This window comes from Paenibacillus montanisoli, from assembly GCF_003268025.1.
Taxonomy (GTDB): Bacteria; Bacillota; Bacilli; order Paenibacillales; family Paenibacillaceae; genus Paenibacillus_Z; species Paenibacillus_Z montanisoli.
Window position 1 is genome coordinate 975,835 of the sequence record NZ_QLUW01000002.1, and the last position, 230,686, is coordinate 1,206,520.

General features: G+C 52.4%; 225 protein-coding genes, 4 tRNA genes, 1 pseudogene and 1 other annotated feature (2 of these 231 running past the window's edge). Of the genes and pseudogenes, 36 read left to right on the top strand and 194 right to left on the bottom strand.

The features are described from left to right. The 6 genes from spoIIIAE to DL346_RS14000 form a co-directional block, all read right to left on the bottom strand. Positions 1-554: the 5' portion of a stage III sporulation protein AE gene (gene spoIIIAE, locus DL346_RS13975; RefSeq protein WP_240633158.1), read on the bottom strand. Its footprint begins 703 nt before the window's first position; the window shows 554 of its 1,257 coding nt (coding positions 1-554); the start codon lies at positions 552-554; its stop codon lies off the left edge, out of view. A gap of 6 nt (positions 555-560) precedes the next feature. Next, positions 561-956, bottom strand: coding sequence for a stage III sporulation protein AD (spoIIIAD, locus tag DL346_RS13980; RefSeq protein ID WP_112882708.1), 396 nt, complete (start codon positions 954-956; stop codon positions 561-563). A gap of 35 nt (positions 957-991) precedes the next feature. Then, positions 992-1,195, bottom strand: a complete 204-nt coding sequence (gene spoIIIAC, locus DL346_RS13985) for a stage III sporulation protein AC (protein WP_112882709.1) — start codon at positions 1,193-1,195, stop codon at positions 992-994. A gap of 15 nt (positions 1,196-1,210) precedes the next feature. Next, a complete protein-coding gene (gene spoIIIAB / locus DL346_RS13990; RefSeq protein ID WP_112882710.1) occupies positions 1,211-1,729 on the bottom strand; it encodes a stage III sporulation protein SpoIIIAB in 519 nt (172 codons plus the stop codon). Further along, positions 1,722-2,732, bottom strand: coding sequence for a stage III sporulation protein AA (spoIIIAA, locus tag DL346_RS13995; RefSeq protein WP_112882711.1), 1,011 nt, complete (start codon positions 2,730-2,732; stop codon positions 1,722-1,724). The genes spoIIIAB and spoIIIAA overlap by 8 nt, the downstream gene beginning before the upstream one ends. Before the next feature lie 127 nt (positions 2,733-2,859). Beyond that, positions 2,860-3,126, bottom strand: coding sequence for a YqhV family protein (locus tag DL346_RS14000; RefSeq protein WP_112882712.1), 267 nt, complete (start codon positions 3,124-3,126; stop codon positions 2,860-2,862). A gap of 302 nt (positions 3,127-3,428) precedes the next feature. Between DL346_RS14000 and comA the strand changes: the two genes are divergently transcribed. The 3 genes from comA to DL346_RS14015 all read left to right on the top strand — a co-directional run bounded on the left by comA (position 3,429) and on the right by DL346_RS14015 (position 5,590). Beyond that, complete coding sequence (gene comA, locus DL346_RS14005; RefSeq protein WP_112882713.1) at positions 3,429-4,286, top strand: phosphosulfolactate synthase; 858 nt, start codon at positions 3,429-3,431, stop codon at positions 4,284-4,286. Between the two features lie 37 nt (positions 4,287-4,323). After that, complete coding sequence (locus tag DL346_RS14010) at positions 4,324-5,034, top strand: 2-phosphosulfolactate phosphatase (RefSeq protein ID WP_112882714.1); 711 nt, start codon at positions 4,324-4,326, stop codon at positions 5,032-5,034. 94 nt (positions 5,035-5,128) lie between these two features. Further along, complete coding sequence (locus DL346_RS14015) at positions 5,129-5,590, top strand: DUF441 domain-containing protein (protein ID WP_112882715.1); 462 nt, start codon at positions 5,129-5,131, stop codon at positions 5,588-5,590. A gap of 61 nt (positions 5,591-5,651) precedes the next feature. Here DL346_RS14015 and DL346_RS14020 read toward each other — a convergent pair whose 3' ends face one another. From DL346_RS14020 to DL346_RS14040, 5 genes are all read right to left on the bottom strand, one after another. Beyond that, positions 5,652-6,905: an aspartate kinase gene (locus DL346_RS14020; protein WP_112882716.1), complete on the bottom strand. Its 1,254-nt coding sequence runs from the start codon at positions 6,903-6,905 to the stop codon at positions 5,652-5,654. A 135-nt stretch (positions 6,906-7,040) separates the two neighbouring features. Further along, the gene (efp, locus tag DL346_RS14025; protein ID WP_112882717.1) at positions 7,041-7,598 is read right to left on the bottom strand and encodes an elongation factor P; all 558 of its coding nucleotides are present in this window, start codon (positions 7,596-7,598) and stop codon (positions 7,041-7,043) included. A gap of 105 nt (positions 7,599-7,703) precedes the next feature. Then, a complete protein-coding gene (locus DL346_RS14030) occupies positions 7,704-8,780 on the bottom strand; it encodes a M24 family metallopeptidase (RefSeq protein ID WP_112882718.1) in 1,077 nt (358 codons plus the stop codon). A gap of 4 nt (positions 8,781-8,784) precedes the next feature. Next, on the bottom strand, positions 8,785-9,237 hold the full coding sequence (gene aroQ / locus DL346_RS14035; protein ID WP_112882719.1) for a type II 3-dehydroquinate dehydratase: 453 nt from the start codon (positions 9,235-9,237) through the stop codon (positions 8,785-8,787). Between the two features lie 78 nt (positions 9,238-9,315). Continuing rightward, positions 9,316-9,840, bottom strand: a complete 525-nt coding sequence (locus DL346_RS14040; RefSeq protein ID WP_112882720.1) for a YqhR family membrane protein — start codon at positions 9,838-9,840, stop codon at positions 9,316-9,318. Positions 9,841-10,043: 203 nt separating this feature from the next. On the opposite strand from DL346_RS14040, the gene DL346_RS14045 reads away from it, so the two are divergent. Together DL346_RS14045 and DL346_RS14050 are read left to right on the top strand one after the other, a co-directional pair. Then, positions 10,044-10,997: a DUF1385 domain-containing protein gene (locus DL346_RS14045; RefSeq protein ID WP_112882721.1), complete on the top strand. Its 954-nt coding sequence runs from the start codon at positions 10,044-10,046 to the stop codon at positions 10,995-10,997. A gap of 53 nt (positions 10,998-11,050) precedes the next feature. Further along, positions 11,051-11,335, top strand: coding sequence for a hypothetical protein (locus DL346_RS14050; protein WP_112883119.1), 285 nt, complete (start codon positions 11,051-11,053; stop codon positions 11,333-11,335). Positions 11,336-11,411: 76 nt separating this feature from the next. On the opposite strand, the gene mntR is transcribed toward DL346_RS14050, so the two are convergent. Beyond that, the gene (mntR, locus tag DL346_RS14055) at positions 11,412-11,834 is read right to left on the bottom strand and encodes a transcriptional regulator MntR (RefSeq protein ID WP_112882722.1); all 423 of its coding nucleotides are present in this window, start codon (positions 11,832-11,834) and stop codon (positions 11,412-11,414) included. A gap of 132 nt (positions 11,835-11,966) precedes the next feature. On the opposite strand from mntR, the pseudogene DL346_RS14060 reads away from it, so the two are divergent. Continuing rightward, positions 11,967-12,104, top strand: a pseudogene (locus tag DL346_RS14060) (spore photoproduct lyase family protein); the annotation flags it as partial. Positions 12,105-12,146: 42 nt separating this feature from the next. Here DL346_RS14060 and DL346_RS14065 read toward each other — a convergent pair. From DL346_RS14065 to yidD, 6 genes are all read right to left on the bottom strand, one after another. Next, the gene (locus DL346_RS14065; protein ID WP_112882723.1) at positions 12,147-12,860 is read right to left on the bottom strand and encodes a cytochrome c biogenesis CcdA family protein; all 714 of its coding nucleotides are present in this window, start codon (positions 12,858-12,860) and stop codon (positions 12,147-12,149) included. A 15-nt stretch (positions 12,861-12,875) separates the two neighbouring features. After that, on the bottom strand, positions 12,876-13,682 hold the full coding sequence (locus DL346_RS14070; RefSeq protein ID WP_112882724.1) for a metal ABC transporter permease: 807 nt from the start codon (positions 13,680-13,682) through the stop codon (positions 12,876-12,878). Beyond that, complete coding sequence (locus tag DL346_RS14075) at positions 13,683-14,483, bottom strand: metal ABC transporter ATP-binding protein (RefSeq protein WP_112882725.1); 801 nt, start codon at positions 14,481-14,483, stop codon at positions 13,683-13,685. Positions 14,484-14,498: 15 nt separating this feature from the next. Further along, positions 14,499-15,467, bottom strand: coding sequence for a metal ABC transporter solute-binding protein, Zn/Mn family (locus tag DL346_RS14080; RefSeq protein WP_112882726.1), 969 nt, complete (start codon positions 15,465-15,467; stop codon positions 14,499-14,501). A 123-nt stretch (positions 15,468-15,590) separates the two neighbouring features. Beyond that, positions 15,591-17,594 (bottom strand): methionine--tRNA ligase, encoded by a 2,004-nt coding sequence (metG, locus tag DL346_RS14085; RefSeq protein WP_112882727.1) that lies wholly within the window; start codon positions 17,592-17,594, stop codon positions 15,591-15,593. A 642-nt stretch (positions 17,595-18,236) separates the two neighbouring features. Further along, the gene (yidD, locus tag DL346_RS14090) at positions 18,237-18,512 is read right to left on the bottom strand and encodes a membrane protein insertion efficiency factor YidD (RefSeq protein WP_112882728.1); all 276 of its coding nucleotides are present in this window, start codon (positions 18,510-18,512) and stop codon (positions 18,237-18,239) included. A gap of 243 nt (positions 18,513-18,755) precedes the next feature. On the opposite strand from yidD, the gene DL346_RS14095 reads away from it, so the two are divergent. Genes DL346_RS14095 through DL346_RS14105 form a run of 3 tightly spaced genes read left to right on the top strand, consistent with a single transcriptional unit; the run spans position 18,756 to position 21,851 of the window. Further along, on the top strand, positions 18,756-19,751 hold the full coding sequence (locus DL346_RS14095) for a Gfo/Idh/MocA family protein (RefSeq protein ID WP_112882729.1): 996 nt from the start codon (positions 18,756-18,758) through the stop codon (positions 19,749-19,751). A 34-nt stretch (positions 19,752-19,785) separates the two neighbouring features. Continuing rightward, positions 19,786-20,763: a helix-turn-helix transcriptional regulator gene (locus tag DL346_RS14100; protein WP_240633159.1), complete on the top strand. Its 978-nt coding sequence runs from the start codon at positions 19,786-19,788 to the stop codon at positions 20,761-20,763. Further along, a complete protein-coding gene (locus tag DL346_RS14105) occupies positions 20,760-21,851 on the top strand; it encodes a Gfo/Idh/MocA family protein (RefSeq protein WP_112882730.1) in 1,092 nt (363 codons plus the stop codon). Before DL346_RS14100 ends, DL346_RS14105 begins: the two co-directional genes overlap by 4 nt. A 50-nt stretch (positions 21,852-21,901) precedes the next feature. Here the strand turns inward: DL346_RS14105 and DL346_RS14110 are convergent, their stop codons facing one another. Continuing rightward, positions 21,902-23,878, bottom strand: a complete 1,977-nt coding sequence (locus DL346_RS14110; protein WP_112882731.1) for a copper amine oxidase N-terminal domain-containing protein — start codon at positions 23,876-23,878, stop codon at positions 21,902-21,904. Between the two features lie 161 nt (positions 23,879-24,039). Continuing rightward, positions 24,040-24,258, bottom strand: coding sequence for a hypothetical protein (locus DL346_RS14115; RefSeq protein WP_112882732.1), 219 nt, complete (start codon positions 24,256-24,258; stop codon positions 24,040-24,042). 128 nt (positions 24,259-24,386) lie between these two features. On the opposite strand from DL346_RS14115, the gene DL346_RS14120 reads away from it, so the two are divergent. Further along, positions 24,387-25,037 (top strand): YktB family protein, encoded by a 651-nt coding sequence (locus DL346_RS14120; RefSeq protein WP_112882733.1) that lies wholly within the window; start codon positions 24,387-24,389, stop codon positions 25,035-25,037. 58 nt (positions 25,038-25,095) lie between these two features. Here the strand turns inward: DL346_RS14120 and DL346_RS14125 are convergent, their stop codons facing one another. Then, a complete protein-coding gene (locus tag DL346_RS14125; protein ID WP_112882734.1) occupies positions 25,096-26,016 on the bottom strand; it encodes a helix-turn-helix domain-containing protein in 921 nt (306 codons plus the stop codon). Between the two features lie 161 nt (positions 26,017-26,177). Between DL346_RS14125 and DL346_RS14130 the strand changes: the two genes are divergently transcribed. After that, complete coding sequence (locus tag DL346_RS14130) at positions 26,178-27,032, top strand: phytanoyl-CoA dioxygenase family protein (RefSeq protein ID WP_112882735.1); 855 nt, start codon at positions 26,178-26,180, stop codon at positions 27,030-27,032. A gap of 96 nt (positions 27,033-27,128) precedes the next feature. Here DL346_RS14130 and DL346_RS14135 read toward each other — a convergent pair whose 3' ends face one another. After that, on the bottom strand, positions 27,129-30,131 hold the full coding sequence (locus DL346_RS14135; RefSeq protein WP_112883121.1) for an efflux RND transporter permease subunit: 3,003 nt from the start codon (positions 30,129-30,131) through the stop codon (positions 27,129-27,131). A 231-nt stretch (positions 30,132-30,362) separates the two neighbouring features. Here DL346_RS14135 and DL346_RS14140 point away from each other — a divergent pair, with 231 nt between their 5' ends. The 3 genes from DL346_RS14140 to DL346_RS14150 all read left to right on the top strand — a co-directional run bounded on the left by DL346_RS14140 (position 30,363) and on the right by DL346_RS14150 (position 32,875). After that, positions 30,363-31,115, top strand: a complete 753-nt coding sequence (locus tag DL346_RS14140; RefSeq protein ID WP_112882736.1) for an ABC transporter ATP-binding protein — start codon at positions 30,363-30,365, stop codon at positions 31,113-31,115. Then, positions 31,112-32,131: an ABC transporter permease gene (locus DL346_RS14145; RefSeq protein ID WP_112882737.1), complete on the top strand. Its 1,020-nt coding sequence runs from the start codon at positions 31,112-31,114 to the stop codon at positions 32,129-32,131. The genes DL346_RS14140 and DL346_RS14145 overlap by 4 nt, the downstream gene beginning before the upstream one ends. A gap of 75 nt (positions 32,132-32,206) precedes the next feature. Next, complete coding sequence (locus DL346_RS14150) at positions 32,207-32,875, top strand: TetR/AcrR family transcriptional regulator (RefSeq protein ID WP_112882738.1); 669 nt, start codon at positions 32,207-32,209, stop codon at positions 32,873-32,875. Between the two features lie 70 nt (positions 32,876-32,945). Here the strand turns inward: DL346_RS14150 and DL346_RS14155 are convergent, their stop codons facing one another. Both DL346_RS14155 and DL346_RS14160 read right to left on the bottom strand, forming a co-directional pair. Then, positions 32,946-34,148 carry an MFS transporter gene (locus tag DL346_RS14155; RefSeq protein ID WP_112882739.1) on the bottom strand — a complete coding sequence of 401 codons (1,203 nt, stop codon included), beginning with the start codon at positions 34,146-34,148 and terminating at the stop codon, positions 32,946-32,948. 18 nt (positions 34,149-34,166) lie between these two features. Then, positions 34,167-35,429: an MFS transporter gene (locus tag DL346_RS14160; RefSeq protein ID WP_112882740.1), complete on the bottom strand. Its 1,263-nt coding sequence runs from the start codon at positions 35,427-35,429 to the stop codon at positions 34,167-34,169. 141 nt (positions 35,430-35,570) lie between these two features. Between DL346_RS14160 and DL346_RS14165 the strand changes: the two genes are divergently transcribed. Both DL346_RS14165 and DL346_RS14170 read left to right on the top strand, forming a co-directional pair. Then, positions 35,571-37,037 carry an aminotransferase class I/II-fold pyridoxal phosphate-dependent enzyme gene (locus DL346_RS14165; protein WP_112883122.1) on the top strand — a complete coding sequence of 489 codons (1,467 nt, stop codon included), beginning with the start codon at positions 35,571-35,573 and terminating at the stop codon, positions 37,035-37,037. A gap of 154 nt (positions 37,038-37,191) precedes the next feature. Continuing rightward, complete coding sequence (locus tag DL346_RS14170) at positions 37,192-37,611, top strand: DUF1885 family protein (RefSeq protein ID WP_112882741.1); 420 nt, start codon at positions 37,192-37,194, stop codon at positions 37,609-37,611. A 73-nt stretch (positions 37,612-37,684) separates the two neighbouring features. Here the strand turns inward: DL346_RS14170 and DL346_RS14175 are convergent, their stop codons facing one another. The 3 genes from DL346_RS14175 to DL346_RS14185 form a co-directional block, all read right to left on the bottom strand. Further along, a complete protein-coding gene (locus DL346_RS14175) occupies positions 37,685-37,984 on the bottom strand; it encodes a DUF1292 domain-containing protein (protein WP_112882742.1) in 300 nt (99 codons plus the stop codon). A gap of 110 nt (positions 37,985-38,094) precedes the next feature. After that, a complete protein-coding gene (locus tag DL346_RS14180) occupies positions 38,095-38,664 on the bottom strand; it encodes a stalk domain-containing protein (protein ID WP_112882743.1) in 570 nt (189 codons plus the stop codon). 170 nt (positions 38,665-38,834) lie between these two features. Next, positions 38,835-39,035: a hypothetical protein gene (locus DL346_RS14185; RefSeq protein ID WP_112882744.1), complete on the bottom strand. Its 201-nt coding sequence runs from the start codon at positions 39,033-39,035 to the stop codon at positions 38,835-38,837. Positions 39,036-39,207: 172 nt separating this feature from the next. On the opposite strand from DL346_RS14185, the gene DL346_RS14190 reads away from it, so the two are divergent. Then, on the top strand, positions 39,208-39,933 hold the full coding sequence (locus DL346_RS14190; protein ID WP_240633160.1) for an MBL fold metallo-hydrolase: 726 nt from the start codon (positions 39,208-39,210) through the stop codon (positions 39,931-39,933). A 56-nt stretch (positions 39,934-39,989) separates the two neighbouring features. Here the strand turns inward: DL346_RS14190 and DL346_RS14195 are convergent, their stop codons facing one another. Beyond that, positions 39,990-40,259: a DUF3892 domain-containing protein gene (locus DL346_RS14195; RefSeq protein ID WP_240633161.1), complete on the bottom strand. Its 270-nt coding sequence runs from the start codon at positions 40,257-40,259 to the stop codon at positions 39,990-39,992. Between the two features lie 445 nt (positions 40,260-40,704). Beyond that, on the bottom strand, positions 40,705-40,869 hold the full coding sequence (locus DL346_RS14200) for a hypothetical protein (protein ID WP_240633162.1): 165 nt from the start codon (positions 40,867-40,869) through the stop codon (positions 40,705-40,707). Positions 40,870-41,026: 157 nt separating this feature from the next. On the opposite strand from DL346_RS14200, the gene DL346_RS14205 reads away from it, so the two are divergent. Then, positions 41,027-41,102, top strand: a tRNA-Val gene (locus DL346_RS14205). Between the two features lie 333 nt (positions 41,103-41,435). Here DL346_RS14205 and DL346_RS29300 read toward each other — a convergent pair. The 3 genes from DL346_RS29300 to DL346_RS14220 form a co-directional block, all read right to left on the bottom strand. After that, positions 41,436-41,630 carry a hypothetical protein gene (locus DL346_RS29300; RefSeq protein WP_206098520.1) on the bottom strand — a complete coding sequence of 65 codons (195 nt, stop codon included), beginning with the start codon at positions 41,628-41,630 and terminating at the stop codon, positions 41,436-41,438. Between the two features lie 91 nt (positions 41,631-41,721). Beyond that, positions 41,722-41,991 (bottom strand): zinc ribbon domain-containing protein, encoded by a 270-nt coding sequence (locus DL346_RS14215; RefSeq protein ID WP_112882746.1) that lies wholly within the window; start codon positions 41,989-41,991, stop codon positions 41,722-41,724. A 763-nt stretch (positions 41,992-42,754) separates the two neighbouring features. Continuing rightward, a complete protein-coding gene (locus DL346_RS14220) occupies positions 42,755-44,545 on the bottom strand; it encodes a glycoside hydrolase family 36 protein (protein WP_112882747.1) in 1,791 nt (596 codons plus the stop codon). 143 nt (positions 44,546-44,688) lie between these two features. Here DL346_RS14220 and DL346_RS14225 point away from each other — a divergent pair, with 143 nt between their 5' ends. Further along, entirely contained in the window at positions 44,689-45,600 is a 912-nt protein-coding gene (locus DL346_RS14225) for an AraC family transcriptional regulator (RefSeq protein WP_112882748.1), read from the top strand. A 129-nt stretch (positions 45,601-45,729) separates the two neighbouring features. On the opposite strand, the gene DL346_RS14235 is transcribed toward DL346_RS14225, so the two are convergent. The 17 genes from DL346_RS14235 to DL346_RS29750 all read right to left on the bottom strand — a co-directional run bounded on the left by DL346_RS14235 (position 45,730) and on the right by DL346_RS29750 (position 61,406). After that, positions 45,730-46,527: a class I SAM-dependent methyltransferase gene (locus DL346_RS14235; RefSeq protein WP_112882749.1), complete on the bottom strand. Its 798-nt coding sequence runs from the start codon at positions 46,525-46,527 to the stop codon at positions 45,730-45,732. A gap of 652 nt (positions 46,528-47,179) precedes the next feature. Continuing rightward, positions 47,180-47,503, bottom strand: coding sequence for a hypothetical protein (locus tag DL346_RS14240; RefSeq protein ID WP_112882750.1), 324 nt, complete (start codon positions 47,501-47,503; stop codon positions 47,180-47,182). Positions 47,504-47,695: 192 nt separating this feature from the next. Then, positions 47,696-48,946, bottom strand: a complete 1,251-nt coding sequence (locus DL346_RS14245; protein ID WP_240633214.1) for an MFS transporter — start codon at positions 48,944-48,946, stop codon at positions 47,696-47,698. Between the two features lie 335 nt (positions 48,947-49,281). Beyond that, positions 49,282-49,557, bottom strand: a complete 276-nt coding sequence (locus tag DL346_RS14250) for a hypothetical protein (RefSeq protein WP_112882752.1) — start codon at positions 49,555-49,557, stop codon at positions 49,282-49,284. Between the two features lies 1 nt (position 49,558). Then, positions 49,559-49,885 (bottom strand): hypothetical protein, encoded by a 327-nt coding sequence (locus tag DL346_RS14255; RefSeq protein WP_112882753.1) that lies wholly within the window; start codon positions 49,883-49,885, stop codon positions 49,559-49,561. Continuing rightward, entirely contained in the window at positions 49,878-51,404 is a 1,527-nt protein-coding gene (locus DL346_RS14260) for a nitrate/nitrite transporter (RefSeq protein ID WP_112882754.1), read from the bottom strand. The genes DL346_RS14255 and DL346_RS14260 overlap by 8 nt, the downstream gene beginning before the upstream one ends. A 174-nt stretch (positions 51,405-51,578) precedes the next feature. Continuing rightward, positions 51,579-52,115, bottom strand: a complete 537-nt coding sequence (locus DL346_RS14270; protein ID WP_112882756.1) for a Rieske (2Fe-2S) protein — start codon at positions 52,113-52,115, stop codon at positions 51,579-51,581. A gap of 20 nt (positions 52,116-52,135) precedes the next feature. Further along, the gene (locus DL346_RS14275) at positions 52,136-52,699 is read right to left on the bottom strand and encodes a 4Fe-4S dicluster domain-containing protein (protein ID WP_112882757.1); all 564 of its coding nucleotides are present in this window, start codon (positions 52,697-52,699) and stop codon (positions 52,136-52,138) included. After that, positions 52,696-54,858 carry a molybdopterin oxidoreductase family protein gene (locus DL346_RS14280; RefSeq protein ID WP_112882758.1) on the bottom strand — a complete coding sequence of 721 codons (2,163 nt, stop codon included), beginning with the start codon at positions 54,856-54,858 and terminating at the stop codon, positions 52,696-52,698. The genes DL346_RS14275 and DL346_RS14280 overlap by 4 nt, the downstream gene beginning before the upstream one ends. After that, positions 54,845-55,885: a hypothetical protein gene (locus DL346_RS14285; RefSeq protein WP_112882759.1), complete on the bottom strand. Its 1,041-nt coding sequence runs from the start codon at positions 55,883-55,885 to the stop codon at positions 54,845-54,847. The genes DL346_RS14280 and DL346_RS14285 overlap by 14 nt, the downstream gene beginning before the upstream one ends. A gap of 484 nt (positions 55,886-56,369) precedes the next feature. Next, positions 56,370-56,549: a hypothetical protein gene (locus DL346_RS14290; protein WP_112882760.1), complete on the bottom strand. Its 180-nt coding sequence runs from the start codon at positions 56,547-56,549 to the stop codon at positions 56,370-56,372. A 146-nt stretch (positions 56,550-56,695) separates the two neighbouring features. Beyond that, positions 56,696-57,763, bottom strand: coding sequence for a hypothetical protein (locus tag DL346_RS14295; RefSeq protein WP_112882761.1), 1,068 nt, complete (start codon positions 57,761-57,763; stop codon positions 56,696-56,698). Positions 57,764-58,244: 481 nt separating this feature from the next. Beyond that, complete coding sequence (locus DL346_RS14305; RefSeq protein WP_112883126.1) at positions 58,245-58,583, bottom strand: c-type cytochrome; 339 nt, start codon at positions 58,581-58,583, stop codon at positions 58,245-58,247. 76 nt (positions 58,584-58,659) lie between these two features. Beyond that, a complete protein-coding gene (locus DL346_RS14310; RefSeq protein WP_112882763.1) occupies positions 58,660-60,327 on the bottom strand; it encodes a b(o/a)3-type cytochrome-c oxidase subunit 1 in 1,668 nt (555 codons plus the stop codon). A 52-nt stretch (positions 60,328-60,379) separates the two neighbouring features. Further along, positions 60,380-60,853, bottom strand: coding sequence for a cytochrome c oxidase subunit II (locus tag DL346_RS14315; protein WP_112882764.1), 474 nt, complete (start codon positions 60,851-60,853; stop codon positions 60,380-60,382). 27 nt (positions 60,854-60,880) lie between these two features. Then, positions 60,881-61,027 carry a cytochrome c oxidase subunit 2A gene (locus tag DL346_RS14320; protein ID WP_112882765.1) on the bottom strand — a complete coding sequence of 49 codons (147 nt, stop codon included), beginning with the start codon at positions 61,025-61,027 and terminating at the stop codon, positions 60,881-60,883. A gap of 247 nt (positions 61,028-61,274) precedes the next feature. Continuing rightward, positions 61,275-61,406 carry a hypothetical protein gene (locus tag DL346_RS29750; protein ID WP_276311550.1) on the bottom strand — a complete coding sequence of 44 codons (132 nt, stop codon included), beginning with the start codon at positions 61,404-61,406 and terminating at the stop codon, positions 61,275-61,277. Positions 61,407-61,923: 517 nt separating this feature from the next. On the opposite strand from DL346_RS29750, the gene DL346_RS14325 reads away from it, so the two are divergent. Further along, positions 61,924-62,346 (top strand): globin domain-containing protein, encoded by a 423-nt coding sequence (locus DL346_RS14325; RefSeq protein WP_240633163.1) that lies wholly within the window; start codon positions 61,924-61,926, stop codon positions 62,344-62,346. Between the two features lie 68 nt (positions 62,347-62,414). Further along, complete coding sequence (locus DL346_RS14330; protein ID WP_112882766.1) at positions 62,415-62,732, top strand: cupin domain-containing protein; 318 nt, start codon at positions 62,415-62,417, stop codon at positions 62,730-62,732. Positions 62,733-62,937: 205 nt separating this feature from the next. Here DL346_RS14330 and DL346_RS14335 read toward each other — a convergent pair whose 3' ends face one another. The 13 genes from DL346_RS14335 to DL346_RS14390 form a co-directional block, all read right to left on the bottom strand. Further along, positions 62,938-64,026: a GerAB/ArcD/ProY family transporter gene (locus DL346_RS14335; RefSeq protein WP_112882767.1), complete on the bottom strand. Its 1,089-nt coding sequence runs from the start codon at positions 64,024-64,026 to the stop codon at positions 62,938-62,940. A 16-nt stretch (positions 64,027-64,042) separates the two neighbouring features. Continuing rightward, the gene (locus DL346_RS28805) at positions 64,043-64,276 is read right to left on the bottom strand and encodes a hypothetical protein (RefSeq protein ID WP_133257531.1); all 234 of its coding nucleotides are present in this window, start codon (positions 64,274-64,276) and stop codon (positions 64,043-64,045) included. 6 nt (positions 64,277-64,282) lie between these two features. Beyond that, positions 64,283-65,470 (bottom strand): Ger(x)C family spore germination protein, encoded by a 1,188-nt coding sequence (locus DL346_RS14340; RefSeq protein WP_112882768.1) that lies wholly within the window; start codon positions 65,468-65,470, stop codon positions 64,283-64,285. A gap of 21 nt (positions 65,471-65,491) precedes the next feature. After that, positions 65,492-67,072 carry a spore germination protein gene (locus DL346_RS14345; RefSeq protein WP_112882769.1) on the bottom strand — a complete coding sequence of 527 codons (1,581 nt, stop codon included), beginning with the start codon at positions 67,070-67,072 and terminating at the stop codon, positions 65,492-65,494. 277 nt (positions 67,073-67,349) lie between these two features. Continuing rightward, complete coding sequence (locus tag DL346_RS14350; protein ID WP_112882770.1) at positions 67,350-68,054, bottom strand: ABC transporter ATP-binding protein; 705 nt, start codon at positions 68,052-68,054, stop codon at positions 67,350-67,352. A 4-nt stretch (positions 68,055-68,058) separates the two neighbouring features. Further along, on the bottom strand, positions 68,059-68,835 hold the full coding sequence (locus DL346_RS14355; protein WP_112882771.1) for an ABC transporter ATP-binding protein: 777 nt from the start codon (positions 68,833-68,835) through the stop codon (positions 68,059-68,061). Continuing rightward, positions 68,832-70,124 carry a branched-chain amino acid ABC transporter permease gene (locus DL346_RS14360; RefSeq protein WP_112883128.1) on the bottom strand — a complete coding sequence of 431 codons (1,293 nt, stop codon included), beginning with the start codon at positions 70,122-70,124 and terminating at the stop codon, positions 68,832-68,834. The genes DL346_RS14355 and DL346_RS14360 overlap by 4 nt, the downstream gene beginning before the upstream one ends. 15 nt (positions 70,125-70,139) lie before the next feature. Continuing rightward, positions 70,140-71,126, bottom strand: coding sequence for a branched-chain amino acid ABC transporter permease (locus DL346_RS14365; RefSeq protein WP_112882772.1), 987 nt, complete (start codon positions 71,124-71,126; stop codon positions 70,140-70,142). Between the two features lie 33 nt (positions 71,127-71,159). Beyond that, positions 71,160-72,335: a branched-chain amino acid ABC transporter substrate-binding protein gene (locus tag DL346_RS14370; protein ID WP_420849564.1), complete on the bottom strand. Its 1,176-nt coding sequence runs from the start codon at positions 72,333-72,335 to the stop codon at positions 71,160-71,162. A gap of 264 nt (positions 72,336-72,599) precedes the next feature. Continuing rightward, a complete protein-coding gene (hcp, locus tag DL346_RS14375) occupies positions 72,600-73,892 on the bottom strand; it encodes a hydroxylamine reductase (RefSeq protein WP_112882773.1) in 1,293 nt (430 codons plus the stop codon). A gap of 289 nt (positions 73,893-74,181) precedes the next feature. Next, positions 74,182-75,027 carry a copper amine oxidase N-terminal domain-containing protein gene (locus DL346_RS14380; RefSeq protein ID WP_112882774.1) on the bottom strand — a complete coding sequence of 282 codons (846 nt, stop codon included), beginning with the start codon at positions 75,025-75,027 and terminating at the stop codon, positions 74,182-74,184. Positions 75,028-75,236: 209 nt separating this feature from the next. Further along, positions 75,237-76,598, bottom strand: coding sequence for a polysaccharide deacetylase family protein (locus DL346_RS14385; protein ID WP_112882775.1), 1,362 nt, complete (start codon positions 76,596-76,598; stop codon positions 75,237-75,239). A 167-nt stretch (positions 76,599-76,765) separates the two neighbouring features. Further along, positions 76,766-77,488 carry a glycosyltransferase family 2 protein gene (locus tag DL346_RS14390; RefSeq protein ID WP_112882776.1) on the bottom strand — a complete coding sequence of 241 codons (723 nt, stop codon included), beginning with the start codon at positions 77,486-77,488 and terminating at the stop codon, positions 76,766-76,768. Positions 77,489-77,617: 129 nt separating this feature from the next. On the opposite strand from DL346_RS14390, the gene DL346_RS14395 reads away from it, so the two are divergent. Further along, the gene (locus DL346_RS14395) at positions 77,618-78,940 is read left to right on the top strand and encodes a nucleotide sugar dehydrogenase (protein WP_112882777.1); all 1,323 of its coding nucleotides are present in this window, start codon (positions 77,618-77,620) and stop codon (positions 78,938-78,940) included. A gap of 6 nt (positions 78,941-78,946) precedes the next feature. On the opposite strand, the gene DL346_RS14400 is transcribed toward DL346_RS14395, so the two are convergent. The 8 genes from DL346_RS14400 to DL346_RS14435 all read right to left on the bottom strand — a co-directional run bounded on the left by DL346_RS14400 (position 78,947) and on the right by DL346_RS14435 (position 91,102). Continuing rightward, positions 78,947-79,651 carry a GT-D fold domain-containing glycosyltransferase gene (locus DL346_RS14400; RefSeq protein WP_112882778.1) on the bottom strand — a complete coding sequence of 235 codons (705 nt, stop codon included), beginning with the start codon at positions 79,649-79,651 and terminating at the stop codon, positions 78,947-78,949. A 166-nt stretch (positions 79,652-79,817) separates the two neighbouring features. After that, a complete protein-coding gene (locus DL346_RS14405) occupies positions 79,818-80,906 on the bottom strand; it encodes a glycosyltransferase family 4 protein (RefSeq protein ID WP_112882779.1) in 1,089 nt (362 codons plus the stop codon). Between the two features lie 174 nt (positions 80,907-81,080). Beyond that, a complete protein-coding gene (gene hutG, locus DL346_RS14410) occupies positions 81,081-82,028 on the bottom strand; it encodes a formimidoylglutamase (protein ID WP_112883130.1) in 948 nt (315 codons plus the stop codon). A 10-nt stretch (positions 82,029-82,038) separates the two neighbouring features. Then, positions 82,039-83,337, bottom strand: coding sequence for an imidazolonepropionase (gene hutI / locus DL346_RS14415; RefSeq protein ID WP_112883131.1), 1,299 nt, complete (start codon positions 83,335-83,337; stop codon positions 82,039-82,041). A gap of 19 nt (positions 83,338-83,356) precedes the next feature. Continuing rightward, a complete protein-coding gene (gene hutU / locus DL346_RS14420; protein ID WP_112882780.1) occupies positions 83,357-85,030 on the bottom strand; it encodes a urocanate hydratase in 1,674 nt (557 codons plus the stop codon). A gap of 30 nt (positions 85,031-85,060) precedes the next feature. Next, a complete protein-coding gene (gene hutH / locus DL346_RS14425) occupies positions 85,061-86,590 on the bottom strand; it encodes a histidine ammonia-lyase (RefSeq protein ID WP_112882781.1) in 1,530 nt (509 codons plus the stop codon). A gap of 301 nt (positions 86,591-86,891) precedes the next feature. Beyond that, positions 86,892-90,125 carry an alpha-mannosidase gene (locus DL346_RS14430; protein WP_240633164.1) on the bottom strand — a complete coding sequence of 1,078 codons (3,234 nt, stop codon included), beginning with the start codon at positions 90,123-90,125 and terminating at the stop codon, positions 86,892-86,894. 80 nt (positions 90,126-90,205) lie between these two features. Then, entirely contained in the window at positions 90,206-91,102 is an 897-nt protein-coding gene (locus DL346_RS14435; protein WP_112882782.1) for a phytanoyl-CoA dioxygenase family protein, read from the bottom strand. A 172-nt stretch (positions 91,103-91,274) separates the two neighbouring features. Here DL346_RS14435 and DL346_RS14440 point away from each other — a divergent pair, with 172 nt between their 5' ends. Next, a complete protein-coding gene (locus tag DL346_RS14440; protein ID WP_112882783.1) occupies positions 91,275-91,565 on the top strand; it encodes a Rieske (2Fe-2S) protein in 291 nt (96 codons plus the stop codon). Positions 91,566-91,657: 92 nt separating this feature from the next. Here the strand turns inward: DL346_RS14440 and DL346_RS14445 are convergent, their stop codons facing one another. The 26 genes from DL346_RS14445 to DL346_RS14570 form a co-directional block, all read right to left on the bottom strand. Continuing rightward, on the bottom strand, positions 91,658-92,545 hold the full coding sequence (locus tag DL346_RS14445) for a phytanoyl-CoA dioxygenase family protein (RefSeq protein WP_112882784.1): 888 nt from the start codon (positions 92,543-92,545) through the stop codon (positions 91,658-91,660). Positions 92,546-92,580: 35 nt separating this feature from the next. Further along, complete coding sequence (locus DL346_RS14450; protein WP_112882785.1) at positions 92,581-93,714, bottom strand: trans-sulfuration enzyme family protein; 1,134 nt, start codon at positions 93,712-93,714, stop codon at positions 92,581-92,583. A gap of 110 nt (positions 93,715-93,824) precedes the next feature. Beyond that, entirely contained in the window at positions 93,825-94,832 is a 1,008-nt protein-coding gene (locus DL346_RS14455; protein WP_206098521.1) for a Gfo/Idh/MocA family protein, read from the bottom strand. Then, positions 94,829-96,043 carry a Gfo/Idh/MocA family protein gene (locus DL346_RS14460; RefSeq protein ID WP_112882786.1) on the bottom strand — a complete coding sequence of 405 codons (1,215 nt, stop codon included), beginning with the start codon at positions 96,041-96,043 and terminating at the stop codon, positions 94,829-94,831. Before DL346_RS14460 ends, DL346_RS14455 begins: the two co-directional genes overlap by 4 nt. Before the next feature lie 33 nt (positions 96,044-96,076). Continuing rightward, positions 96,077-97,297: a Gfo/Idh/MocA family protein gene (locus DL346_RS14465; protein ID WP_112882787.1), complete on the bottom strand. Its 1,221-nt coding sequence runs from the start codon at positions 97,295-97,297 to the stop codon at positions 96,077-96,079. Between the two features lie 40 nt (positions 97,298-97,337). Next, positions 97,338-98,621 (bottom strand): DUF455 family protein, encoded by a 1,284-nt coding sequence (locus DL346_RS14470; RefSeq protein ID WP_112882788.1) that lies wholly within the window; start codon positions 98,619-98,621, stop codon positions 97,338-97,340. 34 nt (positions 98,622-98,655) lie between these two features. Next, on the bottom strand, positions 98,656-99,405 hold the full coding sequence (locus DL346_RS14475; protein WP_112882789.1) for a phytanoyl-CoA dioxygenase family protein: 750 nt from the start codon (positions 99,403-99,405) through the stop codon (positions 98,656-98,658). Positions 99,406-99,408: 3 nt separating this feature from the next. Beyond that, entirely contained in the window at positions 99,409-100,266 is an 858-nt protein-coding gene (locus DL346_RS14480) for a phytanoyl-CoA dioxygenase family protein (RefSeq protein ID WP_112882790.1), read from the bottom strand. Positions 100,267-100,288: 22 nt separating this feature from the next. Next, a complete protein-coding gene (locus DL346_RS14485) occupies positions 100,289-101,176 on the bottom strand; it encodes a phytanoyl-CoA dioxygenase family protein (RefSeq protein ID WP_240633165.1) in 888 nt (295 codons plus the stop codon). Positions 101,177-101,180: 4 nt separating this feature from the next. After that, entirely contained in the window at positions 101,181-101,951 is a 771-nt protein-coding gene (locus DL346_RS14490; protein ID WP_165822508.1) for a sugar phosphate isomerase/epimerase family protein, read from the bottom strand. Positions 101,952-101,973: 22 nt separating this feature from the next. Continuing rightward, entirely contained in the window at positions 101,974-104,019 is a 2,046-nt protein-coding gene (gene rhaD, locus DL346_RS14495; RefSeq protein WP_112882792.1) for a bifunctional rhamnulose-1-phosphate aldolase/short-chain dehydrogenase, read from the bottom strand. Positions 104,020-104,051: 32 nt separating this feature from the next. Beyond that, positions 104,052-104,687: a dihydroxyacetone kinase subunit DhaL gene (gene dhaL / locus DL346_RS14500; RefSeq protein ID WP_112882793.1), complete on the bottom strand. Its 636-nt coding sequence runs from the start codon at positions 104,685-104,687 to the stop codon at positions 104,052-104,054. 19 nt (positions 104,688-104,706) lie between these two features. Beyond that, the gene (locus DL346_RS14505; protein WP_338066306.1) at positions 104,707-105,714 is read right to left on the bottom strand and encodes a dihydroxyacetone kinase subunit DhaK; all 1,008 of its coding nucleotides are present in this window, start codon (positions 105,712-105,714) and stop codon (positions 104,707-104,709) included. 14 nt (positions 105,715-105,728) lie between these two features. Then, on the bottom strand, positions 105,729-106,502 hold the full coding sequence (locus DL346_RS14510) for a class I fructose-bisphosphate aldolase (protein ID WP_165822509.1): 774 nt from the start codon (positions 106,500-106,502) through the stop codon (positions 105,729-105,731). 17 nt (positions 106,503-106,519) lie between these two features. Further along, the gene (locus DL346_RS14515) at positions 106,520-107,440 is read right to left on the bottom strand and encodes a carbohydrate kinase family protein (protein ID WP_112882795.1); all 921 of its coding nucleotides are present in this window, start codon (positions 107,438-107,440) and stop codon (positions 106,520-106,522) included. After that, positions 107,440-108,795, bottom strand: a complete 1,356-nt coding sequence (locus DL346_RS14520) for a hypothetical protein (RefSeq protein ID WP_112882796.1) — start codon at positions 108,793-108,795, stop codon at positions 107,440-107,442. Before DL346_RS14520 ends, DL346_RS14515 begins: the two co-directional genes overlap by 1 nt. 38 nt (positions 108,796-108,833) lie before the next feature. Next, entirely contained in the window at positions 108,834-109,562 is a 729-nt protein-coding gene (locus DL346_RS14525) for a ThuA domain-containing protein (protein ID WP_112882797.1), read from the bottom strand. 124 nt (positions 109,563-109,686) lie between these two features. Beyond that, the gene (locus DL346_RS14530) at positions 109,687-111,636 is read right to left on the bottom strand and encodes a type 2 periplasmic-binding domain-containing protein (protein ID WP_112882798.1); all 1,950 of its coding nucleotides are present in this window, start codon (positions 111,634-111,636) and stop codon (positions 109,687-109,689) included. Between the two features lie 97 nt (positions 111,637-111,733). Further along, a complete protein-coding gene (locus DL346_RS14535) occupies positions 111,734-112,684 on the bottom strand; it encodes a carbohydrate ABC transporter permease (RefSeq protein WP_112882799.1) in 951 nt (316 codons plus the stop codon). Between the two features lie 20 nt (positions 112,685-112,704). Then, a complete protein-coding gene (locus DL346_RS14540; protein ID WP_112882800.1) occupies positions 112,705-113,613 on the bottom strand; it encodes an ABC transporter permease in 909 nt (302 codons plus the stop codon). A gap of 364 nt (positions 113,614-113,977) precedes the next feature. Then, a complete protein-coding gene (locus DL346_RS14545; RefSeq protein WP_112883136.1) occupies positions 113,978-114,910 on the bottom strand; it encodes an NHL repeat-containing protein in 933 nt (310 codons plus the stop codon). 110 nt (positions 114,911-115,020) lie between these two features. Beyond that, the gene (locus DL346_RS14550; protein WP_112882801.1) at positions 115,021-115,878 is read right to left on the bottom strand and encodes a phytanoyl-CoA dioxygenase family protein; all 858 of its coding nucleotides are present in this window, start codon (positions 115,876-115,878) and stop codon (positions 115,021-115,023) included. Between the two features lie 12 nt (positions 115,879-115,890). Further along, positions 115,891-117,090: a mannitol dehydrogenase family protein gene (locus DL346_RS14555; RefSeq protein WP_112882802.1), complete on the bottom strand. Its 1,200-nt coding sequence runs from the start codon at positions 117,088-117,090 to the stop codon at positions 115,891-115,893. A 27-nt stretch (positions 117,091-117,117) separates the two neighbouring features. Further along, positions 117,118-118,296 (bottom strand): mannitol dehydrogenase family protein, encoded by a 1,179-nt coding sequence (locus DL346_RS14560; RefSeq protein WP_112882803.1) that lies wholly within the window; start codon positions 118,294-118,296, stop codon positions 117,118-117,120. A 12-nt stretch (positions 118,297-118,308) separates the two neighbouring features. Beyond that, complete coding sequence (locus tag DL346_RS14565; protein WP_165822510.1) at positions 118,309-119,838, bottom strand: xylulokinase; 1,530 nt, start codon at positions 119,836-119,838, stop codon at positions 118,309-118,311. Between the two features lie 5 nt (positions 119,839-119,843). Next, entirely contained in the window at positions 119,844-120,569 is a 726-nt protein-coding gene (locus DL346_RS14570; RefSeq protein WP_165822511.1) for a FadR/GntR family transcriptional regulator, read from the bottom strand. Positions 120,570-120,645: 76 nt separating this feature from the next. On the opposite strand from DL346_RS14570, the gene DL346_RS14575 reads away from it, so the two are divergent. Continuing rightward, the gene (locus DL346_RS14575) at positions 120,646-121,392 is read left to right on the top strand and encodes an SDR family NAD(P)-dependent oxidoreductase (RefSeq protein WP_165822512.1); all 747 of its coding nucleotides are present in this window, start codon (positions 120,646-120,648) and stop codon (positions 121,390-121,392) included. A gap of 50 nt (positions 121,393-121,442) precedes the next feature. Here the strand turns inward: DL346_RS14575 and DL346_RS14580 are convergent, their stop codons facing one another. The 8 genes from DL346_RS14580 to DL346_RS14615 all read right to left on the bottom strand — a co-directional run bounded on the left by DL346_RS14580 (position 121,443) and on the right by DL346_RS14615 (position 129,384). Further along, positions 121,443-121,715, bottom strand: a complete 273-nt coding sequence (locus DL346_RS14580; RefSeq protein ID WP_112882807.1) for a hypothetical protein — start codon at positions 121,713-121,715, stop codon at positions 121,443-121,445. 147 nt (positions 121,716-121,862) lie between these two features. Beyond that, entirely contained in the window at positions 121,863-122,723 is an 861-nt protein-coding gene (locus DL346_RS14585) for an AraC family transcriptional regulator (RefSeq protein WP_240633166.1), read from the bottom strand. Between the two features lie 16 nt (positions 122,724-122,739). Continuing rightward, the gene (gene larC2, locus DL346_RS14590; protein ID WP_112882808.1) at positions 122,740-123,228 is read right to left on the bottom strand and encodes a nickel pincer cofactor biosynthesis protein LarC2; all 489 of its coding nucleotides are present in this window, start codon (positions 123,226-123,228) and stop codon (positions 122,740-122,742) included. Beyond that, positions 123,225-124,232, bottom strand: a complete 1,008-nt coding sequence (locus DL346_RS14595; RefSeq protein WP_165822513.1) for a bifunctional heptose 7-phosphate kinase/heptose 1-phosphate adenyltransferase — start codon at positions 124,230-124,232, stop codon at positions 123,225-123,227. Before DL346_RS14595 ends, larC2 begins: the two co-directional genes overlap by 4 nt. A 71-nt stretch (positions 124,233-124,303) precedes the next feature. After that, a complete protein-coding gene (locus tag DL346_RS29305) occupies positions 124,304-126,298 on the bottom strand; it encodes a GSU2086 family protein (RefSeq protein WP_206098522.1) in 1,995 nt (664 codons plus the stop codon). A gap of 6 nt (positions 126,299-126,304) precedes the next feature. Next, entirely contained in the window at positions 126,305-127,288 is a 984-nt protein-coding gene (locus tag DL346_RS14605) for a DUF4432 family protein (protein ID WP_112882810.1), read from the bottom strand. A 4-nt stretch (positions 127,289-127,292) separates the two neighbouring features. Beyond that, complete coding sequence (locus DL346_RS14610) at positions 127,293-128,075, bottom strand: HAD family hydrolase (protein WP_112882811.1); 783 nt, start codon at positions 128,073-128,075, stop codon at positions 127,293-127,295. A 127-nt stretch (positions 128,076-128,202) separates the two neighbouring features. Continuing rightward, positions 128,203-129,384: an ROK family transcriptional regulator gene (locus DL346_RS14615; RefSeq protein WP_165822514.1), complete on the bottom strand. Its 1,182-nt coding sequence runs from the start codon at positions 129,382-129,384 to the stop codon at positions 128,203-128,205. Between the two features lie 112 nt (positions 129,385-129,496). Between DL346_RS14615 and larE the strand changes: the two genes are divergently transcribed. From larE to larC, 3 genes are read left to right on the top strand one after another with little or no spacing between them, the layout of a single operon-like run. Next, entirely contained in the window at positions 129,497-130,327 is an 831-nt protein-coding gene (gene larE, locus DL346_RS14620) for an ATP-dependent sacrificial sulfur transferase LarE (protein WP_112882813.1), read from the top strand. Continuing rightward, entirely contained in the window at positions 130,324-131,007 is a 684-nt protein-coding gene (larB, locus tag DL346_RS14625) for a nickel pincer cofactor biosynthesis protein LarB (protein ID WP_112882814.1), read from the top strand. The genes larE and larB overlap by 4 nt, the downstream gene beginning before the upstream one ends. 3 nt (positions 131,008-131,010) lie before the next feature. Then, complete coding sequence (gene larC / locus DL346_RS14630; RefSeq protein ID WP_112882815.1) at positions 131,011-131,898, top strand: nickel pincer cofactor biosynthesis protein LarC; 888 nt, start codon at positions 131,011-131,013, stop codon at positions 131,896-131,898. A 66-nt stretch (positions 131,899-131,964) separates the two neighbouring features. Here larC and DL346_RS14635 read toward each other — a convergent pair whose 3' ends face one another. Beyond that, on the bottom strand, positions 131,965-132,492 hold the full coding sequence (locus DL346_RS14635; protein ID WP_112882816.1) for an accessory gene regulator ArgB-like protein: 528 nt from the start codon (positions 132,490-132,492) through the stop codon (positions 131,965-131,967). 201 nt (positions 132,493-132,693) lie between these two features. On the opposite strand from DL346_RS14635, the gene DL346_RS14640 reads away from it, so the two are divergent. Beyond that, positions 132,694-133,032: a L,D-transpeptidase gene (locus tag DL346_RS14640; protein ID WP_112882817.1), complete on the top strand. Its 339-nt coding sequence runs from the start codon at positions 132,694-132,696 to the stop codon at positions 133,030-133,032. Between the two features lie 92 nt (positions 133,033-133,124). Then, complete coding sequence (locus DL346_RS14645; RefSeq protein WP_112883138.1) at positions 133,125-134,129, top strand: S-layer homology domain-containing protein; 1,005 nt, start codon at positions 133,125-133,127, stop codon at positions 134,127-134,129. 47 nt (positions 134,130-134,176) lie between these two features. Here DL346_RS14645 and DL346_RS14650 read toward each other — a convergent pair whose 3' ends face one another. The 6 genes from DL346_RS14650 to DL346_RS29895 form a co-directional block, all read right to left on the bottom strand. Then, a complete protein-coding gene (locus DL346_RS14650) occupies positions 134,177-134,998 on the bottom strand; it encodes an SPL family radical SAM protein (protein WP_112882818.1) in 822 nt (273 codons plus the stop codon). Between the two features lie 14 nt (positions 134,999-135,012). After that, complete coding sequence (locus tag DL346_RS14655) at positions 135,013-135,720, bottom strand: uracil-DNA glycosylase (RefSeq protein ID WP_112882819.1); 708 nt, start codon at positions 135,718-135,720, stop codon at positions 135,013-135,015. Positions 135,721-135,886: 166 nt separating this feature from the next. Next, on the bottom strand, positions 135,887-136,432 hold the full coding sequence (locus tag DL346_RS14660; RefSeq protein WP_112882820.1) for a hypothetical protein: 546 nt from the start codon (positions 136,430-136,432) through the stop codon (positions 135,887-135,889). A gap of 112 nt (positions 136,433-136,544) precedes the next feature. Beyond that, positions 136,545-136,745, bottom strand: a complete 201-nt coding sequence (locus DL346_RS14665) for a cold-shock protein (RefSeq protein WP_090791100.1) — start codon at positions 136,743-136,745, stop codon at positions 136,545-136,547. A gap of 253 nt (positions 136,746-136,998) precedes the next feature. Beyond that, positions 136,999-138,195, bottom strand: a complete 1,197-nt coding sequence (locus DL346_RS14670; protein WP_112882821.1) for a stalk domain-containing protein — start codon at positions 138,193-138,195, stop codon at positions 136,999-137,001. A 466-nt stretch (positions 138,196-138,661) separates the two neighbouring features. After that, on the bottom strand, positions 138,662-138,778 hold the full coding sequence (locus DL346_RS29895) for a helix-turn-helix domain-containing protein (RefSeq protein WP_420849571.1): 117 nt from the start codon (positions 138,776-138,778) through the stop codon (positions 138,662-138,664). 83 nt (positions 138,779-138,861) lie between these two features. Here DL346_RS29895 and DL346_RS14675 point away from each other — a divergent pair, with 83 nt between their 5' ends. Continuing rightward, positions 138,862-139,245: a hypothetical protein gene (locus DL346_RS14675; RefSeq protein ID WP_112882822.1), complete on the top strand. Its 384-nt coding sequence runs from the start codon at positions 138,862-138,864 to the stop codon at positions 139,243-139,245. A gap of 178 nt (positions 139,246-139,423) precedes the next feature. Here DL346_RS14675 and DL346_RS14680 read toward each other — a convergent pair whose 3' ends face one another. From DL346_RS14680 to lspA, 34 genes are all read right to left on the bottom strand, one after another. Next, entirely contained in the window at positions 139,424-139,675 is a 252-nt protein-coding gene (locus DL346_RS14680; protein ID WP_112882823.1) for a hypothetical protein, read from the bottom strand. 167 nt (positions 139,676-139,842) lie between these two features. After that, positions 139,843-140,604 (bottom strand): GDSL-type esterase/lipase family protein, encoded by a 762-nt coding sequence (locus DL346_RS14685; protein WP_112882824.1) that lies wholly within the window; start codon positions 140,602-140,604, stop codon positions 139,843-139,845. Between the two features lie 672 nt (positions 140,605-141,276). Continuing rightward, entirely contained in the window at positions 141,277-142,218 is a 942-nt protein-coding gene (locus DL346_RS14690; RefSeq protein WP_112882825.1) for a metallophosphoesterase family protein, read from the bottom strand. 51 nt (positions 142,219-142,269) lie between these two features. After that, a complete protein-coding gene (locus DL346_RS14695; protein ID WP_112882826.1) occupies positions 142,270-143,622 on the bottom strand; it encodes an MATE family efflux transporter in 1,353 nt (450 codons plus the stop codon). Positions 143,623-143,637: 15 nt separating this feature from the next. Continuing rightward, positions 143,638-144,441, bottom strand: a complete 804-nt coding sequence (locus DL346_RS14700) for a histidinol-phosphatase HisJ family protein (protein WP_112882827.1) — start codon at positions 144,439-144,441, stop codon at positions 143,638-143,640. Positions 144,442-144,482: 41 nt separating this feature from the next. Further along, positions 144,483-145,259, bottom strand: a complete 777-nt coding sequence (locus DL346_RS14705) for a DeoR/GlpR family DNA-binding transcription regulator (RefSeq protein WP_112882828.1) — start codon at positions 145,257-145,259, stop codon at positions 144,483-144,485. Positions 145,260-145,341: 82 nt separating this feature from the next. After that, a complete protein-coding gene (locus DL346_RS14710) occupies positions 145,342-146,295 on the bottom strand; it encodes a CehA/McbA family metallohydrolase domain-containing protein (protein WP_112882829.1) in 954 nt (317 codons plus the stop codon). 25 nt (positions 146,296-146,320) lie between these two features. Beyond that, positions 146,321-147,655, bottom strand: coding sequence for an ABC transporter substrate-binding protein (locus tag DL346_RS14715; RefSeq protein ID WP_112882830.1), 1,335 nt, complete (start codon positions 147,653-147,655; stop codon positions 146,321-146,323). A 38-nt stretch (positions 147,656-147,693) separates the two neighbouring features. Further along, positions 147,694-148,512: a carbohydrate ABC transporter permease gene (locus tag DL346_RS14720; RefSeq protein ID WP_112882831.1), complete on the bottom strand. Its 819-nt coding sequence runs from the start codon at positions 148,510-148,512 to the stop codon at positions 147,694-147,696. Positions 148,513-148,529: 17 nt separating this feature from the next. Further along, the gene (locus DL346_RS14725; protein ID WP_165822515.1) at positions 148,530-149,402 is read right to left on the bottom strand and encodes a carbohydrate ABC transporter permease; all 873 of its coding nucleotides are present in this window, start codon (positions 149,400-149,402) and stop codon (positions 148,530-148,532) included. Beyond that, positions 149,395-150,480, bottom strand: a complete 1,086-nt coding sequence (locus tag DL346_RS14730) for an ABC transporter ATP-binding protein (protein WP_112882833.1) — start codon at positions 150,478-150,480, stop codon at positions 149,395-149,397. The genes DL346_RS14725 and DL346_RS14730 overlap by 8 nt, the downstream gene beginning before the upstream one ends. A 390-nt stretch (positions 150,481-150,870) precedes the next feature. Further along, positions 150,871-150,956, bottom strand: a tRNA-Leu gene (locus DL346_RS14735). Between the two features lie 20 nt (positions 150,957-150,976). After that, a tRNA-Ile gene (locus DL346_RS14740) sits at positions 150,977-151,053 on the bottom strand. Positions 151,054-151,074: 21 nt separating this feature from the next. Next, positions 151,075-151,151, bottom strand: a tRNA-Met gene (locus tag DL346_RS14745). Between the two features lie 86 nt (positions 151,152-151,237). Beyond that, positions 151,238-151,402: a hypothetical protein gene (locus tag DL346_RS29080; RefSeq protein ID WP_165822516.1), complete on the bottom strand. Its 165-nt coding sequence runs from the start codon at positions 151,400-151,402 to the stop codon at positions 151,238-151,240. Between the two features lie 132 nt (positions 151,403-151,534). Beyond that, the gene (locus DL346_RS14750; protein ID WP_112882834.1) at positions 151,535-153,079 is read right to left on the bottom strand and encodes an ABC transporter substrate-binding protein; all 1,545 of its coding nucleotides are present in this window, start codon (positions 153,077-153,079) and stop codon (positions 151,535-151,537) included. Between the two features lie 5 nt (positions 153,080-153,084). Further along, positions 153,085-153,972, bottom strand: coding sequence for an ABC transporter ATP-binding protein (locus DL346_RS14755; protein ID WP_112882835.1), 888 nt, complete (start codon positions 153,970-153,972; stop codon positions 153,085-153,087). Positions 153,973-153,978: 6 nt separating this feature from the next. Continuing rightward, entirely contained in the window at positions 153,979-156,894 is a 2,916-nt protein-coding gene (locus DL346_RS14760) for an ABC transporter permease (RefSeq protein WP_112882836.1), read from the bottom strand. 3 nt (positions 156,895-156,897) lie between these two features. Beyond that, the gene (locus tag DL346_RS14765; protein ID WP_112882837.1) at positions 156,898-157,974 is read right to left on the bottom strand and encodes an efflux RND transporter periplasmic adaptor subunit; all 1,077 of its coding nucleotides are present in this window, start codon (positions 157,972-157,974) and stop codon (positions 156,898-156,900) included. Continuing rightward, positions 157,940-158,704 carry an ABC transporter ATP-binding protein gene (locus tag DL346_RS14770; protein ID WP_112882838.1) on the bottom strand — a complete coding sequence of 255 codons (765 nt, stop codon included), beginning with the start codon at positions 158,702-158,704 and terminating at the stop codon, positions 157,940-157,942. Before DL346_RS14770 ends, DL346_RS14765 begins: the two co-directional genes overlap by 35 nt. A gap of 154 nt (positions 158,705-158,858) precedes the next feature. Beyond that, positions 158,859-159,683, bottom strand: coding sequence for an ABC transporter permease (locus DL346_RS14775; protein ID WP_112882839.1), 825 nt, complete (start codon positions 159,681-159,683; stop codon positions 158,859-158,861). Then, on the bottom strand, positions 159,667-160,491 hold the full coding sequence (locus tag DL346_RS14780; RefSeq protein WP_240633168.1) for an ABC transporter permease: 825 nt from the start codon (positions 160,489-160,491) through the stop codon (positions 159,667-159,669). Before DL346_RS14780 ends, DL346_RS14775 begins: the two co-directional genes overlap by 17 nt. Before the next feature lie 4 nt (positions 160,492-160,495). Then, complete coding sequence (locus DL346_RS14785) at positions 160,496-161,491, bottom strand: ABC transporter ATP-binding protein (protein ID WP_112882840.1); 996 nt, start codon at positions 161,489-161,491, stop codon at positions 160,496-160,498. Positions 161,492-161,748: 257 nt separating this feature from the next. Then, positions 161,749-161,997: a hypothetical protein gene (locus tag DL346_RS14790; protein ID WP_112882841.1), complete on the bottom strand. Its 249-nt coding sequence runs from the start codon at positions 161,995-161,997 to the stop codon at positions 161,749-161,751. A 610-nt stretch (positions 161,998-162,607) separates the two neighbouring features. Then, the gene (gene pyrE / locus DL346_RS14795; RefSeq protein ID WP_112882842.1) at positions 162,608-163,255 is read right to left on the bottom strand and encodes an orotate phosphoribosyltransferase; all 648 of its coding nucleotides are present in this window, start codon (positions 163,253-163,255) and stop codon (positions 162,608-162,610) included. A 1-nt stretch (position 163,256) separates the two neighbouring features. Beyond that, positions 163,257-163,988, bottom strand: a complete 732-nt coding sequence (gene pyrF / locus DL346_RS14800) for an orotidine-5'-phosphate decarboxylase (RefSeq protein ID WP_112882843.1) — start codon at positions 163,986-163,988, stop codon at positions 163,257-163,259. Between the two features lie 86 nt (positions 163,989-164,074). Next, positions 164,075-167,293, bottom strand: coding sequence for a carbamoyl-phosphate synthase large subunit (carB, locus tag DL346_RS14805; RefSeq protein ID WP_112882844.1), 3,219 nt, complete (start codon positions 167,291-167,293; stop codon positions 164,075-164,077). Continuing rightward, a complete protein-coding gene (gene carA, locus DL346_RS14810) occupies positions 167,280-168,425 on the bottom strand; it encodes a glutamine-hydrolyzing carbamoyl-phosphate synthase small subunit (protein ID WP_112882845.1) in 1,146 nt (381 codons plus the stop codon). The genes carB and carA overlap by 14 nt, the downstream gene beginning before the upstream one ends. A gap of 37 nt (positions 168,426-168,462) precedes the next feature. Next, positions 168,463-169,752 carry a dihydroorotase gene (locus tag DL346_RS14815; RefSeq protein WP_112882846.1) on the bottom strand — a complete coding sequence of 430 codons (1,290 nt, stop codon included), beginning with the start codon at positions 169,750-169,752 and terminating at the stop codon, positions 168,463-168,465. Between the two features lie 31 nt (positions 169,753-169,783). Further along, positions 169,784-170,686: an aspartate carbamoyltransferase catalytic subunit gene (locus tag DL346_RS14820; protein ID WP_112882847.1), complete on the bottom strand. Its 903-nt coding sequence runs from the start codon at positions 170,684-170,686 to the stop codon at positions 169,784-169,786. Between the two features lie 16 nt (positions 170,687-170,702). Further along, positions 170,703-171,233, bottom strand: coding sequence for a bifunctional pyr operon transcriptional regulator/uracil phosphoribosyltransferase PyrR (gene pyrR / locus DL346_RS14825; RefSeq protein WP_112882848.1), 531 nt, complete (start codon positions 171,231-171,233; stop codon positions 170,703-170,705). A 336-nt stretch (positions 171,234-171,569) separates the two neighbouring features. Next, the gene (locus DL346_RS14830) at positions 171,570-172,805 is read right to left on the bottom strand and encodes an LL-diaminopimelate aminotransferase (protein ID WP_112882849.1); all 1,236 of its coding nucleotides are present in this window, start codon (positions 172,803-172,805) and stop codon (positions 171,570-171,572) included. A gap of 111 nt (positions 172,806-172,916) precedes the next feature. After that, positions 172,917-173,825, bottom strand: coding sequence for an RluA family pseudouridine synthase (locus tag DL346_RS14835; RefSeq protein ID WP_240633218.1), 909 nt, complete (start codon positions 173,823-173,825; stop codon positions 172,917-172,919). 7 nt (positions 173,826-173,832) lie between these two features. Continuing rightward, a complete protein-coding gene (lspA, locus tag DL346_RS14840; protein WP_112882851.1) occupies positions 173,833-174,357 on the bottom strand; it encodes a signal peptidase II in 525 nt (174 codons plus the stop codon). A gap of 178 nt (positions 174,358-174,535) precedes the next feature. On the opposite strand from lspA, the gene DL346_RS14845 reads away from it, so the two are divergent. Next, positions 174,536-175,252, top strand: coding sequence for a TraR/DksA C4-type zinc finger protein (locus tag DL346_RS14845; protein ID WP_112882852.1), 717 nt, complete (start codon positions 174,536-174,538; stop codon positions 175,250-175,252). Positions 175,253-175,281: 29 nt separating this feature from the next. Here the strand turns inward: DL346_RS14845 and DL346_RS14850 are convergent, their stop codons facing one another. The 35 genes from DL346_RS14850 to mraZ form a co-directional block, all read right to left on the bottom strand. Further along, complete coding sequence (locus DL346_RS14850; RefSeq protein WP_240633219.1) at positions 175,282-175,566, bottom strand: DUF5665 domain-containing protein; 285 nt, start codon at positions 175,564-175,566, stop codon at positions 175,282-175,284. A 171-nt stretch (positions 175,567-175,737) separates the two neighbouring features. Then, complete coding sequence (gene ileS / locus DL346_RS14855; RefSeq protein WP_112882854.1) at positions 175,738-178,833, bottom strand: isoleucine--tRNA ligase; 3,096 nt, start codon at positions 178,831-178,833, stop codon at positions 175,738-175,740. Between the two features lie 50 nt (positions 178,834-178,883). After that, positions 178,884-179,181: a binding site (T-box leader), on the bottom strand. Positions 179,182-179,249: 68 nt separating this feature from the next. Beyond that, positions 179,250-179,762 (bottom strand): DivIVA domain-containing protein, encoded by a 513-nt coding sequence (locus tag DL346_RS14860; protein WP_112882855.1) that lies wholly within the window; start codon positions 179,760-179,762, stop codon positions 179,250-179,252. A gap of 130 nt (positions 179,763-179,892) precedes the next feature. Further along, positions 179,893-180,675 (bottom strand): YlmH family RNA-binding protein, encoded by a 783-nt coding sequence (locus DL346_RS14865; protein WP_112882856.1) that lies wholly within the window; start codon positions 180,673-180,675, stop codon positions 179,893-179,895. Continuing rightward, positions 180,675-180,917, bottom strand: coding sequence for a YggT family protein (locus tag DL346_RS14870; protein WP_112883140.1), 243 nt, complete (start codon positions 180,915-180,917; stop codon positions 180,675-180,677). Before DL346_RS14870 ends, DL346_RS14865 begins: the two co-directional genes overlap by 1 nt. 28 nt (positions 180,918-180,945) lie before the next feature. Continuing rightward, positions 180,946-181,386: a cell division protein SepF gene (locus DL346_RS14875; RefSeq protein WP_112883141.1), complete on the bottom strand. Its 441-nt coding sequence runs from the start codon at positions 181,384-181,386 to the stop codon at positions 180,946-180,948. Positions 181,387-181,447: 61 nt separating this feature from the next. After that, positions 181,448-182,170, bottom strand: coding sequence for a YggS family pyridoxal phosphate-dependent enzyme (locus tag DL346_RS14880; RefSeq protein ID WP_112882857.1), 723 nt, complete (start codon positions 182,168-182,170; stop codon positions 181,448-181,450). Positions 182,171-182,173: 3 nt separating this feature from the next. After that, complete coding sequence (pgeF, locus tag DL346_RS14885; RefSeq protein WP_112883142.1) at positions 182,174-183,028, bottom strand: peptidoglycan editing factor PgeF; 855 nt, start codon at positions 183,026-183,028, stop codon at positions 182,174-182,176. 94 nt (positions 183,029-183,122) lie between these two features. Further along, positions 183,123-183,398 (bottom strand): YlmC/YmxH family sporulation protein, encoded by a 276-nt coding sequence (locus DL346_RS14890; protein WP_112882858.1) that lies wholly within the window; start codon positions 183,396-183,398, stop codon positions 183,123-183,125. A gap of 146 nt (positions 183,399-183,544) precedes the next feature. Further along, positions 183,545-184,327 carry an RNA polymerase sporulation sigma factor SigG gene (gene sigG / locus DL346_RS14895; protein WP_090573745.1) on the bottom strand — a complete coding sequence of 261 codons (783 nt, stop codon included), beginning with the start codon at positions 184,325-184,327 and terminating at the stop codon, positions 183,545-183,547. Positions 184,328-184,484: 157 nt separating this feature from the next. Further along, the gene (locus DL346_RS14900) at positions 184,485-185,675 is read right to left on the bottom strand and encodes a hypothetical protein (protein ID WP_112882859.1); all 1,191 of its coding nucleotides are present in this window, start codon (positions 185,673-185,675) and stop codon (positions 184,485-184,487) included. A gap of 15 nt (positions 185,676-185,690) precedes the next feature. Further along, complete coding sequence (locus DL346_RS14905; RefSeq protein WP_112882860.1) at positions 185,691-186,533, bottom strand: hypothetical protein; 843 nt, start codon at positions 186,531-186,533, stop codon at positions 185,691-185,693. Next, entirely contained in the window at positions 186,530-187,219 is a 690-nt protein-coding gene (locus DL346_RS14910) for an ABC transporter ATP-binding protein (protein ID WP_112882861.1), read from the bottom strand. Before DL346_RS14910 ends, DL346_RS14905 begins: the two co-directional genes overlap by 4 nt. Next, positions 187,216-187,632: a GntR family transcriptional regulator gene (locus tag DL346_RS14915; protein WP_112882862.1), complete on the bottom strand. Its 417-nt coding sequence runs from the start codon at positions 187,630-187,632 to the stop codon at positions 187,216-187,218. Before DL346_RS14915 ends, DL346_RS14910 begins: the two co-directional genes overlap by 4 nt. Before the next feature lie 162 nt (positions 187,633-187,794). Beyond that, entirely contained in the window at positions 187,795-188,649 is an 855-nt protein-coding gene (locus DL346_RS14920) for a MetQ/NlpA family ABC transporter substrate-binding protein (RefSeq protein ID WP_112882863.1), read from the bottom strand. Positions 188,650-188,694: 45 nt separating this feature from the next. Beyond that, positions 188,695-189,369, bottom strand: a complete 675-nt coding sequence (locus DL346_RS14925) for a methionine ABC transporter permease (RefSeq protein WP_420849572.1) — start codon at positions 189,367-189,369, stop codon at positions 188,695-188,697. Continuing rightward, a complete protein-coding gene (locus tag DL346_RS14930; protein WP_112883143.1) occupies positions 189,369-190,373 on the bottom strand; it encodes a methionine ABC transporter ATP-binding protein in 1,005 nt (334 codons plus the stop codon). The genes DL346_RS14925 and DL346_RS14930 overlap by 1 nt, the downstream gene beginning before the upstream one ends. Before the next feature lie 198 nt (positions 190,374-190,571). Further along, a complete protein-coding gene (gene sigE / locus DL346_RS14935; protein ID WP_112882865.1) occupies positions 190,572-191,294 on the bottom strand; it encodes an RNA polymerase sporulation sigma factor SigE in 723 nt (240 codons plus the stop codon). Next, positions 191,273-192,271 carry a sigma-E processing peptidase SpoIIGA gene (spoIIGA, locus tag DL346_RS14940; RefSeq protein WP_338066307.1) on the bottom strand — a complete coding sequence of 333 codons (999 nt, stop codon included), beginning with the start codon at positions 192,269-192,271 and terminating at the stop codon, positions 191,273-191,275. Before spoIIGA ends, sigE begins: the two co-directional genes overlap by 22 nt. Before the next feature lie 248 nt (positions 192,272-192,519). After that, positions 192,520-193,668, bottom strand: a complete 1,149-nt coding sequence (gene ftsZ / locus DL346_RS14945) for a cell division protein FtsZ (RefSeq protein ID WP_112882867.1) — start codon at positions 193,666-193,668, stop codon at positions 192,520-192,522. A 16-nt stretch (positions 193,669-193,684) separates the two neighbouring features. Further along, the gene (ftsA, locus tag DL346_RS14950; RefSeq protein ID WP_112882868.1) at positions 193,685-194,929 is read right to left on the bottom strand and encodes a cell division protein FtsA; all 1,245 of its coding nucleotides are present in this window, start codon (positions 194,927-194,929) and stop codon (positions 193,685-193,687) included. Between the two features lie 243 nt (positions 194,930-195,172). After that, the gene (locus tag DL346_RS14955) at positions 195,173-195,943 is read right to left on the bottom strand and encodes a cell division protein FtsQ/DivIB (protein ID WP_240633173.1); all 771 of its coding nucleotides are present in this window, start codon (positions 195,941-195,943) and stop codon (positions 195,173-195,175) included. A gap of 90 nt (positions 195,944-196,033) precedes the next feature. Next, positions 196,034-197,314, bottom strand: coding sequence for a UDP-N-acetylglucosamine 1-carboxyvinyltransferase (gene murA, locus DL346_RS14960; RefSeq protein ID WP_112882869.1), 1,281 nt, complete (start codon positions 197,312-197,314; stop codon positions 196,034-196,036). Positions 197,315-197,329: 15 nt separating this feature from the next. Continuing rightward, positions 197,330-198,235, bottom strand: a complete 906-nt coding sequence (gene murB / locus DL346_RS14965) for a UDP-N-acetylmuramate dehydrogenase (protein ID WP_112882870.1) — start codon at positions 198,233-198,235, stop codon at positions 197,330-197,332. Between the two features lie 178 nt (positions 198,236-198,413). Continuing rightward, complete coding sequence (murG, locus tag DL346_RS14970; protein WP_112882871.1) at positions 198,414-199,526, bottom strand: undecaprenyldiphospho-muramoylpentapeptide beta-N-acetylglucosaminyltransferase; 1,113 nt, start codon at positions 199,524-199,526, stop codon at positions 198,414-198,416. 9 nt (positions 199,527-199,535) lie between these two features. Continuing rightward, positions 199,536-200,633: a stage V sporulation protein E gene (gene spoVE, locus DL346_RS14975; RefSeq protein WP_112882872.1), complete on the bottom strand. Its 1,098-nt coding sequence runs from the start codon at positions 200,631-200,633 to the stop codon at positions 199,536-199,538. A 45-nt stretch (positions 200,634-200,678) separates the two neighbouring features. Further along, the gene (gene murD, locus DL346_RS14980; protein WP_112882873.1) at positions 200,679-202,115 is read right to left on the bottom strand and encodes a UDP-N-acetylmuramoyl-L-alanine--D-glutamate ligase; all 1,437 of its coding nucleotides are present in this window, start codon (positions 202,113-202,115) and stop codon (positions 200,679-200,681) included. A gap of 788 nt (positions 202,116-202,903) precedes the next feature. Beyond that, complete coding sequence (gene mraY / locus DL346_RS14985) at positions 202,904-203,860, bottom strand: phospho-N-acetylmuramoyl-pentapeptide-transferase (RefSeq protein WP_112882874.1); 957 nt, start codon at positions 203,858-203,860, stop codon at positions 202,904-202,906. Between the two features lie 11 nt (positions 203,861-203,871). Further along, the gene (locus DL346_RS14990) at positions 203,872-205,302 is read right to left on the bottom strand and encodes a UDP-N-acetylmuramoyl-tripeptide--D-alanyl-D-alanine ligase (protein WP_165822517.1); all 1,431 of its coding nucleotides are present in this window, start codon (positions 205,300-205,302) and stop codon (positions 203,872-203,874) included. Continuing rightward, positions 205,289-206,782: a UDP-N-acetylmuramoyl-L-alanyl-D-glutamate--2,6-diaminopimelate ligase gene (locus tag DL346_RS14995; protein WP_112882875.1), complete on the bottom strand. Its 1,494-nt coding sequence runs from the start codon at positions 206,780-206,782 to the stop codon at positions 205,289-205,291. Before DL346_RS14995 ends, DL346_RS14990 begins: the two co-directional genes overlap by 14 nt. 105 nt (positions 206,783-206,887) lie before the next feature. Continuing rightward, positions 206,888-208,828: a stage V sporulation protein D gene (locus DL346_RS15000; protein ID WP_112882876.1), complete on the bottom strand. Its 1,941-nt coding sequence runs from the start codon at positions 208,826-208,828 to the stop codon at positions 206,888-206,890. Between the two features lie 125 nt (positions 208,829-208,953). Further along, on the bottom strand, positions 208,954-211,161 hold the full coding sequence (locus DL346_RS15005) for a penicillin-binding transpeptidase domain-containing protein (RefSeq protein ID WP_112882877.1): 2,208 nt from the start codon (positions 211,159-211,161) through the stop codon (positions 208,954-208,956). Between the two features lie 10 nt (positions 211,162-211,171). Next, positions 211,172-211,573, bottom strand: coding sequence for a septum formation initiator family protein (locus DL346_RS15010; RefSeq protein ID WP_112882878.1), 402 nt, complete (start codon positions 211,571-211,573; stop codon positions 211,172-211,174). A gap of 63 nt (positions 211,574-211,636) precedes the next feature. Continuing rightward, the gene (gene rsmH, locus DL346_RS15015) at positions 211,637-212,569 is read right to left on the bottom strand and encodes a 16S rRNA (cytosine(1402)-N(4))-methyltransferase RsmH (RefSeq protein WP_112882879.1); all 933 of its coding nucleotides are present in this window, start codon (positions 212,567-212,569) and stop codon (positions 211,637-211,639) included. 59 nt (positions 212,570-212,628) lie between these two features. Continuing rightward, positions 212,629-213,066 (bottom strand): division/cell wall cluster transcriptional repressor MraZ, encoded by a 438-nt coding sequence (gene mraZ, locus DL346_RS15020; RefSeq protein WP_112882880.1) that lies wholly within the window; start codon positions 213,064-213,066, stop codon positions 212,629-212,631. A gap of 222 nt (positions 213,067-213,288) precedes the next feature. Between mraZ and DL346_RS15025 the strand changes: the two genes are divergently transcribed. Continuing rightward, a complete protein-coding gene (locus DL346_RS15025; RefSeq protein ID WP_112882881.1) occupies positions 213,289-213,579 on the top strand; it encodes a hypothetical protein in 291 nt (96 codons plus the stop codon). Positions 213,580-213,612: 33 nt separating this feature from the next. On the opposite strand, the gene DL346_RS15030 is transcribed toward DL346_RS15025, so the two are convergent. The 6 genes from DL346_RS15030 to DL346_RS15055 all read right to left on the bottom strand — a co-directional run bounded on the left by DL346_RS15030 (position 213,613) and on the right by DL346_RS15055 (position 220,117). Continuing rightward, a complete protein-coding gene (locus DL346_RS15030; protein ID WP_165822518.1) occupies positions 213,613-214,716 on the bottom strand; it encodes a DUF4349 domain-containing protein in 1,104 nt (367 codons plus the stop codon). Positions 214,717-214,876: 160 nt separating this feature from the next. Beyond that, positions 214,877-216,145, bottom strand: coding sequence for an adenosylhomocysteinase (locus DL346_RS15035; RefSeq protein WP_112883146.1), 1,269 nt, complete (start codon positions 216,143-216,145; stop codon positions 214,877-214,879). A 31-nt stretch (positions 216,146-216,176) separates the two neighbouring features. Further along, positions 216,177-217,808 carry a bacillithiol biosynthesis cysteine-adding enzyme BshC gene (gene bshC / locus DL346_RS15040; protein WP_112882883.1) on the bottom strand — a complete coding sequence of 544 codons (1,632 nt, stop codon included), beginning with the start codon at positions 217,806-217,808 and terminating at the stop codon, positions 216,177-216,179. Between the two features lie 155 nt (positions 217,809-217,963). Continuing rightward, entirely contained in the window at positions 217,964-218,359 is a 396-nt protein-coding gene (locus tag DL346_RS15045; protein WP_112882884.1) for a DUF3397 domain-containing protein, read from the bottom strand. A gap of 26 nt (positions 218,360-218,385) precedes the next feature. Then, positions 218,386-219,321, bottom strand: a complete 936-nt coding sequence (locus tag DL346_RS15050; protein ID WP_112882885.1) for a ketopantoate reductase family protein — start codon at positions 219,319-219,321, stop codon at positions 218,386-218,388. Positions 219,322-219,469: 148 nt separating this feature from the next. Then, complete coding sequence (locus tag DL346_RS15055) at positions 219,470-220,117, bottom strand: RsfA family transcriptional regulator (RefSeq protein ID WP_112882886.1); 648 nt, start codon at positions 220,115-220,117, stop codon at positions 219,470-219,472. Positions 220,118-220,385: 268 nt separating this feature from the next. Here DL346_RS15055 and DL346_RS15060 point away from each other — a divergent pair, with 268 nt between their 5' ends. Then, positions 220,386-220,622 carry a DUF2626 domain-containing protein gene (locus tag DL346_RS15060; protein WP_112882887.1) on the top strand — a complete coding sequence of 79 codons (237 nt, stop codon included), beginning with the start codon at positions 220,386-220,388 and terminating at the stop codon, positions 220,620-220,622. A 93-nt stretch (positions 220,623-220,715) separates the two neighbouring features. Here the strand turns inward: DL346_RS15060 and DL346_RS15065 are convergent, their stop codons facing one another. Continuing rightward, positions 220,716-221,921, bottom strand: coding sequence for a class I SAM-dependent methyltransferase (locus DL346_RS15065; RefSeq protein WP_165822519.1), 1,206 nt, complete (start codon positions 221,919-221,921; stop codon positions 220,716-220,718). Positions 221,922-222,040: 119 nt separating this feature from the next. Between DL346_RS15065 and DL346_RS15070 the strand changes: the two genes are divergently transcribed. After that, entirely contained in the window at positions 222,041-223,129 is a 1,089-nt protein-coding gene (locus DL346_RS15070; protein WP_240633174.1) for a coiled-coil domain-containing protein, read from the top strand. On the opposite strand, the gene DL346_RS15075 is transcribed toward DL346_RS15070, so the two are convergent. Beyond that, positions 223,115-224,467, bottom strand: coding sequence for an ABC transporter substrate-binding protein (locus DL346_RS15075; RefSeq protein ID WP_112882889.1), 1,353 nt, complete (start codon positions 224,465-224,467; stop codon positions 223,115-223,117). The genes DL346_RS15070 and DL346_RS15075 overlap by 15 nt on opposite strands. A 227-nt stretch (positions 224,468-224,694) precedes the next feature. Here DL346_RS15075 and DL346_RS15080 point away from each other — a divergent pair, with 227 nt between their 5' ends. Then, positions 224,695-225,204, top strand: coding sequence for a hypothetical protein (locus DL346_RS15080; RefSeq protein WP_112882890.1), 510 nt, complete (start codon positions 224,695-224,697; stop codon positions 225,202-225,204). On the opposite strand, the gene DL346_RS15085 is transcribed toward DL346_RS15080, so the two are convergent. Beyond that, positions 225,201-226,532: a PhoH family protein gene (locus tag DL346_RS15085; protein ID WP_112882891.1), complete on the bottom strand. Its 1,332-nt coding sequence runs from the start codon at positions 226,530-226,532 to the stop codon at positions 225,201-225,203. The two genes, DL346_RS15080 and DL346_RS15085, sit on opposite strands and share 4 nt — an antisense overlap. A gap of 114 nt (positions 226,533-226,646) precedes the next feature. On the opposite strand from DL346_RS15085, the gene DL346_RS15090 reads away from it, so the two are divergent. Next, entirely contained in the window at positions 226,647-227,192 is a 546-nt protein-coding gene (locus tag DL346_RS15090; protein ID WP_112882892.1) for a YhcN/YlaJ family sporulation lipoprotein, read from the top strand. Between the two features lie 67 nt (positions 227,193-227,259). On the opposite strand, the gene DL346_RS15095 is transcribed toward DL346_RS15090, so the two are convergent. The 5 genes from DL346_RS15095 to typA all read right to left on the bottom strand — a co-directional run. Further along, positions 227,260-227,712, bottom strand: coding sequence for a pyridoxamine 5'-phosphate oxidase family protein (locus DL346_RS15095; RefSeq protein ID WP_112882893.1), 453 nt, complete (start codon positions 227,710-227,712; stop codon positions 227,260-227,262). A gap of 75 nt (positions 227,713-227,787) precedes the next feature. Next, complete coding sequence (locus DL346_RS15100; protein WP_240633176.1) at positions 227,788-228,786, bottom strand: LCP family protein; 999 nt, start codon at positions 228,784-228,786, stop codon at positions 227,788-227,790. A gap of 14 nt (positions 228,787-228,800) precedes the next feature. Continuing rightward, entirely contained in the window at positions 228,801-229,073 is a 273-nt protein-coding gene (locus DL346_RS15105) for a hypothetical protein (RefSeq protein WP_112882894.1), read from the bottom strand. Position 229,074: 1 nt separating this feature from the next. Continuing rightward, entirely contained in the window at positions 229,075-229,368 is a 294-nt protein-coding gene (locus tag DL346_RS15110; RefSeq protein ID WP_112882895.1) for a YlaH-like family protein, read from the bottom strand. A 134-nt stretch (positions 229,369-229,502) separates the two neighbouring features. After that, positions 229,503-230,686 carry the 3' portion of a translational GTPase TypA gene (typA, locus tag DL346_RS15115; RefSeq protein ID WP_112882896.1) on the bottom strand. It continues 658 nt past the right edge of the window, so the window shows 1,184 of its 1,842 coding nt (coding positions 659-1,842); the start codon falls outside the window, past its right edge; it ends in the stop codon at positions 229,503-229,505.

The following is a 230,686-nucleotide window of genomic DNA, read 5'->3' on the forward strand; positions in this document are numbered from 1 at the left end:
GCATCCTTCGCATACCCGATAGCGACGTTAAAGCTGTTGACCGCCAGCACGATCATGACCATGTACGTGATGCTGTATGCGACCTTGCTGACCGTATTGCGCTCGAAGGCGGTTTGCATCGTTTCCAGCATCATGCTGAACACCGTCAGGATGACGATCGTAACCAGCAGCTTGCCGTTATACAACACCTCATGCAGCACGTACTTGAGAAGCCCCGCCAGCACCGTCGTCAGCTTCAAGCCTTCGCCGCCCGGCATGATCATCTCCGCGAAGCTCGGCACCCGGCTGTCCGGGAAGAAGCCGCCGTATTCGGTCATCAGCTTGTTCCAGTAATTCTCGACCGCCTCGGTGTTCATCCCTTTCAGCTGCTCGTCCGCCAAATTCTTGTTGACGGACGCCGCATCCTCGCTCCCAGCCGGACTTTCGGCCGAGGGAGCGGCATGCCCGCTGTCTTGCGTGTCCGCCGCATTGGCGGCGATCGGCAGCATCGTCAGCAGCCCAAGCAAGATTACTGCTTGCAGCACCGCAAGGCGTATGGTCCAATGCCGCCGCATAATGCTTCAACTCCCTACCGGCAGAAGGCCGAGTACTGTTTCGACGATGACGCTGATGATGGGGACGGCCAGCACGAGAATGAGGATTTTGCCCGCGAACTCGATCTTGGAGGCGATGCTTTCCTGTCCGGCGTCCCGCACGATCTGCGAACCGAACTCCGCGATGTAGGCGATCCCGATGATCTTCAAAATCGTCTTCAGGTAGATGGACGGGATGCCCGATCGGTCAGCCAGCTGCTCCAGCACCGTGATGACCGCTTCGATTTTGCCGATAATGAATAAGAAAATGAACAGTCCCGTAAACGCAGCCAGCAGAAATGCGAACATCGGCTTCTGTTCGCGTACGACGAGAACGAGCACCGTCGCGACCAGCCCCAGCCCGACGATTTGGATGATTTCCATGTTCGTTCACCCGCCTTGCCTATGCCTGAATAGCGTCATTGGAACAGGAATATCGTCTTGATCTCTTGAAACAAGTCGTTGAGGAGGCTAACGACCATAAACAGGACGACGACAAAGCCGATCAGCGTCACCCAATGCGCCATATCTTCCTTGCCCATCTGCTTGAGAACGGTGTGTATCATTGCAACTACGATGCCGATTCCGGCAATTTGAAATATGGCGCTGACATCAATGTTCATTGTTCCGGCACCCCGCTAAAGAATCAAAATGACGACTAGCGCCGCCGTGAGAACGCCGAGGCTTTTCCACATTTTCGAAAACCGCGCGCTATCGGCCCGTGCCGCTTCCTCCTCGGTCTGCAATTGCTGCATCGCGAGCCTCAGATGCTTGATTTGATCGTCCCGATCGCTAATCCCAAGCGCGGATCCGAGACGAACCAGCGCCGCTTGCTCCGGCTGCCGCATGGCCGTGAGCGGCCAATATGCCTGCACCGCGCCTTCCCAGCATTCGCGGAAGGTTAGCTCGCCGGCTTGCTCGAGGCGCCGGTTCACATCCCGCAGCAGCGCTGTCACCGGCTCCGGCAGGTAAGCCGCGCAGCGGCTGATGGCCTCGGGAAGCGGCGTGTAGCCATAGCCGATTTCCGTTTCGAGCCGCTGCAGCGCATGGATGAGCTGCCGGATCTGATTCGGCCTGGCGGCGTAACGGGAAGCTTGCAGCAGGCCGATCATGGTGCCGGCGAACAAGATTAACGAAGCGCCGATAAGCTCAACCATAGCCTCCGCCTCCCTTCCAAGCTGTCGGCTCCCTAGCCGCCGGAGCCCGTCCGGCCGCAGCAGCCGGCAGTACCCTGCTCAGCAGGCTGCCCCCGTTTCGCCTTAGCTCCACGCACTGCTGGAACGCTCCGGCAGCCAGCAGTCTTCCGAGTACAGGCCGCCCGCGCGCGTCCTCGAGGTCCTTGGCATGTGCCGTCGCGATGACCGTCACCCCCGCATGGCTGGCGTCGAGAATGGCGTCGCCGTCTTCCTCGCGGCCGATTTCGTCGACAATCATAATTTCCGGCGACATCGAGCGAAGCATCATCATCATCCCTTCCGCTTTCGGGCAGGCATCCATCACGTCGGTGCGCGGGCCGACGTTGAAAGTCGGCACGCCCCGGATACAAGCCGCGATTTCCGAGCGTTCGTCCACGATGCCGACCTTCCGGCCGGGCCAGTCCGCCGCGCCCGGATGCCCCCAGGCACCGCTGCTGACCGCGCGCGCAAGATCCCGGACCAGCGTCGTTTTGCCCTGCTGAGGCGGCGCTAGAATCAGTGCCGATTGCAAGGTCCGCCGCTGATGGTCTAGCAGCTTCGGCAGCAGGGCGTTAGCGGCTCCGACGACTTCGCGAGCAATCCGCACGTTGAAGGCCGCGATATCGCGTATCCCGCGGACTTGTCCTTGATCAAGCACGGTTCGGCCGGCCAGTCCGATCCGATGGCCGCCGGCCACCGTAATATAGCCGCGCCGCAGCTCCTCCTCCATCGCATAGAGCGAATGGTTCGTGACTCTCTCGAGCAGCTTGCGGCAGGTTTCCGAAGACGGCTTGTACGCTTCCTCCGGCTTCGGCAGCAGCGCGCCGGACGGGGAAACGAACCAGAAGGCTAGTCCCGTGCTGATTTCAAGCGGCCTGTTCTCCCGGATCCGGATTTCCTCTACCGCATCCTTCAGCCGCTCCGGCATTCGTCCGAGCACCTCCGACAGCTCGGAGGGCAGCAAATGCTGAACTCGTTTTAGCATCCGGCATCCCTCCCGGCTTCCGATAGATTGATAGAGTGACTGATTGTCCATCTTTGTATCCCATTCTATTCTGCCCGGCCGCGTAATATGACTAGATTCCAAGTGTCCGTGCATGGCGAAGAGAGCTTTACTTCTTGAGCACGCCGATCAGAATGCAGGCGACGCCGCAGACGACCCAAAGCATCTTGCCGAACGACAATTTATCCGAAAGGCCGACGAGACCGATCATGGTCGTTGAAATAAGCACGAAAGGGCCGACGAGGGCAAGCGACGAATTGACGATGAGCGCCTTGTCGATTTGATTCAACCGCAGCATCAGGAGTGCCGCCATAATCTCCAGCGAACCGGAGAACATGCGGATCGAAGCCATGCTAAGCACGATTTTGTTGAGCATCTCTATCACCTCTTTCCCTAGCGAATCGGTAACGATGCATGCCTGCGTTGCTAGATACCCGGCTCTCTTACAGCTTATGCGGGCCTGTCTCTCTTTCATTCTCATTAATTCGGCTTGAGCTCGGAGCACGAAAAACACTCCGCACACGCCTAGTTCCCTCTGCATATATTGCTGGGGCAAGACGAAACGGCTTTGCCGTCATTCGACTTGAAAAACGTGTTATGCGGTGAACATACAGAAATGCATACGTCATAAGCCGGTACATTCTGTATGGTTATAAGAAACGATTGCGAGGAGATATCATGAGAGCTATTCCCCAGGCGGCATGGCCCGCGGCTTTGAATGATCCAAGCGGCCAGCGCGACATGTCCAGCCGTCCTGAATTCGGCCAGAACGCGCACCGGATAACCGGACGCGGCAAAACGATGGTCATCGACAAAGGACTCGGCCGGCACGCGTTCTCCGATTTGCTTGAAACCGCTGGCGGCTATATCGACTGCATCAAGCTAGGCTTCGGTACGGCACCGCTCTATCCGACCGATTTGCTGCTCAGCAAAATCGAATTGGCCAAACGCTGCGGACTGTTGATTATGCCCGGAGGCACCTTGCTCGAGGCTGCGGTTCAACAAGATGTCGTGCCCGCCTTTTTCCATACCGCATGCAGGCTTGGATTTAATGGGGTTGAAGTGTCGGACGGCACGATCGAGCTGAGCCGCAAACGCCGTACCGAGCTGATTCAGGAGGGCATCAAGCATGGACTGCAGGTCGTGACCGAATACGGCAAGAAGCTGTCCGGTTCGCTTGTAGACATCAAGGAATTGGTTGCCACCGCTGAAGCCGACTGGCAGTCGGGCGCGCAAATGGTGACGATCGAAGCAAGGGAATCCGGCACGGATGTCGGCCTGTTCGACCGGAACGGCGAGTGCCCGCGGAGCGTGCTGGAAGCCGTTAGCCATTCGCTTGGCGATATCTCCCGCATCATGTGGGAAACGCCGCTGAAGTCACAGCAAGTGCTGCTCCTGCAAACATTCGGGGCGGAAGTGAACCTTGGCAACATACAGCCTGCGGAAGCGCTGGCGCTTGAGACGATGAGGCGAGGCCTCCGTTCGGATACTTTTCAATTCGGCGCCCGCGTTGAGCCTTTTATGTATATGATTTAATGAAGCTGGCAGCAGCGGGAAGGAAGTTGTTTGTGGTATGCATATCGAAGTAATTTCCAACGTCAACGAGGCGCAGGCCGAGCGGTTCGTTCATCGGACCGCCATTGTCATTGACGTGCTGCGCGCTACAAGTACGATCGTCGCGGCGTTGGAAGCCGGGGCCGCCGGCATACTTCCCGTCGAAACCGTCCTCGAAGCCAGAGCGCTGCAAGGCAGCGGCAATCTGATCGCAGGCGAGCGGTTCTGCCGGAAGATTCCCGGCTTCGATCTTGGAAACTCGCCGGATGAATTCTCTACTATCCCTGTTCAGGGCCGCCGAATCGTGCTGACGACAACGAACGGGACGCGTGCAATCCATAAAGCAATGCGCGCCGAAAATGTGCTGGCCGGTTCGATCAACAATGCGGCCGCCTGCGCCCGGGCCGCGCTCGACCTGCGTCGCGATATCGTGCTGCTCTGCGCGGGAAGCCATGACGAATTCGCTCTGGAAGATGGCTTATGCGCCGGCTTGCTTATCAGCGAGCTGCAATTGCTTTGCCCTGCCCCTATAGAGATGAACGATATCGGCTCGGCGATGCTGGGACTTTATAAGAGCACAAGCGGAAGCGTGCAAGAGCTTGTGTTTGCCAGCGCTACGGGCAAACGATTGTGCAAGAACGGGAGCAACCGGGATGTGGAACGGTGCAGCAAGGTGAATATCAGCGGAATCGTGCCGCGGATGCAGGGGGATATGCTCGTACAAAACTGACATAACGGCTAGGCTTGTTCCATACAATGGAGTATGGCGCCCGCGCAAAAAAGGCGTGAAGGCGGTGACTAAAGGTTTGAAGGAGTCCACAAGCATGAGCGGGGAAGTTATTCTTGTTCTATTAATCGTAATCGGCTTAATCGGCCGTTCGCCGATTATTTCGACGGCGGCATGCGTGCTGCTTATTGTCAAGCTCGTCCATCTGGAACGGTTCCTGCCGACGATCGAGCGGCGCGGCCTGGAGCTCGGACTTCTGTTTCTGACCTTCAGCGTCCTCGTTCCTTTCGCATCGGAACGAATCGGCTCCAAGGACATGGTAAGCGTCATTACCTCTTGGCCCGGGATCTTGGCGTTAACCGGCGGCGCTATCGCTACCTACGTGAACGGCAAAGGGCTTGAGATGCTGAAGCTCGATCCCCAATTGATCGTTGGCCTCGTCGTCGGCTCGATTTTCGGCATCGTCTTCCTGAGGGGCATCCCGGTCGGACCGTTAATGGCGGCGGGCATTACGGCTATCCTCTTCAAGCTGTTCAGCTTCATCGCGGACCGCTTCTAAGTATATACAGAAAAAAAGGACAGCAGCGCCAAGTTAGCGCTGCTGTCCTTTTTACGATTTATTAACGTCTGTCTTGCGGTCCGCCGACAAACGCTTGCTCAGCAGTATCCAAGCCGTATGCCGTATGAAGGGCACGGACAACCTCTTGGCAGTGGTCCGCGGAAATGACAACCGACAAGCGGATTTCCGATGTCGTAACGAGCTTGATGCTGATGCCGAGCTCGTAGATGGCCGCGAACATTTTCGCCGCGACGCCCGGGTTGCTGACCATGCCTGCACCGACAATCGAAACCTTGACCAGGTTCACTTCGGACGTCACTTCACGGTAAGGCACTTCGCTGCGAATGCGTTCCACGACTGCGATGGCTTTATCTTTATCGCTAAGAGACACGGTGAAAGCAAAGTCCGCTTTTCCGTCCTGCGTGCCGCTCTGTACGATGATATCGACGTCGATGCCGTTCGAAGCAAGCGCGCCGAACACCTGTGCCAGTACGCCCGGAATATCCTCGACTCCCAAAATGCTGAATCGTGCTACGTTTTTGTCATAGGCAATGCCGCGAACGACCATCCCTTGTTCCATGACCGCTTCCTCCTTCACACTCGTGCCTTCGTTTTGCGTAAAGCTAGAACGAACTACAAGACGTACGTTATAATTTTTGGCATATTCTACAGCGCGCGGATGAAGCACAGCCGCACCCAGATTCGCGAGCTCAAGCATTTCATCATAGGAAATTTCTTCCAATTTACGCGCGCACTTGACCACGCGTGGATCTGTCGAGTAAACGCCGTCGACATCCGTATAGATTTCGCAGACGTCGGCATTAATGGCAGCCGCCAATGCTACGGCCGTCGTATCGGAGCCGCCGCGGCCCAGTGTCGTGATTTCGCCTTCCGCCGTAGCGCCTTGGAAGCCTGCAACGATGACCGTGCAGCCGTTATCGAGCGCCGCGAAAATACGATCCGGCTTGATGTCCGAGATCCGCGCTTTCGCATGTACCGCTTCCGTTTGAATGCCAGCCTGCCAGCCCGTGAAGGACATGGCCTTATGCCCGATCGCGTCAATGGCCATCGAGAGCAGTGCAATCGATATTTGTTCGCCAACCGTCAGCAGCATATCCATTTCTCGTGCCGGCGGGTTCGCGTTCAACAGCTTGGATTGATCGATCAAATCGTCGGTTGTGTCTCCCATAGCGGAAACAACAACTACGACCTTATGTCCGGCTTCCTTATAATCGGCGATTCGTCTAGCAACCCGTTGCATCCGCTCTGGTGTGCCGACGGAGCTGCCGCCGAACTTCATTACTATCAACGACACTTGTGTGTTCACTCCTAACGAAGTACTCAGTGTAAAGTCTGTATAAAACAAGATTATAGCATAAGAGCGTACATTTGAATATAAAAAGCCGTCCGGCCCTGGTCCGAACGGCTTCTTCATATCCTATGCAGGTGACTACGCGCGGGAGATATATTTGCCGTCGCGCGTATCGATCAACAGGGAGTCGCCTTCGTTAATGAAGAGCGGAACTTGTACGTTCAGGCCAGTTTCAACCGTAGCGTTCTTCGTCGCGCCTTGCGCCGTATTGCCTTTAACGCCCGGCTCGGTTTCCGTTACTTTCAGGTCAACGCTGTTCGGCAGCTGAATGCCGATGATTTCGCCGTTGTAGCTGGAGATGTTAACCGTCATGTTTTCTTTCAGGAAATTGATCTCCCATTCCAATTGCTTCTTATCCAGCGTGAATTGGTCGAAAGACTCGTTGTCCATGAAGGAGTACTCCGTGCCGGAATTGTACAGGTATTGAACCGCACGGTTCTCGATGTTCGCTCTGCCGATGTTCTCGCCGGCGCGGAACGTTCTTTCCACCGTGTTGCCGTTTCTGAGGTTTTTCAGCTTCGAACGAACGAAGGCTGCGCCTTTGCCCGGTTTAACGTGCTGGAAATCAAGCACGGTGAAAATATCGCCGTCCACCTCAACGGTTAGACCTGTTTTAAAATCGTTAACTGAAATCACTGGTATTCCTCCTGTAATAGGGAGTTTGGCGGAGAGCCAAACTCTCTCCTTGATTGGTAAGTAGGTGTTTGACGGAGAGTCAAACTTTCTCCTTGTTTATAAAGCTCATTCCAGAATGAACAAGGTCTTCGGGGATGAGGTTAATAACGAATTTCCGGTTTCGGTGATGACGATATCGTCCTCGATGCGGACGCCGCCAAAGCCCGGAATGTAAATGCCCGGCTCCACCGTAACGGTCATGCCCGGCTTAAGCACCGTCGTGCCGCCGACCGACAGGCGCGGCGCTTCGTGAATTTCCATGCCGAAGCCGTGTCCGGTTCCGTGACCGAACTTGTCGCCGTAGCCGTGACGCGTAATGACCTCGCGTGCCAGCGCATCCGCTTCGCGTCCCGTCATTCCCGGCTTGATGCCTGCAAGAGCCGCAAGCTGCGCTTCCAGCACGATGTCGTAAATTTCGCGGTGACGGTCCGTAGGCTTCCCTACGACGATCGTACGCGTCAAATCCGAGCAGTAGCCGTTATAGAGCGCGCCGAAGTCCAGCTTAACGAACTCATTATTGCCAATTACGCGGTCGCTTGCAACGCCGTGAGGCAGAGCGGAGCGTTCCCCGGAAGCCACGATCGTATCGAAAGAAGACGATGTCGCGCCTCTGCTGCGCATAAACATCTCCATCTCCAATGCAACCTCGCGTTCGCGCAAACCCGGCTTAATGAAGCCTAGGATGTGCTTAAACGTCTCGTCCGCAAGCGCGCAAGATTCGCGAATGACGGCGAGCTCGGCTTCATCCTTGAAGAGGCGAAGCTCCTCGATCACACCGGATGCCGGAACCAGCTCGATAGACGGGCTCATCGCTTCTTTCCAGGCGGTATAGCTGCTGAATACGACGTGGTCCTGTTCGAAGGCGAGCTTGCGTATGCCTGCTGCGGCAGCCAGCTCTCTTACGTTCTCGATCCACTTAGGGCCATGCTCGACCACGGTGAAATCCGGCGCCTGCTGCGGAGCCTGAGTCATATACCGGAAATCGGTCAACAACCAGCTGTCCGTAGCGGAGATGAGCAGCATGCCCGAGGAGCCTGTAAATCCACTTATGTACCGACGGTTAACGGCACTCGTTACGAGAATCGCATCCGCCTGCAGCGCAGGCAGCTTTCCGCGCAAACCGGTTAAACGTTTTGCTGTCATGGAATCACCCTTTTTCATTATGCTGCTTGATATGATTTACCAAAGCGGTCAGGCCGAGCACATAGCTCTGGGCGCCGAAGCCCGCAATTTGACCGATCGCAACAGGGGCGATGACCGAAACATGACGAAACGCTTCGCGTTTATGAATGTTCGAGATATGCACTTCTACGACAGGCAAACCGACGCTGCTGATCGCATCGCGAATCGCATAGCTGTAATGCGTGAATGCCCCGGGATTGATGACGATTCCGTCCGCTTGGCCAAACGCTTCATGAATGCGGTCGATAATCGCGCCTTCATGATTCGATTGAAAGAACGACACGTCGCAATCGAGCGAATCGGCCGTTTCTTTCACCAGCGACTCGATCGCTTGAAGCGACATCGAACCGTAAACACCGGGCTCACGGATGCCGAGCATATTCAAATTCGGCCCATTTAGTACAAGTATTCTGGTCATGGAGAGTCCTCCCGGCACATAGATCATTAGCCATTCTACCACAAAGACCCACCATTTGAGAAGAGGACCTCCTTTTGCCTAATGCGCGCCCATTGGTTCTCTCGATGCCTCGTCCGTAAATTCGAACGCAATCGTGTAACCGATAAACAATCCCCATACCGCAAATAAGCAGCACTCGGTCGAGATGGTATCATACCCGATCTTATTGATCGGCTCCATCATCTGCATGAACGGGCCGATCGTCATGAACAAGAGCAGCCACCAGACGATTCCGTAAATCAAGCCCGGCCACGGACCCGGTATGCGGCCTAAAAGCAGCTTATAAATGAAGGCCGCGATAATCGAGAACACGATGAATACCCCGATTCCGACCGCGTGCCCCCATCCGGTCTTCAAGAAGGATTCCCGGAAAAACGGCTCGGCCAGATAGCCTGGCGTAACCTTCGTAAAATGAATCGCAAATAGCAGCCAATGCATCAATCCCCAAATCAGGCCCGCGTAGAAGCCCACCTTTATGCAATAGGCGGCCGGATTAGTGTTCGCCTTGCCTCCGTAATCGCTTCGATGTCTTTTTTTGCTGCGTTCCGACTGAATTTTCCTCATGCGTGAATTCCTCCTCTGGATGGCTTAGCTTTCCGTGCGGTTGATACTAGTATGCGCAAACGAAGCGGCGTCAAATCGGAGCCTGACCCAATTCAGGTAATGGATGACGCTCGCAATCGGAACGGGAATCAAGTACAATATAGAAGAGACTCTATCAAATTCATAGACCCTATATAGTCAAACTAAAGGATGGTGATTCGCCCTTGTCTCAAAGCACGCAAAATATTTACGGCGGACAAGCCGTCATCGAAGGGGTTATGTTTGCAGGCAAGCATGCCAATGTGACCGCGGTTCGCCGGAAAAACAACGAGATCGTCTATTATGAGGTACCACGAACGACCAAGCCATGGATCCAGAAGCTCAAAAAAATACCGTTCGTTCGAGGCGTTGTCGCCATTCTCGAATCAAGCGCCAAAGGCTCGCAGCATCTGAATTTTTCGATGGAATCCTATGCGGAGGATGAGCTTGACGAAGCGAAGGACGGCGAGAAGCCGGTCAAATCGGCGGAGAAAAGCGGTTGGAGCCTGAGCATGATCGTAGGCGTCGCCATTGCGGGGATCTTGTCCTTCGTGGCCGGCAAGCTGATCTTCACGCTTGTGCCGGCGCTAATCGAAGAATTGCTATTCGAACAAGCCTTCGAGAATATAATAGTACACAACCTTATTGAAGGAATTATCAAAATCCTATTCCTGCTCTCCTATCTCTATTTCATCTCGCTAACGCCGATCATTAAACGTCTGTTCCAGTATCACGGCGCCGAGCATAAAGTAATAAGCGCTTACGAAGCGGGCGCGGAACTGACCGTCGCGAACGTTCAGAAATTCACGCGGCTGCATTACCGGTGCGGAAGCAGTTTTATCGTCTTCTCCGTGCTGGTCGGCGTCATCGTATATTCCTTCTTTCATTGGGATTCCCTCTGGGAACGAATCTACTTGCGCATCCTGCTGCTCCCTGTCGTGCTAGGCGCCTCATACGAAGCGCTTCGGTTTACGAACGCGCTGCGTGATTTGCCGGTGCTGCGCTTCCTCGGTTATCCGGGGCTGTGGCTGCAGAAGCTCACGACGAAAGAGCCTACAGACGAGCAGGTTGCCGTATCGATCGCTTCCTTCAACCGTATGCTGGAGCTCGACGGCCAAGTCGCGAATTCGCAAGCTTAACCGCAAGCCATTTTAAGATCTGGGAAGAAAGGGTGAATGTGATGCTCCGAAAAATGAACCCTCTGTCAGTCATCATCCTTGCGCTCGTCGTCATCGGTATCATTACTCAAACGATCAGCAATCCCTACCAGCTCATTATTCCTGTCGCCGTGTTCGGCGTGATCTACCTGCTTTACAAATTCCCTCCCGGCGTCTCTCGAACGAAAGCGAAGCCGCGCTACAAGACGGGTTCGCGTAAGGACCAGCAGCCCGCGAGCAAGAGCAAAGCCCGCAAGAACATGCCGTTTCGCGTGATTGAAGGCGGCAAGGATGACGACAACATACCGAAATATCATTAATACCCGCACGATAAAGGGGCATCTCCCGGCGCATGAATGTCATGACGGCCGAGGGATGCCCCTTTTTGGCTTGATTCTACTCGTTATTCAGTTCCGCATGGATGGCTTTGAAATCCTCCAGGCGCGAAGGCTCCCTGCGGAAATATTCGACCAGCGTTTCGATGCAGGTAATCGAGTCCCAGCTCAGGTGATGCTCGATGCCCTCCACATCTTTGTAAATGTTCTCATCCTGCACGCCGATGATCGTAAGGAACGTTTCAAGCAAATGGTGCCGCTCTACAAGACGCTTGCCCATTTTCTTCCCTTTATTCGTCAGCACGAGGCCCCGGTACTTCTCATAAATCAGGTAGCTGTCCTTATCCAGCTTCTGAATCATCTTCGTCACTGAAGAAGGATGAACTTCAAGTCCCTCGGCAATATCGGAAACCCGCGCGTACCCTTTTTCATCAATGAGTTTATAAATTCGTTCTAAATAATCCTCCATACTCGGAGTAGGCATTTCACTTTCCTCCATTCACCGTCATCCCGTACGTCCGGACCATCCTTCGCATTACTCTTAGTATCATACACTGCATGCTATAGACGCCGCAACCTGCCGCCTTTAATCTTTCCATGTTTGTGGGCGCGGGCGGTGGAAATGGACATCGGGAAACGCAAATACAAATGGGGCCGCTGGGGCCAAGGCAAGAACGTCTACCCCGATGAACAAGCAGAAGCGCTCCGGATGTTCATCTCGGAGCGCATCTTTGTTCATTTCGAGGACGCTTAAATCAGGTACATCCCTTCGTTCTGGAGCTTACTTTAAAACCATTCAGAACTTCAGCCAATCCGGCGTAATCGAATTGAGCCAGATCGTGATTTGAGTCATCTTGTCCGTGAACAGCAGGATGCCCATGAGAAGCATGACGGCGCCGCCGATCTTCATCATCAAGTTGGAGTAGCGCAAAATCCAGCGCGTGGAACCGATGAAGAACGCGAGCACGAAGAACGGGATGGCGAAACCGAGCGCATATGCGGTCGTCAGTTCAAACCATGTCCCCGGCTCGGAAGCCGCCATGAGCAGGATGCTCGCCAGTATCGGGCCGGTGCATGGCGACCAGCCAGCCGAGAAGCCGATGCCGAAGACGAAGGAAGCCAGATAGCCTGTCCGGTTCATTTTCATCGGCATTTTCATTTCGCGAAGCAGCAGTTTCGGTTGAATAAGTCCCATCAAGATAAGGCCCATAAGTATGATCAGAACCGCGGAGAGCTGGCGGATCAAGGTTTGATACTGAGAGAACAGCTCGGCAAATGCGTTAGTTCCATAGCCAAGCGTGTAGTAAACGACCGAAAAGCCAAGAATGAAGAACAGCGTATGGCTCATCGTGCGCAGCCGTACTTCGCGTCCGGGATGATCGCTTTTTAAATCGCTAACGGATACACCTGTGATATAAGACAAGTACGATGGGTACAGCGGTAGGCAGCAAGGCGAGATAAAGGAAGCAATCCCTGCCCCGAATGCGGCCCATACCGTTACGTCAGACATAATACACCTCCACCATCATCCTGCGCTGAATCTCCGTCTGACGGAAAGCAGCAGCAATAAGATTACGATCAGCAGCATGACGATCGTTCCGCCTGGCGCCAGGTTCCAAACTCCCGCTACAAGCAAACCGACCGTGACGGCCAGCTCGGCAATGACGACAACCGTGACGACCGATTGCCGGAAGCTTCTGGCGATGACGAGGCTGCAGGCCGCCGGAATGGTAAGTAACGCGGATACGAGCAGCGCGCCGACGATTTTGATCGAAACGCTTATGACAAGCGCCGTCAGGACGCTGATCATGAAATTGAAATAGCGGATCGGCAACCCGCTGACCGCCGCCGCATCCTCATCGAAGGTTAGCAAAAACAACTCCTTCGCATGAAGCGCCACGGCAAGCAGAACGACTGCGGTTACGATTCCGATCAGCAGCAGGTCCACCGTATCGAGCGTATAAATGCTGCCGAATAAGTACCCGCTCACGCTGACGTTGAACCCCTTCCCCATCGTGAACAGAAGCGAGGCGAGCGCCACGCCGCCGGACATGATGATGGCGATAGACAGCTCTGCATAGGTTTTGTAAGCTTTGCGCAGCTTCTCGATAGCGAAGGTCGCTGCCAAAGCAAATATTAGACCTACTCCGACAGGGTAAATGCCGATCAGGAAACCGAGGGCTACGCCCGCAATGGAAACGTGGGCCAGTGTGTCCCCGATCATGGACAGCCTGCGCAGTACAAGAAACAAGCCCATCAGCGGGGCCGTAATGCCGATAAGGACACCTCCGATCAGCGCCCTCTGAAAAAATTCACTCGTTACGATATCCACCTAAACGCCCACTTTCCCTCTCTCCATGGATTGACGAAGCTCCCGCAAGCTGTGCGTCAAATTCGTTTCCACGCAATCTTCCAAATCGTGCGAATGCTTCACGTAAAACTTGATTTTGCCGGACTGCTGCTTCGGCTGCTGGCCTAGGTAAGACCGGATCATCTCCATATCATGCGATACCATCAAAAACGTAATGTTGTGATGTTGATGCATATGCTTGATCAAATGAAAAAATCCTTCCTGCGTTTCCGTATCGATGCCGACCGTCGGCTCGTCCAGAATGAGCAGCGCCGGATTGTTAATGAGCGCACGCGCCAGAAAAGCGCGCTGCTGCTGGCCGCCGGACAGCTGACCGATCCGTTTGCCGGCCAAGTCCTCGATCTTCATCGCATGGAGCGCCTCATCGCATTTGATGGCATCGGCCTTCGAAACGCGCTTGAACAGTTTGTTGCGATTGTACAGCCCAGACTGAACAACCTCGCGAACCGTGGCGGGAAAAAGCGGATTGAATGAATTTTTTTGCGGCACATAGCCGATCCGGTTCCAATCCTTGAACTGTTGAATCGGCTCGCCGAACAATCTGATCGCGCCGGCAGTCGGCTTGAGCAGCCCGACGATCATGCGCAGCAGCGTCGTCTTGCCCGCTCCGTTCGATCCGATGACGCCAACGAAGTCCCGCTCCTGCACGGAAAAGCTAATATTCTCGATGACCGGTTTTTGCTCATATGCAAACGAGACCTCTTCCAGCTCGATGATCGGCTGATGGCACGCAATCGGCTGATGTTGCTGCTTTGTCAGCATGTTGATTCCTTCTTTCTATTGTAAAGCTTGAACTAGATTTTGCAAATTTGCCCTCATAAGAGAGAAGTAGTCTTCTCCCTTCTTCTCCTGCTCCGGCGTGAGCCCTTCGACCGGATTGAGCACTAAAGTGCTGACATCCGCTTCCCTGGCGAGCGTGTTCGCCAATTCGTCGGAAACCAGCTCTTCGAAGAAGATATATTTGATTCCATTGTCTTTGACATACTTGGCGATGCGAAGCAGATCCTGCGCTTTCGGTTCGGCATCAGGGGACAACCCCATTATAGCCACTTGCGTAAGTCCGTAATCACGGGCCAAGTAGCCGAAGGCTCGGTGCGTAGTGACGATTGCCTTATTCGGAGCTGCCGAGAGCGCCTTCTCATAGGAGCGGTCCAGTTCGGCAAGCTTCGCATGCAGCTCGGCATAATTCGCATCGTAGTCACTCTTGTGGGCCGGATCTACTGCCTGAAAGCTCTCCAGCACTGTTTTCGCCATAATGAGCATCGACTTCGGGCTAACCCATGTATGCGGATCGACATGGCCTTCATGGCTGTCATCGTTGTTATGGCCTTCCTCGTGCCCTTCTTCCTCTTCCGGATTGCCGGCAAGCTTCGGAATATCCTTGCTCGCCTCAACCGTAACTAGCTTCGTCTCGCTAGGCAAACCCTCCAGAAAATCATTCACCCAGCCTTCCAGGCCGGCACCGTTATAGAGAAACAGCTGCGCCCGAGCCGCGGTATCGAGATCGCGGCTCTTCGGGCTCCAGTCATGCGGCTCGACGCCTGCCGGAATCATGTTGATCACATTCGTGCCGCTGCCGCCGATCTGCTGTGCGAGGAAATAGAGCGGATAGAAGCTCGTGACGACATTCAGCTTGCCCTCCACAAGCTTGCCTTGGGAGGACGAGCCGCAGCCTGTTAGCGTAAAAATAAGAAAAGCCAGCGTAATCGCTGACAACGTCACGGAACCGATACGTTTAAAAAACATAGACTTGCACCTCAAATTCCATCATAATCGTAAACATTACAATTTGATTATAAGGTCGCCTTCTAGGCCCTGTCAACAAGCAACCGCCGGAGCATAGCGCTCCGGCGGCCGGTACGTTCATCCTTATTTCACAATCGCGCCGTTCGGCATATCTTCCGGCACTGTAGCCAGTGTCAGCTGGTCACCGTGCGACGCAGCCAGGATCATGCCTTGCGACATTTCGCCGCGCAGCTTCACCGGCTTCAGGTTCGTCACGCAAATGACCTTGCGGCCGACAAGCTGCTCCGGCGTGTAAAACTTCGCGATGCCGGAGACGACCTGGCGCTGCTCGAAGCCCAGATCCAGCTGCAGCTTCAGAAGCTTATCCGCCTTCGGAATCGGTTCGGCCGCGAGGACTTGCGCCACGCGAAGCTCGACCTTGGCGAATTCGTCGATCGCGATCTCTTCCTTGGCAGCCGGCGCAGAAGGCGCTGCCGCATCCGCTGCCGGGGCTGCCGGCGTGCTTTCCGAAGCCGCAGCCGCTTCTGCGGGAGCCGCGCCGCCGCTCATCGATTCGGCGATAAACGCCGTCTCCACCGCTACATCAAGGCGCGGGAAGATCGGATCGCCTTTCGCAACCTTCGTGCCGCCCGGGAATTGGCCGAATTGCTTCGTGCTGTCCCACGCGGTCAACTCGCCTTCTGTAAGTCCGAGCTGAGCGCGGATTTTAAGAGGCGCATTCGTCAGGAACGGCTGCAGCAAAATCGAAATGATCCGCAGCGATTCCGCCAGGTGGTGCATAACGGATGCGAGCTCGCCGCGCTTCTCTTCGCTCTTGGCCAGCGTCCATGGCTGCGTTTCATCAATAAATTTGTTCGTGCGGCTAACAAGCTGCCAGATCGCTGTGAGAGCAACCGAGAACTCCATGCGCTCCATTGCGGCTTCAACCTGCTCGGCCGTCCCTGTCGCAAGCGTGGACAACGTCTCGTCAAATTTAGTGACGCTGCCGTCGTAGGCCGGAACGCTGCCGCCGAAATATTTGTCGATCATCGCGATCGTCCGGTTCAGCAGGTTGCCGAGGTCGTTCGCAAGATCGAAGTTGATGCGCTCAACGAAGTTCTCCGGCGTAAATGTGCCATCCGCGCCAAACGGAACCTCGCGCAGCAGGTAATAACGAAGAGCGTCCAGGCCGTAGCGGTCGATCAAGGTGACCGGATCTACGACATTGCCCTTAGATTTGGACATTTTGCCGTCCTTCATCAGCAGCCAGCCGTGCGCGAAGACTTTCTTCGGCAGCGGCAAACCGAGCGCCATCAGCATGATCGGCCAGTAGATCGTATGGAAGCGGACGATCTCTTTGCCGACCAGATGCACGTCAGCCGGCCAGAACTTGTCATACCGGCTTTGATCGCCGGAGCCGTAGCCCAGCGCCGTAATATAATTGGACAACGCATCGATCCAGACATACACGACATGCTTCGGATCGCCTTTTACCTTGACGCCCCAATCAAAGGTCGTACGGGATACCGCCAAGTCCTCAAGACCCGGCTTGATGAAATTGTTGATCATTTCGTTCTTCCGCGATTCCGGCTGAATAAACTCCGGGTTCTCCTCGTAGAACTGGAGAAGCCGGTCCGCGTATTTGCTCATCCGGAAGAAATAGCTCTCTTCCTTCACCAGCTCAACCGGGCGTCCGCAATCCGGACAATTGCCGTCCACGAGCTGCCGCTCCAGGAAGAACGATTCGCACGGCGTGCAGTACAGGCCCTCGTAGTTCCCTTTATAGATGTCGCCCTGCTGCAGCAATTGATCGAAGATTTGCTCGACAACGGCTTTATGGCGATCTTCCGTCGTCCGGATGAAATCGTCGTTGGAAATATCGAGCTTCTTCCACAGCTCTTTAATGGTAACGACAATATCGTCCACGAACTGTTGCGGGGTCTTTCCCTTCTCCTGCGCCTTGCGCTCGATCTTCTGGCCGTGCTCGTCGGTGCCTGTCAAATACCAGACATCGTAGCCGCGCAGCCGCTTATACCGCGCCATCGCGTCTCCGGCAACCGTCGTATAGGCATGCCCGATATGAAGCTTATCGCTTGGATAATAAATCGGCGTCGTAATGTAGAAGGATGGTTTCTTCGTTTCACTCATAACTTCACGTCTCCTTATTTCTTTCTGCCACACAAATTGCGGTCGTAAATTCTTTGAACTAATGAGTAGCCGCGAACAATTGCGGAGCGGGCGGTCGTTGTGGAGAAGCGTCAGCGTTCGTTTGCCTCGGCTGAATGGTTTGCATGTCGCTAGACACGCAAACCATTCAGCCTTTGTACATCGGATTTCTACCGTTACATCGGTTATACAATCAAAGAAATCCGAGGTACAACAGCGATCGGAACAACGATCCGCACGCGCAGCGTTGAGCTTCCAGCGTCTCACTGGTTCAACAATCTAGAACGCAAAAAAAGCCTCCGTCCACTATGGGACGAAAGCTTGTCGCTTACGCGGTACCACCCAATTTCCTCACTCCATGAGCGCGTTGCCGCTTCATCGGAGAAAGCTTCATTAGAACCAACTGTGCAATCAGCTGCACAGGCTGGCCGTCAAACCGATATCGGGGTCACCCGCCGCACCCTTACCGCAGCGATCAGGCCGCCGTAGGCTCGAATGCGAATTCTCCCGGACCATTTTCCAAAAGCTGCGCCTTGCCGGCTTCCAGCTAACCCGGCTCTCTGGTAAGGCCATTTCTTCCGTACTTATCCGTTCATCGAAATGGAAAGATTCTCTTGCGTAAAACTATACCGAATCGGACGTACCGCTGTCAAGGCCGGCAGCCGCCCGCTTCTCCAGCTCCTCACGGGTAGGCGGCACGTAATCAATGCCACCGGGGTGAAAAGGATGGCAGCGGCAAATCCGTTTGGCCGCCAGCCAGCTGCCGCGGAGCGGTCCGTGCTTGTCGATCGCCTCTAGCGCATATGCCGAGCAGCTCGGATAGAAACGACAAGTCGGCGGCTTAATCGGCGAGATGAACCGGCGATAGACATGTATCGGCGCTTTAATAATGGCTCGCATGGCACAAGGCCTCCTTTCCTATTATCATGACGTAATTTAGGCATGACGTCAATTTCACCAGACGGTTCAATAATACGCCACTAGCAATGTCGTGATTTTACAGTTAAACTGTCATAGAAACGTATTTAACAGCGGTTTCAATTATGTTAGGGTTAACCCATGTCGCATAATCAGAGGGCATAAAACTGTGATCGCACGACATTGGTTCCAATATCAAACCCATATATTAGGAGGAATTTATCAATGATTCGCGTAGCAATGCTGAGCTATTGGCACGTACATGCCTGGGATTACACCAAACAGGCGCAAGAGAACCCGAACACTGAAATCGTAGCCGTATGGGACGAGCTTCCAAACCGCGGCCAAGAGAACGCAGATAAGCTCGGCGTGCCGTTCGTTGCAGACCTCGATGAACTGCTTGCTCGTACCGATATCGATGCCGTCGTCATCGATACGCCGACAAACATTCACCGCGACGTTATGGTGAAAGCCGCTCGCGCAGGCAAGCACATCTTCACGGAGAAAGTGGTTGCTCCTACGCTTAGCGAAGTAAACGAAATAGTTGCCGCTGTAAACGAAGCTGGCGTGAAACTGACGGTTTCCTTGCCGCGTCTCAACGATTCGTACACGCTTGCGATTCAAGACGTAATCAACAAAGGTTTGCTCGGCCAATTGACGCAAGCCCGTGTTCGTCTGTCCCACAACGGCGCAACTGCCGGCTGGCTTCCTGAGCACTTCTACAACCTGGAGCAATGCGGCGGCGGCGCGCTGATCGACCTGGGCTGCCACCCTGTATATTTGAACCGTTTGTTCCTTGGCCAGCCTGAGAGCGTAAACGCAACTTTCGGTTACGTAACCGGCAAAGCAGTCGATGACAATACTGTTACGGTTCTTCGTTACGAGAACGGCGCAATCGGCATCGCGGAAACCGGCTTCGTTAACCCTTGCTCCCCGTTCTGCGTCGAAATTCACGGTACGGAAGGCTCCCTGCTGTTCGGCTTCACCGATAACGTCATGCGCGTTCGCAGCACGAAGTTCGAGAACGTGCACGAGTGGACGGAAATCGAGCTGCCGGCAAACCGCATTTCGGCCTTCGACCAATGGGTAGGCCACATCCAGAACGACACGATCGCGGAAGAGAACATCGCTCTTGCAACCGATCTGACGAAGATTATGGAAGCTTCGACGATCTCCGAGAACGAGAAGCGTTCCGTTAAGCTGTCCGAGCTGAAAAACTAATTCGAGCTTTTAGGGAAGGAGAGGTGGCAGCGTCGTGGCAAAACCGTTCGCATACTCCATCATGGCTACGAGAAGCGATGAAATTGACCGGCTGGACATTCAGTTCCGCTGGGGAGGGTACGGCTTTCGCGTCCTGCGCTGCCATCTCGCCACCTTCGCACCGGGCAAAGTCGTCCGGTTCCATAAGCATTCGGAATACGAGTTTCATTTTATCCCGCGCGGCAAAGGTACCGTCATTATGGAAGATAACGTTCACCAGCTGCACGAAGGGCTGTTCTATCTAACCGGTCCGAACGTACTCCATCAGCAGGAAGCGGACGCCCATGAAGCGATGGATGAGCTGTGCTTGCACATCGACATTGTGCCGATCAAAGAAAGCGAAGACGAACAAAGCTGGGGCGATCCATGGGAACGCCATGAGGCGGAGAGCTGCATCCAAGCGCTCAACAATTTGCCGCTCAGGCCGCATGTCGACCAGTACAACGCGATGTCTTGGTTCCTATCCGCCTATCGGGCATGGACCGAGGGACAACCCGGCGCTTTCTCGTCGATCAAACAGGCCATCATTCAAATCTTGCTGCGTGCCGCCAGAATGTCGACGGTTCCGAACGATACTTACAATCCGCCGGCCCAGACGATGAACGAATACCGGTTCCGTATCGCCACCCAGTTTATTCACGATAATTACGCTCAGCCTTTAACGCTTCAGGAGGTTGCCGACCGGATTCCGATCAGCGCCCGGCAATTGCAGCGCATATTCCGCGAGCAAGGCGTGGAATCGTTCAGCGCCTATTTGGAAAATTACCGGCTGTCCCAAGTATGCTCGGCTATTATCGAGGGCAATCGCCCGATCGAGCAAATCGCGCTCGAGCATGGTTTTGCAAGCAGCAATTATTTGTACTATGTCTTCAAGAAACGGTTTCTAATGACGCCAAGACAATTCCGCAGTCAGCATACCTCGGTGACGGCGTCCACAGTGGACGAAAAGCTAAAGGAGATGAATCGAACGTGAGCACAAACGTAAAGCCCCTTCGAATCGGTATTATCGGCAGCGGCGGCATCGCGCACGCGCATGTCCGTCAGTATAAGCAGCTGCCAGGCGTAGAAATCGTGGCGGTTGCCGATGTAATCCCGGGCAAAGCCAAGCAATTTACGGAATCGCTTTCATTAACGGAAGCGCAAGCTTTTGACAGTCACCGCAGCATGCTGGAAATGGACCTGGACGGCGTCAGCATTTGTACGCCGAACGTTTCCCATCACGTCACGACGGTAGACGCTCTTCGCGCAGGCAAGAATGTACTGCTGGAGAAACCGATGTCCGTCACGCTGGCCGAAGCGGTCGATATGGTGCAAACCGCCCGCGAAACGGGCGGCATGCTGACAATCGGCTTCCAGCCGCGCTACGACCCGAACATGAAGCTGGTGCAGGACATCGTACAGTCCGGCAAGCTGGGCAATGTTTATTATGTCGAGACCGGCGGCGGCCGCAGACGCGGCATGCCTGGCGGCACTTTCATCAGCAAGGCGCTGGCCGGCGCCGGCGCGATGGCGGATATCGGCTGCTACTCGCTCGATATGGCGCTTAATGCGCTTGGCTACCCTCGTCCGCTGACCGTGTCGGCGTTCACGAGCAATCATTTCGGCACGAATCCGCTCTACCATCCTGAAGCAAGCAAATTCGAAGTCGAGGATTTCGGCGTGGCTATGGTCCGCTTCGAGAACGATCTGGTGCTCCAGTTCAAGATCTCCTGGGCGATGCATATGGATACGCTCGGTTCCACGCTCTTCCTCGGCACCGATGCCGGCTTGAAGGTCAACCCTCACGGCACCGGCAACTGGTCCGGCGTATGGGACGGCAAGGTCGGCAGTATGACGCTGTTCCATGACTTCATGGGCCAGCAAACGTCAACGCCTGTGCCTGGCATCGAGCACAACAAGGATCTGTTCTTCGAGAAAGTACGCGATTTCGTCGATGCCGTTCGCGAAGGACGCCCCGCACCGATCCCGGGCGAGCAAATTTTGATCCAGCAAGCGATTATCGACGGCGTCATCCGCTCCGCCGAGCTAAGACGCGAGGTTGAAATCAAGCTTCCATGGTAATAAGAAAGGCCTGCAGGCTCGAGCCTGCAGGCCATTTTTGTTATTCACGATTACCAGCGAATACGCGGCAACGGCAGGAACAGCATCGCAACAGGCAGATTGCTGCCCGCAGCCAGCGTAAATACGATCTCAACAGGCTCTTCGGCGTTGCCGGTCCGGTAGAGCACGGCTGCTTCCTTATTATCCTTCAGGATCGATGCGTTCGCGACCGTTACGACCTGGCCGTTAACCATAAACGCACCTGTATAGTAGCCGCCTCTGGCATTCAAGGCGATCAGCGTATTTGGCGCGACATGCGGCAGACGCAGCCGGTACAGTACGCCGAAATTGCCGATATTGTACTCCAGCTGGCCGCTTGTGTCATCGATGCCGTCCAGATAGCTGTCCATCTTCTTATCGCCCAGCATGATGCGCTGCGGCGTTTCGCCTAGCGTATCGAACAATTCAATGGTACGGTCCGAATTGTAGAACGTGCCCCGCACATGCTTGCCGTCTCGCGGCAGTATCGACAAGTTCGGCAGCTCGGCAATCGGATTTTTGCCAGCGGCTACAACAACGATGTAGAATTCCAGCTCTTGTTCCGTGTAAATATCCGCGTAAGCCGTCAAAACCTCCATCAGCTTCATCGGCGTCTTCGACAGCTCCGGCAAAATCTCCTTCGTCTCATGCGGCCTGATCGTCGTCCATCTTGGAGCCGGATTCGAGTCAAGCGACTTCAAATACCGAACCGTGGAAAGCTTGCCCGTGTTTACTACGTATTTGTCCGGACCGCCAAGTCCCATCGAGCTCGTGCTGACGTTGACCGGCGTGCCGTTCCGGTTCGTTGCGAGCAGGTGCATTTTCACCGGATACCCGATATTGTTGACGTTATGGAACATGAAACGGATTTTACCGGTCATCTGCGTTTGGTAAACTATGCCTTCTTGAAGCAGCGTTTCCGGGCTGTTGCTACGGACCATCTGGGAAGATTCCGAATGGATCGTATACGGCAGCGCCGGAATGGTCAGAACGGATGCGCTGTCGATGCTGAACTTATCGCCGGGTTTTGTGAAGAGCTTGTTGTATTCATCGCGTGTGTACAGCACTTCCGACGTCACGACGACTGGCTTCGTTACGGAATGGATCAGACCATGACGATCTTGAACCTCAAGCGTCACCAGATGCTCGCCGGCTTCAAAAAACACATCGTCGTTTCCTGACCACGTACGGCGCACAATGCCGTTCTCGTCGTCCGAGCTTTGATCGATGTAGGTAACGTTTTCGCCGATCCGATAGGACGACTTCGCAGTCGAAAACTCAGCGACAGGCGCCTGGTTCGGCGGCTTGACGACAACCGTAACGGAGAACGGGTCGCTCCATAAGCCGTTAATGTCCTGAACCTGTCTCGTCACCGTATATACACCGGCTTCCGGGAACACGTCCATGCGTCCTTCCCAGCGTTCATCGACGTAAGGAGCGTCCGTAAAGTTAACGGAACGGTCGACATAGGTAACGGGCGTTTGTCCTGCATAGATTTCATCCGGCTTCACTTCGAAGAAGGCCTTCGGCTTCTTCGGAACGACAACCGACGTCCATGACAACGTAATTTGCTTGCCTACGACTTTAATGGCGCTTTCCGTAAGCACGCCCCAGGACCGAAGAGGCACCATGAGCGAGCCGTTCAAAATATAAGGCTTACCGGTCAGCTTGACCGGCGTTCCGCCGCGGTACGCATACACGCTGCCGATCTTGAATCGAAGCACGCCAGCCGAGCCGGTTGCAATCGATTCCTTTCGTTTGGCGTCATACGAGATTGTATAACCGTAGCGCTTCGCAATGGAGCTGAATGGAATAAAGGACGCTCCGTTTACTACCGTCACCGGCTGTGACGACTTGTAGGTTTGGCCGTTATGCTTCATAACGGTACTGCCGATCGACAATTGAAGCGTTTCCGCAGTACCTTGCGCCGCTGCAACCGAAGCGCCTGTGAAATTCGCGAAGGGAAAAAGCAAGAATGATACAATCAACAACCATTTTAACGATTTCATGCATGTCTCCTTTGTACTCTCTTTGTTGCAGGCAGCGGCTTTCTCGCATGCGCTGCTGCCCTTTTTGCCGGCATCTTATGTCACGTTAAACGTAACCTTAACCGGAAAAGTTGCGGGAGGATTGGAAAGAGACAAGCTTTTGTCACATTTTGGCCGGCCGCTTAACGGTTCACGCGCATATTGATCAAGAAGAAAAGCGCCATCAATATAAACGCAACTAAGCCGATCACGCCTGCGATCGACCGCGCTCGTTTAGCCTTCGCCAGCTTCCCAGCGTCCTGTTCTTGGCTTGCCGTCGTAACGGAACGATGTAGAAATAAATAGACGATGACTAGCGTTACGAACGCCATGTTGGTTACAAACCACAACTGCTGCCACATGCCTGACCTCTCCTAACCTCTGCTTTTGCATACTAGAGTAGACTAAACGAATCAAGTGAAGATTGCAAACGCCCGCGGCTGGCATTATGATGAAGAAACGGCAATTATGAAAAAGGATGATGACGCAAATGGCGCTGCAAACAACGAGTGCAACACCTGTTTTTTCCGGCTTTACCGCAGACGATTTCGATGTATTCGAGGTACCGGGCTTAGAAGCCCGCATGACGCTATTGATTGAGCGGATTCGCCCGAAGCTGCACGAGCTCGGCGACCGGCTGACGCCATTTTTGACGGAGCTGTGCGGCGAGCCGATGTTCCCGCATGTGGCCAAGCATGCGCGCAGAACGATTAATCCGCCGAACGATACGTGGGTCGCCTTCGCTCCGGGCAAGCGCGGCTACAAAATGTTCCCTCATTTTCAGATCGGCTTATTCGGCTCCCATCTCTTCGTGCAATTTGCCATTATTTACGAATCCGATAACAAATCCGTGTTCGCCGAGCATGCGCTTGGCCAGCTGGACGAGATTATGACGCATATCCCCGCCCATTATGTCTGGTCAGGCAACCATATGGTGCCTGGCGGCGATACGCAAGGCGAGCTCGGCCGCGAAGGCCTGACGCAGCTGCTCCAGCGTCTGCGCACCGTGAAAGCCTCCGAAGCGCTGTGCGGCATTATCATCGACCGCAACGACCCGCTCCTGCGAGACGGCGATGCTTTCATCCGCACCGTGCAAGAAACGTTCCGATCCGTACTTCCTTTATACAAAATGTCGTTCTAAAGGCATCCTTGCCTTTCGCAATGGGGCTGCTTCCGCATCCGTGCTCAGGATGGAGGAGTCAGCCCCTTTCTCGATCCGGGCTCAGGCGGAATTGCTGCGGCGACTGCGCGGTCCATCGCTTGAACTGCCTGCTAAAGGCGCTTAGCGAGCTAAAGCCAAGCAGGATGCCGATCGCTTCGGCCGACATTCCCGTATGGAGCAGCAGCTCCTCTGCCTTGCTTTGCTTCATCAGCCCGAGATAGCGCTTCGGCGCGATGCCGTACACTTTACGGAATACTTCGTTGCAGTGGCTCCGGCTGATGAAGAGCTGCCTCGCGATGGCGCCGATTTCATCCGTAGTCGTGACAGCATCATGCAGCCGTTGTTGAATTCGATGCGCCAGCTCTACCTCCGAGGCTTTAAGCCGCTTGCGGCTAGCTTGCTGCCGCTCTCCTTCCTCTGCCGTCGCCCGTTCCAACGCATGCAGCACCAGCTGCTGTGCGATCAGCTGGATGCTCTGCTTCGCGAGCGCGCTAAAATGGTCAATGATGGCCGTCTTCACCGAATCGGCAGGCATCGACTTCCCAAGCTCAAACCCGCTTCTGCCCGCCTCGTGCTCAATCCTTCCAAGCAGCTCCGTAAACCACCCTTGCAGACGTTCATTCCGCTGCGATAGATGAACATAGTTCATGTTCTTCAACGCATGCGTAAGTTCGGCGTCTTCGATGCCGAAATGGATCGTAAAATAAACGAATCCCTCATTCGACTCGTTAATCGTACTGTGCCTAACCCCCGGACCGATCAGGAGCCAATCGCCGGCAGACATGACGACCGATTCGCCGTTTATCCACTCCGACAGCTGTCCGCTAAAACAATGCAATAGTTCGTAGCCATTATGCTCATGCAGCTGGTACGACCAACCGGACTCAGCTTCTCTAAAGTGGCAGTCCGCGACCGAAACCAAGCTATGAACGGAATGATAATGAAAGGGTACCGCCATCAGCAATTCGACCTCTCTTTTGATCAATTCGGAACGTCAAAAGCTCACTCTCCCTCTAATTCTAACGACAAATGGTCAAACTGCAACGTGCTAACGCTATATTCGCTCCCGACTGCCTAACGGTACAATGAAACTATTAAGCTTGAAGGAGAGAAGCTGCCATGTCTGTTCGCTTGTCTGAAGAAGAGCTTGCGTTCTATAAACGCCATCATTACGTCCTGCTTCGCAACGTCGTACCGAAGCGCGCGCTTGATCTGGCCGAAGCGATTATCGGCAAATGGGTTAATGAGCTCGTCGACGCGTGGTACGAGCAAGGGCTCATTACCGACAAGAAGCCTCAGCTCGATTTCCAGCACCGGCTCGTCCAGCTGTGGGACGATGCCGGAAGGCCGAAATACGGGCGCAGCCCGCGCCGCGACCTCGTCGGCGAGAACATGTTCGCCTTCTTGAAGGAGCCGGCCCTGCTGGATATTGCGCAGCAGCTGCTTGGGACGGAAGAGGTCTCCGTCCACGGCATCTTCAATGCGCGGCCGAAGCTCCCCGATCAGAAATGGACCGACACGCCGTGGCATCAGGACGCACAATATTACCGCGATGCCGAGAACTCACATGTCGTTTCCATCTGGATGCCGCTGCAACGCGTAACCGAGCATAACAGCTGCCTCCAGGTGGCGCCGGGCTTCTTCGATACTACGCTGCTTGACGGCGTAATCGACGAAGAAACCGACTTCCTTGGGCTGACACGGGAGGACGCGGCGAAGCTGATGCCGGTTTCCGTGGAAATGGAACCGGGCGATGCGCTCTGCTTCACGCAGCTGCTGCCCCATCGCGCGCTGCCCAACCGCTCCGACGCGGTCCGCTGGTCGATGGATATCCGATACGAAGCGACGGCAGCGGCGACCGCTAGCGGCAAGGCGCAAGGCTTTATTGCCCGAAGCCCGAAGAGACCGGAAACGGAGGCCACATATGAAGAATGGCTGTCGCAATGGACAGCCATTCCAACGGGAAGCTATTGATGGTTTCGCCCTGCTAATCCCTATCCTTTACGCCAAAAAGGCTGTCGCCTCTAGTAGAATGCTCTACTTGAGGGACAGCCTTTTCTTAGTGTTCCATTAAGCCGCAGCTCCGATTTTCGCAGCTTTGCGCTGACGCTTCGATTTGCGGAAGAAGAACAATTCGTAAATGCATGGAATGATCAGCAGCGTGAGCAGCGTCGCGGCAGCCAGACCGCCGATAACGACGATCGCCAAGCTTTGCGATACGATGCTTCCGCTTTCCGACGAACCGAATACGAGAGGCAGCATCGCCGAGATCGTAGCGATCGCCGTCATCAGAATCGGACGGGCACGCGTAGCGGCCGCTTCGATCAGCGCTTCGCGGATCGTCATGTGCTGCTCGTTTTGTTTCACGCGGTCGATCAACACGATCGCATTCGTGACTACGATACCGACCAGCATCAGTGCGCCGAAGACAGCCGTGAAGTCCGGCGAAATCCCCGTCACAAGCAAGCCGACCACCGCGCCGATTGCCGCCAATGGCAGCGAGCCAAGAATGGCTAGAGGCGCGCGCAATGTTTTGAATGTGACGACCATGATCAAATATACGATACCGATCGCAACCATCATAATGATGCCCAAATCCGCAAAGTCCTCCGATTGGTCCGCAGATGCGCCGCCAACCGTGAAGACTACGCCCTCAGGCGCCTTCAGCTCATTGACCTTCTTCGTAATCTCTTTGCCGACGATCGACAATTGGCTAGGCTCTACGTCAGCCGTTACGCGGACATACGGCTTGCCGTCTTTATGGTAGAACACGCTCGCCTGCTCGCTCTTCGTCAGCTTCGCCACGGAAGATACCGGTGCAGGGCCTTGAGCTGTCATGATCATCAGCTGATTCAGCTCATTTTCCGATTTCGGATCCGCCATCGGCTGGAGAATGACGTTCGTTTGACGGCCGTCAATCGTAACGGAGCCGAGCGGTATCGGATTCAGCATGCCTTGAAGCTGCCCCGCAACCTCTTGGCCGTTGGATTTCAACGGATCCAGCGTAAACGTATAAACAGGCTTCTTCTGTTCTTGGTTCGATTTTACTTTAATGACGTCTTTGACCGGTTTGATCGCTCCCATGACCTGATCTGCACCTTGGGCGATCGCATCGAGGTCGTCGCCAGTTACGTCAACCATGATTTGCGTGGAGCTGCCGCCGCCGGCGAAGTCCATCGCGCCTGCGTTCAAGTCGGCTCCCGGAAAGGACGGACGCTGACCTTTCACGTCTTCGATCAGTTTCTCGGCATCTGCGCCTTCTTTCATATCGATCAAGTAGCTGACGAGCGTCGGGGAGCTTACTTCGCCGTATTTCGCGCCGTCGGAGCTGTTGCCGTTTTGCATCAGTACCCAATCGATATCGTTGCGGTCATTCAGGAACTTCTCCAGCTTACGGCCTTCTTCAACGACTTTCTCCTTCGGCGTTTCGCTCGGATATTCGAGCGATACCGTTAGATTGGCTGCATTGGAGGAGTCGATCGCGCCTTTCGGCATCGACATGTATGCACCGACCGAACCGGCAAGAAGCAAGACGGCAATGAGAAGCGGCAGCCATTTGTGCTGCAGGTTCCATGCCAGAAATTTCGCAAAACGTTTGGAGCTTTCGTGTTCCTTCATCTTCGTGTTGCGCAGAAGAACCGCGCTAAGAACAGGCACGACCGTCAAAGCAACGAGCAGCGATGCCAGCAGCGAGTACGTAACCGTAAGCGCGAACGGCAGCAAGAAGGCTTGCAGCGAGCCGCGCAGCAGCCCCATAGGAAGGAATACGGCAACCGTTACGAGTGTCGAAGACGTGATGGCCGTTGCGACTTCTTTGGTGGCATCCATCACAAGCTGGATCGAGAAAGCTTCCTTCTGCAAACGGCGGTAAATGTTCTCGATAACGACGATACTATCGTCTACGAGACGGCCGACGGCAACCGCGACGCCGCCGAGCGTAATGATGTTAAGCGTCACGCCGGACAATTGGAGCAGATAGAGCGTAATGCCAAGCGAAAGCGGAATCGAGATGATCGTAACGAGCGTCGCTCTCACGTTGCGCATGAACAGCAGGATAACGACGGTTGCGAACAGAGCGCCCATCAGAACTTCGCGAAGCATCGAATTGACGGAATGCACGACTTGTTCGGACGTGCTCGAGAGCACTTTAATGTCGACGCCCTTCATTTCTTTGTTAAGACGGTCTACTTCTTCTTGCACGGCGTCGCCGACTTTGACCGCGTTGGCATCGGCCGTCTTGGAAATCGTAAGCATGAGCACGTTCTTGCCGTCCAGGCTGCTGATGCTTTCTTGCTCCGTTTGCGCTTTTACTTCCGCGACATCGCCAAGCGTAACGCCTTCAGCGACCGGAAGCTTGCGAAGCGTATCGATATCGTTGATCGATGCTTCGACGTTGATGTTGCCGGATGCGCCGTCGATCGTCTTTTCCCCGATCGAAGCAGCAACGCCGCGGCCCTGAAGCACGCCCATCAGCGACGCGAACGGTACGCCTTTAGCCGCAAGCTTCGCCGGATCCGGCACGACCGAGATGCTCGGGTTCGTTTTGCCGCCAAGCGTTACGTCGCCGGCGCCTTCCACTTTCTTAAATGCGTTGATCAGGTCTTTCTCTGCCTGCTCGCGGTCCGCCTCGCCGATGCCGTCCAGGTTTACCGAAACCCACGAAATCGGAATCATCGATGTGTTGAACTGCACGACATATGGCGTCATGACGCGCTCAGGAAGCTGAACCGACCGGACTGCGGCTTCAACCTCCGCCTTGGCTTCCTTCATATTCGTCTTGGAATCGAAAGCCAGGTCAATCTTCGAAAATCCGTTCCCGGAGGATGAGGTCATCAGGCTCTTGCCCTTCACGAACTGGACCGCTTCCTCCAGTTTGGCGGTTACGCCGGTTTCCATCGACTTGGCATCGTAGCCAGGTCCGATCGCGGCGATGGTCACCATTGGATTGTCGGCTTCAGGAAGGAATTCCATCGGCAGCCGATAGTAGCTGATAACCCCCATCACCAGCGCTAAAACCACCACAATTTTCATAGCGGCTTTATTGTTAAAAGCCCATTTGGTAATACTCTGCATTCCTCTCGTTTCTCCCTTCATTCTGGTTCTCCTCAGAACTCCTTGTTCAAGGATACATTTTTCCAATTCGCGTTGTAAACGTCTGTAGACCAGTCTTTTTCCCCGACCTAAGACGGAGGCGAACGTCAGACTTCGGACAAATAGTGAGTGATCACTCACTTTACAGGCTTCCGGTGCGGGAGTAAACTAAATGTGAGTAATCACTCATTTTCATGCGAGGATGTGACACGAATGTCTTCTTCTATCCATTCAGCTTCACCGAATCCGGTTATCGACGTCCGCTCCGTCACCCGCCGATTCGGCAGCAAGACCGTACTCGACGACATATCGCTGCAAGTGGAGCGCGGAGAGGTGTTTGGCCTGCTGGGTCCTTCCGGCTCCGGCAAAACAACGCTGATCAAGCTGATCACCGGCATCGATAAAGCGGACGGCGGCTCCGTGCACATGCTGGGCGAACAGATGCCGAAGCTGGCCATGCTGCAGCGCTTCGGCTACATGGCGCAGTCGGATGCGCTGTACAACGAGCTGACCGCCAAGCAAAACCTGACGTTCTTCGGCTCTCTGTTCGGCCTGAAGGGCTCGCAATTATCGAAGCGGATCGAGACGGCTATGTCGATCGTTAATTTGCAGGATGATTTGAACAAAACGGTTGCCGCGTATTCCGGCGGGATGAAACGGCGGCTGTCGCTTGCGCTTTCCCTGCTGCATGAACCGGAGCTGCTCATACTTGACGAGCCTACAGTCGGCATCGATCCCGTACTGCGGCAGTCGATCTGGCAGGAGCTTAGCGACATGCGCAGGCGAGGAACGACAATCGTGCTGACGACGCATGTGATGGACGAAGCGGACAAATGCGACCGGCTTGGCCTCATCCGGGACGGCAAGCTGACCGCCATCGGCACGCCGGAAGCCATTAAAGCGAGCAGCGGCAGCGCGACGCTCGAGGAAGCGTTCATCGTTTACGGGGGAGGTGTCCGGGCATGAGAATTCGAGCGTTAGCCATTCGGATCATCCGCCAGTTCGTGCGCGACAAGCGGACGCTGGCTCTGCTGTTCCTTGCGCCGCTGCTTATTCTTACATTAATGAAGCTTGTTTTTAACGGCAACACGGTCGAACCGCAAATCGGCGCCGTTCAGCTGCCTGCCGCCTTAGTCGAGCGGCTTGAAGCCGCGGATGCGGAGGTGACCTCCTATGACGACTTCCAATCGGCGGAGCAGGCGCTTAAGGACGGCGTGCTGGACGCGGTGCTTTCGTTGAACGGCGGCAAGCCGGCCATCGAGCTGGAGGGCAGTGACCCTTCCAATACCAAAATGGTGCTTCTCCTCCTGCAGCGCACCATGAGCGCCGGCCTGCCGGCCGTTGCTCCTGATATCACTTACCTGCACGGCAGCGAGGAAATGGCTTCCTTCGATAATTTCGGTCCTGTTCTCATCGGCTTCTTCTCTTTCTTCTTTGTCTTCATGCTTGCCGGCGTGTCCTTCCTCCGGGAACGCACCAGCGGGACGCTGGAGCGTCTGCTTGCCACGCCGATCCGGCGCTTCGAGGTCGTGCTCGGCTATTTGTCCGGCTTCGGATTGTTCACGCTGCTTCAAGCGGCCTTGATCGCGTGGTTTGCCATCGACATCCTCGGCCTTTATATGGACGGCTCGATCTGGCTCGTGCTCATGATGAACCTGCTGCTATCCTTGACCGCCTTGACGCTGGGTACGCTCTTGTCTTCTTTTGCAAGCAACGAATTTCAAATCATTCAATTCATTCCGCTCGTCGTCGTGCCGCAGGTCTTCTTCTCGGGCTTGTTCAATTTGGATGCCATGACGCCGTGGCTGCAGAAGCTGAGCACGATTATGCCGCTTTATTACGGCGCCGACGCTATGCGCGGCATTATGATCCGCGGCGAGGGCTGGAGCGACATTCAGCTTGACGTCTATGTGCTTATCGGATTCTCGGCTGTCTTCGCGCTCCTGAACGTGATTGCCCTGAAGAAGCACCGCGCCATTTAATCCGGCTTCCCTTCTGTGCTATGATCATGGTTATTGGGACGAACGCGGGTAGAGCATGAAGGAGTTGTCCGTAAGATGAGCGAAACGATGGAACAATGGGTGGAAGAGCTGCTGAAGGGCGAGGGCTCCGGCGAGAAAATGACGGAGAAGCAGACGAAGATTTTGCAATCGGCCATTGAAGTATTTGCCGAGAAGGGCTACGCCGGCTCCTCCACCAGCGAAATCGCGCAGCGGGCCGGCGTTGCGGAAGGCACGATTTTCCGGCATTACAAGACGAAGAAGGATCTTCTGCTCTCGATCGTTGCGCCCGCGATGACGAAGCTGATCGCGCCGTTCGTGCTGCGCGGCTTCAACAAGGTGCTCGACAGCGAGTATGAGAGCTATGAAGGCGTCATTCGGGCGATGATCGAGAACCGGATCGAGTTTATAGCCAAACACCGCAATCTATTGCGGATTTTGCTTCAAGAGATTCCGTTTCATCCGGAGCTGCAGGAGCATTTTCAGAGAGATGTGCTCGTGAAGGTGCTTGGTCGTCTGCAGAAATTAGTGACAGGATTTCAAGCGAAGGGCCAGATGGTCGATCTGCCGTCCATGACGGTCGTCCGTCTCACCATTTCGGCGATCATGGGCTACATTGCGGTGCGCAGCCTCTATGGGGAGCGCAAGGACGCCGTCTGGGACGATGTGCAAGAGCGCGAGGCGACAATTACGTTCATCATGCGAGGACTTGGCATCGCCAAATAACGTTGTCACAATAAAACAGCACCTGCATCAGCTGCGCCGCCCCGGCGCCTGATGCAGGTGCTGTTGTCGTTTATCGCTGCGAGACGGATTCGCTCCGTTCGACAGCCGCGCTGTCCAGCAAGCGGAACCGCAGCAGCAGCGTGAGCGCCGCAAGCGACAGCAAGCCGCCGGCGACATAAGGCAACGTCAAATCCACCGTGAAGAGGAACGCGCCGAACAAAGGACCTACAATTCGGCCTAAACTGTCCATCGACGAGCTTAGCCCTGACGCGACGCCTTGTCCGACCGATGTCTTCTGCGTAATCAGCGAGGTGACGCATGGCCGGATCAGCGCATTGCCGATGCCGAAGATGGCCAGATAGATCGTCGCCGACAGCAAGGAATGCGCGGTCACAAGCAGCAGGAAGCCCGCCGCCGAGATGATGAGTCCGACTGTTATATACATGGGCTCTTGTCCTTTGCGGATCCGTCTGCGGACGACTCCGCCTTGAATAAGCGCCCCGACCAAACCGCAGACGAGGAACATGACGCCAACCTGAAGCGGCGTCACATCGAACCGTCTCATGCCGAACAGCTGCAGCGTCGCCTCCAGTCCGGCAAGCGACAGCGATACGATTAGCGCCAATATATACAGGTATTTCACCGAACCGGTAAACGCGCTCCAGCGAGACGGTTTAACCCCGCCCGTCTCTTGGCGCATTTCCGGCGTGAGCGATTCCGGCAGCTTCGTTACCGCGATCAAAAACGTCACGAGCGAGAGCGCCGCGGCCGCGAAGAACGGCGTATTCTGGGAGACAAGGCTGAGCAATCCGCCGAAGCCCGGCCCGATCGTGAAGCCGAGGCCGATCGACATGCCGACGAGCCCCATCCCGCGCGTCCGCTGCTCCGGAGGCGTCACGTCCGCCACATAAGCGACCATAACGGACGTCACCGCGCCGGAGAACAATCCGCCGAGCAATCGCGAAGCGTACATGATCGGAAGACTGCCGTCCGCGATGCCAAACAGCAGGAAGCTGGCCGCAAAGCCAAGCACGCCGGTCAGAATGACGGGACGGCGGCCGATCCTGTCGGACAGCGCGCCCCACAGCGGCGAGAGCAGAAACGATACGGCCGAGTAGATCGACAGCATCATGCCGGTATGAAACTCTACCGCTCCGGCATCCGCCTTTTTAATAAGCTCCGGCAAAACCGGTATAATAATCCCAAACCCGATAAATGTCGTTATAAGCATAATCATTACTATGCCGAGTCGTTTGTCTTTGTAATTGGTCATGTTGTTCCCTCCATTCCATCATCGTACCACATCTGCTTTGTGTCTTGTTATGAACAAATGAAGAACAAACAAGAGCAGCAGAACGGCTCCGCTGACCAGAAAAGGAGAATGAGGGCCGAGCATATCCCACAGCTTGCCCGACATAATGCTGCCGAATACCATGCCGAGACCTTCGATCGTCAGAAAGAAACCCCACACGGCGCCGCGCTCCGATTTCGGAATCGCCTGCGCGATCAGCGCATTCCAAGCCGGAATGATGCAAGCATAGCCAAGACCGACGAACGCGACGATTAACAGGACAAGCGGAAGCGACCTCGTGTAGCCGAGAATCGACAGCGAGGCGGCGGCGGTGATAAAGCCAAAATGCAGAAACCATTTTGTCCCGAAGCGATCGACCCATTTGCCAACCGGAATTAAGCCAAGCACGGTCACCGCTCCCCCGGCAACTAGGTACATGCTATATTGCTGTGGCGTGAGATGAAGCACTGTACGCGCATATTGAGTCAGCACAGGTGTAAGCAGCCCTAGCGCGAAGTTCTGCGTGAACATCGCAGGGTACAGCAGCTTGCTTGCGTGCAAGGAGCTGCTCACCTTTGCAAAATAACGGCGAACCCGCTCCGGCAAAGACAGCTTCTCGCGGGCAAACTCCGATGTCGCTGCAACCGGAGCCTCGCGGTTCTCCAGTTCCATGGAACGCTTTCTCCCCGGCAGCAGGAACGCAATCACGATGACGACGATCATCATTCCGATCAAAATCCGGAAAGCAGGGGCATACGTATGCACGATAAAGAAATTGATGACGATCGGCCCGCAGCCTACGCCTGTCAACCACGCCATGTACACGACGCTCATGATCGTGCCGCTCGCCTCGTTTCCGGCTACGGTCGTAGCCCCGTTAATGACGCAGGGCCACAGCGGCGAAGTGCCTATGCCGAGAAGCAAACAGGCGATCACAATCCACTCCATCCCGTGCATGAATGCGACAATCAGCACCGACGCGGTCGTAAACAGGACGCCGAAAAGCATGACGTAACGATAGCCGATGCGGTCGATGACCCACCCGAGCGGGCTGCGAAACGCGTTATCGCCGATATATTGAAGCGCAAGCGCCCATCCGACCGCATACGCGGACAGATCGAGCACCTGCCTCATATAAACAGGAAGAATCGAGACGAGCAGAGCACCCTTCACGAATTCAACCAAGTACATAATAATGAGCAGCTGGACGACGAATGGCGACGACAATACTTTTTTTCCCGCCCAGCCCTTACTGATTCTCATGTTCGTTCCCCTTCCCGCTCATAAATCGGATTGGCTTTGTAGACTCTATTCTCAACAAAAATGTTGCTTGCAATCCCCCCTAGTTTTGCTATACTGGGCTTTGTTTGTTATCAATCCACACGAAAGGCTGGGATGAATGCTATGGATCATACCCGGACCCCGCTGTTTACCGCCCTATGCGAACATGCGGCCAACAACCCTGTACAGTTTCACATTCCCGGACATAAAAAAGGACTAGGCAGCGACTCTGAATTTCGCGAATTCATCGGCGACAATGCGTTGTCGATTGACCTCATAAATATTGCTCCGCTGGATGACCTGCACCAACCGACCGGCGTCATCGAAGAAGCCCAGAAACTGGCAGCAGATGCTTTCGGTGCTGATTATACCTTTTTTTCGGTACAAGGAACAAGCGGCGCCATCATGACCATGATTCTGACCGTCTGCAAGCCGGGAGATAAAATCATCGTGCCCCGTAACGTGCATAAATCGATTATGTCGGCCATTATTTTCGCCGGCGCACGCCCGGTCTTCATCTCGCCTGCCCGTGACTCCAATCTCGGGATCGATCACGGCATTACGACGCGCGCGGTGAAGCGCGCGCTCGATCGCCATCATGACGCGAAAGCCGTTCTCGTGATCAACCCGACCTATTACGGCATTTGCGCCGACTTGAAGGAAATCGTGGAGCTCGTGCACAGCTACGACATTCCGGTCCTTGTCGACGAAGCGCATGGCGTGCTCATTCATTTCCACGAGAAGCTGCCGATGTCGGCGATGCAAGCCGGCGCGGATATGGCTGCGACAAGCGTTCACAAGCTCGGCGGCTCCATGACGCAGAGCTCCGTGCTAAATGTGCGCAACGGGCGGATCAACCCGCAGCGCGTGCAAACGATTATCAGCATGCTAACGACGACGTCGACGTCGTACATCCTGCTCTCCTCGCTTGATACGTCTCGCCGCAACTTGGCGATTAACGGTCATGACATTGCGGAACGCGCCATCGAGCTTGCGCAACTCGCGCGTACGGAAATTAACAAGATGCCGGGCCTCTACTGCATCGGCGAAGAAATTCTCGGCGGCGAGGCGACTTATGATTACGATCCGACCAAGCTGGCCGTTCACGTCCGCCATCTGGGCATGACCGGCTACGAGGTGGAGAATTGGCTGCGCGAGCACTACAACATTGAAGTTGAGCTCAGCGATATGTATAACATTCTCGCGCTTGTAACGCCGGGCGACACGTCGGATTCCGTCGGAACGCTGCTCACGGCGCTTCGCGATCTGTCCGAGCAGCACCATGCGAATGAGTCGAATGAGCTTGTGGTGAAGATTCCTGAAATCCCGCACCTCTCCCTCACTCCGCGCGAAGCGTTCTACTCGGAAACCGAAGTGGTGCCGTTCAAGGAATCGGCCGGACGCATTATCGCCGAATTCATTTACGTCTACCCGCCGGGCATTCCGATTCTGCTTCCGGGCGAGGTCATCTCCCAGACGAATATCGATTATATCGTCGATCACGTCGAGGTCGGCCTGCCGGTGAAAGGTCCAGAAGATCGCAGCATTCAATTCGTAAAGGTTATCGTAGAGGAAGAAGCCATTTCATAGTTCTGCTAAAGCGTGCATGTTTCTCACTAGTCCCCGGTCTTATACGCCTCAGCGTGTATGCTTCGGGGACTTTTTGCGCAACTTCCAGCCTCTCATTTGGCTCTTATTGTCAATCCTTTTTCAGAATGCTATGATGTGGAAGGGGGTGGGCATAATGGGTCAAAGCGCTTACATTAAATTTGTGCAAGGTTCGGCAGTCGAACGTCTCAGCCTCGATGAGGTGAAGGAAAGGCTGGGCCGCTACCGGGAACAGACCTCGTTAACGGGCCGGCAGCTTGGATGGGACTACACGGAATCCGCATTTCCTTATACGGTTGAAACGAAGCCGGGGGAAGAGAATCGGTGGTTTTATTTGAAGGGCACCTCGCCGCAGTATAACTACATTTTATTTGGCGTCGGCTCGCAAGAGGTCGGCGATCAGTCCGTTTCGCATGTGCAGGTTGTGCTTCCGGATTCGGCCACGCATGGCGATAAATCCAAAGCCAACGAGCTTTGCAAATACTTTGCGAAGCACCTGAAGGCCGAATTGACGATGTTTAACGGCAGAACCATTTACTATAATCCTCGCAAGTAAACGACAAAAAAAACTCCGAGCCGCTAGGGCATCGGAGTTTTTCATTTGAAACGCAAAGGGCCGGTTCGGCACCCTAGCCTTCATTCTCGCTTCTTGCGATTTCTTCATAGATCTTCGTGACGCGTTCCCATTCAGCATCATCTTCGATACCTACCAGGAAAGCTTCGCCGTCTTCTTCCTCGATACGGAAAATAACGCCGTCAGCTTCCGGATCGTTGCGGTCGAGCAGTACGGAATACACTTGATCTTCAGATTCAAACGTAAATACCATGACCATTTCACGCTCAATGCCTTCTTCGTCAGTGACAAGGAATACGTGTTCTTCGTGATCATGATCGTGGTTGCAATTCTCATCATGCACGTGATCGCTCATTGGTTACCCTCATTTCCATTGATGATTCATTCCCTCGTATCGTATCATGGAACATCTCCATGGTCAAACGAAAGCGCTGCAACCGTTCGGGTTGCAGCGCCTCTCTATTGCTATGAGGTTTTGGCCGTGATCGTCTTCTCGGAAACCGGTTTCCACTCTTCGCTGCCGGCCATCTTCATGTAAAACTTGATCGTATATTTGCCCGCCGTATCGAACGTATAGGTCGTGTCGTCAGTCCGATACCAGAAATTATCTTTTTCGATCGTAACGTTCTTCGATTGAATCAAGGACTCATTGCCTTGAGGGTCCTCGATCGTTACCTTCACTGCGGAAATATCGGTCAGCAGATTATCGATTTGCGCAAATACTTTGAACGTGATCCGGTTGCCTTTCACGACATTGCCGAAAATCGTAGAGTCCTGGAACAAAAACATGTGCACGTTCGGCTTATACAGCGTAACCTTCTTCGTGTCTTCATCCCAGAGAACGATCGATTGCAGCGTATTCGCGATCTGGCGAACCGCTAAATACGTTTTGCCGTCAGTAAGCATGCCTGCGTCGTCCAGCTCATTCCCGTTCACGATGACCCGTACCCGTTGCGAGGCGGAATCCGCGAAGAGCATCGTGCCACCCCACAGCGACAACACTAACGTCAAAATGAAAAGCTTTCTGAACTTCATGGCAGCAAACCCTCCGTCCGTTTATCTGGATGTATGGTTATACTCACCAAGTCGTCCAAAGTTGCGCCAGTACAAAAAAATTTTTCCTTGCCAAAACTTGTCATAATATGCTGGAATCTGCGCTTTCCTGGGAAATACTAATTGGGGAATAATCGGTTCGGTTTAATCCGTTAGACGTACGTTTTGGTCAAAATGCACGGAACGCCTTGCCCCACTGCTCCCGGCTTTCGCATGCTTTCGTAATAGCGCATTCCTCTTGCGCACGGCGTCTTGCAAACCTTGCATGTGTCTGACAGAACGAGCTTCATTACCGCCTGTTTGCGGTCAGTCGTTTTCTTCTTCTTCTTAACGGTTTTACCTTTGCCAGCCATATCGATCCCGCACCTGCCCATCTTCGCATTCCGTTCATAGCTATCGTATGTGCAGGTAGGCAAGTGTGTGCTTGGCTGTCGTTTGCTGATGAAATTTGAGAGGTTTTTCTTTCCATTCAGGAAGTGAAATGATAAATTGAAAGATATCGTACCGCTTAGGGAGGATGCCCGATTGGATATTCAAATGCTCGGAACGGGCAGCGCGTTTGCCAAAACCTATTTCAACAACAACGCGCTATTCTATACAGATCGACATACCCTATTGCTCGACTGCGGCATCACCGCGCTGCTCTCGCTGCATCAGCTTGGTAAATCCGTCAACGAGATTGACGCCCTTCTGATCAGCCATATCCATGCCGACCATATCGGCGGTTTGGAGGAGCTTGCTTTCCAAATGAAGTTTATCTTCAAGCGCAAGCTGACGCTCTACATCCATGAATCTTTAGTACGCTCCCTCTGGGAAAGCTCCTTGAAGGGCGGGCTGCTGCAGGATGAATGCGCCTCGCTGGAGGACTATTTCGATGTAAGGCCGCTGCAGACCGGTGTAAAGACCGAGCTGCTGCCCGGGTTTGCTGTCGAAGCGATCCGTACCGAACACATTCCGAATAAGCTAAGCTACTCCTTCTTGATTAACGATACCTTCTTCTATTCCGCGGATATGAGGTTCAATCCCGAGCTGCTGGATAGGCTGGTCAAAAACGGCGTACAGACGATCTTCCACGATTGCCAGCTGAAGCCGCCGGGCGCCGTGCATACGACATTAGACGAGCTGCTGTCGCTGCCGCAATCCGTTCAAGAACATGTCTGGCTGATGCACTATGATGACAGCAAAGCGGCATACGAAGGCAAGACAGGCGTCATGCGCTTTGTCGAACAACATAAACGGTATACCTTTTAATGCCATAAAATAAAAAGCCCGCTGCTCTGAACTGCAGCGGGCTTTTGTCGTTCTTATTAGAAGTTCGGCAGCTGATCCAGATTATTAGTCGGATCCCCGTCCGCATCGCCGCGAATGTAATGGCCGCCATCTTTTCCTTTAAACACATTGACTCCTGCCAGCGTGCCGTTGTTCGCTTCGGCAAGAGCTTGCTCATAATTCAGCACACGGCCTGATGAAGTCTTAAAAGCCGTTAAATCGCCATCGCCGTTTTTTTGCGTAGCCACGATCGTTTCACGCGTACCGCCGGCCTGAACGCCTTGCTGCTCCATTCCTGCATCGAACATTCTTGTAATCCTCCTTTGCGATAGTCGCCAAAGTAGGATAGCTCACCATTCGCTTAAATATACATCTGAAAGCCAAAAAAATCCGGAGTGTCCTTGTCGGACACTGCCGGATTTATGGGTTGTTTTCCTCATGAAGCGGAGGTTTATACTGGCGCGAGCTTGACGCGCCCGGTAATGCCGGTGTCAATCCCCTCGATTTATTTGGCGAGTCATAGACATCACTGAACACCGACCGCGTTGTTGGATAAACCGTTCCTATCACGCTCTCCGTTTGAACAGTTCTTTTGGCAGAGACCGTGACCGAAGCATGCTGCTGCAAGCATCCGGAGCAAATCACCAGACAACAAACAGCGCCAATCGCCCTTCTCAACTATACCACTCCCTAGAGGTTGCCATCTTGGGACTAGTATACCCGAGCCGTTTCCGATGCAAACTTGCGCCGTGTTTACCGCTTTGATTTCGCTTCCGGCGGCAGCTTCCTCCTCCAAACGAAGGCTTCATCGTAAGCAACCGAGTCATGGATCACCACTTTGGCCACACATACGCACACCGTACCGACGATACCGAACAATCCAACCAACCACACCGCCAAATGGGCAGCTTCCGCCACTAGACAACCCGCCTTTCCAAGGATAGACGCTTGAGTACACTTTATGCGGGTTTGCATGCATTTAGAATATTTTATCGTAAACCTGTTGACTTCCTTTAGATCGTCTGATATATTATTACTTGTCGCTAGCAAAACACGAAAGAGAAACACACCATATGATCTGGTAGCTCAGCTGGGAGAGCACTATCTTGACAGGGTAGGGGTCACAGGTTCGAACCCTGTCCAGATCACCATAACTTAAACGTCCAAACCCGCGGAAACGCTGGTTTTTTTCTTTTGTCTGCTGGAAGCTACACACCAGTGCCAATGCGAGTTGATGCGAATCTGATGCGAATCGTTATTTTTACTGCGTACGTAAGTATATTTTATACTTCTAAATAGGCCTTTTATCAATGACATCTATGACAAGCGCCCAACCCCTTGATACTTCTGGGATTGAGTCGTTTTTTATGTCTTAGTTGCTATGACAGGATTATGACGGTGAAATACGAAAAAGCCCTAAACCCCATGGTATCACTGGGTTGTGGGCTTTCAGCATTTTTTCATAGTACTATGACAGGATTACACTAATTTGACCCGGCAACGAACTCGATGATAAACCAGCTATCTCGTTCCCATACCTGCTCCTGCAACTTCGTAGCCATCCGCACTTCACTGTTGCTCACCGCAAAATGTACCAATGCTCCGCTCGGAAAATTCAGCAATGGTTCGGAAGGCTTGCCCTTTGGACGGGGATCGCGGTCGAATCGATACTGTTCCACAACGTACCTGCCGTACTACGCGCAATCGGTTGGCTTCATATTTCTCCTGCAGGTCCGGGTTCATCGCCAACGCGGGCAAGGTCTTTTTGTTTTAGCGCCAGCGCTCTAATTTTTTTAAAAACTTTTTTGTATACATTTTATTAAGAAAAAATTTTTCAATCCTATTCATATCTGATTCCTGAAACTTTTTTAAACTGAATGCATAAAATTCATCGAATGAGGCATCAGGATGCACCCATTCGCCGTTTTGGTAGCAATGGTGACAGTATTTCTCGGACGGTGTCCCGCCTTTTTCCGTTCCAAATTCGCCCGACTTTTTCATGGGCATTCCACAGCTTTGACACTGGTTTAGTTTTGCCATTTTCATTCCTCCTATTTTACTAAATTTTGAATTTGACTTCATCCCCATTTACCCGTTAAAACTGATTCTTCGATGCACATCTATCTTATTCCTCTTATCTAGGAAATCAAGAAAATGGTCCTTATTGGTGATTCCATTAATAAAACCTCTCCTATTTTTTATTTTGTTATCCATCTCGACTATCATATAATTTGTTCAAGTTGGTTTCTCAGTAAACTGCCCGTTCGTATTATGAGGTCAGCCAGTTTTTACTGGTTGACCTCTTTTATCTTTAGCCTAGTACCTCATCGTTCTCATAAACTCCGCGAGTAGTCGAGCAGCTGGTACATTCGCTGCCTAGCATTATTCGTCCACGCGATCGGGCTGCTTATTATGCTGTTACATCATTCAAATCGGATAAAAGAGTGTTCCAATATTCGGATTAAACGATTCCTTCGGCTTCATGTAATACACGTTTGTCGTGATAGATGACATGATAGCCGCACAACGCCAAGTTCAGGAATCGTCCAATTTCTCTCCGGCTGTCTGCCTATCGCGCTTGCAGCGTAGCGTCGATTTTGTGGTATTCGGTCGATTTGAGCCGTACCTTCATACAACGGAGGAACTAGAGAAAAAGTAAGAGTTCCAGAACGAGGTTGCCCATGATGCTCTGCATTATTTCTGCCACTAAAGTTCTCCACCCTTGAGTAAAAATGTTTACCATAACATTCGCCCACCTTCTCCTTAGAAAATGGTGGGCGAATTGCTTGTTCTTATGTGGCGATTAGTTACAAACGAGAAGCCTCGCATGATGCGGACGAAGCTCGATCGTTATTCGATCGGCATACACACCAAGCTCCTCATCCGTCCAATAATCGGTGATTGTGCAAGATTGCGGCAATGCTACTTCCACCGCAGTAGGTTCATCTTGGTCATTGAACACAGCGATTACAAGTTTATCTCCCACTTGTAATCTGCCGACCTTGAAGCTAATATCATCAAACTTCGCCGCAACGTTAGTAGGTTGGAGTAGCTTCCGCAGCGTCGATCTTGCTCGATCGGATTGCACGAGCAAGCTGTCTCCAGAGAGAACCATTCCGCCGGAGCAATAGATATGTGCGGCATGGAACCCAAATTCATCTTCTGTCAGTTTGCTTTCGGTTGGCAGGAACGATCCGTCAGGCAGTATTTGATTTTCCAGGTGATTCTCCATGTAATTATCCAGAAGCACACAATCCGGATCATTCACCCACAACTCATTATGCTGCCAATTCCGCCAAAAGTTCTCCTTCGCATTCTTTTTAAATTTACTCCAATCGTATGCGATATCATCGGTAATTCTCATGCCATGAACGACGCCGAGCGAAGGCCACATCGGTGCATTGCAGCCAAGAATGAAGCTATCTGCTCCAGCCCCTTCGAGTATAGCCTGCATCCCTTCTCGGTAAGCCTCAACCCTAGTCGTATTCGGCTTGTAGTAGGTACCTCCGTGCAGAGCGCCCCACATAGTCGCGTCTAATTTGAAGAACCTGTTGCCCCACTCTTCACGCATCGTATGGAAAACATACTTCAGATAGTTTTGCGCTCCCGGGTGCGTCCCATCCAGCATATACCATGGGCCGTTGCGCCATCCGCCGAATGAAACCGTGTCGGATGCGAGCGGACTGCCGCTTGCGTCTTTCACAAACCAATCTGGATGATTTCGGAATAGGTCGGAATCCTTCTCCGCTATGAAAGGAGCTACCCATATTGCCGGCTCCAGCCCTTTATCCAAGATGGTACGACAAAGCGCTTTCATATCTTGAAAAGCAGGACCTGGAATTAACCAATCCCCCATGTAAGTTTGGTATCCGTCATCAATGAGGACGTATTTGAGCTGCTCAGGATACTCCGCAGACATGACATCCATATTGGCTTCTACATCAGCTTCTGTGACCTCAGGTCCATACCAATACCAGGAGCACCAACCGGTCGGCACTTCCGCTGCTTCCAAGAGTGGATGATATGTACGAATGGTTTCGGCCACTTGGGCGAAGAGCTTATTATGATCTTGACCTTGTACGATTTCAAAATGCTCCAGCTCCCAGCTTTCGCCAGCCTCTATTCGCACCCCATCCGTTACAAGCACAATTTCAATCGTTCCTTGAACGAGCCTAATCTCACCGTTAAACCGATGACAGGAGGTAAAAGCCAAGAGGATAGCATCAGCATCTGCTGGGGACAGCAGGGCGAGATTATAAACGGTTTGGAAGCCTTCGGCTTGAGGGATTTTGTAATGGTCGCGATCGCTATACCCCGATATGAGGCTCACATTAGCAATTGTGCCGGCATACTGCGAGAGCTTGCTGTAGCCTTCACCGTACACAGGAGTGCTAGCATCAAATGGCAAATCGCGTTGGAACAGGACGATTTCTTTAATGCTGCAGCCTGTCTCTCCCCGGTTAATAAGCGTGGAAGCACAGCTATCCCCGCTCCAATGGCGCTGAAGCTCTAGCTGCTCAGGCGCAGCCTCTTCATTTCCGACCAACCTTACGAAAGAGCTCGCTTGCTTCAGATGAAACTTGTTGTCTGGCATTGTCCAATCCTCCACCTGTTAAGAGTACGTATTTGTAACTCATCTTACTAGAAACAAGGTGAAGCTGGCTTTGGAATATGCTATACTTTTTGCACAATTCGAGGATAAAATGACGTATATTCGCCAAAGGGGACATCAAGCAGATGGCCGATCAGATTAGACAAACCACATTCGAAGACATTCGCTCTCGTATCGTAGGCGCAGGCGTTTATCCTTTTCGTCCGCGAGAGATCGTCAATCCCCGGCTGCCATATGCGCACTCGTTTGTTTATATTAAGCGTGGCAAAGGAATCGTCACGATCGACGGAATCGAGTACCGGGCGAAACAGCACGACTTGTTCTACTTCGAGCCGGGCATCGTGCACAGTTACGCTGCTGACAACGAGGACCCGATGGTACATGCGTCGGTGTACGTGGATTTGCTCTGGAACACAAGCCCGAAGCTCAAAGGCGACACAGGTCTCAATGAGCATCGGTTTGAGAAATATGATCCTAAGCTGAGCGCAGCACGTATCGAATTTATTGCACAATCACAGCCACCCGTGCAGTGGCCGCCGGCTGTCCAAACATCCATTCCTGCTCATGCGGATTGGCTGGAAGCCTTCTTATCAGTCATCCGCCATTTCGACTCGAATGATTTTTCGACCGCCATCTTGCTTCGTTCGTTGTTCGAGACCTTCATGGTTGGATTTGTACGTTTCTTGGCTCATCCCTTTGAACCTACCGATCCTCGTATACGCCGCACCATTGCATGGATGCAAAGCCATACGACCGAGGATTTCCAGCCTGAGGTTTGGGCGAATACCTTCCATATCAGCGAAGCGTATTTGTACGAGCTGTTCCGCAAAGAAACGGGCGACAGTCCGCACCAGTACTTTATGAGCTGTCGACTTGAACAAGCAAAAACCGAGCTCCGCGAGACGAACCTTTCGGTTACAGACATCGCGGATAAGCTCGGCTTTTCCTCTGTACATTATTTTTCGAGACAGTTCTCGAAGCATCTTAACGAATCACCCAATCAGTACCGGAAGCGTGTGCGGATGCCAATTCCATGAGCCTCCATAAGATCCACACAAACGCATAGGATTATAAGCCGCTGTCTCAATATCCGTCATTCCAATGGCTCGGGTAGATCATGGAGGAAATAACGTCACCATGCTCCGAGATACGGCTGGGACGCGATTTTATTTTCGGCAGATAAAGATCAGTTCATTGTGGTCTGCGGTAGCCGGTTCGTCGCTGAAATCTCCAAAGATCTGTATGTCGCTGAAGCATGCGCGCTCAAGCATCAACACCAACTCGTTCTTCGTATAGTCATCCAACCTTTGCGTGTGAACTTCCTCCTTGATAAGGTCTCCTTCGTGCCACAGCCGGAGTCGCATCTGACGGGTGGCCACGTTCTCCAAGGGATCTGTCTCAAGTGTCCGTCCAGCTATTTCCAGCTCCATTCCGTCGGCCAGGCGCTGGTGCTCACTGGATGCGGGCCATCCCTCGGGTTCGGCCTGCCTGTACTCAGGCAACCTCGCCAGCCAAGCGGGCGGATCGTTCCATCGCGCCGTGTAGTTGAATGCGAACGTGCCGCCTGGACGTAGATGCTCATGGCAGCGCTGCATTGCCTGCATAGTCAGACGACGCTCTCCACCGAGACCAATCACTCCGCAGGCAAATATCGTCCTGTAGCGCCTGGGCAGATCCAGCTCGTGCATTGCCTGCGCATAGAGCCGGAGTGAAAGGCCTTGCTTTGCTGCTCGCTCCTGGCAGACTGCAAGCATATCCTCCGAGTAGTCGCAGCCATCCACATCCAGACCAGCCTGCAAATAGAGGAGCAACAAGCGTCCACCGCCGCAGCCCAGATCAAGCGCCGGTTGTCCGGACGTCTCGATCAGCTTCTTGTAGTACGCCGCTTCCGGACCAGCTTCCGTCCACAATTCGGCATGCGCCCGCGCGACAAGACCATAGTGCCATATTTGGGGTCGTTGCATATTTTGATGACCTCCTTCGATATTGTTGAGACTAGACCAGCGAAAGTCAACGTACACACTGATGCTACACGCCCAGGCCGTGCAGGAGCCTCGGATAATCCCGCCAGAAACTGAACGTCCTCGTCCGTCTCAAACAATCTGGTCGTATAAGTCGGCGCACCATTACGCGATAATTTGATCTTCATTCAACAAGTTAACGGCCTCCATTCGTTATGGAGGGTTACGCTAACGTCGTCCTCCGTATCGTAGCGGTTGCGATGTTCGAGTTGTCATTCATCGGAATCACCCTTTCTGAATGGATACGCCGCGTGCCGCGACAGGTTCATCATGGCATGGGCGACTTGTATCATAATAGGTAATAGTTGATTAAAATCAAAATTGTCGTACGGAATAGGGACCGTAATTAATTTTCTGCGCTATAAAAAAGGAAACTGCAATTTTACGGAGTCCGTGTTATTAAGCAGAGCTGGTCATATGATCGGCTGTCGCGTTATTTATGAGGAGCTTCCATTAAACGCCTTCCATGCTTGACAATCGTTTTTTCTTAGCAACCCCAATAACACATTTACGCCCACGCCCAGTGTTTTAATTTCAAGAATGATAAACAGCAAAAGGAGTCTAGTTCCACTAGACCCCTGCTTACTCCACGATATTATTTAGCTCCAGTATTACGAAGCGTCATTGTATTTGTGTTGGTGTTAAACTCAACTGTAATTCTTTGATCTAAAGTAAAACCGAATAAGGCTATATCGTTATTGTTAAGTCTCAACAAATTTCCGGGCGGATCATCTTCAAACGAATCCAACGTGAGGATTAATTTCTTGGAGATGCTGCCTCTTTTCACTGTTATGGATTTACCAATAGGCAAGTCGGTACCTCGCGAGGCGAACGTGGCCGCTAGGTCAAAATTAACAGAAACCTCACGCGTTTCAGTTCCGATTGATATAAGCATAGCTGTTGTTTTTGCAGTCGCCATTACATCTGTCCTCCCCGAAACAATTAAATGTGCTTGTGCCTTTTTACTGTATGCGAACGACTAACTTTGTGACACATCCCCTGGGGTACTCGATTTACAAGTCGGCTGCCCCTTCTCTGTATCCACCTATACCCTATGAAAAATGAGCAAACAAAAAAGGCATCCCTGTTCAAACAGGAACGCCTTGTTGAATCATGCCTTCCTTCTAGACCACAGGACAACCGGTATCAGAAGCAAGGACAGGAACCCTCCAGCCAAGGAGAGTGTCGAATAGCTGGAATGCGCCACCACCATGCCGGACAATGCACCTCCTGATGCCCCGGCGAGAGCGATTAGAACATCCACCGTTCCTTGTGTCTTGGCGCGTGTCTCAGGCGTCGTGGCATCGACGATCGTTGCTGTTCCACTGATAAGGCCGAAATTCCACCCAAGCCCAAGCAGCGCCAGCGCAAGTACGAGAAGTACCATGGAGTCACCTGGTGCGAATGCAGCGAGTAGCCCAGCTAAGAGCAACGTCACACCGGAGGCATAGGACATTGGCTTTCGGCCGTACTTATCGACGAGAATGCCTGTGAGCAGAGAAGGTAGATACATGGCGGCAACATGAATTCCGATCACCATACCAACCTCTCCGAGCCCATGGCCGTGATGCTTCATATGAATAGGTGTCATGGTCATAATGCCAATCATCACAATCTGAGTTAACACCATCACCGATGCCCCGACCATGATCCCCCGTCTATTTACACTCGCTTCCAGAATATGTGATTGCGCTGTGCTTCTCTGGCTATCTTGTGCACGTTGCGCGTCTGCAATAGCTTTGGCCACGAATAATGGATCCGGTCGCAGGAAGATGAGCAATACGAATCCAGCCAATAAATAGGCAACAGTCGCCAGCATGAATGGGCCGGATAACGCAGGAGCTCCCAATGAAGTCGCAATCCGACCAGTAAAATTCACGAGATTCGGTCCGGCAACCGCGCCAAATGTCGTGAAGACCATGGCCGTACTTATCGATTTGGCCCGCTGTGTTGGGAGCGCGAGATCCGTACCGGCATATCTGGCTTGCAAGTTGGTAGCCGTACCTGCTCCATAGACTAGCAATGAAACGAAGAGAAGCGCGATACTATTGAAGACAGCTGCCAGAACAACACCTGCAGCACCAATTCCGCCTGTTAAAAAACCCGCAGCAAGTCCCGCACGACGCCCTGAACGTTGAGACAGACGGCCGACGATGAGCGCAGCGGCAGCGGATCCTAATGTAAATAGTGCAGTCGGAACACCAGCATAGCTGTCTGTTCCGAGCATATCCCGTGCCAGCAGCGCCCCTACCGTGATCCCTGCCGCCAATCCCGCTCCGCCAAACATCTGAGAAGCAATGACGATGATCATCGTTCTTCTGTACAGCTGACGCTGTTTCTCAGGGGAATTCACGTATGGCATCAGTGATTCCCCTCTGCCAGCTATTTGTTTGATAATCAATTCAGTTTGGTTCGACATGTATCTCTCCCCCTATTCTGTAACCCATGGACGGAATTTGTATAGCGTTCATCATTTTCACTGCGCTTGAAATCACAAAAAAGCCTCGTCGAAGATATATAACCGTTCAACTAGGCATCTGATTAATATAATGTATTTATCCACTCCAAAATGCAACTAAAAGTAAAACAGGCATGTACCTCTCGAAAGAACAAAGAACGTGGGAGAGGAAGTACATACCTGTTTGCGTTTGTCATGCTGCTTATGAGAACTGTGTCTTTGGAAATCTAGTTCATATCTTAAACAAGGATGGCTCTGTAAATTAGCTTAGAGCGTTCATCGACGGATTCGAACGTATTGCTGAGCAATTGCGTGTTCGGCTCCAAGAACAACGGAACTGACAAAAATTGATTCTCATTCAGGTAAAAGCACAATTCTTTCCTATTGTTTGCATATTTAACCTGATGAAGAGTGATAAGCTTCGGCGGTGCAAGCGGATCAAGATCGAGCTGGTCTTCGATCCGGATCTCCACCAAACGGCCGATCCACCCGGCCAGCGCTTCTTCCCAGTCCATATCAGATGCTCACCTTCCTTTTCAGACGGCAGCTGCCTGCGTCTTCCTTAGGAGTAACAGTAAGCTGATACCCGGATAACCAATCCCAGCAATCCGACTCCATTTTACCTTCCAGGCGACTAATCACTTCCGCTTCTGTCGTTAGCGGTGTTAATCCGTTCGCCTCGACCACGATAATGGAAAGTTCGTCTTCCTTTCTTCCATAGGCGTGCCACTTAGCTCCAGAGCCTAACACTCTTGACATTTCTAGCTGAACTTCGCTCAACAGCCTCTCATTGTCGTCGTTATCATGTATGAAAACAAGATTAAGCTCGTACTCGCTAGGCATTCTGTCCACTTCCGATCCATTTCTCACGCTGCTTCGTAATATCACTGAATAGAGCGGCGTAATGAACAACTTCTCCCGTTTCATTGCGAACCGCGCTGATCGTCAGCCATTCAGCATAAATTTCGCCGTTTTTCTTACGGTTCCAAATTTGACCTTGCCAAAACCCGATTTCCTTGATTTCTCTCCACATCTGTTTGTAAAAATTCGAATCTTGTATACCCGACTTCAGTATACTCGGATTTTTCCCGATCACTTCTTCTTCGGTATAGCCGGTCAGCCTCGAGAATGAGGTGTTGACACGCATGATTCTACCCTTCAAATCTGTAATGATGATGCCTTCCCTCGTATAATCGATGACACGCTGTGCCAAGCTTAGCTTCTCTTGATAGAACAAGAAGAAAACAAGGATCATGCTAGCGAGCGCTACTAACGCTAGCGCCATGAAGCCGATTGCGTAATGACCGGTGATGTTGAACAGCATCGTTAGCATGAGCGGCGGGAAAAATCCGCCCAAGCCGCCAAACGCGGAAATTAGACCGTTGGCGATACCTGCTTGTTTCGTAAAGTACAGCGGTACCAGCTTGAAAATCGTTCCGTTCCCCGTGCCTGCGCAGAAGGCTATCGTTAAGCAGCCTACTGTATACCAGGTCATATCCGGAGCGAAAGATAAAATGATTGCCGCGATCGTCAAACCGGTAAACACAACCATCAAAATTTTAAACGGATTGAACTTGTCGCCAAGCCATCCGCCGACAGGCCGCATTGCGGTTGCCAGCAGGATGAAACCGCCGACGCGCATACCTGCATCTACTTTGCTCAGTTCGAAATGAGAAACGAGGAAGTTCGGCAGATAGACGGTAAACGCGACGAACGAGCCAAACGTGATAAAGTAAAACAAACAAAGCAGCCATAGCTTGCTGTTTCGGTAAACGTCTTTGATTTGCTTGCCGAGCGGCGTGTTTACCTTAGGCTCGTTCTTGTCTCCAAGGAGGAAGCTAAGAGCAGCCATCACGACCAACAGAATGCTGTAGATGAGCACCGTTTTCGACCAACCGATCTGATTCGCCACCACTGGCGCACCGAACGTAGATACCGCTGTACCCAAGTTGCCAATCCCGTAAATGCCGTTAACGAAGCCGTGGCGTTCTTTCGGATAGTATTTCGGCAACGATGTAACTCCGACTGAGAACACCGCACCTCCGATGCCAAGGAAAAATCCGCCGATAATCAAATCCTGGAACGAATCCGCTTGGCTGAGCCAGAACACCGGAGCCAGCGCTAGTATGAAGCTAATGGTGAACAGCTTTCTCGCGCCGAACCGGTTCGTCCAGTAGCCGATGGGCACTCTCAAGACGGAGCCGAGCAGCACCGGAATAGCCGTAACCAATGTCAACTGACCTGACGTCATTTTAATTTCGTCTTTAATGTACGGCATGAGCGAAGATAAGATAACCCATACCGCGAATCCGAGAACTAGACTTATTGTTTGCAGCGGCAGCTGTCTGCTTTTAACGTTCATACGCAATCACGTTCCTTTCTGTAAATCCATATTGCGATTGGGAACAGAACGATATTACATACGGCAAAGATAAGAACTTCGCGGAACTTGTCATAGAAAAAAGCGTTCACTGCCAGCTGTGTACATACGATGTTTAAGAACAAGACAACGCTAAGCCCGATAACTCCTCTCCAGCTACGTTTCATATCGCTTCACTCCCGTGGCGAAGACGGCGCCGCTATCCGTCTTGAGTAAAATTTCCGGCAGTGGGCGTTTCGGCGGGCCAGCCGTCGGCTTTCCTGTATGCACGTCGAAAATGCCGTGATGGCAAGGACATAACAGCTCGCCATCCTCCTTGCTCCAAAACACCGGGCACTTCAGATGCGTGCAGGCGTTCTGGTACGCTTTATACTCGTTTTCGCCCAGCCGGACGAGCAGCGCGGAATCGTGCTCTCCAGGATAAGCGAATTCAATGGCATCGCCGACATTAAGGCTGGCAGCATCGGCAATCTTTTTCGGATCGTACGTTTTCTTCTTTATGCCGGTCAATTCGTTAAAAGCAATCGTACCCCAAGGCAGCGTCGAGACGGCGAACACGCCAGCCGCGCCAACCATCATCTTCATGAAACTGCGACGATCGAGCTTTCGTTCGCCGGCTTTTTCGATATTATGCGTATAATTATCTTCGGAAAACGGGATGCTCCCATTCTTTCCTCTCTGCTCCCGATCCATACGGCTCATTCCTCTCTTCATCAAAACAGTTTCTGACTGCCTTGCAAAATGCCAGGGAGACTGACCTTCACGTTCGTCTCCCCTTCAAGCGGATCGAACAGTTCGCGACTAGCTGTCCATTTGCCCAACTGATGTTGTGCCTTCTTGGCCGCGAGCTCATCCTCCGTCACCCATTGCAGTGTGTTCGTCGGACATACCGATGCGCACATTGGCGGGATGCCATCTTTGGTACGGTCGTAGCACAGATCGCATTTGTACATCAGATTCTGCTCTTCATCGAACTTCGGAATGCCGTAAGGACAAGCGATTGTGCAGTTTTGGCAGCCGATGCATTTTTCAACGAGCGCCGATAAGACCGCGCCTTCCGGCGTCACTTGGATCGCCTGCGCAGGACAGCTTCTCGCACACGCCGGATTGACGCAGTGCAGACACATAAGCGGGATCGTCTGGCGATTCACGAGCGGGTTAACGTCGTACACGTAGTTGCGATTGCGCTGGTCGTGTCCGCCGCATTGCGTACATGCCGCCAAGCAGCTTCTGCAGCCGATACAGTTGTCCATCTCGATATACAGATGTCTTTTCATTGTCCGGCCTCCAGTTTCTCAATTTGGGCAGCGGATACTTTAAACTCCGGCATTTTCGATATCGGATCAAGCGCCGGGATCGTAAGTAAGTTAATCGAAAGCTCATGCCCAAAATGATAAGGTACGAATACGGTATCTTTGCGAATCGCTTCGGTAATCTTCACTTTAAAAATCGCTGCGCCGCGGCGTGTGTACAGCCTGACATAGTTATCGTGCGCGATGCCGTACTTCTGCGCTGCCTCAGGGTGAACTTCTACGAACGGCTCCGGACACATCGCATGCAAGAACGGAATCCGTCTCGTCTGGTTGCCGGATAAATAGTGATAGACAACGCGCCCCGTCGTCAGCCGCAGCGGGAATTTCTCGTCTGGCAGCTCTGCTGACGGTCTGTATGGAATCGCGCATAGCAGCGCTTTGCCGTCAGGGTGATAAAATTTCTTATCTAGGAACATATGCGGAGTTCCAGGATCTTCCTCGCTGCGGCAAGGCCAGAACACGCCGTTTTGCCGCTCGATTTTGTCCCAAGTCGCGCCATAGTAATCCGCATAGCCGCCTTTGCTCGCTAACCGGAACTCATTCGCCACATCCGCCGCCGTCTTCAGATGACGGAAGTATTGACCGCGTCCCATAAGCTCCATCAGTTCGACTTGTATTTGCCAATCCGGCTTCGATTCGCCTACAGGCTCTTGTGCTTTGTTGATTTTAATAATCCGGCCTTCCAGGTTCGTAACGGTACCTTCGTCCTCCGACCACGAAGTAGTCGGCAGCACGACATCGGCGAACTCTGCGGATTCGGACAAGTACAAATCCGCGCAAACCATAAAGTCTAGTCCTTTAAGCGACGCACGCACATAGTTCTGGTTTGGCGCCGATACAGCAGGATTCGAACAAAGCAAGTACAGTCCGCGAATCGTCTTTGCCTGCATCAATTCAAACATCTCATATGCGGATACACCAGGCTGCGGCATTTCCTCCGGCGTGATTCCCCACACCTTGCATACTTCTTCAACGTGCTTTGGATTCGTGATCTTCCGATAGCCAGGCAGCGCATCGGCTTTCTGTCCGTGCTCCCGGCCGCCTTGGCCATTGCCTTGACCGGTGAAAGTCGCGACACCCGCCTTCGGTCGGCCGATTTTGCCAGTGACGAGAGCCATGTTCGTATAAGCTGATACGTTGTCTGTTCCTTTCATTTGCTGCTCGATGCCGCGTGCGAACATGACGATCGCATTCGGCGCCTTGCCGTATATTTCTGCCGCTCGAATGAGCTTCTCGGGAGCGACTCCCGTTATCTCGCTTGTGTATTCGGGCGTAAATGCCTTTACGACTTCGACGAGCTCATCGAATCCGTTCGTATGATCGTTAACGAACGCCTTGTTGGCATAGCCGTTCTGGATGAGCAAGTTAACCATGCAATTGGCGAGCGCCAAGTCGGTTCCAGGACGCAAATCAAGATGAACGTCCGCCCGGCGGGCAATCGGCGTCTCGCGCGGATCAACGACGATCAGGTAACCGCCCCTGTTCTGCACTTCCCATACCCGGAACATCGACGTCGGATGGCATTCTGCCGTATTGCTGCCAGCGATAAACAAGCAATCCGTCTCATGAAGATCTGTCCAAGGCAATGTGGAGCCTCTATCAACCCCGAACGTTCTCATAAACCCTGCGGCTGCACTCGACATGCAGAATCGTCCGTTATAATCGATATATCTCGTCTGCAAGCCTACCCTTGCGAATTTTCCGGTTAAGTAACATTTCTCGTTGGTCATCGATACGCCGCTGAATACGGACAGCGAATCTTTGCCATAAGTCTGTTGAAGCTCTTGAAACTTACGGGCGATCAGGCTGTAAGCTTCCTCCCAGCTCGCTTCGCGGAAACCTTCCTTCGTTCCTTTGTATGAAGCGTTATCGCGAATGAGCGGGAGAAGCAGGCGATCATTGTGATTCGTTTGCTGATACGCCGTCACGCCTTTCGGGCACATTTTGCCGAGCGTGACCGGCCAATCGTATCGCGGTTCTACGCCGATGATTTTATTCGTAGACGTATCCACTCTCAGGTTCATGCCGCACTGCATGCCGCAATAGGAACAATGCGTCGGGACAAGCGTTTCGTTCGGGTGCGTCTTATTAGCAATCTCTTTGAAAAACTTATCCTTTGGCATTCTGATTAGCCTCCTTGGCTTTAATCAAATGGGTTGGTACGCCCGAAAACTTGGACATCCGGTATTTGCGGCGGCAAGGCAAGCAAAGCTCCGCCAGATGGAAACCTTCCTCCATCTTAAAGTTGATATCGTTCTGTTTGAGCACTTCGATAACGTCAGTCGACTGCTCCGCGGATACGAACGGCGTTCCGCACACTTTGCACGGTTTCATCTCCTTCTCCCCATAATGCTCACGGTAGTTGCGAGCAAATACGCTAAGAGGCCGGAAAGGAATGTGTGCGAGCTTCCCGAATGGCAAATAGATGAGCGTAAGGATGACGGACCATTGATGGATCAGCGTAATGACCGGATGACCCCAGCCGCCTAGTACAATGTTGGAAACCGTCAGCATCAGACCAGTGATACTAATGAATAAGAGCATATAGAGTGGCAGCAAATCGTAGACGAATGTTTGCTCCGCTCGAGCTTGCATGTTGCCGATCCGGCGATACAAAGCCATGCTGACTCCGGCGATGACCATGAAGGCGGTAATGTTAAGTGCGTTAAAGAACAAGAACGCCAATATGCCTTCGGCGTCGATCTTCATGAGGTTGATACCGAATAATACAACCGTGTAGTATCCATTATCTTCCATCGTAAAATACATCCAGCCGAACACGAGCGGGAACGTTACGAATGCGGAGAGAATGCATCCCCAACCGATCAGAATATGCTGCGCCCAGCGGTACCAGCCGCGCTTCCAGATGAAGCGATACGTGACGAGATGCTCCGTTGTCGTTTTAGGCGAGCTTTTGCGAAACAGGAGCTTGATGCCTTTTTTAATGATAAGTTTGGTAGGCGGGCGTTCCCCCCAGGCGATGAACCGATAGAAAAAACCGCAAATGAACACGAACGTTCCTACCATGTAACCGTACAGTGCCAAGTCGATATGTGTAAAAAATCTCGATCCTACGTACATCAGGATCAGCAGGCCGCAAACCGTTATGAATACAGATTTAGCAAACTTGGAGGCAAATGCACTACCCATAGCTGATTCTCCTTTACTTGCTGATATATAAACTAGTAAAACATCTCGACGAGAAATGTTGTGTGACTAATATCACAAAAAAAAAGCTAATTACCGAATAAATATTGATAATTAGTTCACATTCGATATGGTGGTTTTCAGGTTTGGCAGAAATGGGAGCTCACCGGATGAATGGTACCGAAGCTCCAGTATCACTGTGATTCTTGGTCACCAAGTGTTGGGACATCTGTTAGCCTCCTCCCGCTTATTTTAATTTACTTGAAGGTCAAGCTCTGTATGATCTTTGTATAAATCAAGTGAACGCCGGCGCCTTCGGTGAGTTGTTCCTCTTACTAACGATTACGGCACAGCGCGCATGTTCGGTCTCTCAAAACACAAAAAAGCCGCGATTTACGCGGCTCTTAATGATCTTATGTTCTTGTCATCCGACACCGCATTTTCAGCGGATTTTTTCGGAGGCGATGAGAAAAAATGTCTATGTTTCTTAAGTGGCCAGACTTCGTTTTTTACTAATGCTTTTCAACTCAAAATCCTCTTTGGAAATACCTATGTCTGAGGCCAACTTCTTCTTGATCACCATAGCCTGCTGCAAACTGGTTGCTCGATATTCAATCGTAGTGCCGGTTGGATCTTCGAATGAGTAGTAGCTCTTTTTATTGGACATAACGATGCACCTCTCTTTGCTTACAATAACAACATTATGTCCCTGATTCTGGATTATAAACACGAAGTCAATGTAACTTGTCGAACAACAAATCGCATCGTAACGTGTTTATTGAATTGTACTCATTAGCGCAATCCATCAGGAAATCATCTATAACGGACAGCCGTAAGCACTGCCTCTTCGTCCGATGATTTTCCATACACGATCCAATGTTCAGAAATTAAAGGATTAATCTGCGGCCCGTCTCCCGTCACTAATGCTTCGGTTCCCTTTTCCAGATCAGCAATGTATATGTCTGAATTGTGTGGGCCCGGTCCTACATCGTGCGTGGATGAACCATTTCGTTCATCCATCCAAGCGACGACATGACCGCTAATGACTGGAGTTCTTTGATTCGCGTCCGAATCGGTTACTTGATGCGTTCTTCTAGTAACCGTGTCATGGACGAAAACATCGCCAGTGTATGAACCGTTAAAAACCTCCCACGTTATGAGGATGCCCGATACTTGCGGCCGACCTTCCCTGTAGTCTTCTGTCGCAATCGAAACCGTTTCTCCGGTTTCGATGCGGTATAAATAAATGTCCGTATTGTTCTCCGGCACATTCTCGCCTGCTCGTAGCCCCCGATCCGATACACGACTCCCATTCTCCCAAACGACATTTCCAGCATCAATGTCCTGATTCGTATGACCCCCATTCCCCGATGTAATCGTCTTCTGTTCACCTGTCTCAATATTGAACAAGACGATCTGCCAATTAGATGGGTACTCTTTAATTGCATCGCTAGCATTATCCATCCAAACGACATACTTTCCCCAAATCTTGGGATTAATCTGTGCAGATGGGTCCGTTGTCAGTTGACGCTCCTCTCCCGTGGACAGATCGTAGAGAAAGATATCTGCATTTGAGACATCAAAACTGCCCAGTTCTCCGATTGGAGTCTCCTCATTCCGCAAGTCCGACCAAACCACGAAGGTGCCCGAAATGTCGAAGCCCGCATCATGCTTGACCGAGATCGATGCCAGTTGTTTATTCGCGACTAGGTCGGTTACTGTCAATCCGGCCTTGCCTCTGGTGACCAGCCGGTCCCCGTCAAGCGCCCCTTGCCAGCCGACTAGCTCGTGCTCCTCCAGCGGTTGAAATGGATCACTTTTAGTAGCTTCGGATTCGGATAGCTTCTTAGTATCTTTTCTGGATTCTAAATCGACAGGCATTGATGCCGGCCTCGACCCGCATCCGCTTAATAACAGCGCCAGTACTAGCACGGCGCTTATAGTAATGAAGTATCTATAGCTCGTATGAAAGCCCCCTCGCAATATCGTTATCCAATTAGACGATGAAGACAACTGGATGGTTGCATTTCTAAAAAGGCTTAACTGAGGAGCTTAATGTACTATGTTTCGACCGATTGTCCGTACCTTCATAACATACAATTGATTTACTGCGCTATAAAAAGGACCCCGCAATTTTACGGAGTCCGTTTTAAAAGGCAGCCGACCATACGACTGACAAGGCAGCATTATTCTTTATATGTGCAACCGAAGCTGCAGTTTCAGGCGGTCTTGGTCTTTCCGGAGTACCGCGGTGTATTTGGAGACTTGTACTCGAAGGTGTCCCTTCATTTATAGTAATCTACCTTAAGGCACCCCGTAATTGAGTGCCTTTTTTGCAGAAGTATCTCACCGAAAGATGCATTTACTTCTTAGCTGCGAGCCAATCCGCCAATGCCGTAATTTCGGTGTCCGTAAGCTTGCCCTTGAACGCCATCATGCCTCCGCCGCCGTTAGAAATCTGGTTAAAGATCTTATCCTTGGACAAACTGCCGCCGACATGCTGCAAGTTCGTCTTCCCGCCCATCTTGCCCTCCAGATCAGTCCCGTGGCATGAAACGCAATTTTGTTTATAGATGGTTTCGGCTTGAGCCGTTTCGCCGCCCGCCTCTGTTGTCGGCGTTGGAGACGGAGTGGTCGTGTTGCTTTTCCCGCAAGCAGACAGCATTGCGATCACTAAGATACACAGACAAAGAAACCCCATTTTTTTCACTTCGCACACCTCCCTACATATGGTCAATTTATTTTTTGCAACTGGCCGTTTCCTCATACATCCGTCATTACCAAGTTCGGAACCCCGCCGATCCCGGCGGCGAATGTTGAAGCATAGACATGACCGGAATCGTATAGGCAATCAGTGTCAGAATGATTGTGAGTATGACCCAAACGCTCCACCGTTCATAGATTGCAGGCGGATTGTGTCCGGTATCGCGCACTTCCCCAATCGGGAAGTCCACATGCTCCTCGGTTCTAGGCGCAAAAAACCACAAGTAAATCGCGATATACAAAAACATCAGCACACCAATGAACAAAAACACGCTCCCTATGCCCATCAGTGTCCGATACGGAGCCCACGTCGACACGATCGGGTGATCCATATAGGTCGTGTAAGCGGTTCTTCGCGGCTCGCCTAACAACCCGACGATGTGCATCGGAATGGACATAAAGATCATGCCGAGCGCCCAAATAATCGTGTGCGCGATGCCAAGACGATTCGCGAAAGGCGTTACTTTCCGGCCGGTCAGGGAAGGAAAAAGCGTGTAGCTGATGGCAAAGAAGGTCAGCGCCACCGTAGAAGCTACAGTTAAGTGAAAATGACCGGTGATCCACAGCGTATTATGCACCACCTGATCCAGCTGGTAGCTAGCATTGACGATGCCTCCCGCCCCGGCAGGTATGAAGATGATCATCCCGACAAAAGCGGCAAAAAACCGGGCATCATGAAAAGGAAGCTTGCGGAAAAAGCCGAATCTGCCTTTTGCGCCTTTCTCCCTGCCGGCAAGCTCAAAGGTCGCCAACATCGAAAAAGCGGTCATTAGCGATGGGATGACGACAATCATCGTTAACACGACCTGCAAAAACTTCCAGAATGCCGCGATTCCCGGCTCCATCAGCTGATGGTGAAACCCGACGGGAATCGAATAAAGAATAAACAACACGAACGTCAACCGCGGCAATGAGGCACTGAATATTTTGCCTCCGATAATTTTCGGTACGTTTACGTACCAGTAAATATAAGCCGGCAGCAGCCAGAAATATACAAGCGGATGTCCGAAATACCAGAATAGCGTCCGGCTAAGCTCCACGTTTATCCGATCTACCCAGCCAAGCGACCATGGGATCAGCTGAAATACGACTTCTATCGCAACGCCCACCGTACAGATTAGCCACAGCACCATCGTCGCGACTGACATATATGCGAATAATGGCGACGGTTCCCCTTTGTTCGCGCGTTTCCATTTGCCGTATGCTGCGAAAATCGCAATGCCGCTAAGCCAGCTGCCGACGATCACCAATGCCATTCCGATGTAAAAGAGAGGATCAGCCTGCAGCGGGGCGTAGAACGTATACAGCACGCTTGCATCGTTGCTTAGTATTTTGATCGCCGCCAAAATCGTGCCGATCACCATTAAATAATAACCCCACCAGGCTGTATTGCGAGGACCGCTATGCATGCTGCCTCCCAGCGTTCTCGCTACCCCCGCATAAAGAAACCCGATGATAAAAAACGTAGTGAAAATCAGCGCCATCATCACCCCGTGTATGGTGAGCAGCTGGTAATATTCGAGAGATGCCGGCAGCTCGATATATCCGGTCCGCTGCAGCCCTTGCAGCAACCCGGCAATGGCTCCGATGAAGATCGCTACGAATGAAACGCCTATATGGGAAAGGATGAGCTTGCGATCTTTTGGATCAAACATAAACCTTTCTTCGCTTTGCTGAGACATGACGCGTTAACCCTCCTATTCGCCTTAGCGTATACGCTCTTGACGGGCATCGTTATTGAACGACCAATTTGCCCATCATCATGTGGTGTCCGATTCCGCAGTATTCGTGGCACAACATAGCGTAGTCGCCGCTCTTCTTAAACGTGTACTCGAATTCGGTGACATGGCCCGGAACGACCATTATATTCACATTGGTGTTTGGAATCAGGAGACCGTGAACGACGTCCGGACTCGTGATTTCAAAATGAACTTTAGCCCCCCGCGGGATGGCGATCTCCCCGGGCGTGAATGCAAACGCTTCGGCAATCATCGAGGCCTTGTATTCGTTCGGTCCGATTTGCGTCAAAGCCGGCTTATCGAAGGGTGCCGTCGTTTTCACCTGCTCCGGTACGATCGTATGCATATGTCCCGGCGGATTCAGACCGAGACCGCACGCCATAACCCCGAGGATGATTAAAAATACGACCAACGAGCCTGTTCCAAGTAGAAGCCATATCCTTTCTAATCGGGGCAAATGATCAATCATCTGTAAAACCCCTCCATTTGATTAAATTTATTGTCTGCACAGATACAGGGCAAAAATAACGATCCATAGAACAACGATGAACCCTCCAATCAATAGTACCGAAGCAAAGGTTCCTTTCAGCTGCTCATTCTCTCCAACGTCTTTTCGGGCTTCCTGCCGGGTGCGATTTGCCATCTTCGGGCGTCCCCTCCTGTCGCTTCATTCCTACACTGCTATATTTTTCTATTATTACTGAAAAAATACGTAAGGAAAGAAGCCATCCCAATTTGAGATAGCTTTGTCATATGTGTACGTTTTCGTATCATCAGAATGCAAAAAAGAGACCCTCGAAAGAGTCTCCATTGATTTCATATTTAATTTCAACTCATTTCCCCCACGTTTTCATCGTCTTTTGAATACATACATTATTCCTCACCACCAATCAATGTTTGACCAGTCGGATCGGATGTGTTTTATCGATTATTCCCATATTAAATGCGCCTTTTACTAGAATACCCAATACAGCGATCACTACAACGTTAAATCCCATCAGCATGAACATAACTACTTCCATTTTTATCGCTCCTTCATGTTTCCGTTTGAGTTCTGTATTGTAAAACGGATATTGGATTGTAAAATAGTCAGAGTAAACCCAGAAGAGATTAATTGCTGCTTATTCGATCTTACGATTATAACCGACGCTTACGCCATGGACTTTTTTTCGTACATGGATTTTGTGTCGCGCACGATTTGTTATTTTTTTCAGCAGCTTTCATCAACTTTTCTTGCCTCCTCACAATCCCTGCAGTGATTACTTGTTCCGTCAATTGCAAAATCATACTTGCTCACTCCTTAAGCTCAGGATATGAGTTGATTATATATCGCACGTGATGGCATGTATTGTAAAACAGAATTGCAATTGTAAAAAAGTAATATGTAACTCGATCGATTGGATAAGCTGCTCTAGTTGTAGCCGAATGCCGAGAAACAGACAATAAATCATCAAAACTACAGTGACTGAAATCACAATCTTATCATGTTCACTTCATTATAATTAGATTAAAGTTGGCCAACAATTGGAGGTGCTGATTGTGACGTATACGGAGAAATATAACAGTGGGGCAACTTCGAAGATGGATAAGGAAAGCTTGTATAATCAAATCGGAGGAGCGCAGACGATCAATAGGCTTGTCCACGCATTTTATCCAAAGGTCTACGCTCACCCTGTTCTTCGACCACTCTTTCCGGACGGTGTAGACGAAATCCGGGCAAAGCAGTATTTATTTCTGACCCAATTCACTGGGGGTCCTACTCTTTATACCGACAAATATGGCTTTGGCAATATGAAAAGCATACATGAGCAATTCAGAATTTCCCCATCCCACGCTGATGCGTGGCTTACTTGCATGCGAGAAGCGATGGATGAAATCGAACTTCAGGGCTATCCGCGGCAGTTACTTTTTCAAATGATGACGAATGCTGCGAATCGATTCGTAAACACACCCGAAGAATAAAGTGCTTTCATCAGAAGTGAAAATCAATTATCTCAGAAGATTGGTAAAGAAAGGCGGTTGGATGAAAAATGAAGGTTCAGCCATTACAGTTTACAGAATCATTTATTGAGCCCGTCATGGACAACGGAGTTTCCAAAGTCGTGAAGTTTTCATTCCCAAAAGATAAGGAGCTTCAAAAACATAAAACAACAAGCGATATACTTGTCTTCGTATTGGATGGGCACATTCGGTTTGTAGCGGGAGAAGAGTTCTATCTTAAAGCCGGGGATATGATCAATGTTGAAAAAGAAATAGAGCATTCTATCACAGCGCTTGAAAAAAGCATTGTGCTTGTTGTTATGACCCCAAGCCCCTCGTACCATACGATTTTAAAGCCGAGTCAATAATTTTGCAGCAAGTTGCCCCTACGAATACCATTCCAGCTTTAGATCTACGATATAGTCAGGATCATCGATGGTTTATTGTTGTACTATACGCCCAGCAACTACAACAGGATGCCTTTCTCAGGCAGCCTGTTGTAGTTACGCTATCCTGTGCCCAAAACTAAGTTCGCAAAGTCAGATAGGTTGTCAAGCGCATCATTTTCAGCAATTATAATTTACGTAGTTTGGCCGTTATCAGTAATAATAAAGGGATTAGAAATGCAAAGGTAATTTTGAATGGAAATCCAATGAGAATCATTATATGCTTGATTTCCATTACATTCGAACTCTCTGTTAAGCAAAGGATGTACAAAATCAATCCCAATGGATAAGTGAGCGGTCGATAGTCCCTTAGCTTCATCATTTGCGCCAACGATAACGCCGATCCGTAAAATAGCAATATCAGTTTATATAAAATGGAAATAAACCACATAATCGCCATAATGGCCTCAATCCGCTGAAGAAAGCCGGCGATATTAATTTCTTTTGCTATAGTAAAGCTGGGATAGAAGTGTTCGGTGGTTGCTTCCGCTCCCAGTACCAGAATACTCAAGGTAGTAACCGTCAAGAGTACGAAGCTTCCCAACAACATCCCGTTGTGAAAAGCCCTTTTTGCACTTTTTTTAGAATTAACATTTGGGAATACCATCAATAGGGCGACCATTTCCAGAAAGGGGAAATGAATAAACTGAATCGCTCCACGAAGTATGGAGTTTACTCCGGTTCCGGTTACGATTGGCTGCATATTTTTGAAATCGAAACTTGGAGTGCTAAGCATAAAAAAAGATATAAACAGGATGATAAACACCGGAAATAAAATTTCTGCAGTTCTGCCAATCGTTTCAATTCCCGCCCTTGCTCCCAAAACTACAATAACCAAAAATAAGATTACAATCGAATCAATCGGGGTTTCCGGCATCAATTGGATCACAACAAAGTCCCCGAGAACCCGCAGCACAATGGCCGCAAGGAGGAAAAAGCATATGAAAAGGACCAGCGCTGCAAGCTTTCCAAACCAATTGCCTAAGATAATTTCGCTGTATTCCGTTATTGTCCGAGCGGGAAATTTGCTTCCAAGCGAATTATATAACAAGACTAGCAGCCAGCCGATTACGATTGCGATCAGTGACGAGATCCATGCATCCTGTTTGGCTTCGGGTACGATATATGTCGGCAACAAAATAAAAGAATTTCCCACGGTGAAAAAAAAGACAAGCAGACCAAATTGTCTTCCCGCAATTCGTTCCGTATTTTTCATTTGGATAGTACCTTTCTTAACTCAAAATTTTCATAATCCATTTACCCACCGGCTCATAAATATACAGAATTCCTTTGAGCGGGTTAGGCAACTCCACTTGCTGAATACGTGTTATGATCAATCCCGCTCCTATACATAGTAAAACTAAAAAAATGGACATTTCTTTCAGCCATCCTTTTTTAAGCAATGAAGGGACTTCTAAATAAGCCATCAATACAGCAACTGTACATACGCAAACTATTTTCCACATCGCACTTCATTCCTTGATATCTTTTAAATAACTTTTGTTTGCTACGCCGGTATAACGTATTTTTACCTTTACATCGAGTTGAACCGGCAGCTCCGAAAATGTGTCATCCCAATTTTGTTTGAGCTGATTCCATTTATGGGGATCCGACCGGTATATGGCTTCCCCAAAACCGAATATATCCGCATGATAATTGTGCTGTGCTTCATTGAGGGTTTTCTTCATGATGGCTTTTATTTTTTCGCTTGCCTTTTTTTCTAGCTCTGGGATTGTTCGCGGATCCGTTAAATCGAGTTTACATTGCTGAGCGGCCACATTGTCTTCAACTCGAACGCGAATGGCAATCGAATTCCTTTTCCATTTGATTTCAGATTTCGATCGGACGATCTCAACGACTACTTTTCCACCATCAGGGCATGAAACATAACCAACGCTACTTTTAACTTTATCAGTAATGTAGCTGTAGCCCTTGCTTTCCTCTTCATCTAACCAGCCGATCAGTTTATCCCTACGAAAAACGGACAAGCTGCTCAGGTGCAAGGTGGTTGGCGGGGAACTCGTGGACAAGTTTTGGGAGGATGCTCCGAACTCAACATTCCCTTTAACCTGTACACCTGTAAGTACGCCCGCTTTCCCTTTGCCCTCAAAACTTCGGACAAGCTCTCCCATATTGACAGTAGCCGTGGGTGCCCATACACTCTCTGACGTTTCTAGAGAGTGAAAAAGGCTTTCCGCCGGGATTTTTTCGTTACTGGTCAACACTTTTAGTAAATTTTCCGCCGTCGTTTTTCTGGCGACTAAGACATAAAAAGTGGGACGCAGCTCTTGATCCCGATAAAACAGCTCCAGATCGGGCCCAATTCCTTTTCTCGCAAGCGACTCTCCAATTACGATTAAGCGAATATGTGACGAGTAAATTTTACGCGGAACGATCGTCGTCAATTTTCGTAAAGCTTCAAAAACTGTATCCGCTTGTTCAGAGTACGTGCTTATCGGCGATCGTTGAGATCCGCCCTTTTTCGCGGTTATCTCCCCAGGATTCAACACTTGAACCGAGACCCGAACCTGATCCCCCGCTTCGTCAATTCCAATAGCTCCTGCGATTGCAAGATCACTGAGCTCCCTGCGATTCCAACAGCCGGTCATTATAAGGAGCATGAAGAGGAACAACAATATGAACATCATTTTACGGAACATAATGCGTACCTCCAGCTTAGCTTACTTTTCCGGTTGGGAAGGCTTAGAACGAATGACGTTTTTTTGACTGATCGAGCGAGGACGTGTAACCAGCATCCAATGCGGCAATCGAAAAATGGTATCCTTAAGGTCAGACACGGTCAAGGGAGCGAATGGACTCATATAAGGAACGCCAAACGAGCGCAATGTACAAAGATGAAATAAAATCGCAACTACACCGACAAAAATGCCGAATATTCCGAACGAAGCAGCCAAACCCATCATCGGGAACCGCAATAATCGAAAAGCGATGGCCATGTTGTATGAGGGAAATAGAAAACTGGAGATAGCCGTTATCGAAACGATAATTACCATTGCAGGCGAAACAATCCCGGCCGCCACCGCCGCTTGACCCAATACCAGAGTTCCTACGATCGAAATGGTTTGTCCGATCGCCTTCGGCATTCTTAACCCGGCTTCCCTCAAAATTTCAAATGTTATTTCCATCATAAGAGCTTCAATGAAAGCTGGAAAAGGAACCCCTGCGTGTTGATCAGCTAGATTGATCAATAAATCCGTAGGAAGCATCTCTTGGTGAAAGGTGGTAATAGCGATATAAAGTGATGGAGCCAAGAAAGATATAAAAATGCCGAAATAACGCAAAATCCGGAGCGCCGAACTAATATTGGCCCGCTGATAATAATCTTCGGCTGAGTTAATAAACGATACAAAGAGAGCGGGGACAATAAGAACCATCGGAGTCCCGTCGATTAAAATCGCGACTTTCCCCTCGAGCAATTCTCCCGCTATCACATCCGGTCGTTCGCTATAGAACATTGTAGGGAACGGGGTGAAGGTCTCGTCTTGGATCCACTCTTCAATATAGCCGCTCTCTAAAATGGAGTCGGTATCGATTTGATTAAGACGTGATCTTACTTCTCCAACAACTTTTTCGTTTACGATTCCATTCACGTACATGATAGCCACATCGGTTTTCGTCACACGGCCGATTTGCTTCGTTTCTAATCGAAGGTTGCGATCTCTGATTTTTCTGCGAATCAGAGCCGTATTTGTACGCAATGATTCCGAGAAGCTTTCCTGCGGCCCGCGGATCACAATTTCCCGGCTCGATTCCGTAACGCCCCGGTCTTTACCGCCTAGAGTTGCCGCCGAGATCGCTTGATTGCAGCCATCGATTAACAATGTGGTAAAGCCGGATAATACAGCTTGGTACAGCGAATCAAAATTTGTAATGTCGCTCGTTTTTCCAATGGCCAGAACGAATTCCTTTATATAGGTAACCGGGTTTTGCTCTGGAAGGATAGCCGGAATGGACACGTCTCCCTTTGGAAACTGCAGCAAACTTTCCATTAGGGATTCAGAAATCAATTGCTGGTCAACCAAGCCCTCCAAGTATACTAGCGCTGCTTTGGCTCCATTCAAGCTGTGGATCCGAAATTCGCGAATTACAATATCCGTGCTGCCGCCGAATTCCGTTTGAATCCTGTTTAAATTGTCTTGAAGTTTATCGAATAAATCGTTTGGAGGATTATTTGGGGGATGAGTATTCCCGGAGGGTGGATCGATATATGCTTTTAGCAACCTGCGAATTATGAAATTCATTAGTCCTATAGCCGTCCTCGTCTTGATTTTATGTTATGAGTAATGTATTCCCTTGGATATATGTGGGTATACGTACTCAATTTTGCATGAAACTTAGGGGCCTAGTTCCACTAGACCCCCTACGAAGCGCGGTATAACAGGTGCAACCTCTTCAGCTTACTTGAAGGACTGTACCTTTTAGGCTGTACGATTACAGATCATTCATCATCGTCCGTAATCGTTGGAACTCCAGGATGAAATTTGTACGCAAAAAAATAAACGCCCCGCGGCAGAGCGTTTACGCTAAATAAGCTTCCTTTACTTTCCTGCTCTCGAGCAGGACGGACGCCTCATCTTCCATGATCATTTCGCCGGATTGGATCACGTAGCCTCGGGAAGCGATCTGCAGCGCCTGATAGGCGTTCTGCTCGACGAGCAGAATCGTCATTCCTTCGCGGTTCAGCTCGCGAATGATCTCGAAAATTTGCTCGACCAAAATAGGCGCCAACCCCATGGAAGGCTCGTCGAGCAGCAAGATGCGGGGCTGCATCATCAGGGATCGTCCGATCGCGAGCATTTGCTGCTCTCCTCCGCTCATCGTCCCGCCAAGCTGGCGGAGCCTTTCTTTGAGCCGGGGAAAATAAGCGAATACCCTCTCCATCATTTGGGATACGACATCTTTGTCTTTGACGGAGAATGCTCCCATTTCCAAATTTTCCTTCACCGTAAGCCGCGGAAATATCCGCCGCCCCTCCGGCACGTGCGCGATGCCGGCCGCCGCGGTTTGATGGACGGCTTGATCGGTAATGTTTTTGCCATCGAACGTAATCGCCCCCGTGACTTTCACTTGACCGCAAATGGATTTTAGCGTCGTCGATTTGCCGGCTCCGTTCGAGCCGATCAATGTAACGATTTCTCCTTCGTTCACGGTCAGGGAAATTCCCTTCAGCGCTTCGATCCCTCCATAAAAAGCGTGCACATCCTTCAACTCCAGCAAGCTCATGGATTCACCCCTTCGCCACGGCGCTCTTGCCCAAGTATGCTTCGATTACCTTAGGGTTCGCGCGGATTTCGTCCGGAGTCCCTTCGGCGATTTTCGTTCCGTAATCCAGTACCATAATCCGTTCGGCTAATCCCATGACGAGGCGCATGTCATGTTCGATCAGCAAAATCGTCAAGCTCGTTTCCTTCTGGATCCGCTTGATCAATTCGATCAATTCCAGCGTTTCGCGCGGATTCATACCGGCCGCCGGCTCATCCAGCAGAAGCACCTTCGGCTTCGAAGCCATCGCCCTCGCGATTTCGAGGCGCCTTTGGGCGCCGTACGGCAAACTGTCGGCCTGTTCGTTCAGAAACTCCGCCAAGCCGACGTACTCTAGTAAGCGGTAAGCTTCTAGCGCCGCACCGGCTTCCTCGCGCTTCACGAACGGTAGATGAAGCAAGGTGCCGAACAAACCGGCTTTTAACTGCAAATGCATGCCGCAAAGCACGTTTTCCAAAACGGTCATTTTGCCGAACAGGCGGATATTTTGAAAGGTGCGCGCGATTCCCAGCCTGGCGATGCGATCGGGCTTCAGCTTCACGATGGACTTCCCTTCGAGCTCGATGTTTCCTTCATCCGGGGTGTAGATGCCGGACACCAAATTGAAAAATGTCGTCTTGCCGGAACCGTTCGGCCCGATAATCGCGGAAATGGCGCCTTGCGGGAACGCGTAGTCGACGCCATTCATGCCGACAACGCCTCCGAAACGTTTAACGAGCCCGGCCACCTTTAGAATCGTCATGAAGACCCTCCTTCGCCATGTCCGGATGGATCGCGCAGCTTCGCAGATACCGGAGCATTAGCGGCACGAAGCCGCCCCTCGTCGACTTTCCGATTGCGGGCGGCGATCAGCCCATTGGGCCTGAATATCGCGAATAGAATGAGCACGGCGCCGAAGATGAATCGTTGCATTTTCGACGGAGAAAGCGCATGCGGCACTTTTATGATCCCTTGCATCGTCAACTGGTTCAACCACAGCGTAATTTCTGTCAACACTTGCAAGTTCAATAGAGTGATGACGCAAGCACCCAAGATAACCCCGGGAACGCTTCCCATCCCGCCTAGCAGCACCATGACCAAAATCGTGATCGACTCGAGGTACGTGAAGCTGGTCGGATCGACGAACGTCTGCTTGGCCGCGAATACGACGCCCATCATCCCGGAAAAGGATGCGCCGACCGCAAACGCGGTCAGCTTCGTCCTGATGAGCGGAATGCCTGAAGATTGCGCCGCGATTTCGTTGTCGCGGATCGCTTTCCAGGACCGGCCCAGACGTGAATGCTCCAGTCTCTTGACGCAAAGAATGACGAGCGCGAGGATCGCGATGACGATAAAGTAAAATTGATGGGGAAACGTAAAATGGTAACCGAACAGGTTAGGGGCTTGAATCGACGAAATCCCCAAGGCACCGTTCGTGATATTGACCGGTTTGTCCAAATTGTTGAAGATAATCCTTGTGATCTCCCCGAAGCCTAAAGTGACGATCGCGAGATAGTCGCCTTTGACCCGCAGGACGGGCAAGCCGAGCAGAATGCCGAACAAAGAAGCGATGAAACCGCCAATGAAAATAAACAGCCAAAAATACGAGCCGGTGAGCGGAAGCCAACCGCCGGACATGAACTCCGTCGCCTGAGGGGTGGAAAAGATCGCGTACGTATAGGCACCGACCGCGAAAAACGCAACGAAGCCCAAATCGAGCAACCCCGCGAACCCAACGACCACGTTCAACCCGAGCGCCATGGCGATGAATATGCCGCATTGGGTCGCCACTTCCATGTAAGCCTCGTGCGAGGCCCCCCCAGACGTCGCGAACGGAACGACGAGCAGGAGCATAACGCCGCCGACCGCCCACTTTATTTTGGTCGGGAACGATGTATAATGCAAAAGCAGCAAGGAACTTAGCAGAAGCAAAAAGGCGACGACCGACTTATCCATCAAAAACACCCATGCGCACGTAAGTGCGACGAACAGTGCCAAAAGCGCTGCTTGAGCGTATTTGCTTCCTTGAAGACCGGTGATCAGCTTGTCCATCACTGCGGAAGTCACCTACACTTTCTCTTTGACTGCTTTGCCGAACAAGCCTTCCGGCTTGAAGATGAGCACGACGATCAAAATCGCGAACGCGAACACGTCCTTGTACTCTCCGCCGAAATTGCCGCTAGTCAGCACGCCTAGATTCGCGGATGCGAACATTTCCACCATTCCGATGAAGAGCCCGCCGAACATCGCGCCGCGAATGCTGCCGATGCCTCCCAATACGGCGGCGGTGAAAGCTTTGATCCCGAGCACGTATCCAATGAACGGATCTACCGTGCCGTATTGCTGGGCGAATAGCACGCCGGTTGCCCCGCCAAGCGCCGATCCGATGAAAAAAGTCAAAGCGATCACTTTGTTGACGTTTATGGACATTAGCGCCGCGGTTTCCCGGTCTTGCGCGACGGCGCGCATGGCAATGCCCCATTTCGTGCGTTTGACGAACAAGTCCAAGCCGACCATGAGCAGCACCGCGACTACGATCAGGATCACGGTATTCGTTTTCAAAAACGCGTCTCCCAAGCTGCCGCCAAGCTTCGAAACCCGTAATTGCAAATTGTCGTTGTACAAGGTCGAGCTGCTGATCAAATAACTTCCGGTGCTCAATTCGGCGATGAAACGAACGAGATCCTGCAGAAAAAACGATACCCCGATCGCCGAGATGAGCGAAATCAGTTTTGGCGCACTCCGGAGCGGCCGATAGGCTACTCGTTCGATGCCTACCCCCATTAATCCGGTCACCAGCATGGCCGCCGCCATAATGAGCATGTAAGCCAGCCAGCCGGGCATTGCACCCAGCCAGCCGGCGGATTCGAACATCAGCATGACGGCCGTTCCAATGAAAGCACCGGACATGAATATTTCTCCATGCGCGAAGTTGATCAATTCCAGTATTCCGTATACAAGCGTATAACCGATAGCGACGACCGCGTAAACCGCGCCCAGGGTAAGTCCGTCTACCAGCACCTGGGGCAGCGAATGGAGAAGATCGGAGATCATGGAACAACCCCTCTGAAAGATTTCGTTATGTGTTTATTTGCTTACTTCCGATATGAGCGAGCCTGGGTAAGAAGCAGCCTTGAATTCATAAACGAATACTTTCGCGTACGCATTGTCTCCTTTGTCGTCGAACGTAACTTTCGTCGCCATGCCTTCGAAGTCCTTGGTCGCCCGGACTTGATCCCGGACTTGCTCGCGTGTTGGCAAATCGCCGTCGTTCGCTTCGATCGCTTCTTTGAGGGCGTTGAGAATGAGGTTCATGCAATCGTAAGCGTAAGCGGAGTAACCATCGACGTTCTTGCCGAATTTTTGCTTGTATGCGTCGGCCCACGCTTTTCCGGCATCGGTTTTCGTAATGTCCGTGGACACGGAGGTGTACAACGTGCCTACTACTTTATCGCCGGCCACTTCGACCATCCCTGCGGTGTCAATGCCGTCTCCGCCCATGATCGGCGCGGTAACGCCTTTGTCGCGTGCCTGCTTCACGATTTGACCCGCTTCCGCGTAAAGTCCGCCGAAGAAAATGAAGTCGGGCTTTTTGCTCAAGATTTGAGTGATCACGCCGTTAAAGTCTTTTTCGCCGATGGTGATGGCTTCATACCCCGCGATTGTCGCGCCCAGTTTCTCGGCTTCGCTTTTGAACGCGTCCGCCAAGCCTTGACCGTAAGCCGTCTTGTCTTGAATGACGAAGATGTTTTTGGCTCCTACCGTATTGACGGCGTATTGGGCGGCAGCTGGACCTTGGAAGTCGTCGCGAGCCACGATCCGGTTGACGACCTTCAGCTTGCGGTCCGTTACCTCGGTTGCAGTGTTGGACGGCGATACCATCGGGATTCCGTACTTATCGTAAACAACTGACGACGGGATCGCTACCCCGGAGTTCATATGGCCGACGATGGCCATAATTTGTTTGTCCGCCGCAATCGTTTCTGCGTTCGCGACGCCCTTCTTAGGGTCTGCCTGGTCGTCGTAAGGCGTAAATTGCAGGTCGAAGCCGAGCTTTTCAAATTCCGCTTTCCGTTCCTCGAGCGCCATTTGCGCCCCGAGCTTGATCGCTTCGCCTTGAACTGAGCTGCCTCCGGATAGAGGCGATTGGGAGGCGATTTTAATGATCTTTTTGTCCGAGCCCCCATTGTTGCCGCACGCCGCCAGAAGTCCTGCAGCGAGCATGACTGCCATCGACGCGATCCATACCTTTTTCATCCCCATACGTAACCCTCCCCATTGTCATCATGCCATTTCGGTGACATGTTATTGCCGTTCGCGGAGAGACAAAAAAAACCACACGAGCTTGGGATTTATGCTATCCCTCGATGAATGGGGTTTGTTCTGCGATTGAAGGCTTGATTATTCTTTTTACGTAAACGAATATATGCGGCGAACCTTAATCGTATGAGCGGTATAGATTCATATTCATTGACTAAGCCAAAAAAAAAACCGCCATATCGGCGGGATAATTGTTCGATGATAAATTTAATGTATCGAAAGCATGGCAGCCATGTCTTCTTGCGCATCGCCGATCAGCTTTAGGCCGAATTTCTCGACGAGTACGTTCAAAACACCCTCGTTAATGAACTCAGGCGCCTTCGGACCGATACGAATATCTTTGATGCCGAGGCTGAACAAGCCTAATAAAATGGCAACGGCCTTCTGCTCGAACCAAGAAAGCACAATGCTGACCGGCAGTTCATTGACACTGCAGCCAAAGGCATCGGCGAGCGCCAATGCGATTTTAACCGTAGAGCCGGAATTGTTGCATTGACCCAAATCGATATACCGCGGGATGCCGGTGCCCGCAACCGTGCCGTAATCCACATCATTAAAGCGGAATTTGCCGCAGGACGTCGTAAGGATGACCGTGTTGTTTGGAAGCGATGTCGCCAGTTCACGGTAATACTCGCCGCCCTTGCCGGGGGCGTCACATCCGGCGATGACGAAGAAACGTTTGATATGGCCGTCTCTCACCGCTTGAATGATTTCCGGCGCTAGCCCGATTACGGTTTCGTGATGGTAGCCGGTGGTCAGTACTTGATTGGAGTCGATGTTCGCCTCCGGCAGTTCGAGCGCCCGCTCGATCAGCGGCGAGAAATCATCGCCGATGATTTTCGTAACGTTCTCGAGTCCGGCCACCTCATAGGAGAAGAAACGATCCGCATACGTACCTTTGATGGGCATAACGCAGTTTGTCGTCGCCAGAATCGCTCCCGGGAATTGCTCGAACAGCCGGCGCTGGTCATACCAGGCTTTCCCGATGTTTCCTTTTAAGTGCGGATATTGCTTCAGCTTCGGATAGCCGTGGGCCGGCAGCATTTCGGAGTGAGTATAGATATTGATGCCCTTGCCCTCAGTTTGCTTCAGCAGCTCTTCTAGCGCATACAAGTTATGCCCCGTCACGACAATGCACTTGCCTTCGATTTTATTCTGCGAGACCGTAACCGGATTCGGGATGCCGAAATGCGTCGTATGCGCACGATCGAGTACATCCATGATCCGCACCGCGGCATTGCCGACCTTCATGGCCATATCCAGGTGTTCTTGCAGATTGAAATTGGAGTTGGTTAATGTCAGATAAAGGGCTTCGTGTGTAATTTTATCGACTTCCGGATCAGTGAAGCCAAGCTGTCTGGCGTGGGTCGCATAAGCGGCTATACCTTTCAGCGCAAAAATAATCGTATCCTGCAAACTTGCGATCGTCTCGTTTTTCCCGCATACCCCGATAACCTTGCACCCGCCGTTCGGCGTTTGTTCACATTGGTAACAAAACATTGTGCATCCTCCATTCGGATTCGGTAATTGCTTTGTTTCTTACAACGTTAGCTTAACAGGAGCCGGAGGAGGCGGATGTGACGTTCGTCACTTCGTTTCTGACGAAATGGTGACAAGCGGCTTACCGATGATGTCCCAGCTTTTGACGCACGGCAAAGCAAAAAAGCTGTAATTAATTCCAATATTAAATAAAAACGGCCGCCGTATGACTCGGCAGCCGTTTCCAATGAAGTATTCAACTATGGCTCGTTGAACTATCGTATCCCGTTAGTCTCCAGTTGTCGGTAACTTATACAACTGTATTACTGATAATCTTCACAAAACCGTTCTTTAAAGCAATACCAATAAACCGATTTATGGACTGATTAGCATTATCATTAAACATGTACCACTCATCTTTAGTAACATCATACATCAAAACTTTTGGGTACCCCGATGAAGATTCATCTGGATAAATTAATGAATATATATCGAACCGAAGTAAGCTGTTCGCTTTGTCATCTAAAAAATCATATTGAGCATTTTTGTAATAATGTCCAGGTGTGTCAATGTCAGGCCACCAAGAATAACTATCAGGGGCTTTGACCTTTTGTCCTTTATTTTTCAAAAAAGTATTATAAATTGCTTCGTTATATGCATTTCCGTTGATTTGTTGTACTACTCCGCCCATAGTCATATGATACTCTTGTTGCACTGCCTTTACCTGTACATCATCGATGAGCAGCGGTTCGGTATCAACAGTTACGCTAGATTTGCTGTAATTGACGTTACTCCCAAACGTCTCTGCTATAAAACGAAGTGGCACGAAAATGCGATTGTTTTTCATATATGGTTTTTCTTTAAGACTTATTTCCTTGCCATTCTTAATTGCAGTAGTGCTATCTACATTCAATTTTAACTTCATATCGCCTTTAGTGAGTGTAACTACAGAATTAGCCCACTCGACATTAGCACCTAGATTTTCACTAATAATACGAAGAGGCACCATTGCACGATTGTTTTTAATTTCTGGTTTCATGTCAGAAGGAATAGCACTACCGTCAACATTAATTTGAATTTCAGCTGCGTAAATAGGTGATGAAAATAGAACTAGCGAAAAACCTGCAAGAAAGATTCCAAGGAAGCTCTTTTTCATTTATTGCTGCTCCTTTTCATAGTTTGATGTAGATGGATAGTAAATCTATTAGCTTCTCCAACCCTCTCATTTTATTATGAATTCTATAATAATTAAAACGGTACAATGTGGCATCATGTTGCACTATCCATCTGGAACTGACGAACCGGGAATAGACTACTTCCTAATTTCGAGGAGGTAGTCTATTTTTTGCTTCACCAGTTTTCGTATTAGAAAATCGCCGGCTTCAATGTCCATGTTTGAAGCTGGGATTGACGAACCAAGTTAGGGACCTTCAAGTCTTGCGGGAACGGACTCCATTTCGGTCCCCAACATTCGTCTGTTCTTGCGTGCATTTTCGGTTTTAACGCGCCTGCTATCATCTCAACGCGATCTACATCGTTTAGCTCTTTCGAAATAATGCTAGCTAGCGTACAAGTTAGGTCAACGGGGTTGATGCGGAAGCCTGCCACGGTAAAGTAGTCAGGCAACTGCTTGTATGCCAACACTCTTGGATATTCTACGGAAATAGCTTTGATGATAGCAGAGACATCGACGTTGACTGATCGATCGCTTTCCACTTCATGCTCCGGTCCGTAGATGAGTTCAGGCACCAAATCTTCCCCAAGCAGGTATTTGCAAAAGAGTGAATGCAGGTCTGAGGCCGACAGGGAATAACCGTTATATACTTGGTAGGTCAGATCATGTGACGTGGCTGCAGCGAGTGCGCGGACATCAGAAGCCTCCAATGCGGTTCGGTTGGATTTTTCCATATGCAGCGCTTCTTCCGAAGTGATATACGCTACGTTAGGCTTGGACAAGGTATAATCCAGAAAGGAGCCGAGCATTTCAATATACGCTTCCATTTCGCCAGCCTGTCTAAGAGGAGCGGGCTGCCATTGATCGCGAGGCGTATTCTGTCCATGATTGTAATTCACGCCGTCCCAGAAGCCCGTACATGCAAACTCGCATGGATGATAGTAAATGCTAATGAATCCTCCGTTCTCCTGCATCAGCATGTCGTACATCCGATCGAACTCGCGAATCCCCTCTTGCAATCCGTTCTTTGTTAACTCCATTCGCATAATGCCCTTGATGTCTGTCAGATTGAGCATGCCGCCATACCAGAACGGTTTGTTATCGAGCGTAATTTGATCGTGGACATCAAGATAGACCGGAATTCCCCACTTACGGAGCGCGGGAAAGGATTGCGGCGCCCAGGAATAACCGGGCTGACCGTAGCACTTGCTTGTCATCCCCGTAATCCGCGTAACATCATCCAATCCTTCTCTCTCTCTCCATTCAAATTCCTGTGCTCCTTCAGCGAACCCGAATTTCTCGGAATACTCGCTTACGGTAGGATGCAGGCTGTGGAAGTTGGTATGATAGCCGATTTCATGCGGCATTAACTGCTTTAATATGTCTGCCCTAGTGTTTCGCTCCAGCTTACGCGCTTTTTCTCCCACGATTTTAAAGATCCCTTTTATTTTTCGACTATTCAGCATAGTCAATAAACCTAACAGTGCATCTTCCGCTTCGTGTGTAATGTAGTCTTCCGTATCAAACCAAAGCATGACATGAATTGCTGTCAAATGGGTTGCCTCCCCTGCTAATTCGAACCATACAGGTCCATTTCTGTATGCGGAATCCTTATTCCTTCTGCCTCTATCAAATTAGGCAAGGAGTCTTGTGCCATTTTTCGCGGCGGACAAAAAAAACCGCGTTAGCACGCGGTCAGCGATCGATATTCATCCCACTGTTATGGCCTGGAAGATCGATTAACTATATTCTTGAAATTGTTTGTGCGCACGATTTCAGCGTATTTATCCGTTAATAAATAGTTGTCCGTTACTTTCCACGTATGGGAATTACGATTTCTCCTTCGTATGGCCGCGAAATTATAACGGGACGTCGTGTAAAGCCTAAAGCCTCTTCGCAAACATGCAGCTATGAACCGTACATCCGTCCCCAAACGCACCCTTGCAAATTTGACGCTCGGGAAGACCCTCTTGTGGAACATGATCGTTGCGCCTGCTATTTTCCTGCATCGCGTGTATGGCCGGACTGAAGTCCTGCGGTATAGCAGAATGGATCTATGAGGAAAAAAGAAAAAGCATGAGCGTTTTCCAACGACGTCAGCGGTTGATCGGATGAACTGCCGCATCGCTTCGGGAATGTAATTCGGAGCATAGTAATCATCGTCGTCGAACTTGGCGACATAACGATATTTCGATCTGGCGGCAGCGAAATTGAGGCAATCCCCCAGAAATTTATTCTGCTGCATTCTGTATATTCGAACGTTCCGATATCGCTGCGCCTTTTTCTTATAGCGACTCAGATTAATATCATTTCGATTCACCACGATAATCAATTCTTTGGCTTTCCACTTCTGGCGAGCATAGTTGTTGAAAATATTGTCGATGCACTCCGGCCGTATGGTAGACGTAACAATCGTTACGCCTCCGCTTGCATTTTTCCCCATGCGTTTCTCCTTCCGAAAACCATATTTCCAAATTAGTCAAACGACCCCCGGCATACGTTGTGCACTTCTATTAATCTTTGAAATATTTTATTAAATAACGCAATGAGAGAGAGGTGTTGTTCAAGCACTATGAAGGAGATTGATTCAACTACGATTGGGAATGGAAGAGAAAAAGTCGCGATTATCGGTCTCGGTTTTGTCGGATTGCCGCTTGCGGTTGCTTTTATGCGTAAAGGGTTCCCCGTCATCGGGATCGATATGGATGAACGGAAAATCAGAGCCATTGGAGCAGGAAAGAGCTATATCCAGGATATATCGGACGATGAAATCGAACGCGCTGTATCGGAGGGGGATTTGTTCGCTACGACGGACTACTCCGTCTTGTCGTCAGCGGATGCGATCATCGTTTGCGTCCCTACCCCATTATCGAACGAAAATGCCCCGGACCTGACTTTCCTAATCAACGTCACCCGCCAGTTGGTTCCCGTAATAAAACTTCATCAGCTCGTCGTGATCGAGAGCTCGACTTATCCCGGTACGACGAAAGAGATTGTTCAGCCCATTTTGGAACAAAGCGGCTTAGAGATCGGCAGACAACTGCACTTGGCTTATTCGCCTGAAAGAGTAGACCCAGGGAACCGCAGCATGCAAATGAACGAAATACCGAAAGTGGTCAGCGGGATCACGGAACGCTGCCTTGAAAGAGTAAGCGCGCTTTACGAACGGGTTTTTGATCGTATTGTAGCCGTATCGTCTACTGATGCCGCGGAATTGACCAAGCTCCTCGAAAACACTTACCGCCTTGTGAATATCTCATTTATCAATGAATTCGCCCGGCTTTGCGATGCTTTGCATATTAATGTGTGGGAAGTCATTCAGGCCGCGGCCACTAAACCATACGGATACAGCCCGTTTTACCCCGGCCCCGGTATCGGCGGACACTGCATTCCGGTCGATCCGTTATATTTGCAATGGAAGGCGGAGCAAAAGGGAGCTTCGAGCCGTTTCATTGAAATCGCCCATACCGTCAACGAGTCGATGCCGGCCTATATCGTGGATCGTGTCCAGGCACACCTGCCTTCGAATAAGCCTTTAACGGAGTCCCGGATCCTTGTCTACGGGGTAACCTACAAGAAGGATACCGCAGACATGAGGGAATCCATGGCCAGTCCCATAATCCGCCTCCTCCTTGACCAAGGCGCAGAGCTCCGTTATCACGATCCCTATATTGATGCCATGCAGGTGAATGACGGCACTAAACTGAACAGCGTCGCATTAACGGCAGAGGAAATAGCCGGTGCAGACTGCGTGCTTATTCTCGTTGACCATTCCGTCTTGCCGGCTGAATTTATTTTGGAGCACAGCAAATATATTTTTGATACCCGCAACATCATCAAAAGCGTCAAAACAGGAGCGAAGCTCGTGAAATTAGGTGACGGCGCCAAGTCATAAACCGCTTCATCGACTGAGTTTCCTCATTTTCTTCGGGGCTTTGCCGAAATCAATGGCTACCTTACCGGTTGCGGCCGCGATCTTCGGCGCAAGCGTGACCGCATTAACGCCGCACGAGATAAGCGCGATGTCAAATCGGTTCTTCAACGTCTTTGCCCGTCTTAACGTCCGATAGGTTTGTCTGTAATGGGAGAATGGGATTGTCGCGGTGACACGAAGGTTATAAGGATTATTTTCTAATAGCTTTTTTATCGTGGATGGGCTTCTATTAATGACAAGGATTCTTTTGCCCCGAAGGATTTGCCGGAACAAAGACTTCCGTACCGCGATCCGGTTCACGCAAGCATGGCATGTTACTTGCGGCTTTAATTTGAAATGATTGAATACTTGATTGGTTAGCCTTCTTTTCAAATATTGCGGCGCATAAATCATGCGGTCGTTTAGCGGAAGTATGCCGACGATCGTAGAACGCCGAATGGATCGGACCAGATCGTTACGGAGCTTTATGTTCGGAAATGGAATCCCTTTTTGTCCTCTTTTAGCCATTACCGCCCAAGTTTGCCTCATCACTTTACTAAGGGGCCATACCGATTTTTGGGCGAGTACAATATTTTCCCCGTCACCGATTCTGACAAGCGACAGCGGCCTTTTTCGCCTCATTGCTTGAGCGATTCGATATAATACCTGGGTGGTCGATAAGTTTCTAGCCATCGCGTTCCCTCGTTTCTAAACGATAAATGTTCATTATCAATACCCAGTATACGTGGAGATTGTCAATCAGGATGGGTTATTGTCCGTACAGGCAAAAATAATGAGTGAAATAAATGTGACCGGCTTGATCATTGAGGAGCGATCAAGCCGGTCAATTCTTATGCTATCACGATTTGCGGGCATAGATTCCCACTAGTCTTTTCGCTGTTCGTTTCCAGCTGAACTTATTCGCGGCATCTCTTCTGGCGCGAATGGACAGACTTTTGTACAATTTCGGATGCTTGGCAAGCTTGATGATTTGCGATGCAAAAGCAGAGGGTTTGCGGTAGGCGGTTACGAGCAAACCATTCCTTCCATGTTTAATGATTTCGGGGATGCCCCCGATGCGTGAAGCGATGACAGGCAGACCGCATGACATGGCCTCCACATTGACGAGTCCGAATGCCTCATGCTGTTGTGATGGGCAAACCACACAATGGCCGGAACGGTAAAACTGCGGCATTTTATTTCGCGACAGATTTCCTTTGAAGCGGACCGGAACGTTCAAGCGGCGTGCAGTTTTCTTTAAAAAAGCCTTATAGGCCGGCTTCCAAGTCCCACCGGCTATGGATAGCCGAAGTGAGGGAACGGATTTTCTTGCCTTTTTGTAGGCTTTTAACAAGACGGGAACTCCTTTTCTCGGAATTAACCGGCCGGCGAACAGAAGGTGAAATGATTTTACAGAGGCCTTTCGGCTCGGATAAAATTTCCTCGTATCGACTCCCAGATGCACGAACTTCATCTTACTTTTATGCGCAGGAAATCGTTTCATCAATGACCTCTGCAGCGATTTACTGTTGCCAATAATTAATTTTGCGCTTCTAAAATCGGCATTCGCTTTTCGTTTCGTTGTCATCGGAGGACAGACAAAAATCATGGAGTGCATGAATACGGAGATCCTCGTCGTTGGAAAAGCTTTTCTGACTTGAGTAACAAAACCGGGTCTGTTGTCGATTTGAATGAAATCGTAACGATTTCCCTTTACCTTTGCTATCGCATTTCTTAAATATTTTCGTTTTGATCCCCCGCGAACTCTTAGAATGGTCGTATTATTGATGATGGATTTGCGAGGCAAATGCTTTCGCCAAAGGCTGACAATGGTGACTCGGTGTTTATTTGAGATATGCTTTGTGATTTGATAAATGCTATTCTCAACGGACCCGCCAATCGGCGGCGGCACGGTGTTTTGCTCAGGCGCGATGATTAGCAGCTTCATGCCATTCTCCCTTCGTTTACACCTTACTGTGTTATATTACTATTCACTGGTCATGATCGTGTTACTGGACAAACGATTTGCAGACAATTCGCATCGAGATAAAATAGAAAAAGACCGCTGTAGTACTGCAGCGGTCTTCGTATTTCAATAGACTCGTCGGCAAACCGTCCGGCATCATCCCGGACGGTTTGCCATTCCAGCCAAAAAGCAGAGCATGAATTGCACCGCTAGACGCGAAGTCACATTGCGCACGTCCACAGTAGGATCGATACATACGAAGTCGAGCCCCATCACCTGCGGCAGCGTTCCGAGCTGATGCAGCGCATCGAGCGCATCCCACGGGTTCATCCCGCCGGTGCCAATGGCCGGGCAGCCCGGGGCAAAAGCTTGGTCGATGACATCGACGTCAAAGCTGATATAGATCGCCTCCGTTCCGTCCCCGGCAACCGCAAGGGCTTGATCAAGAATCGCGCTTATGCCGCTGACTCGTACATCGCGGGAAGTGAAGACATGAACGCCCTTGCTCTTCACGTAATCGTGATACGGCTTCGAGTTCATGAAACCGCGAATGCCGATTTGCGCGATATTCTTCCCTTCGGCCGCACCGGATTCCAATATGCCGCGGAAAGGCGTGCCGTTCGTTACCCCGCCGTCCTCGAAATTGCGCACGTCATGATGGGCGTCGAAGTGGATAATCCCCACTTTCTTGCCCGGATACCGCCCGGCAAAAGCTTTGACCGACGGGCAGCTGACCGAATGGTCGCCGCCAATAACGATCGGGACTATGGAAGGCTGCCGTGCGTACAAATCGGCCAAGCAGGCTTCGATGCGCCGGTGGCATTCGCCGATGTCCGTCACATGCATTTGAATATCTCCAAGGTCGCGGACGGTCATATGCTGCAGATCGACGCCATATTCCATCGAGTATGTCGTGAACGATTTGAACGCCGCGCGTACGGCCGACGGCGTCGTCGAAGCGCCGGAAAGCGAGATTGAAGGCTTGGATAAAGGAACGCCGACGATGCCTGCAACGAGCGGTTCACTCTCATCCCACTGCTTGATCCAATGGGCAACCTTCGTCTCCAGATGATCGCGAAATGCAGCCTGATCGGGCGTTTTCAGAAAAGGAATGCTATCGCTCACCGGCACTCCTCCTCCCTTCGATCCGGCGGTCCCATACAGCGACTTTGCCGTTCTTAATCACGCCGAACGTATGATTGATGCCGAAGTGATACGGCAAATAGGCGATATTCGGCGCATCGAAGACCGTTAAATCCGCGCGCTTTCCTGCTTCGATGGACCCGATGTCGTTCGCTCGCCCGATCGCGGCCGCCGCATTGATCGTACATGAGGTTATAATCTCTTCCGGGAGCAAGCGCAGGTTGAGCGATGCCAGCATCATGATCAGCTGGATCGATTCGGTCGGGCACGAGCCGGGATTGTAGTCGGTCGACAACGCGACAGGCAACCGGAACGTATCGATCATCTCTCGGGCGCGCGCATGCTGCTTCAGCCCGAGGTTAAACGACGTGCCGGGCAGCAGCACGGGAATAACGCCGTTTGCCGCAAGCATGCGCATGCCTTCATCCGATGCCGCCAGCAAATGCTCCGCGGAAATCGCGCCGACCTCTCCGGCCAACTCCGCTCCGCCGAGCGATTCGATTTCATCGGCGTGGATTTTGGGAATCAGCCCGAGAAGCTTGCCTTCCTGCAAAATACGGCGGGACTGCTGGATCGTAAAAACGCCGTGCTCGCAGAACACATCGCAAAACTCGGCAAGCCCTTCCCGCGCCACTTCAGGCAGCATTTCTTGAACCAGAAGGTCGACGAATTCGTCTGACCGCCCTTTGTACTCCGCCGGTACGGCATGTGCGCCCATGAACGTCGGCACGACATCGACCGGATGCCCTTCATGGAGCCGTTTTGCCACGCGCAACTGCTTCCGTTCATCATCCAGCGTCAATCCGTAACCGCTCTTCGCTTCGACGGTCGTAACGCCGTTTAACAGCATGATATCGAGGCTCTTAAAGGCTTTGTCATATAATTCCCGCTCGCTTGCAGCGCGGGTCGCTTTCACGGTGCTAAGAATGCCGCCTCCCTGCGCCAAAATGTCCAAATACGGCACTCCGGATCGTTTGAGGGAAAGCTCGTGCTCGCGAGATCCCCCGTGCACCAGATGCGTGTGCGGATCTACCAAACCGGGCGTAACCAAACAGCCGCCGGCATCCAACGTTTCAGCGATCTCAGCCCCGTTAAGCTGGGCCAGCACATCGGCTTGCGGTCCAACCAGCGCAATGCGATCGCCGCGGATCGCGATTGCGGCATGTTCAATCTCGAGGACGTGTCTCATCTCTTCACCATAACGGGGAACGCTTCCTTGCGGCGTGACCAGGCGGCCGATACCCGTAAGGAGCAAATCAATCCGTTCGATAGCCAAATCAGCCCCTCCCTTATTCGCGCATCGGAATTCGAATGCCGTGTTTATCCGCGGTTTCAATCGCTTTGTCATAACCGGCATCCGCATGGCGGATGACGCCCATGCCCGGATCGGACTTCAGTACGGCGCTTAACCGCTGCGCCGCTTCATCGGTACCGTCCGCGACGACGACCATGCCCGCGTGCAAGGAATAACCCATACCGACGCCGCCGCCATGATGGACGGATACCCAGGACGCACCCGCCGACGTGTTGATGAGCGCATTCAGAATCGCCCAGTCGCCTACCGTGTCGGAGCCGTCCTGCATCGCTTCCGTTTCACGGTTAGGAGAGGCGACGGAGCCGCAGTCCAAGTGATCGCGGCCGATGACGATCGGCGCTTTCAGCTCGCCGCTTCGGACCATTTCGTTCAGCGCGAGCCCGAACTTCTCGCGTTCGCCGTAGCCGAGCCAGCAAATGCGCGCCGGCAAGCCTTGGAATGCAACGCGCTCACCCGCCAATTCAATCCAGCGGCGCAACCGCTCGTTGCCTGGGAACAGGCGGAGCACGAGCTCATCCGTTTTCCGAATGTCTTCCGGGTCACCGGAAAGCGCCGCCCAGCGGAACGGGCCTTTGCCTTCGCAGAACAGCGGGCGGATGTAGGCCGGCACGAATCCCGGAAAGTTGAATGCGTTCCCTACCCCTTCGTCATAAGCGACCTGGCGGATGTTGTTGCCGTAATCGAACACGACGGAACCCAGCTGCTGCAGATCGAGCATCGCCTGCACGTGGGCCGCCATGCTTGCTTTGGACAGCTTCACATACCGCGCAGGATCGCCGGCGCGCAGCGCGGCCGCTTGTTCCAAGGAATACCCGGCAGGGATGTAACCGACGAGCGGATCGTGCGCCGATGTCTGATCGGTCACAAAATCCGGCTTCATGCCTCGGTTTACAAACTCCGGATAGATTTCAGCCGCATTCCCGAGCAGTCCGATCGAAAGCGGCTTCCCGGCAGCCATGGCATTCTTCGCCATCGCGAGCGCCTCGTCCAGCGTTTCCGCCAGCACGTCGCAGTAACGGGTTTGGATGCGCCGTTCGATGCGGGAACGGTCCACCTCTACGGCAATGACGACGCCTTCGTTCATCGTAACGGCAAGCGGCTGCGCGCCGCCCATGCCGCCAAGCCCCGCCGTCAACGTAAGCGTGCCTTTCAAAGTGCCGCCTGTATGCTGGCGGGCCGCTTCGGCAAATGTCTCGTAAGTCCCCTGCAAAATCCCTTGCGTTCCGATGTAGATCCAGCTGCCCGCCGTCATTTGACCGTACATCATCAGTCCCTTCCGCTCCAACTCACGGAAGTTTTCCCACGTTGCCCACTTCGGCACGAGCACGGAGTTCGACAACAGCACGCGCGGCGCCCGTTCGTGCGTCCTGAAGACGCCAACCGGCTTGCCGGATTGAATAAGCAGGGTCTCGTCGCTCTCGAGGCGCTGCAGCTCTCGCACGATAGCATCATACGAAGGCCAGTTCCGGGCTGCCTTGCCGATCCCTCCGTACACAACCAAATCCTCCGGACGTTCGGCGACCTCCGGATCGAGGTTGTTCATTAACATCCTCATTGCGGCTTCCTGCACCCAGCCTTTACAGGACAGCCCGGTGCCGCGCGGGGCACGGATAACGCGTTTTGGTTCAATTGGATGATTCGCATTCATGAGCAGGGACCTCCTCCTTTAGAGTGAGAGCTAATATAACGGACCTGTCACGGCTTCGACGGCTTTCAGCCATTTTCCGGATAGCAGCGCATTTGCCGTTTTCTCAATATCCGACGAAGTGGAGCGATCGTCCACGACCGGCTGAACGATCGATCGCAAGCTGTTATACAATACGCGAGTCGCCGGCGCCAAGCCGTCGGCACCTGCGAAATCGGCCGCTTCCGCCGCGCAGATGAGCTCAATGGCCAGCACTTTAGCCGCGTTATCGATCACCTGTGCCGCATGTCGAGCAGCCGTCGTACCCATCGAAACATGATCCTCCTGATTGGCGGAAGAAGGAATCGAATCGACGCTGGCCGGATGCGCGAGCACCTTATTCTCCGACACGAGGGATGCGCTAACGTACTGCGTAATCATGAGGCCGGACGCGATCCCCGGGTTATGGCTCAAGAACGCCGGCAATCCCCCTGACAGCGCCGGATTTACGAGCCTCTCGGTCCGGCGTTCAGAAATATTAGCGAGCTCGCACATGCCGATTTTCATGAAATCCATTGCAAAAGCGATCGGCTGCCCGTGGAAATTACCGCCTGATATGACGAGTCCTTCCTTGGTGAACAATAACGGATTGTCCGTCGCAGCGTTGATTTCTACGGAAAGCTTATCAAGCGCGTACCCGAGCACCTGCCGCGTTGCGCCGTGCACTTGCGGCAGGCAGCGCAGCGAATAGGCGTCCTGAACGCGAATCTGGCCTTGCCGCGTCGTGAGCCCGCTTCCTTTCAGCAGCGTCCGCAGGTTGCGCGCCACGCCGATTTGCTCGGGATAAGGACGCGCGAGCTGCACTTCTTCGGCGAAGGCGTCCGGAATGCCGCGTAGGGTTTCCAGCGTCATCGAGGCGATCGCGTCCGCGATTTTGGCAAGCCGCAGCGCTTTAACGAAGGTCAGCGTGCCGATGGAGGTCATGATCTGGGTCCCGTTAATCAGCGCGAGCCCTTCTTTGGCCTGCAGGGTGATCGGTTTCAGGCCAGCCTGTGCCAGCGCTTTAGCGCCGGGGAGCCGTTTTCCTTGATAATACGCTTCTCCTTCGCCCATCAGCACAAGTACGAGATGAGAAAGCGGAGCCAAATCGCCGCTTGCGCCAAGCGAGCCTTGCTCGGGGACGACAGGATGGACGCGCCGGTTAATGCAATCGATCAAGAGCTGCAGCGTTACCGGCCTTATGCCGGAGTTTCCTTTACTGAGCGCGTTGGCGCGAAGCAGCATGAGCGCACGTACGGCCGGTTCGGACATGGGATTGCCCACGGCGCAAGCATGGCTGCGAATCAAGTTGACTTGAAGCTTTGCTGCGTCCTGCGACGAAATGAGGACGTCACTGAATTTTCCGAAGCCCGTCGTCACGCCGTACACGACTTGACCGGCCGCTACGAGCTCCTCAACCATTTCCCTGCATTTTGCTACCCGCTCGCTCGCTCTGCCGCTAAGGATGACCGGTCTGTTATCGAATGCCGCCTCAGCAACCAAATCCACGCTGAGGCTTTCTCCGTCCAACACGATTGGCGTCATGTCAACACCCCTCTCGACTTCTCGGCTGTCACCATCCGTGCCGTCCCCTTTCTTGCTTTAGCATAAGAAAGGGACCGGGCGGAAGGCATTGCCTTCCACACGGTCCCTGTTTAAAAAGGGGAGGTATGTGATTGTCCTGTATCGTGCGTCCCGCCAATACATTGCGACCACTCATTCCCTTATGGATTTGAGGTTTCAAGGTCATTGTTGCATGAGGCTGCAGTATTGTCAATATAGATTCGGCCCATTTCATTGTCCAGGTTTGAAAACGTAAAAGGAAACCGTTAAAGATCCAGCGCGGCTACGACTGGCTTCTCGCCTGCTTGATGCGGAACGTCTTGATTTCGAACGGTTTAAAAGGTGCCGTAAAGCCTATTTCAGTATGAAATACCGCATGCTCAGCGCGCTCCATCAAATTAACTTCCTCGACGCTCTCGATGCGATAATGCGTGGAAAAGGATACCTCGCCCCTCTTGCCCCCATACTCGTAACACCGGATGATCCAGTCATCCGAGTCCTCTGCCGCTTTAATCGTATCCACCATGACATGATCGGCCAAGCATTCGAAGAAGCTGAAATCCGCCGGCAGGATGCCTGCTGCATAGGAATGATCTGTGCCGGATAATTCGACCGCTTCCAGCGGAATGTTCAGTCGGTGAGCATGAGCAGGGATTTCCGCGGTGAACCAATCGCCTTCGTGCGGGAGAAGGGCATACGTGAAGGCATGCTCGCCTAGATCCGCGGCAGGGTCCGGATTAATCGCCGATTTAATCAGCGTAAGCCGGAGCACATTGTCTCGCACATCGTGTCCATATTTGCAATCGTTGAGCAGGCTTGCGCCGAGTCCTCTCTCGGACAGATCGACCCAACGTTGGGCGCAAGTTTCGAACCTTGCGAAATCCCAGCTTGTGTTCCAATGGGTCGGGCGTTTCACTGAGCCGAACTGGATTTCGTGCGTCGCTTCTGTTGCCCGGACCTCCAGCGGGAACGCAACCTTAAGCAGCTGCTGACGTTCACGCCAATCCACATGGGTCTGGAACTCGATCCGCGGATCGTCCGGATATAGGATCAGCTGCTGAGTCAATACGGAGTGACCGTAATGCCAAATGAAGCGAATCGCTGTACGCAGCGGTCCCTCCTCCATGATTTCGATCGATTTCAAATCCGTTATGTGCCTCATTTTATCGCGGTAATAAATATCGATATCCCATGCGTCGTTCGAAAGCGGCTTATCTTCGTGAACCTCGAAACGGTTACCGCTCTGTCCGCTGGCTAAAACCTCGCGGTTAGTGCGTTTGTCATACAGTCGCGTCAGTTGTCCGGAAGCATTCCATTCCAAGCTGTAAAACGGCGTTTCCGCACCGCGCCCGGATACGGTAATCTGGCTCCGGCTAGCCGGACGGAGTTCCTTTGCCCCCGCCGCGTGATGATCACGAGCGAATATCGTCTTATACCCCATGCCGGGAATATCTACCCGGATGAGCAGCCGATCTCCCTGTGGTCCAGTAATTCGCTGGATTTGCTGCGGTTGACCGGAAGCATCCGTCCATACCTTGCCCTTGAGCTGTTCTGTCCATGGAATCTCCACCAGATCGGTTCTTCTCCAGGGCAGCGTATTCATAACCACCCAGCCGGCTTCCCCTTCCTTGGAGATCATACCCGCAATCCGCTGCATGCCCATCTCAAAGGAGCGAGCGGCCAGACGTTCAGCTTCGGCATACTCTACGCGGCAGTCCTCGTAGACTTCAGCGATCGACGAGCCGGGTAAGATGTCATGGAATTGGTTGCGCAGTACGATTTTCCAGCTTTCGTTCAGCAAGTCGCGGGGATACGCGTCATAACCGGTCATAGAAGAGGCAAAGGCGGAAACGATTTCGGCGTTTCGCAGCAGGTTCTCCATGCGCCGGTTCATTTTTTTATTATAAGCTTGAGACGTATACGTCCCTCGGTGGAGTTCAAGATACAGCTCCCCATCCCATTTATGTACATAACGGTCCGTTTCGCGGACCTTCTGCTCCAACTGGCTGAAAAATTCATCGGCCCGGCCGGTCGTGACCCGAGGCAGCCCCGGCATATGTTCCAGACGCCTTCTCATCTCCAGCATCGTTCTGGTCGGTCCTCCACCGCCGTCGCCGTAGCCGTAAGAAAGCAGAAGCTCGTCATTCACCTCTTTATCACGGTAATTATTCCAAACGCCGGTCACCGTTTCCGGCAAAACCTCTCCGTTATACGTATAAAATTTATAGATGCTGTCTGGCTTCTGCCCCGGATCTGAGGTCGTGATGAAGTGCGTCAGGATCTCGCTGCCGTCGATGCCCCGCCAATAGAACGTGTCATGCGGAAATCGGTTATAGGTGCTCCAGCTGATTTTAGTCGTCATGAACGACGTAAGCCCGGCTTTGCGTAAAATTTGCGGCAGTGCCCAGCTGTACCCGAATACGTCGGGAAGCCACAAATACGTGCACCGAACACCGTATTTCTGTTCGAAAAACCGCATCCCGTACAGAAGCTGCCTGACTAACGATTCACCTGACGGCACATTGCAGTCCGCCTCAAGCCACATGGCGCCGCCCGCTTCCCAACGCCCTTCCCGGATGCGGTCCTCGATTTGTTGGTGAATCGCGGGATAATCGCGTTCCAGATCGTCATACAGCTGAGGCTGCGATTGCAGAAACACGTACTCCGGGTAACGCTCCATAAAGCGAAGCACGGTGGAAAACGAACGTGCGGCTTTCTCCCTCGTATGCTTCAGACGCCATAGCCAGGCCACGTCGATATGCGTATGCCCGATACAGCGCACGGTTACCTCGTTCGACTTGGGAATCGCTCCGATCTCCGACTTCAGCTTCCCGTTCGCTTCCTTCACGCTGGCGTAGAACGCTTCGCTTCCAGGAGCGCTCCAATCAATACTATTAAAGGCCCGATCGAGCGCCTTCAGAAGCTGCTGTTTCTCCCAGCCGTTGTCGCTGAGTACCTTTAACGTCTCAGACACTGCATAAGAGGTGAAATACAAGTCATCCGTTTCCTCCTCCAGCACAGCCAGACAGGATTGCTTGACTTCATGCTCCGATTCGGTTTTGTCCCCGGTCATGCCGTTTAACCCCGACCATACTTTAAACAGAAGCTCGATCTTCCGGCCGGTCCATTCCTCTGCCAGAAACACCTCGCCGTGATTGCCGCCGACGCCTTGATAGGGAACCCCGTCAACGAACAGAAGCGATTCGAAGCCCAGGTTATGGCCGTTAACCGCCCTGCCGAAATGAAACAGCCCCACGGACCTCCGCTCGCGCCATTCTGCGGGAATGACTACTTCCGTCTTGAGCCAAGCCGTTTTGTCCCAGCCCCGCCAACGCTCGCCAAGAGAGATATTCCCCCACTCCGCGGAATCAGGCGGCATCGCGCCGACTACTGCCTCTTGATCCGCCCAGAACCGGTATTCGGGTATCGGGCGAATGTCGGAATAACGGTATTTTTCAAGCTCGCCAATGCGTTGCTCCAGCTTTTTTTCCGTCAAGAACATATTGCTTTGCAGCATACGATCCCCCCGTTATCGGTTTTAAAAGACGCAGGACCCGTCCGCCATGGAACGGGTCCTCTGATTCATGCGCGATGAGGTTAAAATCTCACATAGTTTTCATGAGCATATCGATAAGAAATAGGGGTTTTGGGCTCCGAGATCGCGAAAGCTCCGCTCGGTTTGTATTCAAATTCCCGCTCCGCCTGTCCGTATGAGGTTTGTTTTCGCCGGTTGATGCAGTCAAGCAGGACATGCTGCTTCAAGGATAAATATTCGAGCGTATGAGGCCCGTGCTCCGCTTCGATCTCTCCGGGACGGAATTCGTAGTAAACCGTCCGGCGAAGCGGGTTCCCGTTCCCCGCAGGAGAGCCGTGCAGCACTTGAATATCGTGAAAGATAACGTCCCCCGGCTGCATCGGAACCGGAATCGCATCGGAGGTATCGAATCCCGGCCTTGCACAGCGTTCGTGCGCCTGTTCCTTCGTCCATTTCTGACTTCCCGGGATGACCCACAGACAGGTTTGCAAATCGGCTTCATCCAGATAGAAGTCTACATTAAAGATCGGACGGTCGATGCGTCCTCCCGGTACGCCCGCATCCCGGTGCCACTCCACGGCAATCCCTTCATTCGGGGCTTTAAGCACCATCGAATCCCAAGTCGGGATAAAGTTATTCCCCTGCAGCCGCTCGACCGATTTTAAAATATACGGATGAGCGAGCAGCGCTTTCATCGTATCGCTCTTGTCGATGACATACTCGATTCGTCTCAGCACGCTCTTTCCCGTTAGTTCTCCTTTGCGGTACATATAATCAGGATCGGAGAATCCCCCTGCAACGCCCTTCTCATAGAGCTTCATCATTTCGTCTTGGATGAGCTTCAGTTCCTCGCCATAAAGGGCATTGCGTATGACCAGGAAACCGTTCTCCAGAAAAAACGCTGCCTGCTCATCCGTAATCATGTCCTGCTTTCGGGCATCCGCGATCAACATGTTCATTCTTGGTCCGCTCCTTCCGATTTCCAATCCGCTCATTCAGTATAAGTAACCCGTCGTAAACTTGTATTTGGCCTAAAGCAACAAATAGGTTTCCTCTATCACTTTGTAAATTGACAGGCCGAGCATCGTGAATTATGGTAGTTTCAAGGTGAAAAAATTGGAGGCGATCCGCATGGAACCCTATGAATTTGGAGAAGAAACCGCTTTTCCCAGCTTGCCGGCAGAGGTTACGATTCGTGGAGAAGATTATTATTTAACAAAAGACGGAGATCAATATGCGCTCTTATCCCGCATTTGTCCGCATGCGGGAGGAACGGTCAGACTCCATGGTCAATCCCTCTTCTGTCCGATTCACTTCTGGTCGTTTGACGTCAAAACGGGCGAATGCACGTCCATGCCCGACTATTGTCTGGACAAAATCGCGGTAGTCGTCAAGGATGGCCGGTTACTTGCCCAATTCTAGCGTTAACTCCGGCTTACTGCGAGAATGCCGATTCATAAGCCAAATCAGTACGCATATAAGGTACCGGTTTGGCTTTATTCATAGCAGTTGAATCACAGGCCTCGCATTGGACGCTTGCGGTTGTACGCCAGCGGCTCGGCGTCGCCTTTGTAACGAGCGAGCAGCGGTTCCACCGTTTGAATGGCCCACTCCGGCCATATATCCGGCTTCTTCCCTTCCAACTGCTCGGCGTAGCCGATCGACATGCCTTCGATATAAGCCTGGACAGGCTCCGCCAGCGCCGCCATATCGGGATGGTACCACAAGGTAATGACCGTTCTGCGCTCATTGGATTGATTGGCTTGAGAGGCGTGCAGCAAGCGGGAATCGCCGACCACCAAATCCCCCGCTCTGACGGTCACGTCCACCTCGTCTTTACGGACCGAGAAGGCCGGCAAATTCAGGTTTTCTGCTTCCTTCAGCTTCGGGTCATGGGCGTCTTCAAGCTCTACGTGCAGCGGATTATCATGGACATGCGTGCCAGGAATCACTCTCAAGCAACCGTTATGTGCGGTTGTATCCACCAGGTAATACATGAGGAAAAGCTGCTGAGGCATCTCGTCGAAGCCTGCCGGGTCATCCCATGCCGCATAATCATGATGCCAGAATAGCGGCGGACTTTGAGCGGGCTTGCTAATGATATAACCGCTTGAGAACTTTGGCTCCGGGAAGCCTATCGAAGCGAGGGCTTCAAGCGCCTTGGGATGAGCAATCAACCTGGCGATAAAAGGCTCCTTCCAAGTCGGAATCATGCTCCCGGTGGATCGGTTATGCCTCTTATCCTCTTCCGTCTGCCGATCCACCCATTGATCGGTGATCGCGCGCAATTGTTGCAGAAAATTGTTGTCAAGAATATTTTCGAACACGCAATACCCGTCTCTGATAAGCTGCTCGTGTTTGGCCCGATCTTGAATAGACTTCATAGACTTGATCCCGCTCATGTCTATCCCTCCCGATTTCGGCTCCTGGACTGAGCCTATATTTTGCTTAAGGCATGCTCCAGATCTTCAAGCAAGGACTCCGCATGCTCAAGACCGACTGAAATCCGTACAAGTCCGCCCGGAATGCCCATTCGATCCGTTTCTTCCTTTGAAGCCCCCATCCCGTACGTCATGACCAAGCTTTCGAACCCTCCCCAGCTCGGACCGAACTGGAAGTACCGCATCGATTTGACCGCTTCTATGATCCTCTCAGGCCGTCCGATAGGCATGAAGCTAAGCAGTCCCGTGTAGCCTGTCATTTGCTTTAAGCCAAGATCGTACTGCGGATGGCTGGGCAAACCCGGGTAGAAAACTCTCTCGACTTTGGGATGCGCTTCCAGGAAGCGCGCTGCCTTCATAGCGCTTTCCTGATGCTGACTCATGCGGACCGGAAGCGTGCGTATCCCCCGCAGCAGAAGCCACGACGAGTGCGGATCCATGACAGCGCCGTACAGCTGCCTTTCCTGGCCGGCCAGCTCATTCATGATCGAGCTTTTGCCCGCTGCGGCACCGGCGGTCACATCGCTGTGCCCTCCTAAATATTTGGAGGCGGAGTGAACGACCATATCGATTCCGAGAGCCAGCGGATTTTGATAGAGAGGCGTGGCCCATGTATTGTCGGCGATCGTTGTAATTCCGCGTTCGCGCGCCAATTGTGCGAGCGCCTGCAAATCTTGGAGCGCGAATAAGTTGGACGATGGGCTCTCCAAGTAGATCAAATGCGTGTTCGGGCGAATGGCCCGTTCGAAATCCTCGATAGAATCCCCTGGTACGAAGGTTGTTTCCACCTGAAAACGCGGCAGGTAGTCGGTTAAGAAATGCTTTGTGCCTCCATATACCGTTATCGGGCATATGACATGGGAGCCGGTCCGCACGGCTCTCATGATCGCTGCGGAAATGGCAGCCATGCCTGATGAGAAGCATTTGGCGGCTTCCCCCTCCTCCAAGGCTGCGATTTTACCTTCAACGATCTCGGTTGTGGGATTGGAAACCCGGGTATAAACATACCCGTGCTTGTCCGTATTCGTGAACAAGGTGGTTTGAAAGATAGGCGGAACGATAGCGCCCAAGAACCGGGAATAATCATCCCCCAGATGGGCGCATATATCTTCTTTATTTTTATAGTCCATATCAGCTGCAGCTCCTTACGATTCTGAATGCCATGTTGCAAAGGTGCCAAGCGTTATAAATAGGACCTTCCTATACGTAATGTCCAGGAAGGCCCCGCATGCGATATGATTTAGGTCTCGTACGGTACGGTAAGCTCCCGTCCTTGCTCGGCCGATTTGGTGGCGGTATCCAAAATGGCGATTACGCGCAGAGCCTGCTCCGGTTTAACGGCCAGCTCGGCCCCTTCCGTAAGATGAGCAACGATATTGTGATAATAGGATAGCCAATCCGTCTTGGCGTACGGTACGGTCGACTCCACTTTCTCCCCGTCTTTCTCGGTGTACAAGGTCAAAAATTCCTGCTGACCCAGCTTATCGCTAATAATCGCGCCCTTCGTTCCCAGAATGCGGCGTTCAACCTTGCCGGCTGCCGCCAGCTGCGAGGTCTGGGCGTGAGCGACCGCTCCGCTCTCAAACTCAATGATGCAGTCCAGATGATCTTCGTTGGTTACGTCGTGCCAAAGCCTCTTCTGGCTGTAGCCCCTGACGGATTTGACCTTGCCCGGAACGATTCCGAGCAGCCAATCCATATAGTGCGCGCCCCAATCGTAGAAAGCGCCGCCCGAAATCCGTTTATCGGAACGCCACCATTGACCCGGATGTCCATAGCCCCCAAAGTAGAACTCGACGCAAAAGACATCGCCGAGCCGCCCTTGCTCGATCAGCTCCTTCGCGGTAATGAACCATCCGTCCCAACGCCGATTGTGATAGACCGAAAGCATGACGCCGGTTTCCTTCGCTTTATTCACAAGCGCAGCCGCATCATCCGCATGAATGCACATCGGTTTTTCCAAGATGCAATTTTTGCGGGCCTCCAGTACCTGCATGGCAAGCTCTGCATGCGTATCGTGGGGAGTAACAATGGTGACCAAGTCAATGCCCGGCTCTTCGAGCAATTCCTTGACATCCCCGAATACGCGAAGATGCGGGTAGTCTATCCTAGCCTGTTCGCGACGGGCCTGATCGAATTCGCATACCGCGGCGAATTCGATTCCTGCCTTCTCCATCTGCTTCGCATGATGCGTGCCCATATTCCCATATCCGATAACGGCACCTCTTAGCCGATTGATGCGGTTCAATCCATAACCTCCCAATCTGACGGAGGATTGCCGAAATCGGGAACCTTCAGCATCTCCCCATTCCGCAATGCGGATTCATGCGCGATAATGCCCGGCGCGCAATATTTGGCAGCGTTCCATGCATGGAGCGGCGGAAGCTTGCCGCTTACGCAAGATTTGACGAAATCGTCCACCAGAAATTGATGGGAGCCCAGGTGGCCGTTCGGCATGCCCTCGAACTCTTTCGGCAGACGGTCCGCGTGATGTACCTTGGATAGAAGCCCTTTACTGAACTCGATGCGGGTTTTCTCCGGCATGGAGAACAGCTCATGGTCCCAAACGCCGACCTTGCACTCCAGCAGCTCGGTAATATCCTGCAGCGTCCCGGGCTCGAAGCCGCTCCATACCTGCGATTTGGCGTGCTCTTCATAGCTTCCCTTCGTGCCGAAGATGCTCATGTAGGTGCCGTTATTCCCCGACCAGCCGGCTCTGCGGAACTCGTTAATCCTCATCATGCCGCCGTCGGAGGTCCGGAACAATGCCGTTTCGTTGCTGAACGGATTATCCCACAAGTTATTGCCGACCCGGAATATTTCATCCTCATGCCGGTCCTCGTAGCCCAGGCAAGAAACATGCGTGGCGCTTGCCCCGGTAACTCCAAGGACTAAGCACAGCGAGTGCGTGCAATAATACATCGGCGGAATGCCGGCAACCCTCTTCCAGTCCTTGCCGCCGGAATTTTGGAAGGACTGATAGAAACCATGGGCCATATCGTGGATATAGCAGCCTTCGCCATATACGAACGAACCGAAGTCCCCATTGCGGAAGCGGTCCCGGCAGTAAACCGTGCTTGGGTAGTAATAGCTCGTTTCTCCCGTCATGTAGGTCAAACGCGTTTCCTTTACCGCTTCTATGATCCCTTGCATTTCCTCCAGGGAATTAGCCATCGGCACCGCGCTGTAGACATGCTTGCCCGCCTTCAGCGCCTGGACGACATGCGGGCCGTGCAAATGGCGCTGGGTAAGCAGAAATACAGCGTCAACATCGCTTTTGAGCAGCTCATCCAACGATTCAAACGTGCGCTTGATTCCGTAGGTAGCGGCGGCTTTCGCCCGCCGATCCGGGATGAGCTCCGCAAGCGATACTTCTTCAACCAATGGATGCGCCTTAAGGATCGCAAAGAAGCATTGCGAAAACTCCCCAGCGCCGACTACGCCAATTTTTAAGCCCATCGTATAACCTCCATATCTAAATTAAGCGCGGATTTAATCCAGCTGAAGCACTTCCCAGTCCGCCGGCGGCCGACCGAAATCGGGAATTTTAAGCATCTCTCCGCCACGCAGCGCGGATTCGTGCGCGACGAGTCCCGGCGCACTGTATTTAGCCGCATTCCAAGCATGGAGAGGCGGAAGCTTGCCGCTCACGCAGGCCTGCACGAAGTCGTCCACAAGGAATTGATGGGAGCCAAGGTGACCGTTCGGCTGCCCTTCAAATTCCTTCGGCAGACGATCCGAATGGTGAACCTTGGACAACACGCCTTTGCTGAATTCAATCCTTGTTTTCTCCGGCAGCGCAAAGAGCTCATGGTGCCAAATGCCTGGCTTGCAATCCAGCAGCTCGGTAATATCCTCCAGCGTACCGTGCTCGAAGCCGCTCCACACTTGGGAATTGGCGTGTTCCTCATAACTGCCTTTCGTTCCGAAAATACTCATATAAGTGCCGTTCTTCCCTGTCCAGCCTGCTCTGCGGAACTCATTGATCCGCATCATGCCGCCATCGGACGTACGCATCAGCGCCGTTTCATTGCTGAACGGGTTATCCCATAGATTATTGCCGACGCGGAAAATTTCGTCCTCATGCCGGTCCTCATAGCCGAGACAGGATACATGCGTCGCATATGCGCCCGTTACGCCGAGGACGAGGTTAAGCGAGTGCGTGCAATAATACATCGGCGGAATTCCCGCAACCCGTTTCCAATCCTTTCCTCCTGAATTTTGAAAGGAGCCGTAAAAGCCGTGCGCCATGTCGTGGATATAACACGCCTGGCCGTACACGAAGTCGCCGAAATCCCCATTTCTGAACCGGTCGCGGCAATATACCGTACTCGGATAATAGTGGCTGGTTTCCCCAGTCATATAAGTCAGTCGCGTTCGCTTGACGGTATCGATGATGGCCTCGATATCCTCTAGCGATGAGGCCATCGGGACAGCGCTGTACACATGCTTGCCTGCATTCAAGGCCTGCAGCACGTGCGGACCGTGCAGATGCCGCTGCGAAAGCAGAAATACCGCGTCCACATCGCTTTTGCACAGTGAGTCCAAGGAATCGAAGGTGCGGGTAATGCCATATACGGCCGCGGCCTTAGCCCGCCGATCCGGAATAAGCTCGGCGAGCGAAACTTCATCAACGAACGGATGTGCCTTTAGCAGGGCGAAAAAACATTGCGAAAACTCCCCCGCGCCGACAACGCCAATTTTTAAACCCATCCTTATACCTCCATTTGAAGAGAATTGATCCGCAAGTGCGTTACGCTATGAAAAATTTCGGCGCGAGATTTAAGTCCGAATCGGATTCTTGACAGCTTTCAAACTTCGGACCGAGGTCTGCCGCCCACTTCTCGCCTTTTTCTTTTTTGATTTCATTAATAACGACCCTTACGTTATAATCCGCATCGGAAATAAGGTCTTTCAGACTGCGGGGCTCCTTGGTCATGGCCATCAATTCTTTAAGCCAACGGCTTCCGAATTTCACATGCGTTTTCTCATCGAGCACATCGTAATCATGCTCAAGCGCCGAGAGAGGATCGTGCATCTCATCCGCCAGCTTCGTCCACCGTCTCTTGGAAGCAAACGAACAAGCTTCTCCGACCTGAGTAAGCGCCGCAATGCGTTCCACTAGGTTAACGGAAGTGAATGCGCGGTAATGGCCGACCGGAATCGGTACCTTATAAGGATCGATTCCCTGCGCAAGCAGCCGTGAAAATCCCATCTGGGAATGGCGGACTTCATCCCAGGTTTGGCGGATAAAGTTCGCGATGTACTCAAACGGCATCTGCCGTCCCTCGTAAACGAACGATGCGCAAATATCAATGACCGGCAATTCGGTGAAGTGGACGTAGGAATGATGGATCGGATGCTCGCCGCCCTCAAGCGGGTGCACCTCCTCGCTGATTCGTTCCGCGCTGCGCCATGTGAATCGGCTTTCCAGCTCCATGTCAACCGGGAGCCGATAGTCCGGATATTCGGGAATTTTCTTGCTCTGATCCGGTGCGGCGCCGCGGTATAAACCGCCGAGCGAATCGATATGCAGCTTGATTTCATCCATAAACTGCTCGATTTGCTTCTCTTCGGCCAACAAGGCGGTGCCTGCTTCGATAAACTGCTTCCCCCAGGCAATATGCTGTTCCAGCCGCGGGAGGTGATCCTCCAGCGCCTCGACGGAAGGGGCGTCATTCAATCTGAGCGTGCATTGGACATATTCCCGATAAGCGCTTGCCTGCTCGCGCTTGATCACAAGATACAAGCCGGCAATAAAATAGTACTGATTCGGAGCCGTCAGCAGATGCTTCACGAGATTCGTCCATTCCGGTTCGATCTGCTTCTCCGGGTGGAGAATCCCGTAATCCTGAATGCGTTCCCGTATCGCCTTGCAGCGCTTCAAATCATCGTGAAGATGCTTGACGAAATCGCATTTCCCCGAATATTCGGGAATCCGGGGCTCAAAGCCGATCCCGTGACGGATCAAATCATATTCTAGCGAGAAGAAGCGCTTGAACTTCCGCAGCGCTTCGTCTGTTTCAAAGTACCTCACTCTTCTACACCTCCCAGATAGCTTAAAGCAGGCTTCAGACCGGATCTAAAATACTTGCGCTCGCATCGACCGGACATACGCCGCGCTCGATCACTTCGCCCTTGTATACCTGCGTATTTGAAAGAGCGTTATAACAGACAATGAACGACCTCCGATGGCGGTTCGATTGATTGGCAGCGGAGGTATGCAGCGTATTGCAATCGAAGAACAGAACGGAGCCTGGCTGCATCTCGCAATAAACCGTTTCGAGCCGGCTCTCGAGCATCTCCATTCGCTCCGGCTCGACCATGGTTTGCCCGTTCGCATGAACGTGCGTCAACCGGCCCAGCTTGTGCGAGCCCCGCAGGACGCGAAGACAGCCGTTTTCCTTCGTGGATGGATCAAGCGCGACAAACGCGCTGATCATATTCGGATACATAAAGCCGCCGTTATACCAGTAACCGTAGTCTTGGTGCCATTCGAACGCTCCGCCGGTATAGGCTTCCTTCATCGCTACCTTGCCGTGATAGAAGCTGATTTCTTCTCCCTGCAAGATTCGGATGCTATTCACGATCCGCCATGTGGAGGATGCTCTGGACCAAATGTCATCGGTCAGATTATCCCAGAAGGCAAGCCTGACCTTGTTTCCTTTCGTATCATTGACTTGGCTGATCGAAGATACGACGCCTTCGCCCCCGTCTACTTCCTCAATCATCCTTTGTACTTCCTCCGGAGAGAAGACGTTATCCACCAACAAATATCCGTCTCGCCGGTATTGCTCCACCTGCCCGAATGATAGATTCATCGATTAAGCCTCCTTAGCCGTACCATAGATTCGATCATGCTTGGCGTTCCAATCTTCCCAGCTCATGACACGATCCGGGTTCTTCTTGCTTCTCGCGATAAAACATGGACAAATGCCATCAAAATCGGCATTGTTATGCCACGTCAAAGGCTGGTCGGCCGGACTGAAGCGCAGGTCGATGCTCCACCTGATTTCTTCCGCCTGATTAGGCAGCGTGCGATGGAAGGTGAATTGGTCGAAAACGAGGAGATCTCCCGCCTTCATCGGAACCGTGACCACCTCGCCGCGCGCCTCCACATCCGCCGCACATGCGACATGCCCGCCTTCCGTCTTCACGTAGTCATTGATCAAGCCCCAGTTCGTGCTCCCCGGAATGACCTGCAAGCAGCCGTTTCGTTCATCGACGTCTACAAGCGGGACCCAGATGGAGAGAACGATGAAATCTTTCGAGCCCGCATCCCGACCTCCATAGTAATAACCGTCCTGATGCCAAGGAAGAGTCGTATAGGCTTCATGCGGCAGCTTCGGGCGTACGCTGAAGTCGCCATTCACTAGAATTTCAGGGCCGATGATGCTTTCTACCACATCCAGAACGCCAGGATGCGAGCAGAGATCGTACACGGCTTTGCTGAAAATCCCCGTGTCCGTCCCCCATCCGAATGCGGTCTGCTTATGCTGTTTGCATACCTCCGCCCAACGGACGCTAAGCGGCAGGTTCTCGTGTTTCTCGGTGATTTTCCCCTTCGCGTAAAGTTCGTTTGTCCGGCGGTCCACTTCTGCCGCGATCACGCTTCTAATCGGTACAAGCTCGTCGGCCAGCACGCCCTTCACGACGGTATATCCGTCTTCCGCAAAGCCCATAGCTTAGACCCTCCTTATCCCTTTATATATTCCATTCTTTTCTGGCCTCGGCCATAGCCTTCGGAGGAGCGCTCTTTCCCCAAGCGTAATGGCCCTTCGGTTTCTTCCCGACCCAACGGTCGTCAATCGCTTCCGAACGAAGCTGATACCGTGTGTCCACGCTGAGCCGGTACCGGTCCGAAGTATTCGTTAACGACGCGTGCATCATATACATGCCGAAAATCAGCGCATCGCCGCTTTGAAACTCCGTCGTCGCCCAACGGCCGCCGTATTTTTCGACAAGCTCCAGCGGGTTTCTGCTAAAATCCCCTTCGATGTTGTCCCGGTCAACATCCATTTGCCCATAGGTTCGCTTAATAGCATCAAAATGCTGCGAGCCCAGACACAAGCAAATTCCGCCCATCTCATAAGAAACATCACCTAACGGCGTCCAGAGCGTGAATAAATTTTTGGTGCCTTGCCCCATATAAACGACATCGTAATGAGCCCCCGTGAATCTTCCGTGATCGACCACGCGAGGCCACTTGAAATCGAACGTCATCGATTCGCCCCCGAGAAAGCGGTCAAAGAACGCCATCGTTCGATCCGAGTTGACGAGCTCAAGCAGCATCGGCGTATGTTCGTTATCCTGAAACGTAAATCTGCCATCATGGTGCTTGTTGATCACGGCCTCCTCCAGAGGCGCGCTTGCATCCAGCTTTCCTTGTTTCTCCAGATCCTGGAGAAGCTCGATGCGCGCTCGCTTTACCGTCTCCTTATCGTGGAAGCCGCGAATGAGCAGATAACCGTCTTCGTCCATTCGCGCGCGCAGCGCCTCGGCGTCGTCCAGAATATCGTTGGATTCCCGAAGCTCCGTCAAATATTTACTTCCCATTTCGAACGCATGCTTCCCGATCTTAACCATGGTCATGGTTTCACCCTCCATTGCCGAGATCTGCATTCTTCAGATAATCCAAACTAATCCTCAAGCTATCCCACGGATTTCCAGGGCAGATATCCTGCTCGATGATATACCATCGGACGGCATGCTGCTCGCCCCACGACAAAATCGGAGGCAGGTCGATCGTTCCTGTGCCTAATTCCGCATAGGTTTGCCTCTCGTCCGCCGTCATGTCCTTCAAATGCAGGTTCAATACTCTGCCCGGGTACTTCCGGATGAAAGCAAGAGGATCATAGCCGGCCTTCGCGAGCCAGTAGACGTCGAATTCCGCGTAAATCCCTTCGCCTGCCGATGGATCGAGCATAAAGTCCAGCGCATTTGTGCCTCTGACTTGATTGAGAAGCTCGAATTCGTGATTGTGATAGCTAAGCAGCAGTCCATGCTCGTTCAGCGCCCGGGCGGCTTTCAGCAAGCATTCCCGAAGGCGGGAATAGCCCGCCTCCGTCCGGTTCTCCTGGATGACGTAAGGAAACACCAAGCCTTCCGCTTGCAGAAGGAGCGCTTCCTCTATCGCCAATTCCAATCTGGCCGGATCATAGAAATCTTCGGCCGAACGGTGAAGCGCGACGGTCTTTAACTCCGCATCCCGTATGAACCCGGCCATTTCCTTGGCGGTATGCCCATAAAATTGCCCCAGTTCTACACCGGATACGCCCATCTTCTTCAGCGATAGCAGGGCTTCGGGGACTCGGCCCGGAAGAGCGTCCCTCAACAGATCCAATACGATTGCGACCTTGTTCCGCATGATGTTGTCATCCTTCCCCCGCTTATCTTGGAAAAGCTTCACGCGCGCCGGCATCAACCGAAAGAATGCAGCCGGTCGTGACCCGCGACCGATCCGAGGCCAAGTACAGCGCTGCCTGCGCGACGTCTTCGGCCGTGACCGTTTCTTTCATTAACGACCGGTTCCGGATGTAGCTTTCAAATTGATCAACCGGTACGCCGTATGCCTGAGCCCGGTTTTCCTTCATGTCCGGCGTCCATAAATCCGTAAAGATCGTATCCGGATTGATCATATTGGATCGAATCCGGTCCGGACCGTGCTCGATCGCGAGAATGCGGCACAATTGCGCTTCCGCTGCCTTAGCGCAGCTGTAAGCGCCGAAGTCTTTGCCGGGCGCAGGCACATTCTTCGTATTAATGAAGACGATGCTGCCGCCATGCCCTTGTGCAAGCATGGTACGAACGGCTGTCCGGGCAACGAGGAAATGGCCTGTCGCATTGACGGCGAAGCTTCTCTCCCAGTCACGCAGGCTTAAGGTCTGAACGGACCCGACCGGCGCTACACCGGCATTGGAAACGAGAATATCCAGGCCTCCGAAGAACAGGCTCGCTTCCGCGAAAGCGTTCTCGACGCTGGCTTCGTCCGTAACATCCATATGTAAGGTTCGAATCCGACCGGTATAAAGGCTGTTCATTTCCGATTCGGCTTCTGCCAGCGATTTCCGGTCAATATCGGCCAAGATGACGCAAGCGTCTTCTTCCAGCATCAACCGCGCGATCGACAATCCAATGCCTTTGGCCCCTCCGGTTACCATGGCGATTTTGCCGTAAAGCTCCCCTTTCCGCTCTCTCGGCGCCTTTAATTTATATAATTCCAACGGCCAGTACTCGGCTTGGAACATCTCGGATTCCGCCAGCGGCGAATAGCCGCCTGCTGCGTCCGCTTTTTCCATAATCCCGATCGTGTGACGGAAAACCTTCATGGCATAATCGGCTTGCGGCGCGGTTGGCCCGGACGCCCATACTCCTAGGCCTGGAATGGCTATAATTCGCGGCGACGGGTGATGGGACTCCGCAGGGTTTCCGCCGTTTCGGCGGATATAGGCCGCATACTCCTCCCGGAAGGCGCTGACGGCATCGGATATCGCAATTTTCAAAGCTTCCTTCTCTTCTGCTGGCGGAAGCGCAGGAATCACCAAGGCAAATGGTTTCAGCGCAAGCAGATGCTCCGGCGTAGCCGGCATGGCTGTAAGCAGTGCGCTTAAATCCCGCCTCCTTGTGAATGCAATGATTTCCGGCGAATCATCGTAAGAGAGCATGACCGCATCTTTGCTGCTCAACTTCAATGCTCCGCGCAGAACGGGAGTTACTTGCTCTGCAAGCTTGCGGCTTTCCGGTTCGCGAGGCGCGAAGGAGACCGGTTGTTCCTGCCTGGCGATATAGGCTTGCGCCCGGGCGACGAAACGCATATGACGCTCATAGGCGGTTTCGCAGTCGTCCCCCCAAGTGACCAGCCCATGATGAAGCAGCAGCAGGCCTTCCGCCTCAGGAGCAGATGAAACGGCTTCCCAAACCTGCTTCGAGAGGAGAAAGCCCGGCCGTTCATACGGAATAACCAGCAGCCGATCGCCATAAATGTCCTGCAGCGCGCTCATGCTCAATCTGCTGTTTGCGGTGCTCAGTATGTCGTCAGCGTGCGTATGCAGCACCCAACGATACGGGATCCAAGCATGCAGCAGCGTTTCGATGGAGGGACGCGGCTGATCGGGAGCCGTCATCGTATGAGCGATATAGTTGACCATGTCCTCATCGGTCATGGTGTCTCTAGCTTGCAGCGGAGCCAGCTCATCCAGCTTAACGCCGGAAAAACCGGAGGACGCGATAGAGGCTAGGCGAAAGCCGCTGGCTTTCACCCGCAGCACGTGGTGCTCACGCCCCAGAAGATCGCGTTCCATTCTCTTCAAGGAGGTATTTCCGCCGCCTGCCAATACAAGCCGCTCATCGGATCCGAGTCTTCTTGAAACCCGGACCAGCAGCTCCATTTCTTCATCCAGTACGGTTTCGCCGCCATTCCATACAGTAGGCTGCATTTCGGATCCTCCCCAATTTCAAGCTTCTCTGTTTAGGCTTTAAGCGCTTCGCTGAATCCCGTCATCATCAAAGCGACGGAGGTTGCGCCTGCGTCCTGATGTCCCAAGGATGCGTTTCCCTGGTAACGTCCCCTGCCCTTTCGCGCAACCAATTCCGCCGTTTTCTCCGCGCCCGTAACGGCGGCCTCAGCTGCGCCGGTCATAGCAGCAACGAAACTACCGCTTTGGCTTGCGGACTCCGCAACGACACGCACTGCCGGTTCAAGCGCATCCAGCATCGTTTTATCCCCAACGTCCGCTTTGCCGAGCAGCATAACGCCATGCAGGCCATCGGTTAGCATGGCTGACCAATCCATGAGCGAGATCTCCGCTCTGTCCCTCCCATGCGGCGCCATTTTCAGAAAAAACGTGCCGAATAACGGGCCGCAGGTGCCTCCGATCTCCTTCATCAGCATCCTGCCCGTATCGATCAACAGCGTCCCGATATCGGCTGATTCCGATTGAAGAACGCGGTCCCTGACCGCTGCAAAACCTCGTGCCATACTCACGCCGTGATCCCCGTCGCCGATAGCCGCATCCAAATCCGATAACAGCACTTGATTTTCAGTGATGTGCCTGCCGGCATTCGCGATCATTTTTCTCAGCATGAACACGTCGATCGTTTCCATCGTTACAGCCTCCTTCCACCTAAAACAAGGTCAGTCCCGGCGATTCCGCAGGCTGGTCATACAGCATTTTCAACTCGTCGTCCAATTTCATCATCGTGACCGAGCATCCGGCCATTTCCTGCGAGGTGCAATAGTTGCCGACCAGATTGCCGTAAATGCCGATGCCGCGCTCCTCAAATAACTGATGCAGCCTTCGGTTCACGATATACAGCTCCATCATGGTCGTCGCCCCATAACCGTTGACAAGAAGGGCGATTTCGTCCCCAGCCTGAAGAGCGAGATCGTCATCCAACAAGCGGCTGAATATGACGTCCGCCGTTTCATCTGCGCTCAAGAGCTTCGTTTTCTCGATTCCCGGCTCTCCGTGGACGCCCATGCCGATCATCATCATGTCTTTTTCCAGCTCGAAGATCGGCTTGCCGACAGCCGGCAGCGTGCAGGAGGATAAGGAAACGCCAAGCGACCGGCTCTGATCTCTTGCTTTCTCCGCGGCCCGCAGCACGTTGTCGAAGCTCATTCCCAGCTCGGACGCCGCCCCGGCAATTTTGATCACAAACACATCCGCGGAGGTGCCCCTTCGTTCATCCTTCTTTTCCGGCGGCGCCGATGCGATATCGTCCCACACGCGAACGGTTTCCACGCGCATGCCTTCCGCTCTGGCCAGTTCCTGCGCCATATCGAAATTGAGAATATCGCCCATGTAATTCCCGTAGATGAGAACGACTCCGTTCCCACCGTCAGCCGCCTTGATCGCTTCATAGACGACATCGACCGACGGCGACGTAAAGATGTCTCCATGCGCGATGCTGTCGCCCATGCCTCGCCCGACAAAACCGAGAAACAACGGTTCATGACCGCTCCCGCCGCCGATCACGACCCCGGTCTTTCGGCTGAAATCGACATCCGTCCGAACCACGACATTCATGTCATCCAGCTTTCGCAGCTTTTTGCGGTGTGCCAGGACAAGACCTTCTACCAATTCATCCGTCACCAGCAGAGGATCATTGATCAGCTTTTTCATTTTCATCGACGAATTCTCCTTTACGAGATTCTGCCGTGCACCACTTCGGTGAACATCCGCATCACCCGTTCGCTTTCCTCCTTCGGACGCTGCCAAACGTTGCGCCCAATGGCCACTCCTCTTACGCCCGCTTTCACGGCTTGGTCGACTAACCGAATCAAATCGTCCACGCCGCCGTTAAGCCCTCCGCCGAGCATAACGAGCGGAACCTTGAATTTGCCCACCCATTGCTTCAAGACTTCGTGTTCGCCCGGATGAACGACCTTCAGGATATCCGCACCGAGCTCATAGGCGATTCGGGTAGCATCGGTCAAAGCTTTGATCTTCGTTTTCGCGTCCGGTACAGGATCGTACAGCAGCGGCTCAATCATCACGGGTATTTGGCATCTCTCGGCTTCTTTCACCAGCTCGGAGATCATGCGGATATTGTGCATGTTTTCAGAGCCGGGCCGATTCCAGAAGAGCAGCACCTTCACGCAGTCGCAGCCGGCCTGCAGCGCCGTTTCCGGCATAGCGATCAAATCATGGTGCATGGCGCCTTCTTCAAGATAAAACGTATCCGAGGAAAGAATGCGCGACGGCGCAAGGCGTCCATAGAATAAAGACTCCGAACGAAGACGGATGCCGTTGTTCATCAGCACGCCGTCCACTCCGAGCGGAATCAGCCTTTCCAACACTTCGATGGGGTCCTCGAGACCCTGCACCTCGCCCAATATACCGTGATCTACGGGCAGCAGGACCGTATTGCCTGTTTGACCATTAAATAATCTGGATAACCGAATCGCCTTGCTCATTCTTTCCACTCCCAACATTAGTGTTGTTGCAAAAATTGCTCGACCGTGTACCGGTCCGGAGAACCCGCCTGGCCGCCCGGCTTCGTCGCCTTTAACGCCGCTGCTGCCGATGCGAAACGAATTCGCTGCGTCGCAGGCATCTCCATAACGAGCGATGCCGCATAAGCGCCGTGAAACACATCACCGCATCCGGTTGTATCGGCAACCTTGACTTGAAAAGCTTCTTGACGGCAAACCGGCTCATTCGAACCGGCCTTGAACCAGCAGCCTTCCTTCCCGCAGGTGACCGCCACCAAGCTTCTATTCGAATGCCATAATCGCTCCACGATTTCCTGCGGCTCCGTGCAGCCTGTCACACGGCAGGCAAATCCGTACGATAGGATCAAATGGTCTACGAGCTGCAGCAGTTCCCCGAAACCGGCATGCTGATCGTCCTCGAAATCGGCAACGACAGCCACTCCGTTCTGCCTGGCGATTTTCGCCGCTCGAATCATGCCTTCCACACCGAAATTATCGATGAACAGCACCTTTGCCTGCGCAATGCATGATGCTTCCGGCGCATCGGACGAAGCCCCCGGGACACTAGCGGTGTTAAAAAAAATATTGCGGGTGCCTTCCGTCTCGTCGACGATAATCGTGGAATGAATCGGTCTGGCAGCTTCTTCGATTCGAACCCGGCTTACATCGATTCTCTCCGCCGACAGCCTCCTCAGGACGAAAGTAGATAAGTCGTCGCTCCCGAGCGTTCCCGCATACGCGCATTTCACGCCTAAACGGGATGCGGCAACAAGCGCGGTCATGGTCAGGCCGCCGCAATCCCTTTCCTCGCGCAGAACGGGCATCTTCGAATCAGCCTCGGGATACTGCCGCACGTATACGAGATCGTCTACCGCTGTGGAGCCTAGACCGATGATGGCGGACGGGATCTGCTCGCTCATTATCGATGTCCCCCTTGCGCATACGGCTTCATCCCAAGGATCGTCTGCGGACTCTCGTAAAGAATCTCCCTTGCGATTGCCAGTGCATCGTCAATCCGGTATTGCCCGAGCCTCACTTTATCGGCAAGCACGCGCGCCAATATTTTCCGGACGATCGTCAGCTTGGCGTAGGTCCATTCCAAGCAATAGGCATCAGAGAAAAAGCCGATTTGTTTATTGGCGGGCAGCATATCAAGCCTTTCCGTTATCGTCTGCTGCATCGCGTCCGGAAAAAAATTATGCCACCAATATCCGGCCAGAGTCAGATTCGGCAGCTCCCGCGCCATGGTGCATAAAGATTGATTGGCATGGCGGCTTGCCAATAAGCATTGAAATTGCAAGTTTGGATGCCTTGCAATCATGTCTCCGACTTGCGCAATGGTCCGCTGCGAAAGTCTGCTGCCTGTCTCGTACGGCAGCGGTTCCGCTCCGAAGCTGAACTGGAATACGATGCCGTCCTCGCTTCGCTTCTCCATGGCGGTAAGAATCGCTTCATTGACAAAGGAAGCATAAATATCGCGCTCATGCGGACCGGCATGCTCCCGGTTTGCCAAAGCCGCCGCCATCTCCTCCTTAGAAACGACGCGATAGTCAATATCCGTGGAAAGATGCGTAGCGGTGGACAAGACCGTATCGTAAGGAATTTTGCTCACGTAATGGGCAATGGCTTCCTCAACATCGTCCATCGTTCGAATGATCCGGCTCACCTGCGGCCTGGCGCCGCCGATCGGCGATGGAGCCTCGGGCTCGCGCCCCCAGCATTTTTCAAGCTCGTATAAGGCGGTATCGAACTCTCCCCACTGGCAGCGCGTGAAGAATCCCCATTCAAGCGCATACTGCAGCCGGTCGTCATCCTCGCCCTGCCCTCTCCGGGACAGCTCCGTGCCGGACCGTTCGATTCGGAGGCCATCCAAAACGCTTCTTGCATAGCTATGATCATTCGAGCGTTCCTTCACCGCTTCGTGCAGCTTGAGCCAGTTGCTTTCATCGACAGGCGTTTTCCAATCATACAGATCCTCGAGAATGATCCGAATTCCCCAGCTCGTGCTTGTATTCCGCACGCGGGACAAATAGGGAATCGCCTCCCGTATTCGCTGTTGAGCTTCCTCCTCCGCAGGAAAATTGGGAAATTCGGTCAGTCGGCTTCCGTTAGGACAGCCAGCCGCGTATAAGTCGCTGATCGCCATATGGTAAAGCAATATATCCTGAAGCCCTCGAGCCGTCAGCCGTCTCCCGGTCAGGTGCGTATGAATATCGAGAACGGGAACCTCTTTTAACGCCTCTTCAATCTCCAGCTCCAACTGCTGTTTCAGCATATTCGTACTCCTTCATCTCCTTCGAAAGGGATCCGCATCTATCGCTTCGGCTTAATCGGCTCCAGAGGAGGCGTATTTTCACAATATAGGGGTCTTGAGCCGGGAGTAGGTGCCGCCCAGCGTACGCCGTTAGCAATCACGCGCAAAATCTCTTTATTGTGATAAGTCGGGTATGTCTCATGGCCCGGGCGGAAATAAAAGATTTTCCCGCGGCTGCGGCGGAACGTACAACCGCTGCGGAACAGCTCTCCTCCTTCAAACCAGCTCGCGAAAACGAGCTCGTCAGGGGCAGGAATATCAAAGTGCTCGCCATACATTTCTTCCATTTCAAGCTCAAAAAACGGCGGCAGTCCTTCCGCGATCGGATGTGAGGGATCGATCACCCACAATCTCTCCTTGTCATCCGTTTCCCTCCACCTTAATCCGCAGGTCGTGCCCATCAGCGATTTGAACAGCTTCGAGAAATGGCCGGAATGCAGCACGATTAACCCCATTCCATTCAACACGCGGTCGCGGACTCGCTCGACGATCTTGTCGTCTACCTGGTCATGAGCCATGTGCCCCCACCAGATCAACACGTCGGTTTCGTCTAGTACCGCATCGGTCAACCCGTGCTCAGGCTCCGAGAGCGTTGCCGTACGGACATGAATGAAATCGCTCCGAATCCCATCTGCTATCGCCTGGTGCATGCCGTTCGGATAAATCTCCGCTACCTTCGGATTTCTGAGCTCGTGGATATATTCGTTCCAAACCGTAACCCGGATCATCGGCTTACCTCATTTCAATGCGATTTAATAGGGAAATAAATAGAAGAGCTCTTCCTTTTCTCGTCGTATGTGAATGATCAGCACTATCGAGATTAGGAAGAGCTCCGCTGGCTTTAGCTTTCTATTACTTCATATTATCGATTTCCGGTTGAACCTTCGTATCCCACAGCGTTTTCCAACGCTCCTGCATCGCTGCCCATTCTGTTTTCCACTCGTCCGTATAGGAGCTCATGTAATCGTTGTAGTTCTTCTCGAAATCTCCCGGTTTGCCGACGATCAGGTTAACGATCTTGCTCTTCGTTGTCGCGCCGTAAACGCCTGTTTTGGAATCGATCGCGTCGAATTTGCCTTCCGGATCAAGATTCGCGAACGCCCAGCCGGTTTGATGATAGTACTTGACATTGCTCTTGAAGTGGTTGTTCTCTGCGACAAGAACCGCGCCGTCCGTATTGGCATCCGGAGATGGAGAAGGCGGATAAACAGCTTTAGGAACATAAGCATAAGGCAGGCCGCGCACGCCGTACGTTTCGTGGTTCCAGTAAGGAGCGCCGTTAGCGGAACCGCTGCCGCTCAGCAGATCGAATAACCCGTAGTAGTTACCGTCTTTATCGCTCTTGATTCCTCCTACCGCCCAATCCTCGATGGCTTTGTACTCCGGTTTGAATCTCCGGTTCTCGCCTTCGCCCGTCGACCATTCCGGAAGTCCCCAAGCGCGCAGCTCGGCTGCTTCCTTACTGAAGTTCCAGTCGAACCAATTCAGGATTTGCGGCAGGTTTTTCTCATCGACCTTGGTAGTAATAATGTAGCCGTAAGCGGAACCGTCCAAGTTAACCGGTTGATAGGTCAGATCCTGGTACTTGCTGACCATCGGCTGATTCGCAAACATCGGTACAAGACGGAAGCCATAGCCCCGGTTTTCCTTCTTGGACAACGCGCGGGCATCATTCGCCGGTCCCCAGCCGTTAAACACGGCGTATTCGCCGTTAATGATCTTCGCGTTCATTTGATCGTCCTTTTGAATGAACGACTCCCGATCGACAAGACCCTCATTGTAAGCCGTATTCCAGAACTTATAATAATCCTTCCATTCCGGTGTAAGCGGGGTATACGTCAACTGGTTCCCCTTTTGCGTCCGTTCTCCGGTTTCCGTCCATAAATAGCCCGGTACGGAGAACATCGACCATAGCAGCGAGCTTGGATTCGTCGAGTTGGACTGCATGTGAGCGCTGACCGGTTTATCCCCGACTTTTACATTAAGCTCCTTGACTTTGCGCAGGTAAGCGAGCAAATCGTCGATGCTATTGATCGGCACATCGCTAATATCTTCATAGCTCAACGTACCGCCTTGTTTGTTATACAAGTCTCGCAATTCAGCTTCCGTTTTCGCATTCGGGTAAATTTGCTTCAGAATGTCATCACGGAAATAGAAATTGTATTGCGAGAAACCGAGGACGTCCTTCTCGTATTTTGTGCCTTGGAGAGCCGGCATTTGCTTGATCCCTTGAATGTAAGGGATAAACCAAAGCTTACCGTCTTGGAGATCTTTGTTATCCTCATACAATTGGTCGACGCTGCCGCCGAGCTCTTCCAAGTACTCTACGTATCGCGGCATATATTTAATGATGTCTTCCTTCTTGATTTCGATGGCCTTATTGTTTTCCTTAAGCAGATTGTAATCCTGCGTTCCTCTCGCATGGCCAGGCGTAGCAATGATATCCGGAAGCGTGTCGGCGACAATCCATTGCTGGATTTTATCTTCGCCGCCGGTAATGGTTTCCGGAATGACCTTCGTTTTTTCGCGCCAGATCGGGGTCAATACGTCTTCCTGCGCTCGTTCATTGCCCGCTGTCGGATAGCCTGTCATCGTAATCTTTAATTCTGACCACGCTGCCAGTTGATCCTCCGGCGTCGCCGGCGTTTCCGTGCCGTTATTGCTCTTCGAATTGTTGCTTGTCGGTGTTGTCGGTGTCTCCTGTCCTGACTCCTTCGGGTCCGCATTATTAGAGCAGCCTGACAGCAGTGTGCTTACTAAGAGTACGGAGCTGACAGTAAGTCCTAACCACTTCTTCCCCATGGCCACATACACCCCTCGTTTTTTTTCGTTTACTATTTGGCACAGAGCGGCGCATGCTTCCGTCTGCGAACAAATCGGTCATTAAGCACTCGCGCTCTTACGCCTTGATTGCGCCTACCAGCATACCTTTGACGAAATATTTTTGAAAGAAAGGGTAAATGAACAGAAGAGGCAGCGTCACCGCAATGAGCGTTGCCATTTTGAGGACTTCGGGCGTGGGCAGTGATCCGCTGCTCTGGCTCTGCAGCCTCATCGCCACGTTCGTGATATCGCTTAAATCCCCAGGCGAGCTGGATAAAACGACCATATAAAGCACATATTGCACAACGTATAGCGAGCGATCGGTCACATACAGCAGGTTTGTGCTCAGATCGAGCCAATGACTCACGACCGAGAAAAACAGCATCGCGGCGATAATCGGTTTCGATAAGGGAGCGATGATGCTCTTTAGGATTTCATAGTGTCCGGCACCGTCCAGCATGGCTGACTCTTCCAGGCTTTCCGGAAGCTGCTCTATGAATGTGCGGATGATAATCATAAAGAAGAAGCTAAACGCGCCTGGGAGGATGTAAACCAGAAAGTTGTTCAACATGCCCAGTTTGGCCATCACCACATAATTAGTAACGACGTTGCCCCCGATAAACAGCGGGATCATCAAGAAATACAAATATGTTTTCCGGCCTGCCAAATTCCGCTTCGAGAGCGAATAGGCTGCCAGGAACATAACGCCGATGGAGACAAGCGATCCTATAACAGCTCTTGTAACCGTTATCAAAAACGCGTGAACGATATAAGGGTTACGAATGACATACTCGTAATTTTGCAAGGTAAACTCTCTCGGCCAAAACCAGATCGGACCCCTAGCCGCGTCTTTTCCCTCGTTGAGAGAAAGGACCAGCACATACCAGAACGGATATAACGTAATTGCGCAAAGCAGCAAGATCAGAAGAACATTCGCGAGATCGAAGGTGCGTTCTCCTATCGACACCTTAATTTTGTTCCGTTTGGTAATCGTAGAGTTTTTAACTTCTATTGAGACGGTGTCCATCGGCTAGCCCTCCGCTTCCGCTAAATGATCGATGTATCCCCAATCTTTTTGCCCGTGAAATTCGCAATTTTCAGAAGGATAAAGCTGATCACCCCGGAAAATAAACCGACGGCCGTTGCGATCGAGTACTCCGCCCCTTTAACGCCGCGGTAATACGTATACGTAGAAATAATGTTCGTCTTTTCTTGAATGACCTGATTTTGAAGGTTGAAAATTTGATCGAAATTGCCGCTGAAGAGGCCGCCAAGCGAGAAAATCATCAGAACAATCGTGGTAGGAACAAGGCCTGGGAGGGTGATATGCAGCAATTGACGCCATCGTCCCGCTCCATCGACGGTAGCCGCTTCGTATAGCTGCGGATCAATGGTGGATATTGCCGCTAAGTAGAGGATGCTTCCCCAGCCGATTTCTTTCCAAACCTGGGAAATGATCATGACAGGAAGAAAATATTCGCTTTGCTGCATGTAGAGGATCCGTTCGCCGCCGAATAAGGCAACTTTCAAATTGTTTACCAAGCCGGAGATGTCAACGCTGAGGAAAATATAGATTAAGCTTGCTACTGTTACCCAGGAGACGAAATGAGGAACGTAAGAAATGGTTTGCGCGAATTTTTTGAATGTCTGGTTTCTCAGCTCATTCAGCAGTAGCGCGAGAATCAGAGAAGCCGGAAAGCTGAAGAGCAGCATCGATGCGCTGTAGAACAGCGTCCGCATGGCCAGCTCATAAAACCAGTCCTCTTGCAAAAAGGCGAAGTTATCGAACCCCACCCACTTGCTTCCGAGCCCCATCCATCCTGCGAATATGTCGTACTCCATAAAAGCGATTACATTACTAAACATGGGGAGATAGTTAAATAAAAGCGTCAGAACCACGGCAGGGAGCAAAAATACGTGCAGGATGAACTGGGAAGAAAGCTTGCTGCTTTTCATTCTTCATACCCCCTTCCTTTATGTACTTTGGTTCAAGTCACTATCTCTGTTCACTGATTATGTTATCATCTCATCATACATGTTACAAGATGGTTTTTATAATATTTTTTTGATGACAATGTGATTCATTTCGAGTTTTTTCTTAACCTTGTACGTTTCCAATTATAGCATTGTCAAAACATTTATTTTATCGAAATTTAGGGAATGGAATGAGGATTATTTCGGAGTTTTTGTCGAATTAGCGAGAAAGTAAAAAAATTCAAATTTTTAAACCAAATTTAAACCCTGTTATTTCCATATTTACTAAAATAATCGGCCGTGCAAATTGCAAGCACGGCCTTCCTTCTTCCGCTAAACTCGTTTACTATTGTCGAATCAGCTTCGTGACACGGCCGTCAAAGATCCATTCCGCGACATATACGTTCCCTTTCGAATCCACGCAAACCCCATGCGGAGAACTGAATTTATTCGGACGGTAATAGTCCTTGGGCAAATTCGGCCATCCTTTCTGCTTATAGGCTTGCTGATCTTCGCCGAGATGAGTGATCAGCCTGTCGCTGCGATCGAAAACGGTGACTCGGCTGTGAAGGTCCGGAAAATAGACCTCGTCGCCGAAATAGTAAAAGCTGCAAGGCATATCCATATCGTCCACGATAAAGCGTTTATGCTGTCCATCCAACGTAAACACTTGAATGCGGTTATTTCCTCTGTCCGCCACGTAAATTTCCGGTTCATTCCCTCTCAGATCGATGGAAATGCCGTGCGGGCAGTTCATTTGCCCAGGCTCGCTGCCCTGTCCGCCCCAAGAACGCACATACTCGCCCGTGGAGGTATAATGATGAATCCAGCTCTGACCGTAACCGTCCGTAATATAGATATCCCCATTCGGGGCAACCGCTACGTCGGTCGGGGCAAATCGCTGCCCTTCGCCATAAATGTCCGGACGATCCGGTTTACCGATTTCAAGAACCTTATCCCCGTCCAAGGTACACTTTACGGTCACGCCTTTATTGGCTTCGACCAAATACAGAAACTCTTGGGCACCTTCTTTATGTAAATAAAATCCGTGTGCGCCGTCTTCATACTCGTTTCCCCAAGACGTTACATAATTGCCCTCGGAGTCAAATTTGACAACCGATGGATTCCCGGTATGGAAGACGTACACATTATCTTCAGCATCAACGACGATCCCATGCGTATAACCGAAAGACAAATGCTCCGGCAATGCACCCCATCCCTCAGCTACCTTGTACTTGTGCGTCCCGTTGCCTAGCAGATTGATCGTAGTTTCTTTCATTTGGAATCCTCCTCAGCAGGAAATGACATTCATCGCCCCATTAGCATTATAAGGGGGATATTTGTAATTGTATTTATACCAAACCTATAATTTGGTTTCCTAAATCACTCTTACTTCCTATTAACGCTGCCTCGCATGGGTCTAATCCGGTTCCACGGCAGCGGCTCGGCCTCCCCGTCATATTGCGTCCATAACGGTTCGATCAGCTGCTTGGCTTTGGCAGGCCATGAATCCGGCGGCATTGTTTTGAGCGAACTATAGAAGGCTTTCAGCGGTTCGGAGAATGTGGAGAAATCAGGATTATACCAAAGGGTAATGACGGTCCTGCGATGGTCGGATCGATTGGCATGGGAAGCATGCAGAAGCCTAGCGTCGCCGATCAGCAGATCGCCGGCGCGAACAGCTACATCGATTTCATCGGGACGCATCGAAAAGGCGGGCGAGTCCAGGTCTTCTGCCTGGAGCAGCTTGCGCGAATGGGCTTCTTCCAGCTCCGCATGAAGCGGATTGTCATACAAATGCGTGCCCGGAATAACGCGCAGACAACCGTTGAATGGCGAGGTATCCGTTAAGTAGTACATGAGGAAGAGCTGGTGAGGTTTCTTTTCAAACGCATCCGGATGATCCCATACGGGATAATCGTAATGCCAAAATAACGGCGGGCTTTGCGGAGGCTTGCTGATGACATATCCGCCGTAAAATTTGGGATCCGAATAAGTTAAGGAAGCAAGCGCATCAAGCGCTCGCGGCCACGCGACAAGTTCGGCAAACACAGGGTCTTTAGTGACGGGGATCATACTTCCCGTCGACCGATTCAGCGCTCTCTCCGCCGTCGTTTGCTCCTCCGCAAGCCGTTCCGCCGTCTCGCGCAGCCTCTCCAGCATCGCTTCGTCCAATATATTTTCATAAATGCAGTAGCCATCCTCCAGCAATTGACGAAGCTTTACGTTCTCCTTCGCATGCTCCATTGGGAGCCCTCCTCATTTTGCTGTATTGATCAATCCTGCAAATAAGCCGGCCGCACGATTGTCGGCATTCAGAAGAAGCTCTAAGAAGCGCTTCGACTTCCTGGTGAGCATGTGATCTTTGTCAAGACCTGAGGCTAGCATGAACGCGTTCAACCCATTGATAGGATCGTAGTAATATAAAGCGGCTGCAATGACTAAAGCCAATCCGTCGATATCATCCGCGTTATCCATAATCCATAGCGCGGGAGCAACCAAACGCTCATTCGAGCCCAGCTTTCGGATGACATCCCGCGCATTGCGCTCAATGCTATCTTGAATGCTCCGGTCGCTGAACTTGCGGATAGCCCGTTCGGCAAAACGCTCCTGCTCGCTAAGCTCGACATCAAGCCTGCAAGCGATCGCACGGTTGAGCGGTCCCAGGATGCGCTCGATAACAGCTCGGATGTCCGGATCGTTGGCTGCGCCGGCATAGGACTCCATGGATTTGAAAGCCCCTAAATAAGCGATACAGGCGCTGATGCAGTTATACGTATAAATCTTTCGCTGCAGCAGCTTGCGGAAGTCGTAGACCGGGATCATCGCTGTTATCCCTATCGAACCTTCCATAGTTTCCGCATCGTAGGGCAGCTCCTCATAGGCTTCTGACATGATGTCCAATTTCGTGTTCTCCCGCTCTATGGTAGAACAGAAAACGGCCGCTTCCGATACGATGCAGGGCACTGGTTCCGCCGGTGCTTCCATTGTCTCCATTGCTTTGCTTAATGCCTTCCGCAATACGAGTCCGGGTGCCACGCCGTTCTCGCAGGTGAGAATCCGAAGAGGCTTGCCAGGCAAGAGGCTCTGCCGGAGGCGCGCTGCCTTCGTTAAGGCAGCGCCTATCGAGGCAAGGTTTTGCTCTCCGACGGCTGTAAATACGGTGTCAGCCGCAGCTATTTCCAGCAGCGCTTCCTCCGAATGAAGCTGAAATGCCGTCACGCCTTGAATTTGAACCGGGCTCCGACCCGAATCAAAGTAATGAATGGTATAGCCGCGTTCTTCCGTCAGCCTCTCAATGAGTTCTTGGGAACGATCTGCGAACACAATCCGATAACCCGCGCTCGCAGCCAAACGAGCGATGAATCCCCTTCCCGTCTTCCCGGCACCTATGATAACAGCGGTCGGGAAGACAGAGTCCTGCACTGATGCAATGCCCTCACTACTGCCAAGCCCCATATTCCGCAAGCTCCTTTGCCTCAGCTTCTATTGAATCCATCGTTTCGTCCGAAGCCATTCCACCTTATTTTTAATCAGCAGCGCTAGCGGGTCGTCTTCCGCTATCGAACACACGTCACGCAGTATGGCATCAATTCCGGCACTTTCCCTCAGAGCTTTCAGCTCTATTGCGCCCGAATCAGTCGGTTCATCGTAAAATAACGCCGCCGCTATGGCAACGGCCAGACCCTCCGGAGCGGCGCCGCTAGCTTGAACGAGCCTCGCCGAGCCGACAAGACGGTCATGCGGACCGAGCTTCCGGATAGGGTCGCGCGCATTTCTTTCCACATAATCGATAATGTTCGAATCCTGCAGCTTCTTCTTCGAGGAATCGGCGAACCGCAGCTGTTCCTGCAGCTGCACGTTGTGCTTCAGAGCCAGCGCCCGGCTTGTTTCCTCGTAGACGCAATCGAGCACTTCCATGATCTCAGGGTCAGACGCCGCTTCGCAGATATAGCGATGCTTTCTCAAATAACCTAAGTAAGAAACCGTACCGTTCGCAGCATTATAGGTATAAAACTTCCTCTCTAAAAACCCGGCAAACTGCTCGATAAACCGCACGCCCTCAATAGCGGGGAGCCCGCCCTTCCATCGATCGCGATCGACGGGCAGATCCCAAAAGTCTTGAACATTGACGCATAGCGGGTCATCAGCGAGCATGTCCTCGGTCGGTTCAACGGCAGACCGCATGACAACCGCCTCTGTCACGCCCACCCATCGATCAAATAAACCCTCGTATTCGGAAGGCAGCCGGGAGCGAATGGCTTCAGCCAGCAAACAAGCAGGTTCCTTCCAATTTTCACAAGTGACGATGTTAAAAGGCCGAACCCAAGGGGCTAGATCGCAGCGTTTGCAAAAGGCGGCCGCAAGCACTTGCCCCAGTGCCGATAAATTTTTCCCGCCTACTGCCGTAAACGCCATGTCAGCTTCCGCCCACTCGCCTGCAATGGCTTGAACATCCGAAAGCTCATAACCTCGGAAGCCGGATATATCGATGCTCTTATGCGCGGCTCCCATGATATGGACGCGGTACTTGCCTCGGCGTCTCATCGCTTCGATCAGGGCTGCGTTCACATCCACGAAAACGATAGTGGCGCCGCTTAAATGAAGAAGATGCCCGATGAAACCGCGGGCAATTTTGCCCCCTCCGAATATAAGCGCTTTCAAACCGATGCCCCCTTACGCAAGAAAGATAGGAAGGAGTGATTGATAAAGTCCGTTAAAAACTTGGTAGCCATCGTCATAGACCCGCTGATGGTGCGCCCTCGGCTCATAAACATCCACTGTACGAATCATCTGCTGACCGGCTTCCTCAAGCGATCCGTACCAACCCGATGCATGGGCGGCCAGTACGGCTGCACCAAGGCAGCCTGCCTCGGATGTCTCCAGGCAGCTGATCGGAATACCGAGAATATCGGCTTTAATCTGGTTCCATAACGGAAACCGGCTTGAGCCTCCGGCCGAAACAATCAATTCGGGCGCTTCAGGAAGACGCTGCGCGATCGCCCGAAGAGCGTAGCCGACTCCTTCCAGAACCGCTCTAGCCATATGCCGGCGGTCATGCGTAAAACGAAGACCGTAAAACACGCCTTTCGCCGCAGGATTCCACCAAGGCGAACGCTCGCCATTCAAGTAAGGGATAAAAAAAACGCCATCCGAACCCGAGTTTATCCTCTCCGCATGCCCGAATACGGTATGGTAACCATCTGCTCGTTTAGACTTTCGCGCGGACTGATGAGGAGAAAACTGATCGATCTGCTCGACATACCATTTGAGCGCCAGACCGCCGGACGACGTGACCCCATAAAATAACTCATGTTCATGGCCGAACGGGACCCAATTGATCCCGCTGCCGATGACCTGTTCTTCGGGCCGTATGCCGGGCCTTATAATCCCAATGTGTTCAGAGGTACCTGTAATATCGAAGCCCCGCAATTCCCCGCCAGTGCCGACTGCGCCAAGCACGGCGGCATTTAAGTCGTTCCACCCGAGAATAACCGGTATGCCGGCCGGCAGCGACAAGGCTTCCGCTGCGGCAGGCTGCAAGCTCCCTGCCGCTTCGAACGGTTCGCCGATCGGCGGCAGCAGCTCCTGCCTGATCCCTGCCCATTCGAATAGTTCGGTGACAAGCTCGCCGCTGATTTGATTAACCATCCCCCGGCTGCTTGATCGATCCGTTCTCCAGTTCGAAGTTAGCTTCCAAATGATCCATTCCTTCGGCTGAACGCAATATTTGGCCTTAGCAACTACAGATGGCGAGTTTCGATTTAACCAATGGAGTTTGGGGATTGGCCAAGACGGCCCGACGGGCAATTCGGCACCCAAAAGACGAAAGAGATCAACCGGTTTATAGGCAGACTTCATTTCTTCTGCTTCCGCCAGAGCGCGGTGATCCATCCATGAGATGACGTTGCATAAAGGACGGTTTTCTTTATCGACTAGAAAGTAGGAGCTCATTTGGGAACAAATCGAAATGGCCGATATTTCGGAGACGTTAATATTCGCTCGAAGCAATCGGCTGACCGCTTTCCGGACGCCCTTCCACAGCTCCTCGGGATGCTGTTCCACTTCTCCGGGCACTCCCGTATGATGAAGGGGATAATCGCCTCTTCCGGAAGCAAGCTCCTCGCCGAATTCATTAAACAACACGGCTTTACAGGATGACGAGCCGATATCCAAGCTTAGAATGATCCGTGCCCTCTTCGACAAAGGCATCACCCTTTCATCGATTCTCTCAAATCCTCCTCTGTTTCCTCTAGATGCTTCCTCATCGCGATTTTAGCGGCGGCCGGGTCTCGGCTTTGAATCGCTTCATAAATTTGTTCATGCGCCCGAATAGCCCGCTTCGTCGTTTCTTCGCCGCGATACGAGAGCTTGCGGCTGTCATGCAAGTAATCGCTGACTGACTTTAGCACTAATGTGAATGCTGGCTGCTTGGCTGCAGCGAAGATGGCGTTGTGGAACTCCACATCGGCGTCCACGTACCCGGCCTCCTCATTGTAGTGCTGCTGCATATACGTCAAACATTCCTTCATTACCCTTAGGTCTTGCTCGTCCGCCGAGAGCGCCGCTAATGAAGCCACCTCCGACTCCAGCACCTTGCGAAGCTCCAATACGTCAAAGACATTTACGCCTCCCCTGCGGAAAGCAAGCGATAGCGATTCGGCAATCTGCTCATGGGACGGCGGGCGAATCGTGATCCTTTTACCGTGCTTCACGTCCAGAATGCCTTTTGAAACTAATATCTGGGTAGCTTCGCGAACAACCGTTCTGCTAACGCCAAACCATTCGCATAGTAGATATTGAGATGGGAATGGGTCGCTCTGTTTGATTTTGGAATCCATAATCGCATCCAGAATGCGTTGCGCCGTTGCCTCCGCCAAAGATGGAGAGGATAAATTGACTGCGTTCACCTTATTGCTATCCCATTGAATATCCATCTGCTGCATCCATCTCCGTTTCATTTTCCCAACTGGTATGATAAGATGGTATCATATCATTATGGAGGCGGTCAATGTGGTAACGTCGCTCTTGAGCAATCAATATGCAGTTATTTCTGGAGCAAGCCAAGGAATCGGTGCCGAAATCGCGAAAGTTTTTGCCTCTGAAGGAGCGGCGGTCATCCTGCTGGCAAGAAATGAAACCAATCTTCGGCAGGTTGCTGACGAAATCAACCGAAGCGGCGGAAATGCCATTGCTTATCCGATGGACGTCTCGATCACGGACAACTGGCGGAAGCTGTCGGCTTTCATGAAGAAGAAGGGTCTCTCCTGCGATATCCTTGTCAACAATGCCTATTGGCGCAAACTTGTCCCGATCGGCCAACTCTCGGACGAGGATTGGCAGCAAACGCTTGACGTTACCTTGAAGTCCTATTTTCTCGGCAGCCGCGAGATGATTCCGTTCATGCTTGAGCGAAATCGAGGAAGCATCGTGAACATCTCCTCCTTGCAATCCCACATCCCGGAGCCAAGCTTTGGTGCTTATGCGGTAGCCAAAGGCGGCGTTGACGCCCTTTCGCGCGTGCTAGCCAGGGATTACGCCCCCGTCATTCGATCCAACACGATCATTGCCGGCGCCGTCGATACGCCTGGCTTTGCTGAAGGGGACGATTTCAAACGGGAGCTCGGCAGCAGACTGCCAGCCGGGCGTATCGGCTACGCTTCCGAAATTGCGGCGACCGCTTTGTTTCTGGCCTCTTCTCAATCATCCTTTATTACAGGATCCGAAATCCATGCGGATGGCGGCCGTTCGATCACATAAAGTAAAGGCTATCTCATCGTCTTATTCAGACGTTAAGATAGCCTTTTTTCTTAGACGCAACGCTTGCTAAACCAGCACTCCTCATCAAACTCCCGATAGAGAATGTATAAATCGTTCAGCATGCCCGCTGCGGAATACATATCGGTATTCACCTTGCAAGCCTTCTCAAAATCATCTTCATGCTGAAGCTGTACCTGCATGTGCTCGATTTCGGCTTCAAGCTCGTACATAAATTGCTTTAATCGCGTCGGGCCATCACCCATTCGAGTCTCATTTGCATCTTGAAGCCGTACTCTCATGCGTTCAACAATTTCGTATGCCATGTTCCCACCCCTTCAGAATGGCTGATGAATCACATTGTATAGCACTTTGGCCTGGCTGTATTTGGTCTAGATGAATAAATTGGTTGCCATCATCACTTTCCCGGAAAAAGAAAAGAAGCTGCCACATCGGCAGCTCCCGCATCCAGGCTAATTAACCGTCACCAAAGCCGAACAAAATTGGCTTAAGCTGGAGCCTACTTTTTTCTTGAACATTTTTCCAAAGGTATGCACGTCCGCATATCCGACATGATTGGCGATTTCTCCGATCGAGAGGTTCGAATGAATAGCGAGTTCCTTGGCTTTCTCGATTCTAGTCCAGATCAGAAATTCGATCGGCGTCATTCCGAAAGCCTGCTTGAATTTTACCGTGATGTAATTTCGGCTGAGCCCCGAAATCAATTCCAGGTCTTGATGCTGTATGTTTTCTTGATAATGGTTGGCGATATAATTCCGAATGAGAATCAGCTTCGCTTTCGTCTTCTCAACCATGGTCTGATTCGTCCTATTACCGGTATCCTCGGACAAATAGGATAGAATCTGGAGCAGCAGTCCTTGACATAACATTTGATCCGATTGCAGGGGCAGCCGGTAATTATTCACGATTTGCAGCAGCATTTTATCGATCTTATGGTCCAGATAGGTACCGAGCAAATGCGATCCGTTGAACATGCTCTCAAACGGGAACGGGTTCGTGCCGAAATGAAAAACAATCGAAATGCAGACATACGGCTCATCATCCACCATCTGGACGTAAGTGCGCTCATGCGGCCGATGAAGCAGCAGATCGCCTCGCCGTGTCACATAATCTTTACCTTCGATATGGTAGTTGACAATGCCTGAAACGACATACTGAAGCTGATATTGATTCAGCGCCCGCGGCTTGATTTCCCAGCCCTTCGGAGCGCTGAACATATGAGCAAGCGTAATATAGGGAGGAAAATGATATAATTGCTGCTTGATCGCCATTTCCTCAGGAACATGCGGGATATATTCCATGTCTTGAAGCATGCTTCCGCCTCCAAGTCTACGACGGATCGCCTTCGTTAGAAGACATATATCCGACTCGCGCCATTTCGAATACCTTCTTGATCGGAACCTGATGAGCTTTCGCAACGGCTTCGCAATCGGAAAATTCCGGTGCCGCTTGAACGACCTTGCCGTCTAAGACGCCTATTTTCACCCGAACGGCTCCCCAAGGCGTGCCGACTTCTTCCCAGTACCGTTCGAGGCGCTTGCATTCGGTCCAGATGTACCGCATGCCCAGCGTTGTCGTCTCTTCAAAGATGATCTTCTCCATCGCCTCGAGCCGCTTGGAATTGGTAAGGACATTCAGCAGGAATCCCGGACGCCCTTTCTTCATCAGGATCGGAATCCAGAAGACGTCATGGGCGCCTGCTTCCAATAAACGTTCTCCGACATACGGGCAAAACTCCGGATTCATGTCGTCGATATTCGTTTGCAGCATAATCATCCCGTCTTCTCTGTGCTGCTTCTTATGCTCGGAAAAGTTCACCTCGCTTGCCCCTCCTCTCTCGATAGCCGGGCTTTCCGAATTTCATCAGGCGAAGCGGTACCCGTTGTTCCGATTTTCCTAACGACGACGGAAGCGGCTAGGTGCGCAAATGCCACTGCCTCGTGTCCTTCGCTGCCGGCTCCAAGCGCGCATAAAAGCGCGGAAGCGAAACCGTCCCCGGCACCGACGATATCAATAGGCGGTTCGGCAGGAAGCGTAGGAACGAATGTGCAGCTGTCTTCGTTCACCCAGATCGCACCCTCGGAGCCAAGCGTCAAACAGCAGGGGCCGTTCACCGCTGCCGATAACTTCTTCGCCACTCCTGCCCAATGCGTATAAGGCCGATCAATAAAGTCCATTTGCGGTTCGATCCATCGGCTTGCTTCGATTTCGTTCGGCTTTACGATGATGCCGGCGTACATGCCGATATTTTCTCGGCTGTCCACGACAATGATTTTGCCTCTCTTGGCCCAGGACTCCAGCTTGCGTCTGATTTCATCGCCTATGACGCCATTACGCAGCTGGTCGGTGACCGCAATAACATCGCATCGCTCCATCATAGCGTCAAGCCGTTCGCTAAGTTCGGACATTTCCAATCCCGGCAGCGGACGGAAATTTTGGAAATCAATCCGCGGGTCCTCTTGCTTGACCATTTGAAGCCCTACCCGGATCGGCTTACAATAGGCGGGCGTACTCCAATCTTCGCTTGCGAGCAGAAAAGCGGTATCGATTTGCCGCTTCTCCAACTGCTCTATGAGTATCTCTCCTCTCCAGTCCCGGCCAATAACGGAGCAGAGATAAACCTCGCTGCAGCCAAGCGATTTTAAATTAGCCGCAACATTGCCAGCCGCTCCCGGCGAGAATCGCTCTTCCACGACAGGCAGCGTATGATGAGGCGTTTCGCGTGACAAGGTGCTTCGCGTGATATCCGCTTCCCAATAGATGTCCAAGCAAACGTCACCGATCACCCCCACCTTCAAGGAAGCGATAGTATCAAGTATCATTTCAATACGGTTCTCTTTTAATCCTTCAAAAGAGGTCATATGTTCAGAAGAGTCATCCAGATTCATAAGGCTCATGGCTCATACTTCCTTTCTCCGTTTGGACCTAGAATCGCCTGATTAATCGCCGGAATCGTCTGTTGATGCAAGCCTTCAAAATGATACCCTTCTCCGCCAAGGCTAGTAGGGCGATGAATAATATTTTTTCGCGGACGGTAATAGTAATCCCAATCCTCGTAACCAACCTTGCTATGGTAGTTGCCGAGCTTTACGATATCAAAATTCGCGGTGGTGATGCGGTTCACGGTATGCTTCAAATTTCGCGCGATCGACAACGCCTTCAATAGAACCTCAGGTCCGGTAACGGTAGAGCCAAAATTCGCGTAGACGCCGCCATCCAGGCGGGTTACCGTGTGCACGTAGATCTTAAAATCCCGGCCGCTCGTTTCGCCTTGAACGGCGAAATCAACTTCAGGATGCTGCTGGATCGCATCGGTACCTATGGTTACGTGCACGGTGCACGGAATACCTTTGCTTCTGCAAGCATGCATAAGGCTAAAGCGGCTGTAGGGATAACGCTCAGGATGCTCCAGCATATGTTCCATCAAGCTTTCGCCGTAGCCAAGTCCCCTGGCGTACCCGGCTTTAAGCGCGCCATGCAGCAGCTCGCCGGGTTCATTCCACATGCCGAAGGTTCCTGCCGCCAAGGCTCCCTCGTCGCTCTCTTCGGTCTGTCCGAAGGCTGCCAGCTCGAAATCCTGAAAGGCCGCGGCTCCATTCATGGCCAAGTGGGTAATCACGCCTTGTTCGATCAATTCGCATAATTGAGGCGATACAGCGCTTCCGATTACATTGCCGCCGATTGAAACGAGTACTTCTTTGCCCTGCTGCCTCGCTTCGAGAATGCGCGCGATGAATGCCTTGAACTTCGGATCCTCTGACTGCGGCCACTCGGATACGGCACTTCCAACGGCGCATTCGCTAAAACGTTCAACTTTTAAATCGGCTTGGCGCTGAGCGATCGGGTGAAGCTTGCTTTCCTTCCTGGAATATCTCCCTTCTTTGACATAAGGCGGAAATTCGACCCCCAGCTCCCGCATCCGATGAAGCACCCCGTGAAAAAGCCGAGGGATCGTCACTTGATGCAGACCATGGAACAAATAGCCTTTCCCGCCGATTTGGGCCAGGCGATCCATAAAATTACGCCGCGGCCGGTAGTAATACTCCGACTCGCTTCTTGACGGAGCAGGCTCTTGGAAGACCGGCAGAATGTCAAAGTTAGCCGCCGTAATCGCATGCATGGGCAGCCCCTGGTTCTTGCATAGGCTGACGGCCTTCAAAAAAATTTCGGGACCTGAAATGGCTGAGCCGAAATTCAGAAATACGCCGCCTTCCGACAGCTCGGATATCGATTGGCACATCAACTCAAAGTCGTTGCCGCTCGTGCGCCCGAGCGCCTCGAAATCCACGATCGGATGCTGATGGATGATATCGGTACCGATTGAAATGTGGCAGGTATAAGGGATACCGGCACGCTGGCACTGTACGAATACACAATCTTCCTGGAAAGGAAACCGCTCGGGATGCCGCATGTAGTACCGGTAAAGACTCTCTCCGTAGCCGAGATTTGCCGCAGAACCGTTTTGAATCGCCTCGTTCATGAAGCGCCCCGTTTCCTCCCACATGCCGAACGAGCCGTCTTCGATGGCGCGCGCCACGTCTTCGGAGGTTTCTCCTAAATAGGCTAGCTCGAAATCGTGAATGCTCGTTGCGCCGTTCCCGGATACATGCGTCAGAATCCCGCTGCGCACCATTTCGATTACGTAACGGGCCAACCCGTTTTTAATCACATGCGCGCCCATTGACCAAATAACGGGCTTACCGGCTGATCGGGTTCGGACGATCGCATCGATCAGCTCATCGAATTGTTGCCGCTCCGTTTCGGTCTGCTTCCAAGGTTCGGGAGCTGATTCATATGGCCTCGCCATATTGCGGATCGTGACCAGATTTGTCCGCGAATAAACCGAGAAGGTTTGAATGCCGTCAAATGACTGCCTCTCATGCCGCATGCGATGTCATCCTCCTTCGACTACATTTAGTTTCAACCAGGAAGATAGCGAACCGTATGGCTCTAGGGACAAGGCCGTTCCGCTTGCAACCGCTTCCGCCAACGTCTGTTTCGGCAGCACGTTGAACGGTTCAAGCCCAATATTGTACTCGCTGCCGAAGAAAGGAGCATTCGGGTCAGCGGCAAAGTTTTGCCAATACCAGACGTACGGCCAAATATGGCGGTCCCAGCTCACCTCAAGCGTTACAGGAACCTTTCTGTTTCGCATCCGGTAGGAACCATCCGGTGTCTCGACAGCCAGCAAATCCTTCTTTGTTCCCGGCGGGGCCATCCTGGACAGATCGGTTTCCAGTCTATCGCCTGGCGCATAAGGCCATTCCCGACGTTTACCGCTGACCGGATTAATAACGAAGGAGCCCTCGCTAAAGTCCACGATCGTTTCCGCATCCATAAAAGGCGCTCCGTATGCTAAATGGTGCCCCCAATTGAATTCCATCGGTACAGCTGCTTCGTTCCAAACGGTTTCCTCGACGAGCACCGACGCCTCGCCTATCCGCATGGTCAAGGTTTTCTCAATGACTAGCGGCAGAGACCTCAATCGATTCGTCAAGCGGACGCGCAGCTCCTCCTGACTGTCAAGGAGGCATTCGTACGTCCAAGGAGTGACGGCCGTTTCTCCCCGATGCACCAGCGATCCGCGATAATAATGCGTTTCGCTTACTTCCGGCAGCATTTCTTGCCAGCCTCCCATATAGGACATTTGATAATCGGGATATAGGGGATGCGGAGAATGAAGACCCATGCGGGTATGCCAGATGAAATCGGTATCCGTCGGTTTATGCAGCCAGCGGACAGGCTCTCCGCCTTTGTCCAGCAGCAAGATCACTTGCAGTACGTCGTTCTCCAGCATGAGGCTTTTATACCCTTTAAACATGAGTTCATCCGATATGCGGCATCCGGCATTCCGGTATTTACGATAAGATGGAGGCACCGTCCTATACCCCCAATCGCTCAAACCATGCCTGAGGATTCCCGAAATCGCCGGATATCCAGTCCGCGCCTGCCGTTCTCAGACGACGCTCTTTAACTGGATTCATCCCTTCGCGAAGCTCTTCATTGCTCGCCAGTCCGAGCGCAAGCCCCCCTGCTTCTTTGCCTAATTGGATTTCTACTTTTCCGTCGCCGATTACCGCCAACTCTTCTCCGGTAAGACCCTTGGTCTCGATCAACTCTCGCAGCACCTTTTCCTTGGAGCATTCCGCTCTGCCAACGGGTGCCCCGGCAATTTCGTTGAAGAACGATGCCAGACCGAGAACTTCCGCCTCTTGTACGACATCAGGGTGATCCGTGCCGCTGGCGACATACAGCTCGACGCCCCGCCTGTGCAGCTCCCTGACGAACTCGGCGGCCCCCCGAATCAGGAAATCTTCCGGCTGCAGTTCACCTTTACGCAATTTGCCGATCCGATCCGTCACGCGTTCAAGCAGCCTTCGATTATACTCCGCCTTGTATTCCCATTCGCTCAGGACCCTCTCGTTCCACCCTTTCTCATGCACAGTATGGGCAAGCCATTTCATCTGATAAATGGTTTGAATCCCCGTCGAATGGTCAATGTAAGCATCGATTTCCTGATTTAATGCCGCTTCCTGTTCCATCGACAATGCATGCAGACCGGTTATCGATTCCTTCATAAATGGCCTCATCACCTCTTCCCAGCCCGCCCGGAGCGTCGATATTGTCCCGTCAAAATCGAACAATACGGCTTTGATCGTATGCATGCCTTCATCCCTTCCCTCTATTTTCTTAGTGATTAAGTTATTTACTTATTTCACGAACTCATTTATAATTCGATTAAATTATAGGATGAGAAGGAGTTGGGGGTCAAACATTTTCTTAATCATTAATTTAACTCAGGCCGATCATGTCCAGCGGCTCTCGCATTAAACGGTCGAAAATCAAGGCCGCCGCTCCGACAGCGCTCTGCGAGGTCCCGAACGTAGAAGCTTCGATACGAACCCGTTCGCGGACGAAAGGGTAAACGCGGCTTTGGACCCGCTTCCGAATTTCAGGCATATATCGCGAAAGGTAGGGGTACAATTTCCCTCCCATTACGATAACGTCCGGGTCGTAAACGTTAAATAAATTGGTCAGTGCATCCGTCAGGATCGACAACGTGTACTCCAAAGTACGCGCAGCTTCCCGATCGTTGCGCTGAACCGCTTCAAAGAAGTTCATAATCGTCTTACCGTGTCCGTCAGTCCAATTCCGCATTATGCCCGGAATGGATCCTACCGTTTCCCAACACCCTAGATTGCCGCATGCGCAAGGCTCGCCATTATGTACGACCGTTATATGGCCGATTTGACCATATAATCCGTTTGCGCCATAAAGCATCTCTCCGTTCATTACGACTCCGCCGCCGATTCCGATTCCCATCGTGATGTGAACGAGATGGCTTGTTGTGCGCCCCAGTCCGAACCACCGCTCTGCAAATGCCGAAGAACGCGCATCGTCATTGATAAGCACAGTTGCTTCCATCCTCTTCTCTAGCTCAGCCCGTACCGGATACTGCTCCCACCCCGGAAAATTAGGCGGATCCAGCAGTATGCCTTGCTGCATATCCATGGGTCCCGGTATGCTGACGCCGATGCCAAGAAGCTTGTTCCCGCTGTCGCTCGACAAGGCTTTCATTTTCTGTACGGAGGGAGTTATCAGATCCAAGATGCTGTCCGGATTATCCATCCCTGCCGTCGAACCCTCGGACGCGGCTATGACCCGGCCGGCCAGATCGGTAAGGACGACTTCGAATGCGTTTCGTCCGATATCAATGCCAATGATCCGATAGTTCTCCGTATCGAGTCTCAGCAGCATCCGTTTCCGGCCAACGCTGCCGTGACTGGACTCGGACTCGCGGATGATTCCGCCCCTAATCATGTCTTGCGTCAAATTTGTCAGCGTGCCGGAAGTCAAATCCGTTCGTTCTACCAATTCAACGCGCGATATCGGTTCGAATTCCCAAATGCTCTTAAGCACCGCGGACATATTGGATTGCTTGACCTGTGTCAAATAACCTGGCTTGGATCTCATTCGTAACATCCTCATTGATTAATTTTGGAATCGTTATTTCATGTATTTAGGATAAGTGACGGTATGCGGATTGTAAAGATTCCTTAAATTCCATCGCTAGGAGGAATTATAGATGATCGTGTCCCCTCTCGCCCTAGAGGCAAAAGATAGACTGCTAGGCGAACTCCTTCGATCCATGGAGAGTGTTCTCGTCGCATTTTCCGGAGGCGTCGACAGCACCTTTCTTCTCAAGCGGGCACAGCAGGAACTAGGCGACCGGGCTGCTGCCGTAACGGCCGCATCGGAGACATTTCCGACCCGCGAATTTAATGCAGCCGTTAGTCTCGCATCCGAGATCGGCGTCAAGCACCTGCTTACGGAAATTCAAGAGCTGGATAACCAAAGCTTCGTCGCCAATAACCCGGACAGGTGCTACCACTGTAAAAAAGGCTTGTACACGCATTTGAAACGAATCGCAAAGGAGCACGGACTGCCTTATATTTTGGATGGTACCAATGTGGATGATATGGGCGATTATCGCCCAGGTCTTGCCGCCAAGACGGAAGAAGGGGTACGAAGCCCGCTTCTGGAAGCGGGCATGACCAAAGACGATATCCGGACGCTGTCGAAGTCGCTCGGGCTGCCCACCTGGAATAAGCCGTCTTTTGCCTGTCTATCATCCCGAATCCCTTACGGAACGCCTATCGAGCGGAGAAAAATCGACCAGCTCGATGTAGCGGAGCAATTTCTGCTGGATCTCGGCTTCTATCAAGTCCGGGTTCGTCACCATGATGAAATTGCGCGCCTTGAGCTCCTTCCGCAAGAAATGCAGAAAGCCGTTGAACTCCATGAAACGATCAGCGATAAGCTGAGAAGCCTTGGTTTTCGATATATTGCATTGGATTTGACCGGATACCGTACCGGGAGCATGAACGAAGGCCTTGTGCGAGGTGGTAAAGGATGAATCACGAAAGCGCGCATGATTTTGCCACGTTAGACACGGCTAGGGAGAAACGTCTAGGATTTCCGGAAGTCGTATACGGAGAAGGAAAAACCGCAGAACAGCTTGTTTCCATAGCAAACCGGATGAAAGAGTTCTCAGACAAGCTGATTATGACTCGGGTGGATGCGGCCAAAGCGGCACTCGTAATTGAACAAGTCCCGCAAATCAAGCATCATCCTGACGCACAGATGTTGACCGGTTTTGGAGAAGCTCTCCCTCCGGCTGCAAGGGAAGGGTATATTGCCGTAGTCTGTGCCGGCACATCCGATCTTCGCGCTGCAGAAGAAGCCTCCGTTACGCTTGAAATGATGGGCAGCCGCGTAGAACGGGTTACAGATGTCGGCGTGGCTGGCATCCATCGATTATTTAAACGATTGGATGTAATCAGCGGAGCGGATGTCGTGATCGCAATCGCCGGAATGGAAGGCGCCTTGCCTAGCGTGCTCGGCGGTCTGATAGCCAAACCGCTAATTGCCGTACCTACAAGTATCGGTTACGGTACCGGATTACATGGTTTGATTGCTCTTGGGGCGATGTTGAATTCATGCGCTCCGGGAATAACGGTAGTCAATATCGATAATGGCTTCGGAGCCGCATACGCTGCAGCCAACATCCATAAATCCATTCGAATGGAGCGTTAATCGATGAGCCTGTTATATTTGGACTGCATTAGCGGTATTAGCGGAGACATGACTCTCGCCTCTCTTGTCGATGCCGGCGCCGACAAAGCCTATATTGAGCAAGAACTCGCCAAGCTGCAGATAGAGCCTTACAAAATCGTATGGAAAAAGGTCAATAAGAACGGCATCGCCGCATTAAAAGCAGATATCGTTTCGGAACATGAACCCCATGCTCACCGTCACTATAGCGAAATTGTCGAGATGATCCGGACAGCCGGGCTCCCGGAACGGGTCGTGGAGCGCAGCCTTGCCGTATTCCATCGCATCGGTCAAGCTGAAGCCAAAATCCATGGCGTTCCTTTGGAGCATGTTCATTTTCATGAGGTGGGCGCTGTCGATTCCATAGTCGATATTGTGGGTGTCGCACTCGCGCTAGAGTCATTGGAAGTCGAACTCATTTATGTATCCCCTGTGCCATTAGGGTATGGGACAGTGAAATGCGCGCACGGGATATATCCGGTTCCCGCACCGGCGACTTTGGAGATGATGATCGGTCTGCCCATCGCTTCCCTGCAAATTCCGAAGGAATTAACGACACCTACCGGAGCAGGAATCGTCAGCAGCTTAGCTGCGGCATTCAGCTCGACCATACCCGAGATTACCATAAAATCCATTGGTTACGGCGCCGGATCGCGTGACCTGCCCGAACGCCCCAACGTCCTGCGTGCCATAGTAGGCAGCATGACCGCGCAAACTGCAATTCACTCGCATAGAGACGGAATCGAGCAAGCAGCTCCCCTCCATCATCCACATCATGGGCATCATCATGACCACCATCATGGTCATCATCATCATGACCATCATCACGATCATCAACACGAGCACCAACATGACCTTCATCATAACGAGTAAAAAAGAAAAGAGTTAGCCCCAACGAGGGCCAACTCTTTTTGTTTTCCATAGCTTTTACAATAGGACTCACTCTTCCTCGCTCCTGCTCTTAAATAAGAGAAGGATGGATTGAAGCCCGAAGATCACCGCCAGCAACTCGGATACGAAGAAGAAATTAAGAGCAGCGAATGATGCTGAAATGAGCTTGAGCAGCGGATAATAGCGTTCCGGCAGCGTCGCATATTTATCGTAATTCGCCGGTGCGAAGATCAGCATCATGATGATCGAAAAGCCGGTGATATATGGAATATAGGAATGAGGCAAGCTAACGTGAGGTATCGCCACCAGTACCGCGATCGATACAGCCGTGCAGAGATAGCCAGACTTGAGGTGGTAACCGCCGGATAAATAACGGATTGTCGCAAATACGAGAAGCGTAATCAAGGTTGCGGTGAATGTTCCGGTGATCGCTCCGATCAGCATCGCACCGAACGCTGCCGATAGCGTATTGGTCAATATTTGAAAAGCGTACGTCATGACCGGCGCCGAGGGCGCATTCTGAACGCCTGCCGCGACCATGCGGTCATGCAAGGCATCTGCGAGCTTATTGAGCATCTTGAGTTGTCCTTCCGTTGGAGAAATTGATTGCTGCACATGTTTAGGTATTTAGTCTAGTATTGCAGATTTCTGTCGATTTCGAAACCGAACAAGCAGGCGAACGCCGAAATTCCGCCCCTGCTCCCCGCCCATATTAGACCGCTCATCTCCCCTCCGTCCAACCGTTCTCATATGCTGGCGTTGAGGAGTGATTCGATCATGCCTAATTACCGCATTATTGTGGATCTGTCTGACCGCCAACTCTACTTGCTGGATGGCAACATAGTCGTTCGCGGGTTTCCCGTCGGCATCGGCAAAATGGTTACCCGCACCCCGACAGGCGAATACAAGATCATCAATAAGCAACCTAACCCCGGCGGACCATTCGGCGTGCTATGGATGGGGTTGTCCAAGCCGCATTACGGCATACACGGCACCAATGATCCCTCATCGATCGGCCGCGAAGTATCTCACGGCTGCATCCGGATGTATAATAACGATGTTCTCGCTTTATCCGCGCTCGTGCCAATCAACACCAGAGTAACGATAAGACCCTAATTTCGCATCCGCACCTTCCTTGCAACATTAAGCAAAGATGGTGCGTCTACATAATCGAGACAATCACTACTAATGAGGTGAAACCAGTGAAAATGAAACGATTCGTTTTACTCGCGATGATGACGGTTCTGTTCCTGTCGATATCGCAATCCGTCTGGGCCTTCTCGGATACGAAGAACGATCCCAATGAAGCTAAGATCGCAGAGCTCCAGAAGCAGGGCATTCTGAGCGGCAGCGGCAAGGACGGGGCATTCCAGCCTAATGGAAAGCTTACTTATGCGGCAGGCATCACGATGATCGTAAAAGGCTTGGGCCTCAACATCGACAACATCCGGTTCATTAAAGAGCCGAAGGTGTCCGACTACTTCTCGAAGATGAAGGATAACGCCTGGTATGCGCAAACGTTTATTATCGCCTCCCTGAACGGACTCGACATTCCGCGGGATACCGATCCGTCGGCAGTTATGACGCGCGAGCAATTCGCCCACCATCTGATGAAGGGCGTGCTGAAGAAAGGCGATTTCGCGTTCATTGACCTGTACATCATGCTTAAAGACGAGAAGGACGTTACGCCTGCCTACATGGACAGCATCCAGAAGCTGCTGATCACCAAAATCGCGCAGTTGGACAGCAGCCAGAAATTTTATCCGAAGAAGTCCATTACGAGAAGCGATGCGGCAGGCTGGCTGTATGGCGCCATCCAGTTCGTGAAGAATACCCCTCCGATTCCGCCAGTCGAAGAGCCGGAGCCGTTCCCGCTGTTCGATCTTAAGGTTACCGTGAAATCGGTGAATGCCGACGTGAACGAAGTGACCGTTTCGGCACAAGCGCCAAACCCTGGCTACGGCCTGCGAATCGGTTCCATCAGCTTCGAGGGCAATCAAGCGATCATTCAAGTCGTGCCGGTCTATCCGGATAAAGATAAAATGTATCCGCAAGTGATCACAGAGGTGAAGGCGGTCACATACGTTGCTTCCGGCTTAAAACCTGTGCTGGCCGATACTGGCGCATCCAGCGGAGGCTCTACCGGTATCATCGGAGGCGGCCACACTGCGGTGAACCCGGCTGGTCCTGATGCTGCGGCTAGCAATCAATAGCATGCAAATACCCCCTCAAAGCAGCCGCATTGAGGGGGTATTGTTTTCTATGGCATGAAGCCTTCATGGCCGAAATAAACGGCTCCGCGCGGCATAATCGCTCTCAGCTCATCCACGAAGCGGTCTGCGGTTTGGGGAGCGTATAATGCTTCATGCCCGATTTCCCGGTACCGCTCCTCCATCTTAAGCTGCGCTGAGCGTTTTCCCCCGCTGCCGTCACCCCGAAAGAAATCATCCACGACGACACGCTCTACATGGTCCGCAATGAGCTGCGCAAACTGTTGGCTATAGGGAAGAAGCGGCGAGACGGCTGCCTGAACCGGGATGCCCGACTCGCGCAGCTCACGAATGGCCCGCAGCCTTGCCGCCAATGGCGGCGCATAAGGCGTCAAACGCTTTCTTACGTCCTCTAAATCGGTTTCCACGGTCATGCTGACCCGCACGCGGTCGCCGAGCTTTTGAAGCAGCTCGACATCCCGCAGTACAAGCGGGCTTCGCGTCTGCAGGAGCAGAAACATTGGCGGTTCGTTCGCGATAACCTCAAGGATCCGTCTCGTCACTTGTTCTTTCGCTTCGGCGGGTTGGTACGGATCGGTCGCCGACGACATAAAGACCGTCACGTCGCCTTTCTTTAACGCTCGGCCCCATTCTTTGCGAAACGGTTGCTCTTCAAACCGTTTTGCCTCCACCCACTCGCCCCATGGCTCATTTCGAAAAATCGCCACCGGCATACGCCGCACATAACAGTAGGAACAGCCGAACGAACAGCCCACATACGGATTGAGCGTATACGAATAACCGGTTAAATAACCGGAAGCCGGATTTAGAAACCGAACGGCCGGCTTCTTGACAGGTTCAGCTGCGGACACTTCACAGGCCTCCTTTATAGAGCCAGCTGCTTTCGTTCAAGCTCAGCCAGCATCGGAATATGCCAATCGATTTCGGGTTCGCCCCGTTCCCGCAAAAATCCATTTACGCGCGAGAAAGGCCTGCTGCCGAAGAACCCCTTCCTCGCCGCAAACGGGCTGGGATGCGCCGTCGAGATGACGTAGTGGCGTTCGCCATCGATGCCGGACGCCTTCTCCTGCGCATGCTTGCCCCACAGCAGAAACACAACCGGCTGCTTCCGGTCGTTCAGCGCGGCAATGACCGCATCCGTGAACCGCTCCCATCCGATCCCTTGATGGGAAGCGGGCAGCCCTTCTTTCACGGTCAGCACATTGTTCAGCATCAGCACGCCTTGCTTCGCCCACGACTCCAGATAGCCGTGATCGGGAATCGGGCAGCCTAGATCGGCTTGAAGCTCTTTGTAAATGTTTTGCAGTGACGGAGGCGTCTTGACGCCCGGCAGCACCGAGAAGCTGAGCCCGTGCGCCTGCCCTGGTCCATGATACGGATCCTGCCCGATGATGACGACCCGAGTACCTTCAAATGTCGTAAATCGCAGAGCATTAAATACGGCTGATGACTCCGGGTAGATTTTTTCCGTCTGGTATTGTACCGTCAACTTGCTTACTAAGTCTTGAAAATACGGCTTTTCCAGTTCCTCGCCCAATACATGCGCCCAGTCGTTCCGAAATAGCTTCAGCATGGTCATCCTCCGATAAAAAAAGCCCTCTACCTCAGTCCGCGCATCGTGCGCCTGAGTTCGGGGGCTAGCTTCATAGTCTGCTTACATGTCAACTGAAATAAAAATACCGTTTTTCCTGCGGCATGTCAATTCCATTTAGTGCATCAGTTATGTGTGAAGGAGGAGGTTATGAATGCCTCGCTATATACGCATCTACCTTTTTCATGTATCTGTCTTCTCCAAGTACACTCGAACCATCGTTCAAAGCTTCCTCCGTAATATTGTTATTCAATTCAAGGTCTATGTTATGTACGATGTGATGGGCATATTGAATGGCTATTGCATCTTCATCCACTATACCTATCGAAATCAAATTGCGAACTCTCGTTATATCCTTTCTAAGCTCACCATTTCCAATATTCATGTTTTTCAATTTCCCTAGTACTTTCTTCAGTTCTTTTGTGTACTGGTTATTATTTACTCGAGTAGTTAGAACCTCATGTATGTCTGCTATTGTTTCATTCAACTCACCATAAAAAATCGGTTCTGAAGAATCATCTATTGGTTCAGAATCGTCATATCGTACAGTTTGTATTTCAGCCGCTGCGCGCCCGTCATAAACAGCACTTTCATTCTTCGACTTTGTTACTTGTTGTGAAATGAACCATGACCCGCTTATTAAAACAAGGCCTATAACAAGTAATTCCACAACTTGATTTATTTTTAACTTCATCTCAAGTGCTTCCTCCTAGCGGCGGTGATCCTTCACATGTACACCTTCATGGGCAATTAATAATAAAAAGCCTGTTCCTGACATATCGTCAGGTCCAGGCTTAATATCTGTATTACAGTTTTACAACATTTTCAGCTTGAGGTCCGCGTTGACCTTTTACAACATTGAATTCAACACGTTGCCCTTCGTCCAAAGATTTGTATCCTTCGCCTTGAATGGCGGAAAAATGAACGAATACATCGTCGCCGTTTTCCCTTTGAATGAAGCCGAACCCTTTTTCCGCATTAAACCATTTGACTGTACCTGTTTCCATTAATTAATAACCTCCAAAGTTTAAACATTATGCCCCAACAAAGCGGACTATTTACAAGTATATCCCATAGAAAACGAAAAATCTGTTGAAATTTGTCTTAAAAAAAATTAATGATGAATTTTTGGAACTTGCCGCTCTGCCAGCAGCCTTTTCTTTGTACTTTCGTTCTGGTTTTAGTGGGGAAACTGAATCATTTCGAGGCAACTTTACAAACAAAACGCCGCCCTAAGTAGACGACGTTATTTTGTTAAAATTATTTGACTTCACTTACCAGAGCACCTGTTGCATCAAACAATTGAGCCGGGTCAGCCTCCCTGTTATTCCAGATGTTTTTCGTCGTCCAAACGATCTTACCTGTTTCTGATTTTGCGTCTGCACCACTAACAAGCGTTACAGTCAATCCAGCTTTGAGGGTATAATCCGAAAATACGTATGTCTGGTTACCAGTAACGCTAACAACTTTCCAGCCCTTTAGATTTATATCGGATGTGCCATTATTTTTTACTGTTATGGTTTCATTCACCGCGTTTACGTCGCTTATAATAACGTTACCTTCTGAATTCGGTGGCGTACTCCCAGGTACGGAATCTCCACCTGTATCACCAGTGAGCGACCACAATCCACGCTCGTCGTTACGAGCGATTGTTTGCAGATGCTTAAACAACTCTACCCATCTTACATTTGGCGGGAAAGTCACAAATTTTGCGTACCCTTCAGAAACGAGTCTTGCATTAAAGAACGTTCCGTCCATGAGGTACACATATCCGAGTACGCGTCCGTATTGATCGCGCTCATCCACGTCAAATTCCACGAGAACTTTTGTACCGACTTGGAGTTTCGCCTTTGTGAAATTAGTAGCCTCTGTGCCATAAGGTTCTTCACCTATCGTTTGGTCGGTTTCTGGCGTATCGACGCCGATTAAACGGAAAGATTCTGTCGTTTCGTCACCATTCAAGCCCTTATATTTAAGTTTAACTGTATCACCGTCGATAACTTCAAACACTTCCGCCGATATTTTATTCGCAGATGAGATGGTGATCGTTTTCGAACTCCCCTCCCACCCAACAGAACTACCTAGCGCTTCGCTAACGAAACGAAGCGGAACGAAAGTAGAGCTTTTAATTATCATCCCAGGTACAGCAAGAGATATTGATTTACCATTCTTTGTAGCCGTTTTAGCTCCAATTTGATATTTGATGGTAATGGTATCTTTTACAGCTGTTACGGTTTTTGTTGTCGCTTCGTATTTCATTGTCGCGCCTTGTTCTTCGAAAATTTTGCGCATAGGCACAAGCGTCGTGCCATTCTCCATTGTTGGCGGCGCTTCAAAAGCGATTTTATTACCATCAATGAAGACGGAGATCTCCGATTGTATTGCTGCACTTGCAGAAAATGATAAAAAGAAAGATAGCATGAATACTAGGACTAGGAAAACACTAATTCGTTTCATTCAATCGTTAACCCCTTTAAGATATGAGTAATGGTTTGTTATATTATTCCTCGAATAATTGCGTTATCCTGCTCTTCAGCATAACAATGCCCTAGGAAGGAATTTAAGCGTTGTCGCAGCGGTAGGTAGAAAACTCATCTACATGTAGGAGTCTCATACAGTACTGAGAGCATCTGCTAGCCTCTGGGGTGGTAGGAATAGAGCAAAGGGGATGCGTCATTGTATATTCTAACGATTACGAGGAAGTTGCTGAAAGGATCTACAATCAACTAGAATGCTGGATCAGCCTAATCACTAACACTGCTGCCAGCTTCATAGAAGACTACGATAACGATAGCTTTTTCATAAAATGGTAGTAGTAAGCATAAAAAGCAAAAGCCGCTCTGGATGGTCTCCCATTCGTGGCGGCTTTTTGATTATCCGTTTCAGGGCATTCGCGGCCATCGCTGCCACAACTGATAATAGCTCATTTGTGTTTGTTCACCTGATCAAGCACTTTGTAGATCGTGCTGCGGCCGACTTGGAGAACTTTAGCTATTTTTGTGGCGCGTACAGGTCGGGTCGATGATGTCCTTCTTCTTATCCTTCTCTAGTGCCGGGTGTCCAATCACATTTGTTGTACAAGCATAAAATAGATGTAATCTCGTTTTAAAGGAGGGAACAAATATGAACCTATTTTCTACGTTAACTGCATGGAGTCCGAGCACAGGGCTCCTCTCCTACGAAGTTGATGGCGTCCCACAATCATCGGAAGTTCAGGCATTGACGAACATTCATCGCGCGGCGATAAATCAATATATACCCAATGATCCAGTCTTACCCATTGTTGCACGCTGGAACGCACTCGTCGATGCGCAGAAAGGTCAGGCGGTATTCGGTCCAGTGAACCCGCCAGTGGACATTCCAAACCCCGTCAATGAGGTCACGGGCGATTTGGCTGATGAAGGCGCATTTATGCAGATCCATCTTGACTCCTTTGGAGTAGTAGCCTCCCTGCGCCCTATTCCTTTTATCCCACCAAATCCGGTAATTCCGCCAAATCCAATATAGTCAACCAAATCAAAACCGCTGATCCAGTAACATGGGTCGGCGGTTTCTTTTTCATATATCCCCAGAACTTGTTTACGGTTGCGTTTGATCAATCTGACGGATTGCATTCAAATTCTTTTTCAAAAAAGCACTTGGCCTTGCGCAGCTGCGGCTTTTTACTTCGCACACATCGTTAGGATCAATCTTCCGTATTGTTTTTAATCTGTCGCAATAAGCGAATAATTTCACCAACACCGATTAGTAGAACACCTGGCCAAATGCCCGATACGATGTAGGATAATAACGACAAGAAGTGAAATCCTTCTTGCATAGCAACATATATGGCGAGTGCAGCCCATCCGATCAATATAACGATGCCCATTAAAACGATGGCGTCTGGCAGAATGTCTTTAGGCTTCCTGCGCCGAATCATTTCATCTATCCGGCCCATTGAAAAACACCTCCTAGAGGTCTTCATAAGAAATATATTTTTATAAAACGAAATAAGCCCAATCAAACAAAAACCGCCGACCCATGTTACCGGATTGGCGGTTTGCTTTCATGCCCTCGGACTGGGCACTGCGGTTGTGCTCCAATATTAAGCGGTCACCTGTCTAACTAAAAATCGAGCGCATCCGCTCCGATTTCCGCAAGCGCACGCTGGCCGTCGATTGTTGGATGAACATCATAACGATCTCCTTTATGCCCTATGACGAATTTATCCTGTTTGCCATTGAAAGCCGTATAGGCATCCGCGATGACAATCCCGGTAAAGCCCAGTGATTGAACGGCACCCGCCAGCTGATTATTGATAATCTGCTTTAACAACGACTCCGATAAGAAATGCAGCGGATGACCTTCCTGATAAGGATTGTAAATATTGTAGACGGCTATCCGCGCATCCGATAAGGAGCGGATTTCAACGATCGTTTGTTTCAGGTTGCTAATGAACTTAGGCATGACGTTCAGGAATATATCTGTCTGCAGCTGCACGATGTTCAAGGAACCGTCCGCATTGGTTGCTGCCCCAATGGCATTCAGCAAGTCGTTGTTTCCGATGTCGAGCGTAATATATTCGGCATGCTTCAAATTTTGACGAAACTCTTTATCGTTCTGAACCGCTTGCAGTAGTTGCGCCGACGTCCATCCAGGGAAAGCCAAGTCGATAGTATGCAGCTTTGCATCCTGTTCCATCAAGTAAGGGAAAGCGTATGCAGATGGAGACTCGTTGTCTGCGCCGAGATTATAGCCGTAGGTAATGGAGTCGCCTAAAGCTACGAGCTGCTTTCTTTCTTGATCGCTGCTCGCCCAAGCAGTGGACGAGAGCAGCGCCCCTGCGATCATCGTTACTGCGATCGTTTTGGCCATTTTTTTTAACATCAAATTCAAACACTCCTTTTTGTAAGTAAGTTTGATCCGACACAACTAACATAAATTATTTCGTTTTACTTAGTTAGTACTAACTTTTTCTAGTACCACCAATCCGCTAATAAATGGTTCAAAAAAATTTACGCGGCTTTTCGTATTTGTCCTGACATTAATAATCTCATTCCACATAATGACCGCAATACCTGCTGCGAAATGTATCTTCGGATACATTTCGTATCAAATAAATCCCATGTTACTGGATTAGCGGTTTGTTTTTTATATCCCAAAACTTGTTTTAGGTTCTAACGGTTTCCGTTGATGCTGGTGCTGATTTTTAACTTTCGAGATAAGCATAACAAAAATACCTCCCTTGATTCACCGCAGGATTTTAAGTCCTGTGCGTCTGCCAGTTCCGCCAAAAGATTGTGGCAAGTGATGAAAAGGAGTCGTATCTTCGCTTGGAAGTTCTGTGTACTAAAGAAGTCCTTCTTCTAGGTACTCAGAATTACTCAATGACTAACCCTTTGAGGTACTCTGAACCTTTGGATTTTACAGACAACAGCAACATCCAGCAACAAAATAAAAGAAACCTTGATTCATCAAGGTTTCTTGTTGGATGCCGAGGACGGGAATCGAACATCGTTTGCGGCTCTATATGATTGGTACCTTCAGCGCTTCTCCCGTTTAGCCGACTGTCTCCGGCCGGTGCTCAGCTTGCTGCTCCACGACCGTGCCGTCATCAAGCCGCAGCCAGGATTCGAAGCCGGGTTCCCCAAGATGCAGCCGGATCACCCGCGCGCCGCGAGGAAATCCTTCCCTCCCGTACGTATTATAGCCGGAAGCTCTACCGTAGCATAACTGGATCCCATGATGCTCGCTCCAGAAATCGTTAATGTGGTCATGTCCGACGAACGTACCCATCATATCGCCGTTCTCCAACATTGCCGCGAACAAACCGGAGTTGATTCGCGAGCAGCCTATCTCTTCGTACTTGACGCCATAGCAGATATTTTGTTGCCAAGCCTCCTCATATTCCAGCAGTGGGATATGGAAGAAGGCAAGCGAAGGAACCGGCGAACCCCCGTTGTTTGCTTTATAGCCTTTCGATAGCTTCGTGTACCACTCGACTTGGGATTGACGAATCCAATCCCATTCGATCGTTTTCGGCGCATAGGCGCCTGAGTCTAGAAAATAGAGAACCACTTTGGCAAAGCTTCCCGTGTTGTCAGTCAGTTCCACGACAAAGTTTCCGATACCGTGAACATCCTCAGGGCCTGCGCTCCCGATCCCATACTTGCTATTCTCCTGAAGCGCCATCAGCTCCGCGTTCGACACCGGCGACTTGCCGCCTTCGTCGTCATGATTTCCAAACACGAGAGCCCAGGCAATCCCGCGATCTTCAGCAACCGCAACGGCTTCGTTAAACGCTCGGATCGGATCGTCGGTATTTAATCCCATTATCGTATCTCCGGTAAACACAACGAGATCCGGCTGCTCTGCATCCAGTATGTCATCCATCAGCAGGCGGCTTTTTTGATCCAGTTCGTCTCCATCTCGCCAATGAACATCTGTGAATTGAACGATCACAAAACTATTATTTTCGCGAAAAGCCAACCTATGCGCCATCGAACTCCCTCGTTTCCAGTAAAATTTTCACTTGCAACCACTGAAGACCCGCTACGCTGAATGTATCAGATTATGCTGCCAACGTCGGGATTTGTAGCGCCACAAACCGATAATGGCCTTGGAGATTTCCTCCGTCGCGTATAGGCCGTACACGACTTCAATCGGCCATTTCATGATACCCGCTCCGAAAAAAGCGAGAGGGATCCCGACTAGCCATGTGGAGCTAAGCACAAGCTTCATGGAATATTGCGTATCACCGCCGCTGCGGAACACACCTACGATCCAGATGTTGTTGAGAAAATTGCAAATTAGTACACAAGACATAATTCGGAGAATCCATATTGCCTGTCCGTGTAGCTGCTCGCTGATATGAAAAAAACGGACAACGAGCGGCGCCGAAGTAAACAAGGCTGCCCCGATGACAACCGCCAGTATACAGCCGATTCGTGTGAATCTTTCCGCATATTTTTGCGCCTGTTCCCTGTTTTGCATCCCGATCTGTTCGCCAATCATAACACTCGCCGATTGTGCGAACCCTGATATACCTGCCGATACAAAATTGCCGATTACCTTCGAAATCTGAATCATCGCGATTGCTGCCGCGCCGCTCATCCCGAATGCCACCATATACATCGTTGTTCCTAATCCCCATAACGATTCATGGATAATGATAGGCTTCGTAATCCGGAAAACCTTCCTGATCAATTCACGATCAAGCCACGGCAAAATCAATAATGATACAGCTACTTCTTTCTTCCATACATACACATACACAATTGTTGTCAAGAGAAGGAGCAGCTTCGAGATCAATGTAGCTGCCGCGGCACCGTATACTCCCATGGCAGCAAATCCGAAATGACCGTAAATTAGCACATAATTCAGGAACGTATTCAGACAAAGTGACAATATGGTCAAATACATAATCACTTTCACAACACCGATGCTCTTCAAGCTCATCGCATATGCGGTCGTGACAGCTGATGCGACATACCCGCAGCTCATAATAGACACAAATGTTGCTGTCGTCTTCAGCAGCTGTTGATCTCCTGTAAACGGAGTAAATACGAATGGTGAGCCGAACGTGAGCAGGATAACAAAAAGGATGCTGATTGCCAGACCGCTAAAAACAGTCAACGCCGCTAGCTTTTTAATCGAGTCATAATCTCTTTCCCCGTAATATTGAGACATAAACACGGACGGACCGCTCAACACGCCTGCCAGAATCATCCCGAGCAAAAACTCGAATTGACCGGCAATGCCAACTGCAGCAATCGATTCTTCCCCCAAGCTTGCGACCATCATGGAATCGATCAGCATAAAGGATGATGCGAACAGAAACTGCAAAGTCAATGGAATGGATAACTGTAATAACTTGCTATTGAATTCATTGCGTGCATTTTCCATCTGCTGTTGCGTCCCCTATATCGTCACGAGATAAGGAGCCCGATTACGAAACTGTACGACTTCATGAATATCATACGATTTCAGTAATTCCAGCGCCTGGCCAAAGCCTTGTTCATAACTGCTGACCCGATGAGCATCTGATCCGAGCGAGAACCATTTGCCGCCTAAATCCAGGTACATTTCAATCAGGTAGCTGTGCGGATGAATCCAACCTTGCCGAAACAGCCCTGTCGTATTCAACTCCAACACTTTATCCTTGCTTATCATCATTTTTAATAAGTCATACAGAATGGTTCTACAACGCTCGTAATCCTCTACGGTAACGATTGTATTCGTATACCGGCTAACATAATCAAGGTGTGCCACAACATCATAATTATCCATCAATTGGACGGCATTGCGAACATGCAAGAAATATTCCTCCAAGATCCGATCCATGGACTGACTGTGAAAAGCTTCTTCCGAAAAATCTAGCACGCCATTATTGTGAGCGGAAAGCAGAACCAGATCAAAAGAATAACGCTGTAAATACTCATTAATTTCATTATGGTAATCTTTACGATATCCAACCTCGATGCCTTTCCGTATTTCAATATCATAGGTTTGACGCAACTCGGTAACCTCTTGTTCATAACTGACCATGTCGATCAGGACGTCTTTCTTGAAATACTTGCAATCATAATCGAAATGATCCGTTGTCACAATTGCTTTCTTTCCTAAGCTTATCGCATGTTCAACAATATTCTTAATAGGTTCTTCCGAGTCTGGAGAATAATTGGAGTGGACATGCTGATCCACAATCATCTTCGGAACTTGCATTTCATAAAACCTTCCTTCACCATAGTTGCATCTTTGCTTCGTTAAGCCTTTACCCAGCTAATGTTCGCTCGGTCGAGCTTTTCTTTCCATTCAGTAGGCGGTGCTGAATCACAAATCACACAATTCACTTCGTTGTAATCGGCATATTTGTACATGGATTTCACACCAATCTTCGAATGGTCAATCACGATATGCACTTTATTAGATCGCTCTAGCATTCTTCTGAGAAGATTGCCTTCATCAATATGATAGGTTGTAATTCCATGCGCAATCGAATATCCGTTTGCCCCGATAAACGCTTTATCAATATAAAATTTCTCGAGCAAGTCGATCGTCATCGAGCCTGATGCAAACATTTGATCCGTGTCGATTTCGCCGCCAAGAAAAATAATTCTTCCTGTAAAATAACCGGCTTTTTTACGCTCGATAAGACTGTTCAATACCTGGATACAGCCGACGATGATCGTCAAGTTTTTTTTATTTAATAAGTGGTTGGAGATCTGAATCGTAGTCGTGCCTACGCCCATGGCAATCACATCATAATCGTCAATCAGTTCAACCGCTTTCATGCCAACACGCTGCTTCTCTTGGATATGGATGGAGTTGCGCTGGCTGTAAGGCGCCTCGTACAAAGTAAAATTAGGCTTGATGCCGCCCCCGTGTACGATAAGCAGCTTGTTTTCTCGGCTTAACGCGTCCAAATCTCGGCGAACCGTCACCTTGGAAACGTTCAAATGTTCGGAGAGTTCATTAACCGTTACTCTTCCCTTGGCATTCAATTCTGCCAAAATCATGCTCATTCGTTCAACCTGCAGCACTAGAATTCACCTTCTCAATTAATAGAATCAAACCGGGATACAACACGAATCTGTTTCCCGGTTTGATAAACAGATTGAGTGATTAATCTAAATAAATCGGATTTGTGAAGGCAAATTTCCCATATTTATCATAACATTCGACTCTGATAAATTTCTCGTCTCCCCGCAACTTTCTACGAAGTGATGTGATATTCTCACCAAGCTCAATTTGATACTGACGAACATCACCATTCATATAAATGCGTTCAACCGGAGAGCATTCGAAGATAACTTCATCATTCTCGATGCGGAACTCATAGATTTCTGGACCAGTCGAGGAATAGAAGCTGCCTTCGACCAAAGCTCGGATAACTGCATTGCGCGTCAGCTCGGGGGCTTTGACAACTACCCAGCCTCCAAAAGAGTCGTTGAAGATGTCGCCCGGATATCTGTTGTGGTTATCGTCGGTTGCCGTCCCCCAAAGCTTCTTGCCTTTTCGCAGCAGTGTTTCCCACATAATTCGGGAATTGCCCATGTTCTCATGCCACTCGGAGCAATGGTTGTAAACTTCTAGTGCGAACAGGTTATCTAGTGCATAGACATCTTCCCATTCAACCGTGGACCAATGCGGATGATTGAACATGACGATATTGCCTCGTGACACCATTTCGTCAATGAATTGCTGTGCAGTTTCAAAGCTAACGAAATCCGGCCAAATGATTGGCTCCATATGCCTCAGCGGCACTTTCGTCGCTGCGCGCAGATGTTCGTCAGTTCCCATGATGACATGTAGGTGAAAGATTCTGATATCGCCTACCGGCATCCGGATGCCCACTTCACTGGCTGGCAGCAAGATGAAATTCGGCTCATTCTCATGCTCGAAGTTCGTGAAGAAATCATGCTCAGAGTGTGCAATGAAAGAATACCCTCTTTGTTTATAAGCCTCTCGTAGCTCTTCCGGCGTTAGAGCGCCGTCGGATAAGGTAGAATGACCGTGCAAGTTTCCTTTATACCATTTGCCGCCATCCATGAAACTATTTTTTGTAATCCTTGTCATACACATACACCATCCCTAGTTTAGTTTACTTGTTTTCATCGATAATCTTTTGCGCTGCAACGGCGGCATCATGAACGACTTGTTTCGGATCTTTGGAAGTGTCAATCAAAGCGCTTTTCATAAATTCAACATTGGACGTGTAGATTGCTTTCCAGTTCTTCGACCAAGGCCGGCTGTGTGCGAATTGAAGTTGGTCGATTGCAACTTTGAATTGCGGTTTTTCTTGCAGCCATTTCTTTAATTCCGGCGTTTCTAGTGCAGATTTGGTAGTTGGCAAATATCCCGTTTGTTCGAAGAAACTCACTACATTCTCGTCTTGAGACAAGAAATCGAGGAACTTTCCAGCCGCCTTCTTCTGCTCTTCTGTCGCTTTGTCAATAATGATCGCATTCGCCCCGCCGGTTACCATGGAATTCTTTCCGCCTTCTTGTGGTTGGTACGCTACTGAGACGTTGAACTTCGTGTTATTGATAAGCTGACCCATCGATCCGATGGAATCAAAATCCATCGCAACTTTACCGTCAAGGAAATTTTGCTTGATAAGATCGGACTGATTCTCTTGCGCACTATATGCATTTAACATCGTTTTATCTTTAATCATGTCTTGGAACAATTTAACGATGGAGCTGCCTTTTTCATTATCAAATGCAACCTGGCTTCCATCCTTGTTGACCATCTCGCCTCCGTAGGAGTATACGGCTGATTCCCAATACCATGCATCTGAATCCCAGTAGCCGGAGAAACCATAGATGCCTTTAGCCGGATCTGTCAATTTTTTTGCGTATTCCTGTAGCTCTGTCCAAGTTTTAGGACCTGCCGGATCCAATCCAGCTGCTTTAACCAAATCTGCGTTCATGTACAGGATCGGCGTGCTGCGGTTCATCGGCGCCGCTTTGAAAACGCCATCCGCAAAGCTCGAACGCGTCAAGCCTTCGATGTAGTTGTCGATGGTCGATTGGGACATATATTTACTCAGATCTGCTGCAATAGGATTATATCGACCTAGGAAGGACTCTTCGATTTGAGCGATGACCGGGGTGTTTTTGGCAACAAGAGCCGCTTCCAGTTTCTCAGCTACGCCGTCGTAGCCGCCTTGGCCAGACATAACGACTTCAACGTCCGGATTTGCGTCATTGAACTTTTTCACAGCATCCGCCATTAACTTACCGTTGCCTTGAGACGGATCCCAGATGGACCAAAAATCAACCTTTACTTTTTCTTTTGCTTCAGGTGCAGATGCGTTTTGAGCTGCGCCGTCTTGACTGTTGTCTGTGGATGGCGATTCTTTTGAACAGCCTGTCACTCCAATTACCGTTGCTAATAGACCCATAGCCACTGCATTCTTCAAGTTGATTTTCATTTGAATTTCCTCCACTTTTTCTTTGTTTATATTAAGGGTTACTTAATACCGTATACAAAGGCATTCTTGATGAAACGGTTCGCTGCAATATACAGAACCAGGATCGGGATGATTAGCATCATATTGCCTGCCATCAATTCGTTCCATTGTGTTAAGCCAGGTGTATCGGAAATCATGCCTTTGACCGACATCGGCAACGTACGCACGCTTTCTGAATTCGTCAATATGAGCGGCCAGAAGTAGTCGTTCCATTTGGATATGCAGGTGAACAGCATTGCAGTCAACACGAACGGCTTCGCGATTGGCAGCATGAGCTGGACTATGATTTGCAGCTCGGTTGCTTTATCCATTCTGGCTGCGTCGAGCAGCTCGTCCGGGATTTGCTTGAATGCTTGAGTCATGAAGAATATTGCAAATGACGAATAAATGAACGGAATAATCATTGCCCAGTAGGTATCAAGCCAGCCAAAATCACTGACCAGCACATAAATGGGAACGAACGAGACTTGAGCCGGCAATACCAAATCGACCAGTACAAGCGCGAAGAAAAGCCCAGCGAATCTGAACTTCTTCTTGGCAAACGCATAAGCTGCCGGAATGCACACGAGCAGTTGGCCAAGCACGATGGAAAAGGTGACGATAACCGAATTCATCGCGTAGTGTAAGAAGTGAATGCGAACATAAGTTTTAGAGTAGTTGACGAATTGCGGTGCTTTCGGCAAAAAGTCAGGCGGAAACTTAATCGATTCCAAATACGTTTTTAAAGATGTGCTGAGCATCCAAATGAATGGGAACACAAACACGAGAACTAAAGTAATAAGTAACAAGATTCGTAGCACTTTGGCCGCATAGCTCATGTTCTTTAATCCTCCGATTACTGATAGTGAACTTTCTTGTTGAAGAATGCATAGTTGATCACCGCGATAATGCTGACCATGATCATAAACAAGATCGAGCCTGCACTTGCTTTACCGATATTAAACTGCAGGAAGCCAATCTGATAGATCCAGTAAACGATCAGATTCGAGGAATTTTCCGGTCCACCCTTGGTCATCAAGCTAACGACATCGAACGCGCTAAATGAGGAAATGATCGATGTAATGAGCAGAAAGAACAAGGTCGGCGACAAGAGTGGCAGCGTAATGCGGAACAGCGTCGTCCATCTTCCTGCCTTATCCAGCTTGGCCGCTTCATAGATGTATCGCGGTATGGATTGCAGTCCCGCGATCACGATCATCACATTGTAACCGAGGCCTTTCCAAATAGAGACGATGATAATGGACATCAGTGACGTTTCAGGACTCATCATCCACTTCAGCGTTGGCAGTCCAAACCATTTCAGCACAAAGTTGAGAATGCCAACATTAGGATCCATCAACCACATCCACATCACAGTGACGGATACAGCGGAAAGAATGTTTGGCGTAAAGATGATGCTCTGCACCAGATTGTCCGAAAGTCTGTTCTTTTGCAAAAAGATGCCGATTACAAATGCCAATACGATACCGATTACAACTGTGAAGAAGGCGAATATCAACGTGTTTCTTAGTACCATCCAAAATACGGGATCTTTAAAAATATTGATGTAATTTTTAAATCCCACATATTCTTTCGTCCCTAACACAGTGTCCCAATTCATGAAGCTGACTCGCACTGCGAAGAGGATCGGGTACAAGGAAAATACGGAAACGAGTATAATCGCCGGAGCAATGAGGATGTAAGGGTTGCGGATGATTTTGTTAACCATGCACATTACCAATCACGTGATCGCTAGTCACAGTGACGCCTTCCATCAAGGATAGACTGTGGAATGCTGACTCGATCAACATCATATCCCGCGAACGCTTCTCAAACACATCGAAAAAGTACATATCATTCTCTGATATATAGAGAGTGACTTGTTCGCCAATATTCAACTCTTCCTCGCATTTCATGAGAACAGTCCCTAAACCGGTTGCTATGCGGTACAAATGGTCCATCCCCAGCATTTCCTTCGTCATCACCATACCTGCTGCTTGAATGCCATGAAAATTGGCCGACTTCGTCAGCTTCACCTTATGCGCTCTATAACCGATCGTACCGATTTTTGGAAGTTCGACTGTATTCATCCCTGGGTCGCCAATAAAAGTGGCTACAAACAGATTGGCTGGATTTTCATAAACCTCCTTGGGCGTGCCCTGCTGCATAATAGAGCCATTATTGAAAATTACGATATTCGTAGCCATCGTCATTGCCTCGATTTGATCGTGGGTGACAAATACGAACGTAGACTTCAATTCTCTGTGCAGATCAATGAGCTCCCCACGCATCTGATTGCGTAATTTGGCATCCAGATTGGATAACGGTTCATCCATTAGAAATACCTGCGGTTTTTTGGACATTGCTCTTGATAGTGCAATACGCTGCCTTTGTCCTCCAGAAAGCATCGAAGGCTTCGCATTCAAATAATCCTTTAGCCCGACCATATTCACGACTTGCGTTACACGTTTTGCTATTTCTTCTTTAACGATTTTCATATTTTTCAAACCAAACTCGATATTTTTCCGCACTGTCATATGCGGATAGATCGCATAGTTTTGGAAAACCATAGAAATCCCCCGATCCCCGGGTTCCGTCTTCGTGACATTCCGGTCTCCAATATAAATTTGTCCGGCACTTACCTCTTCAAGTCCGGCAATCATTCGTAACGCGGTCGTTTTGCCGCAGCCCGAAGGACCTAGCAGTACCGTAAAAGAACGCTCTTTAATCTCAAGCTCTAGATTCTCAATGACGGTTTTCCCATTCGAATAGGTTTTGGTCACTTTCTCTAATCGAATTGAAGACATATCCTTCACTCCCTCTCGTTCAACACACCAATCATTTTGTACTCGCTCTGTATAACTAGATGATAGAGCACATATGTAAAATACAAATCAAACACGATTTAATAGTTTGTAAATTGTTCTTATAATTACTTATTTGTTCTTTTTGTTTCATTTAAGCGAAATCGACTCCCAATCCACCTTGTACTGGCGGCCTCATGAAGCTGTAAATGCATAAAAAAAACTCCTCCTCATCACTTCTAAAAGTGTTGAGGAGGAGTTCATATCTGAGTTATGGAGTACAGTGTACCAAACTTTACACACTTAGGTATCCAGAACCTTTGGAGTTTGTTGGCAAAGGGAATCACATTAGAAAAATAAAAAAACCTTGATTCATCAAGGTTTCTTGTTGGATGCCGAGGACGGGAATCGAACCCGTACGGTGGTCACCCACCGCAGGATTTTAAGTCCTGTGCGTCTGCCAGTTCCGCCACCCCGGCAAGTTTGCATGATTGTGGAATGGTGGGCCCTGAGGGACTCGAACCCCCGACCAATCGGTTATGAGCCGACCGCTCTAACCAACTGAGCTAAGGGCCCTGACGATAATAATCGAAAGGTTGGTTGCGGGGGCAGGATTTGAACCTGCGGCCTTCGGGTTATGAGCCCGACGAGCTACCGAGCTGCTCCACCCCGCGTTAACACACATTCGCACCAAATCATTAATGGCGACAAGAATTAATATACTATATGAACCAGGAATAAGTCAAGCATAAATGTTATGTTATGGCAAGAATCGGACGCCAAATCGCCCTTTGCGCGAACGGAACACTTCAATCTCTTGCGGACATTCATAGCCATACACCCACCAGTCGTTCTCCATTCGCCTCACGAGACAACCAGCTTGAAATTTCGTATCGTATAAACGCCCCCAATAAACCCACTTCATGTCTTAAGACTCCCTTCTTCGCCGTTTCGCTTAGAATACCCCAATTTCGGAATAATCAAGCATCGGCAATGCAAGAAAGATGCAAGCAAAAAACCGCATCGGCGCAATAGCGCCGGTGCGGTTTTTGATCCATTAGCCTTTGGAGTACACGTCGTAGGCGACGCCGCCTCCGCCGCCGATCGGATCGAGCGGTCCGTTAGGATTTTCTTTGATCTTCTGCAGCATGGCATCGCCCTTCGTCTGCCATTCCTTAAGCGCCTCATCAACCGATTTCTTCTTCTGCAGTACTTCCTGGAAGAGCGGCTGTGCGATTTGCTGAACTTGGTAGAGGTTTGGCTTCTCGCGATACAGCTTCTCGAGAGTGATGTCTTGAGGAGGCACCGGTTTGAGTTTATAGAAGGCGGCGATATTATAATTCATGCCGTCTTTCGGCTTCAGGAACGATTTCCGCGAAACCATTTCATACGTGCTGCGGGATTTCAGCTTCGCCCATTCCTTGCTGTTGTTGAATTGGATGAAGTCCCATGCGTCTTCGCTGTTTTGAGCGTTGGCGGTAATCGCCATCAGATTGCTCAGCCAGATGTTGCCGCCGATGCCCGGCGCTTCCTCGAAGGTAGGAATCGTTACGACGTCCCAATCCACCGTCGGAAAATTAGCGTTTTTGGCCGAATAATTCTTCGCACGTTCGAGCTCGTTTACGTAGTCGTAACCGCCGATCATCATGGCGATGCGGCCATTGATGAACAGATCCCCTTGGAACGGGTTGAATACCGGCGTATCGCTAGCCGCCTCTTTCTTGATCGGTCCGCCGCCGACATTCATATCTTCTTGGGACGGTACGATCTTTTCTTGATACAATCCCGCGATTTCGTTCCATACTTTGCGCCATTGCGGCGTATCGACCGTCATCTTCTCCGCTTTGTTGTCGAACATCTTCAGCTGAAGCGGCGCCGCATAGGTTTGCGAATCCCAGAAGGGGTCCCCGCTCCAACGGTTGAACGAGAAGCCGAACTTACGTTCTTGGCCTTCGCCTTTCGCGACCTGCTTCGCTTTGGTGAACACATCGGCCCAAGTCATGTCGTCCGTTGGCGGCGCAACGCCCGCCTCCGCGAACAGTTTCTTGTTATAGTACAGCGCCGATGCGCTAAAGGTTGGCGTGAGCGCATAGATGCTGCCGCCTCCCGCATCCTTGATGCCGTCAATGACCGTCGGCACGAAATCCTCGATATCGAATTCGCTCTCTTGAATGAGCGGATCGAGCTGCTTCAGCATATTGTCCTCGACAAGACGCTTCAGGTAAGCGGATTCCAGTACGACAACGTCAACCGGATTTTTACCGTTGATCATTTCTTTCAGCTTCTCGTACGGGTCCGGCTGAGGCTTGCTCGGATCCGGCTCTTCGAAGCGCTGATCGTCGTAATTGATGGCAGCTGCGATCTCAATATCGATGTTAGGATGCGTCAGCTCATAGCCATCCGTGAACTGCTGCCGCAAATACTGCTCGTTGTCCGAATTCGAATACATAAAACCGATCCGGAGCACTCGGCGCTCCGCCCCATCGTCTCCGTCCCCTTTGCTGCACGCGGAAAGCGCGGTCATCAGCAGTCCGGCCGAAACCGCGACAGCGGAGGTCCTCATAATCCATTTGCCCCGGAAACGCTTTGCCTTCTTCTCCATACGTTCTACCCCTCCAGTGATTTAGGCGGTGAAATGATGATCCGTTCGCCATCAAATTCCATTGATGCTTTATCTGTAATTTGCAACGCGGATAAATAGGCTTTCGGAATTTGGAGTCGGCCCACCCGGTCCACAACGACATATTCTTCATGAACCGATTGAACGCCTCCTAGCTTCGATTGATCGCCTATCTGATGCTGATCATCTAAATTCGGATTGCGCTTGATAAACTCGGTGCTGGTCAGTCCATCGCGGATCGCAACGACGCGGTCGACCTTGCCGGCCAACGACAAGTCGTGCGTTACGATAACGATCGTGATGCCGATCTCGCGGTTCAGTCTCCGGAAAATATCCATGATCAGATCGGACGTGCGCGTATCGACGGAGCCTGTCGGCTCGTCGGCTAACAGCAGCTTCGGACGGTTCGCCAGCGAAATCGCGATCGCAACCCGCTGCTGTTCGCCGCCTGAAAGCTGATGGAGCTTGTTGTACATCCGCTCCTTTAGCCCAACCCACTCCAGTAGCTGCTTCGCGTAGGCGCGATCCAGCTTGGAGGAAAGCATCATCGGCATTTCCACGTTCTCAATCGCCGACAAGTACGGGAGCAGGTTGCGCGCATTGCTCTGCCAGATGAAGCCGACCGTATCGCGTTTGTAAGCGACGAGCTGCTCATCGGTAATTTTCAGCAGATCCCATGGACCGACGCTGACTTGCCCTGCCGACGGGCGGTCGAGACCGCCCAAAATATTCAGCAGCGTCGACTTCCCGCTTCCGCTGTTGCCGATGATCGCCATCATTTCGCCTTCGCGGACGTGAAGGTTCAACCCTTGCAGCGCAACGACCTCAAGATCGTCCGATTTGTAAATTTTAACTAGTCCCTCGCAAGTAATCATGAGGTCTTAACGCTCCTCTCCCATCTTCACGGCTTGGTGTACGCGAAGTCTGCGGATATGAATAAGCAGAAGAGCGGCACCCATCAGCATCATAAACGCGACAACGATATACAGCTGCGTCGTATCCTTGGAGTCGAACACGACTCTAAACGGCGGCACGGAGTTCGCGACATTATCCGTCGTTTGCAGGAACGGCAGGAACAGCAGACTCGCGATTTTGCCGATGAGGATACCAAGACCGATCGACAGTCCTGCCGTGAAAATCTGCTCAAGCAGCAGCATGCCTGTCAGCTGCTTGCGGGATAGCCCCATGGCGCGCAGCACGCCGAATTGCACGATCCGCCCCGATAAATTGAAGAACCAGTACAAGATGTAACCCGTGAGCGACACAATGATGGAGACGAGGAAGCCCAGGCTCAAAATGCCGAAGACGCCGCCCCGCGTCGGATGCTTGGATTGAACGGCCAGCTCGATGCGCACGTCTTGAACGCCGGCCAGCTCGATGCTTTGGTCCTGCAGCTGCTTCATGATCGGCGCCGTCAAGGCGCCCGGCTTCATCTTTAGCCATACCTCGTACGGGATGATTGGCACTTGGTCGTAAATATAATCCAGATTCGCGATGATGAACGGCGACGAGTCCGGATATTGGCTCGGCCAGTACGGCACGATGCCGACGACGGTGAAATCGATCATGCCCTCTTGCAATCCGGCGGAAATCGTATCGCCAACTTCGAGCTGGTATTTCTCCGCCACATTCGACGGTACGATAGCCGCCTGTTCGTAATACCCTAAAAAGTTCAAATAGTGAAACGGATGGGTCGGGTACAGATCATTACGGAACCAGGCAACTTTGGCAAAATCGACGTTATCGATTCCCATAACGGTACCTTGGCCGGCAGACTGTCCGGACACGACGATATTGGCCTTCGTTTGCAGCACGCGCGCCGCCGCCTCGACGCCATCCAGCTTGCGGAACACTTCGAACGGCGGCTCCGTGTAATTGATGCGGGTCGGCACCGGAGTACCGCCGCCTCCGCCTCCACCGCCGCCTTGGCCGCCACCTCCGCCTTGGCCGCCGCCGCCGCCTTGGCCATCGCCGCCGCCTTGGCCGCCGCCTTGACCGCCTCCGCCACCATTGCCGCCGGTGTCGATCACTTCCGCGGTTCCTTCCCAAACGGTCTGCATGATGACGTCCGTTCCGAATTTATAGAGCGTCCGCTCCGTGGAATTCAGATCGATCGTCCGGGCCGCCGATGCGTTGTATACCCCTAAGCCGAGCGTAAGGATCAGCAATATCATGAGCGGATAGTACCCCTTCGACGACCTCGACAGCTGCGTCAGCGTCAAGTAGAGCGGCACCGGAAGCAGCTTCCGGCCGATCCAATTGAACAGCTTCAGCAGCCACGGGAAGACGCGAAGGAAGAATAGCCCCATGGAGAAAATCGCGAGTGCCGGAACGAAGAACAGGAACGGCTGGACGTTAAGCTGATCCGTCGTCATTTTGCTCTTGAACGAAATCATTTGGCGTTCATTAAACAAGTACCAGCCGTAAGCGGCAATGCCCAGCAGCACGATATCGCCGTACCACCGCTGCCAGAGCGGATTGCGGTCGGAACGGGCCATTTGCTTCTTGTAGTCGACGATGGAAGCCCGGGCATAGATGACCGCCGGGATAATCGTCGCCAGCAAAGCGAGCACGACTGCCGCGATACCGGCAACAATCGCTTCCGTGGAGAACCCGATCGGAATGGACTTCCGGTTCACGAACTCCAGAAACCCGTTAGCCGAACCGATGCTCTTCGCCATGAACCAGCCGATCATCGGTCCAAGCACCAGCGCGATGATGCCAAGCAGCACCCCTTCCAGCGCATAGATGCCGATGATCTGCCGCGTTCCCGCTCCCCGGCTGCGCAGAACGGCAATGTCGCTGCGCTGTTTATCGAGCGACTGCCGCGCATTCATCGCGATAAAATAAAACACCATCGCCAGCATCGGTGCAGCCAGCGTAAACAGCAGCAGCTGAAGCTGCAAGCTTTCCTTGCGGAACTCGCTAAGCAGCTTATCGAACGAGATCTCGACTCTCGTATCCTTCAATTGCTGATACAGCTCGATTTTCAATCGCGCCAGCTTGTCGTTCAGCGGCGATAATTGACTCGTTTGAATGTCCTTCAAATCAAACGCATAAAACCAGTTCGCCGTGTGCACCGGAATACTGCGGTCCTTCAGCAGCCCGTTCATGAATGCCTTCTCGCCGATCTGCAGCGAGCTCATCAGCCCTTCAAGCCCTTGATACCAGTACGGATCCGTATCGTTCAACGGCTTAACCGCGCCGACGATCTTAACGCGGAGCGTTATATTAAGCCCGCTGTAGATCGGATACTCGAACACATCGCCGATATGGACGTCGCTGCGGTACATCGCTTCCTCCAGCATGACCGCTTCAACCGTGTCGTCCTCGCCGACGGCGTCAGCGAACCAGCGACCTTGAACAAGCTCGGTTTTTTCCTCCAGGCCGGACATCGTGGTCAGCGCCATCTCGCGGTCGCGGCTGGCATCGACGGTCGTCGGATCCTCGGGCGTCAGCTCCGCGCTGCGGATCGCCAAGCTTTGCACGTACGTGCCGTACGGAAATCCGATATCCTTCGGAACATCCTCCCGGATATAGCGGGAAACTTCGGTCAAGGCATTCAAATCCGTCTTGCCGGTCTGTCCCTGATAGCGCATGAGAAGCGATCCAGCCGGCAGCCCGCTGCTCTCCTCCTTGAGCGTTTGGGCGACAACCCGCTTCAGCGCTCCATCCGCGTACATCGGGATACTGGTCGCAAAGGCGACAGCCAAGATCAAGCCGGCTAGCGAGCTGACCGTCAGCCAACGCGTGTTCCACATTTTGCGAAGCAGAAATCGAAATAGCGGCATCCCCATAATTTATCTACCTACGACTTTCTGTCCCGGCGTCAAGCCTTGGAGGATTTCGACCAGCGTTGCGGTCTGCTGCCCGACTTCGACATCCACCTCGCGTTTGCCCTCCTCGTCAATAACCTGCACATAGGTTCGCGAGCCGATGGAACGAAGCGCGGATGGCGGAATGACGATCGCGTTTTCCTTGCGGTTCATAATGATCGAGATCGACAACGGCGTACCCCGGGTCACGCCCGCAGGGAACTTATCCAGCTTAACGGTCAGAAAATCCTCCGGACGTTCCGGTTGGTTTCCGCCTTCGCCGCCGCCGTTACCGCCGCCGTTACCGCCACCGTTATCCTTCAGTATCGGCAGCTGGGTGACCTTGCCTTTGATCTGGCCGACATTGCTGATCTCGACCACAACCGGCATGCCGACGGAAACGCCCTTCAGCTCATCCGCGGTCATCTTCGCCGCCGCGGTCAATTGCGATGTATCGGCAATAATGCAGACGGGATCGTACGCTTTGATCAGATCGCCTTTCATGACGTTTAGCGAGACGACGGTCCCTGTAAACGGTGCCCGAAGGATCGCTTTATCGATTTCCAGCTGAGCTTCCACCATCTTTTGGCGCTTCTCCTCGAAGCTTATTTTGGCAAGCTCGAATTCGATCGGATCCATCTCGTCCTTCTTGCGGAGCGTATCCTTCATCTGCAGCTCGTCGCGCGAGAATTGGAGCTTGTCGGAACGAAGCTGCTTCTTCATATCGTCCACGTCGAGGGAACCGATCGTTTGGCCGGCCGTAACCTTCTGCCCGACCTTTATGTTCAAGTCCTTCAACCGTTTGCCGTCCAGCGTAAAATAAAGCGTCTCCTCCTGCATCGAAATCATCTTTCCAATCGCGGTCTTCTTCGTCTCCAGCGTAGCGGTCGTAACCTCGTACTCCGGCTTCTTGGAAATTTGCGGCGGCGTAATGGCAGGCAGTGTTTCTTCATTGTCTTCATCGGGTAGTAAAGAACAACCGCTCGTAAATAAAAGCGAAGCTCCCAGCAAAACAGCGGCGGCTGTCTTAAATGAACTTCCCGTCAACCATTTCGTAAACATGATCGGCAACCTCCAGAATCGTGGGATCGTGCGTGGTCATACAAATCGTTACTTGCTCGGTGCGTATTATCGTCTGGAAGACCGACATGATCTGTGCGGCCATTTGCGAATCCAGCTCTGCCGTCGGCTCGTCGGCAAGCAGCATTTCCGGCTTGTGGGCAATCGCTTTCGCGATCGCAACGCGCTGCTGTTCCCCGCCGGACAGCTCGAACGGACGGTGATGCATCCGTTTCGCCAGTCCCACCAGCTCCAGGCAATGCTCCACCCGCTTCTTCCATTCCTGTCCCGGAACGCCGGCCATGCGCAGCGACAGCTCGACGTTCTCATAGGCGGACAGAAGCGGCATCAAAGCATACGCTTGAAAAATAAACCCGATGTGCTTGCGCCGGACTTTCGTTCGTTCATCGTCGCCCATGCGGTGAAAGGGCCGATCCTGAAAAAAAATATGGCCTCTGGTCGGCTGATCGAGCCCGCCGATCATATTAAGCAGCGTCGTTTTGCCGGAACCGGAACGCCCGCGAAGCATAATGAGCTGCCGCGGCTTCAGCTCCATATGGATGCCTTTGAGCACGTGCAGCGGCTGGCCGCCCACCTGGAAGGTGCGCTCAACCGCTTCTACGATGAGAAGCGGTTTCGTTGCGTCTGCCGGCGCTTGCGCGGCAGCCGTTTCGTATGTCTCTACTGCATCGACAGCCTCTGTCGATGCTTGCTTGCTTCCCCACCATCCCATCGCCGTGCAGAGACCCCCTCTCCTATTAAAAAACTTTAATCTAGCTATCGTTTAGACGGCGCAAACAGGAAAAAAGTTACGGGCCGAACTGCCAATTTCGTTAAATAATTGATAAAGAAGCTTTTACATTTCAAAATCGGCCGCGACCCGCTCTCTAGCCCCGCATTGCAATGGCATTCCCCGACGTATAACGCTTCAGCCCCGCCCTGAAAAGCAGGCTTCCCGCCGCCAACAGAAAGACGGTCATGCCGGCTGCCTGCCAGACGAAGCCGGAATTATAGTCCCGCAGCAAGCCGATCGGCAAATAGCTGATGAATCCCGCCGGAACGAGCGTGAACAAGAGCACCTTCGCCACGCTGCGAAAGATATCGGCCGGATACGTTGATAGCGCCACGAAACTGTTGAACACTTGCGACGCGATGCCCTCCGAATTGCCGAAGAAGAACGCGAAACTGCCGGCAATGATCATGACGCCCATGAAAATAAGTCCGCTAATGAGCAAGCCTGCGGCAAACCGCAAGCCTCCGGACAAGGTATGCTCCCCTACCCAGGCATATACGGCGAGGCCGAACAAAAAATCGCCCGCTGCCGTTACTGACATCCGGCTCGCCAACACATGCAGCAGCACGGGCTTCGGCTGCGACAGGTACACGTCGAGCTGGCCTCCGGAAACGATCGGCGCAATGCGGTGGAAATTGCCGAACATCATATTCGCCCATCCGAAGCCTCCCGCCCCGACGGCCCATAGCATCATGACGTCGGACAGACTCCAACCGTTGACCACAGGGAACCGGTGAAAGAACAAGCTCCAGAAGAACAGCCACATAAAGTTGTTAATGAACATCATGCCGGCCAGTAAAAAGAAGCTTAGCCGGTATTCCATTGCCGAAGCCAAATTGACCTTCCAGCAAGTGAGCAGAAACCGCAGCGTGCCTAGCGCCGTCTGTGCCTGCCTGGATTCGTTATCCGCCGTTGACATGCAATTTTGCCACTCCTTTCCTGTACATCATGACGGTGCAGACGGCCAGCACGGCAATCCAGCCCGCCTGAATCGCCGCTTGCTGCAGCAGGGAAGCCGAACCGTAATTAACGGCCGTCCGCGCCGGAAAATACAGCATGGCCTGGAACGGCAGCCAGGAGCAGATGCGCTGCAGCCATTCCGGCATCAGATCGAGCGGCAGCAGCATCCCGCCGACCGTAAACTGCAGCTTATGCAGAACGAATTCCATACCTCGCGTCTCCTCGACCCAGAAGGCGCATAGGGCTACGACCATATTCAGCAGAAATGCGATCGAAATCGCGCCGAGCGTGAGCGAGAACAAGCCTGCCCAGCCCCAGCCGAATGACGGCGGACCTACGAACGTCCATGCAATGATGCTGCCGACCGCCAAATGGATAAAGAACCGAAACACCGCTTCCGCCAAATAAGCCGCATAGTGGTACCCCACATAGGAGATGGGCCGAATTAGCCGGATCGCAATATCGCCGTTCTTTACCTCGTTCTCAATGAGGGAGCACAAGGAGGGCACGCCCATGGTTATCGCCTCTGTGAACACCAAATACCAGATAATCTGCTTCAGCGTGTAGCCGTCGATGATACGCGTCCTATCTCCTTCATAAGCAGAGCTCCATAGCTGAACGAACACGAACAGAATGAGCAGCAGAAACGTTGACCGCATGATGAAATCGGTCTTGTAAGCCAGCTGCTGACGAAGCGTAATGGTTGCGACGGCGCCCGCCTTTTTGCTCTTCAGCGATAATACGGATTGCATCTTCCGATCTATCATGACGCTACCCTCCCGATCCATAGATATGCGTGATGATCTCTTCCATCGGCGGGTCTTCCACCGTCATATCGTCAAGCCTGAACTTGCCGATCAAGGCGCTGACTACCGATTCGATGCCGGTCTGCTTCAGATCGACAGCCAGCTTCAGCCTCCGCCCTTCCGATTCCATGAGTTCCGTGCCAGGCAAGTCTGGAAGCGTGCCGGCCTCGAAGCTGGAGGATAAGGTGAGTGATATGATTTTACGGCTCAGCACCTCCCGTTTCAGCCGATCAACCGGCGCATCCAGCAAAATGCCGCCATGATGGATAACGACCGCCCTCGAACAAAGCTCCTCCATATCTCCGGCATCGTGAGAAGTCAGGAAAACGGTCGTCCCTTCCACCCGGTTGGCCTCGAGCACCAGCTCCCGGATGCGCTGCTTCACGACGACATCGAGACCGATCGTCGGCTCGTCGAGGAACAGAAGCTGCGGCCTGTGCAGAAAGGAAACCGCGATTTCGCAGCGCATCCGTTCGCCGAGCGATAGCTTTCGTACGGGGATGTCCAAGTAAGGCCCCAATTCGAACCGATCGATTAAATCCGCCCGCCTCGCCAAGTATTCGCTGCGTTTCAGTTCGTAGATCCGGCTAATCAAGTCGAACGTATCGATCGGGGGCAGGTGGTACCACAGCTGCGATTTTTGCCCAAAGACGGCGCCGATCCGAAAAGCCAGCTTCGTCCGTTCGCGCCATGGCGTTAATCCCAGCACCTCCGCTTCGCCGGAGGTCGGATGGAGAATGCCGGTCAGCATTTTGATCGTCGTCGATTTCCCTGCGCCGTTCGGCCCAAGGAAGGCGACCCGCTCGCCTCGATCGACCTTGAGATCAATGCGCTTGACCGCGACCTTCTCCTCCCACTGCGGATGCCATAACGAGCGAAGGCTGCCCGATAATCCGGCTGCCTTCCGTTTAACCGCAAAGCTCTTGCTTAGTCCATGCGTTTGTAATGCGACTGTTGACATGACCATAACTCCCCCTGTTCTCGTACGGTACTCCGCTAAAGCAAAAAAGACCTCCCGCAAGCATCGCCTTATTCGTGTAAGGCGGAACTTGCCGAAGGTCTTTTATCCCTACGGTGTAGCGTGACGTATCGTCCATAGCCGGTTTCGCTCGGTTCGCCTGATGCGGATCCCTAGAAACCCTTCCGTTTGATGTAACATATTACCAGCCCTTCGTGCGGTTGGCAATACTTTTTTTCGCTTAGCCTGTCAACAGGCAATCAAGCCGGATGAAGCAGATCCTCCATCATCGTAATGACCCGAACCCGGATCTGCTGCAGTCGAACGGCTAGGTGCTCTAAGCTGCGCTCGTCGCAGTGCTGCGTGCTATGATAAGCCCGGCTCATTATACCGCAGGCTTCGTCCATTTGAGTAATTTCATCGCTTCGTTCCGAGTTCCGGTCATATATGCGCACACGGCACAGCAAATCCTCGGTCGATTTGAGCAGCCGTTCAAATCTCTTATCCATGCAGGCTTCCTCGCAATCTCTTATTTGGTATAAGCTAGCCTATGAGGCGCGTTAGCTAAATATAACCGATTCGCAGAATCATGAATCACGATGCCAAGCTGGTATACAATCGCTCCTCCTATCCCGGAGCCGAACCGGCCGAATCGATTTGGGCGGAAGTCACGGTCGAAGTAAAATAAGCGGAAAAATAACCTGTCAAAGTATGTTCAGAAAAGAGTGGGGATTGGAGGACAATTCATTGAAGAAACATAGATTGGATTAAATTGGAAATACCTCCAGAATGCGCCGAACCATCTATAGCCTGAAACTAAAAAGCGCTCAACACTCGTTGGGTAATACCAAAAGCTATCTCCGGTCGTAAGCCGAACATACGTTATTTGAAATAAACAGGGGTCTGGTTGCACGAATGCAGGGGGATGAGGCGGCGGAGGCGGAATAAATGACATTGGATATCACGCTCCTTCAAGGTAGTTTTTCAAACTAATTTGACTCGTGATTCAAGATACGTAGGTGAATAACTAATGGACTGTGCGGATGCCTAATTCCTGGCACCGAAGTATAGAACCGACATAAAAAAAATCCGAAGCATACGCTTCGGATTTTTTTTCGTTTAAACGCCAAACGCTTGCGGATTCTCGCGCCACGATTGCAGCAGCGCGATATCGCTGTTGTGCACGATGCCTTGCTCGGCAGCGACTTCGATCAGCGCCGAATAGTTCGACAGCGTCGCGAGCGGAATGCCTTCTTCCTCGAAGGCCGCTGCCGCTTTCGGGAACTGGTACGTGAAGATGGCTACGACGCCTTGCACTTCGCATCCGGCTTCGCGAACCGCGACTGCCGCCTTCAAGGAGCTGCCGCCCGTGGAAATCAGATCCTCGATGAGAACAACTTTCTGGCCTGGCTTGAAGTGTCCTTCGATTTGATTCGTTTTGCCATGGCCCTTCGCTTTGTCGCGCACGTAGAGCATCGGCAGGTTCAGCTTGTGCGCCACCCATGCGGCGTGCGGGATGCCGCCCGTCGCAATGCCGGCCACCGCTTCGCAATCCGGGAATTGCTCACGGATGACGCTTGCGAAGCCTTCTGCGATCAGTTCACGGATTTCCGGATACGACATCGTTAGACGGTTATCGCAATAAATCGGCGACTTCATGCCGCTTGTCCAAGTGAACGGCTCATTCGGACGCAGGGCGACGGCATTGATTTGCAGAAGACCCTTGGCGATCTCGCGCGGCAGTTGCTCCAATAGTTGTGTACTCATTCTAGATCAGCTCCTCAATGATGGATTCCAGCGCTTGTCGCGGATCGGCAGCTGCCGTGATCGGACGGCCGATGACCATATAATCGGTCCCCTGCTGCAGCGCTTGACTTGGTGTCATAATGCGGGTTTGGTCGTTCAGATCGGCACCCGCCGGACGGATCCCAGGCGTAATGGTGCGGAATTCGGTTCCGCAAGCCGCTTTAATCAGTTGAACCTCCTGCGGCGAAGCAACTACGCCGCCAAGTCCAGCTTCCTTGGCGAGCTGAGCATACCGGACGACCGCATCTTGAACCGAGCCGCCGATGCCGATTTCCTCGTTCAGCACTTGCTGGCTGGTGCTCGTCAGCTGCGTGACGGCAATGACTAACGGCGGCTGAAGCTTAGCGTCGCCCGCAAGCGCCTGCTCCACGCCTTCCATAGCGGCTTTCATCATCTGCACCCCGCCCGCCGCGTGCACATTGAACACGTCGACGCCAAGCTTCGTGATGCTGTTCGCGCCGCCTTTGACCGTGTTCGGAATATCATGCATCTTCAAATCGAGAAATACTTTATAGCCTCGCTCCTTCAAGCTCCTTACAAAATCCGGACCTGCCGCATAGTACAGTTGCATGCCGACCTTCATGAAGCAAGGAATGCCTTCCAGGCTGCGAACGAGCGCCTCCGCCGACGCCGCATCCGGATAGTCGAGCGCGACCATAATGCGGCCCGCCGCCTGCTCTCTGTTAAGTTTCATCTGCCGCTGCCCCTTTCATTCGTACAGGCATGGCGAAAGCCTGCTGGAAGGCAGGCTTTCGCGGCCTGTTACGGCCCTTGCAATGCTTATTTTTGCGCCAAAACCGGCATTGGACGCGAGGAGAAGTTGATCGTCTCCAGCATGTTGAGCAACGCGCGTACCGTATCGAGCGACGTCATGCATACAACGCCGTTCTCAACCGCTTCGCGGCGGATCCGGAAGCCGTCGCGCTCAGGCGTCTTGCCCTTCGTCAGCGTGTTCACCACGAAGTGCGCTTGGCCGTCGCGGATCAGATCGAGAATGTTCGGCGAGCCTTCGCTCAGCTTGTTCACGTGCTGAACCTTCAGTCCGGCTTCATCCAGCGCCTTTGCGGTGCCGCCCGTAGCGATGATGTTATAGCCCAGCTCGTAGAAGCCGCGCAAAATCTCGATCGCTTCCGGCTTATCTTTGTCCGAAACCGTAGCAATGATGGAGCCTGTCGGCGGGATACGCATGCCCGCGCCTACCAAGCCTTTGTAAAGTGCTTTCGCATATTGCTGATCGCGGCCCATAACTTCGCCCGTCGATTTCATCTCCGGCGTCAGCGTCGGGTCGACGCGGCGCAGCTTCGCGAAGGAGAATACCGGTACTTTAACCGATACATAATCTTCTTCCGGCCACAGACCTGTTTCATAGCCCAGGCTCGCAAGCTTTTCGCCAAGAATGGCTTTCGTCGCCAGGTTCGCCATCGGAATGTTCGTCACTTTGCTGAGGAACGGAACCGTACGCGAGGAGCGCGGGTTCACCTCGATCACGTAAACCTCGTCTTGGAAGATAACGAACTGGATGTTGACCAGACCGATTACGTTCAAGCCTTTGGCAATCTTGATCGTAATGTCGACCATCTTCTGCTGCAATTCATTCGAGATCGATTGCGGCGGGTACACGGCGATGGAGTCGCCGGAGTGAACCCCTGCGCGCTCGACATGCTCCATGATGCCCGGGATCAGAACGGTCTCGCCGTCGCAGATCGCGTCAACCTCGGCTTCTTTGCCCAGCATGTAACGGTCGATCAGTACCGGATGCTCCGGATTGATTTTCACGGCTTGCGCCATGTAAGTCAGAAGCTCCTCGTCGGAGTAGACGATTTCCATAGCGCGTCCGCCAAGGACGTACGACGGGCGAACGAGCACCGGATAGCCAAGGCCTTGTGCCGCGACAACCGCTTCGTCGACGGAAGTGACGGTCGTACCTTTAGGCTGCTTGATGTTCAGCTCGGTCAGAAGCGCTTCGAACTTTTTACGGTCTTCCGCCGCATCGATGCTCTCGAGGCTGGATCCCAAAATGCGGACGCCTGCTTTCGTAAGCGGCGCTGCAAGGTTGATGGCGGTTTGTCCGCCGAATTGAACGATTACGCCGATCGGATTCTCTTGCTCGATGACGTTCATGACATCTTCGAAGAAGAGCGGCTCGAAATACAGCCGGTCGGATGTGCTGAAGTCCGTCGAAACCGTCTCCGGGTTATTGTTGATAATAACCGCTTCGTAGCCGGCTTTCTGGATCGCCCATACCGCGTGAACGGTCGAGTAGTCGAACTCGATGCCTTGGCCGATCCGGATCGGGCCGGAGCCAAGCACGAGCACCTTTTGTTTGGTTGTTTCCGTTACTTCGTTCTCTGTTTCATAAGTCGAGTAGTAGTACGGCGTAGTCGCTTCGAACTCTGCCGCGCACGTATCAACCATCTTGTAAACCGGCTTGAACCCTTGCGCGATGCGGTGCTGACGGATATCTAGCTCGTTCGTAAACGTCGATTGCTTGCCTTCGCTGCGGATTTCCGCGATCGAACGGTCGGAGAAGCCTTTGCGCTTCGCCGCGTAGAGCAGTTCGTTCGTCAGAACAGCCGCATTGCGCAGCTCGCCTTCGAATGCGACGATGCCTTCGATTTTATCGAGGAACCACCAGTCGATCTTCGTCAGGTCTTGAATCTCCTGCAGCTTGTAGCCGCGGCGGAACGCTTCGGCAACGAGGAACATCCGCTCGTCGTCCGGCTTCTGCAGACGCATGCGCAGCACATCGTCTTGCAGCTCAACCGCTTCCTTCAGATGAATCCGGTGCGTGCCGATTTCCAAGGAACGGACCGCTTTATGCATGGACTCTTCGAACGTGCGGCCGATCGCCATCACTTCGCCCGTCGCTTTCATTTGCGTGCCCAGCTTCCGGTTCGCGGACGTAAATTTATCGAACGGCCAGCGCGGAATTTTCGAAACGATATAGTCGAGCGTCGGCTCGAAGCAAGCGTAAGTTTGGCCGGTTACCGGATTGACGATTTCGTCAAGCGTGTAGCCGATTGCGATTTTCGCCGCCATCTTCGCGATCGGGTAGCCCGTCGCTTTGGATGCAAGCGCCGACGAGCGGCTTACGCGCGGGTTAACCTCGATGACGTAGTATTGGTAGCTGAACGGATCAAGCGCGAACTGTACGTTACAGCCGCCTTCGATGTTCAGCGCACGGATAATTTTTAGCGATGCCGAACGAAGCATTTGGTACTCGCGGTCGGACAGCGTTTGGCTTGGCGCCACGACGATGGAATCGCCTGTGTGAACGCCTACCGGGTCGAAGTTCTCCATGTTACACACAACGATGCAGTTGTCGTTCGCGTCTCGCATAACCTCGTACTCGACTTCTTTCATGCCAGCGATCGATTTCTCGATCAAGCATTGGCCGATCGGGCTGTACCGGATACCGGATGCGACGATTTCGAGCAGTTCAGCTTCGTTGGCGCAAATGCCGCCGCCTGTTCCGCCCAGCGTGTACGCAGGACGAACGATGATCGGATAGCCGATTTCGTTAGCAAAATCAACCGCTTCCTGTACCGTCGTAACAATAACGCTCTCCGGTACCGGCTGTTCCAGCTCGCGCATCAGATCGCGAAACAAGTCGCGGTCTTCCGCTTTCTCGATAGCCGTCAGCTGCGTACCGAGCAATTGCACGTTTTCGCGCTGAAGCACGCCTGCACGCGCCAGCTCTACCGCCATGTTCAGGCCGGTTTGGCCGCCGAGCGTCGGCAGCAAGCCGTCCGGACGCTCTTGGCGAATGATTTGCGTAACGAAATCAAGCGTAATCGGCTCGATGTACACTTTGTCGGCCATGTTCGTATCCGTCATGATCGTAGCCGGGTTGCTGTTAATAAGGACAACCTCGTAGCCTTCTTCTTTAAGCGCTTGGCAAGCTTGCGTGCCGGCGTAGTCGAACTCGGCGGCTTGGCCGATGACGATTGGGCCGGAACCGATCACGAGAATTTTTTTCAGCTTATTATTTCTGGGCATACTGCAGCTCTCCTCTCAACGATGCCGCCAATTGAGCTTGACGCGGTTTTTGCGGGTTGTTTCTTTTATGTGTGCGGATCATATCCAGGAATTGATCGAACAGGTAGCTGGAGTCGAATGGACCAGGCGCCGCTTCCGGGTGGTATTGAACCGAGAATGCCGGGTGCACGCTGTGCTTCAAGCCTTCGATCGTCTTGTCGTTGTTGTTGATATGCGTCACTTCAAGCTTAGTGCCGTTAACCGAATCTTCGAGAACCGTATAGCCGTGGTTTTGCGAAGTGATGTAGCAGCGGCCGGAAGCCAGCTCCTTCACCGGATGGTTGCCGCCGCGGTGGCCGAACTTCAGCTTGGCCGTATCGGCGCCGCATGCGAGCGCGAACAGCTGATGACCGAGGCAAATGCCGAAGATCGGATATTCGCCAAGCAGCTCTTGAATCATTTTTACCGCGTAAGGAACATCCTTCGGGTCGCCAGGGCCGTTGGACAGCTGGATACCGTCAGGCTTCAGGCGGCGGATTTGTTCTGCGGTCGTGTCGTGCGGAACGACGACGACGTCGCAGCCGCGCTTCGTCAATTCGCGTAGAATGCCGCTCTTCGCGCCGAAATCGACCAGTACGATCCGTTCGCGGTCGCCAGGGCTCGAGAAAACGCCCTTCGTCGACGTGCGGGCTACTTGGTCGCGCATCAGCGTCGTCATGTTCAGGCGCTCTGCAAGCTCTTCAATACGCTCGTTGCCAGTCGTCAGCATGCCTTTCATCGTACCATAGTGGCGAAGCTTGCGCGTCAGCATCCGAGTATCGATGTCGCTGATGCCGAGAATGCCGTATTCCTTCAGTAAGTTGTCAAGCGTGTATTCCGCTCTCCAGTTGCTTGGCGCCGGCTCATGGCGGCGTACGACGAAGCCGTGGATGTAAGGGCGAACCGCTTCGAAATCGTCGCGCGTGATGCCGTAGTTGCCGATCAGCGGGTATGTCATCGTAACGATCTGTCCGCAGTAGGACGGATCGGAAAGCACCTCTTGGTAGCCTGTAATGCCTGTATTAAAAACAACCTCGCCGGCGGATTGGCCTTCAGCGCCGAAGCTGAGACCCGTAAACAGCGTGCCGTCCTCCAATAACAATCTTGCTTGCATCCGTATCACTCCTAGGTTTCAAGTTGCTTATCTATGTTTACAGTTCAGACCAAACGACATTGCCGTCAACGATGGTTGCGACCGGCCAGCCAGATAGCTTCCAGCCTCCGAACGGCGTATTCTTGCTCTTCGAAGCAAAGCTCTCCGGATTGACCTCTCGTTCATTCTCCAGATCAACGATCGTCAGATCGGCCGGTGCGCCTGCTTCCAGCACGCCGCTGCGAAGTCCGAAGACGCGGGCCGGATCGGCCGTCATGCGCTGCAGCAGGAAGCCGAGCGTCCATTTGCCCGTCTTGACGAACTTCGTGTACATCAGCGGGAAGGCCGTCTCGAAGCCGACGATGCCGAATGGCGCAAGCTGCATGCCGCGCGCTTTCTCTTCGGAGCTGTGCGGCGCATGGTCGGTAACGATCATGTCGAGCGTGCCGTCTTCGATGCCCTCGATCACCGCTTGCACGTCGCGCGGAGTCCGAAGAGGCGGGTTCATTTTCCAATTGGCATCCATGCCTGGGATGTCCTCGTCCGAGAGAATCAAGTGGTGCGGGCAAACCTCCGCGGTTACCTTGATGCCGAGCTGCTTCGCCATGCGGATCAGCCGTACGGATTGCTCCGTGCTTACGTGGCAGACATGGTAGTGAACGCCCGTTGCTTCCGCCAGCAAAATATCGCGGCCGACGTGAATCGCTTCGGACTCGTTCGGAATGCCCTTAAGCCCGTTCTCCTTCGCGAATTTGCCTTCGGTTACCGCTGCCCCGACGACCAGCGAGTCATCCTCGCAGTGGGCGATGACCGGCATGCCCATCGAAGCGGCGAGGTTCATCGCATCCTTCATCATTTGCGCGTTCTGGACGCCGACGCCGTCATCGGTAAACCCGATCGCGCCCGCTTCCTTCAACGCTGCGAAGTCCGTCAGCTCGCGGCCGAGTTCGTTCTTCGTGATCGCTGCATACGGGAGCACATTGACGATGCCGGCGCTCTTCGCCTTATCCAGTATGTAGCGCACCGTTTCCGGCGTATCGATGACAGGCCGCGTGTTCGGCATGCAGGCGATCGTTGTGAAGCCGCCTTTTGCCGCAGAGCGCGTGCCGCTCGCAATATCTTCTTTATATTCAAAGCCCGGCTCGCGCAGATGGACGTGCATGTCGATAAACCCTGCGGAGACCAGCTTTCCGCTTGCGTCAATGATATCGTGGCCAGCCGTATCAGGCTCGCCGGAAGCCGCATCGGCAATCGCGGCGATCCGCCCGTTCTCGATCCGGACATGCTTGCGTGCCGTGTTACCTGTTTGTTCGTCCCAAACGAGACCGTTTAAAATCCATGTTGCCATGTTCGTTTCTCCTTTCGGCTTCCTCGCTTAATTAAGATAGTGCTCTCTCGATGACCGTCATGCGAATCGGGACGCCGTTCGACATTTGCGGGAAGATGCGCGATTGCGGGTGCTCGACGAGCGAATCGTCGATTTCCACGTCGCGGTTGATCGGCGCCGGGTGCATGATGATGGCGTGTGGGGCGATCGTTGCCGCGCGCTCTTCCGTCAAGCCGAAATGCTCGCGGTATGCCTCGGCGGAATTGATCATCCCGCTCTCGTGGCGTTCGAGCTGTACCCGAAGCATCATGATGACGTCTGCGCGAAGCGCTTCTTCCATCGACACATAAGGAGCGTCAAGCTCTGCCGCTTTCATATTATCGGGCGCGCAGAAACGGACATTCGCACCGAACTTTTGCAGCGCATATAGATTAGAGCGTGCAACCCGGCTGTGCATAATATCGCCGACGATCGATACGTTCAGCCCTTTAAGTTCGCCGAATTGCTTGCGCATCGTATAGAGATCGAGCAGCGCCTGAGTCGGATGCTCGTTGTTTCCGTCGCCGGCGTTGATTAACGGCACCTTGATCTTCTTGGCCAGCTCCGCCAGCAAGCCGATCGGCTTCAGCCGGATCACGCCTGCGTCGATGCCCATCGATTCCAAGGTACGGACCGTATCGTAGATCGATTCGCCCTTCTGTACGCTGGAGACTGCCGCGGAGAAGTTCAGCACTTCCGCGCCAAGCCGCTTCTCAGCGACCTCGAAGGAAAATCTCGTTCGCGTGCTGTTCTCGAAGAACATGTTGGCAACGAATTTTCCTTGCGCAACCGGTTCGATCTTATTCGGATTCGCTTCCCAGTAGGCGGCGCGATCCAGAATCGAGCTGATTTCTTCTTTGCTAAGTTCCTTAAGTCCAAGCAAGCTTCGCTGCCTGACCAATGTAGTGGTTGTCATTGTAAAGCCTACCCCCTTAATGGATGATCGTCACTTGGTCGTTCTCGTCCACTTCCCGGAGAAACACTTCGATTTGCTCCTGTTTAGAGGTCGGTACGTTTTTGCCTACATAATCCGGCCGGATCGGCAGCTCGCGGTGTCCGCGGTCTACCAGGACGGCCAGTTGGATCGACTGCGGCCTGCCGCAGTCCATCAAAGCGTCCATAGCGGCGCGGATCGTTCTGCCCGTGTAAAGCACGTCATCGAACAGAATGACACGTTTATTCTTGACATTTACAGCAGCTTTATTGCCAACGGCAGCGTCTGCGCTGGTTTCCCGGTCATCGCGGTACAAGGTGATGTCGAGCTCGTGCACTTCCACCGGATGTCCTTCGATTTCGTGAATCCGTTCTGCGATTCGCTGTGCGAGATAGATACCGCGCGTCCGAATGCCGACAAGCACGCAATTGTCGATGCCCTTGTTCTTTTCGACAATTTCATGGGCGATTCGAGTCAGCGCGCGGCGGATAGCCGTCTCATCCATAATGATCCGATGCTGCTCATCCATGCGCTTCTTTCGCCTCCTTGAATCCATAGCAAGATCAATTGTCACAAAAAAAACTCCTTGCAGAGTGCGCAAGGAGTTTCACCGTTTATTATACGGACCTCAGCGGTTAGACAAGCTCCGCTTGCGCACGCAGCGCCAGCGGGAAGTTGTCCTGCTATAGGTCGAATAAACGATTAACGTTACCTTGCCAGCCTCTCTGGACTGAATTAAAGGTACATATTGTTTATCAAAAGAATTATGCCACGTTCGACAAAAGCTGTCAAGGTTCTTTTGCGCATAGGCCAAAATGAAAAAACTTACCTCGCCGCTAAAGGGCGGCGAGGTAAGTTTCTGATCTTACAAGCTAAGCTTCGTGATCCGTTCAACTGCTTTTTCCGTATTTTCGCGGCTTCCGAATGCCGTCAGGCGGAAGTAGCCTTGACCGGCTTGGCCGAAACCGACACCCGGCGTGCCGACAATGTTCGCTTCGGACAACAGCTTGTCGAAGAATGCCCACGAGTCGAGGCCGTTCGGCGTTTTCAGCCAGATGTAAGGCGCGTTCACGCCGCCGAATACTTCCAGGCCGAGCGAAGCAAGACCTTCGCGGATAATGCCTGCATTCGTCATGTAGTAGTCGATGATGGACGCGATTTGCGCTTTGCCCTCCGGCGTGTAGATCGCTGCCGCACCGCGCTGTGTCACATAAGATACGCCATTGAATTTCGTCGTGTGGCGGCGGTTCCACAGGTCGTTGACAAGCACTGCGTTGCCGTCCGCATCTTTCGCTTTCAGCTCACGAGGCACGACCGTGTATGCGCAGCGCACGCCTGTGAAGCCCGCTGTCTTCGAGAAGCTGCGGAATTCGATCGCCACTTCCTTCGCGCCTTCGATCTCATAGATACTGCGCGGCACGTCCGCTTCTTGAATGAACGCTTCATAAGCCGAATCGTACAGGATGATGCAGTCGTTCGCTTTCGCGAAATCGACCCAACGCTTCAGCTCTTCCTTCGAGAGCGTCATCCCTGTCGGATTGTTCGGGTAGCACAAGTAGATCAGGTCGACTTTGCGGTCCGGCAGGCTTGGCGTGAAGTTGTTCGAAGCGTCGCATTTCAAGTAAACGATGTTCTCGTATTGGTTCGTTTCTTTATTGAACTTGCCGGAACGGCCCGCCATTACGTTCGTGTCCACGTAAACCGGGTAGACCGGGTCTTGAACCGCAATGACCGCATCCTGGCTGAAAATTTCTTGAATGTTGCCGACGTCGCATTTCGAGCCGTCGCTTACGAAAACCTCGTTCGTCGCGATATCGATGCCGCGCGCTTTGTAATCGTTATTGATGATATCGTTGATCAAGAAGTCGTAGCCTTGCTCCGGACCGTAACCGCGGAACGTACTCGGGTTCGACAGCTCGTCGACAGCGTCGTGCATCGCTTTCGTAATGGCATCCGGCAGGCCGCGCGTAACGTCGCCGATTCCAAGGCTGATGATTTGCGCATTCGGGTTGTCTTGCATAAATTTCGTACGGCGCTTTGCGATTTCGGAGAACAAGTAGCTGCCTTGAAGCAGCGTATAGTTGTGGTTGATTTGGGTCATTTCGTCATCTCACCTTTCGGATTCACATGCTTACAGTTTGCATCCATCATACCGTAACGAAAGTCGCGAACCACATAAAGAATATGGCGAAAAGTTTGCACTTTTCCACATTTACCGTTGACGCAAAATCATCAGCTCATGCTCCATGTCCGCCGGAATCGGCGCCCTGAATTCCAGATATTCGCCTGTCCGCGGATGATCGAAGCCGAGTACGGCTGCGTGCAATGCCTGCCCCTTCAACCCGATTGTCTTGTTCCGGCCGTAAACAGGATCCCCGGCCAGCGGATGTCCGATGTATTTCATATGTACGCGGATTTGATGCGTGCGGCCCGTCTCCAGCTGCAGCTCCAGCAGCGTGAAATCGCCTAGCCGTTCGACCACTTGAAAGTGAGTGACGGCTTCCTTGCTGCCCCTATGAATAACCGTAAACAGCTTGCGGTCCTGCGGATCGCGTCCGATCGGCGCATCCACGGTTCCATGCTCATGCGGCATCGTGCCATGCACGAGCGCAAGGTACTTGCGGGTTACCGTATGCGCCTTTAGCTGTGCCGCAAGAGAGGCATGTGCCAAATCGTTCTTTGCAGCCATGATCAGTCCGGACGTATCTTTATCGATCCGGTGCACGATGCCCGGTCGAAGAACGCCGTTAATGCCGGATAAGTCCTTGCAGTGGTACATCAACGCATTAACGACGGTCCCGGAGTAATGGCCCGGCGCCGGATGAACGACCATCCCCCGCGGCTTGTTGATCACGATGACGTCGCTGTCTTCATACACAACGTCAAGCGGGATATTTTGCGGCTCGATGACCGCTTCTTCCGGCTCAGGAATAATAACCGTGACCACGTCGGCCACGGCTAGTTTATAGTTCGATTTGACTTGGCGCCCGTTAACGAGCACCGCGCCTCCCTTAATCCACTCCTGTACCATCGTACGGGAGACGGTGCCTTCTTCTATGCTTTCGGTCACGTATTTATCCAGCCGTTCGCCGGCATCCGCGTCGCCCGCTGTGAAGCTCATCGCTTCATCATTGTATAAACTGGTGTCCTGACTGTCCGTTTGGTTCTTCTTCTCGTTCATTTGAATCTCCGTTCTCATTCTTCGAAGTGAGGATCGCATCCAGCAAAATCATCCCTACGCCGATGCAAATACCCGTGTCGGCAATGTTAAAGATCGGGAATACGTAGCTGCCGAACGTAAATTGCAGAAAATCGACGACCTCGCCATAAAGCGCACGCTCCAGGAAATTGCCGAGCGCGCCTCCAAGCACTAGGCCCAGTCCTCCAAGCAGCAGCTTCCTGCCCGTATCATGGTTCTTGGTCATATACCACACGATACCCCCGACTACGACTAACGTAATCAGGATAAACAATATACGCTGCTCCTGCAAAATGCCGAATGCGGCGCCTTTGTTCCGGATGGAAGTCAAAATAAAGAAATCCCCGAGCACATGCTTTGTTTCACCGATCGTCAGGCTGTTTTCAACCCATTTTTTCGTCACATAGTCAATTACGAATACCAAGACTGCCAGCCAATAGTAATAATATTTCATCGCATATGCCCCCTTGTCCACAACATTGTAGCATAGGAATGTACGTACAGACTAGGCTAATTTGCGATCATCATTGCCAGTTTATCCATGAATGCCCGTCTCTAAAACGGCGTCCGATTAGAGAAACTAACGACAGAAAAGCAGTCATCATGCCATACAGGAAGAGAGGGCTCTCATCATGACGAACCTGACCAATTCCCAGCTCCGCGACCTTCGCAGCCAGCTTGTCGTGGAGAAAGCCGCGATCGAGCAGCGGCTTGCCAGCAGCGAGCACTACGGCTTCTCGTCCTCGCTCAAGGATGAGTCCGGCGATCTGTCGTCTTACGACAACCATCCCGCGGACGCGGCTACCGAAACGTACGAACGCGGCAAGGATCTTGCGCTGCACGAGCAAGAAGAGCTGCATCTTAGCCGGATCGAAGCCGCGCTGTCGGCCATCGACGACGGAATCTACGGCAAATGCCGTACTTGCGGCAATTCGATCCCGTTCGAACGGCTGCAGGCATTGCCCGATACTCTTTACTGCACCGCGCATTCGCCAAGACAGGATATATCTGAACGCCGTCCCGTTGAAGAGGAATATCTGTACCCAGGCTTCGGCCGTACAAGCATGGATGATCACGAGGACGGCTACAACGGCTTTGACGGCGAGGATGCATGGCAAATCGTCGAAAGCTGGGGCACCTCCGAATCGCCGGCCACTTCCGAGAATGCAAATGTCCGCAACTACGACGAAATCGGCATCGAAGCGGACGAAGCCGATGGCTATGTGGAGCCGCTCGAAAGCTTCTTGGCGACGGATATTACGGGCAAGCATGTAAGTGTAGTGCGCAATCAGCAATATTATGATTACATGGACCATGAAGAAGGCGATCATATGCTGGAAAAAGAGTAACGAAGGCCTAGCTTTCGGCTTTCTTTCGATTAATAGGCCTTCCCTTCCAGCTGATGCTGCACGATACGGACGATATCCGCTATGTAGTCGCCGATGATCGGCAAGTTAAGCGCGCCGAGCAACTGCAGCACATATAGAATCGTGGCGGCGAAGAAGGTAAATCCGATCGCAATGCCGACGCCTCTCGCCGTACCGCCCAATAAGTTGCGCCACATCAACGAATATGGACGGTTCAGCAGAAGCACATAGTCGGCAATTTGCGAACGCTCCATCTCGCTGACTACCTTCTGCAGCCGTTTTTCCAGCGCGTCCATGGCATGCCTGACACCGACTAGATCTTTATTCTCTTCCGTCATGTCGTGATATTCCCTCCTAGCGCTCCCAAACAGATATGAACGACGCCCATGAAGCGTTCGGAACAAGCGGCAAAAAGCCGCTCGCCGACGTCTCCATGGGCGTTCGTGTTGTTTGCTGCTATGAGGTTACTATACCCTGACGATGTTAATTCCAATCTCTTTATCGCCAAGCGAAACGCGTTCCATATCCGGCTGGCTCGCATACTCCACGCTGCGAAGCAGCACGCTTTCGAAGAGCACCGATTCGAACGCCTGCAGCGCCGCGAGCAGCTCTGCGTCTGCGTCGAGCACCAGATGCACGCGCATTTCGATCGGCAGATCCAGCTTCTTGCGCGTATCCTGCACCGCGCGGATCACTTCGCGGACCAAACCTTCCTGCTCCAGCTCAGGCGTGATATCGGTGTTGATCGCCACCGTCAGGTTATAACCGGACGCCGACGCAAAACCCGACTTCGCCTGCTTCTCCACCAGAAGCTCATCCAGCGCGATTTCCAACGCTTCGCCTTCCGCCGATGTGAAAGATACCGCGCCGGCCTTCATGATCTCGCTCGTTTGCTCCGGCGTCAGCGACTTCAGGTAGCCTTGGATCGGTCCGACATGCTTGCCGTACTTCTTGCCCGCTGCTTTAAGGTTCAGCTTGAACGCAAAATCAACAAAGCCGGTATCGCCGCTTGCGATCGTAATGGATTTCACGTTGATTTCATCCTTGATGATCGCTTCGTACGGCGTCAGATCAAATTCATTGTCCAGCGCCACGATCAGCTCGGACAGCGGCTGGCGCGTCTTGATGCCGGTTTCGTTGCGGACGTTGCGGGCCAGCTCGACGATTTGTCTGGCTGTTTCCATGTCCCGCTCCAGCGTTTCGTCGATCGCCGCTTCATCTGCCTTAGGATAGTCGGCAAGATGGACGCTGCTGCCATCGTCAAGATTCGTGTACACATCTTCGGCGACGAGCGGCGCGAACGGCGCAATCAGACGCGAAACGGTCAGCAATACGTTACGGAGCGTGCCGTAAGCGTCGAGCTTGTCGTCCGTCAGCCCGCTTCCCCAGAAACGGTCACGGGAACGCCGGATGTACCAGTTGCTCATCTCGTCTACGAAGGTCTCGATGCTTTTCGCGGCATTGAGGAAGTCGTACACAGCCAAGCTTTTGTTCACTTGCGCCGTCAAGCTGTTCAAGCGGGATACGATCCAGCGGTCCAGCTTGTTGCCGGATACGCGCGCCGGCTGAGCGGACGGATCATAGCCGTCGATCGAAGCATACAACGCGAAGAACGCATGCGTGTTGACGATCGTATCGATGACCTTCGATTTCGCTTCGCCTACGATCCCGCGCGAGAAGCGCTTGCTGTTCCACGGCGCGCTGTCGGCGAGCAAAGCCCAGCGGAAGGCGTCCGTTCCGTACTCATTGATGATTTCCCAAGGGTCGATGACGTTGCCTTTCGACTTGGACATCTTCTGGCCGTTTTCGTCCAGAATATGGCCGGTGGAAATAACGGCTTTATACGGCGCTTTGCCGTTGTACAGCGTGGATACGGCGAGCAAGCTGAAGAACCAGCCGCGCGTTTGGTCGATCCCTTCGCAGATGATGTCCGCCGGATATTGCTCCGCAAACACGTCTTGATTTTCGAACGGCTGATGGTACTGCGCGAACGGCATGGAGCCGCTGTCGAACCAAACGTCCACCACCTCGGAGGTACGAGTCATGACGCCGCCTTCGCAATGCGGGCAGTGCAGCTTAACTTCGTCTACATAAGGCTTGTGAAGCTCGATATCCTCAGAGATCGGCGTCGTGGAACGCTTCACCAGCTCCGCCCGGCTGCCCGGCGAATGCTGACCGCCGCAGCTGTCGCAAATCCAGACGTTGAGCGGCGTTCCCCAGTAGCGGTTCCGGCTGATGTTCCAGTCGACCAAGTCTTCCAGGAACTTGCCGAATCGGCCTTCGCGAATGTGGGACGGATACCATTCCACGCCCGCGTTGTTCGCGATCAGCTGATCTTTCACGGCAGTCGTTTCGATGAACCAGCTGTCTGTCGCATAGTAAATGAGAGGCGTTTTGCAGCGCCAGCAGAACGGATAGCTGTGTTCGTAGCGCTCTTTGGAGAACAGCAAGCCGCGCTCGCTGAGCATTTTAACGATGTCGACGTCGCATTCCTTCACAAAGCGACCCGCCAAATCCGTCACGACGTCTACATAGCGGCCAGCGCTGTCAACGACGTTCAGGAAGCTGACGCCATTCGCGCGCGCGACCTTGTAGTCGTCATCGCCGTGCGCCGGCGCGATGTGAACGATACCCGTACCGCTCGTATCGCTGACAAACTCGCCCGGAATGATGAAGTGGCCATTCTCCACTTGCGCGTATTTGAACGGCGGCTCGTATTTCTTGCCCAGCAGCTCTGCGCCTTTGACGGTCGATTGAACGGCGTACTCGCCTTTCATGACGCTTTCGACAAGCGCTTCAGCCACGAAGAACACTTGGCCGTCTTTCAATACGCGGGCATACGTCAAGTTCGGATTAACGGCTAGCGCAACGTTGGCCGGAAGCGTCCAAGGCGTTGTCGTCCACGCCAATACGAACTCATCCGAGTCTGCGAGCTTAAATTTCACCGTAGCGCTAAGGTCCTTCACGTCCTCATAGCCTTGAGCAACCTCGTGCGAGCTTAGCGTCGTTTGGCAGCAAGGGCAGTATGGGCTTACGCGGTGGCCGCGGTACAACAGTCCTTTGCCGTGAATGGTCGATAAAATATGCCATACGCTCTCAATGTAGTTATTGTCGAGCGTAATATAGGGATCATCCATATTCGTCCAATAGCCGATCGCTTCCGTCAGCTCGCGCCATTGCCGCTCATATTCGAACACGCTGTTTTTGCATTTCTTAATAAACGCTTCAACGCCGTAGTTCTCGATTTCTTGCTTCCCGGAGATGCCCAGCTGTTTCTCCACGCCAAGCTCAACAGGCAAACCGTGCGTGTCCCATCCTGCTTTGCGCACGACGCGGTAGCCGTCCATCGTCTTGTACCGGCAAATAAAGTCCTTGATGACACGACCCAGAACGTGGCCGATATGCGGCGCGCCATTCGCGGTCGGCGGCCCTTCGTAGAAGACGAAGTTCGGCTTGCCTTCCCGGCTCGTAATCGACTGCTTGAACGTTTCTTCCTCTCTCCATTTGGCCAGAACCCGCTGATCCCGGCTTCTCGCTTTCTCTTTGACATCGACGCGTTGCATACGATCAAACCCCTTTCATTCTCGCAAAAAATAAAAAAGCCCCGTCCCCAAAAAGGGACGAGACTATATCTCGCGTTACCACCCTTGTTCCAATCCAGCCCCTATCCCCGGCTTCAAATGAGAAAACCAAGGAAGCGCCGCTGTGCTTGGCACCTTCGTCACGGATGCATGCATCCGAGTTCCATGTAACGGTGGACGTCCGGCGTCGCTTACTTCTTATGGCGTCCATAAGGTTCGGCAGCGCTTCTCAGAGAGGATCTTCCGCATCTGTTCACACACCGGCTTTCAGCATGTACCGGCTCTCTGGGGAGTTTACAGAAACGTACTCGTTCTCGTCAACGAACTCATCATATAGATTGATTATTACCATTTATACGCCATTCCAAAACAATTGTCAAACATTACGTAAAAAATATTTAAATGCCGCGCGCCAGCTCAGTAGTCATGCTTACTTGCCTTTCAGGCCCATGGCTATCCAGCGTATCCCAGCTCTCATGGCTGAGCAGTTCCAGCTGAGCTTCTACGAGCGTCCGGAATCTTGCGCGGTAGATCGAGGCTTGCTTGCGGAGCTCTTCCACTTCAAGCGCGATTTTGCGGGATTTGCTTAGCGACTCGTTAATGATACGATCCGCGTTCTTCTCCGCTTCCTTTACGATCAGCTGCGCTTCCTTCTTCGCATTGTTTCTTACTTCGTCCGCTGCTTCCTGCGCGACGATGATCGTCTTGCTTAGCGTTTCTTCAATATTGGCAAAATGATTCAGCTTCTCTTGCAGCGCAAGTGCCTGGTTCTGAATTTCTTTGTTTTCGCGAATGAGCGCCTCATAGTCTTTAATGACTTGATCAAGAAATTCATTCACCTCATCTTCATCATATCCGCGAAGACGTCTGCCAAATTCCTTGTTATGTATGTCCAATGGCGTTAGCGGCATTGGCGCACCTCCTGATTGTGATCGAAGGGGATCGGCTGATGGGCATCCCCGAATGGGATAAGCGCCTGCAGCATTATCCTTCCTGAGTTACTGTCTATTTCGACAGATAGAGCCATATTCCTGCAAACGATTAGATAAATTTGCCGACTTTGACCCGAAGTCTGCCTTTTTTCGTAACACCCTCAACAAGAAGCACTTTAAAACGGCCAAGCCCCTGCATGGAAACTACGTCGCCAGCCTTAAGCTGAGCGGATGGATCCTCTTCTACTTTCCAATTAACCCGGCACCGTCCGGCTCTAATCGGATCCACGATCTTGGATCGGCTGATCCGGTGTACATCGCTTGCGATGCCATCCAGACGCAAAGAAGCCACCGATAAGCTCATCTCCTCCATGGCTTGAGCTGCGGGACGCAGCTGCTGCAGCGGGAGGATGTCCGTGAGGACATGAACGCGGTGGACTTGCCGCAACTGAATATTGATATAATCGGCTATTTCTTCGACGACGAGGCAGTGGCAGCCGTCTTCATGGACATGAAGATCGCCGATCCGGTCCCGTTTGATGCCAAGGCCGAGCAATGCTCCCAAATAATCGCCGTGATCGAGTTCCAAATGGCCTTGCGTGCCGCCGGTGACCGCAATGACTGCGATCCCCTCCGGCTCGTTCTCCGGGTCGCGGTAATCCGGCGTGATGATCGCCCGTTTCCGCTCCGCGCCTGCATAGCCGCCTGTCAAACGTAACGCGACATCCGGCCGGCGGTTTACAAGCGACGTCACGATCTCGGCCTGCCTTGGATCAAGAAAGTCCGTTACCTTCACTTCATGGCCGAAAGCGGCGCGTTCGACCCATTCCGATGCGCGGTCCACAAAGGGACGCTCATCCGGATGAAAATGGACGTAAATATCGTTCTTCATTAGACGAACATTTCGATGACCGAAATCAGTCCGAGTGCCACGAAGCGAAGAGCAAACAAGGCAACGATCGGGGAGATGTCGATTACACCGCCGATGGATGGAATAAATCTGCGGAACGGAGCCAAATACGGTTCAACCAGCTTGCCCAGCAGTTCGCCGATGAAGCTTTCGCGCAGGCTCGGCAGCCAGGATAGCAGCACGTAAGCGATAATCATGTACGTATAGATTTGAGACAAGGTCATTATTAGATCTGCCACGTTCAATTCAAGGTCACCTCATTTTTTTGTAGTCTGTCTCGTCTGTCAGCATTTCTGTAATTGCGCCTTGAATTTCAACCGAATCCGGGGTGCAGAGAAAAATATTTGGACCCAGCTTCGAGATTCCGCCGTTCAGCGCATAGATCGTGCCGCTGAGAAAATCAACGATTCTCACGGCCTGATCGGAGCGGACACGCTGCAAATTAACGACGACCGAACGGCGCGAGCGAAGATGATCCGCAATATCCTGCGCTTCCTCGTAGGAACGCGGCTCGTTCAGAATGACGCGCACATTCTTCTGAGAATGAATGCTGACGATATTATTACCTTTAGATTGTTTACGCTGCTCGAATGGAGAAGTTTCAACTTCTTGCTCTTCATGCTGATCGACACGTTCGCGTTCTACGACTTCCTCTTCCTCTTGCAGCCCTAGAAAATTCATAAACTTATTCATCATGCCGCTCGCCTTCTTTCCTGCTTATTTAGCTTTCCTTTCGCTGCCGCTATGCTTAAGACTAGCTGTGGCCGACCAGCACCGAGCCGAGTCTTAGCCAAGTTGCGCCTTCCTCGACGGCAACCTCGAAATCACCCGACATGCCCATCGAAAGGCCTTTTACTTGCTGCCGGAGTACCGCAGTGCGGTTCAGCTCGTCGCGAAGCTCTCTTAGTCCGCGAAAGAATGGCCGGGACTGCTCGGCATCGCCGTCCAGCGGTGCCATCGTCATAAGCCCGACCGGCTCGATATGCGGAAAGTCCGCGAGCTGCTTCGCAAACGAAATCAGCTCCTCGGACCGAAGCCCGTGCTTGCTTTCTTCCCCCGAAACGTTGACTTGAATAAAGCATGGCACTTTGATCTCAAGCTGCTCGGCTCTGCGTTGAATAGCTTGTGCCAATGACAGCCTGTCCAATGAATGGATGTATGTAAATTTCCCGATGACTTCTTTAACCTTGTTCGTTTGCAGCGATCCGATGAAATGCCATACGGCTTGTCCGGCAGGCGCGTTCTCCCTGCTCTCGTCCCACTTGCTGCCTGAAATGGCGTTCCACTTCGCCGCCGCGTCCTGCCAGCGGTTCTCGCCCATGTGGACGAGCCCCTGACGGAGCACCGCTTGCGTCTCAGGCACGCCAACGTACTTCGTTACTGCGATCAATTCGATTTCGGAACGAAGCCGGCCGCTTCTAGCGCAGGCCTCCTCCAGCCTTCGTTCCACTTCACTAATGCGCTGCGATAATGTCACGCCTTACTTGTCTCCTTCTTTCATGCCAATCCAGCTTACCATCCTGCCCGTCGCTCCGCCTTCCATCCGGTGAGAAAAGAAGAGGTTCGTCGAACAGCCGGTACACCACTCTGAACATTCGATATGGCTCGGCAAAATTCCTGCCTTTATCATAATCTGTCGGTTCAATTCTTTCAAGTTGATCCTGGCTTTTCCTTCCTCCGTCGGCTCGATGATCGAGGCCGGATCCAGCTTCATTGCGGCGATAAGCGGCCTAACGCGGTTAAGCACGACATCGTTCACCTCATAACAGCACATTCCGATCGAAGGCCCGATCCCCGCTTGGATCGTCGCCGGGTCGCATCCGAATTCGTCAGCCATCCGTTCCACCGTCAATCGCGCAATTTCGAGCACGGTGCCCTTCCAGCCTGCATGGGCCAAGGCTGCGACCTCGCGCGCCGGATCGTAGAAGTACAATGGAACGCAATCGGCATAGAAGGAGGTAAGGAGCACGTTCTTCTCGATTGTTACGAGCGCGTCGGCATCGGCAATCGACGACGCACGGCTTTCCCTGCCTTTGCCCCGGTCTTCCGCTTTCACGATGTGCACATGATTGCCGTGTACCTGTTCCGCGCATGTCCAGGCCTCGAACGGCCAACCAAGCGCATCGGTCAGCAGGCTGCGGTTGCGCACGACATCCTCGTGCACGTCCCCCACGTGCAACCCGCAATTGAGCGATTGCCACGGCATCCCGCTGCCGCCGCCTTCGCGCCCGGAAAAACCTGCCGTCACGCCATTAAACTTATTTGCCCACAATAAAAAAAGCGAAGGACTCTTCGCTGCATCAGCATGTTTATCCCCTTGCACAAACGGTTCCATTTTCCCCATTCACCTCAAATCACAGTGTACCACGCAGGGCAGCCTCCTTGCGAGCGAGAGATCGACCGCCCGCAAGGCCAAGCTGCATGCCGCCTCAGCGAACCTGTACATCTTCCTCTTCGGTCCGGTACACCTTCGCATCGTCTATACGAACGAGCACGACATCCGTTCCGATTTTCACAATATTCCGCCATGGGATCACGACATCCGTTCCGCTGCCAAACAAGCCGAAAAATCTCGAGTAATTCGGCACAACGATAGAATCGATGCGCCCTTGCCGCAAATCGAGCTCCAGGTCGCTGACCTGCCCCAGCTTGCGGCCGTCGACGATATTGATAACATCCTTCGTCTGAAAATCCGAAATTTTCATCGATCGTTCACCACGCTTCCGATTAGAGCTGCTCGTGTCCTTATTAACACTATATGTGCCAATTGGGCAAAATGTCCTGCTTGGCAGTAAAAGCTCGCTCTCTCACGCAAAAAAACGGCGCTAGGCGCCGTTTCGAATCGACTTTATTAAGTTTTGACGTGCTTTTGCATCTGCTGGATCGCGGATTTCTCGAGACGGGACACCTGTGCTTGCGAGATGCCGATTTCGTCGGCGACCTCCATTTGCGTTTTCCCTTCGAAGAAGCGCATAGACAGAATCATTTTTTCGCGTTCGTTTAATTTATGCATCGCTTCTCGAAGAGCGATCTCCTCGATCCACGATACGTCCTTGTTTTTGTCATCGCTGATTTGGTCCATGACATAGATGGGATCGCCCCCATCGTGATAAATCGGTTCGAACAATGATACCGGGTCTTGAATGGCATCGAGCGCAAAAACGACATCCTCCTTCGGAACGTTCAGCGCTTCGGAAATTTCAAAAATCGTCGGCTCCCTTGAGTTTTTGTTTGTTAAGCTATCGCGGACCTGAAGCGCCTTATACGCGATATCCCGCAGGCTGCGCGATACGCGAATGGGGTTGTTGTCCCTTAAGTAACGGCGGATTTCACCGATAATCATCGGAACCGCATAGGTCGAAAACTTAACATTCTGACTGAGATCGAAATTGTCGATTGCTTTCATGAGGCCGATGCAGCCGACTTGGAAGAGATCGTCGACGAATTCCCCGCGGTTGTTAAACCGTTGAATCACACTAAGCACTAGCCTCAAGTTGCCATTGACTAATTTCTCTCTTGCTGCCCACTCATTCTGCGTCTGCAATGCGGTAAACAGCTCTCGCATCTCGGCATTCGTAAGGACGGGCAGTTTCGCGGTATCCACTCCACAAATCTCGACTTTGTTTCGGGTCAACGTGATTACCTCCCAAGGAGAAACATTAATGTTCAGTATCTCCTTGCCCCCCCAATTTATTCCCTCCGAAACAAGAAGAAAGTCTTTCCCAAAGCAGTCCTGCGATGTAAACGCAAACAAGCCCCCTGCTTCATGCCGAGGGCTTGCGCGATCCTTTTTATTTCTTGACATACAGATTGAAAATGGCCAGGTTGGTCAAAAGCTTTGTGCGGTCCTCTCCTTGCTCGTTAATGTCGATTTTGCCGGTGTAGACGACTTTCCCTTGCTTCAAATCGGCGATGACCACCTTGGCCGAATCGCCTTCTTTGGAAAGCACGTACAATCGGTCGCCGGAGACCATAGAGCTCGAAACCGACGGAACTGCAATATCGAACGATTTGACTTCGCGCGTCTTCAGGTCGTAGTTCGTTACTCGGGCCGATGTCCCTTGTTGCGCGGTCCAAATGATCGCATCCGCAGTGACGCCCACCCATTCGCCGGAACCGTTCGACTCGAATGAGGAAACGGCCGTCGTTTGTCCGGTCCTCCAATTTAACGTAAACAGCTCCGACTTCGAGGTTTCCGTCATTTCATTGCCGTCTTTGTCCTTCACAAGCTTTTCCGTCTGCTTCCTATATACGAGCACATCGTTAGGCGCTTTACTTGGCATGGAGCTTTCCAGGCTATAAGTTACCATTTCGCCATTATCCTGCTTCGTATCGGCGAACAGGACTTCATCCTTGGAGATGCTCTTCGCGTTCAGGTCAACCGTATACTTATGAATCTCCAGGTTGCCGGCAATCCGTTCTTCATTGTCGTTCTTTTTGTAATTGGTAGAGAAGATGTATAGCAATTGCCCATCTAATTGGACGTCTATGACATAAGCATAGTTGTATTGCTCATGGTTAGGCACCGCGGCCGTGAAGCTTTGCTCCGACTTCGTTTTCAGGTCTAGCGTGGAAACGTCAAGCTTCGATTGCCGGTCTACGTAACCCGAATTAAAGGAAGCATAGGCGAGCGTTTTTTCGTCCTCATAGATCGAATTGGTACTTCGTTTCGCGCGCATGAAGCCGCGGTGTTCTTTAAAGAGCTGAACCATTTCCTGATTGTAGCTGTATCTCTTAGAGATCGAAAATTGCTCGAAATAAGACTCCTCTTGCTCATACTCGCTGCCTTTCGAGCTAACGTCCAGCGAACCGTAGCCCTTGATCGTTCCTTCCAGTACAAGCGATTTGGCCTCGTTGTCGTCACCCGAAACGGTCAGCAGCTTGAAGTCCGGATAGCTCCGCGAAGCCGCCGTCACGTAATAGGTGCCGATGCTCCCCAGAATGAAGACGACCAGCAGGATAGAAAACCAATAGCGTTTCATTGTGTCGTGTACCTCCTATACCGATAACTTCTTATTCATTAAGAAGAAGCTGATTGCTAGCGACATCATGCCGATCAAAATGGCGATCGTTAATTCGATGATAAAAATTTCGTTCGGGTACAAGTAATCGTTCATATCTCGATTCATGATGAGCATCGGGGCAATCATGAGCAGAACCGCAGCGCCGACGTAAATGACGCCTGCAGCGATGCCTTTCAGACGGTAGCTGCGTTCAAGCAGGATCGCGGTAAACATAACGATGACAAAGAGGGCGCCGCCGCCATAGTACATCACGAATTCAGTAAAGGTGCGAGGAACGAGAATTTGCAGAAAAGCATGATTCTGGATAATCGATGTCACCGATTCGGTGCTTCCTCTCAATGCCTGGTCGATGACCGACGTAAACAAGGCGGATTCCAGCGGCAAAATGAGCAGCTGGAAGGCCACTAAGCCGATAACGAACAGCAGAATGGCACTCAGCTTGGCCACATACAAATGGCGTCTTTCCGTTGGCAGCATCAGCAGCCGATAAATAAACATGTTCTTGCCCATCCATTCCCTGTACCAAATCAGAAATACGTAAAGCCCCATTCCGCCGATGCAAAGCGCGATCGGAGCTAAGAAGTACAACTGGGCTTCGCTCAAGATATCCGAAAAGGTTACGACGCCGTGCTCCTCGGCATACTGGGCGTACGTTGAAGCAGCCGGTCCCATTTTATCCTTCACGGTCTGCATGTAACGATTGCATACGTACAGAATACCGCCGCCTTGCATGAGCAGCGTCATGGCAAACAGCGTGATATATAGCTTCCAAAAGCGGGAAACCTCCATATGAAGCAGCTTCCAAAAACGATTCATCCGATGTACACCTCTCTCATAACGTCCATAACCGACTTGCCCTCTTGCATGCGCATGTCCTCGCAATTGAATTGACTCTTAACGAACCCGTTGTCGAGCAGCACGACTTCGTCGATCAAATGCTCGATATCGTTAATTTCATGCGTCGTAATGATAACGCCTCTGTCTTCCACAAGCTTGCTCGTAAATACTTCCGTGATCTGCTCCCTGCTGAACGCGTCGATACCCGAGAAAGGTTCGTCCATCAGCACGTACTCCACATCGAGTGACAGTCCGTGCAGCAGGTTCAGCTTGGCCGTGTTTCCTTTGGAGAGCTCGGATATCCGGTCGGACCGCTTGAGCTTGAAGAAAGTCAGCATCTCTTCCGCTCGCGCCTCGTTCCAGCTGGCGTAGAAATCCTTCATGAACTGCATGCTAGCTCCTACCGTCATATTGGGAGGCATCGAAATATGGTCAGGAATGTAAGCGACATGCTCGTAAATATGCTTGCCGACCGGCATGCCGTCAATGAGAATGCTGCCGCCGTCGATCGGCGTAAGTCCCATGATCGCTTTCAGCACGGTGGATTTACCTACGCCGTTGATGCCGATCAGGCACGTAATATTTCCTTTTTGAGCCGTGAATGATACATCTTGAAGCACTTTTTTGCGTCCGTATTTTTTCCGGACCGATTTAAACTCGATCATGCCTGCTCCTCCTCTGCCGCTTGCTTATAGCTTCTTTCTACCTTGCTCTTTACGATGGCGAGCAGCTCGTCGACGGGTACTTGAATCTTGGCTATAGATTGGACAAATGCCTCGACGGCATCTGTGATGAGCTCGCTGCGAATTAAGCTTAATACCTGTTCGTCCGTTGTTATCCGGCTCGGGGAATTGCCCTCCGTCACGATCAATCCCTGTTCCTCCATTTCTTTGTAAGCCTTCTGTGCCGTATTCGGGTTGATTTTCAGCTTACCTGCTATTTCGCGGCGCGACGGGATGACCTGCCCTTTCTGCAGGCGCCCCGTAACGATCTCTTCCTTAAAATGCCTGACTACCTGGAGGTAGACAGGGTCGCGGCTATTGAACTTCAATTCCGCGCTGTCTTCGCCTGCATGCATACGCTCCAACTCCGTTTTGAAAGTGTGTGTACTACTTGGTTCATACACCTCATATGTGTACTATACCTGTAGTACACTTGAATGTCAACAATTGCCCGCCGCCAAAAAATTAAAAAGGCACTGCTCTCCCCGTTTTGGGATTAGCAGTGCCTTATTAACGATTTATTTAAAGGTCGGAACGATCGCGCCTTTATAGTTGTCTTCGATGAATTTCTTGACTTCAGGCGTTTGCAGCTCGGCAGCCAACGTCTTCATGGCGTCGGAATCCTTGTTGTCCGGACGGGATACGAGGATGTTCACGTAAGGCGAGTCGTTGCCTTCGATGAAGAGCGCGTCCTTAGTCGGTACAAGGTCCGCTTCAAGCGCATAGTTCGTGTTGATCAGCGCAAGGTCCACTTCATCCAGAACGCGCGGCAGCGTAGCGGCTTCAACCTCGGTAATTTCCAGATTTTTCGGGTTTTCCGTAATATCGTGAACGGTACCGGACACGCCTACGCCGTCTTTCAGCTTGATCAGGTTGTTGGCAGCAAGCAGCGCAAGAGCGCGGCCGCCATTGGATGGATCGTTCGGAATGACGACTTTCGCGCCGTCTTTCAGTTCATCCGCGCTCTTTACCTTCTTCGAGTAAGCGCCGAACGGCTCAATGTGAACGCCGGCGACATTGACAAGATCGTAGCCTTTGTCTTTATTGAATTGGTCCAGATACGGCGTGTGCTGGAAGAAGTTCGCGTCCAGCTGCTTCTCGTAGAGCTGAGTATTCGGCTGTACATAGTCGTTAAATTCAACAACTTCCAAATTAATGCCCTTCTCTTTCAGAGCAGGCTTGATGAAATTAAGAATTTCTGCGTGCGGCATCGGCGTAGCGCCTACTTTAAGCGTTACTTCCTGGGCTGCGTTGCTGCTGTTTCCTGCCGTCGCGTTGCCTGCATTCGTGTTGTTCTCTTCTTTCTTTGCTCCGCATGCGGACAACGCGACAACGATCGCAAGCAGCAGCAGGGCGAAACTAGCCTTCTTCATTCTCCATTCCTCCATCTTCTGTATGTTGCTTCTATGCTGTTCATATTACTTCCGGCTGAATCGGCGGACCATAAGGTCGCCGGCCATCTGCAGGATCTGAACCAAAACTATGAGTAGTCCAACCGTCACGATCATGACGCTGGTTTGGAATCGCTGGTACCCGTAACGGAGGGCAAGGTCGCCCAGACCGCCGCCGCCGATGACGCCGGACATCGCCGTATAGGAAACTAACGTAACCGCCGTGATCGTGATGCCCGCCAGCAGCCCCGGTCTCGCTTCCAGCAGCAATACGCGCCTAACGATTTCCCATCTGGAAGCGCCCATGGCTTGCGCCGCCTCGATGACGCCGCGATCCACCTCGCGCAGCGACGTCTCCACCAATCTGGCGAAGAACGGAGCAGCCGCGACGACAAGCGGCGGAATCGAGCCTTGTACGCCAAGCGTCGTACCCGTCAGAGCCTTCGTGACCGGCATGATCATAATCATCAAAATGACGAACGGGACGGAGCGAAGTATATTGACAACGAGCGACAACAGCCAGTAAACGACGGGCTGGTCGAGCAGCTGCCTTCGCGACGTCAGGAACAAGACGACCCCGAGCAGCAGTCCGAGAATAATCGTAAAGAGCAGCGAAGCGCCCAGCATCGTCAGCGTATCCTTAGATGCCTTCCAAACTTCCTCCCATCGCACGTCGCTCCAATCAATGCCTTGCTTCAGCATCATTTCAACTCACCTACTTCCAGACCTTTGGCGCGCAGGTCGTTAAGCACGTTGTCGATTTCCCCGTTATCGCCGATGAATTCGATGACGAGCTGGCCATACGGCGTATTTTTCATGCGCGAAACCGTCCCCTGCAGAATCGTAAACTGCACGGTAGTCGATTTGACCGCGTTGAACAGCAGCGGCTCGTACGTAATCTCACCGACGTAATTCATTTTGACGAGACGGCCGCTCCGGGTGTTGATCAGCTCGCGCGGATCGAAGGAATCGGCGATTTGGCTGACGAAATCCATCGTGATCGAATGCTGCGGCTTCAAAAACACATCCAACACATCGCCCATTTCGACAATCTTGCCGCCGTCAATAACGGCAACGCGGTCGCAAATCGAGCGAATAACATGCATTTCGTGCGTGATGAGCAGAATCGTAATGCCGAGCTTATCATTGATATCCATGAGCAGCGACAAAATCGCATTCGTCGTCTGCGGATCCAACGCGGAGGTTGCCTCGTCGCAAAGCAGCACATCCGGGTTGTTCGCCAGCGCTCTTGCGATGCCGACGCGCTGCTTCTGCCCGCCTGAGAGCTGGGCCGGATATTTGCCCGCATGCTGCTCCAGCCCTACTAACTGCAGCAGCTCGTCCACCCGCTGCTTGATTGCAGACTTCGGCAGTTTCGCGAGCTCCAGCGGAAACGCGATATTGTCGCGAACGGTTGCCATCGACAGCAGATTGAAATGCTGAAAAATCATTCCGATCCGGCGGCGCTCCCGCTGCAGCTGGGTCGTCGATAATTGCGTCAGCTCCACGTCGCCTACTTTGACCGACCCGGTCGTCGGGCGCTCCAATAGGTTGACGCAGCGGAGCAGCGTGCTCTTGCCTGCCCCGGAATGCCCGATTATGCCGAAAATCTCGCCTTTATTGATTGAAAGACTTATATGTTTGATGGCTTCGACTGCGCCAGCTCCGGTGCCGTACGATTTGCTAATGTCCGTAAGCTCAATCAGTGCTATAACCTCCTTGCAGACATCCATCGGATGCCATTGATGCTAGAATACCCTGTTGCCCCAAGTTCAACCTGCCGGTCGATTTAGAACAACAAGCATAAATTATAAACAACTTTTACCTTCGTTGTCACTGGATTTTTCAGCAAAAAAAGTCCGCAATCCCGGTGCAACGGGGATTGCGGACCAAATGTTCACGAATTAGACCATTTTATTAAACTCTTTGCGCAGGCGCTTAATGATTCGTTTCTCCAATCGGGAAATGTACGACTGGGAGATGCCGAGCAAATCCGCGACATCCTTCTGCGTCTTCTCCTCGCCGTCGGCAAGACCGAAGCGCAGCTCCATGATGATCCGCTCGCGTTCTGTCAGCTTATCCAATGCCTTGTGAAGCAGCTTGCGGTCCACCTGTTCTTCGATATTGCGGTAGATCGTATCGTTCTCGGTACCGAGCACATCGGAAAGGAGCAATTCGTTGCCGTCCCAATCGATATTGAGCGGCTCATCGAATGACACTTCGGTACGCGTCTTGCTGTTGCGGCGCAAATACATCAGGATTTCGTTCTCGATACATCGCGAGGCATAAGTGGCGAGCTTGATTTTCTTCTCCGGATCGAACGTATTGACCGCCTTGATGAGCCCGATCGCGCCAATGGAAACCAAGTCCTCGATATGAATGCCCGTATTCTCGAACTTTCGGGCGATGTACACGACGAGCCGCAGGTTGCGCTCAATCAGCATGGCGCGGATCGCGGAATCTCCCGTAGGCAGCTTCTCGAGCAAGTACTCTTCTTCTTCCCGGGTGAGCGGAGGCGGCAGCGCTTCGCTCCCGCCGATATAATAAATTTCCTCGCTTTTTAATCCGAATAAAAACAAAACACGATAATAATATAACTGCAGGATCAATTTCCATTTGACGAGCATGCTGTTCCATCCCTTCCCGAAGAACTGTGTATTGTTTCGACCATGGCACTTCGATTTTGTAGAAGTGACGGATGGATGATCGCCTGGTACGTGCCGTCTTGGGCTAGTTTGCCGGCGTCCAAACCGATAAGCACCTTCTTGGATTCATAAACTTCACCTTCACGGCGGATCGTGACGAGATCCGGCTTTAGGGCCAGCATGAACTGCGCGCCGCGATTGACGCCTCGGTATGGCACAAGCCGCAGCCGATCCCGCCAAATGAAGGGCTCCTCATCCGTCATGCTCGCTAAAAGCTTATCGACCTGCGCTTCACGGATCTTGGCGATCCAGGAAGCCGGGAGAACATCCTGCCATACGGCAGCCTCCATGACCATGACCGGCGTGCGGGTCAGCGGTTCGTACAGCTGGTTTCCCGTATCGATCAGGCCGATGCAGACATGTTCCTTCTCCTCTATTCGGACGTTCACCTCCGCGAGATGATTGGTGACCAGATCGCGTTCCTTCCGCTGCAGCATGACCGACCGGTAAATATAATAGCCGACGCCAAGAAGACTGAAGACAAAGAGCGCCGATGGCTTCAGCAAAAAATAAAATGTTCCGTTAACGGTAGCGACGGATTGCCATACCTTGCCCGAGCTGTTCATAAATAAGTAATGGGCACCGAGCACAGCTCCGGCAGCAGCGAAATTGACGCCGTAAAACGCACCAACATGACGTACGAAATATTGTAAGCTTCCAAAACCGAATGCGATGAGCAGCATCACGATCGACAGGGCAATCTTGACGACGATCGTAAACATAAAGGACAACGGCGGAAACACGATCAGCACGGCGTACAAGCTGCCTGTAGCGGCAGCCAGCAATACCCGCCACCACTTTGCGCGAATGCTTCGGACCCAAGCGGTAAGCAGCAAATTGGAACCGTCTATGAGCAGGTTGACCATAAATAAAACGTCGAGATAAACTGCATCCAGCACATTCACCTTCCTGCCGCACTTCCCAAGTCACCGCCGCCCTCGTAAAAGCTTAGCGAGGATTTGCGGCTTGTGTCTAGTATAGTTAAATCCTATTACAATGTCTGTCTAAACATGCCGTCAGGAGCAATCTTTTTTTGTCGATGGTGACTGCGAAACCGCAGCGATCATGCGGGGAATAAACGGTAGAAAATAGCAAAAAAGCCGCTCTCCGAGGGCTCGGAAAGCGGCTAAAGTCCCTATTCAAACTACTAGTTGTTGCGACGATTGCGAAGAAATGCCGGAATATCGAGCTGGTCGCTGGACAAGGAGCTGCCAAACGGTTTCGGTCCCGTGCTAGGCTGATGCTGGCGAGGCGCTTCTGTGCTTGCCGACTCTCTTGATGTCTCTCTCACCGCTTCTGCGGCTGGCTGACCTACGGATGGACGGCGAACCGCCGCACTGCTGCGGTGCTCGAAGCCCGTTGCGATAACCGTTACTTTGATCTCATCTTTCAAGTTCTCGTCGATGCTTGCGCCGAAGATCATGTTTACATCCGGATCGGAAGCCGAGATGACGATCTCAGCCGCTTCATTGACCTCATAGAGAGAAAGGTTGGAGCCGCCGGTAATGTTCATGATAATCCCGCGCGCCCCGTCGATGGACGTTTCGAGCAGCGGGCTTTGGATCGCCTTGCGCGCAGCGTCCGCAGCACGGTTCTCGCCTGTCGCGTTGCCGATCCCCATCAGGGCGGAGCCGCGCTCCGTCATGATCGTCTTCACGTCGGCAAAGTCAAGGTTGATCAGACCCGGAACCGCGATCAAATCGGAGATGCCTTGTACAGCTTGCTTCAATACGTTATCCGCTTCGCGGAACGCTTCAAGCATTGGCGTCTTCTTGTCAACGATTTCAAGCAGTCTGTCATTCGGAATGACAATCAGTGTATCGACTTTCTCTTTCAGCGCTTCGATGCCGAGCTCGGCTTGTCCGGAACGCTTGCGCCCTTCGAAGGTGAACGGACGCGTAACGACGCCGACTGTCAGCGCGCCGCACTCGCGTGCGATTTCGGCGATAACCGGAGCTGCGCCGGTGCCGGTGCCGCCGCCCATGCCTGCCGTTACGAATACCATGTCCGCGCCTTTCAGCGTGTTCATGACCGTTTCGCGCGATTCTTCGGCCGCCTTCTTGCCTACCTCAGGGTTTGCGCCGGCGCCGAGACCGCGAGTCAGCTTGTCGCCGATTTGCAGCTTCTGCTCTGATCTCGCCATATGCAATGCTTGCGCATCAGTGTTCACGGTTATGAATTCTACGCCCCTAACCCCATTCTCAATCATGCGGTTTACGGCATTGCTGCCACCGCCGCCAACGCCGATGACTTTGATTTGAGCCAATTGCTCGTTTTCGAAATCAAACTCCAACATGCTGTGTATCCCCCGATCAAATAAATTCACTAAACATATTTTTCAATTTCTCCATAAGACCAGGCTTCGAGGGAGAATTCGCAGTGCTTGACTTACGGCTCGCGTTTTTCTTAGGAGCCGGTGCCGCCTTGCCTTTCATGTATTTCGACACATATTGGATCATGCCGACGCCACTGGTGAACGCGGGATCGCGGACGCCGATGTAATCCGGCACCGCGATGCGTACGCTGGCTTCGAGCTCATGCTGGGCAAGCGCCAGCGTTCCAGCCATCGTAACCGTGCCGCCGGTTAGAACATAACCGTGGATCTTATCGCCATAGCCAAGACGGCGAACCTCTTGGCGGATCAGGTGGAAAATCTCTTGCATGCGCGGCTCGATGATGTTAGCGAGGTCAACCTGGGAAAATTCCTTCTCCACGTTGCTGCCCATGCGCATGACCTTGAATTTCTGATCCGGGGCCGCATCGTTGACGAGTGCGCAGCCGAATTTCTGCTTGATCTTCTCGGCTTGCTCCGTTTGGGTGCGAAGCCCGTAGGAAATATCGCTTGTGACGTATTCGCCGCCGACCGGCAGCGTGGAGGTCGCAACAATGCTGCCCTGTTCAAAAACTGCAATGGTACTGGAGCCAGCACCGATATCGGCAAGAACAGTACCCATCATTTTCTCATCTTTGGTGAGCGCCATCTGACCGGATGCCAGCGACATCAGGATGATGCCGGCAATCTGCAAATTCGCTTTCTCCACGCACCGGGCTAAGTTATGTATAGCGGTTTTAGCTCCGGTAACGAGCGTAGCTTCGACTTCTAGCCGGACGCCAATCATGCCTCTTGGATCCGAGATGCCTTCGAGACCGTCAACCAAGTATTGCTTTGGAACCAGATTAATAATTTCACGTTCCGGAGGCAGTGCCACTACTTTCGCCGCTTGCAAAACGCGCTCGATGTCTTCCTCGCCGATTTCCCGGTCTTCGTTGGAAATGGCAACGACGCCGTGATTCGTTTGCAAACCGATATGATTGCCTTGGATGCCAACGTATACATCGCTTATTTGAATACCGACCATGCGCTCTGCGTGATCCACTGCGTTGCGAATGGATTGAACGGTTTGATCAATATCGACGATTGCTCCTTTACGGATACCTTCCGAGTCGGCCGATCCAACTCCAATAATATTAATGACGCCGTTATTCACTTCGCCAATAATAGCACGAACCTTGGATGTACCGATGTCCAAACTAACGATGATGTCATTGCTGCTCAACCTCTGGCACCTCCGTTCAACTTTAATAAGGTACATTAATTAGGTACATTAAATGTCGTGGCTTGCGTTTGCATTTCTTTTTAATTCAACGTAGTGCTGGATAACCCTCTTTTTTCTACAATTTTTTCAAGATTTATTTATGCGTCCAGCACTTGGTGCGCAAGCTCAAGTTGATAGACGATTCGAAAAAATTCAGAAAGGGTGAATAATTCTGCATAACTAAAATTTTAACACTCTTTGAAGCTATTGAGTAGTCTCATTTTGGGAAATCCCTTGATTTTCTGAGACTTCTGGAGTAAATGGAGCGTACTTATCCGCCAATAGCATCGTAACAAGTCCCGGCGGCTGAATTTCGATAACGGCGTTCAGCGTAGGGATCTTATCCGGCAGCAGCGAGACCGCCGTAATGACCTCGAAGCGCGTCCTGGTGTAGATTTTGATCCGATCCTTATAAGAAGGAGACGGCTCCGGTTTAATCTCGGAGAAGTCCGCGATCGAATCTTCCGGAATCTCCGCAAGGGTCTTGCATAATTCTGCCAGTACAGGATCGTCGGGCTTCCAGCCGGACAAAATGGGCTTATCGACAACCATATCGGATCCTGCCGCAATTCCGGTGCCGTTCGCCAAAATCGCCGTCAGTTCTCCGTTTTTCGACAAGGTATATGCGACGGTTTTGAATTCTTGCACATGGATCGTGATGCTGCCAGGGAACGTTTTGATCACCTTTACGTTCTCGACCGGCTTCAGCGTTCGCACGCGCGCTTCGATTTTGCCTGCCGAAGTGCCGAAGTATGAATCGCCTGCAACGATAGCGGCAGCTTTCCTTATCTCGTCCGGGTTCAAATAGTGCTGGCCCTCGACCGTGACGGTCGCCACCTTGCTGATGGAAGAATTGAAGAACAGAACGCCCAGTATGATGACGAACAGCAAGAATAGTATCAATAGCAGCTTCTTCCCGCTTCTGCGCCGTTTCTCCGGCTCCCGCAAAACGGGCATCTTCTCCTGCACCTGCATAACTTGTCCCCTCTTTGTATAAACGCAAACGGCTTCCCGCCAATCATGGCAAGAGCCGCTTACGCGTACTTATATTTCCAACATGAGTTGTTATGGAACAATTTGATTGTTCGGCACCGGGGAATAGCGGGTAATTTTCGCTCCCAGCCGCCCCAGCATCGTCTCGATCCGGTCGTAACCGCGATCGATGTGGTGCACCTGCTCCACAATGGTTTTCCCTTGCGCGGCAAGCCCGGCGATGACGAGCGCGGCGCCCGCACGCAAATCCGTTGCTTCCACCGTGGCGCCGTAAAGCCTGGAAACGCCGCGGATAAAGGCCGAGTTCAGATCGACTCGAATGTCCGCCCCCATGCGCGAGAGCTCGTCGACATGTTTGAATCTGCCTTCGAAAATCGTTTCTTTCATGACGCTGACGCCGTCAGCCAATGCAAGCAGAACCATGACTTGCGACTGCAAGTCAGTCGGAAACGCAGGATACGGCGACGTTACGATGCGGTCAACCGCTTTCGGGCGCGATGCCGTGCCCACTTTAATTATATCACCGTCAACCGTTATTTGAACACCAGTGCGTCTTAGCACATGGATGAGAGAGGTTAAGTGCGAAGGACATGTGTTGAGCAGCGTCACTTGCCCGCGGGTTGCGGCGGCGGCCACCATCACCGTTCCGGTTACGATCCGGTCCGGAATAACTTGGTAGCGGCAAGGCGTCAGCTTCTCAACTCCTTCGATCGTTATCGTATCCGTGCCGGCGCCGTATATCTTCGCGCCCATGCTGTTCAAGAAATGCTGCAAATCTTGAATTTCCGGCTCCCGCGCAGCATTGCTTATGGTGGTTAGACCTTCGGCAAGCACCGCGGCCATCATAATGTTCTCCGTAGCTCCGACGCTAGGAAGATCCAGGTGAATTTCCGCGCCTTTCAACCGTTTTGCATAACAAACTATTCGGCTGTCTTCCTCGTCGATTTGCGCGCCCATCGCCCGCAGGCCGCTAAGATGCAAATCGATTTTCCGTTCTCCGATCGCGCAGCCGCCAGGCTGGTAAATCGTTACTTCGCCAAACCTTGCTAAAAGCGGCCCCATAAGAAAAATGGATGATCGCATTTGACGCATAAGAGCCTCAGGGATGTGGGAAGAATGCAAGCTTGACGTGTCGAGCGTGACGGTTTCGTCCTCATGCTCCGCCCGGCAGCCAAGTTCGCGCAAAATGTTCAGCATGACGTCGATGTCCAGCAGCTTTGGCACTTGATCGATCGTCACGATTCCTTCTACCAGCATACTAGCAGCTAAAATTGGCAAAGCGGCATTTTTCGCGCCTTGGATAACAATGGATCCTGAGAGAGGTTTCCCGCCTTCAATCACCAATTTGTCCAATCTATCACCTCCGGATTACCGCTCACCCATCACCAGTACCTCCGCTACCAGCTCGACTCCAAATTTGTCTTTCACGGTGCTTTGAATGGTTTCCATCAGGGTGAGAACGTCTTCAGCTTTCGCTTGCCCGGTGTTGACAATGAAATTGGCGTGCATGGGCGAGATTTGGGCGCCTCCGTTGCGCAATCCTTTGAGCCCTGCTTCCTGAATTAGCCTTGCGGCAAAATCATTTGGCGGATTTCGGAACACGCTTCCGGCACAAGCCATCTGAAGCGGTTGAGTCTGCAGGCGCCGCTGCTTATAAGCAGACGTCATTGCTGTTATCTCCTTGCGGTCTCCCTGCTGAAGCTCAAATGTGGCTCCGATGACGATGCCCGGCCGTTCATGCAAGCATGAATGGCGGTAGGCAAACGCCATATCCTCCAGTCCGTAGCGAACCAATTCCCCTGTTTCCAGCACAATGTCAGCTGATTTGAAGATACGTGACACATCCGACCCGTGTGCGCCGGCGTTCATGTAGACAGCTCCGCCTATCGATCCTGGAATCCCCCCCGCGAATTCCAAGCCGGATAACCCCTCTTTGCCTGCTAGAACCGACAGCTTAATCAAGGAATAAGCGGCACCCGCATGAACGTGCGTGCCATCAAATCGCGCATAATCGAATGCTTCGCCCGGCTGAACGACGACGCCTCGAATGCCTTTGTCGCTGACGAGCATATTGGAACCGCGTCCGAGATTGGTCCACTGTACCCCATGTTTATGGAGCAACCGGACGACCGACACCAGCTGGTCTTCGGTATTGGGAATGATTAGTACATCTGCTGGTCCGCCTATTTTCCATGTCGTATATTCGGAGAGCGGCTCGTTATACAGGACTTTGCCTGCATCGATTTCACGCAGCTCCGCCAAAAACTGCTCCATCTGTCGTGCCTCCTTCTGCCATAGCGATTGTTCACTTCCCTGGCGATCGATCGTTCAACCGGACTGCCCGCGCCCCTGCTGCGATGCAAAGACGCGCGGCCCGCTGGGTGACGGTCACGATTATGCTGTATACTATGCCTTCCCGCACAGGAGTGTGACAATCGCCCACTGGACAGACTTATTGTCGTGTTGCCGTTAATTGTTTCAGTTCCTTCACGATCAGGGCCGCCGAATCCGGCATGCCGAGAGAGCGCGAAGCCGCGCTCATCGCCGCTTGCGCCTCCGCGCTATTCATCATATGGCTGATCCGCTCGAAGAGCAATGCGCCGCTGAGGTCGCGTTCCAAAATCATTTCGGCCGCTCCGGCCTGGACCAAGCTTCTCGCGTTCGCTTCCTGGTGGTTGTTCGTAACGTTTGGCGAAGGGATCAATATCGCCGGAATGCCGAGCGCCGTCAGCTCCGCGATCGAAGACGCGCCGGCGCGGCCGACGACCAGCTTCGAAATCGCCAATACCTCCGGCATGTGATGCAAATACGGAAGCACCTGCAGCTGATTGGCAGGCTGCTGTAGCGCCTGATCGATTCGCCTCTTCGTCTCCTCGTAATAGCTTTCTCCGGTCACAAACACAAAATGGACGTCTGGCAGCCGCACAAGCAGCGGCGCCATGTCCACCATGACGTCATTTATCGCTTTCGCCCCGCGGCTGCCCCCCACGACCAGCACCACTTGGGTGCCTGCCGGGATGCCCAGCCTGGAATAGCCCTTAGTTTGATCGGCACGTACGACGCTGGTCGCACAAGGATTGCCGGTATAAAGCGCGTTCGACTGCCGCTTGAACTGCGACAGCGCGTCCTTGAAGCTGACCGCCACTCGGCTGGCATAGCGGGAAAGGAATTGGTTGGTCAAGCCCGCGACCGCATTCTGCTCATGGATGAGCGTCGGGATGCCGAGCTTCGCGGCGGCATAGATAACCGGGCCGCACACGTACCCGCCGGTCCCGACGACGACGTCCGGCTTGAAGTCCCGCAGCAGCTGCTTCGACCTCCGGACGCCTTTTAAGAAGCGCATGACCGTCCTGACATTCTCGAAGGAGAGCTTTCGTCTGAAGCCTGTAATTTCGACCGACTCGAAAGGAATGCCCTGCGCCGGCACGATCCGGCTTTCAAGTCCCTTCGGAGTGCCGATGTACAGGATGGACGAGCCCGGCTGCTCCTCCATCGCCTGCTTGCCGATCGCAAGCGCGGGATAGATGTGGCCGCCTGTTCCGCCGCCTGTCAATACGATACGCATGATGTTAGGTCACCTCGAGTAACGGGATATATTGAGTAAAATACCGAGCGCCGTAAGAAGCAGCGTCAATGACGAGCCGCCGTAGCTGACGAGCGGCAGCGTGATGCCCGTCACCGGCAGCATGCCGATAACTACGCCGATATTGATAAAGACTTGTACCGCAACGATGCCGATAATGCCGACCGCGAGCAAGCTGCCGAACGTATCGGGCGCCGCGATCGCCGTGCGCATGCCGCGCCACAGCAAGATGGCAAAGAGCGTGATGATAGCGGTGCCGCCGATAAAACCGAGCTCCTCGGATACGATGGAAAAGATAAAGTCCGTTTGCGGCTCCGGCAAGTAACTGAACTTCTGGCGGCTCATGCCAAGGCCCAAGCCTACCAGGCCGCCGGGACCGATGGCGTACAGAGATTGAATCGATTGATAGCCGGCTCCCAACGGGTCTGCCCACGGATCGAGAAACGCCGTTATCCGCTGCAGCCGGTAAGGCGCAGCCAAGATGAGACCGACAAGACCAACGACGCCGACCATGGCCAGCGAGCCGAGATGGGCCATCCGGGCACCCGCCGTATAAATGACGAGCAGCGAGGCGCCGATCATGACGGCTCCCGTTCCTAGATCGGGCTGCATCATAATGAGCCCGAAGGCAGAGCCCATAATGCCTAGCGGCGGCAGGAGGCCTTTCGTGAAATGGGTCACCATCTGCTGCTTGTCTGCCAGCAGCTTCGATAAGAAGACGACCATCGCAAGCTTCATGAACTCGGAGGGCTGAATGCCGAATGAGCTGATGCCCAGCCAGCTTCGAGCCCCGCCGCGCACAACGCCGATGCCGGGAATAAGAACGATCACCAGCAATCCGAAACATACAAACAGCCCCAGCTTCGCCCATTTGCGCCAAATCCAGTAATCGGCATTCATCGTGACGACCATCGCCCCGATGCCAAGCGCCGCGAAGAGCACCTGCCGTTTGACGTAATAAAACTTGTCGCCGAATTCATGGAAGGCCAGCACCGCGCTGGCGCTGTAGACCATGACGAGACCGATAGCCAAAATGAGCAAAATGGAAAGGATCATCCACATATCCGGGGCGGACCTGGCTTTTGCCATAGCGCGAACACCTCTTGCAAGCTTAAGTAGGGACAAGCCCCCTACTTACAAGTTATGCGCCGATTGCTTAAAAATGCGCCCGCGGTCTTCATAGGATTTAAACATATCCCAGCTTGCGCAGGCCGGAGACAGCAATACCGTGTCTCCCGGCTCCGCGAGCGCCGCCGCTTCGCGTACCGCGAGCCGCAGCGTGCTTTCGGCGTCCTCCACAGGTTCGACGACTTTAATCGTCGTTAAACCTGCGAGACGCGCGACTTCGGCTATTTTGCCGCGAGTTTCGCCGATCGCGACGACGGCTTTCACCTGGTCGCGGAAATGCGGCAGCAGCTCCATATAGTCGGAGCCGCGGTCCAGACCGCCGGCAATAAGCACGATGCGGCTCGGGAACGAGCGCAGCGCGATGATCGTCGCCGTCCCGTTCGTCGCTTTGGAATTGTTGTAATAGGCGACGTTATTACGGCGGCATACGAATTCCAGCCGATGTTCGACGCCCCGGAAATTGCGGAGCGGCTCCAGCAGCGTATCGACGGCGGCTCCTGCCGCAATCGACGCAGCTATGGCGGCAAGCGCGTTAGCCGTATTGTGGCGCCCCGGAATGCCCAGTTCCTGGACAGCCAGCAGGTCATGTGCCTCTCCCTGCTCGTCGCGCCACACGATGCGGCGCTCCTCGTCGCCCGCAGGCGTCGTGAGATCAGCCGGGAACGGCGGCGTTACGCATATGCCGTAAGTAAGCTCCTGCGTCGTGGAGAACGGCAGTATCCGCGCCTGGGTCGTGCCGGATTGCATAAGCTCCCGGCATACCGGATCGTCCGCATTCAGAATCGCCGTATCCTCCGCCGTCTGATTCGCGAACAGCTTCGCTTTCGAGGCGACATAATCTTCCATCCCGCCGTGATAGTCGAGATGCGTTTCGACAACGTTGAGCAGCATGCCGATGCGCGGCCGGAACGCGGACGTGCCTTTCAGCTGGAAGCTGCTTAACTCCGCCACGATCCAATTGCCGCTTGCGGCCGTCTGCGCAGCCTCACATAGAGGCGTGCCGATGTTGCCCGCCACGATCGGATTCAGGCCCGCCGCTTCCAGCAGCTCGCCGATCCATGTCGTCGTCGTCGTTTTGCCGTTCGAGCCGGTGATGCCGATAATCGGCGCCGGCGACAGCAAATACGCGACTTCGACTTCCGTCACGATCTCGATGCCCAGCTCCAGCGCTTGCTTCACCGGCGGCGACGTATACGGAATGCCGGGATTTTTGACGACCAGTGCCGTTTCCGGGGAGATCAGGTCTGCCGGGTGGCTGCCGCAAATAACAGAAACACCCAAAGCGTCCAGCTCGTCCGCTTCGGGAGATAAATGGCGTTCTTTCATATCGTTAACGGTGACCTTCGCGCCGAGCTTATGAAAGAGCTTTGCGACGCTGACCCCGCTTTTGGCCAAGCCTAGTACGATAACCTGCTGATCCTTGTATAAGGATGGGTGTTTCATATGGGTAACATCTCCTCAAATTTACAATCCCCCTAAATCCCCCTTGCTAAGGGGGACCCCAAGGGCTCCGCCCTCTGGACACCCGGATGGTATAACGTTGGTGCTCCAGAGAAATGCTCCTAGCTTCAGTTGGCGGGGGCTCGAAGTCCCTTGCGGGACTAACTTTCATTTTGGCGCTCCCGTGCAGCACCATCCCCCTAAATCCCCCTTGCTAAGGGGGACCCCAAGGGCTCCGCCCTCTGGACACCCGGATGGTATAACGTTGGTGCTCCAGAGAAATGCTCCTAGCTTCAGTTGGCGGGGGGCTCGAAGTCCCTTGCGGGACTAACTTTCATTTTGGCGCTCCCGTGTTACCTGTTGACTGCGTCACAGAGTAACGTTTGGGCGAGAGAGGTGCGCTGATGCAGTCTTCTGCGTAGTGCCCGCTTTCGTCCCTTTCGGGACACGCTCCCATTTCGGCGCGCGTAGTTAGTTGTCGGCAGCTGCGCTGCCTTGTCCCTCCGGGACTTTTAAAGGCAAAGTGCGATCGGCAGCTGCGCTGCCTTGTCCCTGCGGGACTTACTAAAGAAAAGCCGCGTACAAGAGCAGAGCGGGCGGTGTCGTTGTGTAGAAGCGTCAGCGTTCGTTTGCCTAGGCTGAATGATTTGCATGGCGCTAGCCACGCAAATCATTCAGCCTTTGTCCAGCGGATTTCTACCTTTAGATCCCTTATATGATCAAGAAATCCGATGGACAACAGCGATCGTAACAACGAGCCGCACGCGCAGCGGTGTACTCCCAGCGTTCTTTTACCGCCCCAGAAGCAAGCCGATCGCCGCGAAGATAATGCCAACGAACCAGAACGAGGTGACGACCTTCCACTCGGACCAGCCGGACAGCTCGAAATGGTGATGGATCGGGCTCATTTTGAAAATCCGCTTGCCGCGCAGCTTGAACGATCCTACTTGAAGAATAACAGAAAGCATCTCCAGAACGAAAACGCCTCCGATAATGACGAGCAAAATTTCCGTTTTCGTCAGGATCGCGACAGCCGCCATGCCGCCGCCAATGCCGAGCGAGCCGGTATCCCCCATGAACACCTTCGCCGGATGCGCGTTAAAGACAAGGAAGCCCAGCATCGCGCCGATCATCGTCGCGGAGAAGATGGCGGACTCATGTTCGCTAGCATGCAATGCGAGAATGGCAAAGGCCGTAAACGCGACCGCGCCCGTTCCCGCCAGCAAGCCGTCGACGCCGTCCGTGAAGTTGACCGCGTTTGTCGTAGCAAACAGCATGATGACCACAAACGGGTAGTAGAACCAGCTGAAGTCAAATTCCACGCTCGTGCCTGGAATGCCGACTACCGTGCTGTGGCCCATCTGATAGAGCAGTACGCATAGAATAACGGCGAATATCAGCTGGCCGATCAGCTTCTGCAGGGCAGTCAAGCCAAGCGAACGTTTAAATACGATTTTAATATAATCATCCAAAAATCCGACCAGCCCAAAGCCGAGCGATGCGATGAGCAGCACCCAGAACGAAGAAGTTTTATCCGAAAATTTCAGGAATGCCAGAAGAACGGCCAGCATGATAATAATGCCGCCCATCGTCGGCGTTCCTGATTTTTTCAGATGGCTTTGCGGGCCATCCGTACGGATCTGCTGGCCGAATTTCAACCGTCTCAGCAGCGGAATGAACAAAGGTCCGAACAGTACCGCGAGCATGAAGGAAGCGCCGATTGACAGAAGTATGACCTTTACGTCCATGATTTCACCCTCTATGCACGCTGCAGGTCATGGACGATTTCTTCCATGCGCATGCCGCGTGATCCTTTCACCAATACGAGGTCCTCCGGCTCCAACCGCTCGCGGAGATACTCGATAAGCCGCCCTTTATCATCGAAAGCCTTAACGCCTTCCTCTACTGAAGAAGCCACCGTGCTTGAGTCACTCCTTCTGAAATGCTTCGCCGCTTCGGCAGCGGTGCGCTGCGATAGCTTGCCGAACGTGAGCACGACATCCGCCTTCGCCGGATTCACGTACGCGCCGATCTCGCCGTGCATCGCTTCCTCCTCCGGCCCTAGCTCCAGCATATCGCCAAGGACGAGCCATTTGCGCTTGTAGCCGGTCAGACCCGATACAAGATCGATCGCCGCGCGTACGGAGGTCGGACTTGCGTTGTATGCATCGTTCAATAGCATTGCTCCATTATACGCGCGAATCGGCTCAATGCGCATCGATGTCAGCTTCATTCCGGTAAAGCCGCCGCGGATGACTTCATCCGGCACGCCGAACTTCTTGGCCGCCGCGATGGCTGCCAGCGCATTCGACACATTATGCGTGCCCGCGGCCGGAAGCTCGACGCGCTCCAAACCGTAATCGCCTGCAACGTCGAACTTGGAGGTCGTCGCATCGACGGACACGTTCTCCGCCGTCCAGCGGTTGCCTGCTTGCAAGCCGAAGGTTTGCACCTCGACTGCCTCCGGCAGCGATACTTGCTTAAGCCCTTCATGCAGCAGCGGTTCATCGCCGTTGATAAGCAGCAGGCCGCCGGGACGCAGCCCCGCAACGATTTCCAGCTTCGCTTTGGCGATGCCGGCGCGCGATCCGAGCTGCAGCATATGGGATTCGCCGATATTCGTAATAATCGCTACGTCCGGCTTTGCGAGCCGGGTCAGCAGATCGATTTCGCCGAATTCGCTCATGCCCATTTCCAGCACGACGACCTGCACGTTCTCTTCCAGATCCAGAAGCGTAAGCGGCAGGCCGATGTGGTTATTGAAATTGCCATCCGTTTTATGCACGCGGAACGCGCCCGACAGAACAGCGGCGACCATATCCTTCGTCGTCGTTTTGCCATTGCTGCCGGTAACGCCGACGACGCGGACACCGAGCTCGTCACGGTAGGACGCCGCAAGCCGCTGCAGCGCCAAGGTCGTATCGTCGACAAGGACGACCGGCGCCTTGGCCAGCGCCTCCGGCAGCTCCTTATCCCGCTGCCACAATGAGCCCACGGCTCCGCCGTCAATCGCAGCTGACGCAAAATCATGCCCGTCAAAATTTTCGCCTTTGATCGGTACGAACAGCTGTCCCGGCGCCATGCGCCGGGAATTGATCGAGACGCCCGCGATGTCCGGATCGCCGGCTGTATGGTTCAAAATCGTTCCGCCGCACATGGCGGCAATCGCGCTTAATTTACGTTTGATCACTATAAAGACTCCTTATCGCTTCTTTTGCCACTTCACGGTCGTCGAAATCATATTTGACGCCTCTTATATCCTGATAGGTTTCATGGCCTTTCCCCGCAATTAATACTACATCGTCACGCCTCGCCATTTCAACCGCTTTTTGTATCGCGGCTTTACGGTCCTCCAGCAGCTCGTAGCGGCTCTTCGCAATGCCGTCCTGCAGCAAACCGGCTTCGATATCGAGCAGAATCCGGTTCGGATCCTCCGTCCTCGGATTGTCGGATGTAATGATGGCATAATCCGCAATTTCCGCTGCGATTCGGCCCATCAGCGGACGCTTCGTCCGGTCGCGGTCGCCGCCGCAGCCGAACACGCAGATGATCCGCCCGACGGCGAATTCCTTGACGGCGGAGAGCACGTTTTTCAAACCGTCCGGCGTATGGGCGTAGTCCACGATGACGGCGAACGGCTGACCCGCCTGGACGGATTCGACGCGTCCCGGAACACCGGGGATCGATTCAAGGCTCTTCTTGATCTGAGCCAGCGGCACGCCCTCGATCAAAGACGCGCAAATGGCGCCAAGCGCATTGTACACGTTATATTTACCGGCCATCCGCAGCGTAATGTCCGCGGAACCGGCGAACGTCTCCACATGAAAAGCGGTGCCGTGCGCCGTAATGCGCACTTTATCGGCCCGAACGTCGGCATCTTGGTCGATGCCGTAAGTGACGACATCCGCAGCGGTAACGTCCGCATAGCCCGGCGAAGCGGCATCGTCTGCATTCAGCACCGCGAACAACCGCTCATCCGGCCCTCCGAATTCGTTGCCGAGCCTAGAGAACAGCAGCCCTTTCGCGGCCGCGTAGCGCTCCATCGTACTATGATAATCGAGGTGATCCTGCGTCAGGTTCGTGAAAATCGCAATCCGGTACCGGCTGCCCTTCACCCGCCCCTGCTCCAACGCATGCGAGGAAACCTCCATGATGCAATAGTCCGTGCCCGCCTTCACCATGGCGCCAAGCGACCGTTGCAGCTCCAGCGCTTCGGGCGTCGTGCCCGACATCGGGAACGACTTGCCGGCATAGCGCATTTCCACAGTCCCGATCACGCCGGCGCTGTAACCGGCGTCGCTAAGTATTTTCTCGATGAGATACGTCGTCGTCGTTTTGCCGTTCGTCCCCGTAACGCCGATTAGCTTCAGCTTCCGGCTCGGATGACCGTAATAATAATCCGCTATAACCGCCATCGCATGACGGCTGTCTTTCACAACGAGCTGCGGAACCGGCAAATCCAGCAGCCGTTCCACCACGACCGCTATCGCCCCGCGGTTTACCGCCTCCGAAGCGAAATCATGACCGTCAACCTTATGTCCGCGCAGACAGATAAAGACGCAGCCAGGCGTGACGCGGCGGGAGTCGGTCTCAATGCCGCCGATCTCCGCCGTACCATCCCCGACAAGAACTGATGTGAGCAGAAGCCCAGCCAATTGTTCCACACGCATCGCAAAAGTCCCCTCCCATGAGCAGATCCAAGCTGCGCAGGGCCGCCTTCGAAGAAGCAGCTGTCTCGGGTCGCAGCCTACTCCATCTATCTATACTCATTATAGTCAGCGAACATTGCTTTCATCATTGTCTTTTGCTAAATAAATCCGGATGGTTGACCCTCTGTCTACGCGCGTTCCCGCGGCCGGCGACTGCCGGATGACGGTATCTCCGCTGCCTGCCGACGTCAGGTTAAAGTTCATGTTCAAATCCTCGTAAATATCGGAAACGGTTTTGCCGATCAAATTCGGAACGGTCACAATCGGCGTTTCGCCGTACTTATACTCCTTGCTCAATTGATTCTTTCTCGGCTCGACACCCATATACGGCAATGCGTCGGCCAAAATATTATGAACGATCGGCGCCGCCACCACGCCACCGAATTGGATGCCCTGAGGATTATCAACGGCAACATAGACGACGATCTTCGGATCGTCTGCCGGCGCGAAGCCGATAAAGGATACGATGTGCTCGTTAGGCGAATACCGGCCGTTCACGACCTTCTGTGCGGTACCGGTCTTGCCGCCTACGCGGTAGCCGTCAATGAACGCGTTGCGTCCCGTCCCTTTGGCCACGACGCTCTCCAGCGCTTCACGGACCTGCTTGCTGGTTTTCTCGGAAATGACGGTACGTACCGCCTCCGGCTCCACATTGCTGACGATATCGCCCGTTTCAGGATTGATCCACGATTTGGCGACATGCGGCTTATACAATGTACCCCCGTTGATCGCCGCCGAAACAGCCGCGATTTGCTGGATAGGCGTTACCGACACCCCTTGACCGAATGCGGTCGTTGCGAGCTCTACAGGTCCGACCTGGCTCATTTTGAACATAATGCCGTTTTCTTCGCCGCCAAGATCGATGCCGGTCTTCTTCCCGAAGCCGAAGTTTTTAATATACTCGAACAGCTTCTCTTTGCCAAGCCGATTGCCAAGCGCAACGAATCCGGGATTGCATGAGTTCTGCACGACTTCGAGGAATGTTTGGCTGCCGTGACCGCCTTTCTTCCAGCAGCGCAGCCGCGCTCCGCCGATTTCTACCGCTCCCGGATCGAAGAAATGCTCGCCGGTCAAATTGACCTTTCCTTCTTCCAGCGCCGCTGCCAGCGTAATGATCTTGAATGTCGAACCTGGCTCGTACGTCATCCAGATCGGCAAATTGCGGTTATAAATAACAGGGTCTACGTCTCTGTATTTGTCCGGCTCATAGGTCGGTCTGCTGGCCATGCCCAAAATTTCGCCGTTCGTCGGGTCCATCGCAATGGCGATAATGTTATCGGCTTGGAACTTCACCATTGCCTGGTCCAGCTCACGCTCCATGATCGTTTGTATTTGTTTATCGATCGTAAGCTCCAGATTGAGTCCGTCCTTCGGCTCGAGATACGTATCCGAGGAGCCCGGCATTTGGCCGCCGCTAGCCGTCGAGAGAAAGGAGATGTTGCCGTTAATGCCCCGCAGCATATCATCGTATTTCGCTTCAATGCCCGTTAAGCCCTGATTATCGATCCCCGTAAAACCGAGCACATGCGAAGCGAAGCTGCCAAGCGGATAATACCGTTTATTGTCCTCGGCCACGACAATGCCGGGCAAATTCAAATCGCGGACCTGCTGCGCTTTCTCCGTCGTGATTTTACGGCCGCCGGGCTTGATGCTGACGATCATCTGCTTCTTCGTGATCATCTTAAAGACCGAATCCTCGGTCATGCCCAAGACGCCTGCGAGCTGTGCCGCAGCAGACTTGGCATCCTTGATTTGCGCCGGAATCGCCATAATCGTAGGCGAGCTTATATTGTAGGCAAGAATCGAGCCGTTCCGGTCGAGAATTTCGCCCCGCTTCGCCGAGAACGGAATTTCCCTTCGCCAGGAATTTTCAGCCTTCGAAGCGAGTTCTTCGCCTTCCCACAGCTGGACATAGCCCAGCCTTCCAGCTAGAGATGCGAATGCAAGAATGCCAATAAGAAGCGCCATAAACAGCCTGCGCCTGATCGTCACGCTCGAAACTTTCACTTAACATCCCCTCCGAACAGCTCGTAAAACGGGTACGTTCGTCCAACCGTTTCCTAATCCAAGCCTATTCAAAGGAAAAGGGGGTTAGAACAAGCCTAACCCCCGGCATTACTCGTTTGATATTGTCAGTCGCTTGCTTGGTCTTTTGCTTCCTTCTCGTCTGCTTGAGCCTGTTCGGCGGCCTGTACGCCAGGCGGGGAAAGGACGAGCTTCAGCACCTTATTGCCGCCCTGCTTCGCCAACGTTTGCGAGGAGACGAAACCTTCCCCGGTCGTCTCTACGCGCAGCTGCAGGAGCGAGCACATCTCCAGCGCGTCGCGCAGCGACAGTCCTTTCATATTCGGAACCGCCAGTTTGCTCCTATCCTCCGTGAGCAAATATACGTGCTGGTCTGGACCGACCACTGCACCCGCCTTCGGAATTTGCTGCAGCACCGTCTTGCCGCTGCCGACGATTTCGTAGGTCAGCTCGCTCGATTTCAGTACCGCTTTCGCTTTGGTCAGGTCCTGCTTCGCGACATTCGGTATCTCGACCGTTTGTTCATGCTTCGGCATACCGTTCTCCGTCGTCTTCACGGCCGTGACGGGGTCGACTCCCATGTGCCGCAAGCTCTGCTGAACGATTTTCTTAAAGAGCGGCGCCATTACTGTACCGCCGGAAGCTTCCCGGTCATTCGGCTCGTCCATGACCAGATAGAGCACGATCTTCGGATTGCCGACCGGCGCAAAGCCGATGAATGAAATGACGTATTTGTCTTCCGCATATTTGCCGTTTACAACCTTCTGTGCCGTACCGGTCTTGCCGGCTACGCGGTAGCCCTCGATGTACGCTCTTCGGCCGGTACCGATCTCTTTGTCGGAGACGACCTGTTCAAGATATTCGTCGACCAAGCCAGCCGTTTTCGGCGATATCACTTGACGGACAAGTTCAGGCTTAATGACTTGGACCTTCTTCGAAACCGGATCCTGGATCTCCTTCACGAGATGCGGCACGAGCAGCTTTCCTCCGTTCGCGACGGCCGCAACGGCGGCCACCTGCTGGATCGGCGTTACCAGCACCGTCCCCTGGCCGAAGGACGCAGTCGCAACCTCGGTCGCATAATTGGGGTTGATATTGACTTGACCGTTTATTTCGCCCGGAAGCTCGATTCCGGTAGGCTTGCCGAAGCCGAATTTATTGATGTAGTCCATCAGCTTATCGGCCTTCAGCCGTTCGTAGCCCAGCTTTACAAATGCAACGTTACTTGAACGCTTCAACCCTTCAAGAAACGTAATCTCTCCCCAGCCTTGCCGCACGATATCGTGAATGGACCCTCCGGGAACTTTGATGACGCCGGACTTGTATTTTTCATCCGGATTAAAATAGCCTTCCTGCACGGCGCCCGACAGCGTCACAATCTTAAACGTCGAACCCGGCTCGTACCTCGACTTAATGGCATGATCGTAAAATTTCTCTTGCGGCGCCGTCCAGTACGTGTTCGGGTTGAAGTTCGGCAAATTGGCCATGCCGAGAATTTCCATCGTTTGCGGATCCGCCGCGATGGCCGTGATGCTCTTCGGTTTGTATGTGTCGTACGTCTCCTGAATGGCCTCTTCAATATAGTGCTGAATCTCGGTATCGATGGTCAGTTTAATATTTTTGCCGTCGACGGAGGGCTTGAAGTTGACCGTCCCGTTCTCGAGAATGACGCCGTTGCCGTCACGTTCATATTTGATTTCGCCTTCGGTGCCGCGCAGCTGCTTATCTAGCGACGATTCGAGACCCATAACGGCCTTGCCCTCTTTATCCTCATAGCCAAGAATATGCGAGGCCAAACTGCCCTTCGGATAGAAGCGCTTCTGCTGGTCGATCAGGTAAATGCCGATGTCCTTCTGACCGGTCTCTTCCTTAAGCTGATCCTGGAGCTTGATAACCTGGTCCGCCACCGATTTGTCGATCTTCCAGCCTTCCTTGCGCACCTCGCGCTGCTGATAATATTCGCCGTTCTTCTGCTTGGCCTCGACGATTTCCCGCAGCGATAATTGCGATTTGCCTAGGATCGAACTCAGCTTGCTGACGATCGCATCCTCCAGCTCCAGGTCATGTATGAGCTTCGGATTGACGGCGACCGTATAGGCCGCGACATCCATGGCCAGCACATTGCCGTTGCGGTCGGTAATCGTTCCCCGCACCGGGATGAGCTTCTCCGACCTCGACCAGACTTCTCTGGCTTTCTCCGCCCAGAAATCCGCTTTGACCACCTGAACCCAATAGATTCGGCCCGCCAATAAAGAAAAAAGGAGGGTGATAAGCCCTCCGACCAACAGCGTGCGTAATTTGATTCGTTTCGTCATGTGCTGCCACCTATTCCTTGCCGCTTGCTTCAGATGCTTTCGGTTCAGCCAAGCTGACCTTGATCGGATTCTCATCCAGCTCCAAGCCTTGCTTCTTCGCTTGTTCCCGAATGTATGCCGGATCCTTTGCCTTCTCGTATTCAGATGTCAAATAGGCGATTTGCTCGGTCAGCTCCACATGCTGATTCGACAATTTCTTGACTTCAAGCTCCATCTGGTAGATTTGCGCATAACGGAAAATAATAACGCCTGCCACGATTACGCACGCGAGGATCGTAAACATGTAAAGCAGCTTCTCTTGCATCGGAAGCGACTTGCGTTTTACAACGACTTTTTTCGTCTCGCGAAACTGAGGACGGGGCTCCTGTTTTCGTTTGGGCTGCATCGCAAGATTGCCATTCACATATGCCATATCGGTACCCACTCCCCTTTCCTTGTTATTGGCTTCTATCGATCTATGTTGTCTATACGTCGATTACAATTTTTCGGCGATCCGCAGCTTGGCGGAACGCGACCTCGGGTTATGTTCCAGCTCCTCGGCGCTAGGCAGAATAGGCTTTCTGTTCACGAGCTTCAACTTGCCATTGCCGCCGCAAACACACATCGGAAAATCTGTCGGACAGGTGCATTTTTCAACAAATTTCGCAAACAACTGCTTACAAATACGGTCTTCCAGGGAATGAAACGTAATGACTGATGCTCTGCCTCCGGCATTCAATACGTCTATCGTCTGTTCAAGACCTGCTTCTTCCGCGCCCAGTTCATCGTTAACCGCGATCCGCAGCGCTTGAAACGTGCGCTTCGCGGGATGCGGACCCGTCCGCCTTGCAGCGGCAGGGATGCCGGACTTAATGATTTCCACCAGTTCGCCCGTCGTGTCGATCCTTTTCTGCTCTCTTGCCGCGACGATTTTGCGTGCAATCGATCTGGCGAATCGCTCTTCGCCATAGTTCGTGATAATGCGGGAAATTTCACGCTCGTCCCATTCGTTGACGATATCATCTGCCGTCAGCATGCCGTCTTGATCCATCCGCATGTCCAGCGGCGCATCGTGGTTATAGCTGAACCCGCGTTCGCCTTCGTCCAGCTGCGGACTGGACACGCCTAGGTCGAATAGCACACCGTCAACGCCGTCAATGCCTAAATCTCTGAGCACATGAGCCAAATAACGAAAATTGCTTTTCACCAGCGTAACCCGGTCCATATAGGCCGCCAGACGCACCCGCGCGTTATCCAGCGCCCAGTCATCCTGATCCAGCGCAATAAGCCGGCCCTCCGGTCCAAGCCGCGATGCGATGAGCTCGCTGTGGCCGGCACCGCCTAATGTGCAATCCACATAGATGCCGCTTGGCTTGATCGCAAGCCCGTCTACTGCCTCTTCCTTGAGCACTGTAATATGTTGAAACATGTTGTAAGCCTCCTTGCTTGCAAACGCCCGCTCTTGACGCCAGCATGTAATCTAGCGGGTTAAAAATTAAAGTCAAAATCAACAAGCTTCTCTGCGATATCGTTGAAGGTCTCTTCGGATTGCTTGAAATAGCTCTCCCAGATCGGTTTGCTCCAAATTTCCACGCGGTTCGAAACCCCAAGCACGATGCAATCCTTATCCAGCTTGGCGTATTCGCACAGCGTATTCGGTAAGTTTACCCTTCCCTGTTTATCGAGCTCGCATTCCGTCGCTCCCGAGAAGAAGAAACGGGAGAACGCACGCGCGTCCGACTTCATCATGGGCAGCGATTTGAGCTTCTGTTCAAGCAAGCTCCACTCGCTTTGAGGGTAAACGAACAAACAGTTATCAAGTCCACGGGTGACAACAAAGTGGTCGCCAAGCTGGTCGCGGAACTTGGCCGGAATGATAATGCGGCCTTTCTCGTCAATGCTATGCTGATACTCACCCATAAACATTGGACCGCTCCACCTCTTCCCCCAAATCCTCCACTTAGCCCCACTTTCCACCACTTAGCATGAACTATTCGCCACCGCCTCTCGAAATCCTCCTCCTTTAGCAGGATTTATTAAAATATTTTAGGTGATTAATCTTGTTACAGTTTTGAAACTTTTTGGTACTTTGGATCGTGTACACTAGAAATGAAATGCAAGATGAATCATTCGTTAGGGGGCCTGCCTGTGACCAGCCAACCTGTTTTGTCCCATAAAATCAGTCTGCTGCGTACGGTTGAGCTACTTTGTTACCAAGTCTCCCACTACTTACTCCGCAGCGAGAAGGAAGCCGCGGCAGCGAGCAAGGAAGCGCTGACGGCCTTGTTCAGCGACCCGCGATTTCTGGAAGCGTCAGACGAAGAAAGATGCTCCATCGCCAGGAAAACCGCCATATCCGCAGCATTGCAGCGTGCCTCATTAAGCTGCGCGCACGCAAAGAAAAAAGAGCTGACATCTCATGTTCAAGGGAACATGTGATGCAGCTCTTCGCTCTATTATTGCGTAGGTCGTTTACGGTTTAGGCTCCTCTTCCTCTTGTTCCGTACGTTCGCTTGCAGGAAGCGCCTTTGTACCTGAAATAGGACCCGGTCTTGGTTTGCGGCGGTTGTTGCGATATAGGATATAAGAAGGAATACCTACAAGCGCGGCCAAAGCCAGTACTGGCAACGCGCCGGCGATGAATATAAATACGCCCTGTATGAATTCGAATACGACCTTCGTACTGCCCGACATCGCATTCGTAACCTTTTTCAAAAACCCTTGTTCTTCTTCCTCTTGGATCGTGACCGGCTCGAGCACCTGATACATGCGAAGCTCGATCGTGGAGAACGCCACATTTTTGTCTAAATACCGGATGCGGCCTTTGATTCGCTCAATCTCGGTTTGCACCTCGCCCAGCTGATTCGATATTTGCAGCAGATCCGTCGTCTTCGTCGCTTTCTCCATGAAAGAAATGAGACGGGCTTCAACGACCTGTCGTGCTTTGAGGCGCGCTTCCATGTCCACATACTCCTCGGTGACGTCCGTGCCTTGAGCGCTGCTCTCAAATTGCTTGTGCTTAATCTTCTCCAGCTCTCCGATAAACGTATCGAAGCCGGCTGCGGGCACTTTGATCGTATAGGTGCCGCCAAGCTCATTCGTCGTTTTCTTGTCGGCGAATTGAAGCAGGTAGCCGCCCGAGATATGAATCAGATTGCGAAGCGACGTCTGCGCCTTACCGTAATCCTCGACCTCCATATTCACGTTCGCCCGGTAAATGATTTTACGGTCAATGCTTTCTTCGCCATCCGGTATCGTGCCGACTGAAGAGCCGCCTTCGGTTGTAGCCGCGTTATCGGCAGGCTGCTCCATCTCCGCCTTCTCTTCGGAACCGGCGCTGGAGTTAGAAGCCGAGTTCGCAGTGGCCATATCCCCGTCCGCCATCGGCGGCGCCGCTTCGGTGCTTGCCGCCATGCTATTGTCACCCGCACTGCCTGCAAACCCGTTGCCCGAATTTTTGTCGCTGTTGCTTGCGGAACATCCCGTCATCATCCAGAACGTGACGGCAATAACGACTAGCATGACCCATTTGTAGCTTCTTCTGTTTACTTGCTCGCCTTTACGAAGCTTGCCCATGCTACAACCCCCCGCGATTTTGGTAATTTTATGCGTTGTACCTATCAAACGTGTAAACGCTTCAGGAAGTTGCATGAACATGCATAAAAAAAAGCGCATGAACCTTCTCTTAGCGGAAAAGTTGTTCATGCGCCTTATTCGTTTGGTCTACCTTGCCGGATTAATGCTCCTGCCAGCTGTCAAGGTATGCCTTCTGCTCGTCCGACAGCGTATCGATGCCCGTTCCGATCGCCTCCAGCTTATAGCGGGCCACCTGCTCGTCCAGCGCATAAGGAACGTTGACGACCTTCTTGCCGATCGCATTATAGTTGTCGTTCACGTATTTCAGCGACATCGCTTGCAGCGCGAAGGTCATATCCATAATTTCCGCCGGATGTCCGTCGCCTGCCGCGAGGTTAACCAGCCGGCCCTCCGCCAACAAGTAAATGCTGCGGCCGTCCTTCAGCTGGTATTCTTCGATGTTGCGGCGTACGACGCGCTTGCCCTTGGAAAGCGCCTCGAGCTCCGGCTTGTTCACTTCGACGTCGAAGTGGCCGGCGTTCGACAGGATCGCCCCGTTCTTCATCACTTCGTAATGCTCGCCGCGAATAACATCCTTGTTGCCTGTTACGGTAACGAAGAAGTCGCCATGCTTCGCCGCTTCAATCATCGGCAATACGGTAAAACCGTCCATGTAAGCTTCAACGGCGCGGATTGCATCCGTTTCCGTGACGATGACTTGCGCGCCAAGCCCTTTCGCGCGCATCGCAACGCCCTTACCGCACCAGCCGTAGCCTGCAACGACGACCGTTTTACCCGCGACAACCAGGTTGGTCGTCCGGTTGATGCCGTCGAATACGGACTGTCCTGTGCCGTAACGGTTATCGAAGAGGTACTTGCAGAAAGCGTCGTTAACGGCAACCATCGGGAACTTCAGAGAGCCGTCCTTCTCCATCGCCTTCAGGCGAAGGATGCCCGTCGTCGTTTCCTCCGCTCCGCCGCGGATTTGCGCCATTAGATCAGGACGCTCCGCATGCAGAATCGATACGAAATCGCCGCCGTCGTCGATAATCAGATCCGGCTTCGTTTCCAGTGCCTTTACCAGCAGCGCCTTATATTCCTCCGGCTCCGGGTTGTATTTCGCAAATACGGTAATGCCGTCCTCGACCAGCGCCGCGCATACATCGTCTTGCGTGGAAAGAGGGTTGCTGCCCGTAATGGTCACATCCGCGCCGCCGGCTTGAACGACTTTCGCCAAATAAGCGGTTTTAGCTTCAAGGTGAAGCGAGATGGCAACCTTCAACCCTTTGAACGGCTGCTCTTTCTCGAATTGCTCGCGGATCCGGTTCAGAACGGGCATATGCGCTGCCACCCAATCGATTTTCAAATGGCCTTCCGGCGCAAGCGACATGTCGCGTACGATACTTTTTTCTTTGGGATTCACGGTCATGATGGTTTTCAGCACCCTTTCTCGTTCGTTATCAAATGGTAATCAAATAATGGCCGCCCAGCTTGTCGCAAGGCACCTCAAGCAGCTTGTCGATCCAGCCTCTGCCGTACCGGTTATAGAAGTCCGTCGCGTTCAGCACGCGCTCCTGCGGCTTGCCCTCCGGCCAAAGCGAGAGCGCGATCCAGTCCAGCTGGCGCAGCGCTGATCCGTATTTTCTAGCGTGCGCCTCCTGCGTCCGTTTCTCCAGATACTGCACCTGTTCCTTGATCCGCCTCAAGTTATTCTCGGTCAAATCGCCTAGCCCGTTCTCCACGGCCGCGGTTAACGCCCGCAGAGGCTCATAAAGCGCCTCTACGCCTGCTACGGCCGCGGCAAAGCCTGCTTCAATGCCGGCTTCGTCCCGCTCTTTGAGCCATGCCGCTCGCCGGTCCGAGAATCGGAAGACGACCTCATCATAGGACAAACCGTACTTGTGCATGTGCTTCGCGACTTTATCCTCGACAAGCGTAAACGACATTCGCGGCACGATCACGGGCATATCCATGCCCAGGACGCGAAACGCCTCCCCGGTCAGCGCCCAATAGGCGATTTCGCCGGGACCGAGAACGGCGGCAAGCACGGGCAGCACATAGTCCTGCATAATCGGCCTCGTCAGCACATTGTTGCTGAACCGCTGCGGTTCCGTCTCAGCCCAGCCGCTTAGCTGTTCGGTCGTCCACGACTTCGTTCCTTTCCGGTTCCGGAACAGGCCTCCCTCCTTATGCAGCAGGACCCGTTCTCCCTCGTCGAACAGAAACAGATTGGCGCTGCCAGGCGCGACCTCCGCCTGCGGAGCAAATCCATGCGCCTGAAGCGAGGCGGCGCTGCGGGCATAAGCCGCTTCCAGCTCGTCGCTCTGCGCCAGCATCCGGCCGAACATCGGCGCTTCCAGCTGTCTGATGTTCGCATCGTCGGCATCCATCAGAACGAGTCCGGCTTTGCCGAACAGCCAGCCGATCATATGCGCGAACAGATCCGACAACGTCTCGGAACGCTCCGCAAAGCGTCCGAGCATCTCGATCAGCTCGGGCTTGAACGCCGCATCCGGGAGCGTGGCCGCGAGCTGCTGAACCGCATCCGCAAGCGTTTCTTGCGACAATGCCGTCCGGCTAACCGCCGTGCGAGCTCCTTTCGGGCGCTGCATCGAAAGCCGGGTCAATCCGGTCGCAGCATTTCGGACAAGCGCATGATTCGCTTCGTCCCAATCATGGTCCTCGCCGGCAATCCAGAAGACCGGCACGACCTGCGTACCCGCCTGCGCGGATGCTTCCCGCGCAGCCGAGATGGCCGTCACCGCTTTATGGATGACCAGCAAAGGACCCGTCCAAAGACCCGCCTGCTGCCCAGTCACGATGACCGGAGCGCCTGAGCGAATCGCTTCAATATTAGCCGTAACCGCCGCATCGCAGCCAAATCGGTCATTGTATGCCTGCATCGCATCGGCGAGAAGGCCGGCATCGGCCCTATTATGCGCATGCTCTTTCAGCCATCGCAGCCTGCTCGTCCAATGTGCCGGCTCGGCGGCGTGGCGACCGAAAAGCGCCTCTACGCCGGGATGGCTTCGTTGTATGTAAGCTTCGGTGACAGGCTGGCCGAAAGGAAGCTGAACCGTATCGATTTTCATGGACAGTCTCTACCTTTCATCCTCTTTAGTAACACCTAGGAATAATTGCGATTTTTTCTCATTCATTGTACACAACAGGGCGCGCACCGTCAAAAAAATCACCCTCCGCCTGCGGAGAGTGACTTACGGATCCTATATTGCGCAAACCTGCGGCATCACGCGGTCAAAAAGCTTTTCCCGATGCCGATGAACATCAGAATCACATAGCAAATGCTCATAAGGAAGAAGCCGAGCCGCCAGATCGCGCGCAAAATGCGCTTCACGTTAATGCTGCCCTTCATCCGGTATTGCACATTGCCGAGCAGCCCGCCGCCAAGCAGCATAATCAGTAGAATGCCATACATGCCGAAGGAGCTGTGGAAAATCCGGTTGAACAATACCTCGACGCAGCCGATGAGCAGCGCGGTCGTCACATCCATGGCGGTACTGAACGCTTTCTTCCGATCGCCGGTTATGGCGCCGTAACCGAAGTAAACGAGGAGGAACGGAATAATCGGAAGAACGGCCAGAAAGGCATAAACATGCTTAATGCTTTCCCAAATCCACTGCATCCACGGCTCGCTCCTCTTTACGGAAATTAGTTCGTATGGAGTGTCTTTATTAGCGTATATACGGCTTCGTTCATCGGAGCAGGCAGATGCAGCCTTTCGGCCAGCCTTAAGATTCCGCCGTTTATCCAGTCGATTTCGGTCTTGCGCCCCGCCTTGACATCCCGGAGCATCGACGATTCATTGCCTGCTGTCGCTTCGCAAATGCGAAGAAGCCGCTCCCAGGCGTCCTGGTTTCCTGCCATGCCGGCAGCTATAAGAATCCGATTGCTTTCTTCATGAAGCGCTCTCATCCAACGCAATCGGTTCGGATCGGCAGGCAGTTCCCCATTCCTGACGCCGGAAATCGCGGTGAGCGGGTTGATGACGGCGTTCACGAGCAATTTGTGGTAAACGACATCTTCCATTTCATTCGACAACGAAGCTTCAATTCCTGCCGCAATTAGCGTTGTTAACAACAAATTTTGCGATTTACTCGCATTTTCTACGCTTCTCGGCCAGCATCCGAACGTGAGCGTCCCGCGCCCCGTGTGACGGACAGTTTGCCCGTCACCGCGCAAGGCGCCTTCCGTCGTGACGGCCGCGTGAAGCTGCGTCTCCTGCAGCACCTTGCGCAGCGCATCCATATGGCCGATACCGTTCTGCAAAGCGAGTACCGGGCTTCCGTCAGCGCCCAGCCGACCGATATGCCCCGCAAGCGTCTCATCCAGATGAGCTTGCTTCACCGCAAGCCAAATCCAATCGGGCCGTTCGTCCCCGGCCGGCAAATAGCCGTCGATTGTCGAAGCCGAGACCTTTACTGCTGTCTGGCCGCCGCCATGCCCGGTCAGCTTGATGCCCTCCTTGCGCAGCTGTTCCGCCTGCTCCTCCTTCCTGGCAAGCATTACGATATCTGTTCCGGCGATCGCGAGCCTCGCCCCATACAAAAGTCCTATAGCACCCGCTCCAACGATGATAATTCTCACTGGTCAGCCCCTTTTCTTGCATTGCATGAATAAGACTCATCGTAACAGATGCAAACTAAAAAATCCCGCCGTAACCCAATACAGGTTCGGTGAGATTTTCAGGGAGCTGCTGTGCACAAGCTGTCGCAAGCAGCTGCGGACAAGCAGGTTATTCAATTCGTTCCAAGTTGCCGTTGGCGTCCATCTTGAATCGCGGTTTCGCTTCGTCTTCTTCGTTCAGCACCGTCAAGCGGCGCGCACGATCCATAATTTGAATGAGCGTCTTGTAGTCGTCGTTAACGGCGCGGTAATCCGTTTGCGCGTTGTTCACTTCGTACTGCAGCCGTTCATTCATCTCGCGAAGCGAGAACAGCTCTTCATCCTTCTCGCGCAGATCGCGCTCGAGCGTCTTGATTTGACGGTTAAGCTCTTGGTAAGTCCCTTTCCATTGGCGCAGAAATCGGATAACGGTATCAATAGATAGCGATTCTTCCGTCAACGGGTCGTTTTTGTACGTCCGCTCGTCATTATCGAGCAGACTGATGGATGAAACGTGAGGCGTTGCAACGTACGTTTGTTTTTTCATATAGTTCCGCTTCTGGCGCTGCTGCTTCGCAATTTGTATCGCATCTTCATAGCGTTTGCGGACACAACTGTTCCAACGGAATCCGCATGCGGCCGATGTCCGGCCGATTCGCTCACCTACTTCTTCAAACGCTGCCAGCTGCGTGCTTCCTTCACGGATATGCCGCAGGGTGACCTCGGCGAGGATGAGATCGTCATCCGGGCTCCAAGCATCTTGTCTGACTGCTGTCATGCAACCAAAACCTCCTAACATTAGGCGCTTACTTATCTCTATGCCCTTGGTAGAGTTCATAGAATCTATCGGATACTAATTTGTATATCCATTTTTTTGGAGGCTCATACATGTTTTTTCGTAAATTGAAGCAAACTTGAAACAACCCATGAAACGGAGCTAAAAAGTTTGCCAATTCGTCACGAGTTGAACAGTTTACACTTGTTACCTGAAACGTTATAATGGGCAATAGTATTGGGTCGAGACAGACGAGAAGGGGGATGAAATCATGGCACGCATGTTCCGAGTGCTCGGTTTCTGGACGCTTGTAATTGCACTGATGGCGTTTGCAGGACATATGAACGAGATGGCGCTCTTGTTCTTTATTCAAACCGTCGTGTTTGTCCTATTGGGCTATTTGAACTTTTCCGAAAGAACCTATATGCTGATGTTCTGGGGATACATGTTGATCTCGTTCGTCAGCTTCACGTATTGGACCGTATTTGTAATGGGGAACCCATTCTAAATAATCGGATTTCTGACATTTCGCGAAAAGCCGAAAAAGGCTGTTCCCGGAGCTGGTACAAGCTCCGAGGAACAGCCTTTTTTTCGTATTCGGTCAGCCTTTCCCGAGTACCATGACCTTAAACGACTCGCTCATGCCGTCGCTTAGCAGCAGCTGGCGAATCGAACGGTTGCGCCTTGCCGCCTCGCCGAACGGATTGGAGCCGTCATGCGGCGTCAAATCCTGCAGCAAACCCTGATCGATCAGAAATTGCTTCTGCGTATCGTAATAAAGCTCCTGCCAACCGGACTTCCCGGCTGAGCGCCTGCATGCGGTGAAATTGACATGTGCCGTGATGTCCTGCTCGCCTGGCGCCATGAAAGGCCGGTCGGCCGCCATATGGTCCTTGTAGCATAGCATCGTCCCTTGCATCCGGTGCGGAGCCGTTAATTCCCGCGCTTCATGGCCATAATCCACGATCAAGAGCGCACCGCATGAGATCAGCCCGCCAAGCTGCGCAATCCAAGCCTCCGCAGCCAAATTGACTTCCGTGATCTGGCCCTCGAGCAATTCGATACCATCCAGTGCCAGCGCCTCGGCTATGCGAGAATCGGTAAGTGAAGTGTAGACATAACGGAACCATTCCGGTTCGCAATCCGACGCAGCTGCAGCTACGCCAAGCTCCCAAAGCTGTCCGTTATGCTTAGCAACGCGGTGAACGGGAAATGCGTCAAGCAGCTCATTGGCGATAATGATCACCATAGACGACGGCTCGTTTTCGCCTTGCTTCAAGTCACTCAATACGCCGTGGGCTTCCTCAGGAGGCATGAAATTCAGCTTAAGCAGGCCCGGAATGCCTGATGTCCCTTGACGCAGCCTTCCTTGCGCCTCCTTCAAATGGACGGGGTTGCTGTCTACGACGCAGTATTTTGCCCGGTTCAACCAAGCATGTCCCGCCTTCGTCCAAGCAGCGATGATCTGCTGCGAAAGCAAGCCCGTTCCCGCTCCCCATTCCATGAAAATCAAGCTCGAAGCCGCACCGTTCGCCTCAATCAAGGAAGCTGCGTAAGCCGCAAGCTTCTCGCCCATGATTGTGCCGATGGAAGAACTGGTATAGAAATCGCCTGATTTGCCGACACGCACATTGCCTGATCGATAATAGCCATCATTTTCGTCGTATAAGCAAATAGCCATATAGTCATGAAACGAAATGCAGCTTGCTTCCCCCGCTTCTTCATGCGACGGCGAAAGCCTTCCCTTCAAACCGCTGATGTCGATGCGTTCCTTTATGTACGCGGGCAAACGGCCCGTTTTAGCCATAGTTGATCCCCTCCAAACAAGGACAAAATTACCGCTTGCAGATATAATAGAATTGGCAATCGCATATAGTAGTGCATGCAAAGCATCGCGAAGCATTGCTTAAGAAAGGGGAGCCCTTCGTGAAAGGAACGACACGCCGGCGGATTGCGGCGTTCGCCGTTTGCGCGCTCGCTGTCTGGCTGACCATTTTCCCCGCATTCGCCGATCCTGCAACCCCGGAGGACGAAGAGGTCAGACGGATGCTGGAGAAAAGCCTCTCCGTCGTTGAGATCGACAAGGAAATCGTAAGAGTACAGCAGCAGAAGCAGACCGTTGCCGAGCAGCTGCAAGTCTCGCAGGACAAGCTGAAGGAGCAGGAGCAGGCTATCGAGAAAAAACGCGAGGACGCAGGCAAAGTACTCCGTGCCTATTATACCGGAGAAAGAGATATTTGGCTTACGGCGCTGCTGTCCGTCGATAATCTGTCGGAGCTGCTGACGCTGCTCGATTATTTCGACCTTATTTTTGCTAATGACAAGCTTACCTTGAACACGTATAAGAAGCAATATAAAGAGCTTAAGAGCAGCATAGCCAAGCTAGATGACCAATCGAAGCAGCTGGACGAACTCGAGGAACGGCTGAATACGCAGCGAGCCCGCGTGGTCGCGCTGCAGAAGGATGTCGATTCCGCGCTTAACGGTCGGTCCGATGCGGACAATCTTAGGCTGCTCATCTCCGAATTTACGGATTTCTGGGAAAATGTCGGCTTGACCGAGGTAAAGCGCTATTTCAGCGCCCTATCCAAAGCAATGAAGCATATGCCGGCTTGGGTGCAGGAGAACAAGGACGACATGCTCGAAATCAACGGCTTCAACTACTCGTTGACGATTCCGGAAGATAAGCTGAACGCCTTCCTGCGGGAACAAAACGAACTGTTCAACACCTTCGCCTTCGCATTCGAGAAGGACACCGTCATCGTAACCGGTAAACGCGACAACCTGGAGGTGCGGCTAACCGGCCATTATACATTGGAGGAAACCGGTTCGATTTTGTTTCATGTCGATTCACTCATGTTTAACGGGCTGGAGCTGCCGGACACAACGCGGGCTGAGCTCGAGAAGGAGTTTGACCTCGGCTTCTACCCGTCCAAAATCGTTTCCTTCCTAAAAACCAAATCAGTCGCCGTCGAGGATGGAAAGCTGCTGATCAAGCTTTCAATCAGCCTTTGACGGTACGAGCGGCGGCGCTTCGGCGCCGTCTTTTTTTTGCGACTGCTGCACCGGCTCCTCGTTCCACTTCGCGATAAATTGGCTCGTCAAATCCGGCTGCAGCGTCGTCTTCGTGCCCCCGAGCACCGTCAGCAGCTTCGACCATCGCTCCCACCTTTCCCGCCATGCCGGATCCGGCGTAACGGATGCCAAGCTCAGCATGTTGACAAGAAAATGAGGCGGCCGCTCCTTAATATCGTAATATTCGAATTCATTGGTCATAGCGGAAATGCGCGCAGGCACCCGCTTCAAGGTTCTGTAGCGATTCAGCTGAGCGTTGGAGGAGTCCATCTCCGTTATGTACGCTTTCGCTTCCTCCAGCCGTTCCGTCTCAGCGGACACAACGAAGCTTCTTCCGTTCGAGCTTACGACCGGACCATCTGCCCCGCCGACGGACAGCAGGTTTCGTTCATCATCCGTAAGCGACTGGTACATTGACCATGGGATGATGGCGGACATCAGCTTCTCGGCCCCGAAGGCGCCAAGCAGCTGATTTCTTTCTTGGACAGGCGCCAGCCTGTAGAGACCGGCTGCATGCTCCGCGGCGAACAAGAGCTGCTCCTTCTGCGTCACCGTGAGCGGGGAAAGGTTAGCTGCCGGATCACTGTTCTCTTTAAACATGCCGATCCAGGCCGCCATTTCCTTCGGATCGGCTGTATTGATATTAAAAGGCGTCAACTGCGGATTAGCCGTCTGCAGCGTCTCGATAGCAGCCTTGAGCGCATTCAGGTCTTTCGGCGGTGCGATCAATCCGGACGCCTTCAGCAAGTTCTTCTGCCAGACGACCAGCAGCGGATCGCAATCCAGCGGCACGCCCCAGAGCGAGCCATTCCACTTGACATAACTTGTTAGCGCTTCCAATTGATCGGCAGCGGTATCTCCCGAAATGATTTCATCTACGGGGAGGAGGAAACCTTGCACGGCAAACTCACGCACCCGGTCGTTGTCGAGCAGCATCAAGTCGAACGGCTCGCCGGCTTGGGATGCCTTCTTCCTGGCTGTGTCCGCGTCCTCGTCATGGATATTGGTCATTACGATGTTAATTTCGGGGTGGATGAGGTGAAAGTGCTCGTTTTCCAGCTGCCAATATTGATATTCCGTCTCGCTCATGGAAACAGCGATCGATAAGGTCTTTCGATCCTGGTCATCGCCGTCGACGACTTCAGGACTGCTCTTGGATGGATTGCCGTCATCGGAGGGCATTAAGGTAGAATCAGGCTTGCCGAATATAGGAACAAGCAGCGCGGCGCAAATCGTAAATACGCTCAGCAGCAGCATGGCTTCTTTTCTTCGTAACACCTTGTCCCTCCTGTAATAGGGAGTTTGCGGAGCAAACTCTCACTGATAATAGGGAGTTTGCGCAGCAAACTCTCTCTGCTTTTTTAGCTAATCTTTATTTTAGCAAGAAAGCGCTTTTTTGTCGCCCCGTCATTTCGCCGATGCCCTCATTCGCGTTGCGTCCAGCCACGGAATCCGTCATACTAATTGGCAGGGAAAAGGAACCTGACTCGGAGGTGAATCGCACTATGCAACCAATCTACAGCGTTCAGCTGCACTTGCCGGAGGATAAGCTGCCGGGCTACTATGCGCAAATCGTGAAAGGCATCGCCGATACTGTCACCCTGCTGGATCGAGATAAGACGCTTCTCTTCGTTCACAGCCTTGCGGAGGCCGAAGCGATTGAGGCGTTCGTCGCGAAATATAACGTTACATGCGAGTATGGCCAATGGGTTCAGCTTGATGATACATGGTCCATCCAGATGCGTACGTTCACCGATTACGGCCTGATCACCCGTTCGGAGAACCGGTTTCTCGATTTGGCGCTCGCTTCCGTCGTCAGCCTGAGCCCAGGCACTGCTCCGGATGCCGAGCTCGCTCTGGCTGCGGAACAAGCGGATGAACACGCGCTCGCCTGGCAGACGCAAAATGACGGCCAGCGGCTTATCGCCGTCGACCGTCATCAGACCGCGCTTATCGCGGGCATCGCCCGGGCTTACCGCTGCAGCTCCAGCGTGGTGCTGGCCGCAGCCGATTAAAGCAAATCTGCCGCCAGCTGGGCGAGCTTCGAACGCTCGCCCTTCTCCAGCGTCATATGGCCGCTGACGCTCTCCTGCTTGAACCGTTCCACGATATGCGTCAAGCCGTTGCTGATGGAATCGAGATACGGATGGTCGATCTGCTCCGGATCGCCCATCAGCACGATTTTGCTGCCTTCGCCGACGCGCGAAACGATCGTTTTCACCTCATGCCTGGTCAAGTTTTGCGCTTCGTCAATGATGATGAACTGCCCCGGAATCGAACGTCCCCGGATATAGGTGAGCGCCTCCACTTGAATGCTGCCGAGCCCCATCAAGATTTTATCGATGTCCCCCGACTTTTTCGTATCGAACAAATACTCCAAATTATCATAAATCGGCTGCATCCACGGACGCAGCTTCTCATCCTTCTCACCTGGCAAATACCCGATGTCCTTCCCCATTGGCACAACCGGCCTTGCGATCAGCAGCTTCTTGTATTTGTGCTCATCCTCGACCTTCATGAGGCCTGCAGCCAGCGCAAGCAGCGTCTTGCCCGTGCCTGCTTTGCCTGTCAGCGTCACAAGCGGAATGTCGTCGCTGAGCAGAAGCTCCAGCGCCATGCGCTGCTGCGCGTTCCGTGCGGTAATGCCCCACACCGGATCATTGCTTAAATAAAGCGGCTCCAGCCTAGCGCCATCTTGACTTACCTTCAGGAGCGCCGACTTGGAGGTTCCCATTTCATCCCGGAGGATGACAAATTCATTCGGGTGCAGCCGCGTATTCATCTGCAGATTCTTGATCGTAAGAAACCGGTACGAATAAAATTCGTCGATGACCGAAGGATGCACCTTCAAAGTTAAATAGCCTGCGTACACGTCCGACGGCGCAACGACCTGATCGGACTTATAGTCTTGGGCTTCCAGACCCAGCACATCCGCTTTAATGCGGACGAGCACATCTTTGCTGACGATAATGACTGGATTCGACTCTTCTTTATCCTGCTGCTCAATATGGTAATTAACCGCAACCGCTAAAATCCGATTGTCGTTGGACATTTCACCGAACATTTCCTGCACCCGCATGAAGCTGCGATGATTCAATTCCACCTTCAAAATGCCACCGTTGTCAAGCTCGATTCCTTCGTGCAAACGCCCCGTCAGCCGCATCTGATCCAGCAATCTGGATACATGCCGTGCATTGCGGCCAAGCTCGTCAGCAAGTCTTTTCTTCGAGTCAATCTCTTCCAACACCACCGCGGGAATTATGACCTCGTTGTCATCAAAAGCGAAGATCGCTTGCGGATCATGTAACAGTACGTTAGTGTCTAGCACGAATATCTTTTTCATCGTGAGCCCTCCTGGCGTTGGAATTTCGTTCAAAGGTGTACATAGCGCAGCCTGCTTGTAGGCAAACTATGCTTGAACAGACTTTGCAAACTCTAGAAAGGTCAGGTGGCGAATATGGGAAAATGGCTGGTGCCCGCTATGATCCTTTGCTTGCTGGCAACAGGGTGTAACACCGTCGCCCGCAATGAGACATCACCCTCTCCACAGAATGATAAACGCGTTCGCGTACAACAGAGCGCTCCGCAGAAAAAGCAAATCAGCAATCCTACGCAAGTCGCGGACCGCTTGGAAAAATTAGCGCGTGACGTTCCAGGCGTAAAAAACGCACACTGCGTTGTTTTTAAAAATACGGCGATCGTTGGCATCGATGTAGCTGGAAATCTGGAACGCTCCCGTGTCGGCACAATCAAATACGCGGTTGCCGAAGCTTTCCGAAAAGATCCGTACGGCATCGACGCGATCGTGACGGCCGATATGGATCTTGCGTCCCGCCTGAAAGAAGTGCAAGCCGACTGGAGGCGCGGCCGGCCGATTGCCGGATTCGCCGAAGAAATGGCGGACATTATCGGACGGATCGTGCCGCAAATTCCGCGGGATGTCCAGCCGGAGCAGCCGGATCACGCAAAAACAGACAAGCAAAAACTCAATCAACGGCTGTAGCTTCCGGATGAACCAGCCGGACCCGTGGCCGTCGGAAGCAGAACACAAAAAGCCTAGTGAAGGTTCACTAGGCTTTTTTCATGGCTGCAAACACCTGTCCATCCAGCTTGTCTGCAGCTCTTTTGTCATACGTTTTCTCATATTCGGGTCTTGCGGACAAGCGCGCGCCGTAAAACATCGCATCGCGAATTGAGGCGATCTCGATGTCATAGCAGCTTAGCTTGAATGGTACATCTTCCAGCGCATCGGTTACGAGACGTGCCGTGCCGTAGATCGTTTGAACAGTACCCGGCGCAAACACAGTAACGCTTACAGCTGGATTCGAAGTCATATTCACCCGCAGGCGGGAGCGTCCGTCAATCACTAGGCGCAATGTGGCGCGGTTGACCGCACAAATCCACGAAATGGCGCTGGAAGTAGGAAATCCATTGTCTGCGTCAATCGTATGAAGCAGAACAAACGGCTCTTTCTCCAAGCCACTTAGCAGCTCGTCAGTAAGTACGGTTACGGATTCAGCCATCCGCATTCCTCCTTGCCTTTAGCGTGGATGCTTCGATGGTTCCATTATAGCATAGCCATGGCCACTCTACCACCTTCATTCCGCCAGTTTCGCCGCCAGCGCCGCTTTCGCTTCTTCCAGCTTCGCATCGTTCAGCTGAACATACGGCGAGTGCCATTCGCCTTCAAGCGGAATGAACGTAATATCGGTCTTGCTGATACCGAAGTACGTCTTCATCATATTCTCGACCTCGGACGGCGGAATGTCCATCCTCATATTGCTGCCGACCGCTTTGATGACGCCTGCGATTTTCGTTACGCTTGAAAACGATTTAAGCTTATCGGCGATTTCGCCAAGCACCTGGCTCTCGCGACGGTTTCGGTCGAAGTCGCTCGACATGTTCGTGCCGTCATTGGACTTGCGGTAACGGACAAAGTCGAGCGCATCGTCGCCGCTCAGGTTCTGATGCCCCTTCTTCAAATCAATGTCCGTTCCGTCGGCATTGTCGACATAGCGCATATCCATGTCTACATCGACCTCGACGCCGCCCAGCGCATCTACAACGTCGACAAAGCCCTGAAAATTGATCGTCGTCGTATAGTCAATCGGAATGCCGAAATAAGCACTGAACATTTTGCGCAAATCCTGCTTCGCCTGAATCTCCGCTTCCTTTCCCTTAAGACCGTCGTCATGGGCCAAAGCAACGAATCGGGAGTAGTAAGAGTTGGCTTTACGGGGCTTATACCCGTCCAGCTCGATCTTGGAGTCGCGCGGAATGGATACGACAACCGCCGATTTAGTCGAGGGATTGAATGCCGCCACCATCATCACGTCCGTATTCAAGCTCCCCGTTTCCTTGCGGGTGTCGACGCCGAGCAGCATGATCGCCACCGGCTTCACCTTGACCGATTGATTGGCCGATACCGTTACGGAAGGATCCGCGTCCGTCGTAATATCAAGCAGCGCATCCTTGGATACTTTGACCAAATACGCCAAGTATCCGGCAATCCCGATCAGGATCACGAGAAACACAACCATCAGTCTGCGCAGCCAATAACGTTTCTTGCGCGGGGCGGGCTCTGGTTTCCTTGTCATGGCGTCCACCTTCGTTAATTATATTTCGGATTTTCGTTAATGTCCTGCAGCAGCTGCTCGCCGGCTTCGCGGGGGAACATCTGCAGCCTGCTTTTGCCATCCTTGTCATACCTCAAATGAATCATCGTGTCATCTACCGTATGTATGTGCAGATTGGATACCCCGTGATCCTCCGTCAGAATCTCCATGAAAAAATCACGGGTATCAACCGCAGCGCGATCGTCCGGCCTAGCCTCCGCAACGATTTGAATTTGAAGCCAGTTAAACAGGGCATCCTCAAGCCGCAAATTAAGCCCCTCCCGTATCCGAGCTGCTGCGCTTCCCTTTGAACTTGTCATACAGCTGTCTGCCGCGAAGCAGCACCATCATGAACACGGCTACGGACATGCATTGAATGATCGGCAGCTTGTCAAACTGCAGAATAAACAGCACGAACGAACCGGCCGCCATCACGAGATGAACGAGTACTTCTTTCAGGATTGGCAAACGCTTAACCCGAAATACCGCATTAAAAATATAAATCGTAAGCGCCAGAATGATGAGATAGGTCAAAAAAGGATGAGCGTGAAACCAGTTCTGCAAGCTGCATCTACCTCCCGATTTGCTTGTGATGTCTTCCATGAGGTCAGGACGAGAAACGGCAGGGCGCAAACGTCCTCTTCCTTCGAGGAAGAAACCGTTATGCCCTGCCTGTCATCGACTGCCATTCAAAACGATTATACGCCCGCTGCTGCTGTCTTGCGCTGCTTCTCGGCGCGTTCGCGCTCGCTCTTATTCAGAATCTTTTTGCGGAGACGGATCGACTTCGGCGTCACTTCGCAATATTCATCGTCGTTAAGATATTCAAGCGCCTGCTCAAGCGAGAAAATGATCGGCGTTTTCAGTCGAACCGTATCATCTTTACCTGCGGAACGAATGTTTGTGAGCGCCTTTTCTTTGCAAATGTTGACGATAATGTCGCTGTCGCGATTGTGTTCGCCGACGATCATACCTTCATATACGTCAGTACCTGGCTCAAGGAACAATACGCCGCGGTCTTCAACGCCATTCATGCCGTAGAAGGTCGATACGCCATTCTCGCTGGAGATCAGCACGCCTTGATGGCGACCGCCCACCGATGCGCCGGCAAGAGGACCATAGCTGTCAAACGCATGGTTCATAATGCCGTAGCCGCGAGTCAGCGTCAAGAAATTGGTGCGGTAGCCGATCAAGCCGCGTGCCGGAATAATGAATTCGATCCTCACTTGACCAGTCCCGTTATTGATCATATTAACCATTTCCGCTTTGCGTGTACCAAGGCTCTCCATGACGGCGCCCGTGCTTTCCTCCGGAACGTCGATCAACAGACGCTCGTATGGCTCCATCTTTACGCCGTCAATCTCTTTCACGATAACTTCCGGCTTGGAAACCTGCAGCTCGAAGCCCTCGCGGCGCATATTCTCGATCAGAATGCCAAGGTGAAGCTCGCCGCGTCCCGAAACGACGAACGCATCCGGGCTGTCCGTTTCGTCGACGCGAAGCGCTACATCCGTCTCAAGCTCTTTGAATAGACGCTCGCGAAGCTTACGCGATGTTACCCATTTGCCTTCACGGCCCGCGAACGGGCTGTTGTTGACGAGAAACGTCATTTGCAGCGTAGGCTCGTCAATTTTCAGTACAGGCAATGCTTCCGGATTAGCCGGATCCGCAATGGTTTCGCCGATGTTGATTTCACGGATGCCCGCGATCGCTACGATGTCGCCCGCTCCCGCTTCTTCAATCTCGATCCGCTTCAAGCCTTGGAAGCCGAACAGCTTCTCGATTCGGGCTTGCTTAGTCACGCCGTCGCGGTTAATGACGGCAACGGATTGGCCCTGGCGAATAATACCGCGGTTCACGCGGCCTACGGCGATACGGCCCA

What these genes read in the sequence shown, in the direction of transcription:
- spoIIIAD (WP_112882708.1), bottom strand. Translation starts at nt 956, where the DNA reads ATGGAAATCATCCAAATCGTCGGGCTGGGGCTGGTCGCGACGGTGCTC.
- spoIIIAC (WP_112882709.1), bottom strand. Translation starts at nt 1,195, where the DNA reads ATGAACATTGATGTCAGCGCCATATTTCAAATTGCCGGAATCGGCATC.
- spoIIIAB (WP_112882710.1), bottom strand. Translation starts at nt 1,729, where the DNA reads ATGGTTGAGCTTATCGGCGCTTCGTTAATCTTGTTCGCCGGCACCATG.
- spoIIIAA (WP_112882711.1), bottom strand. Translation starts at nt 2,732, where the DNA reads ATGCTAAAACGAGTTCAGCATTTGCTGCCCTCCGAGCTGTCGGAGGTG.
- DL346_RS14000 (WP_112882712.1), bottom strand. Translation starts at nt 3,126, where the DNA reads ATGCTCAACAAAATCGTGCTTAGCATGGCTTCGATCCGCATGTTCTCC.
- comA (WP_112882713.1), top strand. Translation starts at nt 3,429, where the DNA reads ATGAGAGCTATTCCCCAGGCGGCATGGCCCGCGGCTTTGAATGATCCA.
- DL346_RS14010 (WP_112882714.1), top strand. Translation starts at nt 4,324, where the DNA reads ATGCATATCGAAGTAATTTCCAACGTCAACGAGGCGCAGGCCGAGCGG.
- DL346_RS14015 (WP_112882715.1), top strand. Translation starts at nt 5,129, where the DNA reads ATGAGCGGGGAAGTTATTCTTGTTCTATTAATCGTAATCGGCTTAATC.
- DL346_RS14030 (WP_112882718.1), bottom strand. Translation starts at nt 8,780, where the DNA reads ATGACAGCAAAACGTTTAACCGGTTTGCGCGGAAAGCTGCCTGCGCTG.
- aroQ (WP_112882719.1), bottom strand. Translation starts at nt 9,237, where the DNA reads ATGACCAGAATACTTGTACTAAATGGGCCGAATTTGAATATGCTCGGC.
- DL346_RS14040 (WP_112882720.1), bottom strand. Translation starts at nt 9,840, where the DNA reads ATGAGGAAAATTCAGTCGGAACGCAGCAAAAAAAGACATCGAAGCGAT.
- DL346_RS14050 (WP_112883119.1), top strand. Translation starts at nt 11,051, where the DNA reads ATGAACCCTCTGTCAGTCATCATCCTTGCGCTCGTCGTCATCGGTATC.
- mntR (WP_112882722.1), bottom strand. Translation starts at nt 11,834, where the DNA reads ATGCCTACTCCGAGTATGGAGGATTATTTAGAACGAATTTATAAACTC.
- DL346_RS14065 (WP_112882723.1), bottom strand. Translation starts at nt 12,860, where the DNA reads ATGTCTGACGTAACGGTATGGGCCGCATTCGGGGCAGGGATTGCTTCC.
- DL346_RS14075 (WP_112882725.1), bottom strand. Translation starts at nt 14,483, where the DNA reads ATGCTGACAAAGCAGCAACATCAGCCGATTGCGTGCCATCAGCCGATC.
- DL346_RS14080 (WP_112882726.1), bottom strand. Translation starts at nt 15,467, where the DNA reads ATGTTTTTTAAACGTATCGGTTCCGTGACGTTGTCAGCGATTACGCTG.
- metG (WP_112882727.1), bottom strand. Translation starts at nt 17,594, where the DNA reads ATGAGTGAAACGAAGAAACCATCCTTCTACATTACGACGCCGATTTAT.
- yidD (WP_112882728.1), bottom strand. Translation starts at nt 18,512, where the DNA reads ATGCGAGCCATTATTAAAGCGCCGATACATGTCTATCGCCGGTTCATC.
- DL346_RS14095 (WP_112882729.1), top strand. Translation starts at nt 18,756, where the DNA reads ATGATTCGCGTAGCAATGCTGAGCTATTGGCACGTACATGCCTGGGAT.
- DL346_RS14110 (WP_112882731.1), bottom strand. Translation starts at nt 23,878, where the DNA reads ATGAAATCGTTAAAATGGTTGTTGATTGTATCATTCTTGCTTTTTCCC.
- DL346_RS14115 (WP_112882732.1), bottom strand. Translation starts at nt 24,258, where the DNA reads ATGTGGCAGCAGTTGTGGTTTGTAACCAACATGGCGTTCGTAACGCTA.
- DL346_RS14120 (WP_112882733.1), top strand. Translation starts at nt 24,387, where the DNA reads ATGGCGCTGCAAACAACGAGTGCAACACCTGTTTTTTCCGGCTTTACC.
- DL346_RS14125 (WP_112882734.1), bottom strand. Translation starts at nt 26,016, where the DNA reads ATGGCGGTACCCTTTCATTATCATTCCGTTCATAGCTTGGTTTCGGTC.
- DL346_RS14130 (WP_112882735.1), top strand. Translation starts at nt 26,178, where the DNA reads ATGTCTGTTCGCTTGTCTGAAGAAGAGCTTGCGTTCTATAAACGCCAT.
- DL346_RS14135 (WP_112883121.1), bottom strand. Translation starts at nt 30,131, where the DNA reads ATGCAGAGTATTACCAAATGGGCTTTTAACAATAAAGCCGCTATGAAA.
- DL346_RS14140 (WP_112882736.1), top strand. Translation starts at nt 30,363, where the DNA reads ATGTCTTCTTCTATCCATTCAGCTTCACCGAATCCGGTTATCGACGTC.
- DL346_RS14145 (WP_112882737.1), top strand. Translation starts at nt 31,112, where the DNA reads ATGAGAATTCGAGCGTTAGCCATTCGGATCATCCGCCAGTTCGTGCGC.
- DL346_RS14150 (WP_112882738.1), top strand. Translation starts at nt 32,207, where the DNA reads ATGAGCGAAACGATGGAACAATGGGTGGAAGAGCTGCTGAAGGGCGAG.
- DL346_RS14155 (WP_112882739.1), bottom strand. Translation starts at nt 34,148, where the DNA reads ATGACCAATTACAAAGACAAACGACTCGGCATAGTAATGATTATGCTT.
- DL346_RS14160 (WP_112882740.1), bottom strand. Translation starts at nt 35,429, where the DNA reads ATGAGAATCAGTAAGGGCTGGGCGGGAAAAAAAGTATTGTCGTCGCCA.
- DL346_RS14165 (WP_112883122.1), top strand. Translation starts at nt 35,571, where the DNA reads ATGGATCATACCCGGACCCCGCTGTTTACCGCCCTATGCGAACATGCG.
- DL346_RS14170 (WP_112882741.1), top strand. Translation starts at nt 37,192, where the DNA reads ATGGGTCAAAGCGCTTACATTAAATTTGTGCAAGGTTCGGCAGTCGAA.
- DL346_RS14175 (WP_112882742.1), bottom strand. Translation starts at nt 37,984, where the DNA reads ATGAGCGATCACGTGCATGATGAGAATTGCAACCACGATCATGATCAC.
- DL346_RS14180 (WP_112882743.1), bottom strand. Translation starts at nt 38,664, where the DNA reads ATGAAGTTCAGAAAGCTTTTCATTTTGACGTTAGTGTTGTCGCTGTGG.
- DL346_RS14185 (WP_112882744.1), bottom strand. Translation starts at nt 39,035, where the DNA reads ATGGCTGGCAAAGGTAAAACCGTTAAGAAGAAGAAGAAAACGACTGAC.
- DL346_RS14195 (WP_240633161.1), bottom strand. Translation starts at nt 40,259, where the DNA reads ATGTTCGATGCAGGAATGGAGCAGCAAGGCGTTCAGGCCGGCGGTACG.
- DL346_RS14215 (WP_112882746.1), bottom strand. Translation starts at nt 41,991, where the DNA reads ATGGCAAAACTAAACCAGTGTCAAAGCTGTGGAATGCCCATGAAAAAG.
- DL346_RS14220 (WP_112882747.1), bottom strand. Translation starts at nt 44,545, where the DNA reads ATGCCAGACAACAAGTTTCATCTGAAGCAAGCGAGCTCTTTCGTAAGG.
- DL346_RS14225 (WP_112882748.1), top strand. Translation starts at nt 44,689, where the DNA reads ATGGCCGATCAGATTAGACAAACCACATTCGAAGACATTCGCTCTCGT.
- DL346_RS14235 (WP_112882749.1), bottom strand. Translation starts at nt 46,527, where the DNA reads ATGCAACGACCCCAAATATGGCACTATGGTCTTGTCGCGCGGGCGCAT.
- DL346_RS14240 (WP_112882750.1), bottom strand. Translation starts at nt 47,503, where the DNA reads ATGGCGACTGCAAAAACAACAGCTATGCTTATATCAATCGGAACTGAA.
- DL346_RS14245 (WP_240633214.1), bottom strand. Translation starts at nt 48,946, where the DNA reads ATGCCATACGTGAATTCCCCTGAGAAACAGCGTCAGCTGTACAGAAGA.
- DL346_RS14250 (WP_112882752.1), bottom strand. Translation starts at nt 49,557, where the DNA reads ATGGACTGGGAAGAAGCGCTGGCCGGGTGGATCGGCCGTTTGGTGGAG.
- DL346_RS14255 (WP_112882753.1), bottom strand. Translation starts at nt 49,885, where the DNA reads ATGCCTAGCGAGTACGAGCTTAATCTTGTTTTCATACATGATAACGAC.
- DL346_RS14260 (WP_112882754.1), bottom strand. Translation starts at nt 51,404, where the DNA reads ATGAACGTTAAAAGCAGACAGCTGCCGCTGCAAACAATAAGTCTAGTT.
- DL346_RS14270 (WP_112882756.1), bottom strand. Translation starts at nt 52,115, where the DNA reads ATGGATCGGGAGCAGAGAGGAAAGAATGGGAGCATCCCGTTTTCCGAA.
- DL346_RS14275 (WP_112882757.1), bottom strand. Translation starts at nt 52,699, where the DNA reads ATGAAAAGACATCTGTATATCGAGATGGACAACTGTATCGGCTGCAGA.
- DL346_RS14280 (WP_112882758.1), bottom strand. Translation starts at nt 54,858, where the DNA reads ATGCCAAAGGATAAGTTTTTCAAAGAGATTGCTAATAAGACGCACCCG.
- DL346_RS14285 (WP_112882759.1), bottom strand. Translation starts at nt 55,885, where the DNA reads ATGGGTAGTGCATTTGCCTCCAAGTTTGCTAAATCTGTATTCATAACG.
- DL346_RS14290 (WP_112882760.1), bottom strand. Translation starts at nt 56,549, where the DNA reads ATGTCCAATAAAAAGAGCTACTACTCATTCGAAGATCCAACCGGCACT.
- DL346_RS14295 (WP_112882761.1), bottom strand. Translation starts at nt 57,763, where the DNA reads ATGCCTGTCGATTTAGAATCCAGAAAAGATACTAAGAAGCTATCCGAA.
- DL346_RS14305 (WP_112883126.1), bottom strand. Translation starts at nt 58,583, where the DNA reads ATGGGGTTTCTTTGTCTGTGTATCTTAGTGATCGCAATGCTGTCTGCT.
- DL346_RS14310 (WP_112882763.1), bottom strand. Translation starts at nt 60,327, where the DNA reads ATGTCTCAGCAAAGCGAAGAAAGGTTTATGTTTGATCCAAAAGATCGC.
- DL346_RS14315 (WP_112882764.1), bottom strand. Translation starts at nt 60,853, where the DNA reads ATGATTGATCATTTGCCCCGATTAGAAAGGATATGGCTTCTACTTGGA.
- DL346_RS14320 (WP_112882765.1), bottom strand. Translation starts at nt 61,027, where the DNA reads ATGGCAAATCGCACCCGGCAGGAAGCCCGAAAAGACGTTGGAGAGAAT.
- DL346_RS29750 (WP_276311550.1), bottom strand. Translation starts at nt 61,406, where the DNA reads ATGGAAGTAGTTATGTTCATGCTGATGGGATTTAACGTTGTAGTGATC.
- DL346_RS14330 (WP_112882766.1), top strand. Translation starts at nt 62,415, where the DNA reads ATGAAGGTTCAGCCATTACAGTTTACAGAATCATTTATTGAGCCCGTC.
- DL346_RS14335 (WP_112882767.1), bottom strand. Translation starts at nt 64,026, where the DNA reads ATGAAAAATACGGAACGAATTGCGGGAAGACAATTTGGTCTGCTTGTC.
- DL346_RS28805 (WP_133257531.1), bottom strand. Translation starts at nt 64,276, where the DNA reads ATGTGGAAAATAGTTTGCGTATGTACAGTTGCTGTATTGATGGCTTAT.
- DL346_RS14340 (WP_112882768.1), bottom strand. Translation starts at nt 65,470, where the DNA reads ATGTTCCGTAAAATGATGTTCATATTGTTGTTCCTCTTCATGCTCCTT.
- DL346_RS14345 (WP_112882769.1), bottom strand. Translation starts at nt 67,072, where the DNA reads ATGAATTTCATAATTCGCAGGTTGCTAAAAGCATATATCGATCCACCC.
- DL346_RS14350 (WP_112882770.1), bottom strand. Translation starts at nt 68,054, where the DNA reads ATGAGCTTGCTGGAGTTGAAGGATGTGCACGCTTTTTATGGAGGGATC.
- DL346_RS14355 (WP_112882771.1), bottom strand. Translation starts at nt 68,835, where the DNA reads ATGACGATTCTAAAGGTGGCCGGGCTCGTTAAACGTTTCGGAGGCGTT.
- DL346_RS14360 (WP_112883128.1), bottom strand. Translation starts at nt 70,124, where the DNA reads ATGGACAAGCTGATCACCGGTCTTCAAGGAAGCAAATACGCTCAAGCA.
- DL346_RS14365 (WP_112882772.1), bottom strand. Translation starts at nt 71,126, where the DNA reads ATGATCTCCGATCTTCTCCATTCGCTGCCCCAGGTGCTGGTAGACGGA.
- DL346_RS14370 (WP_420849564.1), bottom strand. Translation starts at nt 72,335, where the DNA reads ATGGGGATGAAAAAGGTATGGATCGCGTCGATGGCAGTCATGCTCGCT.
- hcp (WP_112882773.1), bottom strand. Translation starts at nt 73,892, where the DNA reads ATGTTTTGTTACCAATGTGAACAAACGCCGAACGGCGGGTGCAAGGTT.
- DL346_RS14380 (WP_112882774.1), bottom strand. Translation starts at nt 75,027, where the DNA reads ATGAAAAAGAGCTTCCTTGGAATCTTTCTTGCAGGTTTTTCGCTAGTT.
- DL346_RS14390 (WP_112882776.1), bottom strand. Translation starts at nt 77,488, where the DNA reads ATGGGGAAAAATGCAAGCGGAGGCGTAACGATTGTTACGTCTACCATA.
- DL346_RS14395 (WP_112882777.1), top strand. Translation starts at nt 77,618, where the DNA reads ATGAAGGAGATTGATTCAACTACGATTGGGAATGGAAGAGAAAAAGTC.
- DL346_RS14400 (WP_112882778.1), bottom strand. Translation starts at nt 79,651, where the DNA reads ATGGCTAGAAACTTATCGACCACCCAGGTATTATATCGAATCGCTCAA.
- DL346_RS14405 (WP_112882779.1), bottom strand. Translation starts at nt 80,906, where the DNA reads ATGAAGCTGCTAATCATCGCGCCTGAGCAAAACACCGTGCCGCCGCCG.
- hutU (WP_112882780.1), bottom strand. Translation starts at nt 85,030, where the DNA reads ATGAATGCGAATCATCCAATTGAACCAAAACGCGTTATCCGTGCCCCG.
- hutH (WP_112882781.1), bottom strand. Translation starts at nt 86,590, where the DNA reads ATGACGCCAATCGTGTTGGACGGAGAAAGCCTCAGCGTGGATTTGGTT.
- DL346_RS14430 (WP_240633164.1), bottom strand. Translation starts at nt 90,125, where the DNA reads ATGCTGCAAAGCAATATGTTCTTGACGGAAAAAAAGCTGGAGCAACGC.
- DL346_RS14435 (WP_112882782.1), bottom strand. Translation starts at nt 91,102, where the DNA reads ATGAACATGTTGATCGCGGATGCCCGAAAGCAGGACATGATTACGGAT.
- DL346_RS14440 (WP_112882783.1), top strand. Translation starts at nt 91,275, where the DNA reads ATGGAACCCTATGAATTTGGAGAAGAAACCGCTTTTCCCAGCTTGCCG.
- DL346_RS14445 (WP_112882784.1), bottom strand. Translation starts at nt 92,545, where the DNA reads ATGAGCGGGATCAAGTCTATGAAGTCTATTCAAGATCGGGCCAAACAC.
- DL346_RS14450 (WP_112882785.1), bottom strand. Translation starts at nt 93,714, where the DNA reads ATGGACTATAAAAATAAAGAAGATATATGCGCCCATCTGGGGGATGAT.
- DL346_RS14460 (WP_112882786.1), bottom strand. Translation starts at nt 96,043, where the DNA reads ATGGGCTTAAAAATTGGCGTAGTCGGCGCTGGGGAGTTTTCGCAATGC.
- DL346_RS14465 (WP_112882787.1), bottom strand. Translation starts at nt 97,297, where the DNA reads ATGGGTTTAAAAATTGGCGTTGTCGGCGCGGGGGAGTTTTCGCAATGT.
- DL346_RS14475 (WP_112882789.1), bottom strand. Translation starts at nt 99,405, where the DNA reads ATGAATCTATCATTCGGGCAGGTGGAGCAATACCGGCGAGACGGATAT.
- DL346_RS14480 (WP_112882790.1), bottom strand. Translation starts at nt 100,266, where the DNA reads ATGGGCTTTGCGGAAGACGGATATACCGTCGTGAAGGGCGTGCTGGCC.
- DL346_RS14485 (WP_240633165.1), bottom strand. Translation starts at nt 101,176, where the DNA reads ATGACCATGGTTAAGATCGGGAAGCATGCGTTCGAAATGGGAAGTAAA.
- DL346_RS14490 (WP_165822508.1), bottom strand. Translation starts at nt 101,951, where the DNA reads ATGCGGAACAAGGTCGCAATCGTATTGGATCTGTTGAGGGACGCTCTT.
- rhaD (WP_112882792.1), bottom strand. Translation starts at nt 104,019, where the DNA reads ATGCAGCCTACTGTATGGAATGGCGGCGAAACCGTACTGGATGAAGAA.
- dhaL (WP_112882793.1), bottom strand. Translation starts at nt 104,687, where the DNA reads ATGGAAACGATCGACGTGTTCATGCTGAGAAAAATGATCGCGAATGCC.
- DL346_RS14505 (WP_338066306.1), bottom strand. Translation starts at nt 105,714, where the DNA reads ATGAAAATGAAAAAGCTGATCAATGATCCTCTGCTGGTGACGGATGAA.
- DL346_RS14510 (WP_165822509.1), bottom strand. Translation starts at nt 106,502, where the DNA reads ATGAGCAAGGCGATTCGGTTATCCAGATTATTTAATGGTCAAACAGGC.
- DL346_RS14515 (WP_112882795.1), bottom strand. Translation starts at nt 107,440, where the DNA reads ATGAGCGAGCAGATCCCGTCCGCCATCATCGGTCTAGGCTCCACAGCG.
- DL346_RS14520 (WP_112882796.1), bottom strand. Translation starts at nt 108,795, where the DNA reads ATGCTGAAACAGCAGTTGGAGCTGGAGATTGAAGAGGCGTTAAAAGAG.
- DL346_RS14525 (WP_112882797.1), bottom strand. Translation starts at nt 109,562, where the DNA reads ATGATCCGGGTTACGGTTTGGAACGAATATATCCACGAGCTCAGAAAT.
- DL346_RS14530 (WP_112882798.1), bottom strand. Translation starts at nt 111,636, where the DNA reads ATGGGGAAGAAGTGGTTAGGACTTACTGTCAGCTCCGTACTCTTAGTA.
- DL346_RS14535 (WP_112882799.1), bottom strand. Translation starts at nt 112,684, where the DNA reads ATGGACACCGTCTCAATAGAAGTTAAAAACTCTACGATTACCAAACGG.
- DL346_RS14540 (WP_112882800.1), bottom strand. Translation starts at nt 113,613, where the DNA reads ATGAAAAGCAGCAAGCTTTCTTCCCAGTTCATCCTGCACGTATTTTTG.
- DL346_RS14545 (WP_112883136.1), bottom strand. Translation starts at nt 114,910, where the DNA reads ATGAAAGAAACTACGATCAATCTGCTAGGCAACGGGACGCACAAGTAC.
- DL346_RS14550 (WP_112882801.1), bottom strand. Translation starts at nt 115,878, where the DNA reads ATGGAGCATGCGAAGGAGAACGTAAAGCTTCGTCAATTGCTGGAGGAT.
- DL346_RS14555 (WP_112882802.1), bottom strand. Translation starts at nt 117,090, where the DNA reads ATGGGGCTTGGCAGTAGTGAGGGCATTGCATCAGTGCAGGACTCTGTC.
- DL346_RS14570 (WP_165822511.1), bottom strand. Translation starts at nt 120,569, where the DNA reads ATGGATATTCAATGGGATAGCAATAAGGTGAACGCAGTCAATTTATCC.
- DL346_RS14580 (WP_112882807.1), bottom strand. Translation starts at nt 121,715, where the DNA reads ATGGCATACGAAATTGTTGAACGCATGAGAGTACGGCTTCAAGATGCA.
- DL346_RS14585 (WP_240633166.1), bottom strand. Translation starts at nt 122,723, where the DNA reads ATGCTTCAAGACATGGAATATATCCCGCATGTTCCTGAGGAAATGGCG.
- DL346_RS14595 (WP_165822513.1), bottom strand. Translation starts at nt 124,232, where the DNA reads ATGATACTTGATACTATCGCTTCCTTGAAGGTGGGGGTGATCGGTGAC.
- DL346_RS29305 (WP_206098522.1), bottom strand. Translation starts at nt 126,298, where the DNA reads ATGCGGCATGAGAGGCAGTCATTTGACGGCATTCAAACCTTCTCGGTT.
- DL346_RS14610 (WP_112882811.1), bottom strand. Translation starts at nt 128,075, where the DNA reads ATGCATACGATCAAAGCCGTATTGTTCGATTTTGACGGGACAATATCG.
- DL346_RS14615 (WP_165822514.1), bottom strand. Translation starts at nt 129,384, where the DNA reads ATGAGATCCAAGCCAGGTTATTTGACACAGGTCAAGCAATCCAATATG.
- larE (WP_112882813.1), top strand. Translation starts at nt 129,497, where the DNA reads ATGATCGTGTCCCCTCTCGCCCTAGAGGCAAAAGATAGACTGCTAGGC.
- larB (WP_112882814.1), top strand. Translation starts at nt 130,324, where the DNA reads ATGAATCACGAAAGCGCGCATGATTTTGCCACGTTAGACACGGCTAGG.
- larC (WP_112882815.1), top strand. Translation starts at nt 131,011, where the DNA reads ATGAGCCTGTTATATTTGGACTGCATTAGCGGTATTAGCGGAGACATG.
- DL346_RS14635 (WP_112882816.1), bottom strand. Translation starts at nt 132,492, where the DNA reads ATGCTCAATAAGCTCGCAGATGCCTTGCATGACCGCATGGTCGCGGCA.
- DL346_RS14640 (WP_112882817.1), top strand. Translation starts at nt 132,694, where the DNA reads ATGCCTAATTACCGCATTATTGTGGATCTGTCTGACCGCCAACTCTAC.
- DL346_RS14645 (WP_112883138.1), top strand. Translation starts at nt 133,125, where the DNA reads ATGAAACGATTCGTTTTACTCGCGATGATGACGGTTCTGTTCCTGTCG.
- DL346_RS14655 (WP_112882819.1), bottom strand. Translation starts at nt 135,720, where the DNA reads ATGCTGAAGCTATTTCGGAACGACTGGGCGCATGTATTGGGCGAGGAA.
- DL346_RS14660 (WP_112882820.1), bottom strand. Translation starts at nt 136,432, where the DNA reads ATGAAGTTAAAAATAAATCAAGTTGTGGAATTACTTGTTATAGGCCTT.
- DL346_RS14665 (WP_090791100.1), bottom strand. Translation starts at nt 136,745, where the DNA reads ATGGAAACAGGTACAGTCAAATGGTTTAATGCGGAAAAAGGGTTCGGC.
- DL346_RS14670 (WP_112882821.1), bottom strand. Translation starts at nt 138,195, where the DNA reads ATGAAACGAATTAGTGTTTTCCTAGTCCTAGTATTCATGCTATCTTTC.
- DL346_RS14675 (WP_112882822.1), top strand. Translation starts at nt 138,862, where the DNA reads ATGAACCTATTTTCTACGTTAACTGCATGGAGTCCGAGCACAGGGCTC.
- DL346_RS14680 (WP_112882823.1), bottom strand. Translation starts at nt 139,675, where the DNA reads ATGGGCCGGATAGATGAAATGATTCGGCGCAGGAAGCCTAAAGACATT.
- DL346_RS14685 (WP_112882824.1), bottom strand. Translation starts at nt 140,604, where the DNA reads ATGTTAAAAAAAATGGCCAAAACGATCGCAGTAACGATGATCGCAGGG.
- DL346_RS14690 (WP_112882825.1), bottom strand. Translation starts at nt 142,218, where the DNA reads ATGGCGCATAGGTTGGCTTTTCGCGAAAATAATAGTTTTGTGATCGTT.
- DL346_RS14695 (WP_112882826.1), bottom strand. Translation starts at nt 143,622, where the DNA reads ATGGAAAATGCACGCAATGAATTCAATAGCAAGTTATTACAGTTATCC.
- DL346_RS14700 (WP_112882827.1), bottom strand. Translation starts at nt 144,441, where the DNA reads ATGCAAGTTCCGAAGATGATTGTGGATCAGCATGTCCACTCCAATTAT.
- DL346_RS14710 (WP_112882829.1), bottom strand. Translation starts at nt 146,295, where the DNA reads ATGACAAGGATTACAAAAAATAGTTTCATGGATGGCGGCAAATGGTAT.
- DL346_RS14715 (WP_112882830.1), bottom strand. Translation starts at nt 147,655, where the DNA reads ATGAAAATCAACTTGAAGAATGCAGTGGCTATGGGTCTATTAGCAACG.
- DL346_RS14720 (WP_112882831.1), bottom strand. Translation starts at nt 148,512, where the DNA reads ATGAGCTATGCGGCCAAAGTGCTACGAATCTTGTTACTTATTACTTTA.
- DL346_RS14725 (WP_165822515.1), bottom strand. Translation starts at nt 149,402, where the DNA reads ATGGTTAACAAAATCATCCGCAACCCTTACATCCTCATTGCTCCGGCG.
- DL346_RS14730 (WP_112882833.1), bottom strand. Translation starts at nt 150,480, where the DNA reads ATGTCTTCAATTCGATTAGAGAAAGTGACCAAAACCTATTCGAATGGG.
- DL346_RS29080 (WP_165822516.1), bottom strand. Translation starts at nt 151,402, where the DNA reads ATGAAGTGGGTTTATTGGGGGCGTTTATACGATACGAAATTTCAAGCT.
- DL346_RS14750 (WP_112882834.1), bottom strand. Translation starts at nt 153,079, where the DNA reads ATGGAGAAGAAGGCAAAGCGTTTCCGGGGCAAATGGATTATGAGGACC.
- DL346_RS14755 (WP_112882835.1), bottom strand. Translation starts at nt 153,972, where the DNA reads ATGATTACTTGCGAGGGACTAGTTAAAATTTACAAATCGGACGATCTT.
- DL346_RS14760 (WP_112882836.1), bottom strand. Translation starts at nt 156,894, where the DNA reads ATGGGGATGCCGCTATTTCGATTTCTGCTTCGCAAAATGTGGAACACG.
- DL346_RS14765 (WP_112882837.1), bottom strand. Translation starts at nt 157,974, where the DNA reads ATGTTTACGAAATGGTTGACGGGAAGTTCATTTAAGACAGCCGCCGCT.
- DL346_RS14770 (WP_112882838.1), bottom strand. Translation starts at nt 158,704, where the DNA reads ATGGGATGGTGGGGAAGCAAGCAAGCATCGACAGAGGCTGTCGATGCA.
- DL346_RS14775 (WP_112882839.1), bottom strand. Translation starts at nt 159,683, where the DNA reads ATGTCAACGGCGGATAACGAATCCAGGCAGGCACAGACGGCGCTAGGC.
- DL346_RS14780 (WP_240633168.1), bottom strand. Translation starts at nt 160,491, where the DNA reads ATGATAGATCGGAAGATGCAATCCGTATTATCGCTGAAGAGCAAAAAG.
- DL346_RS14785 (WP_112882840.1), bottom strand. Translation starts at nt 161,491, where the DNA reads ATGTCAACAGTCGCATTACAAACGCATGGACTAAGCAAGAGCTTTGCG.
- DL346_RS14790 (WP_112882841.1), bottom strand. Translation starts at nt 161,997, where the DNA reads ATGGATAAGAGATTTGAACGGCTGCTCAAATCGACCGAGGATTTGCTG.
- pyrE (WP_112882842.1), bottom strand. Translation starts at nt 163,255, where the DNA reads ATGAGTACACAACTATTGGAGCAACTGCCGCGCGAGATCGCCAAGGGT.
- pyrF (WP_112882843.1), bottom strand. Translation starts at nt 163,988, where the DNA reads ATGAAACTTAACAGAGAGCAGGCGGCGGGCCGCATTATGGTCGCGCTC.
- carB (WP_112882844.1), bottom strand. Translation starts at nt 167,293, where the DNA reads ATGCCCAGAAATAATAAGCTGAAAAAAATTCTCGTGATCGGTTCCGGC.
- carA (WP_112882845.1), bottom strand. Translation starts at nt 168,425, where the DNA reads ATGCAAGCAAGATTGTTATTGGAGGACGGCACGCTGTTTACGGGTCTC.
- DL346_RS14815 (WP_112882846.1), bottom strand. Translation starts at nt 169,752, where the DNA reads ATGGCAACATGGATTTTAAACGGTCTCGTTTGGGACGAACAAACAGGT.
- DL346_RS14820 (WP_112882847.1), bottom strand. Translation starts at nt 170,686, where the DNA reads ATGACAACCACTACATTGGTCAGGCAGCGAAGCTTGCTTGGACTTAAG.
- pyrR (WP_112882848.1), bottom strand. Translation starts at nt 171,233, where the DNA reads ATGGATGAGCAGCATCGGATCATTATGGATGAGACGGCTATCCGCCGC.
- DL346_RS14830 (WP_112882849.1), bottom strand. Translation starts at nt 172,805, where the DNA reads ATGACCCAAATCAACCACAACTATACGCTGCTTCAAGGCAGCTACTTG.
- DL346_RS14835 (WP_240633218.1), bottom strand. Translation starts at nt 173,825, where the DNA reads ATGAGCTTCACAGCGGGCGACGCGGATGCCGGCGAACGGCTGGATAAA.
- lspA (WP_112882851.1), bottom strand. Translation starts at nt 174,357, where the DNA reads ATGAAATATTATTACTATTGGCTGGCAGTCTTGGTATTCGTAATTGAC.
- DL346_RS14845 (WP_112882852.1), top strand. Translation starts at nt 174,536, where the DNA reads ATGACGAACCTGACCAATTCCCAGCTCCGCGACCTTCGCAGCCAGCTT.
- DL346_RS14850 (WP_240633219.1), bottom strand. Translation starts at nt 175,566, where the DNA reads ATGGACGCGCTGGAAAAACGGCTGCAGAAGGTAGTCAGCGAGATGGAG.
- ileS (WP_112882854.1), bottom strand. Translation starts at nt 178,833, where the DNA reads ATGCAACGCGTCGATGTCAAAGAGAAAGCGAGAAGCCGGGATCAGCGG.
- DL346_RS14860 (WP_112882855.1), bottom strand. Translation starts at nt 179,762, where the DNA reads ATGCCGCTAACGCCATTGGACATACATAACAAGGAATTTGGCAGACGT.
- DL346_RS14865 (WP_112882856.1), bottom strand. Translation starts at nt 180,675, where the DNA reads ATGAAGAACGATATTTACGTCCATTTTCATCCGGATGAGCGTCCCTTT.
- DL346_RS14870 (WP_112883140.1), bottom strand. Translation starts at nt 180,917, where the DNA reads ATGACCTTGTCTCAAATCTATACGTACATGATTATCGCTTACGTGCTG.
- DL346_RS14875 (WP_112883141.1), bottom strand. Translation starts at nt 181,386, where the DNA reads ATGAATAAGTTTATGAATTTTCTAGGGCTGCAAGAGGAAGAGGAAGTC.
- pgeF (WP_112883142.1), bottom strand. Translation starts at nt 183,028, where the DNA reads ATGGAACCGTTTGTGCAAGGGGATAAACATGCTGATGCAGCGAAGAGT.
- DL346_RS14890 (WP_112882858.1), bottom strand. Translation starts at nt 183,398, where the DNA reads ATGAAAATTTCGGATTTTCAGACGAAGGATGTTATCAATATCGTCGAC.
- DL346_RS14900 (WP_112882859.1), bottom strand. Translation starts at nt 185,675, where the DNA reads ATGAAACGCTATTGGTTTTCTATCCTGCTGGTCGTCTTCATTCTGGGG.
- DL346_RS14905 (WP_112882860.1), bottom strand. Translation starts at nt 186,533, where the DNA reads ATGAATCGTTTTTGGAAGCTGCTTCATATGGAGGTTTCCCGCTTTTGG.
- DL346_RS14910 (WP_112882861.1), bottom strand. Translation starts at nt 187,219, where the DNA reads ATGATCGAGTTTAAATCGGTCCGGAAAAAATACGGACGCAAAAAAGTG.
- DL346_RS14915 (WP_112882862.1), bottom strand. Translation starts at nt 187,632, where the DNA reads ATGCATGCAGGCGAAGACAGCGCGGAATTGAAGTTCAATAGCCGCGAC.
- DL346_RS14920 (WP_112882863.1), bottom strand. Translation starts at nt 188,649, where the DNA reads ATGAAGAAGGCTAGTTTCGCCCTGCTGCTGCTTGCGATCGTTGTCGCG.
- DL346_RS14925 (WP_420849572.1), bottom strand. Translation starts at nt 189,369, where the DNA reads ATGCTGAAGCAAGGCATTGATTGGAGCGACGTGCGATGGGAGGAAGTT.
- sigE (WP_112882865.1), bottom strand. Translation starts at nt 191,294, where the DNA reads ATGCTCGTCAAATGGAAATTGATCCTGCAGTTATATTATTATCGTGTT.
- ftsZ (WP_112882867.1), bottom strand. Translation starts at nt 193,668, where the DNA reads ATGTTGGAGTTTGATTTCGAAAACGAGCAATTGGCTCAAATCAAAGTC.
- DL346_RS14955 (WP_240633173.1), bottom strand. Translation starts at nt 195,943, where the DNA reads ATGCAGGTGCAGGAGAAGATGCCCGTTTTGCGGGAGCCGGAGAAACGG.
- murB (WP_112882870.1), bottom strand. Translation starts at nt 198,235, where the DNA reads ATGGAGCAGTTTTTGGCGGAGCTGCGTGAAATCGATGCAGGCAAAGTC.
- murG (WP_112882871.1), bottom strand. Translation starts at nt 199,526, where the DNA reads ATGCGTATCGTATTGACAGGCGGCGGAACAGGCGGCCACATCTATCCC.
- spoVE (WP_112882872.1), bottom strand. Translation starts at nt 200,633, where the DNA reads ATGGCAAAAGCCAGGTCCGCCCCGGATATGTGGATGATCCTTTCCATT.
- murD (WP_112882873.1), bottom strand. Translation starts at nt 202,115, where the DNA reads ATGAAACACCCATCCTTATACAAGGATCAGCAGGTTATCGTACTAGGC.
- mraY (WP_112882874.1), bottom strand. Translation starts at nt 203,860, where the DNA reads ATGGACGTAAAGGTCATACTTCTGTCAATCGGCGCTTCCTTCATGCTC.
- DL346_RS14995 (WP_112882875.1), bottom strand. Translation starts at nt 206,782, where the DNA reads ATGCGTGTGGAACAATTGGCTGGGCTTCTGCTCACATCAGTTCTTGTC.
- DL346_RS15005 (WP_112882877.1), bottom strand. Translation starts at nt 211,161, where the DNA reads ATGACGAAACGAATCAAATTACGCACGCTGTTGGTCGGAGGGCTTATC.
- DL346_RS15010 (WP_112882878.1), bottom strand. Translation starts at nt 211,573, where the DNA reads ATGGCATATGTGAATGGCAATCTTGCGATGCAGCCCAAACGAAAACAG.
- rsmH (WP_112882879.1), bottom strand. Translation starts at nt 212,569, where the DNA reads ATGTTTCAACATATTACAGTGCTCAAGGAAGAGGCAGTAGACGGGCTT.
- mraZ (WP_112882880.1), bottom strand. Translation starts at nt 213,066, where the DNA reads ATGTTTATGGGTGAGTATCAGCATAGCATTGACGAGAAAGGCCGCATT.
- DL346_RS15030 (WP_165822518.1), bottom strand. Translation starts at nt 214,716, where the DNA reads ATGGGCAAGCTTCGTAAAGGCGAGCAAGTAAACAGAAGAAGCTACAAA.
- DL346_RS15035 (WP_112883146.1), bottom strand. Translation starts at nt 216,145, where the DNA reads ATGACCGTGAATCCCAAAGAAAAAAGTATCGTACGCGACATGTCGCTT.
- bshC (WP_112882883.1), bottom strand. Translation starts at nt 217,808, where the DNA reads ATGAAAATCGATACGGTTCAGCTTCCTTTCGGCCAGCCTGTCACCGAA.
- DL346_RS15045 (WP_112882884.1), bottom strand. Translation starts at nt 218,359, where the DNA reads ATGCAGTGGATTTGGGAAAGCATTAAGCATGTTTATGCCTTTCTGGCC.
- DL346_RS15055 (WP_112882886.1), bottom strand. Translation starts at nt 220,117, where the DNA reads ATGACAGCAGTCAGACAAGATGCTTGGAGCCCGGATGACGATCTCATC.
- DL346_RS15060 (WP_112882887.1), top strand. Translation starts at nt 220,386, where the DNA reads ATGGCACGCATGTTCCGAGTGCTCGGTTTCTGGACGCTTGTAATTGCA.
- DL346_RS15065 (WP_165822519.1), bottom strand. Translation starts at nt 221,921, where the DNA reads ATGGCTAAAACGGGCCGTTTGCCCGCGTACATAAAGGAACGCATCGAC.
- DL346_RS15080 (WP_112882890.1), top strand. Translation starts at nt 224,695, where the DNA reads ATGCAACCAATCTACAGCGTTCAGCTGCACTTGCCGGAGGATAAGCTG.
- DL346_RS15085 (WP_112882891.1), bottom strand. Translation starts at nt 226,532, where the DNA reads ATGAAAAAGATATTCGTGCTAGACACTAACGTACTGTTACATGATCCG.
- DL346_RS15090 (WP_112882892.1), top strand. Translation starts at nt 226,647, where the DNA reads ATGGGAAAATGGCTGGTGCCCGCTATGATCCTTTGCTTGCTGGCAACA.
- DL346_RS15095 (WP_112882893.1), bottom strand. Translation starts at nt 227,712, where the DNA reads ATGGCTGAATCCGTAACCGTACTTACTGACGAGCTGCTAAGTGGCTTG.
- DL346_RS15100 (WP_240633176.1), bottom strand. Translation starts at nt 228,786, where the DNA reads ATGACAAGGAAACCAGAGCCCGCCCCGCGCAAGAAACGTTATTGGCTG.